The sequence below is a fragment of the Arthrobacter globiformis genome (assembly GCF_030818015.1).
Classification (GTDB): domain Bacteria; phylum Actinomycetota; class Actinomycetes; order Actinomycetales; family Micrococcaceae; genus Arthrobacter; species Arthrobacter globiformis_C.
In genome coordinates this window covers 1933549-2164234 of sequence record NZ_JAUSZX010000001.1, presented here as the reverse complement: position 1 = coordinate 2164234, position 230686 = coordinate 1933549, and the positions used below count along the sequence as shown (strand labels likewise).

Below are 230686 nucleotides of genomic sequence, written 5' to 3'. Positions count from 1 at the left end.
ACGGTCTCATTGAGCTCTTTGGCAGCCTCGCTGAGTAGTGGACCTGCAGCATCTCTGAGGCTGACGGCTCGAGTGGCGCCTAGCGCGAGTTCGTGAAGTGCTGGTCCCGCCTCATACGCTGCTCCCGGCTGGTCCTGTCGGACAAAACCAACGTGCCGGCAGGTTGAGAGCAACCGGTGCGCGGTCGAATCGCCGACGCCAAGTTCTTCCGCCACTTCTTTCAGTGTGACCCTCCCCCGCTGACCGACGAGCGACACAAGACGCAGTACCCTATCGGCTGACTGCAAAACCGTTGGTCCGTATTCCCGCATAGCAGAAACCTATCGGCTGGGTTTCCGTACGGAGACGCAATCGCAAAAATGACTAGAGTTTTTGGTTCTATTACTCAACGTTTCCGCATGAAGGAAACGTTGAGGCTTTCCATTGTTTGCTCCACAGCACCCTGCTTGACTCTGAGTCGCATCACCCACACCCCATTACTTGAACAGCGGCACGGACGCTGCTGTTACGCCTGCCTACAGAGGAGAAAACCATGACAGAGTTGTCACTGGAAACGGATCTTGCATCGATGCTGTTCGAACTCCAACGCCGCGTTGATGTACTCGAGGCCCAACAAGCCGTGCGGACACTGCAGCACCAGTACGGCTACTACCTGGACAAGACCCTGTACCGCGAAGTGGTCGACCTGTTCGCGGAGGACAGCGAAGCGGTGTTTTGCGGTGGTGTGTTCAAGGGCAAGGCAGGCGTTCGTCGCCTCTACATCGACCGGTTCAGCAACCGCTTCGCCGGAGGCGTCAATGGCCCGGTGTTTGGCTTCCTGCTGGATCACCCGCAGCACCAGGACGTCGTTACGGTTTCCGAGGACGGCCTCAGCGCCAAGGGCCGTTTCCGCTGCACCATGCAGGCCGGCATCCATAAGGACGCCACGGAGGGCTTCCTCGGCCGGGTAACTCACGACCAGTGGTGGGAAGGCGGCATGTATGAGAACGAGTACGTCAAGGAAGACGGCGTCTGGAAGATCAAGCGGCTGAACTACCGTCCGTTCTGGCACAGCGAGTACGGCACCGGTTGGGCCCAAAGCGACCCGATGGATGTGCTGCCGAAGGTCACCTTTCCGGAAGATCCGGTGGGCCCGGACGAGATCATCAGCGCCGGCTACGAGCTCTACCCGAACACCGATGTTTTTCCGTTCCACTACGACCACCCGGTCACGGGGGCACCGTGGAGGCCTTGAATCTGGTCGGACCGCGGGTGGCAGCGGCTTCATCCGCCACGGCACGGCCGTTCATCCGCGGAATGGAGGAAAGAGCCGAGGATCTTGAGTTTATTGACGTCGAGAACCCCGCACGACCGGCCGAAGCGGTCGGAACCGTGGCCCGGTGCACCGCGGAGGACGTTGACCGTGCTGTCCTTGCAGCCGAAGAAGCCTTCCCCTCCTGGTCCGGCACCACGGCTGCCCAGCGTGCCGAGTTGATGCGCCTGGCCGCGGATCGGCTTGCTGAAAGGCTGCAGGAGCTGACTGAAACCCTGGTCCTGGAAGTAGGCAAGGTAGTCAACGACGCCCGTGGGGACGTGGCCGGTGCCATTGCCCTCCTGCGTAGCTTCGCTGACCTGGCCCCGGCCGTGGAAAAGGTGGAGGACCTGACCGGTGGTCCCGGCACGGGCAACGCCAGAACTGTGCTGTTGCACAAGGTTCCAGTGGGCCCAGTAGCCGTGATCTCGCCGTGGAACACGCCTGTCTATCTGACCTTCAACTCCGTAGCCCCCGCGTTGATCGCAGGGTGCACGGTCGTCGTCAAACCACCGGAAATCGCTCCGCTGGCGCTGACTGCGGCGCTGGCGGAAGTGGCTTCCCTGCTGCCGTCGGGGGTGCTGAACGTGACGCCTGGCCGCGGCTCGGTAGTAGGTGATGCTCTCGCCGTTCATCCGGGGATCCGCTCGGTCCTGTTCACCGGCGGCACCGAGGCAGGCAGCAAAGTTCTGGCCGCGGCGGCAGGCACCATCAAGAAGGTCTCGGTGGAGCTGGGCGGCAATGACCCGGCACTGGTGCTGGAGAGCGCTGTTATCGATGAGGCCATGCTGCGCGAAATGATCGCCGGTTCTTTCAGCGTCTCCGGCCAGGTGTGCTTCAACATCAAACGGATCTACGTCCACCGGTCCCGGTATGACGAGTTCGTGGCGAAGTTCACTGCAATGGTGGACCAACTGGTGGTGGGAGACGGTTTTGATCGGGCCGCACACATCGGGCCGCTTACCACGAAGGACGGGTATGAGAATGCTCTTCAGCTCATCTCTGATGCCAAAGCAAACGGTGCCCTCGTGCATGAAGGCGGACAGCTAGGGGATGGCATCGACTGGGAGGCTGGCTATTTCATCCGGCCAACAGTTGTCACCAACCTCAGTGCCGGAGCAGAGCTGGTACTCACCGAGCAGTTTGCCCCGGTCATCCCGATCCTTCCGTTCGACGACGACGAACAGGCCATCCGGGAAGCCAACCGGACCGAATTTGGCCTGGCCTCCTCAGTCTGGAGCGCCGACTCCGAACACGCGCAGCGTGTGGCACTGCGCATCGAAGCAGGTAACACATTCATCAACGCCCACCGGGTGGGCGCCTCCGTCCCTGCGGTGCCATTCGGCGGAATGAAACATTCAGGGCTCGGACGCAACCACCTCATGTATTCGGTTGAGGCGTGCATGGAAGAGCACGCCATAGTGCGCTACGGGAACTTTGGTGAGGAAATCCCGGGCATCCAGCACTGGTCCACGCTCCGGCTGGCCGGCCCGCCCTGGACGAAACTCCAGAAAGGTGATCATGACACAACGCACTCCTGACGGCCCCCGTACTGGCGGCGGCAATGGCTACCTCCGCGTTGCTACAGAGGAGGCCTATGCACTACCCGAAATGTTCGAGCTCTACCGCAAACAATTGGCAGAGAAGAGCAACGACGACTTAGGCTTCAACAGCCTGCTCGGATACTTTCTAGGCAGTAAGCACCCGCAGCCGCGCTCCGTCGTCGAGCGTCTCCAGAACGCCGGAGAACGCCGTATCGCCGACATGGACGCGGCTGGAATTGACCATCAGGTCATGGCCCTGACTGCTCCCGGAACCCAGGTGCTGGAAGCCGGGGACGCCAAGAGTATCGCCGCGATGTCCAACGACCGGCTGGCCGAAGCCTGCGCGGCTCACCCGGACCGGCTATCCGCTCTCGCTGCGGTGGCATACCAGGAACCGGGCTCCGCTGCGAAGGAACTGCGCCGGGCCATCGGGGATCTCGGCCTGAAGGGACTCATCCTCAATTCGCATATTCAGGGCGAGTACATCGACAATCCCAAATTTCTCCCGGTGCTCGAAGAGCTGAATGACCTGGGCGCACCGCTCTACCTGCACCCGTCTACACCTTCCAATCGGATGATCGAACCGCTGCTCGAGGCAGGGCTGGACGGCGCCGTGTACGGGTTCGGGGTGGAAACCGGCATGCATCTTCTGCGCATCGTCACCTCGGGGCTGCTGGACCGGTTCCCCAACCTAAAAGTCGTGGTGGGCCACCTTGGCGAGGCCCTACCGTTCTGGCTGCACCGGATTGACCATATGCACGCCAAGCAGGTGGCCGCTGGCCGCTATGAGGCCATCAGTGCACTGAAACTGAAACCGTCCGAGTACTTCCGACGGAACATCTTCATCACCACCAGCGGCATACCGTGGCAGCCGGCCATCATGTTCACCCGGGACGTGGTTGGCGCGGATCGCGTCATGTACGCCATGGATTACCCGTACCAGTACGACATCCAGGAAGTCATCGACCAGGACAACCTGCCTATTTCCCTGGACGAAAAAAAGCGGTTCTTCGAAGGAACCGCCAGAGAGGTCTTCAACCTCACTTTTTGAAATATGACGGTGGATCCCCACTTGGTCTGGCATCGCCAGTTGAGCATCACCGTCGTCCGTTTCATCTTTCTGCATTAATCCTTCTCAATAAGGAGCTGCAACATGGACGTTGTAAGCCAAATCAAAAACGGTCCAATGACCCGATTCCAGAAGCTCACCATCGGTGTCTGCATGCTGATTGTCATCATCGACGGTTACGACATCATCGTCATGGCCCTCGCCGCACCCTTCATTGCCCAGGAATGGGGTGTGGATTCCATTAACCTCGGCTACTTGATTAGCGCCGCCACGGCCGGCATGGCCGCCGGATCGCTCCTGCTCGCCCCACTGGGCGACCGTTTCGGACGCAGGAACGTCACCCTGCTCAGCCTGGGCATCGTTTCTGTCGGCATGATTTACTCCAGCCTTTCGCAAGATGTGGCCAACCTGCTGGTCTCCCGGGCAGTGACCGGCGTCGGGATCGGTGCGGTGATCGCCATCGTCGGTGTCATCACCGCCGAGTATTCCTCGAAGAAGTCCCTCGGCTTGACCATGGCACTGTTCTCCGCAGGCAACGGAGTCGGCGGTTTCATCGGCGGCCTAGTGGCCGGCGTCGTCATCCCTGCTTCCGGCTGGAAGATGACATTCATTATTGGGGCGGTAGCCAGCGCCTTGCTGTTCCTAGTGGCCGTAGCGTTCCTGCCGGAGTCCATTGACCACCTGGCAGCGAAGCGCAACAACAAGTCCCTGCAGAAACTCAATGTGATCCTGCACCGGATGGGTCGGGAACCGATTGCGGACCTGCCCGCCGTTACGGAACGGACCGGCACACCGACAGCCAACCTTCGCAGCCTCTTTAACCCGGCCCTCTTGATGACTTCGGTCATTCTCATGCTCGGCTTTGGCGCCCTAATGGCCGCCTTTTACTTCAATATGGGTTGGACAACCAAGCTCGTGGTGGACGCAACCCAGGACAAACAGCTGGGCCTGAGTGTTGGAACAATGCTGCCCTTCGGCGGCATGATCGGCGGCATCCTGTTCGGACTCGTCTCACTGAAGATCGGCAACCGCATTCTGACTGCGGTGTCTCTGGTGCTGGCTGGAGTAGGAGCCGCCTGGCTGGCAGTTTCGCTGGACGGCGGGAGCGTGGCACTGCTGGTTCCGGTCATCATGGCCACGTGCATCGGCGCCAGTATCGGCGGCTATTACGCGGTGGTGCCGCTGATGTATCCGGCGCAGATCCGATCGTCCGCCTTCGGCTGGATCATTGGCTTCGGCAGGATTGTAGCCATCTTCACCCCGATCGCAGCCGGCTACCTGCTGGCCGCCGGCTGGACCGGCGGCGGCCTGTTCTGGGCCGCTGCCGGACTGCTGGTCCTCTCTGCAGCCTTCTGCCTGGTACTGGTCCTGATGCGCAAGACGGGACACACCGACGCACCGCTGACAGAGGATCAGCCAGCGCAAGACCTCCGGCTGGAGCCAAGCCAGCCAACTGCAGGCTGAGCAGTCCGCTGACCGACAACTTTCAGGGAAGGAACACCCATGACTACCTATCCAGATCTGCAGTCCGCCGACACCAATACGTTGGCGTGGCAGCGGAAAGAACCCAAGGAGCCTATTCCGGCGCCTGATCCGTATCCCATTGTCCGCTTCCCCGAGGCTGCGCATCCGTTCGATGCACCCAGCCGGATCGAAGCCGACATCGTCGGCTTGGAATGTATTCAGGGCGAAATACCCGCGCACCTTGATGGTACGTTCTACAAGGTTGTCTGCGACCGACAGTTCCCATCCTTCATAAAGGGGGACATCGACCTCTTCAACGGGGATGGCATGGCGCTGTCGTTCCGCTTCCACAACGGACGGGTGGACTACAAGAGCCGCTACATCAAAACGCCGCGGTTCAATGCGGAGCGTGACGCCGGCAGGGCTTTGTTCGGCGGCTATCGCAACCCCTATACCGATGATGCGGCGGTCGAAGGCATGGTCCGCGGAATTGCCAACACCAATGTCTTCTTCCATGGCGGTAAGCTCTACGCTGCCAAGGAGGACAGCCCGCCTTTGATCCTGGACCCGGACACCTTGGAAACCGTGGGGGACTACGACTTTGAGGGTTCCCTGACCTCCAAAACCGCAACCGCCCACCCCAAGGTTGATCCGAAAACCGGAGAGATGGTGTTTTTCGGTTATGCCGCCAAGGGGGAGACTTCAAGGGACATCGCGTACTACGAGGCCGATGCAAGCGGCCGGATCATTCACGAAACCTGGTTCAAGGCACCCTATTCCAGCATGGTCCACGACTTCGCAGTCACTCAGAACTACGTGATTTTCCCGATCATCCCGTTGCGCAGCGAGGCCGACTGGCTGCGGAAGGGTGAGTCACACTTCCAATGGGACCCCAATGAAAAAGTCTACTTGGGTGTGATTCCGCGCAAGGGCAAAGGCGAGAATATCCAGTGGTTTGAAGGGCCAAACCGTTTCGCCAGTCATATCATGGGCGCGTACGACGACGGCCGGTACATCCACCTGGACGCGCCCGTCAGCGAATCGGCTTACTTCCCGTGGTTCCCTATCATCGACGGGCGGCCTTTTGACCCGGAAAAGGCCAAGGGTTACCTGTCCCGGTGGACCATCGATACCCAGAGCCAGACGCGGACGTTCTCGGAGAAAAGGATCAACCGTTACGCCTCGGAATTCCCGCGCATGGATGACCGGTACGAGACGCTTAAGTACAGCTGGGGTGTCATGGGATTGTCCGACGTGCCGGAACAGCAGACGTCGGGCGCCGGCTTCCGGTGGGTGGCCACCGTGGATGTCCGAAGCGGGAAGCAAAAGATCTACTACCCGGGCCAAGAGTCAACCATTGGCGAGCCGGTCTTCGTCCAGGGCACCGAGGAAGCACCGGAAGGCCATGGCTACGTGTTTGTCATCGTGTCCCGGCGTGATCTGATGCACAGCGAACTGGTTGTCTTGGACGCCCAGAACGTCGACAAGGAACCCGTCTGCACCCTGAAAGTCCCACTGCGTATCCCCAAGGGCCTTCACGGCAACTGGGTAACGGCCGGGGAGCTGGCCCAGCGGACGGACTGAGCCAATCCGTTCTTGAGAAGATTGTGGTCAGAGATGGTGAACACCAAGCTGCTGGCCAAAGGATTGCCAGGCACACGACCAGGCCCTGGCCCCACTAGCAACGGCAGCAGTTTTGTCCTGCAATTCCGTTTGTTGACTCAGGGCGTCAACAGCTTGAGATCGAGAGACAAGGCAACACAACGCGCTCGGCCGCGAACTTGCGCGACATAAGCCCCATCTAGTATGTCTGTCCTGAAACCCGCGAATTAGGAGACGATGTCTCACGCATATGGCTATGACCTCGATTACCGGTATCGGTTCCGTCGCCCGGAGAGGTCATCGGTCGTGCTCCCCGGCCTTGCCGACTGCCCGGTTTCCTAAGCCGAGTGCTGGCCTTGAATTTTCATGTCGAGGAACCAGCCTTCCGGGGCCTTTTTTGGTTCAAGGTGATCGGGGTCGCGGTGCTTTTGCATATCGCACTTGTGGAACGGGCCTCGGGGGTCCAACAGCACGCTCATGTGGCGGTCGGCGTGGTCCCGTCACCAGACACTCATTCCTGTGACTCCGTCCAGTCTGAGGTGTTCCCAGGCCCGCCACAGCGCTTCTATTCGCGAGACTGCTTCGGGGTGGAAGTACCACTCGATGCACCACCGGGCGGAGCGGCCGTCGACGTCGCGGACGTAGGTGGGCAGCAGCTGTTCGTGCAGGAATTCTTCTGCTGAGCCGTAGACCAGTCCAGGCGGCTGCTCCTCCCCGGCCTTGTCGGCAGGCTCCTCTGCATCGCTGACGCCGGGAGCTGGGCTGATTCGCCCGATGTCATTCGTCATCTCAGAACCTCCTCCCCCGTGACCCAGGGATTAGCCGTCGGCGCGGCAGACACCGGAACTGCCGGTTCCTCCGGGCGGGGCTGTACTTGTTGATGGACGCCTCCATAAAAGTGCGACATTGCGGCCGCGAGGGATCCTTTCGAAGTGTTCACTCAAAGGTGGCTCATCGGACCTCCAAGGACGCCGGGAGGGGATCCCTTACCGAAGGGTAGCCGCTGTCGCGGCATGGGGCCGGTTGCCGGGGTCTTGGCGGCTCTCCACTTCGAGCACATCGAAGCCTGCTTCATTCAGCAGATGCCGCGCCTGTTCGACAGGCCGCCGTTGTAACCGCGTGTGAAAAAGGTTCCGCCGGGGGACCCTCGAAGAAACCAACGAGTAGCCGCCCGCCTCCTGCGAGACCACGAGCGATCTCTCTGAGCGCCATGGACAACTCATTCGGTGGCATATGAATTAGGGAGTGCCAGGCCAGCAATCCGTGCAGTGAACCATTTGGCACGCCTAGGTTGTGGAAGGAGGCAACGCGAAAAGGCACATCGGGAAAGCGTACTCGGGCGTTCTCTATGAATTCGGGAACAAGGTCAACCCCTTCCACAGTCGCGCCATGTTGGTACAGAAAGTTGGTCCAATGACCGGGACCACACCCGGCGTCGATGAGTGTGCCGTCACAACCCGTTGCCCAACGTCGGATGCGTTGCCGATCCAGCTCGTGCGTGTCCTCAATGGAACCAAGAATGCGCGTGTACTCGGCGGCACGTGCCCCGTATGCGGCCCGGATAGATTCATTCCCCATTTTGACGAGCCTAATTGCCGGGGAACAGCAGGGAATCACACATGGACGGGCGTCCGTAAGCCGGTCGACGGAACGGCGGCATCCTCCTCGATGCTCTCGCCCAGATGAGGGCTGAAGTCGGGGCGAAGGTCCCCCAACTCAACCGTACTGGCGTCTCCATCCAGCAGCGGACCAAAGACTGGACGTCGCGCAAAGAGAGTACAGCGTCATGCAGTAGACGCCCAACGTAGCTATGAACAGGTAACGTCCCCAAAACACAGGGTGCAGGATGAAAGGCGGTGTGACTTTCATGGGCCACATATACGGCGATGCCGGCTCCAAGTCAGGCGCGGTAACCGGTGTCAGAGCAGCGTCGGGAGTCCGGCAGAAGCGATTCTCGAACAGCTGGGCACAAGTCATGTCGCCCTCCCCCAGACCCACCATGAACAGGCAGAACAGCAAGCACGAACCGATAGGGAGAAGCCTGGTGAACACCGAACGATCCAGAAAAGAAGCGCGGCCGGAAATTTTCTCAGGTCATGTTGCCCCAGCCAGTCACGCCCATGAACAGTTAACAAGCACCAAAACCGCCGACCAGGGAACAAGGGAGGCACCGGGCCACAGCACCGGCCACCAATGAAAAGGCCCCCGAAGGGGCCCTTCACAACACAAATTGTCCACACTCAGAGGCTAAAAAGCCCTTGAACAGGGAAAACACGTGCCCGAGATGGGACTCGAACCGGGCGCCAACCCTTGAAAACCCGCCACTCCCCCGAAAACCTCCCCGATTCGGCCCAGTCCGAGGCCAAAACAACCGAATCCAAAGCCCAGGGTGTGCACATTGTGCACACCACTTTTGTGAGCATTTTGAGCCACAACGCATCCGTTGGGACGGTCCCTCCGGACGTGGAGAATCGCACTCCACCGCCAGCCGTTACTCCGCCGACTGTGACAACATTCCCGGGCTGAGCCGGAATCCGATGCACGGCCTTGGCCGGGCACTTCTGTCCCGAGCAAGCCGAGGGATGGGATTCAATCGACGTCATAGCGTCGCGGCCTCCTTCGAACATCTCATGGGCGAGACAATCGAAGAAAACATGACCCGAACCTCACCCCCCCAAGAGGGCATGGGACAGCCAAGGTGCTCAGCACGTTCCCAGCATGACTCCGGTTACGCCGGCTTCGAAGAGCACTGCGATCTGCATCGAGGCGTTCTGATCGATGGTGCTGATCCGGACATGGCCGCGCTTTATGGGCCAACCTTCCGTCTGTCTCGTGCCTCCTTAAGGCGTTCTGCGACACTGCGGTGAGACATAGATTATGAGACAGCATTGACAGTGGGAGGGTGCGCGGTCTCGACCGAGGCGGACATTCCTGAGAACTAGAGTTCATGAGACGCCGTGGCGGTGTCGGTGCTGTCCATGCCTACGGACCGGCGCTTCTGGCGAAATCTCGTCCATTGCCGGAATGTCGGCCCTGCGCGGTGGCCCTGCCCGGGCGTACAACTCATTTCCCGGTAAAGTGCAGCCGTGGCTACATGCATTGAGTGCAACGCGGAGTTTGATGTCGATGATGCGCGGGAGGCTGTCAACACCGAATACGACGGAGACATCGACTATGACGAAACGACGGAGGGAGAACTCTGCGGGGACTGCTCCATTTCGCGGTTCGATTCCGAGATCAACGTCGGCCGTGCGATCGACATGATGAACGGCGACGAGGACTACGACGATGAGAAATACCTGTGAATGACCGCCAGAGGAGGCTCCTCACCTCAGTGGCGTAACATCTTCCCCCCGCGGCGGGGCTGCTTGCACCTCACCGAGCCCTTACCGTTTGATCACTGCATGGCAAGCGAATGGGTTTATGACCTGCGGGGCAAGGAAGTTGTCTTCACCGGTAAGATCGAAGGCTACAGCGAGGCCGAGTTGACGGAGATCGACCTGAAGATGGGGGCCGCCCGTGTGAAGGACTGGGTCAACAAGTCCAGCACCGACGTCCTGGTCCGCGGCTGGAGCTCCCACTGGAAGTACGGAAACTTCGGCAAGAAGGAAAAGCAGACCGCCGAGTTGCAAAAGGCCGGTCACCATATCCAGATTATCGACACGGACGGCTTTTTTGGCCTCCGCTCGAGCCTCCCTGCCCCGGCGCTAAAGCCCAACGTCCCCGATGCACCCGCGCGGGCGCACGCAGCGGCAGGAGGACTGGCCGGCGCCCCGTACCGGGCGGGTACTTTCGCCGGCCCGCTGCAGGGAGACGGCGAGCACTACCGCGATCCGGACATTATGGAGCGAGGGCTAAAGGCCCATTCGGCGACGCAGGATAAGCTGGCAGACCTTCTGGGCAGGCATGGACTGACGCCACTGTCCCCATTCGATAAGAAATGCAACTTCGACCTGGCCTGGCACTCGGCCGACGGCACGGTCGGTCTTGCTGAGGTCAAGAGCAATACCGAGGGAAACGAAGTGTTTCAGGTCAGGCACGGGCTGGGCCAGGTGCTGGACTACGGCCAACGGATGAAGGACCGGGGCTTCCGCCCGAAGCTCTTCCTCGTCCTCGAAACGAAACCCCGGGACGCTACCCATTGGAAGTCGCTCTGTGCAGAACACTGAGTCACCCTGACGTGGGCTCCCTTCTTCCCCGGACCCCTCTCGGGTAATGCATCGGACCCCACAGCCCCCGCCACCGGCGACGACTAGCCTTGGAGGACAGAAGTAAGACGACGAGGAGACGCTAGTGACCAGCCCGAGCCATGACTCCCAGGATCCGCGTGCGTACTTCATCATCCGGGACCTGGCATCAGGCTTGGCAGATGTCTTCGAAGACCTCCGCTTCGAGCCGCTCTTCCAGCGCGACCCCGGCACTGTTTCTGTTGTGGCGTTGCTCCCGGGGAATTGCCTCGCCGGCGAGCAGGATGCGTGGCTGACCGTGTGGCGGGGTCACCGTGAGGGCGGCGGCCGGGACGAGGGCGGACAGCGGCTGTGGCTGCGGATCGACAGGCTGGGCGACCGCCGGGCCGATGACTGGATCCAGCCCGTTGATCCGGAGGCCCCCGGTTTCGGACTGGAACTGGGAGAGATGGCTGGCGGCAGCGACAGCCTTCTGAAGGGCGTTGCCGGAATGGTGAAGCTGCTCGAAACCGCGGCGCCGGTCCACGGGAGCAACAGTGACACGGACCTGGTTTTTCGGGCCCTGGATGACATGCTGCGTGAAGGCGTCGCACGTGGCGGGGACAGTGACGTGAATCCGCCCGATGAGGACGAAGACCCGGTGGCCGAGCTGGTGCAGCTGTGCTCTGAGAGCGGCTTGGAGTCCGTTGACTTCGGTCCTTACAAGGCGCCCGGTGACAAGCCGTTCGCAGCCAGCACCACCCTGGACGTCACGGACCAGCTCCAGCGAACCGTGTGGTCCGATCATGAGGGCATGAACTGGATTGAGGTTGGAGGGCGGGTGCAGCGGATGGATGCGCCGCACTTGGAGGTACCTGCCGAGGATCAGGACGAAGCAGACACCATTGCAGAACTCGCCGCGCAGCTGACTGTGATCCATGGAGCCGCTGAAACTATCTTCCGGGACCTGGACCCGGCCGACCCTGACCCTGCCTTCGAGCTGCTCAACACGGTGGCCTACATGGCCATGAACGGTGCGATGGAGAAGCCGAGCCCCAGCGCCGAGCCCTGGTTTGATTGGGCTGACCTGTTCAGCGCCCACTGCCGTCTGGGGTTCCTAGCCGGGGTCATGCTGGAGGAGAGCCCGTTCGGTAACCTGAACATCAGGGCCACAACCCTGGACCCGGTCACACGCGCCATTACGGACCTGCAGGTTTACTGGAAGCAGGATGACGAGGACGACACTGCGGAGCACTGGCTCGCGGTCGGCACCGCGACGGGCCCGGCCCACGATGTTGACCCTGAGTACCCTGAGCTGCTGGCCGGCGTCCCTGAAGCTGGGCGCGAGCACATTCGGCACGCCATCACTCACCTTCACGAGATGGTGCACCTGGCAGGGGCCATCCTGGAGGCCCGGGCCCAGGAAGCCATCGACTTCGTGGACGCCAGGAAAGAGGTGGAGGCCGTCCCGGATGACGTGCAGTACGAGATGATCCGCAGCACGATCGACGATGCCATCGCCGGGCTCAACGGCACAGCGAGGCTGTACACCGGCGCCATGCGCTCGTAGCTTCTACCCAGCGGCGGAGAACAAGGTTGCCTGAGAGCTCCCCACTTCAGGACCCGTCCAGCTTCCCGAGGTACTCGCCGAGGGCATCGAGGATCGGTACCTGCCCCTTCGCCAGTTTGCTGCGCGCCTCGGACTCTCTGAACCATCTGGCATCGTCGATTTCGGGATATTCCCGGACAACACCGGAACCCTTCGGCCATTCCAGCGGGAACGTGTTGCTGGTGATCTGCTCTGGCTGGAAATCCGCTTCGGCGGCAAAGGCGGTGATGACCTTCCCCGAAGGCTGCCGGAAAGCGCCCAGCTCAAGGTAGTACGCCTGAGGCGCCGGCGTCCCGATTTCTTCGGCGAACTCCCGCAGCGCGGCCACCAGCGGGTCCTCCCCGTCGAGGTATAGTCCCTTTGGAATTGACCAGGCGCGGGTGTCCATGCCGGTCCAGTGAGGGCCACCATTATGGGCGATCCAAACCTCCAAGTGCCCATCCGGGCTCCGCCGGTACAGGAGAATGCCTGCGCTGCGAACTGTCATAGGCCCTCCACATCCCAAGGCTATAGAGATTGCGGGTTCTTGTCCTGCAGTGGCGGCATCCTGCAGTGGCAAAAAGGCGGTGGCTCGGGCGTCCTCTCCTGTACCCCTCAGTCCTCCAGGTCGAAGTCCAGGTCGAGGTCTTCGACGTTGCCCAGCGTCCGCCAGGTGGACCCGACCGGGGCGGCGCCGAGGGTCGCGGCGATCGGCATCCGATCTACCTCGATCAGCTGGTCCACGTCCAGCTCGGTCAGCACCGCGATGTCCCGGATGGGCACCTGGAAGGTTCGGAACGGGCCCAGTGGCGGGACGTCCTCGGTGACCCCGGGCCGCGGTACGTCCGGCAGTTCGGCCAGCTGCGGTGTCTGGTCCACCACGTACCCGGTGGCCGCCAGCTCCCCCTCGTGGATGAAGGCGGCGACCTTGAAAAAGCGCAGCGGAATGTCCACGCCCCGGTAGACCGGGTCGGTGTCGCTGAAGATGGGGCCGGTGAAGACCACGACCCGGCTGCGGTACTGGGCGGCGTGTTCCTGAAGGTAGTCCTCGATGCCCAGCCACAGTTCGATGCCCTGGTTGAACTGGGCTGCCTGCGGGGCGGCGTTCGTGTAGTGGAAGGTGTCCTCGTTGGCGAGCTGCGCCTCGGCCACGCTGTCGCCCCAGACGGCGGAGGACCTGCGCACCAGGTGGCCGCGGTCGATGTCGTTGCGGGCGTAGACCCGCTCCCCCGTCTGCTGGCCTGCGGGAAGCCGGGGATCCAACTTCCAAGGTATTCCAGCCCGGTCCAGGTCCATCAACTTCTCGCCGTCGATACCCACGCCCGTGACAGCGGCCAGCCGCTTGTTCAGGCGCATCAGCACCGAGAAGTGTGTGTAGGGCAGCAGGGCCGTATTCACGCCGGCCAGGACTGGCAACGGAACGGGCAAGCCCAGGAAGTTCTCGTCGAAGCCTTTCCGGCCGGCGTAATCCGTCACCCTTGCGGCAGGGGTCGCCGTCAGGTTAGTCAGCAGTTCATCCATGACCGGACCCAACCAGTGCAGGATGACGGGCACCTGACAGCACGGTGAACTCGACCTACCGCAGTGCTGCTTGCAGTCTCTCGGAAAGTTCGGTGAGGGATTCCCGCCACTCCGGTTCGTCGGCGTCGTCCCAGAGCTCGGCCAACTCCGACTCATCCCCGGTTACCCGTGCAATCGCCTGCAGCGCGAGCTCCACATCCTCGGGACCAAGCTCCGCGCCGTGAGCAGTGACCCATGACGCCACGTTTTCCGGCAGATCGTCTACCGGGCTTCCTTGGCAGGCCGAGGTGATTTCAGCAGCGGCAACTGCGACGCTGCCCTCTGGTGCTTCCAGATAACCAGTGCACGCGTTCGTCAGCGCACCCCGCACCACCTCAGCACCCCCGGTCTCGAGCTCATCTAGCCAGTCCAGTGCATCGTCATTCTCGAAAGGCAAAAAGCCCCACGCGCCCATCTGTTAGCCCTTTCGGTAGCCGTTCAACTGTGGAGCTTAATCGGGATGCCGCGACTCCGGAAGGGTGAAGAAGCTCTTCGGATCGTCGGCGCCAAGCAGGTCGTGGTGGAACGGGATGGCGTCCACCGGGCGTGTGTTATCGAAAAGCACCGCCACGGTCCGGGAGTGGACGACGGTATAGCGGGTGAGGCCCTCCACCCAGGAATGGATCCCCGTGTACTCCTCGACGTCCAGCCCGTCACCGAGCAGGCCCCGCTCCGAAAGCAGTCCGTAGACAAGATTCCAGGCGAGATCCATCAGTTCGTGGATAGCCACTTCCACCGTTGGAGCTGTCATGCATCCATGCTCCTCCGGGGGTGTGACGATGTTGCGGACGGCATCCCGCGTGTCGCCAGCTGGCCCAAGGCGGCCATCGTTCCTGCTCTGGACACCGACGCTCAGCATACTTAGCGTTAAGGCGTGCCCGAGCCAAAAGAGGACAGCGGCACGGGCGCGGTCCGGAACCAGCCATCCAGTTTGAGGAGAGCGCCATGACGACAGCACGTGAAATCATGACCGGCGGCGTCGAATGCGTCGGTGAAAATGAAACCCTGGAAGCCGCGGCCCGGAAGATGAAAGAGCTGGACGTCGGCGCCCTGCCGATCTGCGGGGAGGACAACAGGCTCAAGGGCATGATCACGGACCGCGACATCGTCATCAAATGCTTCGCCGAAGGCGGCGATCCACGCACGGCCAAGGCGGGGGACTTTGGGCAGGGCAAGCCGGTCACCATTGGCGCCGACGACTCAATCGAGGAAGCAATCAGGACCATGGGAGAGCACCAGGTCCGCCGGCTGCCCGTCATCGACGGCCACGACCTGATTGGCATCATCAGTCAGGCCGACATCGCCCGGAACTACCCGGAAGACCGGGTCGGAGAACTTGTAGAGCTCATTTCCTTCTATTAGAGGCCTGTTGCCCTGCCAACCATCTCGGGAGGGTAGCTGCACCAACGGCGGGTGCCCTCACCGTTGCCCCCAAGTAACCATGGATCCCCCCGTTGCAAGCCTCATGGAATCTCGCTGCCTTGACCGCGGCGCCAGGCAAGGAACCAGGCCCTGCACCTGCCCCGGGACAGTATGACCTAGGTATTGAACGGGCACGGGACACCCTGCTCTACGTGCCCGCAGCGTTGCGCCAAGGACGGCCGGCACCGCTTACTCTCTTGCTTCACGGAGCGGGAGGCGATGCGGCAGGAGGGCTGGGGCTGCTGTCCGGCTATGCCGAAGAACACAGACTCGTCCTTGCCGCACCCTCGTCCAGAACCTCAACCTGGGACGGTGTCCGCGGCGTATTCGGCACCGACGTCAAGGCGATAAACCGGGCGCTTGAACAGATCTTCCAACTGGTCTTCGTTGACCCGAACCGTATCGCGATCGGCGGGTTCTCCGATGGAGCTTCCTACGCGTTGGGGCTGGGCCTGGCGAACGGCGGCCTCTTTGCCAAGATCATTGCCTTCTCCCCCGGGTTTATCCCTCCCGCGCCTCGGACCGGCAGACCCCACATTTTCGTTTCCCACGGAGACCGGGACAACGTCCTGCCCATTGACCGCACCAGCCGCCGGTTGGTGCCGCTCCTAAACAGAGAGGGCTACAACGTCACCTACCGGGAGTTCCGGGGCGGCCATGCGGTTCCCCCCGAAATAACACAGGAGGCAATTGAATGGCTGGGCTGGGAGTAATGGGGGGAACGCTAAGCGCTGTCAGGGCAGCCCGAGGGCGGGATTCTGGAGTTCCCCCTCTGCGAATTGCATCGGCGGTATCCCAAGCATCAGTGGCAGGTACCCGTCTTTCCACCCGGGCGACTACGCATTCACGCAGCCGAGCGGGATCAGCGCTCCCCGCGTGCCAAGTGTTGTACGGCGCGCCCTGACAGATCAGGAGAGGAAAGCCCTATGGACGTGGCAGCTCACTGCCAGCTGCAGACGGGCAGCCCCGCTCGGCGGAGACCGGTGCGGAACAGACTGTCCTCGGTCTAGGACGTGCGCTTGGCGCCACTTCGACGGCAGCGCGACTGGGTATGACGTGATCGAGGAAGAGGGGCCCGTCGCCTACAGCGCGCTGAAGAAGGGGACCACGTCACCTTCTGCGCAGCCCCAAATTTTCCGGGAAAACCGATTCCGACGAGGGAAAACCTCTTGTCACACCAAGTGACCGGTGCTATATAGATCTATGTCAGCGGATATAGATCCGGTCATCGTTGACTGAGGAGGTATGTCATGTTGATGTTAGATCCGTTCCGCCAGCTGGACCGTCTCGCCGAGCAGGTCCTGGGCACCGTGGCCCGTCCGGCAACGATGCCGATGGACGCCTGGCGGGAAGGTGATGAATATGTCGTCGCGTTTGATCTGCCCGGCGTGGAGGTCGATTCGATCGATCTGGGCGTGGAACAGAATGCCCTGACCGTTCGCGCTGAACGGAAGGCACCCGTGGGCGAGGGCACCGAACTCCTTGCGTCCGAGCGGCCCCGCGGCGTTTTTAGCCGGCAGCTGGTCCTCGGTGACGCACTGGAAACGGAGAACGTCAAAGCCAATTACGACGCGGGCGTCCTGACGCTCCGGATCCCGGTGGCAGCCCAGGCAGCTCCGCGCAAGATCGAAATCGAGACCAAGGGCGGCCAGCAGCAGATCCGCGCCTAACAGACCCGGACGGGATGGCCGTTACACGCTAACGCTGCCTATTGGGCGGTTGGTATAACTACACGCGCCACCGCGCCTTGATAGCGCACATGCAGCAGCAGCGCACGGCACATCCCGCCCGGCGGCCCCCGGCCACGCAGGTGGCCGGGGGGACCGTTTCCGCCGGTACCGGAACCGATGGCAGCCACTTGCACCGCACCCGGCATCACGACCAGGACTGCACGCCATGCTGCCGAGAACCAGCAAGACGCCCCACCCCAACTGCAGCATGTACAGGTGGACGATACTGTCCGGGCCGGCGGGGCGGAGTTCAGAGTCACGGCCACAGCACACCGGAGCCGCACCATCGAGCTGGAACTTGAAACCCAGGACGGGGAGCATGCGACTCTCATCGGAGTCGCCACCGCACCCCTCCCCTTTTAGTCTCGACGGCACCCCTACGACGCCGCGCCGGAGCGAGCGGCTGCGGCGCTGGCTGCAGGGAGTACTCCTTGACGAATTCGTGTTCACCAGGGTTGCCTAACGTAAACGTCTTGATGCCGACGCGCTCGAAGCCGCTCTTCTCATGAAACCGGATGGCCTCGGCATTCTCGCTGTTCATACCAAGCCACACCCCGACCGCGCCCATATCAACTCCTTGTGCCAGAGAGGCCCGGCATCACTCGGGCCGCAGTTCCTGGCCCATGGTGCTCGAGGCGGGCGTTTGACCATGGGTGCAAGAGCCTTGGAATTTTCCTGTGGCAAGCAGGCCGGGTTTTTTGTCCTGCTTCCCACCGGAATGCTCCAGCCCAGAGAATGCAGGGAGGGCCAGCCGAGCAGGTAGCCCTGTCCGGGCGGCCATGCCCGCTCGTGTGACGGCGGCCAGTTCTTCGTGGTTTTCGATGCCTTTGGCGAACAGTACTGCCCCTATTCCGTGCGCCAGCTCGATCATGTGCGGCAGGGGGCTGCGCCCGGCTACGGCCCGGAAGCGCCCCCGAATACAGCCGCGCGATCATGAACACGAATGGATTCGGCTCTATCCTTTTCCCCCTGGTTCCTTCATCGTCACGAACAGCGCGCGCTGACCACAGCGCTTGGGCCCCCATCTGGCAGGCGTTCTGCGATGGGCGTAGATTCGGCTCAGGTTGGTGTGGCGTCTTCGCAAGGAGCCTGAGATGGCTGGATGGAATGCAGACAACGCGGCCGGGCCGATCGGGCAGGGAGCCCTGACGTTGGTGGCAGGATCATCCTTCTGTATATCGCTGCAGAACGGTGACATCTTCCCCCATCATCCTCACGGCGTTTTCCATCGGGACACCAGGATCGTGTCACGATGGTCGCTCACCGTAAATGGACAGCCTGTGGAGCCACTGGGAGCGTGGACCCCTTCGCCCTACCAGGGCACGTACATGGGGAGGGCAGCGCGGAGCGATGGACTCACCGACACCCCGCTGACGGTCGAGCGGAACCGCGAGCTGGGTAACGGCATCGTGGAAGACATCACAATTCACAACTATTCCCTACAGCCCGCCTCCTGCGAGATCGCCTTGGCCGTGGACGCCGACTTCGCGGACCTTTTCGAAGTCAAAGAGGGCCGGTTCCACCGACTGTGGGAACAGACCCGGCGGACGAGAGCCGGGTCCGTGACGATAGAAGCGGCATGGCAGGAAACACGGAAAGGAATCGTCGTGCGGATGCGCGACGCCGAAGCCAGCGAGGAAGGTCTCCTCCTGCACATGATCGTCCCGGCGCACGGAAAGTGGAGTGCCCGGGCGACCGTGCTGCCGCTGACAGCTGAAACCGAAATCGACGCGGGCCTGCCGACCCTCGTCCTCTCAGCCGAGATGATCTCAGCACAGGAGCGGCGCCAGAAAGCATGGGATGCACATATTCCACTTCCCCGTGTGGGCAATCCAACCGTAGAACGAAGCCTCCTGCGCAGCCACGACGACATCGGGGCCCTGCGCATCGTTGACCCCGACCATCCCGACCGCATGGTCGTCGCCGCCGGCGCACCATGGTTCATGGCACTGTTCGGGCGGGACTCCCTCCTGTCCTCCTTTATGGTCCTGCCCGTCGACGCAACACTGGCGTTGGGCACTCTGCAGACGCTGGCCGACCGGCAAGGCACGAAAGTGGATCCGCTGACCGAAGAGCAACCCGGCCGAATTCTGCACGAGGTGCGGCTCGACGTCGGAACGAGCCTGGCCCTCGGCGGCAGATCAGCCTACTACGGCACTGCCGACGCCACTCCCCTGTTCGTCACCCTGCTCGGCGAAGCAAGCCGCTGGGGACTTGCTGCCCACGACATCGCAGCGCTGGTACCCCATGCAGACCGTGCCCTTAAGTGGATCCGGGACTACGGAGACCGCGACGGCGACGGCTTCGTTGAGTACAAGCGCCTCACCGACCAGGGCCTCGCCAACCAGGGCTGGAAGGACTCCTGGGACGGGATCAGCTTCGCCGATGGCAGGCTTGCCGAGCCGCCCATTGCGCTCTGCGAGGTTCAAGGCTATGTCTACAGCGCCTACATGGCACGGGCCTGGATTGCCTACGACGCCGGTGACGAGGCTCTCGCCAAGGACCTCCGGGAACGTGCGGAACAGCTGAAAAAACAGTTCAACGAACAGTTCTGGATGCCGGACCGCGGGTACTACGCAATCGCACTCGACCGGGATAAGCGGCCCGTCGACGCGTGCGCCTCCAACATGGGCCATTGCCTGTGGTCAGGCATCGTGGACGAGGATAAGGCACAACAAGTTGCCCGCCGGCTGATGTCCCCGGAAATGTTCAGCGGCTGGGGCGTGCGCACCCTGGCAACGGACATGGGGGCGTATAACCCGGTCAGCTACCACAACGGCTCTGTCTGGCCTCACGACAATGCGCTCATAGTCGCAGGTCTCATGCGGTACGGCTTCGTGAAGGAAGCACGGCAGCTGTCCACCTCACTGATGGAAGCCGCCGAATACACCGACAACCGGCTGCCCGAACTGTTCTGCGGATTCAGCCGTTCGGATTGCCCCCAGCCCCTCCCCTATCCAACTGCTTGCTCACCCCAGGCATGGGCCTCGGCGACACCCGTGATGCTGGTACGCAGCCTCCTGCGCTACGAGCCCGACGTCCCCTTGGGCGTACTCTGGATCGATCCCGCATTGCCCGAAAGGTGGGGAAGCATGCACACCACCAACCTGCCGGTGGGCGGGGCACGCGTCACGCTCGATGTGTCGGCATCCCATGTGACCGTGGAGGGACTGCCCCCAGGCATGGTGTTCCGCCGGGGAACACGACCACCCCTAGCCGACCTGATGGAGGCTTAACAGGCTGCGTCCCAAGTGATGGACGGCTGGCGAAGACTCCCTAGGCCACCGCTGCCCACCGAAGGCGCAGTCGAGGCCTTCCTAGGTGTCTGCCTCTCCATGGGGTTCTCAACGTCCGAGTCCTCCACCTTTGGTTTACAACCTGGCCTTTGCAGGGCTCTCGCTGTGGCCCTCTTGATGTACCTCTGCCGGCTTGCCACCTTCAGCGTGCTGCTGGCCCTCGCCGTCCCCGCAAAACGTGGTGAGGACGCTAGGGGCAGATGTCCGCGGCCTATCGCATTCCTCAGACTCCCCCGTTACGCGCGGGAGCCGGTCGGGATCGCCGCCCACGGCCGATCCGTCACTTCTACGGTCAACTGGAGGCTGCGAATAGCTCCTCGCCGTATCCATCCGCGATGGTCACAAGCCAAACCAAAGAGCCAGGAGCGGCGCCTTCCTGATCTCATCTGCACCAAGGCCACATCACATGTCAATCGCGGACGGTAGGTAGCTTGCTGTCATAGGTCACGGACTTTGCCCCGCCGTCTCCACAAATACGAAACGATGAGCAGAACAACAAGAAGCAGAATGCCCGCGATTAACAGCGGCGCAATACCACCATCGGGTTGCTGCTGCGTGCCAGTGTTGCCGGGTACAGGAGGCGAGGATTCGGTAGGTGTTGCTGTTCCTGTCGGCGCCGGGGTCACGCCCGTGGGGGCCTCCGTAGGAGAAGGCTGCTGCAGCCGTACACCGTAGGCTGAGGAAACTTCCGCTACAGGAGCTGCGCGGTCACCCAGAGCACTGGCCGACGCGCCAACCATGTACGCGCTGCCAATGATGGTAAGAGCCACGAACACTCCCAACCATGTCCATCGCATAAGATCTCCCCAGCACTGGGTCTTCCCGTTCCGGCCGTGCCCGCCCTGAACGAGGATCGGGACGTCAACCTCATTGTCGGCTTTGCCCTGCCACCTGTCCAGCAATGCCGGATGACGGTCAGCAGCGCGTTAGGAGGAACGGACCGGTGACGCTCACGGGCGCGCTGCTGAGCCCATCGGCGATCAGATTCCGGCCAGTCGATCCGCTAGCCGGCTGTGCTCAATGCGGGCGGTAATCGGCAGCTTCAAATCCCGGTTCGCCGCCGGTCCGACCCAACCCCGGAACCCTCCGAGCCGGCCGCCACTGTCCTGCAGGGCCGTTTAGCGTTCCTTGCTAGGCGTCGGTGCCGGCGGGGCGGGATTCGATGAATTCCTTAAACCGGAGCAGGTCTGCCCGAACCTGCATGTTGTCAAAGCCCAGGGCTGCCCCGACCTTCTCTGCCAGGTTTTCCGGCGACCATTCCAACCGGACCCAGACGCGCGTCGTGCGGGGGCCCAGCTGCGTGAACGCCACGGCACCAGCGTGCGTGATGCCGTCGGTGCTGCGCCACGCCATCCGCTCGTCCGGGCGGTCTTCCACTATTTCTGCATCGAATTCCCGTTCCGCCCCGCCGATGTTCGTCACCCAGTGCGTGATCCTGTCACTGACCCGCCTTACCGACTGAACGCCCGACATGAACTGCGGAAAGGATTCAAACAGCCACCACTGCTCATACGCCTCGCGCACTGGAACAGCCACCTCGATGGTTTCCTCGACAGTCTGCATGTCTTCCTCCTCCGGGCCTTAACCCCTGCGCTGCCGGCGCCGCGTACTTCACTCTTTTTCACAGTGCTCGTACCCAGTCCCCGGCGAGCTGAACCGAAAAAGGGCAGGGAGGATCGATTCTGATCCCTGGCGGGAATCGTCTCCGGTGGTGAGCAAAAGCTCAGGACCGTGCGGCATCCGGTCCCGCCGTCCGAGAGTCGACCCGCCCGGCGCCGTCGAGAAAGCCCGAAAGGAAGCGAGCAGTGCCGCCAAGCCCACTGGAATAAACAAGAAATGTGCACCCGGCGGGGCTCGGGCTGCGCTCAGCACCCACGAATCCCTACGGGGGCCGCAGCGCTGGCTCATCATCCTGCGTGCCCGCCAAAAGTGAGGCCTATGCAGACAGGGCAGCGCAGGGTAGCTTCAATAGGAGGAGCCTGCCTGTCGAAGTTCTTCCGCGGGCACCACCCGTCCAGGGATTGTGCACTCCCTCGGGAACAGCCGCTGTAGCCGCATGGTGGCCCATCACGCACTCGGAGCAGAGAGCCTGCCATGGCTACCCCATATTTCCGGCTGTTCCTTTCCTACGCCGCGCATCTGCTCCGGACACGGCAATCCCTTGCGGCCGGCCCGACCCCAGCCCGGAACGGCCTTCTGGAACGATACGCGAATGTGCCGCACCGCCCTGCATCACGACCGGCTGCGAAGGGTCCCGCCGCAGCAAATGACACACTCACCAGCTACCCGCAGGCAGGTTGATCATGGTTTCCGGTTTTCACTTCCGCGGTGACGGCGCCGGGCGGCACCGTGTACCGCCGGTGATGTGCGGCAACTGCGGTACAGACCGCTATCTCATCATCAGATCCGTCACCGATATGCCGGCCCAGCCGCCCGAGGTCGTCCTCGTGTCCTACACATGCAGCCGATGCGGGACCTTCGATGAGCACCCGGCCCAGGCCGTCGACCTGAACCAGGTCCTGGCCCGTCCGGAACAGGCAGCGGACGTGCTCATATTAGGCAGCAACTACATGCACTGCAGACAGCCCATGGAACAGGCAGGTTCAGAGCTGCGCAAGCTCTCCGTGCCGGTCTCCACCGAGGAAGGAGCCAAGGACGCCTTGGGCGTCTACCTCTCCACTCGTGTTCTCAGATGCGACTGCGGCTTCCAGATGGAACTGCCGGAATGACCCACCCGCTGCAGGCGACACACCCGCATTACAGGCAGCAGCCAGGATTATCCCGCCCGCCGTTTCTGCATCTGCGCTTTCACCCCATCAAGAGAGATTCCGCCATGAATGAAGACAACAGCCCCCACGGTGGAGCAGCCGCTGCCCGCACCGGAGCCAACGACCACTCCTGGGAACGCGAGCACCGCCACCCCACGATCACCCAGGCCCGTGGCATCCTCCAGCGACGAAGGGAAGCGGAGGCAAAGCTGGAGCAGCATCAGCAGGAAGCCCGTCGCAGGGCTGCGGGATAACCCGGAAGCTCACCCGCGCTTGGCGCTGCCTCAGGACTATCACCGCCAGTCAGGCGTAAGTCTGCTTCAGGTCTGGCCTGCGAGGACAGCTCCCGACGGGACGCCAGGAGGAAGGAGCGGCCCAGTCCCGGATTTATGCCAGAGATTTTGCCGAGTGGCTGGTCCCCCGGCGGGTCCTCCACTCGTGTAACTTCTTCGGCTCGGGAACCGGGCGCGCTGGCCGCCAGAGAAAAATTCCGGGCCGTGGCTTCTCGCCGAGTCAGCGCTGCTCGTGCTGGGCCCACAGTTCGCGCAGCTCGCGCTCCGCGGCAAGGATTCTGCGGACGAAGATGATGCACTGATCATCGCTGAGACTGAAGGCACTGGCGACTGCCTGGCCCCGTTCGGCGTCATGCACCGTCTCCATCGCTGCCTGCAGGTCAAGTTGGAGGGCCAAAATCGTGGGCGGCAGTTCCGAATCGGGGGCGACTTGTTCCGCCAGTCCGCTGTACTGGTAGGCATCCGCGAGCCGCTGTTGGATGCGCTCCGGCCCGGTCGCCAAAGCATCAATGGCGTGTTCGATTACGAAGAGCATGTGCTGCGCCCACGCATGTTCCATCGAGCTACCTTATCCATCCGCCGCCCGTCTTGGGAGCGGACTCTTTCTTCGAGCTCTAGACACGAACACTGAGCACCCTGCTCGGTCACAACAAGGTTAGCCGCGAGCATTTCCTCCCCTGGGTCCGGCTGGTCAAGGGCATCAGCTCTGCGCCCTTCTCGGCGATGGCAGTCCCGACGCAGGCAGATGATGTGCCCGGGATACTCCGTCCGTCAGGCACGCGGCGACGGCTGATCAAACTTGGTTCATGCCCCTTCTCCGCATACTGGCCCCGCAAGTAGACTGCGGGCGGGATACGGCAGCTAATCCGCGGCCGGACAAAGGCAGGGGGAGCCAATGAGTGATGCGCAGATTCAGCCAGACGGGACAGCCTCGGAGGAGGCGTCGTCCCAGGAACAGGGGTTCTTCTCCGGGGGGTGGAAGCGTCCTGCACGGCCCGAGGCTTCGTCCGGGTACAACCGGGACCATTGGCCTGACTACCGACCCTCAGTCAGGTGACGCCCATTCAGCAGCTGATCGGACTTCTGGCCCGCGCCGATCCGGGGTTTGTCGCCGGGGACTTTGCCACCCGCTTCAGGAGTGCGTCCGGGCCGGAGGGCGAGGCGGGCTTTTTCCGGTACATTCGGGGCGGTTTCTGGGAGGTCAGCATCGACGGCGCCAGGCCGGTCACTGAGGGCTCCGTGGGGCCTGCGGGTTGAGCTGGCATCAGGCCGTGTCGAGGAAGCCCCGGGCAGGGGCACACTGCCGCCGCGTTATCCACCGTGGTCCCTCGTGCTGCCGCGGTACTCGACATTCCTGGGCCGAGAACATGATGATTGGCAGCTGGACGCCAGCCGGCCAATCCTGGAGGACAACGGCTCGCTGACCGCTGCGCTAACGAATCTGGAGGATCCCGAATACAGCGGCATGCTTACAGTCAGCACGGACACCTACACGATCACGTCGGTCGACCTGGACACATGGTGCAGACGCTCGCCATTGTCCGTACAGAGCCGGACGCCGAGGACCTGGCAGTTCTGGAGGACATCAAGGCCAGCATCAAGGCATCAGGTGAGGCCTAGGAGCCCGCTATCCTTGCCCGTTGAGATCCTCAGCCATCCGTTCGGGAAGCTGCCGCTGCCGCTTCGGAGGCGCGACTAGTGTAGCCGCTGCCAAGAATGAGCCAGCTGCCAGCAGCCCAGGTCAGCGCCGAACAGGACCATCATCGAGACGGGCACCGGACCGGCCGTCAGAGCGGTGACACGAAGCTCGGCCCCGCCGCTGAATCCATCAACCATCGGCACTCTAGGAGGCCGAAGTGCGCCCGGATGGTTTTCGGGTGGCCAGCTAGGGACCGGAGTCGCCTGCCCTTGCTTCCGGCGCCGTATCGGCCGTTACCGGCGATAACAGGAGAGTTGAGAAACGGCCACGAACGTCTTTCGGGGGTGCCGAAACGGGCCCCCGGATTTACGCTCCCGTGATCGTTTTCCCTCCCGTTTAACGGTTGTACGAAGAACCGAAAACATCCCTCGTTTCGGGCTTTTGCCGCTCCTACTCTGGTGTCGTCCAAATCACTCACACCCGAAAGGGGTGCCCGCATGAAAAAAGTAAGCGCCTGGCTGGCAGTCATCATGATGGCTCTCGGGCTGGGCCTAATGGCTCCGGGGGCTGCTTCCGCAACCCCTTCCCACTGCCGACTGGCATGGGGCTCGCTGGCCAAGACCAACCAGACCATGAGCGCTGCATCAGTAACTAATGTGCGCTCGGGGAAGTACTACTGCTTCGACCGCCTGGTGATCGACCTCAAGGGGAAGGCAACCGGCTACAACGTCCGCTACGTCCCAAAGGTTGTCCAGGACGGGTCCGGACTGCCCATCAAGCTGAGAGGCCGTGCATTCCTGCAAGTCACCGTCCACGCACCCAGCTATGTCAGCGCCACCGGCAAGGCTACCTTCGTGCCGGGCAACCGCTCCGAGGTGGTCAACGTCTCGACGTACAAGACGTTCAGGCAGGTTGCCTGGGCGGGCAGCTTCGAGGGCCGCACCACCCTGGGCCTCGGCGTCCGCGCCCGGCTGCCCTTCAGGGTCTTCACCCTCGCAGGTCCCGGCAACGGATCCCGGCTCGTGATCGACGTCGCCCACCAGTGGTGACAGCGGCAGCGCGGCCGCAAGCCCCTGACGGGCACGGAATCCTGTCCGTAAAGCTTGGGAAAAAGTCTTCAAGAAATTCTCCCAGACCCCTCACCTGGGGGGAGAAAACGAGCCCCGGCTATCAGGTAGACCACGGGTTTTACAGTCTGGTGGATGCATATTGGTCCTGTCACTGGAGCAGAGGTAGCCGCGAACCGTAGCTTCAGATCGCCGGGTCCGGAATGCACCCCCCTGTACCCCCGGGCCCGGCGGACACCACCTGCGGCGACCCCTGCAGGAGTAGGATGCGCCCATGGCAGCCGAGACGCTCAGGCCGGCGCAGCGCAGCCGGCGCGAGACGGTCTACGGCAAGCTGTCCGCCGCGCTCTGCTATTTCGGCTTCCTGATACGAAGCATCATCGGCAGCAACCTGGGTTTCTGGCCGTCAGCCCTGGCTGCCGTTGCCCTCGTGCTGTCCGGAGCACTGGTCTTCGTGTGGCTGACCGTTCCACTGCGGAAAGTACGACTGGACAGCGACAGGAAACGCGGCCTCATCGAATGCGCTATCCGAAGCCCCGACGCTCCTCCCGGGACGCTCCAGGACCGGTGGAAGCCCGGCTACGCGGAAATACGTCACGGCACCATCAGGTTCCAGGCCCTGTACGGCGACATCGAAGAACCCTCCGGTCCGATCAGCACCTTCTCCGGCATTACGGCGCTGCACGAGCTGCCGCGGCCCCAAAAGCGCCCCGCGGACGCGAAGCGGAAATGGAAGATCCTCGCCATGATCACGGACCAGGGGCCGCTGGAGATCGCTGCCGGAGAGGCCGGGATGCAGCTGCTCGAATTGCAGAGCAGGTAGGGGCGGGTCATGGTCACCGGGCAAGGCGCGAACGGCAACAAGTACGAGTGGCAGTCCTGGCCTCCGGACTCGCTCGAGGGCATGCCGCCGAAGCGCCGGCGACTCGTTGCCTGGGGGCTCCTGTGGTTCCTCCTCGTGGGCTGGCTGGTCGGGGTCATCCTGGAGGTCGCCGGCGTTTCCCAGCCCTGGCGCTCACTGCTGACCCTGACAGGAGCGGCTGCCCTCTTCGCACCGCTGATTCGCGGAGCCGTATTGGAGACCCGACAGCTGCGCGCTGAAGGAATTACCCTCCCCTCCTACCCGGTCACCCGCAAAACCCTGATCTCCAATGCGGTCATCACCGGCATCCTCTGGGTCCTCTTCGCCGTCCTCGTGATCAGTGGCCAGCCCGTATTTCCGCTGCTGGCAGTCGCGTCCACGATCTGGCTGCTGTACCTGCTCCGACGGTGGAAGACCGAGCAGCAGGAGCCCCGAACCGGGTCTTGACCGTCACAATCCTGACTGACATCCCCGCCGTTTCGAACCTGCCCTTTGTGGTTAGCAAGCTTCCCACGCTCCACTGGGCCAGCCTCGCGGCGGGCCCGTCGCAGCGGCGGTCACTGCGTTCGCCGGGATGCTCCTGAGAGCCAGGGGGCTCACCCTATTGTGACCCCGGCCGGGTAGACGCTGGTGTCTAGGCGCACATCTGGCATCGCAAGCTACGTTTCCTTGGACTCGATCATCAGCGCCGCCGGCGAGCTGAAGTACATCGGCGCCATCAAGCGTGCCCTTGCCGCCGAGTTCAAGCAGCCCGAGGACGACTGGGTGAAGTTCCTGACGTCCAAGGTCTACGAGGGGGCCTACACACAGAAGGTGCGCGAGCAGTTCACGAGCCTTGTCACGAAGGCGACCAAGCAGTTCCTCAACGACCAGGTCAATGAGCGGCTCAAGGCCGCCCTCGGCCAGCCCAATTTCCCGATGGCTGCCGACGCAGAGATCGCCGCCACCGTAACCAGCGAAAAGCCGGCCGAAGACGACCTCATCGAGAACGGCATCGAGACGACCCTCGAAGAGCTGGAGGGGTACCACATCGTCCGTGCCATTGTGTGCGGCGAGGTGAAGCCGGCACGGGTTGTCCAGCGTGACGCCAAGTCCTACTTCGCCATCCTCCTGGACGACAACAACCGTAAGCCGATCGGGCGGCTGCACTTCAACCGCGCCCAGAAGTACCTCGGTGTGTTCGACGAGAACAAGATCGAGACCAGAATCCGATCACCGCGCTCGATGAGATCTACGAGCACGCGGATACCTTGCGCTCCAGCGTAAAGATGTACCTGGGCGAAGCCTCGTAACAAGCGAATAGAAGCTAGACGACAAGAAGGAGCCGGGGGCAACCCAGGCTCCTTCTTCATCCAGCGACTTCCGCGGCAGGACCTCCCGGTGTGACGGGCGCGGTGAACGACCATGGCGGTTTATGTTGATAACTTCCGGACCCCGGCGACGCTCGGCCGGATCAGGGCCCGCTGGTCGCACCTCACCGCACACACGACTGAGGAACTGCCCGAGTTCGCCCAAAAGCTCGGGTTCAAGCCATCCTGGATCCAGAACCCGGACATAGCTGGAAAGAACACCTCGACGTTGTCGGCTCCAAACCGCCGCCGGTGGGCCCCTCACTACTGCGGGCTTTGGAACACACCCTCGCCCTGCTCCATCCGCCAACAGCGTGCGGTCGCGGAAGCCAAGACCTTGAAGGCAGCCTCATGGCCCCGCCTGCCACCGGTAGGACGGGTTGAGCGTGACCACCGCAGGGGTCATGCTTACAAACAGCTACGGACACGACACGGTTGCATCCACTGGAGGGACGAACATGTTCTGGAAGAGCCTGCGCTGATGGAGAGAATACTTGCTGTCACCGCAGATGATCTGCCCTACAGCTGGAACCCTGCATGCCCGGTGTCCTGGAGGGAGCTGGCACTGGTCCAGTTCACCCACGTGGACTTCCAGGGCAGACTTGGCGAGGGCTCCTTGGTGGTCCTCGCCGAGCTGGCCCCGGCCGTTTTGGAGATCATGAACCTCGCGCTCACGCTCCGCTTCCCCATCCACAGCGCAGTTCCCATAGACGCCTTCTTTGGCGATGATGACGCCTCGATGTCCGCCAACAACTCGTCCGGCTTCAACTTTAGACCGATAGCAGGCACCAGCGAACTATCCCTGCATTCGCTGGGAAGGGCTGTGGACATCAACCCCGTGCTCAACCCGTACCAGGAGCACGACTTGCGGTGGTCCCCGCCCGAGGGTGTACGACACCTCGATAGGTCCAAGCCGGTCCCCGGCATGTTCACCCCCGGCCATCCGATCGTGGCTGCGTTTGAAGAGCATGGCTTTGAATGGGGCGGAAGCTGGGAACGCCCGGATTACCATCACTTTCAAGTGGCCCCATAGCTTCAATACAGGAGTCCTGTCCGGTGAGACTTCCCCTGCCTGCCCCACACATGAGCGGCAGCGGCAATCCGTCCGCCGCCACTACGCGGGGCTGACCATGACACCGAACGCCACGAGCAGGCCATCGCCGCCATCGAGAAACGCCTGGCGAATCAAAGCTGGAACCGGTCGCCCCAGAGATCGCCGAAATCCGTATCGAATCCCACCGTAAAGCAATCCGCCGACACCGGGCCGGACTCGAAGAAGTACCGGCCGTGAACGTCCTGGCCCCTGTCGCACGCCGGGTCGCCCGGGAAGACCGCCGTCGGGCCAAGAAGGCCTCGGGAGAAAACACTTGAAGACCACCAGGGACCCGATTTTCACACTGCCGGCGGCCGGTGAACCGGCCTGAACCTATACTGAATCCGGGCTGCGCTGGGTAGCTGCAAGAGCATTGAAAATGGGGGCCAGCATGGGGTTCAGGGTACGCAAGTCGTTCAAGATCGCGCCCGGGGTCAGAATGACCGTCACCCCGAAAAGCATCAGCCTCAGCGCCGGCGTCAAAGGCGCCCGCATCTCCGCCAACTCTTCCGGCCGGGTCACCCGCACGCTGAGCATCCCCGGCTCCGGCATCTCCCACACCAAGACCCTCTCCTCACCATCGGGCCGGTCGGCGGCTCCCGCCCGCGCCGCAGCTGCGTCGCGGCCGGCACCGGCGCCCAAGGCGGCGACGCCCGGCTTGTTTGCCCCCAAGTGGGAGAAGGAACTGCACAAGGCAGTCATCGCCCAGCGCGACCCCGCAGCCCTGGCCCGGATCGGCAACGACTACGAACCTGCCCGGCCGCTTGCAGCCCTGTTTGAGGCGACGCTGGCCGCTGTTCCCTCCGGCGACGTCCAGCGCGCCATTGACCTGCTGTCCTGGCTGTTCAGCACAGGCTACGACCCGGCCAAGGACGAGTTCATCACCAAGTACCTGCCCGCCGCCGGGTTCAACCTGTCCATCGCGGACGGCGTCGACGTGGTCCTCCCGCCGGACCGGGACTTCATCGGACTCATGCTCGCCGAACTTCACCAGGAAGCCGGCAACCTCCCCGCCGCCGTGGACGTCGTCGACCAGCTGGAACCGAGCACCATCACTGCGGTGTCCCTGGCCGAGCTCTACATCGAACAGAAGCGGTGGGCGGACGTTGTGGACCTCACCGAGGGGCTGACCAACGATGACGAGGCGGCCACGTACCTGCTGATCCAGCGCGGCATCGCCTTCCGCGAGCAGGGCTACCCGGACGCGGCCCGGGAATCATTCAAGGAAGCCTTGCGCGTCCGCTCCCGCCCGGCCGAACTGCGCCAGCGGGCACTCATCGAGCGGGGTCTGACCTACCTGAAGGAAGGCAAGCGGTCCCTGGCCGGGAAAGACTTCGAGAAGGTCCTCGCCGAGAACAGCGCCTACCCCGGCCTGCGCGAACACCTCGCCAACTTCCAGGATTAAAGGCTGATGCCTGCCCTGCCGCAGGGTCTCCGGCCGCCGCTGTCCCTGGCGACGGCCAAGGCGGTGAACCGGGTGCCAGGCCGGGGCGACATGCCCGCTGGAAGTCTGTATGAGCCCAAGTGGGATGGCTTCCTTCACCGCACATTGCCAATCCATAGCCATTGAACTGCTGGCGGTCAGCCACCTGCTGGCGCGCCGGTCTTCCTCACATGCCCTTAGGTGCGGCCAAAAAGCGGCGCATAACACTGGACGCCGAACGAGGTATCTTCGAATGCGCTCATCGCGAGAAGGGATCAGTTCTCAAAGGGGGATGGGCTCAGGGAGTTCCTAGTTCAAGAAGGGACTGGTTCGGGGAACAGGTTATTGTCAGGATTCTGCCAGTGGTCCAAGGAGACTTTCGATATGAATCAACGGGACAAGGATCGGCGCTGGGCCGTACGACGCGTCTTTGTTGATGCAGATTTGGCTGGCTTGGGATTCGGCAGTGTTGTCTTACCCCGAATACGAATATGACACGGAGGCGCTTGGCCATGTCGTGGCTGGTTAACGGGCTGCCTTCAACCGATGTCGCAGCACGGGTGGCCGGCTACATTCAGCGTGACTGGGGTGTCTCGAACCTCAAGACCTGAATGGCAGGGCTAGAGCTATACCCGGCCCTTTCGCCCGCTGTGGGTTACAGGACAGCAAATCGTCGGAATCGGTCAGGCCGCAGTATTCAATTGCAACGGCCATCGCAGACTCCCTGAACGGGCAGGGAGCCTCAGCGGCTTGGCTCCTCCGTGGCGTCAGGGTCCTCTTCGGGTTCGAATGTGTTGGGCTCCGCATCGGCAGTGATACCAATGCCGTCCCCGCCCTGAGGGATCGCGCCGTCGTCCTTGCCCTGTGCATCCTTTTGGGGTTCGTCCTCGGGCGGCGAGGCAGGTGAGTTGGTCGTCATCGCTCCTCCTTCATTGGCTCGGCCTCCACGCTAACAGCCGGCGGGGGGAAAGGCGCCGGACAAGTTCGAGAATTTTTTAGGGCCTCCCCGCCGTCGGACAACTTATGGAGCGCGCTGAAAGCTGGCCGAACCAAAAAGCCCTGACGCTGTACAGGGCGATCCCCCTGAAGACGACATGCCAGGGGGCGTGCGGTTGGGCCGCCGGCCGCTGAGCGAATCAAGCCGCGGCCTCCTGCGACAGCACCATCGGCCGTGCTGGTCGCACTCGACGTCCCGGCCAGACTGTTCAAGGATGGTTGCAATAATGGGGTGCGGCAGGATCGGGCGTCCAGGAGCCAAGCCACTTCTTCCTGTCCTGATCGGCCTGTCCCAGTGGTCTTTGAAAGTGATCCCAACGGATACATCCCTCCCAGCCGTCCGCCAAGACGTCGTGTCGCCCGGAACCCTTCAAGGTTTCGGCTGCTTCCGCAGGTGCCGGTGGAAAGACTCGCTGGCATGCCGGTCACCGGCAATGTCGCCGGGCACGAGCGTCTGGAATCTTTCACGGGCAGGTGGCAGGACACGCTACGTGACCACGGAGGTAGCCATCGCCACGCAATGACCGGTCTCGAACGCGGCAAAACTGGCACGGAGAGATGTTCCGTTTCGTTGGGACCCGGATGCCAAGGCCGCGGAAAGGTTGCTGCGGTCTGTCCTCGTCGCGAGGTTGCCCTGAGGTTAGGAGCCAAGCGGAGTTGGTGTGCCGGCTGCCGGTTCCAATTCTCCAAGCCATGCCAGCGGATCCGATCTGGAAGTGAAAAACCGGGTGGGCAAGGGAGGCGTCCGGTGGGAGCTGGTAGCAAGGCCGGCGCCGGACCCTTCGCCCGCCGGCTTGGCAGGATGACACCCCGGTCTGGGGAGAAATCTGGCACGAAGGACTTCCTTCCGGCTCCTCCGATGCGATAGAAACAAAGCGTTAGACGCGGCTTGTCTGGCAGATCGCATCTGCCGGCCGTCAGATGTTCCATAGGGGGAAACATGATGAAAAAAAGCGCAGCAGGTCTCTCGTTCGCGGCAGTGGTTGGCCTTTCAGCCTTGTCCGCAACGCCCGCAGCGGCAGTAACGCTCCCATTCCCGAACTGTGATGCAGCAGCAGCTGTAGGGGTGTACAACATTCCCGCAGGTACTCCTGGCTACGGCACTCATTTGGACCGGGACCGCGACGGTGTAGGTTGCGATGCACCCGGAACGCCTGCGTATGATGCCTCGTTAGTGGCCCGACTAACAGCGGCGCCTCCCCAGGTACCCAATATGCCGGTAGGCGGGGCTCCCACCGGTGTCAGGCAGGATACTAGCGACAACACGGGCGTTGTCGCTCTTGGAGGTGGCCTGGTGCTGGCAGCAATTGGTGGTGTCTTCCTGGTCCGCCGCCGCACCGCCAGCAACGCATAGCCACTGCACCACAAAGGACTACGTGATCCACTTTCACTGATGAACCATTCAATCCGCGACTACCGCAGAAACAGAATTGCTTCTGCGGTAGTCGCGCTTTCCATGCTCACCGGCTGTTCCGTCACGGCTACCGAGGCGAGTCCCTTACGCACGGTAACAACAGTTCCGTCCAGCCCAACAGCCAGTTGGATGGCCAGCCCTACAGCCAGTGGCCCGGCCAACCCGAGACCCAGTGCCAGGGCGGGACAGGTGCTGCCGAATGCCACTAAGGCCCCCCAACTGCCGGTCATGCCGGCCTCGACCCCCGTAGCGTTGCGTATTCCGGCCCTTGGGACAGAATCAAGGCTGCTCAGTCTTGGCCTGCGGGGCGATGGTTCCCTGGAAGTGCCGCCGGAGGGACCAGGGTCTCCCGCTGCCTGGTATAACGGATCTGCGACTCCGGGTGCCCGTGGGCCCGCTGTGCTTTTTGGTCATGTCAACGCCACTGGCGGAGGGCCAGGAGTCTTCGCTGAGCTACGAAGGCTGAAAGCGGGGGACACCATTGAGGTGAGTCGCCAAGACGGCAGGACCGCTACTTTTCTGTTCGATCGGGGGGAACGGTACCCCAAGAACACTTTTCCTACGTACGCTGTTTACGGAAACACCCAAGGGGCGGAACTTCGTCTGATCACGTGCGATGGATATGACCCCGCAACCGGCGAGTTCGATGACAACTACGTGGTCTACGCCAAACTCGTCCCATGAGCGGGCGATACACGCAGCACCTTCAACGAATCAGAGCACAGCACCTCCCATCTCGCTGCCAGCCCCTCGCCCCGTCATAGTCTTGGCCCTCCATCCTTCCTCAGAGCCATCCTGACACTGGTCCCCCACGCTGTCCCTCGCGGGTGTTCGCCGCCGTCCGCGTTGCAATGGCTCTCGGCGTTTTAGGCCATTGGCTGGACCGCCCGTCATTGCACATTCTCTGAGCTTGACGTGTATGCCACCCAGGACACGGCACTTGCTTACATAACTTTGGTCTGGCCAGTTGCCTATAGTGGTCATGGTTTGCCCTGTCCCCCGAAATCCTCGCCACGTCCGTCCCAAACCCTCTAAGGGACAGAGCCCCACCAGGGCCTGGTGAATAGGTTCTTATCCGCTAAGGGTGCTACGGCGTCTCACCGTTCGGTCATGCAGCTACCCAAGAGGTTGGCAATGAACAGGCGTAAAAGACGAACCATGCAGCAGTGCCTCAGTTCAGGACAGTACGGTGAAAAACAACAGCGTCATGCAGTCGAGTCCGACGATGGCCATGAACAGCAATAGACAGAAAGATTCCCGGGTCCGGATCCGAAAGGCGGTGAGCACCATGGGCACCAACGCGGGGCAATGCTGGCACAACACCAGGGAGTAACCGACGGCCGGTACTTGTGTCTCACGGCCTAAATCCTCTACCAGTTGGTCCCAAGTCATGCCGCACTCCCCCAGTCGCACCATGAATAAGCAGAACAGCCACCAGAGGCCGAGCAGGAGGACCCAAGTGAACACCCAACGAGGCAGCAAAGAAAAATGCACAGAATTTTCCTGAAGTCATGTTGACCAGGCCATGAACGTCGATGAACAGGTAGCGAACGATACACGGTCGATCCATGTAAGCCAGGAGGCAGCCGGTCACCAATGAAAAAGGCCCCCGAAGGGGCCCTTCACAACTCAATATGTCCACACTCAGAGGCTAGAAAGCCCCTGAACAGGGAAAACACGTGCCCGAGGTGGGACTCGAACCCACACACCTTTCGATACCGCATTTTGAGTGCGGCGCGTCTGCCAATTCCGCCACTCGGGCGCGGAGTACACGGAGTAACAATCGTAGGCTCACAGCGAAGTGTGATCAACGCAGCTACTACCAGTGCGCGGATTTACTCTACATGCAGATAGGCTAAAACCAGAATCGCGCCACCGCCGTCGCAACAAGCCATGCCGATCCAAGTACAAGCGCGGGGCCCAACTAAGATAGTCATAGTCCCGCCGTACCTTTTCAAGGAGATCCCGTGTCAGAACCGACGGAGTCAAACAAAACGTCCCAGCCGGCGCGCCGCGTAGTTGTGGCCGAAGACGAAACCCTCATCCGCCTGGACATCATCGAAATCCTGCGCGGCGAAGGCTACGACGTCATCGGCGAGGCCGACAACGGTGAGAAGGCCGTGCAGCTGGCCGAGGAGCTCAAGCCGGACCTTGTCCTCATGGACGTCAAGATGCCCGTCATGGACGGCATCTCCGCGGCCGAGAAGATCGTCAAGGCACGCATCGCCCCCGTGGTGCTGCTGACCGCCTTCAGCCAGAAGGAACTCGTGGAGCGCGCCCGCGACGCCGGCGCCATGGCCTACGTGGTGAAGCCGTTCACGCCCGCCGACCTGATCCCCGCCCTGGAGATCGCCCTGTCCCGCCACGAGGAGATCAAGGCCCTCGAAGCCGAGGTCACCGACCTGCAGGAGCAGTTCGCCACCCGCAAGCTCGTGGAACGCGCGAAGAGCCTGCTGACCACCAAGATGGGCCTGACGGAGCCGGAAGCTTTCCGCTGGATCCAGAAGACCTCGATGGACCGCCGCCTCAGCATGCGCGAAGTGGCCGAGACCATCATCAACCAGGTCAACTAGCCAAGAAGCTACACCAAAGCGGAAGGACCCCGGCACACAGCGCCGGGGTCCTTCCGTTTCCCCAAAACCGGACCGGAAACCTAGAAACAAAAAGGGAGGATCCCCGCCACCGGTGAACGCGTTCACCAGGCGGGGATCCTCCCTTCAGTGCGAGCTACTCAGCGGGAGCTGCTACAGCCCTGTCCTTGTTCTTCTTCTTCTTTTCCGGCCAGGGGCCGAGCTTTTCCTTCTTCTCGGTGGCCTCGCCCATGCGAGGCGTGTCGGCGAGGTCGCCCACCTTGTGGACCTTCAGCGAGTTGGTCGAACCGGCCTTTCCCGGAGGGGAACCGGCAGCGATGACCACGAGGTCGCCGTCTTCCACCAGTCCCATGTCCAGCAGGCTGCGGTCAACCTGTGCGGTCATTTCATCCGTGTGCCCCACCATGGCAACCAGCTGCGGCTGGATTCCCCAGGTCAGTGCCAGCTGGTTCCACACGTGCTCCACCGGAGTGAACGCGAAAACCGGCTTGATCGGGCGGAGGCGGGACAGGCGGCGTGCCGAGTCACCGGACTGCGTGAACGTACAGATGTACTTGGCGTCCAGCTGGTCTGCGATTTCGACGGCGGCACGGGTGATGGCGCCACCGCGGGTCTTGGGCTTGGTGCCCAGCGGGGGGACGCGCTCCAGGCCGTGCTCCTCGGTGGACTCGATGATCCGGGCCATGGTCTTGACCGTCTCGATCGGGTACTTGCCCACGCTGGTTTCGCCGGAGAGCATGACTGCGTCGGCGCCGTCGAGCACGGCGTTGGCGCAGTCGGAGGCCTCAGCACGGGTGGGGCGCGGGTTGTCGATCATCGACTCGAGCACCTGGGTGGCCACGATGACCGGCTTGGCCCAGCGGCGTGCCAGTTCGATGGCACGCTTCTGCACGATCGGCACTTCCTCCAGCGGAAGCTCCACGCCGAGGTCGCCACGGGCCACCATGATCGCGTCAAACGCATCGATGATTTCGTGGAGCTGCTCCACGGCCTGCGGCTTCTCAATCTTGGCGATCACCGGAACGCGGCGGCCTTCTTCGTCCATGATCTCGTGGACGCGCTTGATGTCGGAAGCGTCACGGACGAACGACAGGGCGACGAGGTCGACGCCGCGGCGGATGGCCCAGCGCAGGTCGTCCTCGTCCTTTTCGCTCAGTGCGGGGACGTTGACGGCAACGCCCGGGAGGTTGATGCCCTTGTTGTTGGACACGAAACCGCCCACGGTCACCTTGGCGACAACCTTGACGTCGTCCACCTCGATGGCGCGCAGCGCCACCTTGCCGTCGTCGATCAGCAGGGCGTCGCCCGGGTTGACGTCCTCGGTGAGGCTCTTGAGCGTGGTGGAGCAGATGTCCTTGGTGCCGGGTACGTCTTCAGTGGTGATCGTGAAGATATCCCCCACGGCCAGCTGGTGCGGACCGTCAACGAAGCGGCCCAGGCGGATCTTGGGTCCCTGCAGGTCGGCCATGATGGCGACGGCCTTGCCCAGGTCGGACGCAGCCTTGCGGACATTCTCATAGGTGTTGTCATGCACGGAGTAGTCGCCGTGACTCATGTTCATGCGGGCTACATCAACGCCGGCTTCCAGCACCGCGAGGGTGTTTTCATAGCTGGCAATGGCCGGTCCGAAGGTGGCCACAATCTTTGCGCGTCTCATATACCTACCCTATTTGTCACTTGCATTGGTTAAGTTGTCGCGGAGATGAATTCCATCCCCGCCTTTGGCGCTATACGACGACTCGCTACAGGACGGCTATGGCGCGGTCCGTCGGAGCCACGGGTGCAGGAAGAATGGTGCTTCCCATCAGGTACTTGTCCACCGCCGCAGCGGCGGCACGCCCTTCGGCGATGGCCCACACGATCAGGGACTGTCCGCGGCCCGCGTCGCCGGCCACGAAGACACCCTCGGTGTTGGTCATGTAGTAACCGTCGCGGGCCACGTTGCCGCGGCCGTCGAACTCGGCGCTGACCTGCTCGGTGATGCCGGCCGGCTCCGCTCCGGTGAAGCCCAAGGACAGGAAAACCAGATCGGCAGGAATGATCCGTTCGGTGCCCGCCTTGGGCAGGCGCTTGCCGTCCACGAATTCGGTCTCTGCAACCTTGACGCCGGTCAACTTGCCGTCCTCGCCAACGAACTCAACGGTGGAGGCGAGGTACGTGCGCTCACCGCCCTCCTCGTGGGCGCTGGCCACCTCGAAGAGGGTGGGGAACGTAGGCCACGGCTGGTGGCCGGCGCGCTCCAGCGGCGGCTGCTTGCCGATGGCCAGGGTGGTCACCGAGGCTGCCTGCTGGCGGTGTGCCGTGCCGATGCAGTCCGCGCCGGTGTCGCCGCCGCCGAGGATGACGACGTGCTTGCCGCGGGCGTCGATGTGGTTCTCCGGGGACTCCCCCGCCACCACGCGGTTGGAGGGGACGAGGTAATCCATGGCGAAGTGCACGCCGGCAAGTTCTCGGCCCGGGATGGGCAGGTCCCGCGGCACCGTGGCGCCAGTGGCGATGACCACGGCGTCGTAGCGGCGGCGCAGCTGCTCCCAGGTGACGTCCGTACCGACGGCGACGCCGGTGCGGAAGCGGGTGCCTTCGGCCTTCATCTGCTCGAGCCGGCGGTCCACCTGCTCTTTTTCCATCTTGAAGTCGGGGATGCCGTAACGCAGCAGGCCGCCGATCTTGTCGTCCCGTTCGTAGACGGCCACGGTGTGGCCCACGCGGGTCAGCTGCTGTGCAGCCGCCAGGCCGGCAGGGCCGGAACCGACGACGGCGACCGTCTTGCCGGTGAGGCGGTGCGGCGGCAGAGGGTTGACCCAGCCATGGTCGAAGGCCTCATCAATGATGGACACCTCGACCTGCTTGATGGTCACCGCGGGCTGGTTGATGCCCAGTACGCAGGACGCCTCGCAGGGGGCGGGGCAGAGCCGGCCGGTCCATTCGGGGAAGTTGTTGGTGGCGTGCAGCCGCTCAATCGCTTCCTCGCCTTTGTCCCGCCACATGAGGTCGTTCCACTCGGGAATCAGGTTCCCCAGCGGGCAGCCCTGGTGGCAGAACGGCACGCCGCAGTCCATGCAGCGGCCGGCCTGGCTCCTCAGGACACCCTTTTCCTGGGCCTCGTAGACTTCCTTCCAGTCCATGATGCGGACGGGAACGGGACGGCGCGGCTGGGTTTCACGCTGACGTACTTTCAGAAATCCGCGTGGATCAGCCACCGGTCACCTCCAGGATTCGAGACCAAACTTCTTCGCCGTCGGGGTCAAGGCCCTCTTCGATGGCGTCAAGACGGGTTTGCAGCACTGCGGCGTAGTCGCGCGGCAGCACCTTGGTAATGCGGGCAGCGGTGTCATCGAAGTTGTCGAGCAGACGCGCAGCCAGCTGGGATTCGGTTTCCTCCACGTGCTTGACCAGCAGCCCGTGGACGATGTCGCGGTCCTCGGCGTCCAGCTCAAGGAGCTGGAGTTCGCCGGACTGCAGGGCTTCCTTGTTGACCCGGGCGGTGTCCAGGTCCAGCACGTAGGCCGTACCGCCGGACATGCCCGCGCCGAAGTTGCGGCCCGTGCGGCCGATGATCAGCGTCTGGCCACCGGTCATGTACTCACAGCCGTGGTCGCCGATGCCTTCAACAACCGCGGTGGCGCCCGAGTTGCGGACCAGGAAGCGTTCGCCCACCTGGCCGCGCAGGAACAGCTCGCCGCTCGTCGCGCCGTAGCCGATCACGTTGCCGGCCACGACGTTCCGCTCTGCCTGGAACACGTTGGAGCGGTCCGGGCGGACGATGATCCGGCCACCGGAAAGGCCCTTGCCGACGTAGTCGTTGGAGTCGCCGTACATGCGCAGCGTGATGCCGGCGGGCAGGAAGGCACCCAGCGACTGACCGGCGGTGCCGTTCAGCGTGATGTCGATGGTGTCCGTGGCCAGCACGTCCGTGCCGAACGTCTTGGTCACGACGTGGCCCAGCATGGTGCCCACCGAGCGGTCGGTGTTGATGACGTCAACCGTGATCTTCACCGGCGCACGGTCGGTCAGCGCCTCGGCGGCCATGGTGATGAGCCGCTGGTCGAAGTGCTTGTCCAGCTCGTGGTTCTGGCCGGTCAGGTTCCGCAGCGGGGCGTCGTCGTCGAACTCGAGGCCGTGCAGGATCGGATCCAGGTCCAGGCCTTCGGCCTTCCAGTGGCTGATGGCCTCCTGGGTGTCCAGCATTTCGGCGTGGCCGATCGCTTCCTCGATGCTCCGGAAACCGAGCTCCGCAAGGATCTCGCGGACTTCCTCGGCCAGGAACTCGAAGAAGTTAACCACGAACTCCGGCTTGCCGCTGAAGCGGGCGCGCAGCTCGGGGTTCTGCGTGGCAACGCCCACCGGGCAGGTGTCCAGGTGGCAGACGCGCATCATGATGCAGCCCTCAACCACCAGCGGTGCCGTGGCAAAGCCAAATTCCTCGCCGCCGAGCAGCGCGGCAATGACGACGTCGCGGCCGGTCTTGAGCTGGCCGTCCACCTGCACCACCACGCGGTCGCGCAGGCCGTTGAGCATGAGGGTCTGTTGGGTCTCTGCGAGACCCAGTTCCCACGGCACACCGGCGTGCTTGAGCGAGTTCAGCGGCGAGGCGCCGGTACCGCCGTCGTGCCCGGAAACAAGCACGACGTCGGCCTTGGCCTTGGTAACACCGGCGGCAACTGTGCCGATGCCCACCTCGGAGACGAGCTTGACGTGCACCCGGGCTGAGGGGTTCGCGCGCTTGGCATCGTAGATGAGCTGCGCGAGGTCCTCGATCGAGTAGATGTCGTGGTGCGGGGGCGGGGAGATCAGTCCGACGCCGGGGGTCGAGTGGCGCGTCCGGGCAACCCAGGGGTACACCTTCTGGGCCATCAGCTGGCCGCCTTCGCCGGGCTTGGCGCCCTGGGCCATCTTGATCTGGATGTCGTCCGCGTTGGTCAGGTACAGGCTCGTGACGCCGAAGCGCCCCGAGGCAATCTGCTTGACGGCGGACCGGCGCTCCGGATCCAGCAGGCGGTCCACGTCCTCGCCGCCTTCACCGGTGTTGGACTTGCCGCCCAGCCGGTTCATGGCGATTGCGAGCGTCTCGTGGGCTTCCTTGGAAATTGAGCCGTAGCTCATGGCACCCGTGGAGAAGCGCTTGACGATGCTGGAGACCGGTTCGACTTCCTCGAGCGGCACGGCAGGGCGCACGCCGTCCTTGAACTTGAGCAGACCGCGGAGGGTCATCAGGTTCTCGGACTGGTCGTCCACGCCCTTGGTGTAGGCCTTGAAAATGTCGTAGCGGCGCTCACGCGTGGCGTGCTGCAGCCGGAAGACCGTCTCCGGGTTGAAGAGGTGCGGTTCACCGTCGCGGCGCCACTGGTACTCGCCGCCGCCCAGCAGGGGCCGGTGCGGCTGTTCGATGCCGCCCTCCGGGTAGGCCATCTGGTGCCGTGCGGAAACCTCGGCCGCGATGACGTCCAGGCCCACGCCACCGAGCTGGGAATGCGTTCCGGCGAAGAATTCATCCACGAGCTCCTGGCCCAGGCCCAGCGCTTCGAACGTCTGGGCGCCGGTGTAGGACGCCACGGTGGAGATGCCCATCTTGGACATGATCTTCAGGACACCCTTGCCGAGGCCCTTGATCAGGTTGTAGACGCCGTCCTGGGGGGTCACGCCCACGACGTCGCCGGCAGCGATGAGCTGCTCGACGGATTCCATGGCCAGATACGGGTTCACGGCGGACGCGCCGTAGCCCACGAGGACAGCCACATGGTGCGTCTCGCGGACGTCGCCGGCCTCGACCACCAGGGCGGTCTTGGTGCGGTTGGCGCTGCGCAGCAGGTGGTGGTGCACGGCGCTGACCAGCAGCAGGGACGGGATCGGGGCCCACTGGGCGTTGGAGTCGCGGTCGGAGAGAACCACGTACTGCACACCGCGGTTGATGGCACCGGACACCTGCTCGCAGATTTCGGTGAGCCGGGCACGCAGCGCGTTCTCGCCGCCTTCGGGGCGGTAGAGGCCGCGGACCTTCATCGCGACACGGTTGCCTTCGGCGTCCTCGATGTTGGCGATCTTGGCGAGCTGGTCGTTGTTGATCACCGGGAACGGCAGGGAGACCTGGGGCTGGCGCACCTGCTTGGTGTCCAGGAGGTTGCCGTTGGGGCCGATGGCGCAGGTCAGGGAGGTGACCAGCTCTTCACGGATGGCGTCCAGCGGCGGGTTGGTGACCTGCGCAAAGGACTGCACGAAGTAGTCGAAGAGCAGGCGGGGGCGCTTGGACAGCACGGCCACCGGCGTGTCCGAGCCCATGGCGCCCAGCGGTTCCGCGCCCGTGCGGGCCATCGGGCCCAGCAGGATCTTCAGCTCTTCGGTGGTGTAACCGAAGGTGCGCTGGCGGATGTTCACGGACGCGGCGGTGTGCACCACGTGCTCGCGTTCCGGCAGCTCGTTGAGGTCGATCAGGTTGTCCTTGACCCACTCGGCCCAGGGGTTCGCCGCGGCAACCTCCGCCTTGACCTCTTCATCACCGATGATGCGGCCGGCCTCGGTGTCCACCAGGAACATCTTGCCCGGCGAGACGCGGCCCTTCTTGACCACCTTGGAGGGTTCGACGTCGATGACGCCAACCTCGGAGGCGAAGACGACCAGGCCGTCTTCGGTGATCCAGTACCGGCCGGGGCGCAAGCCGTTGCGGTCCAGGGTGGCGCCCACGAGGGCGCCGTCGGTGAACGAGACGGCGGCGGGGCCGTCCCAGGGTTCCATCAGGAGGGAGTGGTACTCATAGAACGCACGGCGCGCCGGATCCATCGTGGCGTGGTTTTCCCAGGCCTCGGGGATCATCATCATGATCGCGTGCGTGATGGGGCGGCCGGACAGCCACAGCAGTTCGGCAACTTCGTCGAAGGACGCGGAGTCGGACGCGCCGGGCGTGCAGATCGGGAACAGCTCTTCCGGCGAGTCGCCCAGCAGCGGGTTGGCGAGCTGGGACTGGCGTGCCCGCATCCAGTTCCGGTTGCCCTTGACGGTGTTGATTTCACCGTTGTGGGCGATGGTGCGGAACGGCTGGGCCAGCGGCCAGGACGGGAAGGTGTTGGTGGAGAAGCGCGAGTGGACGATCGCCAGCTTGGTCTTGAAGCGCTTGTCCGAAAGGTCCGGGTAGAACGGTTCCAGCTGGGCCGTGGTCAGCATGCCCTTGTAGACGATGGTCCGGGAGGACAGCGACGGGAAGTAGACACCGAACTTGTTCTGGGCGCGCTTGCGGATGCGCCAGGCGCGGCCGTCCAGGTCGCTGGGGTCCAGCTGCTCGCCGGTTGCCGAGGCGAAGAACGGCTGGGAGAAGTACGGCATGCACGCGCGCGCCATGGCACCCACCAGATCGGCGACCACGGGAACCTCGCGCCAGCCCAGGACGGTGAGTCCTTCGTCGGCGGCCAGGCCCTCGATGCCGGCCTTGGCGGCGTCGGCCTCGCGCTGCTCAGCGGGCAGGAAGGCGGTGCCCACCACGTACTGGCCGGGGGCCGGAAGTTCGAATTCGGTGACGGCACGGAAGAACTCGTCCGGCACCTGCATCAGGAGGCCGGCGCCATCACCGGTACCCTCATCAGCACCGACGGCACCGCGGTGCTCGAGATTGCGCAGGGCAGTAAGGGCGGCGTCGACAATGTCGTAGCCGGGCTCACCGCGCAGGGTGGCAATGATCGCAAGACCGCAGGCGTCCTTCTCCTGCTCAGGGTTGTAGAGCCCGGATGCCTCGGGGAGCGCCGCGAACCGCTTGAACGGCGACATGGCGGCGTCCGGCTGGTTCGGTTCGGACCAGCTGGGGCTTGAAAGAGTTTGGGTCATGGGAGACGTCCTTCCTCCTGATCGTGCGTATGGAAGGGACAACGTTGGCCCCACTCAGAGCGCCACTGTGACGGGCACAACAAAGTGTTACTGCTTACTGGAAATTGTAGGGCAGGCATGCGTGCTGAACTAACAGTTACGCAGACTCCCGCCCCGGGCTTGACCGGCCAGCAGCTCTATGCTGACCGGAGTTGGCCCCTGCCACGACGCTGTGGTGGTGGGCGCTCCGAGCGGTAACTCTCTGCTGCCCTGGGTACCGGTGCCTTCTAGCGTGAGCTGTCGGCCTCCGGTGCGGCTCCGGTGTCTGTGCCACCGGGCTTTCCGGTGTTCCGCGACTCCGCGGCGGTTGGGGTGCCGCCGGTGGATGCCGGGACTGCTTCTGTTTGGGCAGAAGCTAGACCGGAACCGTTTTGGTTATCAGGGAGATTATCACGCGATTCACTATCTGAGACAACATGGTCCGTATCACGGACCGGTTGGGCGGTCACATTTGGAGCGGCCGCTACAGCGGCGGGCTCCCGGCCCGGCAGGTAGACAGTGTCCGCGCTGCCGTCCTTGCGCCGGCCCAGCACGATGAACACCGCCAGTGCGGCGACGAACACGAAGATGCTGGTCCAGACGTTCAGGCGGGTGGTGATGCCGAACAGGCTGATCTGTTCGGCGTCGTCGATCCGCATGGCCTCAATCCAGACCCGGCCCAGCGTGTAGTACATGGCGTACAGCCAGAAGAGCCGGCCGCGGCGGAAGTGGAACCGGCGGTCGAGGGCCAGGAGGATCAGCACACCCGCGATGTTCCACAGTGACTCATAGAGGAACGTGGGGTGGAAGAGGGTGTCGGCCGGGTAGCCGACCGGGAAGTTGGCGTTGTCCGCGTCCACCTGGAGTCCCCACGGCAGCGTGGTGGGGCCGCCGAAGAGCTCCTGGTTGAAGTAGTTTCCCCACCGGCCGAGGGCCTGTGCCAGCAGAAGTCCCGGGGCCGCCGCGTCAATGAAGGCCGTGAGCTTGACCCCTGCACGGCGGCAGCCGATCCAGGCGCCGAAGGCACCCAGAACCACGGCTCCCCAGATTCCGAGGCCGCCGCGCTGGATCTGCGGAATCAGGGACAGGTCCCCGGTGCCGTCGAAGCCGGGACCAAAGTACGCGTCCGGCGACGAGAACACGTGGTAGAGCCGGCCGCCGATGATGCCGAAGGGGATGGCCCAGATGGCGATGTCCCAGACGCTGCCTTCAGGCGCTCCGCGCTTGGCCCAGCGGACGGAGGTCAGCCACAGGCCAACCACAATGCCGGCCAGGATGCACAGGGCGTAGGCATGGATGCGGAGCGATCCCCACGGCAGCGGAATATCGAACCCGGACCAGTCCGGGCTCGGGATGCTTGCGGGCACCATGCCGGCTGGAACCAGTGCGGCTGCGGTGAGGAGCGTCTGCATGGTTGCGTTACTTCCTGGTCAGTCCGGTACTGAGGTCTTTGGTGAGCTGTGCGACAGCGTCCACGCCGCCGTCGCGCACGGCCGCGACAAGTGCCGAACCGACGATCACGCCGTCCGCGTAGGCCGCGATCTCTGCGACCTGCTCGGCGGTGGAGACGCCGAGGCCCACGCACACCCGCTCCGCGCCGGCTGCCCTGGCCGCCGCCACGACGCCGGTGGCTGCGTCGCTCACCGCCGTGCGGGCACCGGTAACACCCATGATGGAGACCGCGTACACAAAACCGCGGCTTGCGTCCACGGTCCGGCGCATGCGCTCAGGCGTGGAGGAGGGTGCCACCAGGAAGACCCGGTCCAGGCCGTACTTCTCCGACGCGTCCATCCATTCGGCTGCCTCGTCCGGGATCAGGTCCGGGGTGATGAGCCCAGCTCCCCCGGCCTCGGCCAGGCGCCGCGCGAATTCGTCCACGCCCATGCGGACCACAGGGTTCCAGTACGTCATGACCAGCACGGCGGCGTCGGTCTGGCTGGTGATGCCGGCGACGACGTCGAAGACCTGGCGGACGGAGAACCCCTTGGCCAGCGCCTCGGTGGTGGCTGCCTGGATGACCGGACCGTCCATGACCGGGTCCGAGTACGGGATGCCGATCTCGATCAGGTCGGCGCCGTTGCGCGCCAGGGCGATGCCGGCGGCGACGGTCTCCTCGACGCTGGGGTACCCGGCGGGCAGGTAGCCGATCAGGGCCGCACGGCCTTCCGCTCGGGCCTTGTCGATGGCAATGGCCGACTTGCTGGTGGCCGGCTTGCTGGTGGAATGCGCCGTGGTCACAGCTGCTCCCCTTCCTTGCCGATGGTGGCCTCGGCCGAGTCCTTATCCAGAAGGTCGAACCACTCCGCTGCGGTGGCAACGTCCTTGTCTCCCCTGCCGGACAGGTTCACGATCACGATCTTGTCCGATGCGTCACCTGCGGCCGAGCCTTCCGCTGCCAGCCGCCGGCCCACCTTGATGGCGCCGGCGAGGGCGTGGGAGGACTCGATCGCGGGAATGATCCCCTCGGTGCGGCACAGGAGCCGGAACGCTTCCATGGCCTCGCTGTCCGTGATGGGCTCGTAGCTGACCCGCCCGATGTCGGCGAGGTAGGAGTGCTCCGGCCCGACCCCGGGGTAGTCCAGTCCGGCCGAAATGGAATGCGACTCGATGGTCTGGCCGTCGTCGTCCTGCATCAGGTAGGACCGGGCGCCGTGCAGCACCCCGGGCCGGCCGAGCGTGATGGTCGCCGCATGGCGGCCGGTCTCGACGCCGTCGCCGCCGGCTTCGAAGCCGTAGATCTTCACGGACGGGTCATCGAGGAAGCCGTGGAAGATGCCGATGGCGTTCGAACCCCCGCCGATGCAGGCGCATACGGCGTCCGGCAGGCGCCCGGCCTGCTCGAGGATCTGGGCCCGTGCCTCCTCGCCGATGACTTCATGGAAATACCGGACCATCGCGGGGAACGGGTGGGCGCCCGCTGCCGTGCCCAGCAGGTAGTGGGTGTTGCCGACGTTGGCCACCCAGTCCCGGAGGGCTTCGTTGATGGCGTCCTTGAGGGTCTGCGAACCGTTGGTGACGGGGATGACCGTGGCGCCCAGGAGTTCCATCCGGGCCACGTTCAGCGCCTGCCGGCGGCAGTCTTCGGCGCCCATGTAGACGACGCATTCCAGGCCCAGCAGCGCAGCGGCAGTGGCGCTGGCCACGCCGTGCTGGCCGGCGCCCGTCTCGGCGATGACGCGGGTCTTGCCCATCCGCTTGGCAAGGAGTGCCTGGCCCAGCACGTTGTTGATTTTGTGCGAGCCGGTGTGGTTCAGGTCCTCGCGCTTGAGGAAGATCCGGACGCCGCCTGCGTGCTCGGCAAAGCGCTTGGCCTCTGTCAGCAGCGAGGGCCGGCCGGAGTAGTTCTTGTTCAGGTCGGCGATCTGGGCGGTGAACTCGGGATCGGCCTTGGCCTTCTCGAACGTGTCCTCGAGCTCGTCCAGGGCGGCGATCAGTGACTCAGGCATCCAGCGGCCGCCGTAGGCGCCGAAGTAGGGTCCCGGGGCGTGGCGCAGCGAGGTGCCTCCCTGCAGGAATGCATCCACCGAGCCCTGGTCAGAGCCGGCTGTTGGCGCATCGGCCATCAGTCTCACCATCCTGTTCACTTTTTCTTATTGATGTCAGGCACCATCTGTCCGCACGGCGTGCGGACAGATGGGTCCACGGTTGGGTGGGAGCTCAGGCCCGGGCGGCGATGGCCGCGGCCCCGGCCGCTGTGAACTCCGCGATGCGTTCACGGGGGGTGGCGTCACTGACGAGCGCCTCTCCCACGAGGATGGCGTTGGCGCCGTGCACCGCGTAGTGCGCGACGTCGTCGGCATTCCGAACGCCCGACTCCGCCACCACCACAGCACCGGAGGGAATGCTGCCGGCGAGCGAGGCGAAAACGGAACGGTCGACGTCGAGCGTCTTGAGGTTGCGGACGTTGACGCCGATGATCCGGGCGTCGGCGGCCACGGCGCGCTCGACTTCCTCCGGCGTGTGCGTTTCCACCAGCACGTTCATGCCGAGCTCGCGGCTCAGGGCGCTGAATTCGCGCAGCTGCTGGTCAGACAGGGCGGCCACGATCAGGAGGATGAGGTCCGCACCGTGGGCGCGGGCTTCCCAGATCTGGTACTCGTCCAGCGTGAAGTCCTTGCGCAGCAGCGGGACGTCCACCCGGGCGCGGACGGCGTCCAGGTCAGCCAGCGAACCGTTGAAACGGCGCTGCTCGGTGAGCACGCTGATCACCGCGGCTCCTCCATCGGCGTACTGCACGGCCAGCGACGCGGGGTCCGCGATGCTGGCGAGGTCGCCCTTGGAGGGGCTGCGGCGCTTGATCTCGGCGATGACCTTAAGCTCGCCGCGGTCCGCGGACGTGCCGCCAAGGGCAGCCCACGCGTCCCGGGCAGGAGCCGCCGCCAGGGCACGGTCCTTCAGTTCCGCGAGGGACACGAGGCGCTTCCGGTCCTCCATGTCCTCCCTGACACCGGCGTTGATGTCATCGAGAACAGTCACGATTAGTGGCCGGTGTTCTTGATCTTGCTGCCGCCCACGCCGTAGCCGGCCTTGCGCATGATGAAGCCGGCCAGCAGGCCGACGAACATGACGGCGATGCCGGCCCAGAAGATCGGGGTGTTCGCAATGACGAACGCGATGGAGGCGATGAGGGCGCCGATGAGCATGACGATCACGCAGGTCCAGGCGGCCGGGCTGTTGCCGTGGCCCAGGTCGATGCTGTGGTCGATGCCGTGGTGCTCCTTGGGGGCCGCGGGCTTTGTACCGGAAACAGTGGCTTTGCTCATGTGAATCTCCTCAGGATCAATACTGCTTACATTCTGCCATTTTTTGCCGCGGCCTTCGGCATCGCGGCTGGGGTGCGTGGCTGCGTGACCCGCCGGCTCAGGTGGGGTCCTCGCCCCGGGAGAGCCTGTCCCAGCTGTCGATCTCGTCCACCGGGCCCGTCTGCTCGCCCGCGGGACCCGCCGCCGCGGCGTCGTATTTGGTCCGGGATTTCCAGTACCGCCCCGCCGGAACCACCAGCAGGCCGCATACGGCCAGCAGGGAACCTGCGACGACGGCCAGCACCGGGAACGCACTGACGGTCACGTCCGCGGCGCCTCCCGAAACCCCGGTGGCGGCGGCGATGGAGCCCTGGGCCGCGGCCAGCGGATCAGCGAGGACGGTGGCGGCCGCGGCGATGATGCCCGCCGCCGCCAACACGATGATGGCCGTGATGACCCAGCGTGCGATCTTTCCGGCGATGGAGGCCGCGAGCCCGCCTGCCAGCGCCACGAGGGCCAGGGCGGTGACAGTGGTGGCGGCTTTGCTGCCCTGGACCTGGAGGCCGCCTTCGCCCCCGGAGGCCTGGCCCAGCTGCTGGGGGTCCAGGTGGACCGTCAGCCAGGTCTGGGTGGTGGTACCGAAGACCGCCAGCGCCAGGGCTGCGATCAGCAGCACCACCGTGGACTTGCGCGCCCAGCCCGGTGCGGTGCTGCGCGTTTTGCCCGGCACGGAGGATCCTGCGGGAACCGGCATCAGGACTTTGCCTCTGTGGCCGAATCGGGAGCGCTTACGGAATCCGGCGTGATGTTGTGCAGCGAGCCGGCCGTGTGCACGGCCCGCAGCGGGGCCGCCGCCTTGTTGACGGTTTCCTGCGCCTCGGCCGGGTTGCTCGAGTCCGCCACGATGCCGCCGCCCGCCTGGACGTAGGCACGCCCTTCGCGCAGCAATGCGGAGCGGATGGCGATGGCCATGTCCATGTCGCCGGCGAAGTCCAGGTAGCCCACCACACCGCCGTAGATGCCGCGCCGGTGCGGCTCGAGTTCATCCAGGAGGCGCAGTGCCCGGGGCTTCGGGGCGCCGGAAAGGGTTCCGGCCGGGAAGGTGGCCTTCAGGACATCGTAGGCCTTCGCCGTCGGAGCCAGGCGTCCGACGACGGTTGAGACCAGGTGCATGATGTGGCTGAAGCGCTCCACCTCCATGAACTGGGTGACGTCCACGGAACCCGCCACGCAGACCTTCGACAGGTCGTTCCGGGACAGGTCCACCAGCATGAGGTGCTCCGCCCGTTCCTTCTGGTCCGCGAGGAGCTCCTCGGCGAGTGCCTTGTCCGCGTCGACGGTCTTGCCGCGCGGCCGGGAACCGGCAATGGGGTGGGTGATGACATCCTCGCCGGTCACGGTCACCAGCGCCTCCGGCGATGAGCCGACGATCGAGTACTGCCGGCCGGCGGCGTCCTCGAGGCTGAAGATGTACATGTAGGGGCTCGGGTTGGTGTTGCGCAGCACCCGGTAAACGTCCAGCGGCGACGCCCCGCACTCCATCTCGAAGCGGCGGGAGATGACCACCTGGAAGACTTCGCCGTCCACGATCGCCTCCTTGCCCCGGTCGAGGGCGGCGAGGTACTCGGGCTCGTGCCAGCGCTCCTGGACGCTGGCGGCAAAATCGAGGGCCGCCGGCTCCAGCACGGACACCGGCTGGAGCACCGGGGTGCTGATGCGTGCCAGCAGTTCCTTAACGCGGGCGACGGCGTCATGCCAGGCCTCGTCGACGCGTTCGGAGCTGTTGTCGAAGTTGATGGCGTTGGCGATGAGCAGCACCGTGCCGTCCATGTTGTCGTGGACGGCCATGTCCGTGACGAGGTTCAGGGCCAGTTCGGGCAACTGCAGGTCGTCCTCGGGCGGGCTGGTCAGCTTCTCCCAATGCCGGACCGTTTCCCAGCCAAGGAAGCCCACCAGGCCGGAGGTGAACGGCGGGAGCCCGTCAAACCGGTCGGTGCGCAGCGCCTCGATGGTGTCGCGGATGGCATCAACAGGGTTTCCGTCCACGGGCACACCCGCCGGCGGCTCGCCCAGCCAGTGCGCCTGTCCGTCCTTGGTGGTCAGCGTGGCGCGGGACCGGGAACCAATGAAGGAGTATCGGGACCAGGCACCTCCGACAGCCGCCGACTCCATGAGAAACGTGCCCGGCTGGCCCTGCGCCAGCTTCCGGTACAGCCCGATCGGCGTTTCGGCATCCGCCAACACCTTGAGCCGGACAGGGATGACGCGGCTGTGGGCGGCGAGTTCCCGGAACTCTTCCAGGCCAGGGCTGATGATTCCGAGGTCCTGCATCGCTATTGGTTCTCCGTCTGTTCTTGGTTAATGCCTGGGTGTAAGGCCTGTTCGGCGTAGGGGCCCTGCTGGGTGCAGGGGCCTGCTGGGTGGCAGAGGCGGGCCGCTAGTTGGCCGGACCCGCCACAACGTCGAGGGCCCGGCCGTCAAAGCAGGTCCGTGTACCGGTGTGGCATGCGGCCCCCACCTGGTCCACCCGCACGAGGAGGGCGTCGCCGTCGCAGTCCAGGGCCACCGACTTGACCCACTGCACGTGACCGGAAGTGTCACCCTTGCGCCAGTACTCCTGCCGGGAGCGCGAGTAGAACGTCACGCGGCCGGTGGTCATGGTCCGGTACAACGCCTCGTCGTCCATCCAGCCGAGCATGAGGACCTCGTTGGTGTCGAACTGCTGCACGATGGCAGCAACGAGTCCGGCGCCATCCCGCTTCAGGGCCGACGCAATTTCGGCTGGAAGGGGGTTTCCCGGCAGACGGCTTTCGCCGGCGCCGAAGGAAGGGGCACCGGCGAGTGAGGCGGGGGCGGGGCTGGGGGCGGGCTGCTCAGACATCACGTCAAGTCTAGTGCCCATCACAGGACCCTGGCACAAACGCCCTCACGTCCCCCGCTCCCCCGGAACACCTCCCCCGGAACACCGCCCGGGCCGCAGGGGCATTGGGCCACCTGCGGGCCGTGCAGTCGGCTGGAGAAAGTCGGCTGCGCAACTCCACCGGGGACGTGCTAGTTTTCCAAGTGATGCATTTCGTCGATCCGTCCCGAGAAGTCCTGGCCGAGACCCTGCTGGCGGCCGGTCCTGACTCTCCCACGCTCTGCAAGGGCTGGAAGACCAGGGACCTCGCAGCTCACCTTTACCTGCGCGAGCGGAAGGCTGCCGTCGGGCTGGGCCTGATCATCAAGGGCCTGTCCAAGGCCTCGGACAAGGCGACCGCCCGGCTGGCCGGAAAGCTCACGACGGCCGACGACTACGCCAAGCTCGTGAACTCCTTCCGCGCGGGACCGCCCGCGCTCTCGCCCATGAAGATCAAGGCACTGGATGAGAGCTCCAACCTGATCGAATACTTCGTCCATACGGAGGATGTCAGGCGGGCCGTTGACCGCTGGGCACCACGTGCCCTCGACGAGGAGTACTCGGACGCCCTGTGGGATGAGCTCGTCAAACGGGCAGCCATCCTCTACCGCGGCGTGGACCTGGGCATCGTCCTGGTCAGCCCCTCCGGCCCCCGGCACGTTGCCAAGCGCGCCCCGGTATCGGTGGCCATCGTCGGGGAGCCAGGTGAACTGCTGATGCACGCCCACGGCCGCACGCGCCATGCACTGGTAACCTTCGAAGGCCAGCCAGACGCCGTCGCCCTCCTCCAGTCAGCCGAAGTCGGGCTGTAACAGAAGCAATGTGGGCCCACGCCTGCAGTGTTCCCTGGCCGCTCGCTTGTTTTAACGGACCTCGAAGCCGGCATCGCGGATTGCGGTCTTGACCTGCGACATCATGTCGTCCGGGCCCCAGTGGAAGATGGAGGCGGCGAGGACGGCGTCCGCTCCGGCCTGAACGGCGGGTGGGAAGTGCGCAGGCTCCCCGGCACCGCCGGAGGCGATGATCGGAACCTTGACCGCGGACCGGACCAGCCGGATGAGCTCGAGGTCGAAGCCGTCCTTGGTGCCGTCGGCGTCGATGGAGTTCAGCAGGATTTCGCCGACCCCGCGGTCCGCCGCTTCCCTGGCCCAGGCGATGGCGTCTATTCCGGTGCCCTGGCGGCCACCGTGGGTGGTCACTTCAAACCCCGACGGCGTGGGCTGGGATCCGGGGCGGACACGCCGTGCGTCCACGGACAGCACCAGGACCTGGGAACCAAAGTGCCGGGTGATTTCGTCGATGACGTCGGGGCGGGCCACGGCAGCGGTGTTGATGGATGCCTTGTCGGCACCGAAGCGCAGCAGCTTGTCCACCTCGGCCACGCCGCGGACCCCGCCGCCGACCGTGAGCGGAATGAACACTTCCTCGGCGGTGCGGCGGACGACGTCGAACGTCGTTTCCCGGTTGCCGGAGGAGGCGGTCACGTCCAGGAAGGTGAGTTCATCGGCGCCGGCGTTATCGTAGCGGTGGGCCAGTTCCACGGGGTCCCCGGCGTCGCGGAGGCCTTCGAAATTGATGCCCTTGACCACGCGGCCGGCGTCAACGTCCAGGCAGGGAATAACGCGGACGGCTACAGCCATGACTTCTCCTGTTGTGCTGCTGGGGGTGCTGTTGAAGGAAACCGGGTCAGATCCGGCAGGCGTGGATGCTGCTGACCAGGATGGCGCGCGCGCCGAGGTCGTACAGCTCGTCCATGATCCGGTTGGTTTCCTTCTTGGGCACCATGGAGCGGACGGCCACCCAGTCGGAATCTCGCAACGGTGAGACGGTGGGTGATTCCAGGCCGGGCGTGAGGCCGGCAGCCTGCTCCACCAGCTCCTTGCGGATGTCGTAATCCATCAGCACGTACTGGCGCGCCACCAGGACACCCTGCAGGCGCCGGATCAGGACATCGATTTCCCTGGCCGTGCCGTTGGCCGCGCCGCCCTCGCCGGTACGGCGGATGAGCACTGCCTCGGACTTGAGGATCGGCTCACCGAAGATCTCCATGCCGGCGGCCTTGAGCGTGTTGCCTGTTTCGACGACGTCGGCGATGGCGTCCGCGACGCCGAGTCGCACGGAGGATTCCACCGCGCCGTCCAGCCGGACCACCTTCGCCTTGATGCCGCGCTCCGCCAGGTAGTCGCGCAGGAGACCGTCGTAGCTGGTGGCAAGGCGCTTGCCCTCGAGTTCCTCCACGGCGCTGAAGTCGCCGATCGGTCCGGCGAAGCGGAACGTAGAGGCGGCAAAGCCCAGCGGAAGCAGTTCCTCCGCCTCCACCTGCGCGTCCAGCAGGAGGTCACGGCCGGTGATTCCGACGTCGAGCGTTCCCTGCCCGACGTAAACGGCGATGTCCCGGGGGCGGAGGAAGAAGAACTCGATGTCGTTGTCGGGGTCCACCATGACCAGCTCACGGCTGTCACGGCGCTGGCGGTAGCCAGCCTCGGACAGCATGGCGGAGGCGGCTTCGGACAGGGATCCCTTGTTGGGTACGGCTACACGCAGCATTAGGAGGTCTTTCTGGTTTGGAAGGTTGTGTCAGGCAAGCGGGGCCACGCAGAGGCGGCTAGAGATGCTTGTAGACGTCTTCCAGACTGAGTCCTTTGGCGAGCATCAGGACCTGCAGGTGGTACAGGAGCTGCGAGATCTCCTCGGCGGCGGCTTCGTCGGATTCGTATTCGGCTGCCATCCAGACTTCAGCCGCTTCCTCCACGACTTTCTTGCCGATGCCGTGGATTCCCGACTCCAGTTCGGCGACGGTGCGGGAGCCCTCGGGGCGGGTCGCTGCCTTCTCGCTCAGTTCTGCGAACAGCGTCTCGAAATTCTTCACGCCCTCCAGCCTACTTGCTCGGGGCCGGGGCCCGCCTGTCGGGCAGTTCCATGACGGCGGGGATGTGAGCGATTGCACACGTTGCATGCTTGCGCCCGCATCCCCGCGGCGCCCGGAACCGAGGGAAATGTTTTAGTACTGCCTGAGCAGCAGTGCCGTGGCCAGCGCAGCTGTGACGGCCTCGTGTCCCTTGTCCTCCGACGATCCGGGCAGTCCGGCCCGGTCCAGGCCCTGCTCTTCGGTGTCGCAGGTCAGCACGCCGAACCCGACCGGCACGCCGGTGCTGACGCTGACATTGGTGAGTCCCGACGTCGCGGCCTGGCAGACGTAGTCAAAGTGCGGCGTTCCGCCACGGATGACGACGCCGAGGGCGACGACGGCGTCAAAGTGCGATGCCAGCCGCGCGGCGGCGACCGGAAGCTCGAAGCTGCCCGGGACACGCAGCACCGTCGGCTCGTTGATGCCGGCATCCTTGGCCGCGCGCAGGGCGCCGTCCAGGAGGCCGTCCATGATCTGCGTGTGCCAGCTTGCCGCCACGATCGCCAGCTTCAGCTGCGAGGTTTCCGCGGGGTCGAGGGTGGTGAGGTCAATCTGGGGTGCGCCATGTCCGCTCATGAAGTCTTCGTGATCCGTTCAGTCTTGTTCGTGGTCAAAGGTGTCAGTGCCGGTGCGGGGCAGGCCCGCAGTCTCGGTGTCAAGGGTCAGGAGGTGGTCCATGCGGTCCTTCTTGGTCTGCAGGTACCGGAGGTTCTGCTCCCGCGACGGCACCTCGGTGGGCACCATCTCGACGACCCTGACACCCGCGGTAGCCAGGCGGTTCTGCTTGTCCGGGTTGTTGCTCAGCAGCCGGATCTCGTGCAGGCCCATCTCGGCCAGGATCTGCGCCGCAGCCTTGTAGCAGCGGGCGTCCACGGGCAGTCCGAGCTGCTCATTGGCCTCGACGGTGTCGAACCCGGCCTCCTGCAGGGCGTAGGCCTTGATTTTGTTGGCCAGCCCGATGCCCCGGCCTTCCTGGCCGCGAAGGTACAGCAGCGTCCCGCCGTTCTCAGCGATCAGCTCCAGGGCGTAGGCGAGCTGCTCGCCGCAGTCGCACCGGTAGGAGCCAAAAACATCGCCGGTGAGGCATTCCGAGTGCAGGCGCACCAGCGGCGCCTTGCCGTCCTTGGCCGGGTTCGGGGAGCTGACCGCCAGGTGTTCGGCGCCGGTCACCAGATCGGTCCAGGCCTGCGACACGAAGTTTCCGAACGCCGTGGGCAGCTGGACCACAGGGCCGCTGCTCACCGGATGCGGCTGCCGGCCGTTGCTGCTCGGTTCCGCTGTTTGAGATGCCGTCATCGTGTTTCCCCTTCTCCGGCCGGACTGGCTTCCAAAGTGCTCTCCTGTGAAGATACACGGTTGCCAGCTCCCAGATAGGCAACCAGGTCCTCGATCGAGATCAAGGGGCAGCCGTGCTCGGCAGCGAAAACCCGAAGGCCGTCCAGCCGCATCATCTCCCCGTCGTCATACACAACTTCGGCGATCACGCCCACCGGCTCCAGGCCGGCGAGCCGGCAGAGGTCCACGGCCGCTTCGGTGTGGCCGGGGCGTTCACGCACTCCCCCATTAACGGCACGCAGCGGGAAAATATGCCCGGGGCGGGTCAGCGTGTCCGGGCCGCTGGCCGGATCGGCAATGACGCGGGCGGTGAGGGCCCGGTCGGTGGCCGAGATGCCCGTGCTTACGCCGGCGGCGGCGTCGCAGGAGACGGTGTAGGCGGTGCCCTTCGAGTCCTGGTTGACCTCCACCATGGGCGGCAGTTCCAGCGCGTCGGCCCGGGCGCCGTCGAGCGGCACGCAGATGACGCCGGAGCTGTACCGGATGGTCCAGCCCATGAGCGCCGGCGTGGCGTGCTGGGCGGCGAAGATGATGTCGCCTTCGTTTTCCCGGTCCTCGTTGTCCACCACCAGCACCGGCCGGCCGGCCGCCATGGCGCGGACAGCGTCCTCAATCGGGTCCAGCCTCAGGGGAACAGAGGTCAGCTCGCCGGACACCTCGGCGTCAAGCTTTGCCGTGCCGTTCACAGCTGAACCCCGCCTTCAGTGACAACTGAGCCTTCCGTGCCGAACTTCGAGGCGTCCGTGAATTCCAAGCCTGCGCTCCGGAAGGCGAGCAACCGCTCGGTGTACTTGGCCAGCACGTCCACCTCAAGGTTGACCCTGGCGCCGGCCGGCTTGGCCCCGAGGCCGGTGTCGGCCAGGGTTGTGGGGATAAGCCCCACCTCGAACCACGGCGCCGCCTCGGCTGCCGGGCTGACCGCGGTGACGGTGAGGGAGACGCCGTCGATGGCGATAGACCCCTTTTCCGCGATGTAGCGTGCAAGCCGCTGTGGCACTCCGAACCGGAGCCGTTCCCAGTTTCCCTGCGGCTCGCGTTCGAGCAGTTCGCCGACGCCGTCCACGTGGCCCTGGACCACGTGGCCGTCAAGGCGCCCGCCGGCGGGGACGCAGCGTTCCAGGTTGACGGGGTCGCCCGCCGCAAGCTCGCCAATGGTGCTGCGGATGAGTGTCTCGCCCATGACGTCGACGCTGAAGTCCTTGCCGTCGATGGCCGTGGCGGTGAGGCAGACGCCGTTGACGGCGATGGAGCCGCCCAGCGACAGCGCTTCAGCGGTGCCGGGGGCGTGCAGGCGCAGCGTTGCGCTTGTGTCCCCGTTCCGGTCCACGGAGAGGACCTTTCCCTGTTCGGCGATAATTCCGGTGAACATCAGTAGCCTCCCATGGCTGTGCCCGCTCCTGTGCGGACAGGTAGTGAATCGGTTGACGTTGATTGTGTTGCTGTTGACTGTGCCGCTGCGGGCGGGTCCTGGGTCCGGTGGGGCACGGTGGCTTCCTCCGGGAGCAGGTGCAGGCGAAGGTCCCTGCCGAGGAACTGGACCGCGCCGCCGGACGCGGCATCCCATTCCCAGCGCTGCGCCTCGGCGAGCGTTCCGATGCCGAGGCCGTTCAGGGCCGGCGTTCCCGAGCCCAGCAGTGTGGGCGCCAGGTAGACGATGAGTTCGTCCACGAGTCCTTCGGCCAGGAAGGCGCTGAGGATCCTCGATCCGCCCTCCACCATGACGTGCCTGGTGCCCGCGGCGAACAGCATGGCCAGGGCCTCGCGCGGGTCCCGCGTCGGAAGGTGCAGGACCTTGCCGTCGTCGCCTCGCACCGCGGCGTCTTCCGGCACGTCACGAAGTCCCATGACCGCGCGCAGCGGCTGCTTTCCGGTGGTGTCGCCGTTGGCGTCGCGGGCTGTCAGGCGGGGATTGTCCACCAGCACGGTCTGCGTTCCCACGAGGATGGCGTCGATGCGGTTCCGGATGCCGTGGTTATCGGCCAGCGACTCCGGGCTGGAAATCCACTGGCTGGTGCCGTCCTCGGCCGCGATCCGGCTGTCCAGGGTCTGGGCGATGTGCAGGGTGACAAAGGGGCGCTTGGCGTCGACGGCCTGGAACCAGCGCCGGTTCAGCTCCAGCGCACGCTCGGCGGCCAGTCCGCTGCGCACGCTGACCCCCGCCCTCCGCAGGGTGGCGGCCCCGCCGGCGGCGGGATCATGGGGGTCGTCGACGGCGTACACGACGTTCGCTATCCCGGCGTCGATGATGGCCTGGGCGCACGGTCCCGTGCGGCCCACATGGTTGCACGGCTCCAGGGTGACCACCATGGTGGACCCGTGAAGGTCGACGTCGGCGCTGACCGCCGCCGCTATCGCGTCGGCTTCTGCGTGCGCGGTGCCGGCACCGCGGTGGTATCCCGTCGCCAGCTGACGCCCGTCAGGGCCGACGACGACGGCGCCCACCAGCGGATTGGCCCCTCGGGGGCCCTGCAGGGCGGCTTCCAGGGCTGTGTCCATGGCGGCTGTTTCAGCGGCGGTGAAGGCAGATACCGGCTTCTGGGTAGCAGTCACTTGGACACCGCCGGGTCCGGGAAGGCGGTCTCAACCTTGACGTTGGAGGGGTCCGTCTGGGCCTGCGTCCGGGACGCCCGCCACCAGACGATGAAGCCGGCCAGGGTAAAGAAGCCGTAGAACAGGTACATGAAGGCGCTGGCGAAGTATCCGGCGCTGAAGAGCAGCGGAACGCCCACCACGTCCACGGCAACCCAGATCAGCCAAAACTCTGTCCAGCCGCGGGCCATGCCGTAGGTGGCCAGGAGCGAGCCCATGAAGGTCCAGGCGTCGGCCCACACCGGCGGGTAGGAGCCCAGGGAGTCAAAGAGGGGAGTGAGGGCGGCGGTTCCGGCCACCAGCGCGAGTACCAGCGCCACGCGGGTCCTGGCACTGGCCCAGGCCGGCGCGATCGCCGTCGAGGTTCCTGCCGCCCGGCGGCTTTGCCGCCAGCGCTGCCAGCCGTAGACGGCCACGATGATGAACATGACCTGCCGCCCGGCCTGGCCCCAGAGCGTGGCAGGCGTGGCGGAGCCGAAGACGTTGCCCAGGAAGACCGTCAGGAGCAGAAGGTTGCCCGCGATGCCGGCCGGCCATGCCCAGACCTTGCGCCGCATGCCGCCGAGGGCACTGGCAAGGCCAAAAATGTTTCCCAGCACTTCGCGGAGAATGAGCACTGATCCGCCCACGGGAATCTGTGCTTCGAAGAGCCAACGCAGGATGTCCATGCGTGCGTGTCGTTCCTTCCCTCAAGAGCCGAGACAGCTCCGGGGTATACGACAGCGAAACGCAGCGGCGTTCTGGAACGCCACAAGTACAGCTGTACGTGCTTCTCTCATCCAGACTTTAACTGTCGGTACCGGAATTTCACCAGTTCAACCGTCCGCCGGGCTTCCGTATAGGGAAACACCGGCTCGCGGGTCGCGGACTATCACCGCCGGTTCGGACTTACACCGACCCCGGAGCACGTATTGTGTGTTGCTATTCTGACACAACTTGGCGGGTGCCCAGGCTATTCCCGCTACAAACCGTCATGAGGCCGTCATGGAGGCCGGGTTGCTGCCTCCATGGCCGGGCTCTTGACTGGGCTCGTGGGGGCCGGGGGCTAGAGGCTGCCGGCCTTGCGCAGCCGGTCGATGGCGCCGGACGGATCCGGGGCGCCATACACCGCGGACCCGGCGACGAAGACGTTCGCTCCGGCTTCCGCGGCACGGACGATGGTTTCCTCGGTAATTCCGCCATCAACCTGGATGGCGACGTTCACGCCGGATCCCTCGATGGCGGCGCGGGCGCGGCGGATCTTGGGCAGCGTGAGGTCAAGGAACGCCTGGCCGCCAAAGCCGGGCTCCACGGTCATGATCAGCAGCATGTCCAGTTCCGGGAGCATGTCCAGGTACGGCTCCACCGCGGTAGCGGGACGAAGCGCCATCCCGGCCTTCGAACCCCTGGCCCGCAGCTCCCGGGCCAGCTTCACCGGCGCGATGGACGCCTCGGCGTGGAACGTCACGGAAGCGACGCCGGCGTCTGCGTAGCCGGGTGCCCAGCGGTCGGCGTCGGAAATCATGAGGTGGGCGTCCAGCGGAACCGGGCTGACCGCCTGGATCCGCTGGACCACGGGAAGCCCCAGGGTGAGGTTGGGGACAAAGTGGTTGTCCATCACATCCACGTGCACGGAATCAGCGTTGCTGATTTTCTGCAGCTCGGCTTCGAGGTTCACGAAGTCGGCGGAGAGGATGCTGGGGTTGATGCAGCACTGCGTCATGCGGGGTCCTTTCGCGGGACGGAAGTCCGGGGGTGTGGGATCAGTCTGAAGTCAGCGCTTCCTGAGTAGTCAGGACTTGCGGCGAATAAGGGCGAGGAACATTGCGTCCGTGCTGTGGACGTGTGGCCACAGCTGTGCGGTCTTCTCATGACCCGCGCCCAGGCCGCCGCCCAGGCTGACGGCGTCCAGCACGCTGCCGGCGTCCAGGAGCTCCAGGTCGTCGCGTTTGCGCAGGGCGTCGCTGACCACCGCTGTGGTTTCGGCCGGGTGCGGCGAGCAGGTCACGTAGGCCACCACGCCGCCGGGCCGCACGGCGGCCAAGGCAGAGTTCAGCAGTTCGCGCTGCAGCGGCCCCAGGTCGGCAAGGTCCTTGGGCGTGCGGCGCCAGCGGGATTCGGGCCGGCGGCGCAGGGCTCCAAGTCCGCTGCAGGGCACGTCCACGAGCACGCGGTCAAAAGCGGCAGGCCGTTCCGACCCAACCTCCCGGCCGTCGCCGGTCCTGACGGTCCAGACGTCCGAAGGAACAGCGGACAGCGCCTGGCTGACCAGTTTGGCCCGGTGCGGGGCGGGCTCGTTGGCGAGGAGCGTGGCTCCGCGTTCGTTCGCCAGCGCGCCCAGCAGGGCTGCCTTGCCGCCGGGTCCGGCGCAGAGATCGAGCCAGGCTTCACCGGCGGTGCTTTCTCCTGTTGCGCTTTCCGCGTCCGCCGCGTTTTCATCAAGCCCTGCGTCGAGGCTGGCAGCCGCCAGAGCCCTGGCCACCAGCTGGGAGCCGACGTCCTGTACGCGCGTAGTGCCGGACCGGACGGACTCCAGCCGGCCAAGGTCACCGCCGCTGGAAAGGGCGGATCCTTCCACCAGTTCGCCGGGGACGGCACCGTTCTCCAGTGCCTCGTCCAGGCTCCCCAGCCCGGGAAGGGCCACCAGGTTGACCACGGGCGCGGCGTTGTCGGCTTCCAGGAGGTCATTGATTTCACCGACCGGGCGCCCGTGTGCCACCAGGGACTGCCGCAGGGCACGGACAATCCACTCGGGATGGGCGTACCGGACGGAAGCAACTTTGTTCTCGTCCTGCTCGCCGGCAACCAGCTCGTCCAGCCACTCGTCCAGGCTGCGGGCCGCTACCTTGCGGAGCACGGCATTGATCAATGCCGACGGACCGGCGCCGATGACCGCACGGGCCAGGCCGACCGTCTGGTCAAGGGCCGCGTGTGCAGGTACACGCATTGCCACCAGCTGGTGGACCCCGATGCGCAGGGCATCCAGGACAGCCGGATCCAGCTTGTCCAGGGGCCGGTCCACGCAGCGGGCGAGGATGGCGTCGTACGTGCCCTGGTTCCGCAGCGCCCCGTAGCTCAGTTCGGTAGCGAATCCGGCGTCGCGCCGGTCGAGGCCGTGCTGCCGGATGCGCGCCGGAAGCACGAGATTGGCATAGGCGTCCTCGGCCGCGACCGCGCGCAGAACTTCAAACGCCACCAGCCTGGCGGGGTCTGCCCTGCGGGTGCGCTGCGACGGTGCGCTCTCGGTGAAGTTGCGCTGGGGGCCGCGGTTGCGCTCCCTGCCCTGCGCATTGCGACGGCTGGTTCCGCCCCCGCCCCGGCGCTCGCCCGAACTTCCGCTACCCGAACCGCCGGTGCCCGAACCGCCGGCGCCTGAACCGCGCTGGCCGCCGCGGCTGGGTCGGCCCTGCCCGGACCCGCTTCTGCCGGAGTCACTCATTGGAATACCACGCTTTCGAGGGATGCCTGGCCGCGCGCCCAGTCGGCCGCGGCCATCATTTTCTTGCCTGCAGGCTGCACCTTGGTGAGTTCGACGGCATGCGAACCCGTGCCCACCAGTACGCTCTTGCCGGCCACAGCCAGCTGTCCCGGCTGAACATCGGTGACGTCGGGACGGAGCCGCACCGGCTCAAGCTTCAGCCGCTGGCCGTCAAGGGTGGTCCAGGCTCCCGGTTCGGGTGTCACGCCGCGAGCCCGCCGGCCCACGGACAGTGCCGGCTCCGACCAGTCGATGCGGCCGTCGTCGATGGTCAGCTTGGGCGCCAGGCTCACTTCCCCCTGCTGGGGAAGCGGCGACGCCGCGCCGGACCCGACGGCGGACAGCGTCTGGGCGAGCAGGACGGCGCCGCTGTGGGACAGCCGTTCCAGCAGTGCCCCGGAAGTGTCCTCCGGCCCGACGGCTTCGGTGAGCGTGCCGATGACAGGGCCCGTGTCGAGTCCCTCCTCGAGCTGGAATGTCACGGCACCGGTGACGTCGTCTCCGGCAATGACGGCCCGCTGCACAGGGGCCGCGCCGCGCCAGGCCGGCAGCAGGGAGAAGTGCAGGTTGATCCAGCCATGCGGCGGAATGTCGAGGGCCGCGCGGGGCACAAGACCGCCGTAGGCGACAATCGCGGCTACGTCGGGGCGGGCTTCGGCGATCCGGTCGGTGACGGCTGCGTCCACCCGGGACGCGTGGATGACATCGATGCCGAGCTCGGCGGCCCGGGCAGCAACGGGCGACGGCGTGAGCACACGCTTGCGTCCCACCGGCGCGTCCGGCCGGGTCAGCACCGCGACGATCTCGAAGCCGGCTGCCACCAGCGCATCCAGCGAGGGGACAGCTACGGACGGTGTTCCGGCGAAGAGGACCCTCATCCGGCAGCGCCGAAACTGCCGGTTCCCGACGTTGCCGCCCCGAAGCTGCCGCCGCCGAAACTGGAGCCGACGGTCTTGGCGCGCTTGGCGGTGGTCTGTTCGGTGATGGAGTCGTAGTTGGCGTTGCGGATGGAGCGCAGGGCGGCCTTGCGGTCCTCACCCTCGAGCCGGTCGGTGAAGAGGATGCCGTCCAGATGGTCGGTCTCATGCTGGAAGCAGCGGGCAAGCATGCCCTCCGCCTCCACCGAGACGGGGTTGCCGTTCACATCGACGCCGGTCACACGGGTGCTGCGGTAGCGGCGGACCGGGAAGCCCAGGCCGGGGATGGAGAGGCACCCCTCCACCTCATCCGGCTGGAAATCCTCACTGTTTTCCAGCACCGGGTTGATGACATGGCCTTCGACGCCGCCGATCCGGTAGGTGAAGACCCGGAGGCTGACTCCGATCTGGGGCGCGGCCAGGCCTGCGCCCTCCACGTCCTCCATCGTTTCGGTCATGTCGGCAATGAGCCTGGCCAGCTCCGGCCCGAAATCCGTGACAGGGTCGGCAACCGTGCGAAGCACGGGATCGCCGATGATACGGATATTCAGAATTGCCATGTGCAGTCATTTCCTCACGGTGAACGGGTAACGGGATCCAGTCCAGTTTAGTAGCTGCCGCCTGGCCGGCGCAGATGACGGCGGGAGCGGGCCCGGCCGGCCGGGTGCAGGAAGGGTCAGGAGAACACCGGCGGCGCCAACGGCAGCAGCGCGGGTCCGGCGCTGACGGTGTCCGCTGACATTTCCCACACCCGGCGCAGGGCACAGAACTTCCACCAGTGGTGCTTCAGGACTTCCGGGTTAGCGCGGACGGGCCGCACCTCGGTTTCACCGATCGCGACGGCGAGCAGGACGGGGGTATCGCCGTGCTGCCACGGTTCCCACTCCCCAGCCACGGGATCCACCAGGCTTTCCTCCGCCTTCATGCCGGCAACAAGCTGCATGACGACCTTGTCGTCCAGGGGCTTGACTTGGCCGTCGCGAGTCGTTCCCTTGGTCTTGTAGTCGATGAGGCAGGTGCGTCCGTTGATCTTCGCGACGAGGTCCAGTGTTCCTGCATATCCCACCGCCTTGTTCCACACGGTGATCTCCGGGGCGATCGGCTCCACCCGGAACAGCTCCCACCACTCATCGAAGCGGGCGGCGAAGGCTTCCTCGCCGTTGGAGGCCAGCGCTTCACGGGCTTCCTTCATCTGGTGCGGCCGGCCGAGGGCACGCAGTGCCACCTGCTCGCAGTAGTAGTGCACCCGGTCCCCGCGCTGCGCAGCCTCGTCCCGGTAGGTTTCGGCCGCCTTGGCCGCGCGGTTCACCGCCTGCCGCACCCGCGCAGGGCTGCCAAGGATCTCCGGCAGCGAGGGATCCTTGGCCAGGCTGCTGGCACCCATGTAGCCGAACCAGCCGTCCAGTCCGTGGGCCTGCTGCCCAATGACGGTGGTGATGGAGGGAACCGTGAACTGCTCCGTGGTGGAGCGGGCGTACATTCGGCCATATTCCGTGGCGTGGGCGAGGAGTGGAGCGGTCATGGTGAGACTCTTTCACGGGGGTCAGACATTGTTGCGGAAACAGAAAAGCCCGCTCCTCCCAGTTGTTTTCCTGGGCTGAACGGACTTTCCATCGGTGGGCGATACTGGGTTCGAACCAGTGACCTCTTCGGTGTGAACGAAGCGCGCTACCACTGCGCCAATCGCCCCGATGCATTTGAATGCTAGCGGACAATCGCGGGTTAACGGAAATCGGCGCGTTGACCCCTGGAAAAGGTCAGCCGAGCAAGGTGTCCAAGGAACGCCCAAGGCTGGGACCTGTGACGGAGCCGGCCCGTCCAGGCATCCGAAACTACACCTCTGTAATTCGAAAATTTCCCTAGAATTCAAGGAAGTGCGGCTTCCCTGGCCACGCCGGCTGTGCTCGATTTGGAGTTTCCCGGAACCTCCTATAGAGTTCTTACTCGTTGGAACGCGACGAACTGCCGAATACGGCAAGGAATCGCGGCTCCGAAATGCGGACGTAGCTCAGCTGGTAGAGCACCACCTTGCCAAGGTGGATGTCGCGAGTTCGAATCTCGTCGTCCGCTCGCAGGACACTGTCACGGCACTGGTTCCCCGGAATCGACGCCTACACGGTGGGTTGGCCGAGAGGCGAGGCAGCGGCCTGCAAAGCCGTATACACGGGTTCGAATCCCGTACCCACCTCGGTGAAAACCATGGTTTCCGGTAATACCGGATGCAATGGGCGATTGGCGCAGCGGTAGCGCGCTTCCCTGACACGGAAGAGGTCACTGGTTCGATCCCAGTATCGCCCACCAGAGCAAGGAAACTTGCTTGTAGTTGAACGTTCGGCCACACGGCTGAACTTCAAAAATGCGGACGTAGCTCAGCTGGTAGAGCACCACCTTGCCAAGGTGGATGTCGCGAGTTCGAATCTCGTCGTCCGCTCTCTTGATCCCTAGGATCCGAACCCAGGAAACCGCCGGCGTCACCGGCTCCGGGCGATTGGCGCAGCGGTAGCGCGCTTCCCTGACACGGAAGAGGTCACTGGTTCGATCCCAGTATCGCCCACGAAACAAGGCAGCTCCCCGGAGCTGCTTTTTTCTTGCCCTCATGCAGTTTGACAAAGTTTGTCAAGAACTCCTTGGCAGGCACTGCCTTCCGGGCTAGGATCGAATGCGGAGGAGCGAACTGGCTCCGGCGATTGAAGGGAGGTGCTCGTGGGTTTACTTGACGATCTAAAGGGCAAGGCTCAGGGTCTGATCCGCGGCAACGAGCAGGCCATCAAGGACGGCATCACCAAAGCAGGTGATTTTGTCGACTCCAAGACGGGCGGCAAGCACACCAGCCAAGTAGATAAGGTCCAGACTGGCGCTTCCACTCTCGTTGACAAAGCCAATGAGAGGCCTACCCAGGGACCGGCGGACAACGTGCCGCCGGCTGAGAAGGCTCCGTAGCCAGGACTTACCGGGCTTCGCCCCTGAACGTCAAAAGGTGCCGGTCCCGCCGAGAGGCGGCGCCGGCACCTTTCGTTTTCCCGAAAGAAGACTCGCCTGTCTACAAAAGCCCGTGCCTACGAGGGCTCGTGGTTCTGGCCTTCGCGGGCCAGCGCTGTAAGCCTGGAGACCGCCCTGAAGTACTTCTTCATGTAGCCACCGTTCATCATTTCCTCGGTGAACAGCTTGTCGAACGGAACGCCGCTGGCAAGGATCGGAACGTCCTTGTCGTAGAGGCGGTCGGCAAGCACCACAAACCTCAGCGCCACCGCCTGCTCGGTGATGGTTTCCACGTCCCGCCAGACAACGCCGTCCACGCCGTCAATCAGCTTGCGATAACGGCTCGGGTGGACGCCCGCGAGGTGTGAGATGAGGGTGCCGAAGTCATCCTCGGCAACGGTCTTGCCGTCGAACTCCGCCTTCATGTGGGCGTGGAGCTCGCTGTTCCGCAGCGGCGCCGGCGCGGCCGGGAGGCCGCGATGGCGGAAGTCCTCGCCGTCAACCCTGATGACATCGAACTGGTCAGCCAGGACCTGGATTTCACGCTGGAAATCCACGGCGGCAAACCGGCCGTCGCCCAGCGATCCGGGCAGGGTGTTGGAGGTGGCCGCGAGCTTCACGCCGGCGTCGGCCAGTTCCCGCATAAGGCGGGACATCAGGACCGTATCGCCTGGATCGTCAAGTTCAAACTCGTCAATGCACACAAGCTTGTAGGAGCTCAACGCGTCGACGGTCTTCCGAAAGGACAGGGCACCCACCAGGTTGGTGTATTCCACGAAGGTGCCGAAGGCCTTTGGGCCGGGGGCAGCGTGCCAGAGCGATGCCAGCAGGTGGGTTTTTCCCACGCCGAATCCGCCGTCGAGGTAAATGCCGGCGCGGGTCGCGTCCTTCTTGCCAAAGAGTTTCTTGAACAGTCCCCCGCCGTCCCCGGCGCCGATTCCTCCGGCGAAAGCCTGCAGCGCGTTCACTGCCGCCGACTGGCTTGGCTGCTTCGGGTCGGGCCGGTAGCTTGCAAAGGACACCTGCCCGAACCTGGGCGATGGGTAGAAACCTTTGAGGAGCTCATCCACCGACACCGCCGGCGTCCGGGTGGCGAGCTTTTCGATCTGTACCAAGGTGGTCCATTCTGCTGGTGATTTGTCCCCAGCAAGAATACCGGCATCAGCCGCCCGCCCTGCGGGCAACCCCTCGCTACCCGCGATGCCGTGAGCAAGCACACATTTCGTCCTGTTAACACACAGGAGCATTCGAACCGGCCCATGGCTAGTGTTGGACCAGTGACCCGCCGTCCCCCGGCGGTCTGACCTGACCGTTTCAGTGAAAGGCCATACGCATGTCCTACCCCGTTGAACAGAATGAGAAGTTCGCCGCCTACGCGCACCCGGAACGGCTGGTTTCCACCGAGTGGCTGGCTGCGGCGATCGACGCCGGCGCCCTTAACGACGGCAAGCTCGTTGTGGTGGAGTCCGATGAAGACGTCCTGCTCTACGAAACCGGCCACATTCCCGGCGCGGTCAAGATCGACTGGCACACCGACCTGAACGACGAAGTGACCCGTGACTACGTGGAGGGCGAGGCGTTCGCCGCCTTGGCCGCCGCGAAGGGCATTTCCCGCGACGCCACCGTTGTCATCTACGGCGACAAGTCCAACTGGTGGGCCGCCTACGCCCTCTGGGTCTTCAGCCTGTTCGGCCACGAGGACGTCCGTCTGCTCGACGGCGGCCGCGACAAGTGGATCGCCGAAGGCCGTGCGCTGACCACCGACATCCCCTCGCCGGCCGTAGCGGATTACCCCGTGGTGGAGCGCAACGACACCCCGATCCGCGCCTTCAAGGAAGACGTCCTGGCCCACCTCGGCAAGCCACTGATCGACGTACGCTCCCCTGAGGAATACACGGGCCAGCGCACCCACATGCCTGCCTACCCGGAAGAAGGCGCGCTCCGCGGCGGCCACATTCCCACCGCGGCGTCGATCCCGTGGGCACGGGCAGCAGCAGAGGACGGCACCTACCGCAGCCGCGCCGAGCTTGAGGCCCTGTACCTGGGCGAGGCCGGACTCACCGAAGGCGACGACGTCGTGGCTTACTGCCGCATTGGCGAACGCTCCAGCCACACCTGGTTCGCGCTGAAGTTCCTCCTCGGCTTTGAAACCGTCCGCAACTACGACGGCTCCTGGACGGAATGGGGCAACGCTGTGCGCGTGCCGATTGCCAAGGGCGCGGAACGCGGCTCAGTACCGGCAGTTGCCGCGAGGTAAGCAAGCGTAAAAAAGCGGCGGACGGGGACAACCTGCGTAAGCTGGAAGTGATGAGTACTCAAGCACTTCCCACCGCCCTGGCGGAGATTGTCGACGACTTCCAGGCACTGAGCGAGCCCGAGCGGCTGCAGCTCCTGCTGGAGTTCTCCCGCGGCCTGCCGGAGCTGCCGGCGCGCCTGAACGACCACCCTGAGCTGCTGGAGCAGGTGGTGGAATGCCAGTCGCCTCTTTTCCTCACCATTGAGACGGAAAAGAACGACGGCGGATCCCCCGCCTTCCGGTTGTTCTTCAAGGCGCCGCCGGAGGCCCCCACCACCCGTGGTTTCGCCGGAGTGCTCCATGAAGGACTGGACGGCCTCACCGCCGAGGAGATCCTGGCTGTACCCGATGACATGCCGGAATTGCTCGGCCTGACCCGCGCTATCACGCCGTTGCGCATGCGCGGCATGACTGCGATGCTCGGGCGCATCAAGCGCAAGGTGGCCGCCGCGGCCCGGCTCTACGCCTAGAAGCCGGACCCCGCATGGCGCGAAAAAACACGTCGCTGGGAACGCCTGCCACAGCCGTACTGGCTGCGGCGGGCGTTTCATTTAACTTGCACCCGTACAGCCATGATCCAGCCGCGGCCAGTTACGGCATGGAGGCAGCCGAAGTCCTGGGGATCGATCCTGCAAAGGTCTTCAAGACGCTCATGGTGGAGGTCGACGGCAGACTGGCGGTCGGCGTCGTTCCCGTCAGCGGAAGCCTGGACCTGAAGGCGATAGCTGCGGCACTGGGCAGCAAGAAGGCCGCCATGGCTGACCCCGCGGCGGCTGAACGGCGCACCGGCTACGTGCTTGGCGGAATTTCGCCCCTGGGACAGCGGCAGCCCTCCCCCACGGTCATCGACGAAAGCGCCCTCATCCTGGACACCATCCTGGTCTCCGGCGGCCGGCGGGGCCTGGACATCGAATTGGATCCCCGCGACCTCGTGCGCCTCACCAAAGCCGTCACGGCCGCGATCGGAACTGGCGCTCAGGCGGGCTGAACAGGACCCGAACCCGGATTTACACGCGGCGCCAGTTGCTGCTGCAGCCACGCCCGGACGAGCCCTTCCCAGCGGACCGGATCGGCGTTCCACTCCTTGGCATGCCGCGCCCCCTCGAACGGCTCGAACGTGACCATTTCCGGGTTCTTTTCGGCGAGCAGGGCCGACGGCTGGTAGGGAACGTATTCGTCGTCCACGCTGTGGATGATGAGCGTCGGCGTCCGGAGTTCGACGGCCCGCGACACCCAGTCCATTGATTTCAGGTCCACAGGCGCAGCCAGTCCCGTGAGCCGGCGGCCCACCTTGTGGCCCATCATCAGCTGGCCGTACCGGCCAACGGCCGACGGGATCCGGTTCAGCTCGGCGTGGTGGGCCAGCACGTTCACCCAGTCGATAACGGGCGCGTCCAGGACCATGGCCCGGATGACATGCCTGTGCTCCGACAGGTCCGCGGTCTGCAGGCAGATGGCGCCGCCCATCGACCAGCCGAAGAGAACAACCTCCCGGGCGCCGCGGGCCAGGGCAAAGGAGATGGCAGCGTCGATGTCCCGCCACTCCGTCGACCCCAGCCCGTACCGGCCGTCGAATGCTGCCGGCGCCAGGCCGTCGTTCCGGTAGGAAACCAGCAAATTCGGCAGCCCAAGTTCGTGGGCCACCCGCGCTCCACGCAGGCACTCCTGCCGGGTGGCCCCGCGCCCGTGGACCATGATGGCCCAGGTCTCGGCCCCGGCTTCACCCGGGATCAGCCAGCCCGGGGCAGTTCCGCCCTCAACCTCAATGGCGACATCTTCGGAGGCCAGCCCGACGTCGGAGGGATGCTGGTACGTGGCCCCTCCCCACCAGCCCCGGCCTGCAGTTTCCAGGTTGCCGCTGTAGACGGCCTCAACTTCCCGCAGCACGGTGCGCTCGGCCGGGGAATAGGAAAGGATTCTGCCGATCCGGGCGTGCCCGGCACCGGCGTCGAAGAAGAGGCTGTACACGCCATTGTGTGTTGTCTCCGGCGTGGCCGCGAGGATGACCTGCAGGTCCCTGCCGTCCCTGATGACTGCCAGGACTTCCTGGTCCGCCGCCCGCACGCGGGCGGGGGTGAGGACTCGGCGGGCAAAGTAGAGCGCGAGGGCAGACGATCCGGCACCGAGCAGGGCAGCCGCGCTGCCGCCGGCAATGATTCCCCCGAGTGTCCACTTCGCCCTCAGGGTCATCGCATTGCCCTGGGTAGTAGACGGGGTTGTCAAAGCAGCCTGCGCGGAATCCATGCCACCCATCTTGACGGATCCGGCGCCTTCCGGCACATTCACGGCCAAATCACTGAGGACCAAACGCAGGCGGGCCAAATACATGCGGGCATTGGCGGGCGGGACTAGGCTGATGCCATGAGCGATCCAATCGTCATTCTCACTGAAGAGCCGCTGGGTGCGGACGACCGCGTGAACATCGAACGCCTGGTGGACGGGGGTGACGCGCCCCTGGTTGTGCTGGTACCTGCCAATACGGAACGGCATCTGCTGGTGGACTTCCTCGAGAACCTGTCGATGCTGGACATTGCCAAGGCCTTCCGGGAGCTGACCTCCCACGCGCCGGACCCTGCCGAGGAACGGGCAGCGGCGGACGCGACGCTGGCCACCTCGGTCAGCGCGCTGGAAGGACTCGGCGGCGGCGTTGCCGGCGAGGTGGTGGCCGGCGGGGCCGTCAACGGCCTCGTGGCCAAGGTCAAGGAGCTTGGGGCTGCCCAGGCCGTCGTCATCACCAGGCCGCATGCCGTGTCGGACACCTTCCATACCGATTGGGCCAACAGGGCGCAGGACAAGCTGGGGCTCCCCGTACTGCATCTTTACGCGGGCTCGGGATTTATCGGGGACTCCTGAGCGTTGGTCCGACTATGAGCACTCCTGAGAAGTCCGACCTCACGAATACCTCCACAACCCCTGCCGCCGGCCGATCCGACGAAGCCTGGCAGCAGGAACTGACACCGGAGGAGTACCACGTGCTGCGCCAAGCCGGCACGGAACGCCCGTACACCGGCGAATACTGGGACACCCACACCGCCGGCGTCTACAACTGCCGCGCGTGCGGGACCGAGCTGTTCACCAGCAAGGAGAAGTTCGATTCGCACTGCGGCTGGCCGTCATTCTGGGCCCCGCTGGCCGAAGGGCGTGTGCGCTACATCCACGACCGCACCCTGGGCATGGACCGCATCGAGGTGCGGTGCGCCAACTGCGACTCGCACCTCGGGCACGTATTCGAGGGCGAGGGCTACGGAACGCCGACCGACCAGCGTTATTGCATCAACTCCATCTCACTGAAGCTGGTTCCGGCCGTCGACGACCCGCAGAGCTGAGGTTGCCGGGCGCTGCGCCTAGCGGTTATTTGGGCAGCCTCGAGCACTACAGTTTCTTATGCTCAAGCCTATGAACGATTAGGAAGGCTGTCTGCTTGCTACGCTCGCCGTAAGAAGCTCAGATAACCCGAAAGGCGAGGCCAGCGATGACCGTAACCGTACACACAGCACCAGCCCGAATATCCGCGGAACACCCGGAATGGCAGTGTCTCAAGGCGGCGGCCATTGCCCTGCGGGAACTGCAGGTGCAGGACGGCTCCATCCCGGACCAGGCCGATCATGCGGCAGCCCACGGCCACGTCGAAGCCCTTGTCAGCGCCGTCGAGGCGCTGGCACCGGCATTCCCCCACGATTCCCTGTACCTGGACCTGGTGTGCCGCGACTTTGGTCGCTGGGCCGGGGACGGGTTCGGCGTACCGGACTTCCTGGACTCCCTGCTGGCGTTCCAGCCGCAGGCGGACCGCGAGAACGGCCTGCAGCACCTGGTAGTCTTCCCCATGTACACGCAGAACGGCAGCAGCAGCCGGCTCGTGGAGGCTGTCCTCATCGACGTCGTGTGGCCCGACTTCATTGCTGGCCTGGAACAGGGCGACTACTCAAACCCCCTGTTCGTGCCCATCCGGTTCATCGACTTCACTCCCGGGTACGACACCAACTCCGCCGTGCTGTTCCCCGAAACCGTCGGCGTGCGCGCGACACCCAGGTTCACCTGGGGCGCCATTTTCGCCGACCGGGAAGCGGCACGCTTCCGCCGAGTCCTGCGGGCCGCCGCTGATATCACTTCACTTGAGCTGCCGGCGGGGACCGCGGAACTCCTCGAGGACCAGGAGCTCACCGAAAAGACCTTCGTCATGTGGGACCTGATCCATGACCGCACGCACATGCGCGGGGACCTGCCCTTCGATCCCTTCATGATCAAGCAGCGGATGCCATTCTTCCTGTACTCCCTCGAGGAACTGCGCTGCGACCTGACAGCCTTCCGGGAATCCGTGAAGATCGAGAAGGACGAAGCTGCGGACCCGGAAGCCCGCCGGCATGCCAAGCTCGTGCAGTACGCCGTCATTTTCGACCGCATCTTCCGGTTCGCCATCGCCGGCAGCCGGGTGCGCAACTACGACGGGCTCGGCGGCCAGCTGCTGTTCGCGTGGCTGCACCAGCACCGTGTCCTCCACTGGACCGACAGCCGGCTGACCATCGACTGGGAACACGTCGCCGGAGTGGTGGTGGAGCTGGGCGCCCGGATCGAGGAACTCTACTGGCGCTCCATCGACCGGCCCAAGACCGCCCACTGGCTGGCGGCCTACGAGCTGATCTCGGGCACCGTCACGCCGAACCCGGCTTCTGTCTGGGCCAAAGGGCCGGGCGCCCTCCCGCTCGACGGGCCGCCGCGGGGCCTCACCGACCAGGTCCTGGACGACGAGTTCCCGCTGTCCATGTTCTACGAGGCCCTGGAAAAGAAAATGCGCCCCGTCATCGAATCCACCGCAGGCATTACCGGTTCCACGGACGCTGCCCTGCCGGCAGGCGACCCGGCGGCTGCCGCAGCATGACTGAGGGCAGCATGACCGGCTCCAGCCTGACCGACGGCAGGCCACTGCGCGTGCTGGTCACGGGCGGCAGCGGACCGTCAGGGGTCGCGGCCGCCCACGCCCTGCTGCAGGCCGGCTTTGACGTCTTCACCGTGGGTTCGGACACGGCGCGCATCGAGGCCGCCGCGGAAACCGCGGGCGGCGCCACGCCACTCGTCTGCGACCTCGGCGACCTCGCCGCCGTCCGCGAACTGCAGCAAGAGCTCGCGCGCACCGCCGGAAAGATCGACGGCATCATCCACCTGGTGGGCGGCTGGCGCGGCGCGCAAGGCATCGCGGACCAGTCTGATGAGGACTGGGACTTCCTGGAACGCAGCGCTGTCACAACGCTCCGGAACGTGACCCGCGTCTTCTACGACGACCTCGCCGCCTCGCCCTGCGGACGGTTTGCCATGGTGTCCTCGACGGCGGTGGGCAGCCCGGCCGCCGGCGTCGCCAGCTACGTGGCGGCCAAGGCGGCCGCGGAAGCGTGGACCATGGCCATGGCGGAGGGGTTCCGCCAGGACGGCCCAGCCGACGGACCCCAGCACAGCGCCGCCGTCGTCTTCGTGGTGAAGGCGCTGGTGGACGCAGGCATGCGCAGCAGGCAGCCCGAACGGAAGTTCCCCGGCTACACGGACGTCGAGCAGCTGGCGGCGGCCGCCGTCGGGCTCTTCAGCCAGCCCGCCGCGGAGCTGAACGGGCAGCGGCTGGTGCTGGCCCCGGTGCCCGCCGGCGCCGCAACTACCTAGACTGAAAGCGTGACCAAAGAGATGACAACAACTGTTGAAACTGCCGGCAGCGGCACCATGTCCAGGCTGCACGACGCCTCGGTGCGCGGCTTTGCCTCGGACAACTACTCAGGGGTGCACCCCGAGGTGCTGGCCGCGCTGGCCGCCGCCAATGAGGGGCACCTGGTTTCCTACGGCGAAGACGCCTACACGGCCCGCCTGCAGGAGCTGTTGGAGGAGCACTTCGGGCCGGGCATTGAGTGCTTCCCGGTCTTCAACGGCACAGGCGCCAACGTGCTCTCCCTGCAGTCCCTCCTCCCGCGCTGGGGTGCTGTGGTCTGCGCATCGACGGCACACATCAACATGGATGAGAACGGCGCCCCGGAGCGCGTGGGCGGCATGAAGCTGCTGCAGGTGCACACCCCGGACGGCAAACTCACTCCGGAACTCATCGACCGCGAAGCGTGGGGCTGGGGTGACGAGCATCGCGCCCAGCCGTTGGCGGTATCCATCACCCAGACCACCGAACTGGGCACCTGCTACACGCCGGATGAAGTCAGGGCGATCGCCGAGCACGTCCACGCCAAGGGCATGAAGCTGCACATGGACGGGGCCCGGCTGGCCAACGCGGCGGCGCACCTGGGCGTTCCCCTCCGGGCTTTCACGCGCGACGCCGGCGTGGACATCCTGTCCTTCGGGGGAACCAAGAACGGGCTGCTGTTCGGCGAGGTGGTGGTGGCGCTGAACCCCGACGCCGCCCAGGGGCTGCTTTTCCTGCGCAAGATGAACATGCAGCTGGCCTCCAAGATGCGGTTCATGTCTGCGCAGTTCATCGCCCTGCTCGAAGGTGACCTGTGGCTTCGTTCGGCCGCCCACGCCAACGCCATGGCCGCGAGGCTGCGGGCAGCGGTGGACGACCTCGACGGCGTCGAACCCACGCAGAAGACGGAATCCAACGGCGTCTTTGCGGTCCTTCCTGACGGGGTGGCGGACAGGCTCCGGGAGTCCTTCCGCTTCTACGACTGGAACGAGGCCACCCGAGAGGTCCGCTGGATGTGCTCCTTCGACACCAGCGAGGAGGACGTCGACGCCTTCGTGGTAGCCATCAAAGCCGAACTGGCCCGGCACGGGTCCTCACCGGCGGCGGCGCAGTAACATGCGCGGGATTGCGTGAGCAGGCGGCGAGCCTGCCGGAACCGGCGGTTTCCAATGCGTACCCTGCCATTGTGAACGCACTTGCCCAGGTTCCCGCGAACTTCCTGTATGCGCTGGGAACGCTCCGCAAAGCACGCTGCCGCAGCGAACTGCGCCTCGACGAGATCCCGGCGCCCGCCCGGCTGGCGCCGTTCGCCGTCGCCCTCGGCGCCGAGGTCATAGTTCCCAGCGGCGGCAAGGACCGTTCGCCGGTCCACGGGCCGGCGGCGATGGCGCTGGCCCGGTCGGCCGCCGCCGGAGCCTCCCCCGGAGATGATGACGACGACGGCGAGGAACTCGCCACCGGGCGCTTCATCCTGCTGCATGACCCCGACGGCTCCGCCGTCTGGGACGGCGAGTTCCGGATCGTCACCTACATCCGGGCGCAGCTCGACGCCGAGATGGGCAACGACGAGATGCTCGGCTCGGTGGCCTGGACATGGCTCGTGGAAGCCCTCGAAACCCACCGTGCCCCGTACCGCGCGGCCGGGGGGACGGCCACCCGCGTGCTGTCCGAAAGCTTCGGAACGCTGGCGGACCGGCCAGCCTCGATCGACATTGAACTGCGCGCCTCATGGACTCCGGCCGGCGCCGACGTCCAGGCCCACCTCGAGGCGTGGTCGGACATGGTGTGCACCTTCGCCGGGCTGCCGCCGTTGCCCGACGGTGTCTCCGCGCTCCCCCGCAGACGCCGCAACTAGGGACTGCTCCGCCCAAACCGGCCCTGCCTAAAACTGCCCTGCCCAATCAGAGCTGCCCAAACCGGTGGAGTAATTTCTCCGGCAATTACGGCACGATTCTTTTGCCTAATCGCCTTGGCCGTGTAAAGTCCCGTGCTTAGGTGAGCCTAAGACGGGCTCCCCCGGCAGAAGGTGCTTTACATGACAGCCAACTTCCTCATCGGCCTACGGGAGGGCCTCGAGGCGACGCTCATCGTCGTCCTGCTGATGGCGTACCTGACCAAGAGCGGCCGCCGGGCGCTGCTCCCCCGGTTGTGGGCGGGCGTGGGAATTGCTGTTGCCGTGTCCGTCGGATTCGGCGCCCTGTTGACCTTCGGCCCGCGGGGACTGACCTTCGAAGCGCAGGAAGCCATCGGCGGCGGCCTGTCCATCGTCGCCGTCGGACTGGTCACCTGGATGGTCTTCTGGATGGCGCGCACCGCCCGCTCGCTCGGCAGCGAACTGCGCTCCCGGGTTGATGGCGTGGCCGACGGCGCCGCCTGGGGCCTGGTGCTTGTCGCGGCTCTGGCCGTCGGACGGGAAGGCCTGGAGACGGCACTCTTCCTGTGGGCCGCAGCCCAGGCCAGCGGCGAATCCGGAACCCCTCTGTTCGGCGCCCTGCTGGGCCTCGCCGTGGCAGCCGGTCTCGGCTATCTGCTGCACCGCGGCGTCCTGAAGGTCAACCTGTCCCTCTTCTTCACCTGGACGGGCGTGGCCCTGGTGGTCATCGCCGGCGGCGTCCTCGCCTACGGCGTCCACGACCTGCAGGAGGCCGGCATCCTGCCGGGGCTGCACAGCCTTGCCTTCGACGTCTCAACCGCCGTCCCGCCGTCATCCTGGTACGGCACCCTGCTGAAGGGGACCCTGAACTTCTCCCCTGCTACGACGTGGCTCGAAGCAGCCGCCTGGGTCCTGTACGCCGTCCCCGTCATGTTCTTCTACCTGCGGGCCAACTTCCGCCCGCCGCTCCGGCGGGCAGAAGCTCCTGCCACAGCGGCAGCCGTCGCCTCCTGACCGGCAGCGCCTGCCTCCAACCACCACCACACCCCAACAAACCCCGCTGTATCCCCAACACCCCTGCACCCCAACACCCTTGCACCCCAACACCCTTGCACCCCACACCCCCAAGGAATCCACATGCCAGGCTTGACCTCGCCCAAAATCCGCCGGACTGCCGGTGCCCGCCTCGCCGTAGTGGCAGCCACCGCAGTCCTCCCGCTGGCACTCGCCTCCTGCACCGACAACGCCAGCGCCAACCCGTCCGGTACCACCGACGGGCCCATCCAGGTGACCAGCACAGATGCCGACTGCAAGGTCTCCGCCGCTGAAGCCCCGAGCGGAAACCTGACCTTTGCCGTGAAGAACGACGGCGCCGAAGTCACCGAGTTCTACGTGCTCGCCGAAGACGGCCTGCGGATCGTGGCCGAAGTGGAGAACATCGGCCCCGGGATCACCCGAAACCTGGTGCTCACCGCGCCGGCAGGAAAGTACATCACCGCCTGCAAGCCGGGAATGAAGGGTGACGGCATCCGCGCGGACTTCACCGTCAAGGACTCGGGCAAGCAGGCCACCGCTGACGCCGACCTCCAGAAACTCGTGGACACCGGGGTCACCCAGTACACGGCCTACGTCAAGGACCAAACCGAGCAGCTGGTAGCCGGAACCAAGGAATTCGCCGCAGCCTACGCTGCAGGCGACGCAGCCAAGGCCAAGAGCCTGTACGCCGCCACCCGCATGCACTGGGAACGGATCGAACCCGTGGCCGAATCCTTCGGGGATCTCGATCCCAAGCTCGATGCCCGTGAGGCGGACCTTGAACCGGGACAGAAGTGGACAGGCTGGCACCGGGCCGAGAAGGACCTGTTCCCGCCGGCAGGATACAAGGAGCTGACCGCAGCTGAGCGCGCCGCAATCTCCAAGCAGCTGGTGGCCGACACGGAGGAACTCAGCACCCGCACCCGCACCGTAAAGCTCAGCGCGGACAAGCTGGGCAACGGCGCCAAGGAACTCCTGGATGAAGTGGCCCGCGGCAAGGTCACGGGCGAGGAGGAAATCTGGTCGCACACTGATCTCTGGGATTTCCAGGCCAACGTGGACGGCGCCCGGATTGCGTTCGAGAATCTCAAGCCCGCCCTGCAGCAGAAGGACGCCGCGCTGGCTAAGGACCTCGACGCCAAGTTCAGCGCCCTGCAGGCTGAGCTGAAGAACCACGCCAAGGGCGACGGCTTTGCCTACTACAACGAGCTGAGCAAGGACGAGGTCCAGCAGCTCAGCGCCCTGGTCGACGCCCTCGGCGAGCCGCTGTCCAAGCTCACCGCGGCAGTGGTGCTGTGAGCGGCTGCCCCTTCGGCGGCGGCCAGCAGCCGCCTGCCGGCACGCACTCCGACGCTTCCGAAGCGTCGCCGGAGACGTCCGACGGCGGTACCCGCCGCCTGTCACGGCGCGGACTTCTGGGACTGGCCGGCGTGGGCGGCGCGGGAGCGGTGGCTGGAATCGCCGCCGGCCTGCTCGGCCACGACGCCCTGGCCGCCGCCGCAGCGCCCCCGGCTGCCAACGATTCCGTCATCCCCTTCTTCGGCGACCGGCAGGCGGGGATCACCACCGCTGCGCAGGACCGCCTCCACATGGCAGCCTTCGACGTCACCACCGAAGACCGCGCGGCGCTCATCGACCTCCTCAAGGACTGGACCGCCGCCGCGGCGGCCATGACCGCCGGCCGGACCACCGGGACCACCGGCGCCGTTGACGGCCCGTACGATGCCCCGCCGGAGGACACCGGCGAGGCGCTGGACCTCGACGCTGGCCGGCTCACCATCACGTTTGGCTTCGGCGGCTCGCTGTTCGAAAAGGACGGCAAGGCCCGCTTTGGCCTCGACGGAAAGCGGCCCGATGCCCTGATCGATCTGCCGCACTTCCCCGGCGACGCGCTGGAGTCGGCCCGCACAGGCGGCGACATCGTGGTGCAGGCGTGCGCCGACGATCCCCAGGTGGCGGTGCACGCCATCCGCAACCTGGCCCGCATCGGCTTCGGCAAGACCCGCGTCCGCTGGTCCCAACTGGGCTTCGGCCGCACGTCGTCGACGTCGCGGGCGCAGCAGACCGCGCGCAACCTCTTCGGCTTCAAGGACGGGACCAACAACCTCAAGGCCGAGGACACCGCCCTGCTGGACGAGCACGTGTGGGCCGGCGCCGGATCCCGCGCAGGCGAAGCCTGGATGGAGGGCGGGAGCTATCTGGTGTCGCGCCGCATCCGGATGCACATCGAGATCTGGGACCGCACCTCGCTCCGCGAACAGGAAGGCCTGATCGGCCGGACCAAGGGAGAAGGTGCTCCCCTGTCCGGCGGCAAGGAATTCACCGCCCCCGACTTCGGCATCAAGGGCAACGACGGCGAGCCGCTCATTGCCATGGACTCCCATGTCCGCCTGGCCCACGCGGACCAGAACGACGGCGTGCGGATGCTCCGCCGCGGCTACAACTACACCGATGGCTCGGACGGGCTGGGACACCTCGACGCCGGGCTGTTCTTCATTGCCTTCGTCAAGGACCCGCGGACGCACTACGTTCCGATGCAGATGACCATGGCCAAGGAGGACGTGCTCGCCCTGGAATACCTCAAGCACACAGGGTCCGGCCTCTTCGCCGTGCCGCCGGGCGTCAAGCAGGGCGGCTTTGTCGGGGAAGGCCTCTTCGCCTGAGCTGTGGTCGCCCGAGCACAGTTTCGTCTATGCACTGTTTCGTCTATGCACTGTTTCGTCTATGCACAGGTTCGCCTGTGCGCAGTGACATGAACACCGCGCCGCCGTCGCTTCCGACGGCGGCGCGTGCCGTCCCGGAACCGCCCTTGCGCCTGCTGCCGGTAAACTAGGGTCATCATGACCCCTCAAAATCCGGATAACACCACAGCCGGCGCTCCGGCTGCTGAAACCACACCCCACATAACGGTGGAAGGCTTTGACAGCCGGGTCCCCGTTGTCATCGACCTTGATTCCCCCCGCGACGGCGTGCCTCTGGTCATCGAAACCCAGGCCGGGCTGGAACGTTGCGCTGCCGCGATCGCCGCTGGCACAGGACCGGCCGGCGTTGATGCGGAGCGCGCCTCGGGCTTCCGCTACGGGCAGCGCGCCTTCCTTGTCCAGATCCGTCGGGAAGGCTCGGGAACCTGGCTGATCGACCCCGAGCCGTTCGGGGACCTGCGGATCATCAATGATGCCCTGCGGGGCGTCGAATGGATCCTGCACGCCGCCAGCCAGGACCTGCCCTGCCTGTCGGAACTGGGCATGTGGCCGGACAGGCTCTTCGACACTGAACTGGCAGCCCGTCTGGCAGGCCTTCCCCGTGTCGGCCTCGCGGCCGTGATCGAGCAATTGCTTGGTTTTGGGCTCGCCAAGGAGCACTCGGCGGCCGACTGGTCCACCCGTCCCCTGCCGGAACCCTGGCTTCGGTACGCAGCGCTCGACGTCGAAGTTCTGACGGAACTTCGCGAGGAACTCATCGAACTGCTCGAAGCGGACGGAAAACTCGAATACGCCGAGGAGGAGTTCGCCGCGATCCTGTCCGCCGGGCTCGCCGCGCCCAGAGTGGACCCTTGGCGCAAGACATCCGGGCTCCACCAGATAAGGGACCGCCGCCAGCTGGCCGCGGTGCGGGAGCTGTGGCTCGAACGCGATGCCCTGGCCCAGAAGCGCGATGTCGCCCCCGGCCGGCTCATCCCCGACTCTGCCCTCGTCGCCGCCGCCAAGGCGATGCCCACGACCGTGCCGCAATTGCTCGGCACCAAGGGGTTCCACGGCAGGGCGGCCCAGCGGGAGGCCCCGCGCTGGCTGCGGTGCATCGCAGCGGCCCGGGCACTCGAAGACCTTCCGCCGCTCCACCTGCCCACGAACGCCCCGCCGCCCCCGCGGGTCTGGGCCGACCGCGACCTTCCCGCGGCCGAGCGGCTGCAAACCGCCAGGCCGCTGCTGCAGGAAAAGGCGGACGAACTCAAGCTGCCGCTCGAAAACCTGCTGACCCCGGACTACCTCCGCCGCGTCGCGTGGCGGCCACCGGCGGACATCAGTGAAACCGCCATCGCCGAGGAACTGCGCGAGCTAGGCGCCCGGCCGTGGCAGGTAGGGCTGGCAGCACCGCTGATCACCGCGGCATTCCTCAACCCCCAGCCCCTTCCGCCCAAGGAAGCCAGGGAGACAAAGGAAGCCTCGGCGTAGGCTTGTCGAATCGGCGTTGCAAGCTTACTGCAGCGCAGAGGACAGTCCCCTAGGTCCGCGCCACGGTGTGGGTAACGGGGGCCTGGTGCCAAGTAGGGCATGATGCATCCGGACCGATTCTGTGTGGCGGGCGTTTTTGTCGGACCCTGCTGTCATGCTGTGGGTATGGATGGCATGGCTGCTGTGGAGACGTTGGAGGCTATCAGTGCCTCTGCCGCAGCGCTGGCTGCCGCGCTCCGCGGGACGGCTGATCCGGACACGGCGGCCGCGGATTCTTTGCAAGAACAGGCGGATGCGTTCCTGGACGGCCTGGCTGAGTTGGCCGGCATGGAAGCCCGGTTTGCGGCCGTGAAGGTGCACCTCACCGCCGGATACGCTACTGCGGAGGCGGCGATGGCATCGCCTGACACGTCCCCACGGGAACAAGCCGTCCTGCAGATGTCTGTAACCGCGCAGGTTGCCTGTGCCCTGACCGTGAGCGAAGGGTCGGCGGCACGGTTTCTGGCTGAATCCGCCATGCTGAGCACGGACCTGCCGTTGACGCTGGCCGCGCTGCAGGCGGGAACCCTCTCCTGGCAGCATGCTCGGGTGATGTGCGATGAAACGGACGGGCTGGATCGGGCGGCCGCTGCGGCGTTGGAGGCGCATTTCCTGGACCCTGACGCGCCGCATGCTGCCAGGGGGTGTCCCGCCGGGGAGCTGACACCGTCCAGGTTCCGGGCCAGGGCACGCTATTGGCGGGAACGGCATCACCCGGTGAGCATCGAAACCCGGCACCGCAACTGTGCGAAGGACCGCCGGCTGGAGTATGTGCCGGACCGGGACGGCATGGCCTGGCTGTCGGCGTATCTGCCCGCGGACCAGGCTGCCGGGATCTGGGACCGCGCCACCGCCGCCGCCCGCGCCCTGCAGGGTCCGTCCGAGTCCCGGACCCTCACGCAGTTGCGCTTGGACGCTGCCGCCGGGTGGCTGCTGGGCCCGGTTCAGCGGGTTGACGGTGCGCCTGGCGACCGGGCGACGGGATCCTTTCCCGCAGGTTCCCTACCGGCGGGGTCCGCGCCAGGCGGTCCTGTGCCGGCTGGTGATGTGCCGTCTCCGGCGGCGCAGGTGCTGGTCACGGTTCCGGTGTTCTCGCTGCTCGGCCTGACCCACGAACCGGCCACGCTGGACGGGTATGGGCCGATCCCGCCGTCCATGGCCCGCCGGCTCGTCGCCGACGGGGGCTCGTCGTTCCTTCGGGTGTTGACCGATCCGCGGGATGGGGCGCCGCTGGAGATCGGCCGCACCAGCTACAGGATCCCAAAGCACATGCGCCAATGGCTGCGGCTGAGGGACGGACGATGCACGTTTCCCGGCTGCAACAACCACTCCCTGGACAACGACGCCGACCACCTGCTGGCCTGGGCCGACGGGGGGACCACCGGGATCAGCAACCTTGGCCAGCCCTGTCCCAAACACCACCGACTTAAACACAGCACAACATGGAGACCGGTCGGCGCCACCCGGGACACGCCACCGGGCTGGGTCTCGCCCACGGGCCGCCACTACCCCAGCGAACAGCAGGACTGGGAACCACCATCCTGGCCGGAGCCGCCACCCGGCCAGGAATATCCGGAGCCGCCGCCCGAATCTTCGGAAGCTCCCGACGACCTGGACGATGTTGAGAGCCCGGTGGGTCTCGACGGCCCTGAACCGCCGCTGCCAGTGGATCCATGGCCCGACTGGACATCATTCAGGGCAGCGTAGGAAGACACCTGCCCGAACACCGTGGTCGCCTTCACGCAGCCACACCGCCGACCGGGCAGGCGGGGATTGGGTGCACTCCTAAACCCCTACACCGGGAAACGCTCTAGGCTTGGCCCCACAGGCAGCCACCGCACCGGTTGCAGCCAATGTTACTCACGAGTAACGTTGGGACCACTGATGCCCGCCCCGGCTGTCCAGGCCCGGACGGCCCGCCCGTCTCAATGAGGAGCCACAGAATGAGCGCCGCAGATTTCCGCAAGCTTGCCGATCTCTTCCCGGATGAGTCGGTCACTCATTCGTCAGTGCAGGACATCGAACTCCCGGCCGCGGACGGCCAGGCCAGTCCGGGCGTCCTGGCCCTTATCACCCTGGACAACGGCTTGGGCCCTTCCAAGCCCACGACGCTTGGCCCCAATACGCTCGTTGAACTGGGCACCGTCCTCGAAGGGCTGCGCGGACGGGCGGCTGCGGGCGAGATCGCGGCCGTCGGTGTAACGGGGAAGCCGAACTTCTTCGTGGCCGGCGCCGACCTCTCCGCGGTCACGTCCCTGCATGAGCGGGAGCATGGCCTCTGGATGGCCCAGCTCGGCCACGAGGTCTACGCCACGCTGGCCAACCTCGGCGTTCCCAGCTTCGCCTTCATCAACGGCGTGGCACTTGGCGGCGGCCTGGAAATCGCCCTGCACTCCACCTACCGGACCGTGTCCACCCGCGCCGGGGCGCTGGCACTTCCCGAGGCCTTCCTGGGGCTGGTACCCGGGTGGGGCGGCGTGTACCTACTGCCGCGGCTGATCGGGCCGGAGAATGCGGTGAAGGTGATGATCGAGAACGCGCTGAACAACAACCGCACGCTGTCCGGCGCCGAAGCCTTCAAGCTCGGCATCGCGGATGCGCTGTTCGAGCCGGAGGATTTCCTGGCGCAGTCGGTCGCCTGGGCTGCTGGCGTTGTTTCAGGCACAGCACCGGAACGGCCCGTCGCCGTCGATCCCGCCGACCCAGCGGTTGCCGCGCGCTGGACGGACGCCGTGGCTGCGGGCCGCGCCGTCGTCGAAACCAAAACGTCCAATGCCTCCCCCGCGCCGGCCGAGGTGCTGAACATCATGGCGGCGAACCGCACCCTGACCCAGGCCGAGTCTGCCGCGCTCGAATGCGAGACGCTGGCAAGCCTCATGCAGACCGACGAGTTCCGTGCCACGGTTTATGCCTTCCTTGACCTCGTGCAGAAACGGGCCAAGCGGCCCGCCGGCGCCCCCGGCCGCGAGCTCGCCCGGTCCGTCACGAAGATCGGCGTGGTGGGCGCCGGCTTGATGGCCAGCCAGCTCGCCCTGCTGTTCGCCCGCCAGCTCGGGGTTCCCGTGGTCCTGACCGACATCGACCAGGAGCGGGTGGACAAGGGAGTCGGCTATGTCCACAACGAAGTGGACAAGCTGGTGGCGAAGGGCCGGCTGGCCACCGATGTTGCCACGAAGACCAAGGCGCTGGTGACAGGGTCAGTTTCCAAGGAGCCGTTCGCGGACGCAGACTTCGTCATTGAGGCGGTGTTCGAGGAACTGAGCGTCAAGAAGCAGGTGTTCGCCGAGCTTGAGGCCGTTGTCTCACCGGAGTGCATCCTCGCCACCAACACCTCCTCGCTGTCCGTGACGGCCATGGCCGCGGACATGCAGCACCCCGGGCGCCTGGTGGGCTTCCACTTCTTCAATCCCGTGGCCGTCATGCCGCTGCTGGAAATCGTCCGGGCACCGAAGACCGACGACGCCGTGCTCGCCACGGCATTCGAACTCGCCCGGGGCCTGAAAAAGACGGCCGTTCTGGTCAAGGACGCTCCCGCGTTCGTGGTCAACCGCATCCTGCTGCGGCTCATGGGCGAAGTCACGGCAGCCTTCGACGAAGGCACGCCGGCCCGGGTTGCGGATGCCGCGCTGCGCCCCATGGGTCTTCCCATGACGCCGTTCACCCTCCTCGCCATGGTGGGACTGCCGGTGGCCCAGCACGTTCAGGAATCCCTCCACGCGGCCTTCGGCGACCGTTTTCCGGTCTCGCAGAACCTCCAGAAGCTGGTGGACAACAATGTCAGGTCACTGTGGTCCGCGGCGCCGGACGGCAGGCACGAGATACCCGAGGCAACCACGGCCCTGATGTCCTTTGGCAGCACACCATCAACCGCGGACGAAGTGCTGCGCCGGACTCAGGACGCCTTGGCCGAGGAGATCGGGCTGATGCTCGAAGAGGGTGTGGTGGCAGCGCCCCAGGACATCGACCTCTGCATGATTCTGGGTGCCGGCTGGCCGATGTTCCTGGGCGGGATCACCCCCTACCTCGACAGGGTGGGGGCCTCGGAGCGCGTCAACGGCAAGCGGTTCCTGCCGCCGGGCGTGGCTTCCCGTTCCTGACGGGCATTTCCGGACGGGCATTTCCTGACTGGCATTTCCTGACAGAGCTGCCCGGACTGCAGGGGGCGCATTAGTGCGGCCGGAGCCGGCCGCCGTCGAGTCTGAGCAGCCGGTGGGCGTGGGCCTTGGCGAACCCGAGGTCGTGGGTGACCATCACGACGGCGGCGCCGCGGCCGGCCGCCGCTGAGACGGCGGCGGTGAGCCGCTTCAAGCCGTGGGCGTCAAGGGCCACCGTTGGTTCGTCGAGCGCGAGCACCGACGGATCACGCGCCAGGACTGTGGCGAGGGCCAGCAGCCGCTGACCGGACGCCGGCAGCTCATGCGGGTGGGCGTTTTCGCTGGCTCCAAGGCCAACGGCGGCCAGGGCTGCCCTTGCCCGTTCCGGCGTCTCGGCACCGAAAAGGCGGTCCAGCCCGAACAGCACCTCCCGCAGCACGGTCCGCTCGAACAGCTGGTCATGGGGGTGCTGGAACAGGAGCCCCAGCCGGCGGGCCACCAGACCCGTGGGAACCCCCGCAATGGACTCGCCGGCCACGCGGACGTCACCGCGAAGCGGCCGGTACAGGCCGTTGAGGAGCCGGAGCAGTGTGGACTTGCCGGCGCCGTTGGGCCCGGTCACTGCCACGACTTCCCCGGGCATCACCTGCAGGTCCACACCCGCCAAGACAATGCTGTCCTCCGAATCCGTTTGGCCTGCCCCGAAACCGAAGACCACGTTCGCCAGCTCCAAAACCGCAGTGGTTCCGGCCCCAGCCTCCGCCACAGGAAGCGTCGACGCCGCGGGCAGCGCCGGTTCGGGCTGCGCGCCGAGCTCCGGCTCCGGTTCCGGCTCCGGGGACGAGATGACGACGCCGGACTCGGCCGGCGTCTCACCCTGCAGGATCCGGCCTGGCAGTCCCGCCGCCGTCACCTCCCCATCTTTCAGCACCAGCCAGCGCTCTGAGGCGCGGGTCAGCGCATCGGCGTGCTGGCTCAGCACCACAATGGCGGTACCCTGGGCCAGCTCGGCATGGACCAGCTCCATCACCGTCCGGATCCCGGCCTGGTCCAGGGACTCGAGCGGCTCGTCGAGGATCAGGATGCCAGGACCGTCCACCACCGCGCAGCCCACGGCCAAGCGGCGGAGCTCGCCGCCGGACAGTGTGGCGGGATCCCGCTGCAGGAGTCTTTCGAGTCCGGTCCGGCGGGCAATATCGGCGACGGTGCGCACCATGTCCACGCGCGCAACTCCGCGGTTTTCCAGGCTGAAGGCGAGTTCTTCCTCAACGGTTCCGCGAACCGCCGACAGCATGGACGCTGCGTCCTGCGGCACGTAGCCGACGTGCCGTGCCCACGCCCCGGGATCGATCCGCGGATCATCCGGCGCTCCGGTAAAGGACAGCGGACGGCTGCTGGCCGGATGCCCGGCCACCTCCAGCTGCAGGCTCCCGGCCAGCGCTCCGTCCCGCCCACCGAGCAGCCAGGCACCAAGGAGTCGTCCCAGCGTGGATTTTCCGCTGCCGGATCCGCCAAGCACCGCCGTCAGCGTGCCGGGCGCGGCGGCCACCTCCACCCCGCGCAGCGCGGGGCTGGCATCGCCGTGGTACGAAAACGAGGTAATGGAGGCCAGCAACGTGGTTGCGGCAGTCCTGTCCGCGATCATCCCGGGCCAGCCCCGGAAAGGGATAATGCGGACAGCGACCCGGCCGAAAGCGCTTCAACGATGCGCCAGCCCACGGCCGCCAGGGCAAGCAGGATAGCCACAATGCGGAAGGCCGCTTGCGCGGCTGAATCGCGGACCTCCGTGTAGCTGGTCCGGGGACCGGCGCTCCTGAACCCCCTGGCGTCCAGGGACTGTGCCCTGATGCCGGCGTCGTGAACCAGGCCCAGCACCAGCGGGACCATCTGCATCCGGATGGCCGCAGCCCGGCTGCCAATCCCCCGGCCCACCACAAGCCCGCGCGACTCCTGCGCCTGGCGGACCTTGTCCAGCCGTGCGGCGACCAACGGGGCAAGCAGCAGCGTGGACGCCAGCACGTATCCGACCTGCGGCGGGACTCGGCGGGCAGCCAGGGCGGCAACCAGTTCGGGGACCCTGACGCTGAAGGAAAACACCATCAGCACCAGGACGAAGGCCGCGGTGCGGAGCCCCATCTCCAACGCGAAGGACAGCCCCTCCGCCGTGACCCTGGCAGGGCCCCAGCTGGCCAGCACCGTACGCCCCTCCGGGAAGAAGAGGCCATGGACCACCAGCAGCGAAAGCCAGAACGGCACAATGATGGCGGCCGCGGCCAGAAGGACCCGCGGCAAAGTGCCCGCGGCGGCGGAAAGCAGAACTGCACTAACCGCCACGGTGAGGGATACCGCCCAACTGGCGGCCGCCGTCGTAATGACAAGGACGGCGACGGCGGCCGTCAGCGTGGTCAGCGGGTTGAGGCGCGGGGACACCTGACCGGCGGTTCCGGAGTCAGGAATTCCGCGCGGCCGGTTCCTTGCCGGCCAGGACGCGGAAGCGGCGGACGAACGGGAACTGGAACGTGGTGCGCCGGGGCAGGGCGTAGACCAGCATGGCGGCGATGGCGAAGACTATGGCCTTGTCCATGGGATCGGAGATCAGGGCCTGCTTGGTGATGGCGGCCAGCAGGGTGTCGCCCATGGCCCGGAAGGCGCTGACGATCGCACCGGTGCCAGCCCCGGAGGTGCCGCCGAACACGAACGCGGCGATCGGCGCGGACACCACGCCGGCGACAATGCCCGTGACGAAGCCGGCTACCGGAGCGAGGTAGAACCGGCGGAACAGCCCGTACCGTGCGGCCACGCCGGCCAGGAAGCCGATCAGCGCTGCGCCGGCTGCGAAGGGCAGGACCGTCGGGTTGAAGAACGACCACACGATGCTGCTCAGGGCACCGGTGGCGGCACCGGCCGCAGGTCCGGCCAGGACGGCGATGAGCACGGTGCCGATGGAGTCGAGGTAGAACGGCAGTCCGCTGGTGCCCATGAGCTGTCCCAGCACGATGTTGAGGACCAGGGCCACCGGGATGAGCACCACGGTGGACGTGGGCAGGGTGGGGAGCACGCCCACGATCAGCAGCAGGGCACCGAGGAGAAAGCCGCCCAGCGCGACGAGCGAGGAAACGCTGCCGAGCCCGCCCGCAATGTCGGCAGGCTGGGTGAGGACCAGGAAGATGAACGTGGCGGCGATGGCAACAGCGCCGAGCAGTTCGAGGAGCCTCCGGCGGCGGACAGCCTTCCGGTCTGTGGGAGGAAGGGTCAGGGACGGCTGTGACATGGTGGATCCTTAGGCTGAAAACGGCGGGTCCCGCACCCGTGGCGTGATCTTCCGCGTGGGCGGAAGCAGGCGCCTATGTCACCTTGGCGCGGCTACCATCCTACCGACCCGCGGGCACGGCGTGCTACGGCCGCTTCCCCACCGCGGAGGCCAGCGCGCCCACCGAGGAGATCAGTTCGTCGAAGCACTGCGCAGGGTCGTTCGAGGTGACGATCCTGGCATTGGACGGCTCCTTCCAGATGCCCCGGAAGTCGGCGACAGTGGTCCCGACGAGGCGGGGCGCCTCCGTTTCCACGTGCACCGTGGCCGGCCGCGTGCCGTACGGCGTCCGCCCGATGGCCGCAGCGGCGGCGAAGGCGTCATGCATATGTGCGATGAAGCCCTGGTCGTACAGCCGGTGGAACTCCATGTAGAACCGGATGGCATTCGAGAGGCACGCGACCAGCGGGTTGCTGGAGCGGCTGCGCTGGCCCTCCGGCTGTTCGGGCAGCACCAGTTCGGGTTCAGTTCCGGCAGCCTCCGCGAGCCGCTGCAAGTGCTCGGGCCGCAGCTCGATGCGTTCCGTGGTCTCGAGCGCACACACCACCGGAAGGCTCTCCTCCGGAAGGCCGCTGTAAGCGGCGAAGACTTCCGCGGCCGCGTGCGGATCCACGGAAACGTTCCACTCCGCCGTCGGCGTTGTGTTGCCCTGGTAGTTGAAGCAGCCGCCCATGATGACCAGCCGCTTGAGCAGTTTGGGAAGGTCGGGTTCCGCCCGCAGGGCAAGGGCGAAGTTCGTCAGGGGCCCGGTGATGAGCCCGGTGATCTCACCAGGGCGTGAACGGACCGTTTCCACCCAGACGTCCACGGCATGCCGCGGTGAAATCTCCTGCTTCGGCAGCGGCAGCTCGGCATAGCCGATCCCCTGCGGGCCGTGGGTTTCCTCGGTGGTGACCAGCGGGATCTCCAGCGGCACTTCCGCGCCCACGGCAACTTCAATCCCTGCCCGGCCGCAGAGTTCCAGCAGGGCGAGGTTGTTCAGTGCCACCTGGCGGGCACCCACATTGCCGGCAGTGCATGTGATGGCCTCGATCCGGACCTCCGGCCGGGACAGCAGGTAGACCAGCGCGAGGGCGTCGTCGATCCCGGTGTCAACATCCATGAGGATGGACGGCATCAGAACAGGGCCACCTTGGGGGTCTGTGGAAAGATGGCATCCAGTTCGTCAAGCTCGGACCGGTCCGGCACCCAGGCCACCGCCCCGGCGTTCTGCCGGACCTGCTCCGGACGGGTGGCGCCGGCAATCACGCTGCTGACCGACGGCTGCGCCGCAAGCCAGGAGAAGGCCACCTGCACTTCTGTCAGGTCGCGGGCGGCAGCGAAGGCGCTGAACGCCTTCAACTGCTGCCAGTCGGCGTCGTGCACCAGGTTGGTCCGCGTGTGGCTGAGCCGTGAACCTTCCGGGGCCTGGTCCTGCGCGTACTTGCCGGTCAGGAGGCCGTTGGCCAATGGGAAGTAGGGCAGCACACCCAGCCCGTAGGCCTCCGCCGCCGGGGTGACCTCCTGCTCAGCGCGGCGGTCCAGGAGGTTGTAGTGGTTCTGCGCGGAGACAAACCGGGCACCGCCGCGGGCGCGGGCCACGAATTCGGCCTCGGCGATCTGCCAGCCGGCGCGGTTCGAGTGGCCGATGTAGCGCACCTTGCCGCTGGTGACGAGGTCATTTAGCGCGTCGAGGGTCTCCTCGATCGGCGTCAGGGGGTCGGGCGTGTGGAACTGGTACAGGTCAATATAGTCGGTGCCGAGCCGGCGCAGCGAGGCCTCCGCGGCACGGATGACGTAGCGGCGCGAACCGCGGGCGCCGAAGTCTTCGCCGTTGGCTCCGCGCATGTCCATGCCGAACTTGGTGGCCACCACGACGTCGTCCCGCCTGGCCCCCAGTGCCTTGCCGAGCATCGTTTCGCTGAGTCCCGGTTCGCGGCCGTAGGTGTCGGCGACGTCGAAGAGCGTCACCCCGGCGTCGAGGGCGGCATGCACGACGGCATCCGTGCCCTCCTGCGTTTCGGTCACCGTGTTTGCCCGGCCCAGGTTGTTGCAGCCGAGGCCCACGACGGAGACGGTCAGTCCGGATTTTCCAAGACGGCGGTATTCAGTCATGGAATCACCCTATAACGGCGCAGAGGCCACCCTTCGCGGCCGGTCATTCCGGCCGTCTCCTCGGAATCTGCTCAGGCTGAGGCGAACTCCAGTCCGTGCTCCTCCAGCGCATCCTGGAGCTGGGCCAGGGTTCGCGGGCAGATGCCCGGCAGCGCTGCCAGCTGGCGCCGGCCGAACTGCGCCAGCTGCTCAAGGGACTCCACCCCGGAATGGGCGAGGATTCTGCGGTCGGGCGAGGCGAGGCCCCGCGGAAGCGGCGTGCGTCCCGGCTGGGCTGACTTCTTCGTCATGACGTTCTGCCTTCCTGTGCTGTGACTGCTTGAGGTGCTGAACTGCTTTAGAGGGTGAAGCTGGTCGCCTGCTTGGGTGAATGCTTGAGCTTGAGGGCCGAGGGGTCGCTGAAAGGGGCGGCTCCAATGCTCAGCTTGGTGAAGTCCAGGTCCTCGCCGCGGATGCAGACCTTGATCGCGTTCACGGCCTTGTTCACGTCCGGGCAAAGGCAGAAGATGTTGAGCTTGGCGTCGCTGAATTCCGAGCGGTCCACAATGCCCAGGCCGCGCCAGGCCAGGTGGCCGGAAAGTGCATCCTTCGCCTTTTCCTCCAGGTATCGGTCGCGGCTGGTGCCTTCCCTGGTCTTGAGTGCGTACTGGGCAACCACCCAGTACTGCTCCTCATCCGGAATCTCGGCGTAGCCGTCCTCGGTGCATGCCATCTCGAAGGCGTCCATCAGGCGTTCGGCGGCCTCGGCATCCGGCACGTCCGTTTCCTGGGTCTTGCTCTGGTGGCCCACGGCGCCGTGGTTCATTACGAACTGGCTGTAGTCCTCGTCGTACCAGGCTTCCCGGAACAGCAGGGCCCCTTCGTCGTCGCGCTTGTAGACCCGGATAATTCCGCTCATGCCCGTCCTCTCGTAAACCAGCTGGTGTCGATGCCGTCGAAGGGAGCATCCTGGCCCTTGACGGCAAGGAACAGGGCGTCGCGCTCAGCCTGCATGGCGCGCACCAGCGTCTCAGGATACTCCATGCGGAGCCGGTGCGCGGCGAACTCGTCCTCGTCGTCGACGAACACGCCGCGCTTCACCGAGCGGATCACGTCGAGGTCCATGTCGATGACATGGAATTCCGTCACGCCTGGCTTGATCCTGCGCCACTCGTGGCCGGTGGCCAGATCGACGTAGACGCGGAAGTCGCCCGGGTAGGTGTCGTCGTAGAAGGTGACCACGAACTCCCCGGTCCGCGGAACCAGGAGCACGACGTCGGATGCCGTGTAGAAGGCGGCCCCGGGGCGGGAGCAGAACTCATTGGCCGGCTGGAAAATCCACCAGCCATGCTGGTCCTCGCCGAGGTACCTGCCGGGAACCACCCAGTGTGCCGAGCCGTCCCATTTGCGGTTCCGGGACACCACCAGTTCGCCTGGCTGAAGGGAATCGGGCTCCCTCACAGTTTCGGCAGGCTTCCCGTGGTGGGGTGTTCCTGACCGGGCAGCGGACGGGCGAACGGAACCTTGGTCCCGAGAACCTGGGCGACGACGTCATGGGTGATCTGCTGGGCGGTGAGGCCCACCCGCTCCAGCACCTGGCTCCGGCTGCCGTGGTCCAGGAACTCGACCGGCAGGCCAACCTCGTTCAGGGCGGTATCCACGCCGGCGGCGCGCATCTCCTGCCGGATCCTGGACCCGACTCCCCCGGCCCGGACGCCGTCCTCGATGCAGATGACCAGGCGGTGCCTGGCGGCCAGGGCGATGATCGACTTCCTGACCGGGAGCACCCAGCGCGGGTCCACGACAGTGGAGCTGATGCCCTGGGCGCCCAGCCGGTTGGCGACGTTCAGGGCCAGCTCGGACATGGCGCCCACGCTGACGATCAGGACATCGTTCTCGGTGGATCCGGCCGGGCGGCGGGACAGCACGTCCACGCCGTCGGCCAGCCGCTCGATGGCCTCGACCTCGGCGCCGACGGTTCCCTTGGAATAGCGGATGACAGTGGGGGCGTCCTCGATGGCAACGGCTTCGCGGAGCTCCTCGCGCAGCCTTGTGGCGTCGCGTGGCGCGGCCAGGTGGAGCCCGGGAACGATCTGCACCATGGCCATGTCCCACATCCCGTGGTGGCTTGCACCGTCCGGACCGGTGACGCCGGCGCGGTCCAGGACAACCGTCACGCCGGCCTTGTGCAGGGCAACGTCCATCAGGAGCTGGTCGAAGGCGCGGTTGAGGAAGGTGGCGTAGACGGCGACCACCGGGTGCAGCCCGCCGAAAGCCATGCCCGCCGCGGAGGTGAGGGCGTGCTGTTCGGCGATGCCGACGTCGAACACGCGTTCCGGGTGCCGTGCCGCGAACTTGTGCAGCCCAACGGGAATGAGCATGGCGCCGGTGATGCCGACAATGTCCTTGCGCTCATCGGCGATGTCGGCGATTTCATCGGCGAAGACCGACGTCCAGGATTTGGCGCCGCCGGCTTCGGCCGGCTCGCCGGTTTCGGGATCGATGATTCCGACGGCGTGGAACTGGTCCGCTTCGTGCGCGCGGGCCGGCGCGTAGCCGTGGCCCTTCTCCGTCATGGCGTGCACGATGACCGGGCCGGCGTAGTTCCTGGCGGTGGACAGTGCGTGTTCCATGGCCTGGAGGTTGTGGCCGTCCACCGGGCCGATATACTTCATGCCCAGGTCCTCGAACATGCCCTGCGGTGCCCACCAGTCCTTGATGCCCTTTTTCATGGCGTGCAGGCTCTTATAGGTGAACTGGCCGGCGGGGCCGCCGTTCTGGAGCTTCTTCTTCCACCAGTCCAGGGCGCCTTCGTAGGCGGGGGCGGCACGGAGTGAATCGATGGTGGGGCGAAGGGACGCCAGGTAGTCGGCAAAGCCGCCGACGGTGGGTGCGTAGGAGCGGCCGTTGTCGTTCACGACAATCACGACGCGGCGCTTCTTGTCCGCAGCGATGTTGTTGATGGCTTCCCAGGCCATGCCGCCGGTGAGGGCACCGTCCCCGACGACGGCGACGACGTACCGGTCGCCGTCACCCGTCAGTTGGCGGGCGCGGGAAATGCCGTCGGCCCAGGACAGCGAGGATGAGGCGTGGGAGCTCTCGACGATGTCGTGCTCCGATTCAGCGCGGTCCGGGTAGCCGGACAGGCCACCCTGCTGGCGGAGGGTGCTGAAGTCGTGCCGCCCGGTGAGGAGCTTGTGCACGTACGACTGGTGGCCGGTGTCGAAGACGATGCTGTCGCGGGGCGAATCGAAGATCCGGTGCACCGCCATGGTCAGTTCGACGACGCCGAGGTTGGGACCCAGGTGCCCTCCCGTCTGGGAGACGTTGCCGATCAGGAACTCCCTGATCTCGGCGGCCAGCTGATCCAGCTGCGCCGCGGACAACTTGCTCAGGTCCTGCGGATTCCGGATGGTCTCCAAGATTCCCAACGGCCCCTCCTTCGGCTGTAGACATGCCTATTAACTGTAGCGCCTCCGCGCTGGCAGCAATGCAGAGGCCCCGGCCGGTCTGCTGACCGGCCGGGGCCTCATCGCACTGCTTACCGGGGCTGGCCCGGCTAAACCCCGCTAGTTGGCGGAGATCTGGCGCAGAACGTACTGCAGGATGCCGCCGTTGCGGTAGTAGTCCGCTTCACCCGGGGTGTCAATGCGGAGCACTGCGTCGAAGGACTTGGTGGAGCCGTCCTCGGCGGTGGCGGTGACCTTGAGGGTCTTGGGCGTGGTGCCTTCGTTCAGGGCGGTGACGCCCTCCACAGCGAAGGTTTCCGTGCCCGTCAGGCCCAGCGTGGCAGCGGACTCGCCGGCCGGGAACTGCAGCGGAAGAACGCCCATGCCGATGAGGTTGGAGCGGTGGATGCGCTCGTAGCTCTCGGCGACGACGGCCTTGACGCCCAGCAGTGCCGTGCCCTTGGCTGCCCAGTCACGGGACGAACCGGAGCCGTACTCCTTGCCGGCCAGGACCACCAGCGGGGTGCCGGCTGCCTGGTAGTTCTGTGCGGCGTCGTAGACGTAGGCCTGCGGGCCGTCAGCCTGGGTGAAGTCGCGGGTGAAGCCGCCCTCCACGCCGTCCAGGAGCTGGTTCTTGATGCGGATGTTCGCGAACGTGCCGCGGATCATGACCTCGTGGTTGCCACGGCGCGAGCCGTAGGAGTTGAAGTCCTTGCGGTCCACGCCGTTGGCCAGCAGGTACTGGCCGGCGGGGGTGTCGGACTTGAACGAACCGGCCGGGGAGATGTGGTCCGTGGTGACGGAGTCGCCGAGCTTGAGCAGCACGCGGGCACCGGCGATGTCCTGGACGGGCTCCGGCTGGGCCTTCATGCCCTCGAAGTACGGGGGCTTCCGGACGTACGTGGACTTCTCATCCCAGGCGAAGGTGTCACCGGCGGGGGTGTCGAGCGCCTTCCAGCGGTCGTCGCCCTCGAAGACGCCCTCGTAGCCCTTGGCGAACATCTCCTTGTCGATGGAGGAGTCGATGACTTCCTGGACCTCGACCGGGTTGGGCCAGATGTCCTTCAGGAAGACGTCGTTGCCTGCTTCGTCCTTGCCCAGGGGGTCGGTCTCGAAGTCGAAGTCCATGGAACCGGCCAGGGCGTAGGCGATGACCAGCGGCGGGGAGGCCAGGTAGTTCATCTTGACGTCCGGGTTGATGCGGCCTTCGAAGTTTCGGTTGCCCGAGAGCACGGCGCTGACGGCGAGGTCGTTGGCCTGGATGGCCTCGGAGATCTCGGCTTCCAGCGGGCCGGAGTTGCCGATGCAGGTGGCGCAGCCGTAGCCCACGATGTAGAAGCCGAGCTTCTCCAGGTACGGGGTGAGGCCGGACTTCTCGTAGTAGTCGGTGACCACCTTGGAACCGGGGGCGACGGAGGTCTTGACCCACGGCTTGGCGGTCAGGCCCTTGTTCACGGCATTGCGTGCCAGCACGGCGGCGGCAAGCATGACGGACGGGTTGGACGTGTTGGTGCACGAGGTGATCGACGCGATGGTCACCGCTCCGTGGTCCAGGTCGAACTCGCGGCCGTCCTCCATCTTCACGGCAACGGGGGTGGAGATGCGGCCTTCGGCACCGTGCGCGGCCGAGTACTTCGGCGGAACGCGGTCGCTGTCGGTCACGTGCGTGGCGCCGGAGGTGAAGGAGGGCGGGTCGGAAGCCGGGAAGGATTCCTCCAGCGACTCATCCAGCGAGCCGGCGTCGGCGTCATGGGTGACGTAGTTCTTGAGGTCGTGGCGGAACTCGTCCTTGGCCTCGGTCAGCTCGATGCGGTCCTGCGGGCGCTTCGGGCCGGCGATCGAGGGAACCACCGTGGAGAGGTCCAGCTCGAGGTACTCGGAGAAGCGCAGCTCGCGGGACGGATCGTGCCAGAGGCCCTGCTCCTTGGCGTAGGCCTCCACCAGGGCGACGTTCTCGTCGGGCCGGCCGGTGAGGCGCAGGTAGTCGAGGGTGACGTCGTCGATCGGGAACATGGCAGCCGTGGAGCCGAACTCCGGGCTCATGTTGCCGATGGTAGCGCGGTTGGCCAGCGGCACCGCGGCAACACCTTCGCCGTAGAACTCCACGAACTTGCCCACAACACCGTGCTTGCGCAGCATCTCGGTGATGGTGAGCACCACGTCGGTGGCGGTGGCACCGGCAGGGATGCTGCCGCTGAGCTTGAAGCCAACCACGCGCGGGATAAGCATGGAAACCGGCTGGCCGAGCATGGCCGCCTCGGCTTCGATGCCGCCGACGCCCCAGCCGAGCACACCCATGCCGTTCACCATGGTGGTGTGCGAGTCGGTGCCGACGCAGGTGTCGGGGTAGGCGCGCAGGGCGCCGTCAACGGTGCGGGTCATGATGGTGCGGGCCAGGTATTCAATGTTGACCTGGTGCACGATGCCGGTTCCCGGCGGGACAACCTTGAAGTCGTCGAACGCGGTCTGGCCCCAGCGCAGGAACTGGTAGCGCTCACCATTGCGCTGGTATTCGATCTCCATGTTGCGCTCCAGTGCGCCGGAGTTACCGAAAACATCGATCTGGACGGAGTGGTCAATGACCATCTCGGCCGGAGCAAGCGGGTTCACCCTCTTCGGATCGCCGCCGAGCTCCTTGACTGCCTCGCGCATGGTGGCAAGGTCCACCACGCAGGGGACACCCGTGAAGTCCTGCATGATCACGCGGGCGGGCGTGAACTGGATTTCGGTGTCGGGCTGGGCATTCGGGTCCCATCCTGCCAGGGCGCGAACGTGATCGGCGGTGATGTTCGCGCCGTCCTCGGTCCTTAGCAGGTTTTCAAGCAGTACCTTAAGGCTGAACGGAAGGGTTTCTGAACCTTCAACGGAGTTCAACCGGAAAATTTCGTATTCGGTTCCGGCAACATCAAGTTTGCCTTTTGAACCGAAGCTGTCCACAGTGCTCATCGCAGGACTCCTCTCGCAACAGTTTCATCTTTGTCGCGCGGTTGACCGCTTGCTAGTTAGGGCACCCTAATTAGTGCCTGTCGCAACAAACTGCATGGTCAGCCGGGAACACGGGCGCGACGGGGGCTACAGGGCCCATAGTAGTGGCATCACCCGCGGGGAGTCAGCAGTGCGACGGTCTCCAGATGGTGCGTGTGCGGGTACAGGTCGAAGGCCCGCAGCCCGGCCAGCTGCCAGCCGCCCTGCTGGAAGTAACCAATGTCGCGTGCGAACGACGACGGGTCGCAGGAAACGTAGGCGATTGCCCGGGGTTTCGAGTCAATCAGCTGGCTGACCACGGCCTTGCCCGCGCCGGCGCGCGGCGGGTCGAGAATGAGGGCGTCGAACTGGCGCGGCCGCTGCCGCAGCACCCGTTCCACCTTGCCCTGCACAATCTCCACCTGCGGCGAACCGTGCAGGTTTTTCCGGGCGTCCCGGCTGGTGCCAGGGGCTCCCTCCACCGACAGGACGGACCCGGTCTCCCCCACCGCGTCGGCCAGCGGGGCAGTGAACAGGCCCGCGCCAGCATAGAGATCCGCCACCGCAGCGCCGGGTTCCAGGAACCCGCCGTCGTGCAGGAATCCGGTGACGGCACACACCAGGGTTTCCGGCGCATCGCGGTGGATCTGCCAGAACCCGGCACCCGTGACCCGGTAGTCGTGGCCGGCCGCAGACTCCTGCACCCAGGTCCGGCCACGGAGCTGCAGGGTCTCATTCTTGAGTGGATCGTAACTGGCCACGGACACGTCCGCGGGAAGCTGGGACAGGATGGAGTTCAGCCGTTTGGCGCGGGTCCCGGGGGCAGGGACCAGCAGCACGAGCGGCCGCGAGCCGTTGGCGGGCGCGGCCACCTCCACCCGCTCGATGCCCTGAAGGTCCACGTCCCACAGCCGCAGGGCGTTGATCCCGTCGACGGCCAGCGGCATTTCCTGGACGGGAATCACCTGGTCGGAGCGGTGGGCGTGCATGCCGAGCCGGCCGCTCCGGGTGACGCCAAAGCTGGCGCGCGTGCGCCACGCAAGGCCGGCCCCGCCGTCGTCCGTTTTTTCGGCGTTTGCTGGTCCGACCGCTTCCACCTCCGGGGAGAGTTCGACGGCGGCCAGCCGCCTGAGCTGTTCGGCCAGCACCTCCGATTTGAGGCTCCGTTGGCGCTGCAGCGACACGTGGCCAAGTTCGGCGCCGCCGACCGGCGGGCGCCCGTGCGACCAGGAGCTGGCCGAGTCGGCGGTCCGCCAGAAGTGCGGCACCCGGTCCGGCGAAGCATCCAGGACTTCCACGACGTCCGCGCGCCAGAACTTTGCCTGCTCCTCGGCGTCGGTGAGCCGGACCCGCACCCGCTCCCCCGGAATGCCATGGCGGACGAAGACCACACGGCCCTCGTGGCGGGCCACGCAGTGACCGCCATGGGCCACGGGGCCGACGTCGACAACCAGTTCGAGTCCGGTGGAAGTGGTCTGGGTGTCCGGGCTCATTGAATGTCCTGCAGTCTCTTGGCTTCTTCGGATGATTTGAGCTGCCAGGGAACGCTGGCAACCATGACGCCCGGCTCAAAGTGGAGCCGGGTCTTGATGCGGAGGGCTGTCTGGTTGTGCACCAGCTGCTCCCACCATTTACCCACTACGTACTCGGGGATGTAGACCACAATCAGGTCCCGGGGTGAGTCCCTGCGCATGTTCTTGATGTAGTCCATGATCGGTGTGACCGTCTCGCGGTAGGGGCTGGCCAGGATGGTCAGCGGTACCGGGATCTCCAGTTTCTCCCAGTCAGCGAGGGTGTGCGCTGTTTCCTCGGCGTTGATGTCCACCGTGATGGCATCCAGCCGCGACGGCCGGGAGGCACGAGCGTAGGCCAGTGCCCGGAGCACGGGCTTGCGCACATGGGACACCAGCAGCACGGCGTGCACGCGGGTGGGCAGGGCGCGCGGCGAGGAATCCTCGTCGACCGCCAGTTCCTTGGCCACATTGTCATAGTGGGCGCGGATGCTCCACATGATGAGGAACAGGATGAACATGGCGAGCAGGGCAATCCAGGCACCCTGCTCAAACTTGGTGATGAGCACGATCACCAGCACCAGGGCGGTCATGCCGAAGCCGATCATGTTGATGGTGCGCGACTTGATCATCCGGCGTCGGACGGCCTTGTCCTTTGCCAGTTTCAGTTCACGGCCCCAGTGCCGGATCATGCCGAGCTGGCTGGCCGTGAACGAAATGAAAACGCCCACAATGTACAGCTGGATGAGCTTGGTCACGTCCGCGTTGAACGAAAGGATGAGCACCAGCGCCCCGGCGGCCAGGGCAAGCACGCCGTTGCTGAAGGCGAGCCTGTCGCCGCGGGTGCGCAGCTGCCGGGGCAGGTAACCGTCCTGGGCGAGGATGGAGCCCAGCACCGGAAAGCCGTTGAAGGCAGTGTTGGAGGCAAACACGAGGATGACGCCGGTGGCCGCGACCACGATGTAGAACGGAATGGACCCGGGGCCGAAGATGGTCTGGGCGATCTGGCTGATGGCCGGATTCTGGATGTAACCCTCGGGCAGCGGCCGCCCGTTGAGCAGGAACTCGGTGGCCGGGTCCAGCACGATGTGCACCTTGGTGGCGTTGGCCAGGTAGATGATCCCCGCCAGCATGGCCGAGGCGATGATCCCGAGCAGCAGCAGCGTGGTTGCCGCGTTCTTGCTCTTGGGCTTCTGGAAGTTCGGCACGCCGTTGCTGATGGCTTCCACACCGGTCAGGGCGGCGGCACCGGAGGAAAAGGCGCGCAGGAGCAGGAACGCACCGGCCAGGCCCACGAGTCCCTGGTCGAAATCGGGTGAGGGGACAATTGTGAACGCGGCCGACGGCGCCTGGCCCAGCTGGCCCGTCACGGCCTGGAAAATTCCGACGACGGTCATGCCCAGGATAGAGGCCATGAAGATGTACGTCGGGACCGCGAAAACGCTGCCGGCTTCCTTGATGCCGCGCAGGTTGACGAGCGCCAGGATCACGACGCCGATGGTGGCGATCATGGCCTGCTGCCCATGGAGCGAAGGGATGGCAGTGGTGAGGTAGGTGGCTGCGGAGGACATGGACACGGCGACGGTCAGGACATAGTCCACCAGCAGCGCGGAGGCCACGGTCAGCCCCGCGTACTTGCCCAGGTTTTCGTTGGCGATCTCGTAGTCCCCGCCACCGGAAGGGTAGGCGTGGACGTTTTGCCGGTAGGACGCCACCACCGTGAGCAGCACCACCATGACGGCGAGGCCCACGAGCGGGGAAATGGCCACCGCGCTCACGCCGGCCAGTGCCAGCGTGAGGAGAATCTCATCAGGGGCATAGGCCACGGAGGACAACGCATCCGAGGCGAAGATGGGCAACGCGATCCTCTTCGGCAGGAGGGTGTGGGCCATCCTGTCGTTCCGGAAGGGCCTTCCCACCAGCACGCGCTTCACGGCATTCAGAATTGTCAGCACCACACAAAGTTAGTCTGATTCGCACGCGATGTCATGGCAGGTTTCCGGCGGTAGAGTCTTACGGAGCAGTCGGCGAGAGTTGAGGAGAGAACGCGTGGCGCACTTCGTGATCATGGGTTGTGGACGCGTCGGGGCCACCTTGGCGCACACGCTTGAGGACGCCGGCCATTCCGTGGCCATCATCGACCAGGACGACCGCGCCTTCCGCCGCCTCCGCTCGGGCTTCACCGGCCGGAAAGTCACCGGCGTCGGCTTTGACCGCGACACCCTGAAGCAGGCGGGCGTCGCAGATGCCTACGCCTTTGCGGCCGTGTCCAGCGGCGACAACTCCAACATCCTGGCAACCAGGGTGGCTCGCGAGACGTTCCACGTGCCGCACGTGGTGGCCCGCATCTACGATCCCGGCCGCGCCGAGATCTACCAGCGCCTGGGCATCCCCACAGTGGCCGCGGTGCGCTGGAGCGCCGACCAGGTCCTGCGCCGCATCCTTCCCGAACAGCACCTTGCCGGGGACTTCCGCGACCCGTCCGGCCGCCTCGTGCTGGCCGAACTCGACCTCCACCCGGAATGGGTGGGCCATCCGGTCTCCTCCATCGAAAAGGTGGCCGACGTCCGGGTTGCCTACCTGACCAGGTTCGGCGAGGGGATGCTGCCCGCCGCGGGCACCTCCTACCAGGACGGCGATACGGTGCATGCCATGCTGCGGGTGGACCGGTCGTCCGAAGTCGCCCACATCCTCGCCAAAGCACCCGCCAAGGAGTCCTAAGTGAAAGTCGTCATCGTCGGGGCCGGAAGCGTCGGCTCCTCGATTGCCCGTGAGCTGCTGTCCCACAAGCACGAGATCCTGCTCATTGACCTCAAGCCCGAAGTGATCGGGCGCAGCGGCCTGCGCGGGGCGCACTGGCTGGTGGGCGATGCCTGCGAGCTGAGCACCCTGCAGGACGCGAAGCTCGAGGACGCGGACGTAGTGGTTTCGGCGACGGGCGATGACAAGGTGAACCTCGTCGTTTCGCTGCTGGCTAAGACCGAGTTCGGCATCGGGCGCACGGTGGGGCGCGTGAACAACCCGAAGAACGACTGGATGTTCAACGACTCCTGGGGCGTGGACGTTGCCGTGAACACCCCTCAGCTAATGACGGCGCTGGTGGAGGAAGCCGTGGAGATCGGTGACCTCGTGCGGCTCCTGACCCTGCAGACGGGCGTGTCATCCCTCGTCGAATTCACGGTGCCGCATGACTCCCACGCCATCGGACTGACGGTGGGTGACATCGACTGGCCGGAGGACTCCACGCTGGTGGCCATCCTGCGGGACCAGGCACCGATCACGCCCAGCCGGGACGACGTCATCGACGGTGGCGACGAACTGTTTTTCGTCACCACCATCGCAGCAGAGGACCAGCTGCGCGAACTGCTGTCGCCGGGCTCAGGCGACGGGCACGGGTCCGGCGAGGGGCAGGCCCCAGGCGACGGGCAGGCCTCAGGCGACGCGCGCGCACGGGGCGAGGTCCCGGCGTCGGACCTTTCGCCAGAGGAAGGCGCCCCGGCCACCCCGGCCCGGGCGACTGGAGGCCCGGCAACCGCAGATCAGCTGGATGACGACGGCTTCGACGGCTGACCGTCAGGCGTTGCCGCCGGCCGCGTGATGAGCCAGGCGATCCATAGGCCGAGGATGTACAGCGGCGCACCCATGATGAGCCTGGTGGTGGCCAGCGCCGCCAACCCGTCCGGACCCATCAGGTACAGGGGAACCTGAACCAACAGGCGCAGCACCAGCACACCGACGATGATCCACGTGCCCAGCCGGTACGCGCGGACCCGAACCGGGTCCTTGCGCCAGTCCAGGCCTTCATTCCGGATGAACCCGAACAGCAGTCCGGCGATCGGCCAGCGGACGGCGATGGAGATGACCATCGCCACAATGTAGGCAGTGTTCGTCAGGAAACCCGGAAGGTAGAAATCCTCCGCCTTGCCCGTGGTGTTGGCGAGCCAGGCTGAGATGCCCACGCCGACGACGCCGGCCAGCGCCTGGGTCAGCGGGCGGCGCTGCACGAGCCGGACCACGGTGAAGACGGCGGCGGTGCCCAGCGCGGCAATGAGCGACGGCGTCAGTGCGGTGGTGGCGGTGAAGGCGACCAGGAAGACCAGGCCGGGAAGGATGCTCTCGGCGATTCCCTGGTAACCGCCAGCGCTCTTCAGGACGTCGATGCGGCCGTCGTGTGTGCGGTGCAGCCCTGCCTTGGACGCGTAGTCCTCGGTCAGCCCGGCAAAACCCGGGTTCTCGGGCGTGGGCTTGGGTTCCTCGCGGCCCGGTCCCGAATCGGAGTTCTCAGGCAAAGTCATTGGTTCTCCTGGCGAGACAGTGTCTCGTAGCGGGGGTTGAACATGGTGGGCATGCCTTCCTTAACGGTCAGCATGCCTTCGAGCCTGAGTTCCGTCCCGGCGTCGATCCCCGGAATGCGGCGGCGGCCCAGCCAGATGACGCGCAGCCGCCCGCGCCGTTCCGTGACCGGGGCGTCGTGGTCCGAGACGATGGCCGTGAAGGCTGCCACCTCTGACGGGGGCGCGTAGGTCACCGACTCGATAAATCCGTGGCACAGGACGCGCCCGCGCTCCGGCAGCCCGCGGATGGGTACCGCGTGGTCCTGCGGGCCGCCTGCATCAACCAATCTGGGTGATCTCCGGCCCGCGCTCGGGCTGCTGGAGGTCCGGCGCTGCGGGGGGCACGGATCCGGCGGCGTCCTTGGGCAGGCGCAGCTGCAGCAGGTCCCTCGGCGGCATGGGGTTCTCGCCCCGGATGACCACGATCTTCCGGAACAGGTCTTCGAGGCCGGCAGCCGCTTCACGGTCCACCGCGGCCTCGCCGCCGAATACGCCGCGAAGGAACCAGCGGGGGCCGTCGACGCCGACGAAGCGGGCGACGCGGTAACCCTGGCTGCCGTCCGGGGCGCCCGCCGGCAGCTTGGCCACGAGTTCGACGCCGTAGTCCCCCGGGATCTCCTCAACCTGGCCGCCCTGGCCGCCGACAGACTGGCCGATCTGTTCCCGGATCTCGTCCCAGAGCCCTTCGGAGCGGGGCGCGGCAAACGCCTGCAGCTGCAGGCTCGACCCCTCAAGGTCCATGGTCACGGCGACGACGCGCTGGGTTGCTTCCTCGACTTCAAGCCGGAGCTGCAGTCCGTCGCGAGGGGCAATGAGCAGGGCGCCGAGGTCCACATAGCCGTCGCGGCTGCTGATCTCGGAGACGTCGAAGGGGCCGTTGGCCCTGCGGTCATCCGCAGCATTCCCGGCCGGATCCGGGGTGGCGTCCTCCTGGACGTCCTCCGGTTCTGCCGATTCCTGCTTCTTGGCTTTCTTGCCCCGCCCAAAAACCATGCGTTGTCTCCTTAGTTGTGATGATGTCGCGCGCCCCGAAAGGCGGGTGTGCAGCCCAGCCGGTGTTGAGCCGCTACGTGCCCGGAACGGCAAACCCGCCCGTGGAGCCGAACCCGCCAGCACCGCGGACAGAGTCGTTCAGCTCCCCCACGGCGATGAACTGCGCGTGCTCCACGCGCTGGATCACCATCTGTGCAATTCTATCGCCGCGCCGCAGTTCTATGGCCTGGTCCCGGTCGGTGTTGAGCAGGGTCACCGCGATCTCCCCCCGGTATCCGGCGTCGACGGTTCCCGGGGCGTTCACAACCGTGAGCCCGTGCTTGGTGGCCAGGCCCGAGCGGGGGTGGATAAGGGCTACAAAGCCATCCGGCAGGGCGATGGATACACCGGTGGGAACGAGCCGCCGCTCGCCCGGCTCGAGCACCACGTCCTCGCGGGCCCGCAGGTCCGCACCGGCGTCACCGGGGTGGGCGTACGACGGAGCTTCCAGGCCGTCGTCAAGCATTTTCAGCTGCACCTGCACCGTGGGTGCTCCGAACTCCGCCCTGGGCGGCTGCGCGGCGGCAGTGGCGGGGGCCTGCTGCGCCGTGGGGACTTGCTGCGCAAGGGATGTCATGGCCGTAGATTCGTCAGTCACAGTCCCACACTCTATCGCCCGCGCGGCTTCTCCTCATACTGGCCACTAAGCTTGGGGGCATGCCCGAATCAAGCGCTGCCGTCCCTGCCCGCAACCCGTCTTCACCGGATGAGACAGTAATTTTCTCCGAAAAGCTGTGGCCCGGCGCGTGGATCTGGGTGGTTGCAGGGGGCATCGCATCAGCCGGCATCCTGGTCTTCGCCCCCATCAGCCTGGCGGCCGGTTTCACGGCAGCCGCTGTGCTGTTCGCCATCGAAGCCGTATTGCTGGTCCTGTCCACGCCGTCACTGGCGGTGACCACGCGCACCCTTCAGGTGGGCCGGGCCAGCATCGAACGCAGCCTGATTGGCGCGGCAGCGGCGTACCGCGGCAAAGAAGCGACGGCGGAGCGCGGCACGCGCCTGAACGGCCTGGCCTATCTCTGCATCCGGGGGTGGATTGACCCGGTGGTCAGGATCGAGATCGCCGACCCGTCGGACCCCACGCCGTACTGGCTGACCTCCACGCGGCGTCCGGAAGAACTCGTCGCCGCGCTGGCCGGCAAGTAGCCTCAGTCACCCTTCACAATCGCGCTAGCCTTCACAATCGCGGCAGTACAGCAGCCCGTTCTTTTCGCGGGCGATCTGGGAGCGGTGCCGGACCAGGAAGCACGAGGCACACGTGAACTCGTCGGCCTGGGCGGGCAGGACACGGACCAGCAGCTCCTCACCGGACAGGTCGGCTCCCGGCAGCTCGTAGCCTTCGGCGAGGTCGGACTCGTCCTCCTCCACCACCGCCGTGGGTTTCTCGGCACGGCGGGTCTTCAGCTCCTCAATCGAGTCCTCGTTGAGGTCCTCTTCGGACTTCCGCGGCGCATCATAATCAGTCGCCATGGCCTGCTGCTCACACTCCGTCGAATCGCTCGAATGATTCATCCGGGACAACGCCGGACGAACCTGGTTTGTGCCCGGTGGGCACATTTTTCTCCAAGCTGCGCGGAAAAGCCATAGCCGGAACAAACGCCTCCCCCGGGCCCCCACCAGCCGCCCAAAACTCCCGGAATTTCGCGGCGCGCCCTCTGCCCTAACGGGAAAAGACAGCGCGGGGTGGCAGAGTTTCGAATGATAGTAATGCCAGGGTGGAGGATTGTATGCAGGATCTACGGCTTGTAGGCGTCCACGACGACGGGGAGCATCTCCTGTTAAGCGGCACCGCCGGCGCAATGTTCCGGCTGCCGATCAATGAGGCGCTCAGACTGGCTGCCAGCCGGCCCTCTGTGCGCCCGTCCGCGGGTGCCCCCGTGGCCATGTCTCCACGCGACATCCAGGCGAAAATCCGCAGCGGTTCCACCGCTGCCGAGGTTGCCGCCGCCTCAGGCATGCCGCAGGAAAAGGTCGAGCGTTACGAAGGGCCGGTCCTGGCCGAACGCGCGTACATTGCGCAGCAGGCCCAGAAGGTGGAAGTCGCCTCCCCGGCCCCGGGGCACGACGTCTACCGGTCGGCTTTCGGCGACAACGCCGCCACCCTCGGCGACATGGTGGCCCACCGACTCACCGCCCACGGCATCCAGTCCTCCACACTGGAGTGGGATTCATGGCGCCGGCCGGACGGCACCTGGACCGTGGTGGCCAAGTTTGAAGCTGCCCCCGGTGGCCACGCGAGCATTGGCGAGGAACCTCCCGCGATGTGGACGTTCAACCCCACCCGGAAATCCCTGCAGAACGCGAACCGCTGGGCCCAGCAGCTCAGCGAACTGGAGCCGCTGGACGGACCTGTGCCGGCCCGCCGGCTTTCCGCGGTGTCCGACAGGCCGTTCGACTTCGAAACCGACGCGGACGCGGCGGCCCGCACCGGCATCGGCGCCGGCCTGGAGCAGCAGAAAGACCCGGACGGCCTGCTGGACATGCTGCGTTCGCGGCGCGGCCAGCGGCTTGGCGTGGATGAGGACAGCGACGACGCCCTGGCGCTGCTGCTGGCAAACGGTGTCCCGGCCGCCCACCCCCGGGCAGAGGAAGCGCCTGCAGGCACAGAGGCCGAATCGCCTTCGGACGGCTCTGCGTATCCAGACGGCTCTGCGTATCCAGATGGTTCTGTTGAGCAGGACGGTGTGGAACAGGATCCGGAGTCCGGACTGCAGGAGAATAACGACGACGGCGCCGCCGGGGCTCCGGCGGCGGAGTTCACGCTGGCCCGGCGCCGCGACGGCCGGCCTTCGATGGTTTCCCGCCTCAACCTGGTGCCCCGGCATGAGGACACCGACGACGAGTCGCTGAAGCTTCACGACGGCGTCAGCACCCATACGCGCGAAATCACCATAGTCCCGGGTCACCCCGTCCCCGGAAAACACGGTCCCGCCAAGCCTGAGGAGCCCGCCTCACCGGCAGCGCAGTCCCCCGCCCCGGTTACCGGCCGCACGGCGCCTGCCAACCCGGGGCTGGACGAACTCCTGGGCCGCGGCAATGCCCGCCGCCGCCTTGAAGGGAACCGCTTGGAGGGGAACCGCCCCGAAGGCACACGGCCACAGCCCGGCCAGGGGACGTCCCGCGCCGATCAGGACCGGGACGAACCGGAACGGCAGCCATCCCGGCCGAAACGCTCAAGTGTTCCCAGCTGGGACGAAATCGTCTTCGGCACCCGCGGCGACTGAGGACTAGCTGCAGGCACTTCCACTGGCGCTGGCTCTTCCGCTGGCGCTGGCTCTTCCGGTGGCACCGTGCCACAGGCAGGCGTCCACCTCGAACGGGAGCAGTTGGTCCTGCTGGGCGATAATGCTGGCGCCGTGAGCGGTGACCCGGCGCATGAAGTGCCGCCGGCACAGCGTTTCGTAGCCCACCACCGGCACATGGCCTGCGTCGCCATCGGGATCGCCGGCCGCAGGATCAATGGCCATGTCCACATCGCCGACCACCACCTGGGCGCCTTCGGTGACCATCACGCCGTCGACCGTCCTGGCGTTATGGGTGGCGCGCCGGCCGCACCAGCACAACGATTCAACCTGCAGGACCTGCACCCGATCCGCGAGTTCAATCAGGCGCTGCGAACCCGGGAAGAGGCGGGTCCGGAAGTCCGCGGTAATGCCAAAGGCAAAGACGTCCACCTCGATCTCGTCCACTACGCGTGCCAGCTGCTCCACCTGGGCGGCTGAATAGAACTGTGCCTCGTCGCAGATGAGGTAGTCCACGCGAATCCCCTGGGTGCGGCGGAGCACCACTTCGTCCCAGAAGTCCGTGGTGTCGAGGACTTCCACGGCCTCGGTCTGCAGCCCCAAGCGGCTGGAGATCCGGGAGTCGCCGGCCCGGTCGTTGCGGCTGAACCGCACCCCGCCGCGACCGCTGGCGCGGTGGTTGTGGTCCATCTGCAGGGCGAGGGTGGACTTGCCGGAGTCCATGGTTCCGGAGAAAAAGACGAGCTCAGCCACGGGATCCCCAGCGGCCTGCTGTCTTGCCGGAGCCCGTCCTGCCGGAAGCCTGGAAACTGAGCAGCGGGACTTCCCGTTCGGCCTTGGTCAGGGAACCATGCTGGCCCACAACCTCCATGGCCGTCGGACGCACCCGGCGCGTGTCGTAGAACGCCAGCGCGTCCCGGGCGGCCACCATCACATCGCCCAGCCGTCCCGTGACCTCGGGCCGCACCGTACCGAAGAGCCCTGCAGCCACGGCTTCCTCCCGGGTGAACGCCCAGATCCGCTCGCCGAAGCGGGCACGCCAGGCCGCCAGGAGCCGCTCCGTCGCGGCATCGCCGGCGTCGTCCTCAAGATACAGGTGCACCATGCGCGGTTCCCCGGCGGTGTGCCGGACACCGTCCACGAGGGCGGCATCCGCAGCGTAGTCGAGACGCTGTGACTCAGCAACGTCCAGCATCCCGTGGTCGGCCGTGACCAGCACAGTGGTTCCGGCCGGGAGGGACGCATCCAGCCGCTTGACCGTGGCGTCCAGCTCCTCGAGCTGGTGCTCCCACTGCGGCGACTGCGCGCCGTACCGGTGGCCGGCCTTGTCCAGGTCGTTCACGTAGAAGTACATAAGGGCGGACTCCGCCTCAGCCATGGCCTCGGCAGCCGCCGCCGTGCGGGCGTGCGAGGTGGTGCCGGAGACGAACGTGCCGCCGCGCAGCGCCGCCTGGGTCATGGGCGACCCGCCAAACTGCGGCAGGCTGACGGTGGTGACCGCGACGTGTTCGGAGGCACGCTCGAACACAGTGGGGAACGGCTGCCACTGCTGCGGGTCCACGGCGGCATCCCAGTTGCCCAGCATGTTGACCACCTTGTCCTGGGCCGGATCCAGGACGTCATAGCCCACCAGTCCGTGCTGGCCGGGCGCGAGTCCGGTGCCGAGGCTGGCGAGGGAGGCTGCGGTGGTTGAAGGGAAGGCGGCATCCAGCCATACGGGCACAGCCCCCTGGCCCTGCTGCAGGACGCCCCGGAGGAAGGGAGTGTGCGCGGTCTTCTGCTTAAGCAGGCTGCGTCCCAGCCCGTCGGCCAGGACCACGCATACGCGCTTGGCCTGCGGAAGGTCCAGCACGTTCTCGAAGCCCGGTACACCTAGGCTGGCTGCCGCGCTGCCCAGCACCTCGGCCACGGAGCGGCGGCCGTAGGCCGGTGCAGCCGGCAAGCCGCTTACGGCAGGCCGGGTTTGCGTCGTACGTGTTGCGGAGTCTGAAGTATGGTTTTCCTGCTCCCGCATCTCAGCGCTTGTGCCCGCGGCTGAGCCGGTTGGCAAAAACCCCCATGCGGGGACGCGGGTGGGTCGCGGACGGCGCATGCCGCACCGGGGCGGGGGATCCGGTGTTCACCGCTCGCAGGGCACGGGCAAAAAGCTTGGCATCCTGGACCGCCTGCAGGCCGTCCGCTTCGGCGCTGATGCGCAGGACGATGTCTTCCTGGGCGATGGTGCCGCTGTAGCCGTGGTCGGCCTCGCACTGCGGGTCGCCGCAGCTGGCCGGACCCACGTCCAGGCGCTGGCCGCCGGACCAGGCGATGGACAGGGTGACCTCGCGGACGGGGTCCGAAGGCTTGTAGTTCTGGGGCTGGGCGTACATGTAGCTCAGGACCACCGAGCGGATCTGCGCCACCGGGACGGATTCCGTGGAAATCTGCGCCACGATCTGTTCGCCCGCCTCGTCGAGCTGCTGGTCGTCCACGTGCGTGATCACCAGCATGTCCTCGGTGAGGACCAGGACGGTGATGTGCCGGCGGACCTCGGCACGGTCGAAGTGCGTTTCGAGGTGGACCAGGTGTGCGAGGCAGTCCCGGCCGCCCAGGGCGTCATCCACCACGTCGGCCACCAGCAGCGGGTAAAAGCCGGCCTGCTGCAGGGCGCCATCGAGGCTCTGGCCCTGCACACTGTGATTATGTGAGCCGTGCTGGAAAGCCTGCGGGCTGTGGTCGGGCGCTTGAGGCTTCGAGGTGGGAGGCTGGGAGCTCATTTCCCCATTTTCACAGATCGGTGTGGCACATGCTAACCAGGAGGCCAGCTCCGCCTGCCCTGCAGCTGCCCCTGCCGTCTAGCTCCGCATCGCCCGCCGTGCGCTGTCGGTGCGCTGGGCCGCGTTGCCGATCCGCACGTCGGCAGCCAGGATGAACGCCCCCTGCGGCGTGGCCAAGACCGGGTTGAATTCCACCAGGGCTATCTCCGGGTGCGCATCCTTGAGCCGTGCCAGCCGCGCGGCCACCTCCTCCAGGGCGGAAACATCGACGGCGGGAAGGCCCTGGTAGCCGAACAGCTTCCGGGACGCGCGGGGGCTCCGGATCAGGTCGCGGAGGTCGGCGGTGGACAGCGGCGGCGCCCGGTGCGCCCAGTCGTCCAGCAGGTTGACGGCGTCGCCGGCCAGCCCGAAGGACACCACGGGCCCCAGCAGGGGGTCCTCGATGGCGCGCAGGGTGCAGGCCTGGCCCACCGGGGCCATGGTCTGGACCTCCAGCGACGCCGAGCCGTAAGGCTCCAGCGCCCGGCGCATCTGGATGATGTTCAGCCGGAGGGAGTCCGCGTCCTGGATATCCAGCCGCACCCCGCCCAGGTCAAGGCGGTGGCGCAGCGTGGGATCGGTGGTCTTCAGTGCCACGGGCCAGCCGAGCCTGCCGGCCGCCGCCACGGCTTCATCCTCCGTGTCGAAGCCTTCCGAGCGCATCACCCTGATCCCGTAATGCCCCAGCAGACGGGCGGCGTCTGCTGGCTCAAGTTGCTTGAGCTGCTCGCCGCGGACATCGGCCAGCAGCTGCTCGAGGTCGGCGTGGGCCGCGTCGGGATCGCACCCGTCAGGATCCACAAAGAGGCCCTGGTCCCGCTCCGCCCACTCGGCATACCGCACCACGGCGGAGAGGGCGGCAACGGCGGCCCCGGGATTCGAGTAGCACGGCACCGGCGCCGCGCCGGAGTCCTCCCCCACCATGCCTTCGACGTACACCGACGGATCGAGGATGCCGGTGAAGGCTGCCACCACCGGCTTTCCGGCCTCCGCGGAGGCTTCTGCGAGCGCCGCGGCAATCTTCTCCACGGTCAACCCGCGGGCAGGAAGGAAGGCAACCACGGCCGCGTGGATTGCCTCTTTGGCGAGCACTTCGCGGAGCCGCTCACGCAGGGCCGGCAGGGCACGGGACATGCCGGCGTCCAGGTCCAACTCCGTCACGAGCTCCTCGACGCCCAGGCCGTGGGACGCGGCGCTGTCCGCCACCACTTTCCCCAGTGCCCCGGAGTTGCTGAAGACCGCCACCCCGGCCCCCTTGGGGATCGGCTGGGCGGACACGATCTGCGCCACGTCCATGAGCTGTTCGATGGTCTCCACGCGGATCACGCCGGACTGGCGCATCATCGAGTCCAGCGCATCAGCGGGAGCCTGGGTGGTGCGGACGGCATGTCCGGGCGGCAGCTGCAGCCCCATGGAAGTGGACTTGGCCACGATCACCGGCTTGGTCCGCGCGAGCCGCCGGGCGATGCGGGAGAATTTGCGCGGGTTGCCGATCGACTCCAGATACAGGCCTACGGCGGTGGTGTCGGCGTCGTCCTCCCAAAACTGCATCATGTCGTTGCCGGACACATCGGCCCGGTTTCCGGCCGACAGGAAAGTGGAGATGCCGGCGCGGCGCCGGCTGGACGCCGCGTACAGCGCCACCCCGATCGCCGCGGACTGGCTGAACAGCCCCAGGCCGCCGCCGCGGGCCAGGCTTGGTGCCATGGAGGCGTTCAGCGACACCGCGGAGTTGGTATTCACGATGCCGAGCGAGGCCGGTCCGATGACCCGCATCCCGTTGGCCCGCGCCTGCCGCACCAGCTCCCGCTGCCGGGCGAGGCCCCGCTCCCCGTCCTCGGTGAATCCCGCGGAGGCCACCAGGACCCCCTTCACGCCGGCGGCCGCGCACTCATCCACCACCTTGGGGACTTCCTCATAGGGTACCGCCACGATGGCCAGCTGCACCGGCCCGGGCACCTCGGAGAGCTTGCCGAAGGACAGCATGCCGGCCAGTTCAAAGGCTTCGGGGTTGATGGCGTAGACGGGACCGGTAAAGCCGCCTTCGATGATGTGTTCCAGGAGCTGGTACCCCACTGTTCCCCACCTGCGGCTCGCACCGATCACCGCCACCGACGACGGTGCCAGCAGGTCCTGCACGCTTCTCGCCTCCGCGCGGTGCTCCCGGGCTTCCATCACGGCGCGCGATTTGTCCGTGGGGTCGATGTTGAACTCAAGGCTCACCACTCCGTCGTCGAAGTGGCGTTTGACGTCGTAGCCGGCGTCGGAGAAGACCATGAGCATCTTGCGGTTCTCGGGCAGGACCTCGGCACTGAACCGGCGGATCCCGTTTTCGCGGGCCGCCGCCGCGAGGTGCTCCAGCAGGATCGAGCCGATGCCCCGGCCCTGGTGCGCGTCGGCGATGTTGAAGGCCACCTCGGCCTCCGCGGGGTCGTCAAGCCGGTCGTACCGGCCGATGCCGATGATGTCCCCGCCGATGGTGATCACGAAGGCCACCCGGTCCCGGTAGTCCACCTCGGTGAAACGCTTGAGCTCGCGGCTGGAGAGCCGCTCCTTGAAGGCGAAGAACCGCATGTAGATGGAATCCTGCGACTGCCGCGTGTGGAAGGTCTGAACGGCGTCCGCGTCGGTGGGGTGGATGGGGCGCAAATGCGCTGTGCCGCCGTCCCTCAGAACGACATCGGCCTCCCAATATTCCGGATATTCGCCGTCCCCGGGCTGATCCACCATAGGCTTAGCCTAGCTAAACCTCCCGAAGTGCACCCCAAAAAGGATCCACCAGCCCCATGGCACGCCGCCAAACACGCACCCCCGCAGGGGAAACAGTCCAGGACTACACTGAAAACATCGTTGATATCGACGTGACTTCCGAGATGGAAGGCTCCTTTCTGGAGTACGCGTACTCGGTCATCTATTCCCGGGCCCTGCCCGACGCCCGGGACGGCCTCAAGCCCGTCCAGCGACGCATCCTCTACATGATGAGCGACATGGGCCTCCGTCCGGACCGGGGCCACGTCAAGAGCGCCCGGGTGGTGGGTGAGGTCATGGGCAAGCTCCACCCGCACGGCGACACCGCCATCTACGACGCCATGGTGCGCATGGCCCAGGACTTCTCGCTCCGGCTCCCCCTGATCGACGGCCATGGAAACTTCGGCTCGCTCGACGACGGTCCCGCGGCACCGCGGTACACCGAGGCCCGCCTGGCGGCGGCAGCACTCACCATGACGGACCACCTCGACGAAGACGTGGTGGACTTCGTCCCCAACTACGACAACCAGCTCACCCAGCCGGAGGTCCTGCCCGCAGCGTTCCCCAACCTGCTGGTCAATGGCACCACCGGCATCGCCGTCGGCATGGCCACGAACATGGCGCCGCACAACCTCGTCGAGGTCATCTCCGCAGCCCGGCACCTCATCGCGAACCCGGACGCCACACTGGAAGACATCATGCGGTTCGTCCCCGGCCCCGACCTGCCCACCGGCGGGCGCATCGTGGGCCTGGATGGCATCCGGGACGCCTACGCCACGGGCCGCGGCTCCTTCAAGACCCGCGCCAAGGTGGAGGTGGAGCAGCTCTCGGCCCGCCGGACGGGCCTCGTGGTCACCGAACTGCCGTACATGGTAGGTCCGGAAAAGGTGATCGAGAAGATCAAGGACGCGGTCAACGGCAAGAAGCTGGCGGGCATCAGCGACGTCGTGGACCTGACCGACCGCAAGCACGGCCTGCGGCTGGTCATCGAGCTGAAGAACGGTTTCAACCCCAACGCCGTTCTCCAGCAGCTCTACCGCTACTCGCCGATGGAGGATTCCTTCGGCATCAACAACGTGACCCTCGTGGAGGGGCAGCCGCAGACCCTGGGTCTGCTGCAGCTGCTAACCGTCTACGTGGATCACCGCATCTCGGTGGTGCGGCGCCGGACGGTGTTCCGGCTTGGCAAGAAGAAGGACCGCCTCCACCTGGTGGAGGGCCTGCTCATCGCCATCGTGGACATCGACGAGGTCATCCAGATCATCCGGTCCTCGGACGAGGCCTCCGCGGCCCGCGAACGGCTGATGTCCATCTACGACCTCTCCGAGATCCAGGCCAATTACATCCTTGAGCTCCGGCTCCGCCAGCTGACCAAGTACAGCAGGATCGAACTGGAGAAGGAACAGGACGAGCTTCGCAAGGAGATCGCCGAACTGGAGGCCATCCTCGAATCCGATCAGCTGCTGCGGGACCTGGTGTCTTCCGAACTCGGCGAGATCGCCGAGAAGTATGGCACGCCGCGGCGTACGGTGCTCCTGGAGTCCGAGGCCGTGTCCCCCACGGTGGCCAGCGCCGCCGGCGTCGAGGTCAAGGCAGGCGTCAAGGGCAAGCCAGCTCCCCTGGCACTCGAGATTGCGGACGACCCGTGCTGGGCGATCCTCACGGCCTCCGGCCAGATCGCCCGAACCGCTAACCAGGACAGCCTGGCCGAGACCGGACCCCGCTCCAAGCACGACGTGTTCCGCTCGGTGATCAAGACGTCGGCCCGGGGCGAGATCGCCGCAATCACCTCCCAGGGGCGCATGCTGCGGGTTCAGGTCATGGACATGCCCGTCCTCCCGCCGGTCTCCGGCCTGCCGAACCTGGCCGGCGGCGTTCCGGCCAAGGACTTCATCACCCTTCTGAAGGGTGAGTCACTCGTGGCCTTCGCTCCGCTCGATGAGGTGCTGGCGCTCGGCACGGCGCAGGGCATCGTGAAGCGGGTGCAGCCGGACTACCCACTGAACCGCGAGGACTGGGAAGTGATCACCCTGAAGGACAAGGACACCGTGGTAGGCGTGGGACCGGCAGGGTCCGACGACGCCGACCTGGTGTTCCTGACGCGGCAGGCACAGCTGCTGCGGTTTAGCGCCGCCGTCGTCCGCCCGCAGGGCAGGACGGCCGGGGGCATGGCCGGCATCAAGCTCGCCGACGGCGACCAGGTGGTGTTCTTCGGTGCGGTCGCCCCCGGCGACGAGGCCGCCGTCGTCGTCACCATTTCCGGCACGGAAGGTGCCCTGCCGGGCACCGCCCCTGGGGCCGCCAAGGTGACGGCCTTTGCCGAATACCCGGCCAAGGGCCGCGCCACCGCCGGGGTCCGGGCGCACCGGTTCCTGAAGGGCGAGGACACGCTGCTGCTGGCGTGGGCCGGGCACGGCCCTGCGAAGGCGTCGTCGTCGGCAGGGGTGGCCCGCTCGCTGCCCCAGGAGCACGGCCGGCGCGACGGTTCAGGCATTCCGCTCTCCCAGGCCGTGGATGTGATCGGCCCAAGCATGGCATGGCCGGAATCCGCCTAGACTACTGCCATGCCTATCATCCCGGATGAAAAGGACTGGACCTGGGTCCTGTCCCGCCCCTGCACCCAGTGCGGCTTCGACGCGTCCACCGTGACGCCGTCCACGGTTCCTGGCAGTGTCGAAAACATGCTGCCGCGCTGGCGGGCCGTGCTCCGGCGCCCGGACGCCAGCGAGCGGCCGGACGACAGCACCTGGTCCGCGCTGGAGTACGCCTGCCATGTCAGGGATGTGTTCAACCTCTTCGACCGCCGCCTCAACCTGATGCTCACCGAGGACAATGCCCGGTTTGAGAACTGGGACCAGGACCGGACTGCGGTGGAGAGCGATTATGCGAACGCCGACCCTGCCGTGGTGAGCGCCGAGCTCACCGCGGAGGGCGAGCAGGTGGCGGCCTCCTTTGCCAGCGTGCAGGAGCCGCAGTGGGACCGGACCGGGCTGCGCAGCAACGGCTCCGAGTTCACCGTCCTGACGCTCGCGCAGTATTTCCTGCACGACGTCGTCCATCACCTGGCGGATGTGGACGGCTAGCCGGCGGTGGACAGTTAACCCAGGTCCGTCAGAGCTGGAGGACCTTGTCCCAGGCCAGGCTTGTGTTAACCGGGGCGTAGCCCATCTTGCGGTAGAGCGCCATGGCGCCGGTGGGGTTCTCGGAATCCACATCCAGCGACGCCTTGTCCATGCCCGCGGCGGCGAAACGCCGCATGGCATCGGCCAGGAGTGCCTGCGCGACGCCGCGACCTCGGAATTCCCGGCGGACACCGAGCAGGTCCGTATAGCCCTCGGTGAACCCGCGGGTCGCGGCGGCGTCCGGGTCGTGGCTGGCCAGCTGGTAGCCAACAACCTCACCCGTGCTCCTCGCCAGCACGACGGCGCTGAGATCGGGCCGGGCCAGGGGGTCGTTGACCACGAAGCCCCATGACTCCTCGTCCCGTGGTTCGCTTCCCCAGTGGTCGGCGAAGACCTGATTGTGCGCCAGGCGCACGGCTTCGCTCAGCCCTGGTTCCATCGGCACCAGCTCCAGGCCGTGGTCCAGTGGTGCTTCGGGCGGCGGAGCCGAGAGCGGACGGTGCATCTCGTTGTAGTACCGGACCACCCCGTACCCGGACTCCTCCAGGAGTGCGCACTGGTGCCGCTGCTTCTGTTCGACGAATATCCGCAGCCGCGGTACTGGCTCTGCACCGCCTGAACCTGCACTGCCTGAACCTGCGCCGGCGTCCTCGGCACTGGCATCCTCCGCGAACCGCTGTCTGGTCCGCGCCTCCAGCCAGGACAGGAGGGCGGAGCCGATGCCGCGGCGCTGCCACTGCGGGTCCACGGCACAGAATCCATGGGCTTTTGCCCCGTCCTTGTTTTTGGTCAGGCGGGCGTAGGCCCTGGGAACACCGCCGGAGTCCAGGCCGAGGACTGTGTTTGGCCCCACAGGGTTGTTTCTGGACTCCATGATTTGCTCCAGGTCCGCAGTTCCGGGAAGTCGACGGCGGGCAGCTCCCGGGAGCCGACCGCGGGCAGGCCGGAGGCGTCGTTGTGCGTCATGGGAAACAGGCTAGCCGCCGGGAACTGGCCGCGCCATCATGTTTGAGCGGCGCTGCTGTTCCTGAACGCTGCTCGGCTGTTCCTGACGCGGCGGGGCGGCAAGCCGTAGGCTGGGGAGATCACCGGGCTGGGGCAATAGCTGCCGGCGTTTCCTGAAAGGCGCAGAATGCTTCTACTCTTCGGATTCAAGACTATTCAGAAGCTGCTGCCCGGCCGGTCGGCCACCTGTCAGTACTGCCGCGTGTTTGCCCACCAGCACCTTGAGGAGCGCGCCACCAAGTTCACGCTGTTCTTCATTCCGGTCTTCACGACCTCACGCTCCTACCGGATCACCTGCTCCAACTGCGGCGCCTCGTCAGTGGTCAACGGCCGCCAGAAGCAGGCACTGGTGGGTTAATTCCGCCCGGACGCCATCACTGCGGAGGCGGCCAGCCGGTTTTCGGGGCGAAGGTCCAGGAGTGCATCGTCGGGGCTGATGTCGGCCGGGTTATGGGTCACCAGCACCACGGTGCGCGACGCAAGTCCGGCACGCAGATCCGCGATCAGGGCCCGGCCGGATTCGGCGTCGAGGTGCGCTGTGGGCTCGTCCAGGAGGATCACGTTGGCCTGCGTCATGAGGGTGCGCGCCACTGCCAGCCGCTGCCGCTCGCCACCGCTGAGAAACGCTCCACCCGGGCCAATGCGGGTATCCAGGCCGTCTTCCAGGCGCGCCAGCAGGGGCGCCAGTCCAACCGCGGCCACCGCTTCCCGCATCGCCAGCTCGGTCTCCTCCGCAGACCCCGCGCCGGACTCCTGCCGCTGGCTGCCGAGCAGCAGGTTCCCGCGGACGGTGGAGTCGAAGAGGTGCGCCTCCTGAGGGCACCACGCCGCGGTGCCCGTCACCGCGATGCGGCCTGCCCGTGCAGGGAGAAATCCCAGCATCACCGCCAGCAGCGTGGACTTGCCGGCGCCGGACGGGCCGGTCACCGCCAGCCAGCGGCCTGGCTCAGCCACGGCAGACAGGCCACTGAAGACAACACCGCCCCCCGGCCACGCGGCCGACAACCCGTCCAGTTCAACGCCCGGCTGCCCAAGCTCACGGGAAACCGGCCGGGAAGCCTGCCCGGTGTCCTTGCAATCAACGCTGAATTCTCCCGGCTGCAGGACGCCCGTCTCGCCGATGCGGCGCAGGACCGCACGCAGGGCCGGAAACTGCCGGACCGCCGTCGTCATGGCCCCGAACGGTTCCGCGAGCGCCAACTGCAGAAGGACCACGACGCCGACCGTGGTCGCCGGAAGGGAACCGGACAGCACCTGCGGCGCCGCCAGCACGGCGCTGTAGAGGGCGCCCGCGCCGCACGCTGCCACGGTAAGGGCTTGGCCGAGTCCTTCAGCCCAGGCCGAACGCCGTGCCGCGCCGGTGGCGTCCCGGTCCAGCGCACGGATGCCGCCCAGAACCGGCTGCTTCGCGCCATTCGCGTGCAGTTCCGCCCTGGCGTCAAGCGCGGCGGCGACCCGCCGGAGGACCCCGGAGCGCAGACGCTGCTCGGCCTTTGCCGACATCCGGTCGGCAAGCAGCGCCGCGGCGGGCGCGGCCACCAGGCTCACCAGGGCGGCGGCGAGCACGGCCGGCAGGGCCGCCGGAAGCAGCCAGCCCACCGTGCCGGCAGCAGCTGCCGCCACCGCCACTGCGGTAACCGGAGGCAGCACCACCCGCGGGAGCAGGTCCCGGACGGTATCGACGTCCTCGATGACGGCGCCCAGGACATTGCCGCCCTGCAGCAGCCGGCGCAGGGACAGTGCCCGCTGGCTGAGGGATGCCCAGAGCCCCCCGCGCAGCTTCGTCAGGGAGGCAAATACGGCTTCATGCAGGAGCAGCCGCTCGCAGTACCGCAGAACGGCCCGGCCAATGCCGAAGAAGCGGACACCCACAATGGCGGTCAGGAGGTACATGATCGGCGGCTGCTCACTGGCGCGCAGGATGAGCCACCCGGACAGCCCGGAAAGCGCGACGGCGAAAAGGGCGGCCAGGGCCCCGACGATCCCGGATGCTGCGAACCGTCCACGGACGGGCGCGAGCAGCCGGGCGAGCATCGCGGCGGTCTGGGCGGAACTGTCTTGTGCCTCGGTGACTGGGACGCCGGCCGTCACGCTACCGGCCACCGCAGAGAGGGCGCCCCCGCCGTCGGCCGACGCGCTGCGATCAACGGCGCTGGCCGAAACCTGAGCAGTGGCCAAATTTCCACCAGTCGTGGACGCAGCAGTGGACGCAGCAGTGGCCTCAGCTCGTTGGCCGGACAGCGGCACGATCCGGTCGGCCAGCTCCCTCGTCTGGCGGTCATGGGCCACCAGGATGATGGTCGCTCGGCCGCGCAGCGCACGGATCGCATCATGGACACGGTTGGCCGAGTCCCGGTCGAGGTGCGCGGTGGGCTCGTCCAGGAGCATTACCGTGGCTCCTGCCTCGATGCGGGCCAGGCCACGGGCAAGGGCGACGCGGCGCAGCTCGCCGGGGCTCAGTTCGGCCGGATGCTTGTCCGCAAGGTGGTCCGCACCCACAGCTGCCAGGCAACGCAGCACTCCCCCGGCATATGGTCCGCCGCCGACGGCGGCGCTGGCTGCTGCCGTGCCAGCTGTCAGGTACAGCAGCACTTCCCCGCGTACGGTGTCCGCCACCATCACCGGATGCTGTGGCACCCAGGCCACCTCGCCCGCCGCGAATCCTTCGATCGTTCCGGACACTGCTGTGCCGCCGCCGCTTCCGACAGTTCCCGCGAGAACGCCCAGCACGGTGCTCTTGCCCGCCCCGCTGGGACCGTCGAGCGCGGTGACCAGTCCGGCAGGCGCCGAAAAACTGAGTGGCCCGACGGCGGGGCCCTGCCTTCCCGGATAACTGACCGTGAGATCCCGGACTGTCAGGCTGGCCGGCCCATCCGCACCGGCAGTCTCCACACCGGCAGGCTCGTCCGCCGGGGCCGGACCCGGCACGAGGCGCCGGAGCTCCGGGGCATCCAGCAGCGCCGTAGTTTCGGCAAGTGCTGCCCGGCCGTCGTCGCTCGCGTGGTGGGCGGCCCCCAGCTCACGGAGCGGAAGGTAGCAGTCCGGAGCGAGGATGAGCGCCAGCAGCCCGGCCTCCAATGCCATGTCGCCGTGGACGAGCCGGACGCCAATGAACACCGCCACCACCGCCACGGAGATGGTGGCGATCAGTTCCAGGGCGAGCGCGGAGAGGAACGCCGTCCGCAGGGTGCCCATGGTCCGCTGCCGGTAGTCCTCGGAGATGTTCTCCAAAGCGCGGCGCTGGGCGGCGGCCCGGCCGAGCCCCACCAGCACCGGCAGCCCCTTGGCGAGTTCGAGCATGTGCCCGGACAGCCGGGAGAGCGCGGCCTGGGCGTCGCGCACCTTGTCCTCGGTGTAGCGGCCGATCAGCACCATGAACACCGGAACCAGGGGCACCGTCAGCACGATGACCACCGCGCTGACCCAGTCGGCGAAAAGGATTCGGGCGCCAAGCAGCAGCGGTATGGCCGCGCAGTTCACCAGCGCGGGGAGGTACTGCGTGTAGTAGCTGTCCAGGGCATCCAGGCCGCGCGTCGCAAGCACGGCCAGGCCGCCGTCGGAAGGGCCGGCGGCCCGGACTCCGTTGCGCAGTGCGGTCTCCAGGAGTTGCGCCCGCAGCTCCTCCTTGACCCCCAGGGCGGCGCGCCTCGCGGCGACGCCCTGCGCCCAGACCGTGACGGACCGCAGCACTACGCCGGCCGCACCCCAGCCCAGCTGGTCACCCCACGTGGCGTCCTGGGTCATGAGGCCTGCGAGCACGGACGCGACGGCCTGTCCCATGAGCACCAGGGACAGGGCCTTCAGCGCGGCCAGCAGGCCAAGTCCGTAAAGCGCGCGGCGGGTGGAGGGTCCGGACGGGAACTGGGGTTTCAATGCGGGTCAGTCTTTCCTGATGAGGGCTTTCGCCGCGACCGCGGGCAGGAAGCTGTGTGCCTCCGGGATGTGGGCGGCGCTGACACGGCGGCGGAACACCCAGTACGTCCAGGCCTGGTAAGCGATCACCAGCGGCAGGCCGACGCACGCCGCGATACTCATCAGGCCGAGGGTGTAGTCGGAAGATGAGGCGTTGGTGATGGTGAGGTTGTAGGCGGGGTCGATGGTGGACGGCAGGACCACCGGGAACACCGCGCCGAAGATGGAGGCGGAGCCGCCCAGCAGGAACACGCCGGTTGCCAGGAACGCCCGGCCTTCGTTTCCCTTCCGGGCCTGGCCCCAGGCCACGGCCGCGGCGACCACGGCCACCGCGAGGACAACCAGCGTCCAGGCTTCACCGCTGAGGACCTGCACGCCGATGGCCCAGCCGGCCATCGGGAGGAGCAGCACGGGGAGCAGCCTAACGAACCACTGCAGCGCACGGTGCCGGACGTCGCCGTCGGTCTTCAGTGCCAGGAATGCCAGGGCGTGCAGCAGGGCGAAGCAAACCACTGCCAGGCCTCCCAGCACGGCGTACCAGCTGAACCAGGCGAACGGCCCTCCGTCGCGGTCGCCGTTGGCGTCGAGCGGCAGTCCTGTGGTGGTCAGACCCAGCGCGGCACCCACGCCGAAGGCGGCAAGGAAGGAGCCGACGGCGATCGCCCAGTCCCAGGTGTTCCGCCAGCGGTCGGTGTCCACTTTCCCGCGGTATTCGAACGCGACCGCCCGGAAAATCAGCGCGACCAGGACCAGCAGCAGCGGCAGGTACAGGGCGGAGAACAGGGAGGCGTACCAGAACGGGAAGGCGGCGAAGGTGGCGCCGCCGGCGGTCAGGAGCCAGACCTCATTGCCGTCCCAGACCGGCCCGATGGTGTTGAGGAGCACGCGGCGTTCGGTGTTGTTGCGGGCAAAGAGCTTCATCAGCATCCCGACGCCCAGGTCGAATCCCTCCAGGAAGAGGTAGCCGGTCCACAGGACGGCGATGGCAATGAACCAGATGGTCGGCAGCAGTTCCATGCTTTGTATCCTCGGGTCTTAGTAGGCGAAGGCCAGGACGTCGTCGGAGGTGCCGGGCTTGTCCGGTCCGCCGTCGCGGGGTGTGGCGTCCTCGTTCTCGTCGACCGGCGCGTGCACCAGTTCTGGCATGGCCGAGACGACGCCGCCGCGCACGTATTTCACGAGGAGCTTCACTTCCACCACCAGGAGCACTGCGTAGATCAGGGTGAGCACAACGAGGGAGGTCAGGATCTCACCGGCGGACACCCCTGGCGAAACGGCCGCGGCGGTGAACATGAAGACCTGGTCGATGCCGTTGAGGTCGGGGTTGGGGGCCACGACGAACGGCTGCCGGCCCATTTCCGTGAAGATCCAGCCCGCGGCGTTGGCACCGAAGGGTGCCAGGATACCGAACACGGCCAGCCGCATCAGCCAGCGCGACTCGGGCACGGTCCCCTTGCGGGTCAGCCAGAGTGCCACCAAAGCGGCGAGGGCCGCGAGTCCGCCAAATCCGATCATGGAGCGGAAGCCCCAGTAGGTGACCTCCATGACCGGAACGTACTGGATCTCCTGGCCGGCGCGGTCCCCGTAGATGGGGTTGTCCGGGACGTGCGTGCCATAGTTCGCCTTGTACTCGTCGATCAGGCTGTTAACACCCTTGACCTCGGTGGTGAAGTCGCCCTTGGCAAGGTAGGAGAGAATGCCCGGGACCTCGATCAGCGCCACGATGTCGTCGCAGTTGCGTGAGCCGACGTTGCCCACGCTCAGGACGGAGAAACCCGTCCCGTCGTGGCATGCGGCCTCGGCTGCGGCCATCTTCATGGGCTGCTGTTCGAACATCAGCTTGCCCTGCAGGTCACCAGTAAGGGCGGTTCCGGCAAAGGAGATCATTGCGACGACGGCGCCGATCCGCAGCGACTTGATCCAGACTGAGTAGTCGGTGCGGTCGCGACCCGGGATCTCGGCCTCCCCGGCAACCACCTTGCCGTCCGCGCCGATGGTGTCGATGCCGTCGCGGCGCCTGCGCCAGAGGTGGTACCAGGCGATGCCCAGCAGGAACCCGCCAGCCACGGCAAGGGCACCGAAGAGGGTGTGCGGCACGGCCACCAGGGCGGTGTTGTTGGTGAAGACGGCCCAGGCGTCGGTCATGACCGGGCGCCCGTCAACCATCGTGACGCCGACGGGGTGCTGCATCCAGCTGTTGGCCACGATGATGAAGTACGCGGAGAAGAACGAGCCGATCACGGCGATCCAGAGGCACGCGAGATGCACGCCCTTCTTCAGCTGCTTCCAGCCGAAGATCCACAGGCCCAGGAAGGTTGACTCCACAAAAAACGCCAGCAGTGCCTCAAGGGCCAGCGGAGCGCCGAAGACGTCACCCACGAAGCGGCTGTATTCGCTCCAAGCCATGCCGAACTGGAACTCCTGGACGATACCTGTGGCCACGCCCATGATGAAGTTGATGAGGAAGAGCTTTCCCCAGAACTTGGTCATCCGCAGATAGGCCGGATTCGCGGTGCGGTACCAGACAGTCTGCATCACCGCGACGACCAGACCCAGGCCGATTGTCAGCGGCACCATCATGAAGTGGTAGACGGTGGTGATTCCGAATTGCCAGCGTGCGATTTCCAAGGCGTCCAAGGCGGGTCCCTACTTACGGTTGGGTCTAGCTCTCCAGCGTTGTTTTCTACGCAACGTAGAACTTCAACTTCTACAGAGTGTAGAACACAGGTCGAACACTGTAAACACGGTTGCATGCACATCGGAGGAACGCAATCACCCGCGACGCGCCGAACGTTCTACCTCATGTAGAAACAAGCGGCTAAACGCGATAGATTTGGAGTTGCAGTATTGGAATCACGGCACGGGCCGGGCGATCGGCTCCTGGCAGTGCGTTGTCAAAAGGATGTACAGATGGCAAGTCTTGGGGAACTGGAACGCGCAGTCATGGACCTGCTCTGGGCGGGCCACGAAGCAGCCACGGCCAACACGCTGCGGGACCTGCTTGCGCAGAGCACGGCAGCGCATGGCGGAGCAGCAGGGCATGAGGGCAAGGATCTGGCGGTGACCACCGTCCTGACGGTCCTTTCGCGTCTCGAGAAGAAGGGCCTCGTGGAACGCGAACGCGGCACCCGGCCGCACCGCTACCAGGCTGTATCCAGCCGCGAAGACCACACCGCCGAACTCATGCACGAAGTGCTGGGATCCGCTCCGGACCGCGAGGCCGTGCTGGCCCGGTTCATCGGTTCGGTGACGGAAAGTGAAGCCGAGACGCTGCGTAAACTGCTTGGCCACAGCTAGCACCTGATGTTCTGGACCTCATATTTCCTGGCGGTCCTGGCGATAGTACTGGCCTGGCCGGTACCTATCCTTCTTTCGCGCGCCCACTGGCCGGCGCGCGACCCCTTTACGGCGATGGTGCTGTGGCAGGCCATCGCCCTCGCCGGTGGCCTGTCCATGATCGGTGCCATGCTGGTCTACGGCCTCGAACCCGTCGGCGACAACCTGATTGCCGGCCTGCGCGCGCTGGCAGGCATGGTGCTGTTTGCAGCGCCCACCACGGCGCTGGGTTTCTGGCATCTCTTCGCGCTCTCGGCGGCCGCGCTGCTGACAGCGCACCTCGTCTTCACGCTGCTGCTGACCTATTACAAGATCGAGCGCCAGCGCAGGCGCCACCGCGAACTGCTAACCCTCCTGGCCTCGCCATCCGACGACGGGCCCGGCACGGTGGTCATCAGCCACGATTCCCCGGTGGCGTACTGCCTGCCCGGCGGCGCCCGCTCCGTCACGGTCCTCTCCGACGGACTCATGGCCGCCCTCGAACCGGCGGAGCTGCGCGCCGTCCTGATTCACGAAAACGCGCACCTCACCCAGCGCCACCACCTGCTGCTGTGGGCCTTTGCCGCCTGGCGCCAGGCACTGCCATGGCTGCCCACCACGCGGCTGGCCCAGGAAGCCGTGAACTCCCTCATTGAAATGCTTGCGGACGATGTTGCCCTCAAGACGGAGAGCAAGGTCACGCTGATCAAGGCGATAGCCATTGTCGCCAGCGGCTCGGCGGCCCCGCAGGGCGCGGTCGTGGAACCGGCCGGCCTGGCCGGGGCAGGACTGCAGCTGCCGGACGGTGCCGGCGGCGCCGGTCCGGCGAGCACGACAGCGTCACGCGTCAGCCGCCTTCTCTCGCCCCAGCCTCCGCTCGCCGGCGGCCTCCGCACCGCCGTCCTGGCCGTGTGCACGCTGCTGCTGGCGATGCCTACTGCCCTGCTGATCGTTCCCGGTCTGCTGGGCTGAGCCGGCCCGCGCGGCCTCGGCTCAGGGCGACTCGTTCGGCCGCGGCTTTTAGGGGCCGGCTCTTAGGCGTCGATGCGTTCGCGGTCCAGGCTGGAGGCACCGGCGATGATGAAATCCTTGCGCGGCGCGACGTCCGATCCCATCAGCAGGTCGAACGTGGCTTCCGCCTGCTGGGCGTTCTCGATGTTCACCTTGCGGAGCATGCGGTGCCGGGGGTCCATGGTGGTCTCGGCCAGCTGCTCAGCGTCCATCTCGCCCAGGCCCTTGTAGCGCTGGATGGGTTCCTTGTACTTCCTGCCTTCGGCTGCGAGCTTCGCCAGCAGGGCGTGGAGCTCGGCCTCGGAATAGGTGTAGATCATCTCGTTGGCCTTCTGGCCGGGGTTGATGACTTCCACCCGGTGCAGCGGCGGCACGGCAGCGAAGACCCGGCCTTCCTCCACCATGGGCCGCATGTAGCGGAAGAACAGGGTGAGCAGCAGCGTGCGGATGTGGGCGCCGTCGACGTCGGCGTCGGTCATCAGGATGACCTTGCCGTAGCGGGCGGCCTCGATCGCGAAGCTGCGTCCGGAGCCGGCCCCGACCACCTGGATGAGGGCCGCGCACTCTGCGTTCGAGAGCATGTCCCCGACGGAGGCCTTCTGGACGTTGAGGATCTTGCCGCGGATCGGCAGTAAAGCCTGGAAGTCGGAGGAGCGCGCCAGTTTGGCCGTACCGAGTGCCGAGTCGCCTTCCACGATGAACAGTTCGGAGCGGGCGACGTCGTCGGTGCGGCAGTCTGCGAGCTTGGTGGGCATCGACGACGACTCGAGCGCGGTCTTGCGGCGCTGCGTCTCCTTGTGGACGCGCGCCGAGATCCGCGACTTCATCTCGCTGACGATTTTTTCCAGCAGCAACGCAGACTGTGCCTTGTCGTTGCGGTTGGAGGAGTTGAGCTTGGCCGCGATCTCCTTCTCCACCACCTTGGCCACGATGGCCCTGACCGCCGAGGTGCCGAGGATTTCCTTCGTCTGGCCCTCAAACTGCGGCTCGGCCAGCCGCACGGTCAGGACTGCGGTGAGCCCGGCGAAGATGTCGTCCTTCTCGATCTTGTCGTTGCCGGCCTTGAGTTTCCGCGCGTTGGCTTCCACGGCTTTCCGGAACGTCTTCACGAGGGCCTGCTCGAAGCCGGCCTGGTGGGTACCGCCCTTCGGCGTGGAGATGATGTTCACGAAGCTGCGGACAGAGGTGTCGTAGCCGATCCCCCAGCGCAGTGCGACGTCCACTTCGCAGTCGCGTTCCACTTCCGCGATCTTGCTGTGGCCCTTCTCATCCAGCACAGGCACGGTTTCCTTGAACTTGCCGGCGCCGTGCAGGCGCCAGACGTCCGTGACCGCGGAGTCTGCGGCGAGGAATTCCACGAACTCGGAGATGCCGCCGTCGTGGTGGAACACTTCCTCGTGCGGCCCCAGTTCGCCGGGAGTGCCGGGAAGCTTGCGCTCATCGCGGACGGTGATCTTCAGGCCAGGGACCAGGAAGGAGGTCTGACGGGCCCGTGCGGTCAGTTCCTCGTAGGAGAACCGGGCATCCTGCGTAAAGATCTGGGTGTCTGCCCAGTAGCGGATGCGCGTGCCGGTCACGCCGCGCTTGGCCTTGCCGACCACGTCGAGGACAGAGTCTTCGACGAACGGAGCGAATGTGGCGGTCGGGTTGGGACGGCCATTGTCGTTGAAGCGGCCGGGTTCACCCCGGCGGAAGGACATCCTGTACGTCTTGCCGCCCCGGTCCACCTCGGCGTCGAGACGTGCCGAGAGCGCGTTGACGACGGACGCGCCGACGCCGTGCAGGCCGCCGGAGGCCGTGTAGGAGCCGCCGCCAAACTTACCGCCCGCGTGCAGCTTGGTGAAGACCACCTCGACGCCGGTGAGGCCAGTCTTTGGTTCGACGTCGACGGGAATGCCGCGGCCGTCGTCGTGGATCTCTACAGAGTTGTCCGCGTGCAGGATGATCTTGATGTCGTGGCCAAAGCCGGCCAGCGCCTCGTCGACGGAGTTGTCGATGATTTCCCAGAGGCAGTGCATGAGGCCGCGGGAGTCCGTGGATCCGATGTACATGCCGGGGCGTTTGCGCACGGCCTCCAGCCCCTCCAGCACCGAAAGGTGGCGGGCGGTGTAATCAGAACTCGGTGCCACAGGTTGTGAACTCCTTCAGGAATTGGGCCGGCTAGGCGTTAAATGGCTCCCTCTAGCCTAGTCCTGCTGCCGCCGAACGCCTGACTGCCACTCCCGACACAGCACCAGGCTCCGGGTGTTCGTTACGCAGACGTGATACGCGGACAGCGAAAGTGACCCATCCTTGCCATGGTTTAGCGGCGAATGCTGGTTATATAGATGTACAGATCTACTAAGGAGGCCGACATGACAACAGCAGTTGCCGACCGCACACTCACCGCAGCTGACCGGTGTGACCGTTGCGGAGCGCAGGCATACGTCCGGGTTGTACTCGAGTCCTCCGGTGGTGAGCTGCTCTTCTGCGCCCACCATTCACGCGCCGTCGAAGCGACCCTCAGGCCGCTTAGCTCCGATTGGCACGATGAGACGAACCGGCTGCACGAAAAGGCACCGGTTCCGGTCGACTAGACAACCAGACTCGAAGCCAGGGCCCCCGTGCGGGGGTCCTGGCTTTTTCTTTCTCCAGCTCCGCTGCCCGCGGATGTTCCCGCGGCGCTAAATTGTCAGTGACCCTTGCCAGACTGTGTTTATGGATAGCACTGGGGCGTCGGAGCAGGATCTGGCGGTAGTGGGCGACGACACTCTGCACGCTGCCGCCTTCCCCGGCGCCGATCCTGCCAGCCGATCCTTTCCTTTGGATGCGTTTCCCGCGCACGGCTTGCTGGGCGAAGCTTGTCCCTTCGCGGAGTTTCCGGTCTACGGGTTTCCCTATGACGAGGACCCCAACTTCGTGTACCCGGACGACGTCGTTCTGGAGGACCTTTCCCAGGTGCCCTCTTTGCTTAGGATGGTTTTCCGGAGGACCCGTTTCCCGAGGCGCTGTTTGCCGATGTCCTGTTCGCCGGCGGCGGTGTCTCCAATGCCTGTACGCCGTGGCTGGGCGTGGCGGACCGGGTCGCTGCGGCAAGGGTCCTTTTGCGGGCGGACCTCACCGCGGACGGTGCGGGTTTGATCGACCAGATGCAGGCATGGGAGAAGATCAAGTGCCTGATTGCGGGGCAACAGGCGAGGCTTGCCGTCGTCTTCGAGATCCGGCACCGCCAGGAACACGCCGAACCCGGGACGCAGGCTGATCCCGGGCAGGCCAGGGGCAGCACTTTAACTGTCGAGGATCTGGGCAAGAAACGCCCCAAAGAACACAGCATGGGCGCAGCCGAGCACATCGCCCTGGCCCGGGGCGAGTCCCCGCACCGCGGCGGCCGTCTGCTCGGCACAGCGAAGGCACTGGTCACCGAGATGCCCCACAGCCTAGCCGCCCTGGACACCGGCCAACTGAACGAAGAGCGCGTCATGCACGTCGTGAAAGAGACCGCCTGCCTGACCGTCGCGGACCGGGCCGCCGTCGATGAGGAGCTGTCCGCGGACACCGGAACCTTCACGGGCGCCGGGACCAGGGCTGTCATCGCCGCGGCCCGGGCCGCGGCCACCCGCAGGGACCCCCGTTCCGTGGCCCAACACGCCAGCCATGCAGCGTCGGAGCGGACCGTGAGCCTGCGCCCGGCCCCGGACTGCATGACCTACCTGACGGCGCTGCTCCCCGCCCAACAGGGCATCGCGGTCTGGGCAGCACTGACCCGGCACGCCGACACCCTCCACGCCGCCGGAGACCCGCGCAGCCTGGGGCAGATCAAGGCCGACACCCTCGTCGAACGGACCACCGGAACCCGAGGCGGCATCACCGGCATAGACATCAACCTCGTCATGACCGACCGCACCCTCCTCCAAGGCGACACCGAACCCGCCCGGATACCCAGCTACGGCATCGTCCCCGCCGCCTGGGCCCGGGACCTGGCAACGCAGGAGCAGGGAGCGGGGCGGAGACAAGATCCGACCCAGTTCCAGGATCCTGGCTGGCCGGATCGCCTCCAGCCCGCGGCGAGTGGCTCCACCGCCGATATGAAGGAGTTCAAAACCTGGGTCCGGCGGCTCTACACCGCCCCCGGGACCGGCGACCTGGTGGCCATGGATTCGCGGCGGCGCCTGTTCCCGCCAAAGCTGCGCCGCGTCATCCAAATCCGCGACGACACCTGCCGCACACCCTACTGCGACGCCCCGATCCGCCACCTTGACCACATCGTCCCCTGGCACGAGAACGGCCCAACATCCCTGGCCAACGGCACTGGGCTCTGCGAAGCCTGCAACCACACCAAGGAACTGCCCGGCTGGAAAGCCCAACCCAGACCCGGCCCACGGCACACCATCGAACTCACCACACCCACTGGCCACACCTACCACTCCACCGCACCACCGCTACCCGGCGCTGGACCGACCTGAACCTGGGCGCGCGAAACCGGCAGGAGTGAAACCAAGGGTCGCGGGCCAGCGCGCAGCGTCGCCCCGTCCGCGTCCACCCGGACGGGCCCCGCGGTGTGGTCCGCGGCGAAAATATTCGAAGGGCCGCCAGGCAGTGGGCGGCCAAACCTGCTCGTGCACATGGTTATGTCGTAGCGGTACGACAAGGGCCAGGCCTGCCGCCGATTTCCGACGAAAGGCCTGGCCCGTGTTCGCGTTTCCCAGTCCAGTTTTACTGGTCCAGTGTTTCTAGTCCAGGTAGTCCCGCAGCACCTGCGACCGGGACGGGTGGCGGAGCTTGGACATTGTCTTGGATTCAATCTGACGGATACGCTCGCGGGTAACGCCGTAGACCTTGCCGATTTCGTCTAAAGTCTTGGGCTGGCCATCCGTGAGGCCGAACCGCATGGCAACGACGCCGGCTTCGCGCTCGGACAGGGTGTCCAGCACGGAGTGCAGCTGTTCCTGCAGAAGGGTGAAGCTCACAGCATCGGCCGGAACCACTGCTTCAGAGTCCTCAATGAGGTCACCGAATTCGGAGTCGCCGTCCTCGCCGAGCGGCGTGTGGAGCGAAATGGGCTCGCGACCGTACTTCTGGACTTCGACGACCTTCTCGGGGGTCATGTCCAGCTCGAGCGCCAGCTCTTCGGGCGTGGGTTCGCGGCCCAGGTCCTGCAGCATCTGGCGCTGGACACGAGCCAGCTTGTTGATGACTTCCACCATGTGCACCGGGATACGGATGGTGCGGGCCTGGTCCGCCATGGCACGGGTGATGGCCTGACGGATCCACCAGGTGGCGTACGTGGAGAACTTGAAGCCCTTGGTGTAGTCGAACTTCTCGACGGCACGGATGAGGCCGAGGTTGCCTTCCTGGATGAGGTCCAGGAACAGCATGCCGCGACCGGTGTAGCGCTTGGCCAGCGACACAACGAGGCGGAGGTTGGCCTCGAGAAGGTGGTTCTTGGCGCGCTTGCCGTCATGGATGATGAACTCAAGCTCACGCTTGTACTTCGGATCCATGGAGCCGTCATCGGCGGCAATCTTCTCTTCGGCGAACAGGCCGGCCTCGATGCGGAGCGCGAGGTCAACTTCCTGTTCGGCGTTGAGGAGGGCTACCTTGCCGATCTGCTTCAGGTAGTCCTTGACGGGGTCGGCGGTGGCGCCGGCAGACATGACCTGCTGGACAGGTGCGTCGTCGTCGTCGGCGTCAGAGTAAACGAATCCCGAACCGGTAGGCGCTGCGGCTTCCTTGCCGGCCTCGTCGGGTTCATCGACCAGATCAGCGGTGTCCGGCTGCGCGTCGTCGAGGTCCTCCTCGACTTCCACGTCGGCATCGTCATCGGTTGAGCGGCTTCCGGCAGCTTCGGCTGCAGCCTTGGCTCCGGGCTTGGGTCCGCGCTTCTTGGGCTCGGGCTTCCCAGCGGCACGGGTGGCGGCACGCTTGGCGCTGGATGCCGCCGGCTTCTCCTCGGCAGTTTCAACGGCCAGGGCGGCGGGTTCCTTCTTCGCGGAAGACGGGGTCACAGAAAACCTTTCTAGCGGCGGTCTGTGGAGTCACCTTCGGGCAACACCACTATGACCCTGTCAAGTCCGTGATTGACATCAGATGCAACCGACCGACAGGGCCACTAAGTAGAACTGCCGGGACGGCCGCAATGTTCCCGAATGGGATCCACTGCAAGCATTGATTCACGGACCCAACCGGGTCTCGGCCTCCATTGTCTCATGATTTTCCACTCCGGGGGCCGTCAGGACCGTAATACCCGCCGGCTACGTGACGATGTCGGCTTCGGCAGGGCCCCTCGGTCCCGCCGGACGTCGTGGTTGCAGGCCCCTTAGTCCGGCGGGTTAGTCCGGCCGGTCTAAGGGGCCCGGAGCCAGGGCCACGTCTGGTATCCGCATTCAGCCCGGGCCCCTGCTCTGGACGGGGTCAATCTCTAGGCGGCGTCCGATCCGAATTTCTGCCAAGCAGCCTCGCGTCGCCCGGCCCAGCCGCAGATTGTTCCGCGCCGGACCACTTCAGACAGGAGTTCGGCCAGCCGGTATCCCGGGCTGGCCTCCAGGGCCCGGGTCAATGATGCGTGCGCGAAGGAACCCCTCCCCCGGCACCATTCGATCCAGCCGGTGGCCGTCAGCGCTGCAGCCTGAGCCTCACCCCCGCCACTCGACGACAGGGCCGCCATCAGCTCCTCCAGGCGTTTCAGAGTGTCCCAGTCCGGCACCGGCGGACATAGGCCCAACAGGACTTCGCCATAACCGGGCAGGACATCCGGGCCGCAGCTGGAAACAGGCGCCAGGTCAGGACGGCCCTTGTCCATCCCCTGGTCCGGACGATCGCCGCTCTGTTCTGTTCCGGGCGCCGGTTCTGTTTCGGGCGCCGGTTCTGTTTCGGAGACCGAGTCTGTTCCGGGTACCGAAGGTGCCACCCCGCCGTCGGTGGCCGGGCCAGGAAATCCGCTCGAGGACAGCCGCGCCTCCGGCAACGGCGGGCAGGACACAGGGAGTCCAGTCCCGGCAGAGAAGATCCCGAAGGCTTCGGCTCCGGATGCGGCCGCGGCGCGTCCGGCGGCGGCCATGACCAGGACCGCGTCGCGCCAGGCCGGAACATGCAGGGACGCGCGCAGGAACCCGGCGAGTTGCGGTTCAATCCCGAGTCCCGGGCCAGCTGCAAGTGAAGCGCGCGCAAGTTGACCGCCTCGCCCCTGAACGGCTCCAGGCGGAACGGCGTCACCCGAAACGACCCCAGACGAAACGACCCCAGACGAAACGGCTTCCAGCGCAGCTGCCCAGGCATCGAGGACCGCATCAAATTGCGCCCGGTGAGTCCGCTTGCCGGCCAGGGCCAGACTCCACTCGCGTTCGGCTGCCATGACAGCGGCGTCGTCCGCTGGAGTCGTACTGGCATTGCCGGGTGAAGGAGCCCCGGGAGGCGCACCGATGCTGCTGCCCAGATACACCATCTCCGCATTGAGCCGGCTGTCCCGGATCTCGGCCACGGGGCGGCCCGCCATCGGGCAGCAGCTGCCGTCAGTGCAGTACAGGTTGCGCCAGTACTCTTCGCCGACGCGCCAGGCATCCCGCACCGGCATGCCAGCCAGTCCGAGCGCGCATTCCAGATCGGCGAGCAAGGGCCGAAAGGACAACGCCGCCGCCCCTTCCGGGCCGCCGTCGTTAAAACCGCTGTCATTACCGCCGTCGGTAAAGCCGTCGGTAAAGAAGACCAGCAGCGTCCCGTCGGCTTCCTTGTCCGCCAGAAGGTACTCCGCCACCGTCCTCGCGAACGCCTCCCGGCTGCGGCCGCGACCGCTCTCCGGGAGGTCGACCCGAAGAGTCGCTCCGAGGCGCTTGCCCTGCATGGTCATGGCCACGAGGCTCTGCGACGGCCAATAGCCCAGGCTGTGCGGAATGTAGCCAAGAATGTCTTCGGGACCGCTGATAGTGAGATGCTCCGGTGTCATGGAAACAGCTTCCGACGGCGGTCACCGCCGGCGCGACAGGCAGCCTGAGCTATGTGGACAACGGGCGCCTGTTGAGGACCAGTGCGCGCAAGCAGGCAACGGCGCCGTCAGCGGGTATGAATCCTAGTCGCGGGAAGGGGTCTTGCGGCGGGCAATCCGTTCCCGCCGCTGCTGGGCCATTGCCTGCAGCAGCGGCGGCACCACCACTCCCTGGGCAGCCATCTGCCGGCGGACCTTGCGTCGGACCACCAGCATGGCGACGGACCCGACTCCGAGGAGCAGGAAGTGCACGCAAAGCGCGATGCGGAAGGGCTCCAGGCCATAGAGCTCCCCGCGGGAAAAGCCCGTGGAGTTAAGGATGTCCAGTACTGCGCCGATCAGGTAGATGGCCATGAGCGCCGCGAAGAAGCCGCCCACGTTGACGATGCCGGTGGCGGTTCCGATCCGGTGCGCCGGGTTGAAGGTGCGGGCGAAGTCGAAGCCGATCATGGAGCCCGGGCCGCCGATGGCCAGCACCACGATGAGAACCGCCAGCAGCCACAGCGGTGAGCGGCCGGGATACAGCAGCACGGCCCCCCAGGCTGCCGCGGTGGCAGCGACGAGGAGGAGGACCATGGTGGAGCGCCGGAGGGGGTGCCGTGCAACAAAGCGCCCGATCAGCGGCCCGGCTCCGATGGCACCGGCCACGTACAGGGACATGAGCGACGCGACTGTGCCGGCATTGAGACCCTGCGCCGAAATCAGGAACGGGTAGCCCCAGGTCATTGCGAACACTGTTCCACTGAACTGGATGGTGAAGTGGCTCCACATCCCCAGCCGTGTCCCCGGCTGCTTCCATGCGCGCGACAGGGACACGCCGGTGGCGCGCAGCCCCTTGGCAGCCTCCTGCTTGGGCGTGCCGGACGGGACGTCCTGCAGCATTAGGACCACCAGCACGACGGCGACTCCCGAGAATCCCGCCAGCGCCAGGAACGCCGGGGTCCAGCCCGCACTGTGCAGGATGAAGGCGAACGGCACCACGCTCAGCAACTGGCCCAGCTGTCCGGACATGCCGGTCAGCTGGGTCAGCAGCGGAACCCGGGCGGGCGCGAACCACAGCGGAATCAGCCGGATGACGGAGATGAAGGTCATGGCATCGCCGGCACCCACGAGCACGCGACCCAGCACTCCGGCCGGGACGCTGTCCGCAAAGGCCAGCTGCAGCTGGCCCAGGCCCATCAGCAGGGCGCCCCCGGCAATCATGGCCCGGGAACCGAACCTGTCCACCAGCACGCCCACCGGAATCTGAAGTCCGGCGTACACCAGCAGCTGCAGCACCGTGAAAAAGGAAATGGCCGAGGCGCTGGCATGGAACCTCTCGGTGGCCTCGAGTCCGACCACACCGAACGACGTACGCTGCGTCACAGCCACGAGGTACGAAAAGATGCCAATGGACCAAATAAGCCAGGCGCGGGGTGCAGTCACCCTCTCATTATCCTCAGCGGGGGCAAAAATCCTATTTTATTTGCCGGGTTTTGGCCTTTCAGTGACGAGCCTAATGCCACCCAGTGATGGAGCTTACGGCGCGGGGTTCTCCCGCGCCAGGTAGGCCTCCACAGCGGCGCCCAGCGCGTCGCCGTCGGGCAGTTCATCATTTTCGTTGGCAAGCAGGGACCGGCGCACCGTGCCCTCTGCCTTTTCGTCATAGCGGGCCTCGAGCCGGGCCACCACCTGCTGGACTTCCTCCGACGCCTCGATCTGCTCGGCAATCTGCCGGCCCACTTCACGGCCGGACTCGCGCAGCCGGTCGGTCGGCAGCATCAGCGAGGTGGCGGCCCCCAGGTACTCCAGGCCGGCCACAGCAGCCGTGGGGTACTCCGCCTCGGCGAGGTAGTGCGGCACGTGGATCACGTACCCGGCAACGTTGCGGCCGGCGTCGCTTAGGCGGAGTTCCAGGACATGCCCGACGGCGGCCGGCACTTCCACGGTGGGCTTCCAGGAGGAGATGCCTTCAATAAGCTCGGGCCGGTTGCCGTGCACGGTCACCCCGACCGGACGGGTGTGGGGCACGGGCATGGGAATCGAGTGGATCCAGGTCACCAGGTTGACGTCCAGGGCTTCGACGATCTGCACCACGGCACGGGCGAAGCGTTCCCACTGCAGGTCCGGCTCGAAGCCGGCGAGGAACAGGAAGGGCTTGCCCAGCCCGTCAACCAGCCTGTACAGGGCCAGGGTGGGCGGCTGGTAGTCCTGCAGATGGTCCTCGACAAAGGTCACATGCGGGCGCCGGGACCGGTAGTCCATCAGCTGGTCGGCGTCGAACACGGCCACTCGTTCGGAGTCGAGTGTGTCCAGCAGCTCGTCCGTGATCTGCCGGACCACGTGGCCGGCATCGGCGAAACCGGTAAAGCCCATCACCAGGTTCAGCCCGCGGAGCTCAGGGTTATGGAACAGCCCAATGTTCTTGGCATAGAGCGCGTCGGGGTCCAGCAGCGAGCCGGAAATCCTTTCAAACACGGCGAGTTCCTTTCGTGGTCGGGGTTAATCTTCATAACACCCGGAAGAGCGGCGTCATTCCTCGGGGCGTTGTGGCACGGCTCTCAACCGGCCCGTTTCCCCGGCGCTCCCCCGCAGTTTCGGAACGAGAGACTACGATCGGAATTGGCTTCCTTGGAAGCTGGCGCCGCTGCCCCGCGTGGACGGCGGCCGGCACCCGCGAGAGGGCGCCTTGCTGCGCTCCCTGCCCGAACAATCACAGAGAATTGAGGACCGATCCTCGTGGTCAAGAATACTGAAACCAACCTTAGTGCCATTGCAAGGGACCTGAAGAAGGCGGCAAGTGACGCAGTGGTCATCGGCGTCGGACAGGGCACGGACGGCCCGTTCCTGCTGGAAAACCCGTTGACCGCGAAATCCGTCGAGGCCCTGACCGACTCCCTGAAGGTCCTCGGCATCACCGGCGCGCCGGACCAGGCGGTTCGCCTTCCCGGGCTTCCGGAAACGGGCTCCGGAATCCTGGTGCTGGCCGGCGTGGGCAAGGTCGACGCCGGAGGAAAGGTCTCGGGCGAGGTGCTGCGCCGCGCTGCCGGCTCCGCCGTCCGCCAGCTTGCCGGGCTGTCCTCGGTCACGTTGGCCTTCCCGACGGCGAATGTCGCCGACGTTGCCGCCATCGCCGAGGGCGCCGCGCTGGGAGCCTACTCGTTCACGGAGTTCCGCTCGTCCAAGGACGGCCTCAAGGATCCCGTGGCCGACGTCGCGATCTTCACTGAACTGGCCGGCGACAAGGAACTGCAGTCGGCACTGGACCGTGCGCGTCTGCTGGGCAAGGCTGTCAACGCCACCCGCTCGCTCGTGAACCAGCCGCCGAGCCACCTCTACCCCGAGTCGTTCGCCGACGCCGCCAAGGAACTGTCCAAGGGACTGCCCGTTAAGGTCACCGTGTGGGACGAAAAGCGCCTGGAAAAGGAAGGCTTCGGCGGCATCATGGGCGTCGGCAAAGGCTCCGCCCGGCAGCCGCGCCTCGTCAAGGTGGAGTACTCCCCCGCCAAGGCCACCCGGAAAATCGCGCTGGTCGGCAAGGGCATCACCTTTGACACCGGCGGCATCTCCATTAAGCCGGCCCTCGGCATGGGTGACATGAAGAGCGACATGGCGGGCGCCGCCGTCGTGCTTAATACCGTGCTGGCCATTGCAGGCCTGGGGCTGCCCGTCAAGGCGACCGCCTGGCTGTGCATCGCCGAGAACATGCCCTCCGGGGCCGCCTCGCGTCCCGCCGACGTGCTGACCATGTTCGGCGGCAAGACGGTCGAGGTCCTGAACACCGACGCCGAAGGCCGGCTGGTCATGGCCGACGGCATCGTCGCGGCCAGCCAGGAGTACCCGGACGCCATCATCGACGTCGCCACCCTGACCGGTGCGCAGCTGATCGCGCTCGGAAACCGGACTGCCGGCATCATGGGTGCGGACAGCGTGACCGGCCCGCTGAAGGCTGCCGCCGACCGGGCCGGCGAGCTCGTCTGGCCCATGCCCCTGCCGGAAGAACTGCGGCCCAGCCTCGACTCCCAGGTGGCGGACATCGCCAACATCGGTGAGCGCCACGGCGGCATGATGACGGCGGCCGTGTTCCTGCGCGAGTTCGTTGGCAAGGACAAAGACGGCCAGACCATCCCGTGGGCACACATCGACATCGCCGGCCCGTCCTTCAACAACGGGGCGCCCTACGGCTACACGCCGAAGCAGGGCACCGGCTGCACGGTCCGCACGCTGGTGGCCTACATCGAGGATCTACTGGCCTGAGCCGGCGCGCCACGCGGCTGTGTGGCCGGAGTGATCCGCTCGCCACACAGCCGCGTGACACTCGACACAAGCGCTCCACAAAAGGACCGGCAAGGTGGAGCATGGATAAGTGGTTCGCTAAGGTGAACCACGGTAGTCACAAATGAAAGGGAAAAGGCCTGCTGGCATAATCACGGCAGAGCAATTTCCAAGACCAGATGATGCGTACTCTCGTGTCATCGTTCACGCGAGGGAGCGTCTAAGTGGCCGATCAGGCAACTGCGCAAGAATTCGACATCCTGGTACTCGGTGGTGGCAGCGGCGGGTACGCCACGGCCCTCCGGGCCGTTCAGCTTGGCTTCACCGTTGGCCTCGTGGAGAAGGGCAAGCTCGGCGGAACCTGCCTCCACAACGGCTGCATTCCCACGAAGGCTCTGCTCCACTCGGCCGAACTGGCTGACCACGCCCGCGACTCCGCCAAGTACGGCGTGAACGTGACGCTCGACAGCATCGACATCAGCGCTGTCAACGCCTACAAAGACGGCATCGTCGCTGGCAAGTTCAAGGGCCTGCAGGGCCTGATCAAGTCCAAGGGCATCACCGTCATCGAGGGTGAAGGCAAGCTGCAGGGCACCGACACCGTCGTCGTGAACGGCACGGCCTACAAGGGCAAGAACATCGTCCTCGCCACGGGTTCCTACTCCCGTACGCTGCCGGGCCTGGAAATCGGCGGCAAGGTCATCACGTCCGATGAAGCGCTCACCATGGACTACATCCCCAAGAGCGCCATCATCCTGGGCGGCGGCGTGATCGGCGTCGAATTCGCTTCGGTCTGGAAGTCCTTCGGCGTCGACGTCACCATCGTTGAGGGCCTGCCTTCGCTGGTCCCCAACGAGGACGCAGCGATCGTCAAGAACTTCGAGCGTGCCTTCAAGAAGCGCGGCATCAAGTTCTCCACCGGTGTCTTCTTCCAGGGCGTTGAACAGAACAACGACGGCGTCAAGGTCACCCTTGTTGACGGCAAGACTTTCGAAGCCGACCTGCTCCTCGTCGCCGTGGGCCGCGGTCCCGTCACCGCAAACCTTGGCTACGAAGAGGCCGGCCTCACCATCGACCGCGGCTTCGTCATCACCAACGAGCGCCTGCACACCGGCGTGGGCAACATCTACGCCGTCGGCGACATCGTCCCCGGCGTCCAGCTCGCGCACCGCGGTTACCAGCAGGGCATCTTCGTGGCCGAGGAAATTGCCGGCCTGAAGCCCGTCATCGTCGAGGATGTCAACATCCCCAAGGTCACCTACTCCGAGCCCGAGATCGCCACCGTCGGCTACACCGAAAAGGGTGCGAAGGAGAAGTTCGGCGACGACCAGGTCGAGACCCAGGAGTACAACCTGGCCGGCAACGGCAAGAGCTCCATCCTCGGCACCGGCGGCATTGTGAAGCTGGTCCGCCAGAAGGACGGCCCGGTGGTGGGCGTCCACATGCTCGGCTCCCGCATGGGTGAGCAGATCGGCGAAGCCCAGCTGATCGTGAACTGGGAAGCCTACCCGGAGGATGTGGCCCAGCTGCTGCACGCCCACCCGACCCAGAACGAGGCACTCGGCGAGGCCAACCTTGCCCTGGCCGGCAAAGCCCTTCACGGCTAATTCGTTCCGCAAGACAACAGGGCCTGGTGCACCCGGCTCGAACAGCAGCGTGCACCAGGCCCGAATAATGCAGCAATCATCCGCACTTTAGATAAATAAGGAGAACGGGGACGACATGTCTGAATCCGTTAACTTGCCCGCCCTCGGTGAGAGCGTCACCGAAGGAACCGTCACCCGCTGGCTCAAGCAGGTAGGTGACCGGGTAGAGGTGGACGAACCGCTGCTCGAGGTTTCCACCGACAAAGTAGACACTGAAATCCCCTCTCCGATCGCTGGCGTCATCGAGGAAATCCTCGTCGCCGAAGACGAGACCGCTGAAGTTGGCGCCCCCCTGGTGCGCATCGGTGACGGTTCCGCCGGCGGCGCTGCCGAAGCCCCCGCAGCAGCCCCCGCCGAGGAAGCACCGGCTGCAGCACCTGCCGAAGAGGCACCCGCGGCACCCGCCGAAGAGGCACCGGCCCAGGAAGCACCTGCCGCAGAGGCAGCACCCGCCTCCTCCGGTGAAGGCCACGAAGTCACCCTGCCGGCCCTTGGCGAGAGCGTCACCGAAGGCACCGTCACCCGCTGGCTCAAGGCTGTTGGCGACTCCGTGGAAGTTGACGAGCCGCTGCTCGAGGTTTCCACCGACAAGGTGGACACCGAAATCCCGTCCCCCGTGGCCGGCACGCTGCAGGAAATCCGCGTCAACGAGGACGAGACCGCCGAGGTTGGCTCTGTCCTCGCCGTCATTGGCTCCGGCGCCGCTGCTCCTGCTGCTGCTCCCGAGCAGCCCGCCGCCCCCGCTGCCGAACAGCCCGCACCGGCAGCTGAGAAGCCCGCCCCCGCGCCTGCTCCCCAGGCAGCACCCGCACCCCAGGCAGCACCCGCACCCGCACCCCAGGCAGCACCCGCACCCCAGGCTGCACCCGCACCGCAGGCAGCCCCTGCCGCAGGCGCCGAGTCCGGCTACGTCACTCCCCTGGTCCGCAAGCTCGCCAACCAGCACGGCGTGGACATCGCCTCTGTGTCCGGCACGGGCGTTGGTGGCCGCATCCGCAAGCAGGACGTCCTGGCCGCTGCTGAATCCAAGGGCGCTCCGGCAGCCGCAGCACAGGCAGCCCCTGCCGCAGCTTCCGCTGCTCCGTCGGCCGCAGCGTCCTCGCTGCGCGGCACCGTGCAGAAGGCTCCGCGGATCCGCCAGGTCATCGCCCGCCGCATGCGTGAGTCGCTGGATGTCTCCACCCAGCTGACCCAGGTGCACGAAGTGGACATGACCAAGGTGGCCAAGCTTCGCCTCAAGGCCAAGAACTCGTTCCAGGCCCAGAACGGCGTCAAGCTCACCTTCCTGCCCTTCATCGCCAAGGCCGTGGCCGAGGCCCTCAAGCAGCACCCCAAGCTCAACGCTGCGTACGACGAGGACAAGCAGGAAATCACCTACCACAACGCCGAGCACCTGGCGATCGCCGTCGACACTGACAAGGGCCTGCTGGTTCCGGTCATCTCCGACGCCGGCAACCTGAACCTCGCCGGCCTCGCCGGCAAGATCGCCGATGTCGCAGACCGCACCCGCAGCGGCAAGATCGGCCCGGACGAACTGTCCGGCGGTACATTCAGCATCACCAACATCGGTTCTGTCGGTGCGCTGTTCGACACCCCGATCATCAACCAGCCGCAGGTCGGCATCCTCGGCACCGGGGCGATCGTCAAGCGCCCCGTGGTGGTCCAGGACGAGAACGGTGACGACTCGATCGCCATCCGCTCCATGATGTACCTGTCCCTCACCTACGACCACCGCCTGGTGGATGGTGCGGACGCGGGACGCTTCCTGCAGACGCTGAAGGCCCGCCTCGAAGAAGGCGCGTTCGAAGCGGACCTGGGACTGTAACCAAACAGCCAATAACGACGGCGGTGCGGGCGCCGGTGGATTGCCACCGGAAGGCTGCACCGCCGTCGTTGTTTAAGCCGTCCGCATTGTCTGAGCCGTAAATGTAGGGGCGCGGTGTTAACCGGGGGCACGCGTGGATTTGCTACAGGACGTAGAACAAACTGGCTAAGCTGGGGCCATGACTATTCTCTTTAGCATTCTGGTGTTCCTGCACATTGTCGGAGCCGCCATGATCGTGGGCTACTGGATCGCCACGATGAAGCAGCCCACCGTGCACCCCCGCCAGCGCGACGGAGCCTTCCTGCAGCTGCTCACGGGCATCGCCATGATGGGTCTCCTTCCGCTTCTGCCCGACGCCCATCCGAACTATGTCAAGCTGGGCATCAAGCTCGTCATCGGCATTGTCGTTGCCGTCCTGGCAGTTATTGGAGCGCGCAAGGTCAAAAACGGGCAGCCCGTCTCAACCGGTCTCGCACACGGCGTTGGCGGGCTGGCACTGATCAATATCGGCATCGCCACTCTGTGGAACTAATCCCGGAAACCGGCAGTTCGGTCATAATCCTCTGACAGCGGACAACCCGTGCGCCCGCGCCCGCTAATCCATAGGATTGTGCAGGACGGTCCGGGCGCCAGCCCGGCCATGATTGATCCCAAGCTAAGGAGTGGAAATGGCAGCAACACGCACCGCACACACTGTATGGAACGGCGACCTGATGACGGGCGCCGGCAACACCACACTCGACAGCTCCGGACTGGGCACCTACGAGGTCACCTGGAAGGCCCGCACGGAGGCCTCAGAAGGCAAGACCAGCCCCGAAGAGCTGATCGCCGCAGCCCACTCCGCCTGCTTCTCCATGGCCTTCAGCCACGCGCTGGCGCAGGCTGGCCACACGCCGGAGGAGGTGCACACCAAGGCGGACGTCACGTTCCAGCCGGGCACCGGCATCACCGGCAGCCACCTGACCCTCAACGCCAAGGTCCCGGGCATTACCGAAGATGAATTCCAGAAGATCGCGGCGGAAGCCAAGGTCGGCTGCCCTGTATCTGGTGCCCTCGCCAGCATCGACATCACCCTGGACGCCACGCTCGCCGCTTCCTGATGTTCCGCCCCGCCTGCTGAATTGCAGGTGCGGCAACGGCTAAGGCCCTGTTCCGGTCTGGAGAAATCCAGTCGGGAACAGGGCCTTTCTGTGGGGCCCTCTCCGTGCGGCGTCAGCCCTTCGCGGGCTGCCGGCCCGGCAGCGGCTCCGGACGCAGCCGGCGGTAGCCCTCGCGGGCCGGCGGCCGGTCCGTGGGCAGCTCCTGCACCATCTCCTTCAGCGCCGTGATGCCGGACTCCAGCTGCGGGTCCCGGCGGGCAGCGTAGGCGTGCGGCGGGAACGTCACCTCGATGTCCGGAGCCACTCCGTGGTTTTCGACGCTCCAGCCCACGCCGCCGCCGAACCAGGTGGCGTAGCGGGGCTGGGTAACCCCTGTTCCGTCGGCCAGCGTGAAGCGGTTGTCGATGCCGACGACGCCACCCCAGGTGCGCGTGCCGATCACCGGGCCGATGCCACGCAGCTTCGAGACCTGCGTGATGATGTCGCCGTCGGAACCGGCGAATTCGTCGGCCAGGATGATGACCGGACCGCGCGGCGCGTGGTGCGGATACGTCCGCGGCTTTTCGCCGCGGGGCATGCTCCAGCCCGTCACCTTCCGCCCGATCAGTTCTGCCACGAGCTGGGACGTGTGCCCGCCGCGGTTGCGGCGCACGTCCACGATCAGGCCGTCAAGCGCCGTCTCGGTGTCCAGGTCGCGGTGGAGCTGCGCCCAGCCGTTGGCCAGCATGTCCGGAATATGCAGGTAGCCGAATTTGCCGTCCGATGCCTCGCGTACTGTGCGGCGGTTGGCATTCACCCAGTCCTGGTACCGGAGCCGTTCCTCATCCTTGATGGGGACGACGGCGATCCGGCGCTGGACTCCGGCTGCCTGTCCGTGGCCGGCGCCGTTGCGGATGGTCAGTTCCACCGCCCGGCCGGCCGCGCCCACCAGTTGCATGGCCGGCGTCAGCGACTCCGTCAGGCGCACACCGTCAATGGCCAGCAGGACGTCCCCGGCCTTGGCGTCTGCGCCCGGCCGCGTCAGCGGCGAGGTGGCCAGCGGATCCGACGATTCGCCGGCCAGGATGCGCTCGATTTCCCAGCCCTCGCCGGTGAAGGCGAGGTCGGCACCCAGCCGGCCCTGGCCGTTGCTGCCGTTTTCCGTGGCCGCCGCCGGGCGCACGTAGGCGTGCGATGTGCCGAGCTCGCCGTGCAGCTCCCACAGCAGGTCCACCAGGTCGTCGTGCGATCCGAGCCGCTCCACGAGAGGACGGTAGCGGGCGTGGATGGAGTCCCAGTCCTGGCCGGCCATGTCCTCGGTCCAAAAGAAGTCGCGCTGCAGCCGCCACGCCTCGTCGAACGCCTGGCCCCACACGCTCAACGGATCCATCAGGACGCGGATGCGGGTGAGGTCCACCTTGACCAGCTGGCCGGAATCCTCGTCGGCCTTGGCGTCGGAGGGCACCACGCGGACCTGCTTGTCGTGGACCAGGACCACCTTCCTGCCGTCACCGGACAGGCGGTAGCTGTCCAGGGCGTCCACGAGGGTGGTGCTCTTGCGCTTGGCCAGGTCGAAGCGGACCAGGCTCGGCGCCTCGTTCTTGTCCTCCAGGCTTGCCCTGCCCTCCCCGGTGACGCCGGCAAGGGCGCTGTCGAGCCACAGCAGAGCGCCGTCGGCGGCGGTCAGGTCCGAGTAGTTGCCCTGCGGAACCGGGACGCTGATGACCCGGTGGGCGAGTCCTTGGGCGTCCACCCGGACGGCGGCCGGTGCGGGCTTGCCCTCGGCGGCTGCGGACTCGGCTGCGGTGCCGTCCTGTTCGTTGGATCCGTCTGCCAGGGCCACGCTGGGGCCGAACGGCGAGGCGGTGTCCGCCGCCAGTGCCACGAGGTAGGGCTTGATCGGGCTCGGGAAGGACAGGTCAAAGGAATGGCCGTCGTAGACCGGATCGAAACTGCGGTTGGAAAGGAAGGCAAGGAATTTGCCGTCCGGGGAGAACGACGGCGATTCGTCCCGGAAGCGGCCGTCCGTCACCTCCACGATGGCGGCCTCTCCGGCCGTGACCTCCGGGGCGTTGGTCTCCCCGGGAGTGGTCTCCCCGGGGTTGGTTTTCCGGGCGTTGGCGCGGACCAGCCGCAGGCGGCTGCGTGAGCCGAAGGATGTCACCGGTTCGGACCAGGCGAGCCATGCGGAGTCCGGCGACCAGGCGAGGTCCTCAATGCTGCCCTCGCCGATGCTGGTTACCGCCGTCAGCGTGCCGTCCTGCGTGTCGGCAATGTACAGGTCGCCAAAGGCGGTTCCGATGGCGATCCAGCGGCCGTCGGGGCTGGCTTCAATGGCGCTGGCACGTGAAGGCTTGGGGAACCGCACCGTGAGCGGGCTTGATTCGGCCGCAACAGTGCCGGTGGCCTGGCCAGCCGTCGTTTCGGTTGCTGCCTCCGCAGGGGCGAGGTCGGCCGCAGCGTCGTCGGCCACCGGGTGGGTGGCGCGGGGTCCCGCTACCCCGGCGGCGGAAACTGGCCTGGGCAGTGGCATGGCCGAAGACACGGCTTCCTGCTGATCCCCGGCAGGTTCGGTGTCCGGGAGAGCGCTGGGCTTGCCGTTGCCGTTGCCGTTGGCTGCTGGCGCGGCCTTTGCTGCTCGGGCTGCTCCATCGTGTGCCGGAACCTGCGGCACGATTTCCCTGATGAACAGGGCCTCCTCGCCGTCGTGATCTGCCACGTAGGCGATGCGGCCGGCGGGAAGAGGACGCGGCAGGCGGGCACGAACGCCGGCCGTCGCCTCCACAACGCGGGACGGCCCGTCCTTGTGCCGCAGCCAGTGGATTGTTCCGTGGGCCTCCACGGCGCTTGCTTCCCCCGTGGTGTCCGGCCGGACGTCACCCAGGTGCTTGGCGACCTTGAGGAGCGAGGCGCGGCGGCCCTGGGACGCCGATCCGAGCGTTACATCCAGCCGGACGGCCTCGGAGCCAAGGTCATGCAGGAGCCATAGCTCACCGGCCGATTCGAAGATCACGCGCTTGCCGTCGGTGGAGGCGTGGCGGACGTAGAAGTCCTCGTGGTCGGTGTGGCGCCGCAGGTCCCCGCCGCCGGGCAGGACCGAGTACAGGTTGCCGTAGCCTTCGTGGTCTGAGAGGAAGGCGATGCGCCCGTCCACCCACATGGGATCGGCGAGATTGCCGTCCAGCTCCGGCAGGAGCCGCTCAAACTCACCGTTTCCGTCGCTGTCGATCCAGAGCTTTCCGGCAGTTCCGCCACGGTAGCGCTTCCACCAGGCCGGTTCGCGGGACAACACACTGCCCACCACCACCGGCTTTTCGTCCCCGAGTTCCGGGCCGAAGGCCACGGACTCGACCGGTCCCAGCGGGAGCTCCTCGGCCCAGCCGCCCTCGGTGGACAGCCGGTAGGCGTGCGTGTGGCGGCTCTCGGCCTGGCGGAACGCACTGGTGACCACGATGTCCCCGGAAGGGGTGAAGCCCTTGACCCGAGTGGTGCTGTGTCCGAAGAAGGTCAGCTGGCGGTATCCCCCGCCGTCGACATCAGCGATGACCACCTCGGGAGCCGTCCCCTGCACGACCGTCCAGACCAGCTTTTTACCGTCCGGCGTAAAGCGCGGGTTGCGGGCCGGCAGCTGGAGCGAGGAAACACGCCAGGCGCGGCCGCCGCTGAGGGGGGCAATCCAGACGTCGTCCTCGGCCACAAACGTGACCAGATCGCCGTGAACATGAGGGAACCGGAGGTAACTCGAAGAGGTCATCGTTCGATCATAGTCAACGTGACATGAGCCATCGGGGAGGTGCCCTGCCGTGCCGGGCATGGTGAGATGGATCATGCGTATCGTCATGGCCGGCGCCTCCGGGCTCATCGGAACCGCACTCTCCTCCCGCCTCGCCTCCGACGGGCACGACGTCGTCAGGCTGGTTAGGCGGCCGCCGTCGTCGCCGTCGGAGACCCCCTGGGATCCCGCCACCGGAACCCTGAACCCGGGCTGCCTTGAGGGCGCCGACGCCGTCATCAATCTGTCGGGCGCCAACATCGGCGCCAGGCCATGGACACCGCACCGGATCGATGAGCTGTTCCAGTCGCGCCTCGATCCCACGCGGACTCTTACCTCGGCGATGCGCCACCTCGACTCCCCGCCCCCGACGTTCATCAGCCAGTCCGGGGCCGGCTACTACGGCGACGCCGGGCACGCCATGCTGACGGAGGAATCCCCCGCCGGGCAGGGCATCATGGCCCGCATCTGCGTCGAGTGGGAAGCGGCAGCCCACGAGGCCCCGTCCGGAGTCCGGGTTGTGACGCCGCGGACCGCGGTGGTGCTGAGCAGGTCAGGCGGTGCCATGGGACGCCTGCTGCCTCTGCTGCGGGCAGGCATCGGCGGTCCGCTGGGCAACGGCCGGCAGTACTGGCCGTGGATCACCCTCCCCGACCTCACCTCCGCGTTCGGATTCCTCCTCACGTCCGGGAATTCGGGTCCCGTGAATGTTGCGGCGCCGGAAACCGCCGACCTCAACACCCTCGTTGCCGGGCTGGCAAGGGCCCTTCACCGCCCCGCCCTGCTGCGTGCGCCGGCCCCGGCGCTGCGCCTCGTCATGGGCAAGCTGGCCGACGAACTTCTGCTCGCAAGCCAGCGGATCGAGCCGACACTGCTCCGGGACAGCGGGTTCACCTGGCAGCATCCCTCGGTGGCGCTTGCCGCCGCATGGGTCGCCGGCGACAAGTAGTCGCTCCTTTCTGTTGGTGTTCAGGGCCGTTCTGTTGGTGTTCAGGTCCGTGTTGTTCGTGTTCAGCCCGCTATTGGTGTTCAGCCGCAGGCAGGATGTCCGCGATGCGCCAGCGTCCCTCAGCCTGGACCAGGACAAGCCGCAGCCTCATATCCTGCTGCCGCGCTCCGGTGGCCACGACGGCGCCTGCAAGCGATCGCTCCTGATAAGCCGAGGTCGATGACGTCACCGCCACTACTGCCCTCGCCGGCGTGCTTCCGGGCAGGCGACGCACGCCGGAGAGACTCGTGGTGAACCCGGCCAGCACCGTCCCGGATTTCTCCAGCCCGGCGCGGATCTGCCGGTCCGCGGCATGAGCTGGGGTGTTCGGGGCATTCACATCGTCGAGCAAGTCCAGCCTGCCCTCCCGCAGCGCCAGTGAACGCAGCTGCGCCAGTCCGAGGACCGCCTCCACGGGATCCTTCGCCGCCAGCCGGCGCCTGACATCACTCGGCAGGCTGGCCTCCTGTGCTGCAGCAGCTGGCGAGGATCCTGGGCTGCCCGCCGGAAGGACTGCCTCCAGCGCCACTTGGCCTGACTCCCGCGCCGCTGGAGTCGAGTCCAGGGCCTCCTGGCCTGGCACCTCCGCAGCCCCGGGCAACCCCAGAAGCGCGGCGCCGGCAAGCACCGCTGCCGTGAGCACACCGCCTGCCACTGCCAGAGGGCGGCTGCCGCCCGCGCCGGCTCCGGCGACCCTGCGGACCCGCGTCGGCAGCGCCTTGGAAGCCGCGTGGTCCGTGGTTCGCCTGCCTGTGGCTGGCCTGTTTGCGGTTTGCCTGCCTGTGGCTGGCCTGTTTGCGGTTTGTCTGTCTGCGGTCCGCCTCTCCGCCCTGTGCCTGACCACGGGACGTGCGTCCGCAGGGTGCTGCCCGTCAGCCGCGTGACTGACCACGGCATGCCGGACCGCCGCGTGCCTGGCCCCGGTACCCCTGACAGCGGGTTGCTGCAGTGACAGGGCGTGGGCTGTCGGTGCCCCACACGACGACAGCCGGCCCAAGGCCCTCACCCATCCGGTCGTCTTCAGCCGCCTTCCCCAGGCGAGCAGGTGCCTCCTCAGGCGCCCGCCCGACGGCGGGACGGGCCTGCGCGTCAGCAACTCGGGCAGCACCGTGTCATGCACGGAGCGGGACAGATCCACAGGGAGTGCGGCCGCGCTGCGGTACACAGCCGTGGCAAACCCGGCGGCGGCGGGACGTTGCCGCCGGTCGTCACTGAGCCCCGCCTCCAGCAACGCCGCCAGCTCGGCCGGCACGTCCGGAACAAGCAGGGAGAGCGGTGGCCTGGCCGCTGACGGCGGAGGGGGCTGTCCGGTGAGGCAGTACCAGCCCAAGGCGGCGGCCGCATAGACGTCGCGTTCGGGCTGGAGTCCGGCCCGGACTGCGTCCACCGGGGCCGGATCCGCAAAGCCGTCGGTGTGACAATCGGAAACGCCGGAAGTGTCCCCCACCATCCGGGCCACGCCGAGGTCGGACAGCAGCGGCTTTCCATGGGCGGTGAAGAGTACGTTGCCGGGTGCGACGTCGGAGTGAGTGAAGCCCTTGCCGTGCAGGTAGCCCAGGACCTGCGCGATCGGGGTCAGGACCGTGACCGTCTCGCCGACGCTCAGTGCGCCTCGCGCCGTGACCAGTTGCTGGAGGGAACCCCCGGCCGCGTAGTCCATCAGGAGACCAAAGCTGCCCCCTCCAGCCTCATCCGTCCTGACCACGCCGTAAGCCTTCACCAGGTGCTCGTGGTCCAGCACTGACATGACCAGGAGTTCACGGCGGACATCCTGCTCCCGCGCCTCGGCAAGGTGGGTGTCCGCGGCGCCCGGCCCGGTACTGCTTGATTCGCCGCTGCCCCACGGCCGGCCGAAGCACTTCAGGGCAAGCTTCACACCGGTGGAGTCCTGCGAAACCAGCCACACTTCGGCACTGCCGCCTCGGCCCAACCGGCGGCATACCGAGTAGCCCGCGATGGCGGGCGCTCCCCCGGCGGAACCGTGCGTAGTGGCGCTGCGGCGGCCTTCCGGGCTGTGCGACTTCGAGCTGTGGTTTTCCGAGCTGTAGTTTTCCAAGCTGTGCTGGTCCATGGCTTAAGGAGTACCGGAAACCGGCAATTCCTGCAGAAGTTATCCACAGGCAGGCGTACGGTCCGCCGTCATCGGGAATGGCGCAGAATGTGACCGCGGAGGCATGAGAGCTTGGGCACACTATCGGGCAGGACGCCGGCTGAGGTCTAAGCTGGAACGCATGACTCTTGAGTTCACAACGCTCGGTCTTGCCCCGGATTTCGTCGATTACACCCACGCCTGGGACATCCAGCGCGAAATCCATGAAAATGTCCTGGCCGGCAAGGCCCCCAGCACGGTACTCCTCCTTGAACATGCCGCCGTCTACACGGCCGGAAAGCTGACAGAGGATCACGAGCGGCCCTTCGACGGCACCCCCGTCGTTCCCGTGGACCGCGGTGGCAAGCTCACCTGGCACGGTCCCGGCCAGCTCATCGGATACCCGATCATCAAGCTGAAGAACAAAGCCGGCATCCGGGACTACGTTGAGCGTCTGGAGGCCGTGATCATCGCGGTGCTCGCGGACTATGGCATCAAACCGGTCCGGATCAAGGGGCGTGCGGGTGTCTGGATCGAGGAGGATGCCAAGGGCCCGGCCCGCAAGATCGCCGCTATCGGCATCAGGGTCAGTCAGGGCGTGACCATGCACGGCTTCGCGATTAACTGCAACAACGACCTCGCACCGTATGGCCAGATCATCGCCTGCGGGATCAACGATGCGGGTGTGACCACGATCGCCCAGGAAACGGGCCGCGATGTGTCTCCTGCCGATCTCGTTTCGCGGATCACCGAGGAACTGCGCAACAATGAAGACGCCCTAGTTGCAACCCCCGAAGGAGCTCTCCTGTGACACTGGCACCAGAAGGCCGGAAAATGCTGCGGATCGAGCAGCGCAATGCGGCCACCCCGGTGGAACGGAAACCGGACTGGATCAAGGCCAAGGTCCAGATGGGCCCGGAATTCGTCGGCCTGAAGAACCTGGTCAAGAAGGAAGGCCTGCACACCGTCTGCGAAGAGGCCGGCTGCCCCAACATCTTCGAATGCTGGGAAGACAAGGAAGCCACCTTCCTGATCGGCGGCTCCGAATGCACACGCCGCTGCGACTTCTGCCAGATCGACACCGGCAAACCCTCACCCGTGGACAGGTTCGAACCCACCAAGGTGGCCCGCTCCGTGCAGGCAATGGCCCTGCGCTACGCCACCGTCACCGGCGTCGCCCGTGACGACCTCGAAGACGAAGGCGTCTGGCTCTACGCCGAAACGGTCCGCAAGATCCACGAACTCAACCCCGGCACCGGCGTCGAACTCCTGATCCCGGACTTCTCCGGCAAACCCGAACACATCGCCGCGATCTGCGACTCCAAACCCGAGGTGTTCGCGCACAACGTCGAAACCGTGCCAAGGATCTTCAAGCGGATCCGGCCCGCGTTCCGCTACGAACGCTCCCTGGACGTCATCACCCAGGGCCGGAACCTGGGCATGGTCACCAAGTCCAACCTCATCCTGGGCATGGGCGAAACCCGCGAAGAGATCTCCGAAGCCCTCCGCGACCTCCACCAGGCAGGCTGCGACCTGATCACCATCACCCAGTACCTGCGCCCCTCCGAACGCCACCTCCCCGTGGACCGCTGGGTCAAGCCGCAGGAATTTGTGGACCTGCAGCACGAAGCCGAGGAGATCGGCTTCCTCGGCGTCATGTCCGGACCCCTGGTCCGCTCCTCCTATCGCGCCGGCCGGCTCTGGGCCACCGCCATGCGCAAAAAGGGCTGGGAAATCCCCGCCGAACTCGCCCACATCGAATCCTCCGGATCCACCCGCCAGGAAGCCAGCTCCCTGCTGGCGGCGCACCAGTAGCACCAGGCATTTCCACGGCAAAGGGCCGGACACCGGAACTTTCCGGCGTCCGGCCCTTTGTCGTGGATCACGTAGAATTAAGGCACTATGGCGAAATCCCCTGACTCCAGCAACAACACTCCTGCGGCCGCTGATGCCTCCAAGCGCGGCCTCTTTGGGCGCAAACCCAAAGCCGTGAAGGAAAAGAAGCCCAGCCGGCTCAAGCAGATCCGCGAGGTCTTCAATATGACCCGCCGCCACGACCCCATGGTTCCGTGGCTCATGCTGCTGGCGTTCCTGGGCGTCGTGGCCGTCAGCCTCGTGGTTGGCCTGTTGCTGAACAACTGGATTACAGGCCTGATCATCGGCATCCCGCTGGGTTTCCTTGCGGCAACGTTCATCCTTTCGCGCCGCGCCGAGGGGGCTGCCTTCGCCCAGATCGAAAACCAGCCGGGAGCGTCCGGGGCTGCCCTCAGCACTCTGAAGCGCGGCTGGATCACCGAGGAGCAGCCCGTGGCTGTGAACCCGCGGACCCAGGACGCCGTTTTCCGCGCTGTCGGTCGTCCCGGCGTCGTGCTCGTTGCTGAAGGGCCCACGCACCGCGTGCGCCCGCTGGTCGAAGGCGAACGGAAGAAGCTGGCGCGCATCCTTCCCAACGTCACCGTCCACGTCATCGAAACCGGGCGCGGCGAGGGTCAGGTGCCCATCAGCCAGGTGGCGAAGAAGATGAACAAGCTCAACAACGAGCTCACCAAGACCGAGGTCAGCGCCGTGTCCAAGCGCATCTCATCGCTGGGCACCCGGCTCCCGATCCCCAAGGGCGTGGACCCCTACAAGGCCCGCCCGCAGCGCGGACGCTAATCAGCCTGATCCGCCCCGGTGGCCGCCGCATCTGCGTCGGCCCCGGGGCGTCTTCATTTTGAGCGGCATCTTCCGTTTAAATGGCGCTGCCCGCTTAAACCGCGTTGCCCGTTTGAGCGGCACATAGCACCAGCCAGACCCCAGCACCTACAGAAGCCGGAGCCTCCTGTGAAATTCCCGTCCGCGTCCGCCGTCGTCCGTGCCTTCCGCCTGCTGGCCGTGGCCGAAGCCTTCAGCTGGGCCGCGCTCCTGACTGGCATGTACTTCAAGTGGATCGCCGGGACCACCGAACTCGGCGTGGAGATTGCCGGACCGGTGCACGGCGCACTGTTCATCGGCTACGGAGTGGCTGCCCTTGTCCTGTGGCGGCTGCAGCGCTGGCCGTTCAAAGTGGCGCTGTTCGCAGGCCTCTCGGCGGTTTTCCCCTTTGCCACCGTTCTGTTTGAGCGGTGGGCGCTCCGCCGGGGGTACCTCTCGGGCGGGTGGCTACTTGCGGACGAGGACCGTGTTCATGGCCTTGTCATGGAGTCCGCGCTGGTCGGGGTCGAAGATGACCGCCGGGATCACCAGGCACAGCAGGACAGTGCGGACCAGGGCGGCCAGCGGACCGGCCGCTGAGCCGTCCGGCTTCACCACGTGGATGCCCATCACCCGGTGGCCGATGCTGTAGCCCAGAGTTCCGATCAGCAGGATCTGCTCGGCGGCAAAGACGGCAAGCGTGGCCATGGAATTGCCTGCGAGGAACACGTTGCTGATCAGCAGCGCGATGGTCCAGTCGATGGTGATCGCCAGGATCCGCCGGCCGGCGCGGGCCATGGATCCGCTGCCCGACTCGGGAAAGCCCAGGCGTTCGCCCGGGTACTTGGAAATGCCGGAAGTGTCCGGCCCGCTGAGCCACGAACCGATGTCTTTGCGATCTACCACCCACTAAGTTTACCGAGCCGTAAGCAGCACCGTGGACGTTCACACTCTGGATGGACGTGGACCACAGTGTGGACACCGTATAGCGTTTACATATCAGTAGGTTCCGTAACCTGCCGGAAACAAAGCGGACACGGACGGGAAATCCCGAATCCCTAGGGTGGTAACAGTTGCTAGCGAGCCTGGAGCGGGGCACTTTTGTGTTTCCGCCCATTGGATTGCGCTGGACCACTTGGCTTTACAGCCAGTTATTAAATATGCGTAAGGAGCATAGATGTTCAAGACTGCGGACGAAGTCCTCAAGTTCATCAAAGATGAAGACATTCGGTTTATCGATATCCGCTTCACCGACCTCCCCGGCGTTCAGCAGCACTTCAACGTGCCCGCCAAGAGCGTGGACGCCGACTTCTTCGTCAACGGCCAGCTTTTCGATGGTTCTTCCATCCGCGGTTTCCAGGGCATCGCCGAGTCTGACATGCAGCTCATTCCGGACGTCACCACCGCGTTCCTGGACACGTTCCGCATGGAGAAGACCCTTGCACTGAACTTCTCCATCGTGAACCCCCGCACGGGCGATCCTTACCACCGCGACCCCCGTGGCGTGGCAGAGAAGGCTGAGGCCTACCTCGCCTCCACCGGCATCGCCGACACCGCGTTCTTCGCTCCCGAAGCAGAGTTCTTCGTGTTCGACAACGTCCAGTACCAGTCCTCCCCCGAGGGCAGCTTCTACAAGATCGACTCCGAAGAAGCCCACTGGAACACCGGACGTGAAGAAGAGGGCGGAAACCTCGGCTACAAGACCCCGGTCAAGGGCGGTTACTTCCCTGTTTCCCCGACCGACAAGCAGGTCGACCTGCGCGACGCCATGTGTGTTGCCCTGGACGAGGCCGGGCTTGAGGTCGAGCGCAGCCACCACGAAGTTGGCTCCGCCGGCCAGGCCGAGATCAACTACAAGTTCACCACGCTGACCCACGCGGCTGATGACCTGCAGAAGTTCAAGTACGTCATCAAGAACACCGCTGACGCCTGGGGCAAGTCCGTCACCTTCATGCCGAAGCCGGTCTTCGGTGACAACGGCTCGGGCATGCACTGCCACCAGTCGCTGTGGAGCAACGGCGAGCCGCTGTTCTACGACGAGAAGGGCTACGCCGGCCTGTCCGACACCGCCCGCTGGTACATCGGCGGCCTGCTGAAGCACGCCGACGCCGTCCTCGCGTTCACCAACCCGACGGTCAACTCCTACCGCCGCCTGGTCAAGGGTTTCGAAGCCCCGGTCAACATGGTTTACTCGCAGGGCAACCGCTCCGCCGGTATCCGTATCCCGATCACGGGCTCCAACCCGAAGGCCAAGCGCATCGAGTTCCGCGCTCCGGACCCCTCCTCCAACCCGTACCTGGCCTTCGCTGCCCAGCTGATGGCCGGCATCGACGGCATCCGCAACCGCATCGAGCCGCCGGCTCCGATCGACAAGGACCTCTACGAGCTCCCCGCCGAGGAAGCCAAGGACATCCCCAAGGCTCCGGGCACCCTCGAGGAAGCACTGCAGGCACTGGCTGAGGACAACGAGTTCCTTCAGGCCGGCGGCGTGTTCACCCAGGACCTGATCGACACCTGGATCGAGTACAAGTACGAGAACGAGATCCGGCCGCTGTCCCTGCGCCCGAACCCCTACGAGTTCGAGCTCTACTACGGCGTCTAGCCAGTTCATGCGGCTAACGCGGACCTAGTCCGCAGGTAGTTCGCAAGAATCTCGCTACAGCAAGGGCCGGTTCCAGGTTTCACCCCTGGAGCCGGCCCTTTGTCGTGCCGGAATCCGACTATGCCCGCTCCCCGGTCGTCCCACCTTCAGGAGTAAGCGGAAGCTCCATAAACTCGTACAGCTCCCGCCATGCGTTATCTAGTTGCAGCTCTGCTAGAACAAGCGCCTCTTTACCCGATCCAACGCCACCCTTGGCGCCTTCCCGCAAGGCCACAAGTTCGCGGTACAGCTCCTCTACACGGACGAGGCGCCTCTTGAATTCGTCATCAGCCATGCGAAAAGGCTAACCGACACGGGCGCGCTCTGTCCGCTGGGGTAGGCGGTTCGCCGGACTCCTGCCCGAAGAGGTTCATCGGCTTCAGCGGTGGCCCGTCCCGTCCCCCACGCGCGGAGCGGGCCACCTACCGTCGCCGTAGATCCCGATGGGCCGTTACGGTGCCGGTAGACGGGATAATACGGCAGGCAAGTGAACTGCTTGTAACTGGCCAGCAGGCTTATCAAGTTGAGTGACTAACCCAGGTGCGCGTAGCGTCATAAATGGCAACCTCCGCAATTGTCCCCCAGCTGCGGAGGTTGCTTACTAGTCTGCCCCGGGAGACTCCTCAAACCGCCAAGGGCCGCCACCGGTTAAGTCCCCCGGCAGGGTTCCTCCGCGTACCTCCCCCAGAGGGACTCTGCACCCGTGCCGCCAAAGGCTTCCAGGTCTCCCCGCAAAGCCCGGCACAGAATGAGGGAGTCAGCGAAACTCCGCCGCATGTAGGCCTCCCAGTCGGCCCGTTCGGAGGTGAACGCCTGCGTGCCCATCTGGTACCTGAGGTGGGCGAAATGATCCAGGATCCGGTGGGCCGCCGCTTCGGCCCGGGCCGCCAGCCGCTTTGCCTCCCGCTTCGACGCAGGATCCGAGATCGCCGATGCGTCGGGCAGTTCCTCGCGGTGCCAGAAGTACGGCTGCAGGTCGACGTTATCCACGAAGATCCTGTCGATCTCCTGCTGCTGGGCATAGAGCGAGGAAGCGGTGCTGCTTTCCAAAGTGCTCCTGATCCCGGCGTACTGGTACGCCGCCGCGATGAGCGTGGCAGCAACGCCCGCCCCGATGAGCAGCAGCTCGGCCCTCCTGAGCCTCCTGGCACGGCTGCCCTTCGCCTGCGCGCGGGCATGGTCCGCATCCTGGCGTGCCAAATCCTGGCGCCTTTGATGCTGCGGAAGCTCAGACGCCGAAAGCTGGCTCCAGGCGTGCTGAGACCGGGAGCCAGCCTGTTCCGGCGAGTGCCTCCGAGACGAAGACCCTTTCAAGCCTTCCCCCCAACAAGGTTTGAAGTGCACTGCCAAGACACAGCGTAGGCACACCCGGGTGACGGCGCAACGGTCCGGCGGTGTTTCCGGGCTGCATGAGCGTTCAGAAGGCGGCGTACATGGTCCGCTGCGGTCCGGCCTCGCCGCCCAGATAGACGCCCTTGTCCGCAAAACCCGCCTTCAGGTAGGCTCCCCGCCCGGCGGGGTTGCGCTCGTTGACTGAAAGCACGACGCCGGCCTGGCCGCCTCCCAGCCTGACCGTTAGTTTGGCGGCCGCCGCCACTGCCGCAGATGCTGCCGCCTGGCCCAGGCCCTGGCCCTGCCGCCGCCTGTCGATCAGGAACCCGCGAAGCAGCCAGGCGGAGTCGTCGTCGGGCCAGCCGGCGAGCCGGGCTGCCCCCGACTGCAGCGTCAGCACCCCGGCAGCCCTGCCGCCTGCCTCGATGACATAGGGCCTGCGGGACCCGTCCTCGAGCCCTGCCAGCATCATGCGCAGGGGATCGCCCACAAACTCCTGCTGGCCCGGTGCGAGTTCCAGTTCCGCCACCGCACCCAGCTGGATGGCCCGGGCATCGGCATCCAGGTCCCGCAACGGAATGAGCCATACGTCCGGACGCATGATCCGTCAGGAAGCAGGTGCCGCCCCGTCGGCGGGCGGACCCGCGGGGTCCATCCACATGACCTCCCACAGGTGCCCGTCCGGATCCTGGAAGCTGTGGCTGTACATGAAGCCGTAATCCTGCACCGGCTGCGATTCAGTTCCGCCGGCGGCCAGGGCCTTGCTCACCATCTGGTCAACGGCATCCCGGCTGTCCACCGAGAAGGCCATGATGGCCTCGGTGGCCGAGGTCGCGTCCACGATCTCCTTGGCGGTGAACGTCTTGAAGAACTTCTCTACGAGGAGCATCACGAAGGCGTCGTCGTTGATCACCATGCAGGTGGCGTTCTCATCCGTATAGTCCTGGTTGAATGTAAAGCCCAGCGCATTGAAGAACTGCACGGATCTGTCGAGGTCCCTGACGGGTAGGTTCATGAAGATTTGGGTAGCCATGCGCCCAAACCTAGCACCGGTTCAGTGACCGTAGAAGACCTTCTCGAACACCGCACGGGCGCGTCGGCTCACCCTCAGGTAGTCCTCCTCGAACGCCGTGGCCATCCCTTCCTCGTAGCCGCACCACCTGGCCACGGCCTCCAGGTCGCGCCGGGACGAGGGCAGCAGGTCCGAAGCGCGGCCCGTCCAGATCACGTTCGCGGAACGGATCCGGCTGGCGAGCCGCCAGGCGTCGGCCAGCAGGCGGGCGTCGTCATCTTCCAGCAGCCCCAGCGAGGCCGCCGCATTAAGAGCCTTCAGGGTGGACGTGGTGCGCAGTTCCGGGTTGCTTCCGGCGTGCTGGAGCTGCAGCAGCTGCACGAGCCATTCCACGTCGCTAAGGCCGCCGCGCCCCAGCTTGAGATGCCTGGCAGGATCGGCGCCGCGGGGCAGCCGCTCGGACTCCACCCGCGCCTTGATGCGACGTATCTCGCGGACGTCAGCGTCGGCGACGGCGGCCGGGTAGCGGATGGGATCGATCAGCTTCACGAAGTCGGCGGCAAGCCCGTCGTCACCCGCGATCGGCCGGGCACGGAGCAGTGCCTGCGCCTCCCAGATGAGCGACCAGCGGCGGTAGTACTCGCCGTAGGACTCCAGCGACCGCACCATCGCCCCGTTCTTTCCCTCCGGGCGAAGGTCAGCGTCCACGGCAAGAACCCGCTCGGCCATGATCGCCGGCTTGAGCGGCTGCGTCAGAAGGGTTGATAGGTGGCCCACGATCTTCGCGGCCTGCTGCTGTGCTTCATCGTCCGAGGCACCGGGCAGCGCACGGTGGACGTACAGGACGTCGGCGTCGGACCCGTAGCCGATCTCCAGTCCGCCCTGCCGCCCCATGGCCACCACCAGCACCGATGTCTTCAGCGGGCCGGCGGCGGAGACAATGTTTTCCGCCACCCGCAGGGCGCCAAGGATGGCGGCGCGGTCCGTCTCGGCCAGCGCCTCCCCCACCTGGTCCTGGCGGAGCAGCCCGGCGCTGTCCGCGATGGCGATCCGAAGGATTTCACGGCGCCGGATGAGCCGGATGAGGCGCATGGCGCTTTCCGGGTCCGCGTGCCGGGACATCTTGGAGGCGATCTCCTGCCACTGCGTCTCAAAGCTGAGTGGCGCCAGTTCCTTGTCCGTCCCCAGCCAGGACACCGATTCCGGCGACACTTCGAGGAGGTCGGCGATGAGGCGGGAGTTGGACAGCATGTGGCACAGCCGCTCGGCCGCCGCAGCGGAATCGCGCAGCATGCCCAGGTACCAGTGCGTGGTGCCAAGGGCCTCGCTGATCCTGCGGAAGGCGAGCAGCCCCGCGTCGGGGTCCACCCCCTCAGCCAGCCAGCCCAGGAGGATGGGCAGCAGCTGCCGTTGCAGGGCCGCACGCCTGCTGACCCCCGCTGTCAGCGCCTCGATGTGGCGGAGTGCGCCCTGCGGATCCCGGTAACCGAGTGCCGCGAGCCGGCCCTGCGCGGCTTCCGGAGTCAGTCGCGCGTCTTCGCTGCTCAGCTTGGCGGCCGTGTTCAGGAGCGGACGGTAGAAGATCCGGTCGTGGAGTTCGCGGACGGAGCGTTTTGTCCGCTGCCAGGCGGCCAGGAGGGCGTCCGGGTGTGGCCGGTCCGTTGAGAAGGGGCCCAGCACAGCCTTGGCCAGGGTGCGGAGGGGCTCCTCCTTGACCGGCATGAGGTGGGTGCGGCGCAGCTGGAAAAGCTGGATGCGGTGCTCGAGCAGCCGGAGGTACCGGTAGGCGTGGTCGAACGCGGCTGCGTCTGCCCGGCCGATGTAGCCGCCGGCGGACAGTGCGGCAATGGCTGACGTCGTGTCGCGGCGGCGGAGGGATTCATCTGATTTGCCGTGCACGAGCTGGAGGAGCTGGACGGTGAATTCGACGTCGCGCAGCCCGCCCCGGCCCAGCTTGATCTGCCGCTGTTCCTCGGCTGGCGGGATGTGTTCGGTCACCCGGCGGCGCATGGCCTGCACGGATTCAACGAATCCGTCGCGGTTCGCCGAGGTCCACACGAGCGGCGAGACGGCCTCCTCGTAGCGGGCACCCAGCGCCGCGTCGCCCGCGATGGTCCGCGCCTTCAGGAGGGCCTGGAACTCCCAGCTCTCTGCCCAACGGGCGTAGTAGCTCTGGTGCGAAGCCAATGTCCGGACCAGCGGGCCGGACTTTCCCTCCGGACGGAGGTTGGCGTCCACCTCCCAGAGACCGGGCTCGCGGGCCGGGGACGAAATGGCGCGCGAGATGCCGGACGCCAGCGCCGTGCCGATGGTGTTGGCCCGGGCGTCGTCCAGCTCGCCTGCCTCCACCACGTAGATGACATCGACGTCGGAAATGTAGTTCAGTTCGCGGGCTCCGCACTTGCCCATCCCGATCACTGACAGTGCGACATCGGCGACCTCCCCGTCGTCGAACTTCACCGCTGCTTCTGCGCGGGAGACCGCAAGGGCGGCCTCGATGGCTGCCCCGGCCAGGTCCGCGAGTTCGGCGCCGACGGCGGGCATGAAGTCCAGCGGATCAGCGGCGCAGAGATCCTTGACGGCGAGGTCCACCACGCCCCTGCGGTAGGCGGTGCGGAGCGCCTCATAGGCCTCGGGGCCAGAGATGCCCGCCACCGGCCGGGCTGCAGTGGGGTCTGCGCGCACCGACCTGAGCAGCTGGGCACGCAGCTCGGCTGGATCGGCCTGGAGCGGTTCCGGGCTGGCGGTCACGCTGAACGCGTCGAGGTGCTCCGGGTGCCTGATCAAGAATTCACCCAGTGCCTCGCTGGCGCCCAGGACCCGGTAGAGCGGTTCGCTCACCTCGGTGTCCGCCGCTGCCAGCTTCCGCAGGTCCGGGTGCTTCTCGATCAGCCGGACCAGGGATTGCAGCGCGGCATCCGGGTTCGCCGCCAGCTGCAGTCCGGCAAACAGGATGTCCTGGTCAATGCCCTCCAGCTCGGGGGCAGCAAGGAACCGTTCGCCCTTCTCGAGGTCGCTGAAGCCGGCGGTAATGAGCCGGCGGGCCAAGCTCACCGCAGCCGCCTAAAGGATGGCGAGGTTGCGCTGCAGCTCATAGGGGGTCACCTGCAGGCGGTAGTCCTGCCACTCCGCCCGCTTGTTGCGCAGGAAGTGCTCGAAGACCTGCTCGCCCAGGATCTGCGGCATCAGTTCCGAGTCCTCCATGGCCCGGATGGCGTCGTGCAGGCTTGCCGGAAGGGGGTCGTGGCCCATCGCCCGGCGCTCCGCGGAGCTCAGCGACCAGATGTCGTCCTCCGCCGCCGCAGGCAGTTCGTAGCCCTCCTCGATGCCCTTGAGCCCGGCGCCCAGGAGCACGGCGTAGGCAAGGTAGGGGTTGGCGGCCGAGTCGATGCCGCGGTATTCGATCCGGGCTGATTGTCCCTTGCCTGGCTTGTACAGCGGGACGCGGACGAGGGCAGAGCGGTTGTTGTGCCCCCAGCTCAGGTAACTGGGCGCCTCTCCCCCGCCCCAGAGGCGCTTGTAGGAGTTGACGAACTGGTTGGTGACCGCGGTGAATTCGGGGGCGTGCTTGAGAACGCCGGCAATGAACTGGCGCGCCGTCTTGGAGAGCTGGAACTCCGCGCCTGCCTCGAAGAAGGCGTTGGTGTCACCTTCGAAGAGCGAGAAGTGCGTGTGCATGCCCGAACCCGGGTGGGCCGTGAAGGGCTTGGGCATGAAGGTGGCGTACGTGCCCTGCTGCAGCGCCACCTCCTTGATGACGGTCCGGAAGGTCATGATGTTGTCCGCCGTCTGCAGGGCGTCCGCGTAGCGCAGGTCGATTTCGTTCTGGCCCGGGCCGGCCTCGTGATGGCTGAACTCCACGGAGATACCCACGGATTCCAGCATGGTCACGGCGGTGCGGCGGAAGTCCTGGGCCACGCCGCCGGGGACGTGGTCAAAGTAGCCGCCCTCGTCCACCGGAATGGGTGAACCGTCGGGGCCGGGCTCCTGCGACTTGAGCAGGTAGAACTCGATCTCAGGGTGCGTGTAGCACGTGAACCCCATGTCGGCGGCCTTGGCCAGGGTGCGCTTGAGGACGTTGCGCGGATCCGCTGCCGAGGGCTCGCCGTCGGGAGTCAAGATGTCGCAGAACATGCGGGATGTCTGCTCCGTCTCGCCGCGCCATGGAAGGATCTGGAAGGTGGACGGGTCCGGCTGGGCCAGCATGTCCGACTCGAAGACACGGGCAAGGCCTTCAATGGCCGAGCCGTCGAAGCCGAGGCCCTCCTCGAAGGCGCCTTCGACCTCGGCGGGGGCCAGCGCCACCGACTTGAGCGAGCCCACGACGTCGGTGAACCACAGGCGCACAAAGCGTACGTCGCGCTCTTCGATCGTGCGCAGGACAAACTCTTGCTGGCGGTCCATGAAGGCCTCTTCTCCGGTCTACGTTCTTGCCCCGGTCCGTCCACGACGGAGCAGCGGCAGCTCACGAATCACTTTACTAAGCATTTACCCATGATGCTGGCGCGGCTGCAGCGCGTAACACAGCGTTAACACTCAGCCGGAGACCGGGCAGCCCCGCCCGGGCAAACCCGCTATGACGCGAATCACCCGGCATCCCATGGCGGCCGGTGGCTAGCACGTCGGGTCCCGGACTACGCTCTTGCCATGGCCTCAAGCAGCAGTCCCGATCCAAGCACGTCCGCTGAAGTACCTGCTCCCTACGGGAACGGCCCCATGGCAGCAGCAGCGCCGCCGTCGGAGACCGCACGGAAGCCGCTCCCCCGGATCCGCACGCACCACCTGCAGCAGGCGAAGACCAGCGGCGAACACTTCGCCATGCTCACGGCCTATGACCAGTACACGGCAGAGATCTTCGACCAGGCAGGCATCGAGGTCCTGCTGGTGGGCGACTCGGCATCCAACAATGTATTTGGCAACGAAACCAGCCTTCCCGTCACCGTCGATGAGTTGCTGCCCCTTTGCCGGGCGGTCACACGCTCCTCGAAGCGCGCCCTGGTGGTGGCGGATCTCCCCTTCGGCAGCTACGAGGTTTCGCCGCAGCAGGCTGTGGCCACGGGCGTTCGCTTCCTCAAGGAGGGCCTGGCGCACGCAGTGAAGCTCGAGGGCGGCAAGTTCTACGCCGACACGGTCAGGGCGATGGTCCAGGCCGGCATCCCGGTCATGGGCCACATCGGATTCACGCCCCAGAGTGAGCATTCCCTGGGCGGCTACCGCGTGCAGGGACGGGGCGACGACGCCGCGCGGCTTGTCGAGGACGCCGCGGCGCTGACCGACGCCGGCGCGTTCTGCATGCTGATGGAAATGGTTCCCGCGGAGACGGCAAAGGCCGTGGACGCTGCCATTTCAGTACCCACCATCGGCATCGGCGCAGGCAATGCGACCACGGGGCAGGTTCTGGTCTGGCAGGACATGGCCGGCCTCCGCGGGGGCAGAATGGCCAAGTTCGTCAAGCAGTACGCGGACCTCCGGTCCGTCCTGAGCGACGCGGCCAAGGCATATGGCGACGACGTTCGGTCGGGACAGTTCCCCGGCCCGGAGCATTCGTTCTAAACCGGAGCTTTCTTTCCAGAAGCGCTACGTGACTTTGGGAGCGGACGGGTCAGTCGTCCTCGCCCTTTTCCCAGGATTCGTTGCGCGCCTTGACCTTCTCGAGTGCGTGTTCCGCTTCTTCCCGGGTCTTGTAGGGACCGATCAGCTGGGTCCAGTCCGACATCGCGTCTTCCTCCACCATGTGGGTCTTGACGTTGTACCAGTACTCGGGCATCGGTGTTCCTCGCTTTCCGGTTAACAGCACACTGCCGCCGTGATCCACGTAACGTAACCCGCAACGGAAGCCGCCGGGCGCATTAATTTACATGGCGTTCTGTACTGCCTTATATGATCAATCTATGCCTTCCTTAGCCTCGACCGCACCCACCGGCACGCTTACCCCGGGAACCATCAGCCCGCAGCGGCCCGTACCCGCGTCGATCCCGCGGCCGGAGTATGTAGGCAAGCCAGGCCCGGCCAAATTCACCGGGTCAGAGGTCAAGTCACCGGAAACCATCGAGAAGATCCGGGTGGCCAGCAGGATCGCCGCGCAGGCCATCGTGGAGGTGGGCAAGCACATCCGGGCGGGCATCACCACCGACGAGCTGGACCGCATCGGCCACGAGTTCCTGCTGGACCACAACGCCTACCCGTCCACGCTGGGGTACCGCGGCTTCCCCAAGTCCCTCTGCTCGTCGCTTAATGAGGTCATCTGCCACGGCATCCCGGACAGTACGGTGGTGCAGGACGGCGACATCCTCAACATCGACATCACTGCCTTCACCGGCGGGGTGCACGGCGACACCAATTACACCTTCCTGGTGGGTGACGTTGACGAGGAGTCGCGGCTGCTGGTTGAGCGGACCAGGGAGTCCCTCAACCGAGCCATCAAGGCCGTCGCCCCCGGACGCCAGATCAACGTGATCGGCCGCGCCATCGAGTCTTACGCCAGGCGCTTCGGCTACGGCGTGGTCCGTGACTTCACCGGACACGGTGTGGGCGAGGCCTTCCACACCGGGCTGATCATCCCGCACTATGACGCCGCGCCGGCCTACAACACCGTTATTGAACCGGGCATGGTGTTCACCATCGAGCCCATGCTGACCCTCGGCACCATCGAGTGGGACATGTGGGCCGACGACTGGACCGTGGTCACCAGGGACCGCAAGCGCACTGCACAGTTCGAACACACGCTCCTCGTCACCGAATCGGGTGCCGAGATCCTCACCCTTCCCTGACGCCAGGCAACCGCCCGCGTCATTCCGGCAAGTCATCCTTGCCCAGCCCGAGCCCCTACCCTGCCACGAACGGAATCCCATTGGCCAAGAAGGACGAAAAGACCCGCAAGCACGCCCCGCTGATCGGCATCGACATTGGCGGAACCGGAATCAAGGGCGGCATCGTCGACCTGAAGAAGGGCAAACTGATCGGCGATCGCTTCCGCCTCGCAACCCCGCAGCCGGCCACGCCGGAAGCGGTGGTCGAGGTGGTTGCCAAGGTCGTTGAGGAGCTCTCGGCACGTCCCGACGCACCCGAGGCTGACAGCCCCATCGGCGTGACGTTCCCCGGCATCATCCAGCACGGCGTGGTCCACTCTGCCGCCAACGTGGACAAGAGCTGGCTCAACACGGACATTGATGCACTGCTCACGGCCCGCCTGGGCCGCCCCGTGGAGGTCATCAACGACGCCGACGCGGCCGGCCTGGCCGAAGCCCGGTACGGTGCGGGCGCCGGAATCGGCGGCACCGTCCTGGTCATCACCCTCGGCACCGGCATCGGGTCCGCGTTCATCTTCAACGGCCACCTGGTGCCCAACGCCGAACTCGGCCACCTGGAGATCGACGGCTTCGACGCCGAAAGCAAGGCCTCTGCGGTGGCCCGTGAACGGGACGGCCTCAGCTGGGAGGAGTACAGCGTCCTGCTGCAGCGTTACTTCTCCCACGTCGAATTCCTGTTCTCCCCCGAGCTCTTCATCGTCGGCGGCGGCATCTCCAAGCGCGCCGACGAGTACCTGCCGCACATGAAGTTGCGCACCCCGATCGTTCCCGCTGAGCTGAAGAACGAGGCCGGCATCGTGGGCGCTGCCCTGGAGATCGCCGTCAAGCACGAACTGGCCAAGTAGCCGGGCAGGGCACGGTCCGCGGCCCGCAGAAACGCCGAAGGCGGCAGACATGAGGTCTGCCGCCTTCGGCGTCTTGCACTGGAGCCGGTGGCGGCTGCGGCTTCCCCTCCGCTGCTGCCACCGGAGTCTTTAGAGCGTGCTCTTCGCGGTGTTCTTTTCTGCGGTGTTCTTTTCTACGGTGTTCTTTTCTGCTGTGTTCTTGTCTGCCGCGTTCTTAGCCTCGGAGCCCTTGTCTTCGGGGTTCTTGGCTTCGGAGCCCTTGCCGTCGGCCCTGGGGGTCGCCGCCCCTTTGGCCTCGACGTCGGACTCGTGCCGGAGCAGCGCAATGGCGGATTCGAAATCTTCGAGTGATTCAAAGGCCTGGTAGACGCTGGCGAACCGGAGGTACGCCACCTTGTCCAGCTTCTGCAGGGGCCCGAGGATGATCAGGCCAACCTCGTGGGCATCGATTTCCGCCGCACCGGACGCCCGGATATTCTCCTCGACTTCCTGCGCCAGCATCGCGAGGTCGTCCTCGCTGACGGGCCGGCCCTGGCAGGCCTTGCGGACGCCGTTGATGACCTTGCTGCGGCTGAAGGGCTCGCCCACGCCGGACCGCTTGATCACGGACAGGCTGGTCGTTTCCACGGTGGTGAAGCGGCGGCCACACTCGGGGCACTGCCGGCGGCGGCGGATGGCCGAGCCGTCGTCGGCCATCCGGCTGTCCACCACACGTGAATCAGGGTTGCGGCAAAACGGACAATACACGTTCTTCCTAGCCTTCCGTACCCTTGCCGAAGCTTCTTCCGGCTCCAGTTTACGGCTACATATAGCCGAATAACAAGCCTGTAATTACTACATGTAGTGGGTGATTACTACATGTAGTGGTCAGCGGCCGGTTTGGAACCGCACAGTGACCGCGTCGCCGTGCGCCGGGAGGTCCTCCGCGCCGGACAGGCTGACGATGTGTCCGCTGACCTGCCCCAGCGCCGCCGCCGAGTAGTTGATCACCTGGATGGCGCGCAGGAACGTGGTCACGTTCAGCCCGGACGAGAACGCCGCCGTGCCGCTCGTGGGAAGCACGTGGTTGGAACCGGCGCAGTAGTCGCCGAGGCTTACGGGGCTGTAGTCGCCGACGAAAATGGCGCCCGCGTTCCGGATCCGCGCCGCCACAGCGGGGGCATCAGCCGTCATGATCTCCAGGTGTTCGGCCGCGTAGGCGTCGCATGCCGCGATGCCCTGGCCGAGGTCGTCGACGAGCACGACGCCGGACTGCGGGCCGGACAATGCCTCGCGGACACGCTGGCTGTGCTTGGTGGTTGCAGCCTGCAGTTCCAGTTCCTCACGGACCTCCGCGGCGAGCTGGACGGAATCCGTGATCAGGACGGAGGCGGCCTTCGGATCGTGTTCGGCCTGGCTGATCAGGTCGGCGGCAACGAATGCCGGGCGGGCCGTGGAGTCCGCGAGGATGGCAATCTCCGTGGTGCCCGCCTCGGAGTCGATCCCCACCACGCCCTTGACGAGGCGCTTGGCCGTGGCCACGAAGATGTTGCCGGGCCCCGTCACGACATCGACAGGTTCCAGGGCGGGAGTCCCTGGTTCGCCGGGCACGCCGTAGGCGAAGGCGGCGATGGCCTGGGCTCCGCCGATGGCATACACCTCGTCAATTCCCAGCAGCGCCGCAGCGGCCAGGATGGTGGGGTGCGGGAGGCCGCCAAAGTCCTTCTGCGGCGGCGAGGCGAGTGCGATCGACTCCACCCCTGCCGCCAGCGCCGGAACCACGTTCATGATCACCGAGGACGGGTAGACCGCCAGTCCGCCCGGGACGTACAGGCCCACGCGCGCCACGGGTACCCACTTCTGGCTCACCACTGCGCCGTCGCCCAGGGAGATGTCGACGTCGGCCGGGCGCTGCCCGTCCGCAAACCGCCGCGCACGGCTGATGGACTCTTCCAGGGCCGAGCGAACGGCAGGGTCCAGGCCGTCCAGAGCTGACTGGAGTGCCTCTGCCGGAACGCGCGGATGCGCCTGCTCAACGCCGTCGAACGCCAGGGCGAACTCGGCAAGGGCGGCGAAGCCGCGCTGGCGGACGGCCGTGATGATGTCGCTGACCTTCTGTTCGGCGTCAGCGACTGTCTGCTGCCGTGCCCGGGGCACCGCCTCGCGGAGTTCGGCCAGGCTGAGGCTGCGGCCGCGCAGGTCAACGGTGCGGAAGTCGACGGCGGGGGTGTTCGGGCGTACCTGGGAATTCGAGCGCAGGGGGCTGTCCGGAGAAGTGGTCACCCGTACATTTTACGCGCCGCGGCCCCGCGCCCGGACGTCTGTTACCGCCACTCCCTACTGCCACGGGCGGCCGTCGCCGCTGTTGCCCGCCGGATCCTGGTCCACGGAGGCACGCAGGAGGCCGATGATGCGCAGCACGAAGAAGCCGGCGGCGACAGCCGCGGGCCACAGGACAAGGACAGTCAGGGACCGCAGTGAGAAGGCTACGCTGGCATTCCCGGTCGTGTCCTGCGGACCTCCCAGCCAGCGACCCGCCAGCACACCGGTCTGCCATGCCAGGACAGCCGCCGCAGCGCTTGCCGCGACGGACAGCAGCAGCATCCGACGCGTCCCGCCGTTCCGCCGGCCGGACAACAGCACAGCCACCAGGCAGCCCAAAAAGACAAACAGTCCCGCCAGCACCAGGTCCCGGGGGAGCCAGCCCTCGCTGTTTGTCCCGGAGGAGAGCGCGGAGTTTCCCGAAATGAGGTTTTGCCCGCCGGGGGCCAGGAGCCACCAGAGGAGCCCGGCCGGGATGCCCGCGCCGATGATTCCAGCGGCCCACGCCCAGCCCTTGCCGGGTCGCCGCCGGGCGCCTTGGGCCTCGTCGGAGGAGCGGACCGGAGGGACGGGTGCAGGCTGGGTCATGAGGAAACGCTAACAAATGTTGGCCGGCATTCCGCGCCACGTGCCTGCCCGCCAAGGGAATGTCCCATCCGCCCGGAAGGCCCATAGTCTTGTACTAGGGACTCAATCGGCACGGATGCAGTAGGGAGATCGATTCCAGTGACCTCAGATGATGACGCCTTCGAGGGCACATTCAAGGAGATGTTCCGCCGGCACGCAGCGGGCGTGGCAATCATCACCGTGAACTACGACGGGGTCCCCTACGGCTTCACGGCAACCTCTGTTGCCTCGCTTTCCGCCAAACCGCCGCGCTTCACCTTCAACATGGCACGCAGTTCCAGCTCGTGGCCGGCGGTGGCCAACACAGCGTATATCGGCGTGCACATGCTGGGGCTCGAGAACCAGGAGCTGGCCGACCGGTTCGCCCGCACCAAGGAACGCTTCGCCGGCGACCACTGGGCCCACGGACCCTATGACGTGCCTGTGCTCAAGGACGTTTCCGGCTGGCTGATCGGCAAGATCCAGATGCGCCTGTCCTTCGAGAACAACGCCGTCGTGGTGGTCGAAGTGGTGGAGGGTCAGGTTGGCGAGGACGGCTCACCGCTGCTGTACCACTCCGGAACCTACGGACAGCCCGTTCCCCTCGACTACGAAATCTGAACGGCTGCGGGATCCAGGTGTCCAGGCAGGGAAACCTAGGCGTCCAGGCAGGCCGGCCCCAGCAGCACCTTCAGGTCCCCGAACAGTGACGGGTTCGGATTCACCCGCAGGTGAACGGGAAGCGCCATGACCTCGATCCGGCTGTCGCCCTGCAGGTTCACCCGGACCTCGGAGTTGCCCCGGTGGTTGCGCAGCACGTCCCCCAGTTCCGTGACCACGGCCTCGGTGGCCTTGTGCGTGGGCATGGTGATCACCAGCGGTCCGCTGGTGCCCTGGCTGAGGTCCGGGACGGAGAGCTCCATGCAGTTCAGGGTCACGGCACCGTCGTCCCGCCGCTGCAGCCGGCCCTTGACCACCACGATCAGGTCCTCGGCGAGAACCGAGGCGATCGGCCCGTAGACCTGGCCAAAGAACATAACCTCCATGGAACCGCCGAGGTCCTCGATCTCCGCCCGGGCATAGGCGTTGCCGCTGGCCTTCGCGATCCGGCGGCTCAGTGAGGTGATCATGCCCGCGATCGTAACGATGGCGCCGTCGTGCGGTCCGTCCTCCGCGATGATCGAGGTGATGGACTGGTCGGCGTGCTGGCTCAGGACGCCTTCCAGGCCCTGCAGCGGGTGGTCTGAGACGTAGAGGCCCAGCATGTCCCGCTCGAACGCGAGCTTGTCCTTCTTCTCCCATTCCGGCAGGTCGGGGATCTCGATGCTGAGCGACGACTCGGACTCGGCCTCGTCGAAGCCGGCAAAGAGATCGAACTGGCCGATGGCCTCGTTGCGCTTGAGGGTGATGACGGAGTCGATGGCTTCTTCGTGAACCATGGCCAGCGCGCGGCGGTGGTGGCCCAGCGAGTCAAAGGCTCCGGCCTTGATCAGCGATTCGATGGTGCGCTTGTTGCACACCACTGCCGGCACCTTCATGAGGTAGTCCTTGAAGGAACTGTAGGCACCTTCTTTTTCGCGGGCGGCCACCATGGCCTCGACCACGTTGACGCCGACATTGCGGATGGCGCCCATGCCGAAGCGGATGTCCTCCCCCACCGGGGTGAAGTTCAGGGCCGACTCGTTGACGTCCGGCGGCAGCACCGTGATGCCCATGCGCCGGCATTCGTTGAGGTAGATCGCGGACTTGTCCTTGTCGTCGCCAACCGAGGTCAGCAGCGCGGCCATGTACTCCGGCGCGTAGTGCGCCTTCAGGTACGCCGTCCAGTACGAAATCACGCCGTACGCCGCCGAGTGCGCCTTGTTGAAGGCGTAGTCGGAGAAGGGCAGCAGGATATCCCACAGGGTCTTGACCGCCTCCATGGAGTAGCCGTTGTCCTGCATGCCCTGGGAGAAGCCGGCAAACTGCTTGTCCAGCTCGGACTTCTTCTTCTTACCCATGGCGCGGCGCAGAATGTCGGCCTGGCCCAGGGTATAGCCGGCAAGCTTCTGCGCCACGGCCATAACCTGCTCCTGGTACACGATCAGGCCGTAGGTGCCGCCAAGGATCTCGGCGAGGGGTTCCTCAAGCTCCGGGTGGATCGGGATGACCTCCTGGATCTTGTTCTTGCGCAGGGCGTAGTCGGTGTGCGCGTTGGCACCCATGGGACCCGGCCGGTACAGCGCCAGCACGGCGGAGATGTCCTCGAAGTTATCGGGCTTCATGAGCTTCAGGAGGGAGCGCATGGGGCCGCCGTCGAGCTGGAAAACGCCCAGCGTGTCACCGCGGGCCAGCAGCTCGTAGGACGCCGCGTCATCCAGGGCGAGGGTTTCGAGGTCCAGGTCGATGCCGCGGTTCATCTTGATGTTTTCCAGGGCGTCGGAAATGATCGTCAGGTTCCGCAGCCCGAGGAAGTCCATCTTGATCAGGCCGAGGCCTTCGGACGTCGGATAGTCGAACTGGGTGATGACCTGGCCGTCCTGGAAGCGGCGCATGATCGGAATGACGTCGATGATGGGGTCCGAGGACATGATCACGCCGGCCGCGTGCACGCCCCATTGCCGCTTCAGGCCCTCAATGCCCAGTGCGGTCTCGAAAACCTTGGCGGCCTCGGGATCCGTGCTGATCAGTTGCCGGAAATCCGCTGCCTCGCTGTAGCGCTTGGCATCCTTGTTCTGAATGTCGGCAAGTGGAATATCCTTCGCCATCACGGCAGGCGGCAGTGCCTTGGTCAGCTGTTCACCCATGCTGAAGGGATAGCCAAGGACACGGGAGGAGTCCTTCAGCGCCTGCTTGGTCTTGATGGTCCCGTACGTGACGATCATGGCCACGCGCTCGTCGCCGTACTTCCGGGTCACATAGTCGATGACTTCGGGACGGCGCCGGTCATCGAAGTCGACGTCGAAGTCAGGCATGGAGACGCGGTCAGGGTTCAGGAAGCGCTCGAAGATCAGGCCGTGGTGCAGCGGATCAAGGTCGGTGATGCGCATGGCGTAGGCCACCATGGAGCCTGCGCCCGAGCCACGTCCGGGCCCCACCCGGATGCCGTTGTTCTTGGCCCAGTTGATGAAGTCGGCCACCACGAGGAAGTAGCCCGGGAAGCCCATCGAGGTGATGACTTCCAGCTCGTAGTCGGCCTGCTTGCGAACCTTGTCCGGTATGCCCTGGGGGTAGCGGTAATGGAGTCCCTTGTCGACCTCCTTGACCAGCCAGGACGTTTCGTCCTCGCCCTCGGGGCAGGGGAACCGGGGCATGTAGTTGGCACCGGTGTTGAAGGACACCTCGCACCGCTCGGCGATCAGGAGAGTGTTGTCGCACGCCTCGGGGTGGTCGCGGAACAGCTCGCGCATTTCCTGCGGCGACTTCAGGTAGTAGCCGCTGCCGGAGAACGCGAACCGGGAGCCGCCGTTGTCGTAGGTGGGTTCGAGGAGCGTCGAGCCGGACTGGATGGCCAGCAGGGCCTCGTGCGCCTTGGCGTCATGCTCGTGGGTGTAGTGCAGGTCGTTGGTGGCAACGAGCGGGAGGTTCAGTTCCTTGGCCAGCCGCAGGAGGTCACCGGTGACACGGCGTTCAATGTCCAGGCCGTGGTCCATGAGTTCGCAGAAGTAGTTCTCCGCGCCGAAGATGTCCCGGAACTCCGCAGCGGCTTCCAGGGCTTCGCGGTACTGGCCGAGCCGCAGCCGGGTCTGGACCTCGCCGGAAGGGCAGCCCGTAGTGGCGATGAGACCTTCGGAATAGGTGTTCAGCAGCTCGCGGTCCAGCCGTGGCCACTTGCCGAAGACCGAATCCAGGGAGGCGATCGACGAGGCGCGGAACAGGTTACGCATGCCCACGTTGTTGTAGCTCAGCAGGGTCATGTGGGTGTAGGAGCCGCCGCCGGAGACGTCGTCCTTGCGCTGGCTCTCATCGCCCCAGCGGACCCGGCTCTTGTCCCCGCGCGCCGTTCCGGGAGTCACATACGCTTCGACGCCGATGATGGGCTTGATGCCTTTGTCTGTGGCCTTCTTCCAGAAGTCGAAGGCACCGAAGAGGTAGCCGTGGTCGGTCGTCGCCAGGGCGGGCATCCCCAGCCGCTCGGTTTCGTCGAACAGCTCACCGAGCCTGGCGGCGCCGTCCAGCATCGAGTACTCGGTGTGGGTGTGGAGATGTACGAACGAGTCATTGCTGGAAGTCACCGGACCATTCTAGTGCCGACCCCCTGACAATTAATGTCGGCGTGCCGCGGGCTCAGGCCTTGCCCGTACCCAGGACTTCCAATGCGTAGGCGAGGTCCTCGGGATACTCGCTGGTCACGGTGACGCGTTCCCCGGTACGCGGGTGGTCAAAGCCAAGTTCACGGGCGTGCAGCCACTGCCGGGTGAGCCCTAGGGTAGCGGCGAGCCGCGGGTCGGCCCCGTAGGTGAGGTCTCCGGCACACGGATGGCGGAGCGCCGCGAAATGGACCCTGATCTGGTGGGTCCTGCCGGTCTCCAGGTGCACCTCCACCAGGGTGGCCTTTCCGAAAGCCTCGAGGACCTCGTAGTGCGTCACCGATGGCCGGCCGTCCTCGATGACGGCGAAGCGCCAGTCGTGGCCGGGATGCCGGCCGATCGGGGCGTCGATGGTGCCCTGCAGGGGATCCGGAAGGCCCTGGACCACCGCATGGTAGACCTTGTCCACGGTGCGTTCCTTGAACGCCCGCTTCAGGGCGGTGTAGGCGGGTTCTGTCTTGGCCACCACCATGACCCCGGAGGTCCCGACGTCGAGGCGGTGGACGATGCCGGCGCGCTCGGCGGAGCCGGAGGTGGAAATGCGGTAACCGGCCCCGGCGAGTCCGCCGACGACGGTGGGTCCTACCCAGCCCGGGGACGGGTGCGCCGCGACCCCCACCGGCTTGTCGACCACCACAAAGTCGTCGTCATCCAGCAGGATCTTCAGGCCTTCCACAACTTCCTCCACGACTTCAAGGGGATCCCGGCGCTCGGGGACCGTCACGTGCAGCACGGTGCCGGACGCGAGCTTGGCAGACTTGCCCACCGGTTTGCCGCCGCTGACGACGTTGCCCTCGGCTATCAGGGTGGCGGCGGACGAACGGGACATGCCCATCAGCTTGGCCAGGCCGGCGTCCACGCGGGTCCCGTCCAGCTCCTCGGGCACCACCACCCGCTCAGACATTGTCGGTCCCGTTGCGCTTTTCGACACTGTGGTGCGACCCGTCAAGGGCGATCCCCCGCAGTGTCAGCAGGCAGATGATGACCACGGATGACACGACGGCGGAGTCGGCGATGTTGAAGATCGCAAAGTTGGGCAGCTGGATGAAGTCCACCACGTGGCCCATTCCGAACGACGGGTCCCGGAACAGGCGGTCCGTCAGGTTTCCCAGGGCGCCGCCGAACAGCAGCCCCAGTGCCAGCGCCCACCACGCGGATCCGAGCTTGCGGAGCTGGAACAGGATGGCGGCGGCGACCACCACCATGATGATCGTGAACACCCAGGTCACGTTCTCGCCGATGGAGAACGCGGCGCCGGAGTTCCGGATGTAGTACCAGTGCAGCAACGGGGGCAGTACCGGAATCCGTTCGCCCTCCACCATGGTGTTGGTCACCCACAGTTTGGTCAGCTGGTCGAAGACGTAGGCGAAAACTGCCAGTCCGGCGAACACGGACAGCAGGACGCCGCGCCGGCGCCGCGGTGATGATGAAGCTGGGTGCGCTGCGTCAGCGGCAAGGTCGTCAGTCATGGTGCTTTCATTCGGGAACCGTCGTTAATGGCAAAGGCCGGTGGCCGAGGAATCCTCAGCCACCGGCCTTCAGAATACGTGCTAAACGGCGGCGCTGCTGCTTTCGCCAACCTCAGGGGCGGCAACGGAACCACGGGCGTCCAGGTCGCGCAGCTGGCCTTCGATGTAGGCCTTCAGGCGTGAGCGGTAGTCGCGTTCGAAGCCGCGCAGCTGCTCCACCTTGCGCTCGAGGACGGAACGCTGCTGCTCCAGGGCGCCGAGGATCTTGCGGGACTTCTCCTGCGCGTCGTTGACCAGGCTGCTGGCTTCGATCTGTGCTTCTGCGATGATCTTGTCGCGCTGCTGCTGGCCCTCGGCCACGTGGCGGTCGTGCATCTGCTGTGCCATGGCCAGCAGGCCGGCAGCGGACTCGGAGATGTTGCTGCTGGTGACGGCGGGTGCCGGGGCTGCAACCGGTGCGGCCTGCTCGGCTTCCTTCTTCTTGGCAGCTTCGGCGGCCTTGGCCTCAGCTTCGGCCTTCGCGCGCGCTTCGTCCTTCTCGGACTTGGACGGCGCGGGGACCTTCTCAACAACAGGGGCGACGGCGGAGGTGGCAGCCGGCGATCCGGGGCCGCCTTCGGCGAGCTTCTTGCGAAGTTCTTCGTTCTCCTGGTTCAGGCGCCGCAGTTCAACGACGATCTCGTCCAGGAAGTCGTCAACTTCATCCTGGTCATAGCCTTCGCGGAACTTGGTCGGCTGAAAGCGCTTGTTGACAACGTCTTCTGGCGTCAAAGCCATCTGGTCACCTCGTTGGTCTAGTTCGTCAGGAGGCCTTCCGGCCGTCAAAACTACGGTACCTAAATATGGTCTGGTTCCTCTAATTCAACACCGTTGCGTCAAACAAAAGGTTTTATGCGCCCGGGGATCCATGCGGATCGGCCCCGGCGCGGCAAGCTGATATGAAGTTATGCAAATGACTTGGTGATCGCCATGGCAATGCTCAGGCCGATGAACAGCACCAGAAACCCGAGGTCCAGTGAGACGCCGCCCAGCCGCAGCGGCGGGATGAGGCGCCGCAGAACCTTCAGCGGCGGATCAGTCACCGAGTAGACCGCATGAGCCGCCACCAATGCTACCCCGCGGGGACGCCATTCCCGCGCGAACATCTGAACCCAGTCATAGACGAGGCGGACAATCAGAGCGACGAAAATGAACAGCAGAACGATATAGACGAGCCCGAATAGTATTCCCATGAGCTAACCCATTGTCTCCATGTTCATCGCGGGCACTTCCATGCCCTGGGGTTCCTGCCGGATTGTGCTGCTCCCCTATTTCAGCACGGATGCCAGGCAGGTGCGTCCCTGCCTGGCATCCGGAGAGCCGTTTTTTAGCTTTGGTTGAAGAAGCTGGCGGTGGCCTCGCTGGCTTTCTTGTCGTCTCCGATGACTTCAACATACGACGGCGACAGCAGGAAGACCTTGTTCGTCACGCGCTCGATGCTTCCGCGCAGCCCGAAGACGAGGCCGGCGGAAAAGTCGACAAGCCGCTTTGCGTCCGCCTCCCCCATGTCCGTCACGTTCATGATGACGGGGATACCGTCACGGAAGCTTTCGCCGATGAGCTTGGCGTCGTTGTAGGAGCGCGGGTGGATCGTGGTGATCTGCCGCAGTCCGGTGGTCTCTTCGCGGCTCGATGCCGCACGCTTGATGGGTGTCACGGGTGCGCGGTATTCCTCTTCGGCAGCTGGTGGCACTTCACGGGTGACCTCTCGGAGCGGCGCCGGCGCGCGGCGCTCTTCACGGTCATGCTCCATTGAGTTGTCCTCATCCTTTTGCTGGGTGGAAAGCTCAGACTCGTAGTGTTCATCGCCATCGGCGAGCCCAAGATAGATCATTGTCTTGCGCAGAGCGCCAGCCATGGTCGACTCCTAATCGTGTCCGGAAGCGGGCCGCCCAAAGGTGAAGACAGCATTGGAATCCCCGCCATTCACTTCCAATACGACAGACGCTACCGCACGGCCGGGCGCGAACCGAGAATATCTGAGCCAATTCGGAGGTGTGTCGCACCGAATCGGACAGCTGCTTCCAGGTCCTGGCTCATGCCGGCGGAAATTCCCGTGGCGCCGGGGAAATCCCGCTGCAGGCCGGTTGAAATACCCAGAAGTTTTTCAAAGGCCCGGTCAGGATCCGCCCCGAGCGGCGCCACCGCCATGACACCTGCCAGGCGCAGACCGCCAGCGGCTTCGAGCTGCTCCGCCAGTTGCGGCACCTCGGCGGGAGCCGCCCCGCCGCGGTGGGCAGCGGCGTCGTCTTCCAGGCTCACTTGGATGAAACAGTCCAGGTCGGCACGGCCGGTCAGCTCCTGCTGGCCGGCCATGGCCCGCTCCAGGGCCGTCACGAGCTGGGAGCGGTCCACCGAGTGCACGGCAGTTGCGTACCGGACCACCGTCTTGGACTTCTTGCTCTGGAGCTGGCCCACGAAATGCCAGGTGAGGTCCAGGGCCTCGAGTTCCTCGGCTTTTGCGGAGGCCTCCTGGTCCCGGTTCTCCCCGAAATCCTTGACGCCAAGCGCTGCCAGCCGGCGGACGTCGTCGGCCGGGTGGAACTTGCTGACCACTATCAGGCGCGGCGGGTTTTCTCCGCGGCCGGCCGCCGCGGCAGCACGGTCGATGCGCTGCCGGACGGCGTCGAGGCGCTCCTGCAGCTCCACGGTCCGGGCATCTCCGGACGCCGGGCTTTCAGTCATGGGTCCACACCAGTCCGGCGAATCTGCCGGACCGGGAGTCGCGGCGGTGGGAAAACAGGGATTCGTTTTCAAGCGTGCAGGGCCCCCGGTATTCGATGGGAACGCCGAGGGCGTCAAGCTGGCTGGCGGCGCCGCCGGGCAGGTCCAGCGCCGGCGTTCCCCATGTTGTTGTTGACCATGCGGACGGCAGGGCGGCGGCGACCTCGTTCCGGAGTTCGGCGGGCACCTCATAACACTTCCCACAGACGGACGGGCCAAGCCAGGCCCGGATGTCCGTGGCGCCGGAGGCGCGCATCTGTCCCACCGCAGCCGGAATGACCCCGGAGAACAAGCCGGGGCGCCCGGCATGAACGGCAGCCAGCACGGGACCGGAAGCCCCGGCGCCCACCAGGACCAGCGGAATGCAGTCCGCCACCATCACCGCAAGAGGCTTGCCGAGGGACACCAATGCATCCGCCGTCGGCGCCTGCGGAGCACCCGCAGCCGGGTCAGATTCAAAACTTGCACCAGATTCAGTGACTGCACCGGATTCAGCGACAAGGGACACCTCGTTGCCGTGGACCTGGTTCATGTACTGGAACCTGCGGGGCGCGACGCCGGCGGCGTGCTCCACCTGGGCCCGGCGGCGAAGTACCGCGCCGGCGTCGTCACCCACGTGCAGGGCGATGTTGCCGGCATTCGTGTCGGTGAAAGCCACGGACACGCCAGGCTGGACTTCAGCACGCCACAAAAACAATCGAAACTCCGGCTATCAGGGTCAGGAAACGGGACAGCGGCCGGGCGGATGTCCGCCCGGCTACCTCCTACTTCAGGAAATCGGGGACGTCCAGGTCGTCAGACCGGCTGCCGGTGAGGTCAGGCTCAACCACCGACGGAAGGTCGACGTCGAACCCGGAGTCAGCGGGGACAGCGGTCGGGCGCTGCTGCCCCCAGCTGCTGAGACCTGCACCGACGCCGGCATGCACGGGCTGGACGTGGACCTGCTGGCCGCCTGAGGACGGCTGGCTCTGCGGGGCGGCCGCCGGCACGGCAGGGCGCTGCGGTGCAACCTGCGGCTGCGACTGGTCCATGGACGGCGACGTGGCCTTGACGTCGTCGAAGCCTGCCGCGATGACGGTGACGCGGGCTTCGTCACCCAGGGCGTCGTCGATGACCGCACCGAAGATGATGTTGGCCTCGGGGTGGGCAACTTCCTGCACCAGGCGCGCAGCCTCGTTGATCTCGAACAGGCCGAGGTCGGAGCCGCCCTGGATGGACAGCAGGACACCGTGGGCGCCGTCAATGCTGGCTTCCAGGAGCGGGGAGGCGATGGCAAGCTCGGCTGCCTTGACCGCGCGGTCCTCGCCGCGGGCGGACCCGATGCCCATCAGGGCCGAGCCTGCGCCCTGCATGACGGATTTCACGTCGGCGAAGTCAAGGTTGATCAAGCCGGGCGTGGTGATGAGGTCCGTGATGCCCTGGACACCGGACAGCAGGACCTGGTCAGCGGAGCGGAAGGCGTCCAGGACGGAGACGTTGCGGTCGCTGATGGACAACAGGCGGTCGTTGGGGATCACGATCAGGGTGTCCACCTCGTCGCGGAGGGCGTCGATGCCCGCCTCGGCGGAGCCTGCACGGCGCCGGCCTTCGAAGGTGAACGGACGCGTGACAACGCCGATGGTCAGAGCGCCAAGGGAGCGCGCAATGCGGGCGACAACAGGTGCGCCGCCGGTTCCGGTGCCACCGCCTTCACCTGCGGTCACGAAGACCATGTCGGCACCGCGGAGCACTTCCTCGATCTCGTCGGCGTGGTCCTCGGCAGCCTGCTTGCCGACTTCGGGGTTGGCCCCGGCACCCAGGCCGCGCGTCAGTTCCCGTCCGACATCGAGCTTAACGTCGGCGTCACTCATCAGCAGGGCCTGGGCATCGGTGTTAATAGCTATGAATTCGACACCGCGGAGACCCACCTCGATCATGCGGTTGACTGCGTTCACGCCACCGCCGCCGATGCCGACGACCTTGATGACGGCCAAGTAATTCTGCGGAGCTGCCACGTTACGTGTCCCTTGTTAGTGTCCTATTGCGAAAACTGATGGAGTCGAGCTTGAAGCCCTGAACCTTAACCTTCCAGTTGAAGGTTATAGTTATGTCAAGTAACTCACGTCTGTGACGCTATTTCCTATGCTGGCTACATTCAATAACCGCCGCCGCGTGTCGTCCTAATCCCCGTGAAATACAGCGGCTCAGCGCGTCACCGGATGCCGCGGCGCGCTCACGTCGTAGGTGCTGACCGGATTCGCGGGATCGGCCGGCACCTTGAGCAGCGCCTCTAGCACCCGTGCTTTGAGCTCCTTCTCCCCCGCGTTGCCCCAGATGACGGTCTGGCCGTCCAGCAGCTTCAGTTCCACCGCGTCCACCGATTTAGCGGAAGCGTTGGAGAGCTTGGCGAGCACATTGGCCGGAAGCGCGCCGAGGACATCGGCCGTGGCCTGGAACAGGTCCTTGCCGATCGTGCCTGCGCCGCCGTCAATCACCGGCAGCTTCACGGAAGCGGCATCTGCGGTGGTGCCGAGCCGCACGCCGTCGACGTCCACAAGCATGTACTCGTTGCCGCGCTTCACGAGGGCAACGGGCACGCGTTCCTGGATCTGCACGACGAGGACTGACGGCGGGTGGGCCTGCGTTGTGACCGATTTGATCTGGACGAGCGGCTTCAGCAGCGAGTTGACGTCATCGTCGCTGACCTGCGGCAGCGGCGTGCCCAGCAGCGGCTTGAGCGCCGCCTGCACCTGGGCCGGTTTGAGGAGCTTGGTGCCTGTGACGCTCACGCTGTGGACAGCCAGCACGGGGGAATAGATGGCAGCGACGATGAGCCCCGCCACGAGGGCAGCAGTGACACACACCGCAACGATGAGGTTGCGCCTGATGCGCCGGCCCCGCGGTTCGGGAAAGGCCAGCACATTGTCCGGCCCGGCGCTCTCCGGCCCGGATTTGTCCGGCCCTGCAGCATCGGTCGCCGTGGTGCGTTGCTTCTTTGATTCTGGCTTCCTGGCAGTGGCTCCCGGTTTGGCAGATCCCGGTTTGGCAGGTCCCGGGCTTTTCAGCCGGGGCCAGGGCGCTTTCGTCGGCTTGTCCTGCACCTTGTCCTTCGGCCTGCTGCCCTGTGCCGTCTCCTGCGTGCTACCTTCCGGGACGCCCTTGGAGGCGGTGATCACGGCCGGCTGGCCGCCGTCGGGCCTGGCACCGGTGTCCCGGGCAGCACCAGTAGCGCGGCCGGCACCGGTGTCCGTGGCCCGGGCAGCACCAGTTTCGCGGCCGGCACCGTTGTCCCGGGCAGCGGGCTTGGCCGGACGGTAGGTGGGGCGCCGGGTGCTACCCACCGAGGGACTCCACGATGAGCGGCCCGTAAGCGGTGACGTCCCCGGCGCCTGCCGTGAGGATGATGTCCCCCGGCTGCGCGGCTGCGGCCAGGACGGCTACGGCCTCGTCGCCCGCCCCGACCAGGCTGCCGCCGGCGCCGAGGTGCTCGGTGATGAGCGCGCTGGTGACGCCGGGGATGGGATCCTCGCGGGCCGGGTAGATGTCGAGCACCAGGGCAGTGTCCGCAGCATTGAGCGCGTCGGCGAACTCAGCGGCAAACTCCCGGGTCCGGGAGAACAGGTGCGGCTGGAAAAGGACATGCACCTTGTGGTCGCCAGCCACGGACCGGGCCGCCGACAGGGCGGCGCGCACCTCCGTCGGGTGGTGGGCGTAGTCGTCGTAGACCCGCACGCCCCTGCCCTCACCCTTGTATTCGAACCGCCGCGACGCACCGGAGAAGCCCGCCAGGGCGGAGGCGGCGGCCTGGGCGTCCACGCCGAGTTCGAGCGCCACCGCCATGGCGGCGGCAGCGTTCAGCGCATTGTGCCGTCCGGGGACCTGCAGTGCCAGCGGGAACCGGCCCCCCGCTGTCGTGATTGCCACCCTGCCCGGGCCGCCGTCGTCGAGCCGGAGGTCGGCAGCCTCAGAGGTGCCGTACAGAACAACACGGGCATTGCCCCGCTCGCGGGTGCGCAGCGCCAGCGCGTGCGCGCCGGCGTCGTCCGCACAGGCCACCAGCACGCCGTCGGCGGGCAGCAGTTCCGTGAACCGGTCGAAGGATTCGTACACCGCCTCAGCGGTGCCGTAGTGGTCGAGGTGGTCCGGTTCCACGTTGGTGACGACGGCGATCTGCGGACGGTAGTTCAGGAACGAACCGTCAGATTCATCCGCCTCGGCCACAAACACCTTGGAGCTGCCGTTTGCCGCATTGACGCCGAGCGCCGGAACGTTGGCCCCGATCGCGAACGACGGGTCCAGGCCCGCGCCCTGCAGCAGGACGGTGATCATGGAGGTGGTGGTGGACTTCCCATGGGTGCCGGCCACCGTCACGACGAGGTCCTCGCCCATGGTGGCCGCAAGGGCTTCGGAGCGGTGCAGCACGGGCAGGCCGGCGGTACGTGCGGCCTCGAGTTCGGGGTTGTCGGCGCGGATGGCCGATCCTGCCACCACAGTCTGGGCGTCGCCGAGGTTGCCGGCGTCGTAACCCACGCAGATCCGGGCGCCCGCCGCGGCGAGCTCCGTCATGACCGGCAGGTCCTTCGCGTCCGAACCGCTGACTGGAATCCCGCGCGCCACCATGATCCTGGCGACAGCAGACATGCCCACGCCCCCGATCCCGATGAAGTGCACGCGGCCGAGTGCTTCCTGGGTGGGTGCTGCGTTGGTGGTCATTTGGATACCGCTTCCAGTACGAGGTCGGCCATGAGCTGGTCGGCATTTCGGATGCCAAGGTTCTCCGCGTTAGCCGCCATCGCATCGAGCCGGGAACGGTCGGTCAACAGCGGGATGAGGCTGGTGCGGACCCATTCGGGAGTGAAGTCCCGGTCCGCCACCAGGAGGGCCCCACCCGCATCCACAAGTCCGCGGGCGTTCAGCGCCTGCTCACCGTTGCCGATGGGCAGCGGCACGAAGACCGCGGGAACGCCGACGGCGGCGACCTCGCTCACGGTAGCCGCGCCGGAACGGGCGAGCAGCAGGTCAGCCGCGGCGTACACGGTCTCCATGCCGTCCACGTACTCAAGCTGCCGGTAGCCGTCGGCGCTCAGCGCGTTGCCGTCTGAGTCCACCACGGACTTGCCGCGGCCGGTGATGTGGACGGTCTGGACGCCGGCCCGGGAAAGCGCTTCGAGCGACGCCGCCACAGTGCGGTTAATGCTCTGCGCCCCGGACGAGCCTCCGGTGACGATGAGCACCGGCTTCTCAGGCTGCAGGTCCAGGCTGCGCAGGGCACCGTTCCGCGCCGTTGCCCTGACCATGGCTGACACTTCCCGGCGCATGGGCATGCCCACGTGGCGGGCGTTGCGCAGCGGGGTGCCGGCGAAGGCCACGGCCACGTGCCGGCTCAGCCGCGCCCCGACCCGATTGGCCAGGCCCGGCCGGGTGTTGGCTTCGTGGATGACGATGGGGATCTTCCGCCGCCAGGCAGCGAGGTACATGGGCGTGCAGACGTACCCGCCCACGCCCACGAGGACGTCCGCGCCGGCGTCGTCGAGGATGCGCCCGGCCTGCCGTACGGCGCCGGCGAGGCGTCCCGGAAGGCGGAGCAGGTCTGCGGAGGGCTTTCGCGGGAACGGAACACGGTCGATGGTGGCCAGTTCGAGCCCGGCGGCCGGGACCAGCCTGGTTTCCATGCCGGCGGCCGTTCCGACGGCGAGCAGTCGTGCGTCGGGGCGGGCATCGCGGATGGCGGCGGCGATGGCCAGCAGCGGGTTGATATGGCCTGCTGTTCCACCGCCGGCGAGGACCACGGACAATGACTCGGTTTTCATCAGGTGCTGGTTTACGCTTTCGTACGGGATTTCTTGCGCCCGGGCAACCGCCACGGGCCGAGCAGTTTGCGGGGCCGGATGTTGGGCGCCATCTGTTCGCGGGCCAGTGACAACACTACGCCGATCGCGCAGAGTGACATCAGCAGTGCCGAGCCGCCGTAGGAGATGAACGGCAGCGGAACGCCGATCACCGGCATCAGGCCGGTGACCACGGCCATGTTGACCGTTCCCTGGCCCAGGAGCCACACCATGATGGTTCCGGCCAGGACCCGGTGGAACAGGTCCTCCTGTGCCACCACCACGCGGTAGATGGCGGCGCCGAGGATGGCGAAAAGGACAAGCACGACGACGGTCCCCACTAACCCGAGTTCCTCGCCGATGATGGCGAAGATGAAGTCGTTGTGGGCCTCGGGGATCCAGCTGTATTTCTGCCGGCTCTGCCCGAGCCCGACGCCGAACCAGCCGCCCGACGCCAGCCCATAGAGGCCGTTGGTGGACTGGTAGTTGGCGTCGATGCCGTCGCCGCAGCTCTGGCCGGTCCACCACGAGGTGATCCGGCAGACCCGGTTGGAGCTGGTCATTGCCATGAACGCTATGACGGCGCCGAGGCCCACGGCCGCGAACCCGAACAGGTACAGGCGCACGCCGGCGAAGAACAGGGCGGCGGCCGTGATGAGCATGATGATCATGCCGGTGCCGAGGTCGTTTCCGATCAGGACCAGTCCGATGATCCCGCCGGCTATGGGTACCACGGGGACCACGGCGTGCCCCCACTGGTGCAGGAGGGACGCCTTCTTGGCCAGCACGGTGGCCATCCACAGTGCCAGGGCAAGCTTGGCCGCCTCGGACGGCTGCAGGGTGAAGAACCCGCCGATGTCGATCCAGTTCTTGTTGCCGTTGACGCTGGTGCCAATGACCAGCACGAGCCCCAGCAGGGCATAGGCAATGATGATGCCGAGCCACGCGAGCCGCTTCAGCCATACGACGTTGATGCGCGACAGCATGAACATGCAGAAGGTGCCGATTCCGGCGAACAGCCCCTGTTTGAGGGCTGCGGTGTAGGGCGACTCGCCCGCGGCAATGGCCTCCACGCTGGACGCCGAGAGCACCATCATGATGCCGATGGCGGTCAGTGCCAGCGTTGTGCCGAGGATGAGGTAGTAGGTGGAGCCGTTGCGCGACTTGCCGTTTCCCTCGAGGGCGGACCAGAAGCGCCGGTACCACCGGAGCAGCCGGCCCCTGGCGGGAGTCGATGCAGCACCCGGTCCCGTCTTCCGGGGGGCGGCCCCACGGGAGGTCTCCCCCGCCCGCTGCCGGGCGGCCGCGGGACGTGTGGGTGTGCTGACCATTCTTACTCCTTGCCGGTCCGGGCCTCCCCTTCCACGAGCTCGCGGACCGCTGCAATGAAGGCGTCGCCACGGTGAGCATAGGAAGAGAACTGATCCATGGATGCAGCAGCCGGGGCCATCAGCACAGTGTCACCGGACGCGGCGAGCTGTGCCGCCGATGCGACGGCCCGTGCCATCACTGCCTCCCCGGTTTCGGCTGAATCCGGTGCGGCGTCATGTCCGGTTCCGGCTGACTGCACAATTTCAGTGTGGCCTGCCGCCTGCCGGATGACCGGGACATCCGGTGCGTGTCGCTGCAGGGACTCTTCCAGCGATGCCGTGTCCTTGCCGATCAGCACCACGGCCTTCAGGCGGCGCGCATGCTCGCGGACCAGGTCGTCGTAGCTGACGCCCTTGGACAGACCGCCGGCAATCCACACCACCGGGTCGAAGGCGGCCAGGGAGGCGGAGGCGGCATGCGGGTTGGTGGCTTTGGAGTCGTTGATCCAGAGAACGCCGTTCTGTTTGGCGACGGGCTGGATGCGGTGGCTTCCGGGGATGTAGGCCTGCAGTCCTTCGCGCACGTGCTCAGGGCTGACGCCGTAGGCCCGCACCAGGCCTGCTGCGGCCAGGGCGTTGGCCACCATGTGGCGGGGTGCCACCGGGCCCAGGTCGGACATGGACGCCAGTTCGACGGCGCTGTCCTTCCGTTCGGCGATGAAGGCCCGGTCCACGAGCAGGCCCTCCACGACGCCGAGCATGCTGATGGCGGGCGTGAGGGTGGTGAAGGCCACCGCGCGGCAGCCTTCCACCACGTCCGCGTCCTCCACCATGCGTTCGGTTTCGATCTGCTCGTCGTTGTAGATGCAGGCCTTTTGCGTGTTTGCGTAGATCTTGGCCTTGTCGGCGAGGTAGGACTCGTAGGAGCCGTGCCAGTCGACGTGGTCTTCGGCGACGTTGAGGCATACGCTGGCGACTGCCGAGACGGAGTCGGACCAGTGCAGCTGGAAGCTGGAGAGCTCCACCGCGAAGACGTCGTACTCCACCGGGTCACGCAGGGCATCGAGGATGGGCGTGCCGACGTTGCCCACCGCGATCGCCTTCAGGCCTGCGGCGCGCAGCATGGACTCGGTCAGGCCGACCGTCGTCGTTTTGCCGTTCGTGCCGGTGATGGTTAGCCAGTCAGCTGTTTTCCGGCCTTCGCGGACGCGGAGGCGCCAGGCGAGTTCGACGTCGCCCCAGACAGGGATGTGGGCGCGGGCCGCGGCCGCGAGCAAAGCCTGGTCCGGGCGCCAGCCCGGCGAAGTGACCACGAGCTCCGGCTTCAGGCCGTCGATCTTTGGCAGCGTGCGGACGGCCTCCTCTCCCAGGAGAACGTCGGCCGCGCCCACGATCCGCAGCGTGTCCGCCTTGGCCTGGGCTGTTTCCGTGGTGGCACCGTCAACCACCACCACGCGGGCGCCGAGTTCGATCAAAGTGTCCGCGGCTGCGAAGCCCGAGACGCCGATCCCGGTGACCACGACGCGCAGCCCGGCCCAGTCGGAGTCCCAGCTGACCAGGCCGCTGAGCCTGGCCGGACCCGTTGCCTCGGCGTGGGATTCGGAGCCGTTCATAGCAGGACCACCCATTCTGCGTAGAAGATGCCAAGACCCGCCGCGACAAACAGGCCGGCGAGGATCCAGAACCGGACCACCACGGTGACTTCCGCCCAGCCCTTGAGTTCGAAGTGGTGCTGCAGCGGCGCCATCTTGAAGAAGCGCTTGCCCTTGGTCACCTTGAAGTAGCCCACTTGGATGATGACGGAGAGCGTGATGAGGACGAACAGGCCGCCGATGAAGGCAAGCAGCAGTTCGGTGCGGGAGAGGATGGCGAACCCCGCGATGGCGCCGCCGATCGCGAGGGAGCCCGTGTCGCCCATAAAGATTTTGGCCGGTGAGGTGTTCCACCACAGGAAGCCCACCAGCGCGGCGCTCATGATGGCCGCAAGGAGCGCGAGGTCAAGGGGATCCCGGACGGAATAGCAGCCGCTGCCTGCCTGACGGGGAGAGCCACAGGCCTGGTTACTCTGCCAGATGCCCATCAGCGTGTAGGCGCCAAACACCATGACCGCGGCGCCGGCGGCCAGTCCGTCCAGGCCGTCGGTGAGGTTGACCCCGTTCGTCGCCGCCGTGACGATCAGGTTCGACCACAGCACAAAGAGGATCGCACCAAGTACGGTGCCGCCGAACGCCAGGTCCAGCCACGGGATGTCACGGACCATCGAGATTTTGGTGGACGCCGGGGTGAGGCCGTCGGCGTCCGGGAAGTAGAGGGCCATGACGGCGAAGATGATGCCGACGGCCGCCTGGAGGATGAGCTTGGCCTTGGCGTTCAGGCCCAGGCTGCGCTGCCGGGAAATCTTTATGAAGTCATCGAGGAAGCCCACCAGGCCCATCCCCACCATCAGGAACAGCAGGAGCAGCGCCGAGGCGGACGGCCCGGCCGAACGCGGGTTCATGAGCCACATGATCAGGTGGGTCAGTCCGTAGCTCAGCAGGACCGCGCCCACCACCACAGTGCCACCCATCGTGGGCGTGCCGCGTTTGGTGTGGTGCGAGGTCGGTCCGTCATCGCGGATGAACTGGCCATAGCTCCTGCGGACCAACAGACGGATGAACAGCGGCGTGCCCACCAGTGCCAGCAGCAGGGCGAGGCCAGCGCCGATCAGAAGTGCAATCACAGCAGCTCGCTCCCTTCAGTGGCAGTTGTGGGGGTGGCACGTGGGGGTAATGCTATCCGATCGCCCAAATGGCGCAGTCCCACGCTGTTCGAGGACTTGAAGAGCACCAGGTCGCCGGGCTCGAGCTGCTCCTGGAGCAGTTCGTACGCTTCGTCAACGGTCTCAGCGAAGATGCATTCATCTCCCCACGACCCTTCCTGCACGGCGGAAACGTACAGCGAACGCGCCTCCCGGCCCACCACCAGGAGGCGGGAGATGTTCAGCCGCACCACCTGCGTGCCGACGGCGGTGTGCTCGCGGATGGAATCGTCGCCCAGTTCCAGCATGGCCCCGAGCACGGCCCAGGTCCGGCGGCCGCGGCCGAGGTCCGCCAGCGTGCGCAAGGCAGCCCGCATAGATTCCGGGTTGGCGTTGTACGCGTCGTTGATGACCGTGACGCCGTCGGGCCGTTCGGTCCGCTCCATGCGCCAGCGGCTGGCCGCGGACTGGGAGCTCAGTGATGCGCTGATCCGGTCAGCCGGTACGCCGGCCGCGTGCGCGGCCGCTGCGGCGGCGAGGAGGTTCGCCACGTGGTGTTCGCCGATGAGTTTGCTGGTGACCCTGACCGTGGGCTCCCCCGGCACTTCGAGGTCGAACTCCGGGTTGCCCGAGGCGTTGGTGTCCAGGTTGGCGGCCCGGACGGCAGGAGCGTCGGGGTCGGCATCCCGGGACGAGAAGCCCAGGACAGTCGCCTGGGTCCGCGCGGCCATGGGAGCAACGCGCAAATCGTCGAGGTTCAGCACGGCGGTGCCGCCAACGGGCAGGGCCTCGGCGAGTTCGCCCTTGGCGGCCGCGATGTTCTCCACGCCGCCGAATTCCCCGGCGTGGGCTGTTCCCACGCCGAGCACCACGCCGATCTCGGGCCGGACCATATCGGCCAGGTAGCGGATGTGCCCGATGCCGGTGGCGCCCATCTCGATGACCAGGAACCGGGTGTCAAAGCCCGCCTGGAAGACGGTGAGGGGCACGCCGACCTCGCCGTTGTAGGAACCCTGGGGTGCAACGGTCGGCCCTTCAGCCGACAGAATGCCGGCGAGGAGGTCCTTGGTGGTGGTCTTGCCGGCCGAACCCGTGATGCCGATGACCGTCAGCTGCTCGCCGGCAGCCTCGCGGTGGTGCCTGATCCGCCGGACAGCCTCTGCCGCAAGGGCGCCCATGGCCAGCACCGCATCCTCGACCACGATCGACGGATAGTTCCGGCCGGCGTCGTCCTTGATTTCGCGTTCGGTGAGGGCCAGCACCGCGCCGCGGTCAAAGGCCGCCCCCACGAAGCTGTGCCCGTCTGCGCTCTCGCCCGGTTTGGCGACATAGAGGGAGCCGGCAACGGCCTCCCGCGAGTCGGTCACCACGGATCCCGGGGTGACGTCGGGGTCGGCAAGCAGCCGGCCGTTGGTGATTTCGGCGATTTCCGCCGCAGTTAGTTCAATCATGTCGGTCTAGGACTCTATCCCGTCGTCTTGGAGAACGGTGAATCCTCGTGCCGTCAAGGCGTTCCGTAGTTCCACCCTGTCGTCGAGGGCAAGGTTCACTCCCTTGACCTCCTGCCACACTTCGTGCCCGCGACCCGCAATGAGGATGGTGTCCTCCGGTGCCGCCAGGTTGACGGCCTCCCGGATGGCAGCTTCCCGCGGAAAAACCTCCATGATTTTGCAGTCCAGCTGCTCGGCTTCCTTGGCGTCCGTGGCACCTACCAGCACCTCTGCGCGGATCGCCGCGGCGTCCTCATCGTGGGGGTCGTCATCGCTGACGATCACGACGTCGGCAAGCCGGGCCGCGGTCGCGCCCATGGAGGGGCGTTTGCCCTGGTCGCGCTGGCCCGTGGCGCCGAAGACCACGATCACCTTGGACGCGGGCTCCGGGGACCGGACGGCCTCCAGGGCGCGTGCCAGTGCATCGGTGTTGTGCGCGAAGTCGACGACGGCGGCCGGCCGGGTGGAGACGAGCTGCATGCGGCCTGGCACTGCCACCGTGAACGGATCCTTGGCATCGAGTGTTGCCTGCACTTGGGCGGGGTCTGCACCGCCGGCGAGCACCATGGTCAGGGCCAGTGCCGCGTTGGAGACATTGAAGGCCCCAGGCAGCCCGGTGTGCACGCGCAGTTCCGTTCCGTTCCGGCCGCGGAGGGTGAATTCCGTGCCGAGGCCGCGGGGCTTCGGATCGATGACCGTCCAGTCGGCCCCTGCTGATTCGGCCGCTGCCGATTCGGCCGCCGGGTCCGCTTCCGGCCCGCTGCCGGGCTGGAGAGTTCCCAGCGTGGTGACCGGAAGCTCAGTCTCGGCGGCAAGCCGCCGTCCCCACTCGTCGTCGACCGTCACGACGGCGGCACGGGCGCGTTCGGCGGTGAACAGCGCCGCTTTGGTCCGGTAGTACTCCTCCATGGTGCCGTGCAGGTCCAGGTGGTCCTGGGTGAGGTTGGTGAAACCGACGACGTCGAAGACCACGCCGTCCACCCGTCGGAAGGACACCGCGTGCGAGGAGACTTCCATGGATGCGGCGTCCAGCCCGCGTTCCCGCATGAGGGCCAGCAGGGCGTGGACATCGGTGGATTCCGGGGTGGTCAGGAGGCTGGGAATCGGGTCCCCGCCGGCCAGGATCTCGATGGTGCCGATGAGTCCGGTCTTCTTGCCCATCGCCTGCAGCAGGGCGTTGATGAAGTACGTGGTGGTGGTTTTTCCGTTCGTGCCCGTCACGCCGAACATCGAGGGGCCCGGGAGGTCGGCGTCCTGGCTCCGGTAGATCAGCCTGGACAGCCGGCCCACGACGCTGCGGGGCTCCGCCACCACCAGCACGGGCACGGCGATGTCCGACCCCAGGGCAAGAAGTTTTCCGCCGGTTTCATCCGTCAGCACCGCCACCGCACCGGACTCGATCGCCGTCGGTGCGAAGTCCGCGCCGTGCCAGGCCGCCCCCGGCAGGGCAACATACAGGTCCCCGCGTTCCACGGACCGGGAGTCGAGCGAAATGCCGGTGACCTGAACGGACTCAGAGGCTCCAGGTACGGTGACGCCCACTGATTGGCCGATGACACCCAGTTCGACGGCGGCGACGGCGGTGGGCCGGAAGCCGCTCTTGGATGCCTGCCCCTCCGGGGCATCGGCAGTGCCGGGGTCATGGTGCTGTGACAACTGAATCTCCGTTGGTGCTAGTGGACCAACGGACACGACAGAACTGTTTGTTCAGGTGTACCGCGGTCTTTCATGGCGGGCGTTACTTGGCGTGCTGCGTTATGTGGCGTACTGGTCACTTGGCGAACTGCGGCAGCCTGGCGGGCGTGCCCTTGGACGGCGGAACGTTGTACGTCCGCAGCGCCTGGCTCATGACCGAGCGGAACACGGGCCCGTTGGTAATCCCGTAAATGGACCCCTTGGGACGCTGCAGGACCACCTCCACAATAAACCGCGGATCGTCCATCGGCGCCATCCCCACCATCGAGGCGGTGTACCCGCAGAAGCCTGCGGTCCCGTCGTCGCAGGGCGATTGTGAGGTACCGGTCTTGGCGCCCACCCGGTAGCCGTCGATTGCGGCCTCCTTGATCTGGCCCTCCGTAACGGCACTTTCGAGGATGTCCCTCACCTGCTTCGCCGTCCCCTCCGAGACCACCCTGCGGGACGGCTTGGCCGCGACCTTTTCCTCGGTTCCGTCCGGGCTGATGTAGCTGTCGATAAGCCGCGGCTGCAGCATCACCCCGTCGTTGGCGATGGACTGGTAGGCGCGGACCGTCTGGAGTGTCGACTGCGAGACACCCTGCCCGAACAGCACCGTGTACTGCTGGCGGCCGTCCCACTGGTCGGCCGGTGTCAGGATGCCCTTTGCCTCCGCCGGCAACCCGATCTCCGGCGCCTCGCCGATGCCGAATTTCTGCAGCCAGTCATGGCGCTGATCCTTGGTGAGGCGCTGGCCCGCCATCACGGTGCCCGTGTTCATGGACCAGCCCAGGATGCCCGCCAGGGTCCGCTTCTCGGTCCCGTGGGAAAACGAGTCGTCAAACTGCTGGCCGTCCACCACCAGGGACGGCGGGATAACGAAGGTGTCCAGCGGTTTGGCCTTGCCTTCTTCGATGACCGCGGCGGCGGTGATCATCTTTTCCACCGATCCGGGCTCGTACGCCGCGGTGACGGAACGGACGCCCCGGTCCTTGGCCGCCACCTTGCCGGGGTCGTTGGGGTCAGGCGTGTTGGTGTCGGCCATGGCGATGATGTTGCCGGTCTTCACGTCCGAGACGATGATGACCCCCCACTCGGCGCTGAGCTTGTCCGCCTGGGTCTGGATGGCCTGCTGGGCGAAGTACTGGAGGTCGGAGTTCAGGGTGAGCTTGACGTCCTTGCCGTCCTGCGCGGGCGTCAGTTCGTCGATGCCCACGGGAATGCGGAGGCCGTCAGCGCCGATTTCGAACACCCGCTTGCCCGGAGTGCCACGCAGTATCGCGTCCTGGGTCTGTTCGAGGCCGGCCTGGCCGGTGGTTCCGTTCTCCAGGAAGCCCACAATGCCGCCGGCCACCGAGCCGTTCGGGTAGACGCGCTTGCTGGTGCCTTCGGAGAAGATACCCGGGATCTGCAGTTCCGACACCCGGTTTTCGACGTCAGGCCGGAGGTCCTTGGCCACGATGTAGTACGTCCTGGTGCCGGTGACGGATTTGCGCACGTCCTCGGTGTCCATGCCCAGGACGGCAGCGAGCTCGGCGATCCCCTGGTCACGTGACACGGTGACCAGCTCGTCCTTGCCGTTCACCTTTTCAAGCCGCTTGAAGGATTCGGTCTTGGTATTTACAGACTGGTCAACAGTGATGTTGTAGCGGATAACGCTGTTGGCCAGCACCGTTCCATTCGCGTCCAGGATGCTGCCGCGTTCGGCCGGCAGCACGGTGGGGCGCAGCCGGTTGTCAAGCGCAGCTTCAGCCATGCCGCCGACGTCCAGCCCCTGCACCAGGAACAGCTTCCCGCCGACAACCACCAGCAGCGCAAGCATAATGCTGAGTCCAAGGCGGAGCCTCTTCGTGGCGTTAGCAGCCTTCTTCTTGCTTGCCTTGCTCTTGCCTTGCGCCACGCTCATCCCCTACTGCTTGCCATGCGGGCTACCAGCCGCCTGTTCCTGCCCTACTGCCCCGGCGTCCTTTGCTCCGGCGCCGGAATGGTGCCCCCGTTAAGGGCGGCCGGCTTGGCGGCAGCGGCCGGCTTCGCAGCCGCCGAGGTCTCCGGCTGGGCAGCTGCCGTTTCGCCGGCAGCAGGCGCCCTGCTTGCCAGCGGCTCGCCCGCGCTGGCGGGCGGAACCACATTCAGCTGACCCGGGACCGCAGGGGCAGCGATCACCGCTCCCGCCGAGTCTCCCTTGACCGCCGGCTTGGCATCCCCGCTCACCGTCAGCGTGGAAAGATCAATCTGTCCCTTGCCGTTGGAAGCTACCATTCCCAATTCTGCGGCCTTGGCAGCCAGATTCTGGGGAGCTTCGAAGTTTTGCACCTGCTGTGTCAGATCCTGGTTCTGCTTGGTGAGCGACGTCTGTTCGGCACGGAGCTTGACCAGCTGGTACTGGGCCGTGGACACAGAGATGTTGAGCACCAGCACCGCGACCAGCGCAGCGGCCAGCATGCCGAAGCAGAGAACAACAAAGGGCGCACGGCGCTTCCTCGGTGCGGACCGGACTAGGGACAGCGGGGTGCGCGCCTTGCGGGCCGAACCCGGAAGGCCGGCCTCTACATCCTGGACGCTCGGGCCGGACGGAAGGGCGAGGTTCTTGGCAGCTGCTGCGCTCATGTTGCTCTCCTGGCTCTGATGCGTTCCACTGCGCGCAGCCGGGCTGATGCTGCACGCGAATTCTCTGCGATCTCGACGGCGGTGGGCACTTCGGTGCCTTTGGTCAGGGTTTTGAGTTCGGCCTTGTGTTCTTCAAGCTCCACCGGGAACCCGAGCGGAGCTGATGATTTAGAGCGGGCCTGGAAGACGCCCTTGACGATCTTGTCTTCCAGGGAGTGGTAGGACATCACGACGATCCGGCCGCCAAGCGCGATGGCATCCACCGCTGCCGGAACCGCCCGCTCAAGGACTTCGAGTTCCTCGTTGACTTCGATGCGCAGCGCCTGGAAGGTGCGTTTGGCCGGGTGTCCGCCGGACTTGGCGGCGGCAGCCGGAACCACCGCCCGGATCTGTTCGACGAGTTCCCCTGTGGTGGTGAACGGCTTCGCTGCCCGGGCGTTTACGATCCTGTTGGCGATGCGCCCCGCGAACTTTTCCTCACCCCACTTGCGGATGATCCTGACCAGTTCCTCTTCGCTGTAAGTGTTAACGACGTCCGCCGCCGTCTGGCCGCGGCTGGTGTCCATGCGCATGTCCAGGGGTGCGTCAAAGGAATAGGCGAAACCGCGTTCGCGCTCGTCGAGCTGCAGGGACGAGACCCCGAGGTCCATCAGGATGCCGTGCACCTCGGGAATGCCAAGGTCCTCCAGCACCTCGGCGATTTCGTCGTACACAGCGTGGACCAGGTCCGTGCGGGCCGCGAAGGACTTGAGCCGCTCACCTGCCAGCGCCAGGGCTTCCTCGTCACGGTCGATGCCCACGAGGTGCAGGTCCGGAAAGCGCTGGAGCATGGCTTCGGAGTGCCCGCCCATGCCGAGCGTGGCGTCGATGGCCACCGGCGTCTCACCGCGCAGTCGTGCCGCCTCGAATCCGGGCGCCAAAAGATTGATGCACCGGTCCTTGAGGACCGGCACATGGCGTTCGGACGTAGGCTTCGGCTGGTCAGGTTCTGTCACGCCGTCGTCCTTCCTTGAGCGCCTCGGGTGGTTTCTTGGGCCAGATCCCCATCCGCCCCTATCCCCTTGGCTGCCTGGCTCCGGGGAAGTGAGCCAGGTAGTCGAAAGGATGGGCGGCTGGAGATCTCGTCCAAGAAACGGATTCGGGCCGGCCTAAAGGATGCCGGCGATGGGGTTGTCGGTTTCAGAGAAGGAGGTTTCCTTCTCCGCCAGATACGTATTCCAAGCTTGGGCGTCCCAGATCTCAGCCCGGGTGCCGGCCCCAATAACTGCCAGCTCCCTTCCGAGCCCTGCGTACTCCCGGAGCGCGGGAGGTATGGTCACGCGCCCCTGCTTGTCAGGTACCTCGTCCGAGGCTCCAGAGAGAAAAACCCGGATGTAGTCACGAGCCTGCTTGTTGGAGATCGGAGCCTCCCGGATCTGCTCGTGTACCCTCGCGAATTCCTGCTCGCTGAAGACGTAGATGCAGCGCTCCTGGCCTCGCGTGAGAACAAGTCCGCCGGCAAGCTCCTCACGGAACTTGGCGGGAAGAATGATCCTGCCCTTTTCGTCAAGACGCGGTGAGTGTGTCCCAAGGAACACGTCCCACCGCCCGTCTGCCGTCAGAAGCCGAACAACCCCCGCGCTGCCACTACCCTCTTACCCGCTCCACTTTACTCCACTTCTCCCCACAGTCAACGCGACGCGTGTATTTCTCTGCAGCTTGGACAAACATTTTTCGGCGGAATGGCGGGGATTTTGGGCGGGGGTGGAAAGTGGAGGGAAATTGCCCGGTCCACTGACGGCGGCCACGGTGAGATCGGGCCCTGGAACACCGGTCCCGGCACCAGTTCCGGGGCTTAAAGCGGAATGACCCGCCGCGGCGGGTCATTCCTGGACTATTGGCGCCCATCCGGGATGGCCCCGGTGGTGCGATGTGGAGGATGGTACGAAGTGGAGGTGGTGGGAAGTGGAGCGGCGGGCTCAGGACTCCCCGCGGCGCCTTTCATCCCATCGCTCTTCGAGGCTGTTCATAAAGGAGCTCTTGCTCTTCGACTTTCGGCCATGCCCGCCGGCCTTTGCTTTGCCTGCCGCAACGCTGCGCATCGTGGCAAAGTAAACTCCGGCACCCATGACGACGAACCCGAGGACCCCGACAAATATGTTCTGGAGGGAGACCCCCACCAGGAGGAGCAGCACCCCGGCCAGCGTGGCCAGTACGCCAATCACGATGTGCCGGGTGGACCAGCTGCGGCCGGGATCCGAGCCCATGGAATTGGCGAACTTTGGATCGTCCTCATGCAGTTGCCTCTCGAGTTGCTCGAGCAGCTTCTGTTCGTGCTCCGAGAGCGGCATCACGACCTCCTTAAGTAGGCCAACGTCCGGACAGGTCAGAACCGGTTGTTCCTGCCTCGTCAACGACCGGCATGCCATCCAGGTTCCCGGCCTGCCAACCTCGGCAGATCCAGCGATTCAAGCATACTGACGCGGCGGGTCAGGTGATCCACACATGTCCAGACGTTCGAAATCTTTGTATCTATAAGGATAGTTTGTTAGGCGCTGTTCTGAAAGACGCTGTTCACGGGCGGCAACACTCCCTGGACCTTGAACTGACACGGATCTGCGGTCACGAACACGGTTTCCCGCGTCCGCGGATGTCGCGGGAATCACTCAGCCGGAATCGCATCAGGAGTTGCCGCTTCCCGGCTCAAGCAGCCGGGCCGGAAGCACGGACTTGCTGCCGAATTTCCCTGTCACCTTGTCCAGCGCCTGTTCGGCGGCCCGCCAGTTGTCATCGCGCCTGTCCAGGCTCAGCTGTAGGGATGTCTGGGCGGCCGCTTCCAGCTGCTCCGCACGGACGCCCACCAGCCGGACCGTCAGGGGCCGGCTGCCCAGTGACTCCAGCAACTGGATGGCCACGGCATAGATGAGCTGCGCGCTGTCCAGCGGCGTGTGGACGGTGCGGCTTCGGGTCACGGTGGAGAAATCGGCGTACCGCAGCTTGAGCGCCACCGTCCGGGCCACCAGCCCGGAAGCGCGGAGCCGCTCCGCAGTGCGGTGGGACAGCCGCAGCAGCTCCCTGTGCAGCAGGGCATCGTCCGCCGTGTCCGCGGCGAACGTTTCCTCCGCTCCGATGCTTTTCTCAACCCGCACCGGCGTGACCGTCCGGCTGTCGATGCCCCAGGAGAGCCGGTGGACGTGCTCACCGGTGGCGCCCAGCACCTTCTTGAGCGAGGAGACCGGCGTCGCGGCGACGTCCGCCACGGTACGGATGCCCATGCGGGCCAGCACCTCCGCCGTCTTTCCCCCGACACCCCACAGGGCATTGACGGGAAGGCTGTGAAGATACGGTACGGTCTGCTCCGGCCGTATGAGCAGCAGGCCGTCCGGCTTGCACCGGGTGGAGGCGATCTTTGCCACGAACTTGCTGGCGGCGATCCCCACGGACGCCGTGATGCCCAGCTCGCCGGCAACCCTCCGCCGGATCAACTGCCCGATTTCCAACGGCGGACCGAGCCTGCGGATCGCGCCTCCGACGTCCAGGAATGCCTCGTCAACACTGAGCGGTTCAACGAGCTCCGTGATGGACTCAAATATGGCCATCAACTGGCCGGATACCTCGTAGTACAGCTTGTGCCTGGGCTCGATGATGGTGGCCTGCGGACACAGCCGGTGCGCCACAGCCATGGGCATCGCCGATTTCACGCCGAACTTGCGTGCCTCGTACGACGCAGACAGCACAACGGAGCGCTCCGCCGGAAAGCCCACGATGACCGGCTGGCCGCGCAGGTCAGGGCGGGCGCGCAGTTCAACCGAGACAAAAAACGCATCCATATCGACGTGCATAATGCTTGCCCGCCGAAGGTCCCGCAGCCGCGCTTCCGCCTGCTCTCTGTCTTCGTCCGGCCCCACAACTGCAATCCTATGCCCTGCACCTGACTAAACTGGAGGCTGAATCCGGCATCAACACCCAGGAGGACCACACCTGTGAAGGTCATTGGAACGCTCATGCCTGCCCGCCTTGGGCTGCTCGCCGCTGGAGCGGCCGTAGTGGCGGCGGCGTCAGCGTGCACGCCACAGGCCCCTGGTTCCGCAACGCCCGCGGCAACGGCACCGGCCCCCTCGTCCGCAGTGGCGACTGCCACGGCCTCAGCGGCCGCAGCCGCCAGCCCGAGTGCATCACCTGGCACGTCGGCCACCGTGGGAGCGCTTGTCGCAGGCTTCCCGTCAAAGCTTCTTCCCGTGATGCCCGGGACCAAGGTGGTGGCCAGCAGCTTCGACAAGTCAGCATCCCCGGCCACCGCCGCACTGGTGGGCTCAACCGCCGCCAAGCCGGCCGCCGTCGTCGCCTACTACACCAAAGCCCTGGAGGCACAGGGCTTCAAGGCCGTTCCCGGCAGCACGGTGGGCAGTGTGGCGTCCAAGGACTTCGTGCGGGCGGGCAACGAGACGGTTAACATCGCCGTCCCCGCAACCGGAGGAGTTTCCACCTTCACTATCGGCGCCAACGTGACGCCCGAGTCCGTCAAGTGATGCTGGCCGAGCAGCTTCGCGTGGAGCAGGCGGACTTCGTGGCCGCCGTCGCGGGAAAGCTCACAGACTTTTTGACGACCCGGCAGTCGATCATGACGGCAATCTCGCCGGACATCGATCCCATCATGGGGTCCATCTCCAACCTGGTCACCGGCGGAAAGCGGCTGCGTGCCCTCATGTGCTACTGGGGGTGGCGCGGAGCGGGCGGCCCCGCCGCGGCAGAGGACATCGTCACAGCAGGCGCCGCGCTTGAGCTGTTCCAGGCGGCAGCCCTGATCCACGACGACATCATCGACCGGTCGGACACCCGCCGCGGCGGACCTAGCGTACACCGCCGGTTCAGCCAGCTCCACGAGTCCCAGGGCTGGGCCCTGGACAGCGAACGCTTCGGCCACGCCGCGGCCATTCTGGCCGGCGACCTCTGCCTGTCCTTCAGCGAGGAAGCCTTCACCGACATCGGCGAAACGGCAGCCTCTGGAAGCAGGGCAAGGCTAATCTTCAACCTTATGCGTTCGGAGGTCATGGCCGGCCAGTACCTGGACATCCTCGAAGAGGTGGCCGGGCCGGTCCGGGACCGCGCCGGGGCCGTCAGCCGCGCCCAGTCGATCATCCGCTTCAAGTCGGCCAAGTACTCGACGGAACATCCGCTCGCCCTGGGCGGTGCGCTCGGCGGAGCCTCGGACGAACTGCTCCGGGGCTACTCCGCCTTCGCCCTCCCCCTGGGCGAGGCCTTCCAGCTTCGCGACGACGTCCTGGGCGTTTTCGGGGACCCGGTCACCACCGGAAAGCCCGCGGGAGACGACCTCCGGGAAGGCAAGCGGACCGTCCTCGTGGCCTTCGCCCTGGACCTGGCCACCCCTGAGGAGTCCGCGTTCATCGACTCAAAGCTTGGCAGCCCCGAACTGAGCGAGGAAGACGTGGCCGAGATCCGCCGGATCATCGCGGACTGCGGGGCGCTGCAGGCCACGGAAGTGTTGATCGAGGAATTCGGCGCAGCGGCATACGCAGCACTGGAGCTCCTGCCGCTGGAAGACCTCCCCAAGACCGCGCTGCGGCGGCTGGCTGAGGCGACAGTGAGCCGGGCCGCCTAATCGGCTGGCCCGGCCCGTTTACCAGGCTGGGTAGTTACCAGGCCGGGGTAGTTACCAGGCCAGGGACTGCGCCCGACGTCGGATTTCCGTCTTGCGCCCCTCGCGGAGGGCATCGATGGGGCGCCCGCGCAGTGACTCGTCAGGGGTAAAAAGCCAGCCGATAAGCTCCTCGTCCGAGAAGCCGGCGTCCGACAGCACCACAATCGTGCCCTTGAGGCTGTCCACGACGTGACCGTCCTGGAGGAAAGCCGCGGGCACCGAACGGATCCGCCGTTCCCCGATCCGCAGGGCCGCCAGCGCGCGCTCGTCAAGGAGCCCGTGGACTTTGGTAATGGACACATCCAGCAACTGGGCAACATCGGGCAGGGGCAGCCAGTCGCCTACAAGGGTTTCTACAGTACTCACGGGTCAAGGTTGCCATGGCGGGCGCCCGCAAGCCTAGTCGAAGCAGCGCACGCGTGCGCCCGCTCCATTTTCGCGCGCGACACTCCCAGCCGGGCAGATTTTCCGGCTGAAAGCCGATTCTTGTGCTAACCGAAAAATCGTGAGAGATTCACATAGATAACATTCGCAACACAATTAACATCAGTAACATTGGTATCACGAGCAACTGGCATGACCGACAGCATTCGCCGCTGAGAAGAGGATCTTTCCCATGACGACGACCCGCTCCACCAAGCAGTCACCCCGGCCGGGCCTGCCCCTGATCGCGGCCACGACGGCCACGCTCCCCGCCGTCATGCTTTCCTCCCTTGCGGTCGCCCAGCCCGCAGCGGCCGACGCCCGGGACCAGCACGGTGCCCGCGACACTCGCCGCCGCCATCGAGGCCCAGGCAGCAGCAGTCAAAGCTGGCATCATCCCCGCAGCCTCCGTGCCGGCCGCGCTCCCGTCGGGCCTTCAGCCCACCCGCGTCACCCCGACGGCCCACACGGTGGTCCGCGGGGACACGGTCAGCGGCATCGCCGGCCGGTACGGGCTGAGCACCACTGCCGTGCTGAAGCTCAACAACCTGAAGTCGAACTCCGTGATCTACCCGGGGCAGCGGATCAGGCTGAAGGCTGCCGCGGCTCCGGCGGCCAGGACTGCTGCGGCGCCTGCCAGCACCGCTGCCAGGACGTACACGGTCAAGTCCGGCGACACGCTGGGCGGCATCGCCGGTCGGCACGGCGTCAGGCTCTCCCAGGTGCTCAGCTGGAACGGGCTCAAGGTGACGTCGATCATCTACCCCGGTCAGAAGATCCGCCTCGGTGCCGGCACGGCTGTTGCGGCGGCCCCGGCCAAGGCGGCAGCACCGGCCGCCGCCCGCTCCGCCTCCTACGTCATCAAGTCCGGGGACACGCTGTCCGGCATCGCAGCCAGGCACGGCGTCAAGCTCGCGGACGTCCTGTCGGCGAACCGGCTGAAGGTCACCAGCGTCATCTACCCCGGCCAGAAGCTCGCCATTCCCGGGAAGGCCAGCGCCGTCCAGCCGGCATCCAGCGTCACGCCGCTCGTGCCCAGCTCCTTCCTCGGCTACACCTACCCGGCAGCCGTGGTCAGCTCGGCCAACAAGAACAAGGCCCTGCTCAACTCCTCGCCGGTTCCCTCGCTTGCCCAGATGCAGTCCATCGTGGCCGACACGGCACGGCGGATGGGCGTGGATCCGGCGCTGGCACAGGCCTTCGCGTACCAGGAATCCGGGTTCAACCAGCGGGCAGTGTCGCCGGCCAACGCCATCGGCACCATGCAGGTCATCCCCTCCTCGGGCGAGTGGGCATCCGACCTGGTGGGCCGGAAGCTGAACCTTCTTGATCCGTATGACAACGCCACAGCCGGAATCGCAATCATCCGCCAGCTGATCCGGACCAGCAAGAACCTGGACTACGCCATCGCCGGCTACTACCAGGGCCAGTACTCGGTCAACAAGCACGGAATGTACACCGACACCAAGCACTACGTCGCAGCCATCAAGGCACACCGCAAGAGCTTCAGCTGACTCCCTCAACTGACCTCCGGGCCGGCGACCCCGGCCGCCGGGAGCATACCGATACGGGTCCGGATCGCATGTTGATTCGGACCCGTTTCCGTGCAGCACTTAGTATCGAAGAGTGCAGGAAAACGCTTTAGGCAGTCTCGTCGGGTCGCTCGTGGACAACCGCTACCAGGTGAAGTCCCGGTTGGCGCGGGGCGGGATGTCCACCGTTTATGTGGCCACGGACCAGAGGCTGGACCGTGATGTCGCCCTGAAAGTCCTGCATCCCCACCTGGCCAACGACGGCAATTTCCTCGATCGCCTGGCCCGCGAAGCACGGGCAGCCGCAAAGCTCTCACACCCGCATGTGGTGGGCGTCCTCGACCAGGGGCACGACGGAGACACCGCATACCTCGTGATGGAGTACATCAAGGGGCACACCCTCCGCGACGTCATCAACAGCAAGGGCGCCTTGTCCCCCCGGCTGGCCCTGGCACTCATCGATCCGGTGGTGGAAGGCCTGGGGGCTGCCCATGCCGCCGGCATGATCCACCGCGACGTCAAGCCGGAGAACGTCCTGATCGCCGACGACGGCCGGATCAAGATCGGCGACTTCGGCCTCGCGCGCGCCGTGACGACAACAACCAGCACGGGTGCCCTGATCGGCACCATCGCGTACCTCTCGCCGGAACTGGTCCTTGGCAAGCCGGCCGACGCACGAAGCGACATCTACTCCACGGGCATCATGCTGTTCGAGATGCTCACCGGACGCCAGCCGTTCGACGGCGAGGTCCCCATCCAGGTGGCCTACCAGCACGTGAATTCCACTGTGGGTGCTCCCTCAGGCTTGGTTCCGGGCCTCGCGGGGGAAGTGGACGAACTCGTCCAGTGGTGTACCGCCAGCGACCCCGAGCAACGGCCGGTGGACGGCAACGCCCTGCTCGCGGAGCTCCGTCATATCCGGACCAACCTCACCGACTCTGAACTGGATCTGCAACCCCCTGCGGCCATCCAGGCGGCCGCGGCGGCAGGCACGGGCCCCGACGCCGGCCCGCGAGGCATGAACGCTCCCCCCGCACCTGCCCGGATGCCGTCCCCGATGCCGAAGAGCCCGCCTGTCCAGGGGGGCCAGGGAAACCACACCGAGCTGCTGGCACCCATTCACGGCGATGAAGTCCCCCGGGGCCGCCCCACGGAAGTCATTTCACGCACCAGCAACCCGACCGCCGTGTTTTCCGCCCCCGGCGCTTCAACCCCCAGCGCTTCAACCCCTGTCTCTTCAACTCCTGTCTCTTCAACTCCCCGGCCGGTCCTCCCGCCCTATGGATTCGACGACGACGACAGGGAGGCCGCCCCGCTCCCCCTGAGCAAGCGGGAACAGCGGAAGCTGGACCGCCACGAACAAAGGGAACGGTCGCGCGCGGCGGCCACTCCCGTCCGAACGCTCCGGGAGGGGAATTCCCGGCGCCGGGGCGCGCTCTGGATTGTGGTCCTGGTCATTCTGGCCCTTCTGGCGACAGGGGCTGGTTGGTTCTTCGGCATGGGACCCGGCTCCCCCGGTACCGTGCCGGCCGTGGCGAACAGGACCGTGGCGGAGGCGCAGCAGCTGCTCCGGGACGCCGGATTCCAATCCAGTACCAAGGACGTCTTCGACGACGACGTCAAGGCCGGACTCGTGGTGGGGTCGGAGCCGGATGCCGGAACGGAAATCCGCAAATTCCAGCAGGTCTCGCTGTTCGTGTCCAAGGGTCCGCAGCTGTTTCCACTGCCGCAACTGACGGGCAAGACGCTCGATGCGTCCAAGGAAGCACTCAACGGGGCCGAGATGGCGCTGGGCAAGGTCACCGAAAAGTTCGACGAGGAGGTGCCCGCCGGCACGGTGCTGGGCCAGGCTCCGGCGTCGGGAACCCCCGTGCGACATGGGACACCGGTAAGCCTCACTGTCTCGAAGGGCCCGCAGCCCATTCCGGTGCCGGATGTACGAGGACAGGATCAGGACGCAGCCTTCCGTGCCATCGAATCTGCCGGCCTTAAAGCCGTCTTCGCCCACGAAACGGTGCATGACCGGAACGTTCCGAAGGGCGCCGTGGTCAGCCAGGAGCCTGCTTCGGGAACCCTGACAAGGGGCCAAACGGTCACCCTGACGATTTCCGAGGGGCCCAAGCTCGTGAAGGTGCCCACCTACATCGGCAAACAGGTGGAAGACGCAACTGAGGCGCTGAGGAAGCGCGGTTTCCAAGTCCGCGTCAACGAAATTCTCGGCGGCTTCTTCGGCACGGTGCGGGACCAGGATCCCGTAGACACCGAGGTCCCCGAAGGCTCCGTCATCACCCTCACCGTGGTGTAGCCAGGACGACAAACGAAAGACCGGCGCCGGGGAGTCTGAACTGCTCCCGGCGCCGGTCCTTCTTCTATGCTGTTGGATCTGCGTGCTGTGGATCTGTGTGCTGTTGTATCTGGCCTGCTGTGGATCTGGCCTGGGGCGTTTAGCGGCGGGTGAGCGCGCCAGCCACGAGGAAAGCCATCTCCAGCGACTGCATGTGGTTCAGCCGGGGGTCGCAGACCGACTCATAGCGGTCAAGGAACGCTTCCTGGTCGACGGGATCGGCGCCGCCGAGGCATTCGGCCACGTCATCCCCGGTCATCTCGACGTGCAGGCCACCCGGAACCGTCCCCAGGGCATGGTGCACTTCGAAGAACCCGCGCACCTCGTCAATGACGTCGTCGAAATTGCGGGTCTTGTAGCCGTTGGGCGAGGTTACGGTGTTGCCGTGCATCGGGTCCGTGACCCACAGGACCTGGGCGCCGGAGGCGGTGACCTTCTCCACGAGGGACGGGAGCTTCTCGCGGATGTTGCCGGCACCCATGCGGGTGATGAACGTGAGCCTGCCGGGTTCGCGCTCCGGATCCAGCTTGTCGATGAGGCGCAGGGCATCGTCACCGGACGTAGACGGGCCCAGCTTGACGCCAATCGGGTTGCGGACGCGGGACAGGAAGTCCACGTGGGCGTGGTCCAGCTCGCGGGTACGCTCACCGATCCACAGGAAGTGGCCGGAGGTGCCGTAGGGCAGGCCGGTGCGGGAGTCGATGCGGGTCAGCGCACGCTCGTAGTCGAGCAGGAGCGCCTCATGGCTGGCAAAGAATTCAACCCGCTTGAGGGCTTCGAAGTCTGCGCCGCAGGATGCCATGAACTTGATGGCGCGGTCGATGTCGCGCGCGAGCGACTCGTAGCGGGCATGGGCGGGGTTCTCGGTGAACCCCTTGTTCCAGGTGTGCACCAGGCGGAGGTCCGCGAAGCCGCCCTGGGTGAAGGCCCGGATGAGGTTCAGCGTGGAAGCGGACGTGTGGTACGCGCGCAGCATGCGGTTGGCGTCGTGGGCCCGGGATTCGGGGGTGAAGTCGTATCCGTTCACGATGTCGCCCCGGTATGCGGGCAGCGTCACGCCGTCCCGGGTCTCGTCGTTGGAGGAACGCGGCTTGGCGAACTGTCCGGCCATGCGCCCCATCTTGATGACGGGCATCGCCGCACCATAGGTCAGGACCACCGCCATCTGCAGGATCGTCTTCACACGTGCGCTGATCTTGTCCGCGGTAGCACCCTCAAAGGTCTCGGCGCAGTCACCGCCCTGGAGCAGGAAGGCCTTGCCCTGGGCTGCGGCGGCGAGACGCTCGCGCAGGATGTCCACCTCGCCGGCAAAAACGAGCGGCGGGAGCACCGACAGTTCCTTGACGGATGCGTTGAAGACCCCGGAGTCCTGCCAGCTCGGCTGCTGGGAGATGGGAAGGTCCCGCCAGTTGTCGAGTCCCGGATAGTTGGCCGCACCGCTCTGTGCAGTGCTGGTCAGGGAAGAGGCAGGTTTTGCAGATAGCTCAGTCACATTACTAAGAGTAGTTGGCCGGACCGGCTCGGGACACCCGGACTGTCATGCGCCCGGCCAGGGCGTCACAGATGCACAGCGCCAACCGTCACAGGTCACAGCGGCCTAAGCTGACCGGGACGAACCGGTCTCCCCGGGCTCTTCGCCGCCCTTCCCTGGCCCTTGGCCGCCCTTCCCCGGATCTTCGGCCGACTTCCCCGCCAGCCTGAGCTTGACCACCGAGGCGTACTCGTCCACGTATTCCTGCCCGGAGAGCCGCATGAGCTCGTACATGACCTCGTCCGTAACGGACCGCTGGATCAGCCGGTCATCAGCCAAGCCTTCATATCTGCTGAAGTCCAGCGGCTTTCCGAAGATCATGCCGATCCGGCGGATGTTCGGCAGCCGCTTGCCGATGGGCTGGACCTTGTCCGTTCCGATCATCGCCACCGGGATGACCGGGACGCCGGCCTGGAGCGCCAGCCGCGCCACCCCCACCTTCCCGCGGTAAAGCCGCGAGTCGGGGCTGCGCGTGCCCTCGGGATAGATGCCCAGCAGCCCGCCGTGCGTCAGCACGTCCATGCCCGCCTCGAGGGAGGCCGCCGAGGCCGCCCCGCCGGAACGGTCCATGGGCAGCTGGTTGGTCAGCCGGAAGAACACGGCGGTCAGCCGGCCCTTGAGTCCGGTGCCCGTGAAGTACTCGGATTTGGCCAGGAAAACGACAGGCCGCGGCACCATCAGCGGCATGAAGATCGAGTCCGAAAAAGAGAGGTGGTTGGAGGCAATAATGGCAGCGCCCTCGGACGGGATGTTGTCCAGCCCTTTGACCCATGGCCGGAAAAGAGTGCGGACCACCGGCCCCAGGAAGATCCGTTTCATGACCCAATAGAACACGTGTCTTACCTCTCCGGAAGGCTACCGCCGAGGCGTTCAAAGGGCCCGGCGGCACTGCAATGCAACCCTACTCTAGTGAGAATTGTCCGGAACAGTGACACGATGGATCCATGACAGAAAGCAGCGACCGCATAGGGCCCGCCGCTTTCAGCTACGCGGGACACGGACCCAATGCGCGGATCGGAATCGCGATTTCCCACGGCTTCACCGGCAGCCCTCTGAGCATCCTGCCGTGGGCCGAATACCTGGCCGGGCGCGGCTTCGCCGTCACTGTTCCGCTGCTCCCGGGGCACGGCACCACCTGGCAGGATCTGGCCGGCACCGGATGGAGGGAGTGGCACGGCGCTTTCGAACAGGCTTATCTGGACCTGGCCGCCAGGACGGACGAATGCTACGTGGCCGGCCTCTCAATGGGCGGTGCGATCGCCCTGCTCACCGCAGCCCGCCACAGCGTGGCGGGCGTCGCCGTCGTCAATCCCGGCCTGAGCTTCTACGATCGGCGCGTCCGGATCATTGGCCTGCTGAAGTACATCCAAAGAACCACCGTGCCCATAGCGGAGGAAAATCCGACGGCGGCCACCACCGACGACGGCGACTACTCCCTGACGCCGCTGGCGGCCGTTCACCAGTTGAAGAGGCTCTTCGCTGCCGCCGCCCGCGGACTGCCGCGGATCACCGCCCCGGTGCTGGTCTTCAGGTCGGTCAATGACGCAGTAGTACCCCCGAGCTCGCTCAGCCTGATCCGGAAGCGCCTCACCTCGGCAGCCCTGGACGTGGTGCCGCTCAGGAACAGCGGTCACGTGGCTACGCTGGACACGGATGCCCAGGAAATTTTCGAGTCCTCGGCGCGGTTTTTCCAGCTGCATTCCCGAAGCCACATACCGTCGGAGAAGTCATGACCACAGTTCCCGATCACAGCCCATTCAGCAGCGCCTTCTCCGGCGAGGGGCCGTCCATCGGCATCGCCCTGTCCCATGGGTTCACGGGCAGTCCGCACAGCCTGCGTTCGTGGGCCCAGTCCTTTGCCGATGCCGGCTTTGCCGTCAGGATGCCGCTGTTGCCGGGCCACGGCACCACCTGGCAGGAGCTTTCCCGCAGCCGCTGGCAGCAGTGGCATGACGCGATGGACGCCGCCTACCTTGAGCTTGAGTCCGAGTGCGACCTCGTGTTCGCCGCGGGCCTGTCCATGGGCGGCGCCCTGGCACTGCGAATCGCCGCGACCAGGCCTGTGGCCGGATCCGTCGTGGTCAACCCCGGACTTGTCATCGATGACCGCCGCGCGCCGCTGGCCGGCATCCTCAAGCTGGTACTCAAGAGCACGCCGGCCATCGCCAACGACATCCGGAAGCAGGGCGTCGACGAAGGCGCATATTCCCGCATCCCCGTGGCAGCCGCCCACGAACTGAATAAAATGTTCAAGGACACGGCCCGGCTGCTGCCACGCATCACAGCGCCCGTGCGCGTGTTCCGTTCCACTGTGGATCACGTTGTTTCCGATTCCAGCATCACGGCCCTGCGGCGCGGGCTTACCCACGCCCCGCTGCAGCTCACGCGACTCGACAACAGTTACCACGTGGCCACGCTGGACCACGACGCCGGCCAGATCTTCAGCGGCTCGGTGGACTTCATCCGCTCCGTGGTGGCGGACATCCGCCAGGGATCCGCCGGATCCGCGACAGCCAGCCAGAAGGGCGCGACCGATGAATAGGCCCGATTCGAATTCGTCCGATCCGAGTGCCAACCAGGACGACGCCGTCTGGCTCGACCTGGTGGCAAGGCTCCAGGGCGACACCCCGGCTCCCGATCCGGACGTCGTCCCCGGCGACGGGGACTCCCCAGCCCCCGGGTCTCCGCGCCATCACGGCGGTCCCCGGCACAGCATGGCTACCAGCGACGACACCGGCCCTGCACCGGCAGAACAGGCGGACGCTTCCGGTCCGGAAAGCGCTGCAAAGCGCTTCACGGACTTCGATCCGCTGGGCCTGGCGCCCCGGGCCCCACGGGAACTGTCAGCGGCCGAGCGGCAGCAGGCTGCAGACCGGGAGAAAGCAGCCGGGCAGCAGGAGGCCACCCGGTCCGGCCAGGCTGACGTTCCCTCCAGCGCCGGGGATCCGCGCGACTACAGCGTCGAGGACGACGACGGCGAGTTCGTCCCGGAGGAGCCTCCCAAGCTTTCGGCGACGGATCCGCTGACGATGCTGGCGTGGCTGGGCGCCGTGGGTGCCCCGGTTGCCCTCGTCCTGTCGTCAATGTTCTGGCGCTCCGCGCCGCTGCTGGCAATCCTCGGCATGGTGGCCGTCTTCATCGGGGCTGTGGTGTATCTGATCATGAAGCTGCCGCAGGAGAAGGACGAGAACGACGACGGCGCCCGGGTCTGACGCCTCCGTCAGCGGCGGACCGGGGTCAGCGGTGCGTACGGCTGCTGACCCGCGACAGGTCGGCAGCTCCGATCAGGCCGGCGTTGGGCCCCAGGGCGGCCAAGTCGATTTCTGCGGCCGGACGGAATCCGCGGCCGGTGAGGTTACGGGCAAAGGCCTTGCGCGCCGGAGCCACCAGCAGTTCGCCGGCCGCGCACAGACCGCCGCCAATCACGAACTTCCCGGGATCAAGGGCGGCGGCAAGGTTCGCCAGCCCCAGCCCGAGCCAGTTCCCGACGTCCTCCAGCAGCTCCCGGGAGGCGGCGTCGCCAGCGACCGCCAGTTCCGTCACAGTCGCCCCGGTGATGCGCTCGGCGCTTCCGTCCACGGCCTTGAGAAGTTCCTGCGCCACGGGCGAATTCGCCAGGGCCAGTTCCCGCGCTTCCCGGCCAAGGGCGTTGCCTGAGGCGTACTGTTCCCAGCAGCCGCGGTTGCCGCACTCGCACCGGTGGCCACCGGGCATAATGATCTGGTGGCCGAACTCCCCCGCCACGCCGAACCTGCCGCGTTCAACGTGCCCGTCCATCACCATGGCTCCGCCGATGCCGGTGCCAAGGGTGATGCAGACCAGCCGGTCCTGCCCCCGGCCAGCGCCAAAGCGCCACTCGGCCCAGGCCGCAGCGTCGGCGTCGTTAACCAGCATGACGGGGCGGCGCAGCAGGTGCTGCAGGTTTTCCCGGAGCGGTTCGTTCCGCCAGGCGAGGTGCGGGCTGAACAGCACCGTGCCGCCGTCGAGATCCATCCAGCCGGCGGCGCCAATGCCCACGGACCTGATCCGGGCGCCGGCGCTCAATTCCTCAACCAGTTCCACGATGACGCGCTCCACTGCACGCGGATCGCTTCCCGGCGTGGACCGCCGCGCCTCGCGCAGGATGCGGCCCTCGGCGTCCACCACGCCGGCCGCAACCTTGGTGCCGCCAATGTCGATGCCGATGGCAAGTCCCCGCCGGCCCAGCCGCAGCTGCTGGCGGAACAGTCGGTGGCCGTCCAGCCGGCCGCCGTACCCCGATACCGGGCGCCGCGACATTGAGTGCCGTGACACCGCGCGCCGGAACGCCCATCCCCCGGGCAGGCCGCTCCGACTGGAGTCAAGGGGCGGGACTGGCTGCTCGTTGGGCGGAGAGGGCTGCATAATCCCCCATTCTAGGTGTCGCCGTGGAGCGTCTTCGCAGCCACGACACGCAAACGGTACGTCCGGGAAACTGGCGGCGCGTTGCCCTCCGGCGTAAAGTTACCGGCGGGTAACCAAGATCTGCCGGCCACCGCCACATGACGTACTAAGGTTAGGGTTACCCGTTGCGGCCAACGGATATCAAAGGAGCTAACGTGCGCGAATTCAGCGTTCCGCCCTTGGCGAACGTCCCCCTGGACAGCAATATCACGGACCTTGTACTGCGCCAGGCGGCGAAGGCGTCCAACCCTGCCCTGTTTTCGCGTCTGGATTCCGCCGGCCAATGGCAGGACATCCGGGCCAAGGAGTTTTTGGCCGACGTGTCAGCCCTCGCCAAAGGGCTCATCGCCAGTGGCGTCGGCGCGGGCGACCGCGTGGGCATCATGTCCCGGACCCGCTACGAGTGGGCACTCATCGACTTCGCCATCTGGTTCGCAGGTGGCGTTTCTGTTCCCATCTACGAAACGTCGTCGCCTTCCCAGGTTGCCTGGAACCTGGGCGATTCCGGTGCCGTCGCTGCATTTGGCGAATCGGGCCACCACGAAAACATCATCCGGCAGGCCGCGGCCACCGAGGGGCTGACGGAACTCGCCCACGTGTGGCAACTGGAGGGGGACGGCCTCGACGCCGTGCGTTCGGCCGGCGCCGCTGTCAGCGACGTTGAACTCGAAGCCCGCCGGAGCTCGGCGGGACTTCGCGACCTCGCCACCATCATCTACACCTCTGGCACCACCGGCCGGCCCAAGGGCTGCGAATTGACCCACGGAAACTTCGCTGAGCTGTCCGAGGACGCCCTGGCCACCTCGCTGAGCCGCATCGTCAATGAGCAGGCCCGCACCATCATGTTCCTGCCGCTGGCGCATGTCTTCGCGCGCTTCATCTCGGTCCTGGCCGTGGCCGCCGGCGTGACCGTGGCCCACACCCCTGACATCAAACACCTGCTGCCCGACCTGCAGAGCTACAAGCCGACGTTCATCCTTGCCGTGCCGCGGGTGTTCGAAAAGGTGTACAACTCGGCCCTCACCAAGGCCGAGGACGGCGGCAAGGGCCCGATCTTCCACAAGGCTGCCGAAACGGCCATCGCGTACTCGCGGGCAAGGCAAGGCGGCCGCGTCGGCCTGGGCCTGAAGCTCAGGCACGCCATCTTCGACAAGCTCGTCTACGCCAAGCTCCGCGCCGCCATGGGCGGCGAGGTGGCCCATGCGGTATCCGGCGGAGGCCCGCTGGGCGAGCGTCTGGGCCACTTCTTCCAGGGCATCGGCCTGCAGATCCTGGAAGGCTACGGCCTCACCGAAACCACGGCGCCCGTCAGCGTCAACACGCCGGAACGGATCAAGATCGGCACGGTCGGCGTCCCGATTCCCGGCAACAGCGTGAGGATTGCCGACGACGGCGAGATCCTCGTCAAGGGCACCTGCGTCATGCGGGGATACTACCAGCGCCCCGACCTGACGGAGGAGTCGTTCGTTGATGGCTGGTTCCGCACCGGGGACCTCGGCCAGCTGGACGAGGACGGCTACCTGCTGATCACTGGCCGAAAGAAGGAAATCATCGTTACCGCCGGCGGCAAGAATGTGGTTCCCGCACTGCTCGAGGACCAGATCCGGGCAGATGCGCTGGTGTCACAAGTACTCGTCGTGGGTGACAACCGCCCCTTCATCGGCGCCCTCGTGACACTCGATGAGGAAGCCCTTCCGGGCTGGCTGCAGCGCCATGGCCTGCCGGCCGACACGCCCCTGGGCGACGCCGCCGGGCATGCCGAGGTGAAGGCGGCGGTGCAGGAGCTCATCAACCAGGCCAACCAGTCGGTGTCGCAGGCGGAGGCCATCAAGTCCTTCCGGATCGTGCCAAGCGACTTCACCGAAGCCTCCGGCCACCTGACCCCGTCCATGAAGGTCAAGCGCGCCCAGGTCATGAAGGACTTCGAAGGGGTTATCGACGAAATGTACAAGTCGCCGAAGCCCACCCGCGCCTAGACGGGAGTTTTATCCACCGGCTCAGGCCTGCTGCAGCTCGTCCACCACCAGCGCGGCCAGCTCCACAGCCGCGGCGCGGGTGGCCGGCTTCAACTGGCCGAGGCGGATCCGCGAACCTTCCGCCAGATGCCGGTCGTGCGGAATCCGCACCACATTCTTGACCCGGGACAGAAAGTGCTGCTCGATTTCGTCGATGTTGACCAGGGTGCGGTTGCCGGCGGCCATGTTGATGACCACCGTGGCTTTGGAGACGAGATCCTGGCGGCCGTGGGCTTCAAGCCAGGACAGCGTTTCGGACGCCAGCCGGGCCTCATCCACGCTGCCGCCCGAAACGAGAACCACGGCGTCGGCCTTTTCCAGCGTGCCCTTCATGACCGAGTGCACCATGCCGGTGCCTGAGTCGGTGAGCACGATCGAGTAGTACCGGCCCAGAATGTCGGTGACTGCGCGGTAGTCGGCGTCGTCGAAGGCGTGGGCCACCATGGGATCTGTGTCCGAGGCAAGAACATCGAGGCGCGAACCGTCGCGCGCGGTGTAGTTGGACAGCTGTGCGAACGAGTTCACGGTGAACCTGTCCTTAACCAGCTGGCGCGCCGTGAAATCAGCCCTACCCGGGGAACGGTCCGAGAGCGTGCCCCGGTCCGGATTCGCATCCATTGCGATGACCCGGTCCTCACGCAGCTCCGCCAGTACCATGCCGAGCAGCGTGGTGACGGTGGTCTTGCCCACTCCGCCCTTGCGCGAGAGCACCGGCACGTACCGGGTCCGCTCCCCCAGCCGCAGGGCGATGCGGTGCTCCATTGCCCGCTGGATGCGGACCTGGTCCGAGTCGCCCAGGTTCACGTGGCCCAGGGTTGCCTGGTACAGCCACCGGCGCCAGCCCGAGACCGGTGCGGCTGCGGACCTGGTGAGGAGACGGTCGGCGGTCAGGGCGGCAGCGGGCTCAGGTCCCTCGGGACGCTCGCGGCGCCCGGGGAGCTCCCTGGCTTCTTCAGCCGGCGCCTGTTCGGCGGCAGCCAAGTCGGCTGCCGAATCTGTGCCGGCTGGCTCCGTGCCCGCGGCGGCTGTGCCGGCTTGGTCCTTATCGCCTGCACTGACATCCGCAGCGTTGACCCCGCCGGCACCCGCCGTCACGACGGGCATGGCCGCCGACGCCGTTCCCTGCTGCACCACGCCACCGACTGCGGAGAGCGACCCGGCGGACGTGCGGTCCTGGGCGTCGGAAACGGTCACCACGCTGATGTCCCCTGTCGGCACCACGCCGGTGGCCTCTGACGGTGACACGTCTGCAGTGTCCGCCGGAGAGGGGCCGCGGGGACGGGTTCCAGCCTCCCCCGCAACATCGATGACGGGGGGCCTGTCGGGGCGCGGCCCGGGCTTGGGCGTATTGGTCTGCGTCATGGCTTCCGCTCTGTCTTGTACCGGCTGCCGGTGGAGTTCCAGGCTGCCGGTGTGGTTCGGAAATGGCTGTGGGGGCGGCTTGGCGCCGTCCCCACAACTTTTTTCTGTTTTCCACCCTACCTGCAGGGCGGCCGCTGGCCACCCTGCAGGCTAGTCAGCGGTCATTCTGCCCGCCGGGCACCTGCTCAACAGTCGCCTAGTCGACGACGATCAGCAGGTCACCGCCCTGCACCTGTTCCACAGCGGAAATGGCCAGCCGCGTCACCTTGCCGCCCACCGGCGTCGTGATGGATGCCTCCATCTTCATCGCTTCGATGGTGGCAACGGTGTCGCCTGCTTTGACGGTGTCGCCCGCCTTGACGGTGACCGTCACTGCGCCTGCGAAGGGAGCTGCGACGTGACCCGGCACGGACGCGTCCGCCTTCTCTGCCGTCTTCACATTGCTGACCACGGACTTATCGCGCACCGAGACCGGGCGGGACTGCCCGTTCAGCGTGCACATGACCGTGCGCATGCCCTTCTCGTCCGGCTCCGACACAGCTTCCAGGGACGCGATGAGGCGCACACCCTTTTCGAGCTGGATCACGTGCTCCTCGCCGCGCTGCAGACCGTAAAGGTAGTCGCGGGTGTCCAGGACCGAAACGTCGCCGTACGTCTCCCGGCTCTTGAGGTAGTCCTTGGTCGGCCCGGCGAACAGCAGCCGGTTCAGCGTCTGCTGGCGGGTCTTCGAGTCGCCGCGGAGAGCCGCACTGTCCTCGGCGCTCAGTTCGGCGTCGCGGACCTTGATGCTCCGGCCCTGGAGGGCCTTGGTGCGGAACGGTTCCGGCCAGCCTCCCGGAGGATCGCCCAGTTCGCCGGACAGGAAGCCGATGACGGAGTCCGGGATGTCGTAGTTCTGCGGGTTCTCGTTGAAGTCGGCCGGGTCTGCGTTCAGGCCCACAAGGTGCAGGGCGAGGTCGCCCACCACCTTCGATGACGGGGTGACCTTGACCAGGTGGCCCAGGATCCGGTCGGCGGCCGTGTACATGTCCTCGATCGCCTCGAAGCGCTCGCCCAGGCCCAGCGCGATGGCCTGCTGGCGAAGGTTGGACAGCTGCCCGCCCGGGATTTCGTGCTGGTACACGCGGCCGGTCGGACCCGGCAGGCCCGATTCGAAGGGGGCGTAAACCCTGCGCACGGCCTCCCAGTAGGGCTCGAGCGAGCTGACCGCTGCCAGGCTGAGCCCGGTGTCACGTTCCGTGTGGGCCAGGGCAGCAACCAGGGCCGACGCCGACGGCTGGCTCGTGGTGCCGGCGAGGGATGCCGAGGCGACATCCACAGCGTCGACGCCGGCATCGACTGCCGAGAGCAGGGTGGCGAGCTGGCCGCCTGCGGTGTCGTGGGTGTGCAGGTGGACCGGGAGGTCAAAGCGTTCCCGCAGTGCCGAGACGAGCTTCGCGGCGGCTGCCGGACGCAGCAGGCCTGCCATGTCCTTGATGGCCAGGATGTGGGCGCCGGCTTCGACGATCTTGTCCGCCAGGCCCAGGTAGTAGTCCAGCGTGTAGAGCTTCTCTTCCGGGTCCAGCAGGTCGCCCGTGTAGCACAGCGCCACCTCGGCGACGGCGGTGCCGGTGGCCCGGACGGCGCGGATGGCAGGTGCCATCTGGCTGACGTCGTTCAGTGCATCGAAGATGCGGAAGATGTCGATGCCCGTGGCCGCTGCCTCGTTGACGAAGGCCTCGGTCACTTCCTCGGGGTACGGGGTGTAGCCCACGGTGTTCCGGCCGCGGAGCAGCATCTGCAGGCAGATGTTCGGCAGGGCCTTGCGCAGCGCCGCCAGCCGGTCCCAGGGATCCTCTCCGAGGAACCGCAGGGCGACGTCGTAGGTGGCGCCTCCCCAGGCTTCGACGGACAGCAGGTCCGGCAGGAGGGAGGCGACCGCGGGTCCGGCTGCCACCAGGTCCCTGGTGCGGACGCGGGTGGCCAGCAGGGACTGGTGGGCGTCGCGGAAGGTGGTGTCGGTTACGGCGACGGCCGTCTGCTCGCGCAGGGCCTTGGCGAATCCCTCCGGTCCGAGTTCCAGGAGCCGCTGGCGGGAGCCGGGGCGGGCCTCAGCGCTGGAGACTGCGGGGAGCTTGTCCGCGGGGTTGCTGCGGACCGGAAGCTCGCCGTTCGGCTTGTTCACGGTGACCTCGGCGAGCCACGTCAGCAGCTTGGTTCCGCGGTCGGCGGAGACGCGCGCCTTGAGCAGTTCGGGCCGTTCGTCGATGAATGACGTGGCCACGTTGCCGGCGATGAAGTCCGGATCGTCAAGCACGGCCTGGAGGAAGGAGATGTTGGTGGAGACACCGCGGATACGGAACTCCGCCAGCGCCCGGCGGGCCCTGGCAACAGCGGCGGGGTAGTCCCGGCCGCGGCAGGTGAGCTTCACAAGCATGGAGTCGAAGTGCGGGCTGATCTCGGCACCCGAGTAGACGGTACCGCCGTCGAGCCTTACGCCGGCACCGCCGGCGGAGCGGTAACCGGTGATCTTTCCAACGTCGGGCCGGAAGCCGTTGGCCGGGTCCTCGGTGGTGATGCGGCTCTGCAGCGCGGCGCCCTTGAGGAAGACCGTCTCTTGGGACAGGCCCAGGTCGGCCAAGGTCTCGCCGGCGGCGATACGCATCTGCGCCTGGACGAGGTCGACGTCGGTGACCTCTTCCGTGACGGTGTGCTCCACCTGGATGCGGGGATTCATTTCGATGAAAACGTGCTGGCCGGCGCGTTCGCCCACAGTGTCCACCAGGAACTCGACCGTTCCGGCGTTGACGTAGTTCAGGGCCTTGGCGAACTTCACGGCGTCCCGGTACAGGGCCTGGCGGATGCCTTCGTCCAGGTTGGGGGCCGGGGCGATCTCGATGACTTTCTGGTGGCGGCGCTGGATGGAACAGTCACGCTCGAAGAGGTGCATGACGTTGCCCTCGGCGTCGGCCAGGATCTGGACCTCGATGTGGCGCGGGCGCAGCACGGCCTGCTCAAGGAACATGGTGGGGTCACCGAAGGCTGCGTCGGCCTCGCGCATGGCGGACTGCAGCGCCTCCGGCAGGGCTTCGCGGGTGTCGACGCGGCGCATGCCGCGCCCGCCGCCGCCTGCCACGGCCTTGGCAAAGATGGGGAAGCCGATCTCATCCGCAGCAGCGATCAGTTCGTCGAGGTCCTTCGACGGCGCGCTCGACTTCAGCACGGGGACACCAGCCTTGCGGGCGGCCTCCAGCGCGGCCACCTTGTTGCCGGCGAGTTCCAGGACCTCCGCGGGCGGGCCCACGAAGGTGATCCCTGCGGCCTTCGCGGCACGCGCAAGGTCCGGATTCTCGGAGAGGAAGCCGTAACCGGGGTAGATGGCGTCCGCACCGGACTCCTTGGCAACGCGAACCACCTCGTCAACGTCCAGGTAGGCGCGGACAGGGTGGCCCTCTTCGCCGATCAGATACGCCTCGTCGGCCTTCTGGCGGTGGATCGAGCTACGGTCCTCATTGGGGAACACGGCGACTGTCTTGGCGCCCAGTTCGTAGCCAGCGCGGAAAGCACGGATTGCGATTTCTCCGCGGTTGGCCACCAGAATCTTGGAAAACATACTTCTCCTGCATCATTGCGGGTGTATCGGTAAGTGGTCACAGTGTGTAAGACGGGCCCGATGAAACACAAATCATTGTGTCTACCATCACAGAATTATCCGTCATGTCCCGGCCATATTCACTGCCGGCCCGTATTTACTGCCGCTGTGCTGCCACCGTTTGCTTCCGCTGCACTGCCGCCTTTGCTTCTACTGAACCGCTTTGCTTCTCCTGAACGACGACGCCGGACGGTCCAGACGGGGAGGCATGCCCGGATCCCGATAAGAAGGGATTCCGGCCGAGGTCAACATATGATGAATGGGGCGGCGGAAGCCTGCCCCGGTTCCGGCAGCACCGGAACGGAACGTACCCCAACACGGCAACCGGCGTTAGGTATTGGTTTATCAAGTGCAAGTAGTCAGCATCAGCAGCCTCAAGGGCGGTGTCGGCAAGACATCCGTTACAACCGGACTGGCGTCTGCGGCACTGGCCGCAGGCATCCCAACCCTCGTAGTTGACCTCGATCCCCATGCCGATGCCAGCACAGCCCTCGGGGTGCAGCCCAGCGACAAGCTGGACATCGGCAGGATGCTGAAGAATCCGCGCAAGGCCAAGATCGCAGAGAACGTCGTGCCCAGCGGCTGGATCAGCCGGGTAACCGTTAACGGTTCCGGCCCCGCGGTGCTCGATGTCGCCGTCGGGTCCGCGTACACCGGCATCTACGACCGGCCCGACCTTGGCAAGCGCGATCTGCGCAGACTGTCCGCGGTGCTCGCCGGTGCGGATGCCTACGAACTCATTCTGGTGGACTGCCCGCCGTCCCTGAACGGCCTCACCCGCATGGCTTGGTCCGCCAGCAACAAGGTGGCCCTGGTGGCCGAGCCCGGGCTCTTCTCCGTGGCCGGCACCGAACGCACCATGCGGGCCATCCAGCTGTTCCGGCAGGAATTCGCACCGAACCTCTCCCCCGCCGGCATCGTGGCCAACCGGGTGCGCTCCGGATCCTCCGAGCACGCTTTCCGGCTAGCCGAGATGCAGGCCATGTTCGGCGACCTCCTGCTGGCTCCGCACATCCCGGAGCAGGCCAACTGGCAGCAAATCCAGGGCGCAGCGCATTCCGTCCACCACTGGCCCGGCGACTCCGCCAAGGCCGCGGCCGGGCTCTACGACACGCTGCTCGGAAACCTCATGGCCACCACCAAGACCAGCCGCAGCCGGAGCGCCCGCTAGCAGCGCGCTTTGCTGCCATCCAGGATCACGCTGAATGCATGAAGGCCGCCTCCCCACGGGAGGCGGCCTTCTGCGTAAATCTCGTGGCTGGCGCCGCTAGCCGATCTTGCGCGCCGCTAGCCAATCTTGCGCGCGGCGCGGCGCTTGCTGAGTTCGTCGTCCGGGAACGTCTGGTCGCCGGCGTGCTCGCTGGGCAGGGAGGCGAGGCTTCCCTCGACTTCGCGCCACACGCGGCCCACGGCAATGCCGAACACGCCCTGGCCGCCCTGCACGAGGTCGATGACCTCGTCCGCGGACGTGCATTCGTAGACGCTGGCGCCGTCGCTCATGAGCGTGATCTGGGCCAGGTCCTCGACACCGCGTTCACGGAGGTGCTCCACGGCACTGCGGATCTGCTGCAGCGATACCCCGGTGTCCAGCAGCCGCTTGACCACCTTCAGGACCAGGATGTCGCGGAAACCGTAGAGCCGCTGGGAACCGGAACCTGCTGCGCCGCGGACTGCAGGCTCCACCAGGCCGGTGCGGGCCCAGTAGTCGAGCTGCCGGTAGGTGATGCCGGCAGCTTTGCAGGCCGTGGGCCCGCGGTAGCCGGCGTCCTCGTCCAGAACGGGGAGATCCTCAGTGAAGAGAAGACCCTGAGCACCGCTTGCGGGCACGGCAACGCCGGCCGTCGAGGGTCGCTTCAGCTCGCCTGCTTCGCCTTTCGGACTCACGTGGATCCTCCTTGTCATGAGCTCCCCTGAGGAAGTTGCCTCAACAGCTGCCACGCGCATGAAATTCATGCGTGTAATTCGGCCGGAGTAGCACTTTCCAGTGTGACTTGCGCCGCTGTCGTATGCAATGGGAACTTGGTACCTTCGACGTTAGGCCTGCCACGGCCCAAGGTCAAAGACGTTCGCATGATTAGTGGGGCGTGTCGAAAGTTTCAGCCTTAACTTTAACCTTAACGTGACCTTAGCCGTCGAAATCCTCGGGCTCGACGTCGTCAAGGAACTCCCGGAACCTGCGCAGCTCGCGCTCTTCCTCCACAGTGGGGCCGGGCTCGGTGTCCTCGCCCTCGTCATGTTCGGTGATACGCACGCCGGCCTCGTCCATGACAGAGTCAGCGCACCAGATCCGGCACTTGGCGCGCAGTGCGATGGCCAGCGCGTCGGATGCCCTTGAGCTCACCGTGGCCCCGTTCTCGAACTGGAGCTGGCCGTAGAAGATGTTGTCTTCCACGGCCACGATGTTCACGCTGACCACGGAATGGCCGAGCGTCTCCACGACGTCAACCAGGAGGTCGTGGGTCATGGGCCGCGGCGGCACCACGCCCTGCTGGGCCAGCGCGATGGCACTTGCCTCGGGTGTCCCGATCCAGATGGGAACGTGCCGTTCGCCGTGCATCTCGCGGAGCAGAACCAGGGGCTGGTTTGAAGGCAGTTCGATGCGGACGCCCACAATCTCGACTTCGATCATCAGATTTCCATCCGCGAGATACGGTCCTGGACAAGGGCCCGGTGCAGGGTAAGGCAAAGGTCGCTGATTTCCCGGGCGGCTTCCGCCGCGCGGGCCTGCGACGCAGCGTCCCTGCGCGAGGTCAGGGTGGCCACGGCACGTTCCACGAGTCCGAATTCGCGCTCCGCGGCCGCCTGGAAGGGCCGGAGGTGCCGTGGCTCCAGTCCGTGGCTCTCCAGCTGGACGCAGGCGCGTGCCACCTGGAGGGCGTGCTCGTCAAATTTGCCGTCGGTGTGCCCGATGAGGCCGAAGCTGAGCAGGGACTGCAGGAGCGGCACGCTCGCCCCCGACTCCGCGCGCAGCTGCTCCTCGCTGAGCCTGCGTGCTTTGTTCTGCAGTTCCGCGGCGAGCTCGTCCGAGACGATCCGCGGGGAGACGGTAACCCCGGGCGGAAGGTTCTCGGGCCGTTCGCCCCTGTCGATGGCGTCAAGGTAGTCCTTGATGACCTTCAGCGGCAGGTACTGGTCCCGCTGAAGGGACAGGACAAAGCGGAGCCGTTCGACGTCACTGTCCGAGTACTGCCGGTAGCCCGCGGGTGTACGCCGGGGATTGATGAGCCCCTTTTCCTCAAGGAACCTGATTTTCGACGCCGTCATGCTCGGAAAGTCATCGCTCAGCTGAGCGAGCACTTCCCCGATGTTCAGGACCAGTGGTCCCCGGCGTTCCGGTTGTGCCATTGCCACAGGCAGCCGCTCCGAATCAGACGCGTCCTGCTGCGCGGGCAGGGCTCAGGTAGAAGGTGAGACGGAACTTGCCAATCTGGACTTCGTTTCCGGACCTCAGTTCCACGCTGTCCACGCGGTCATGGTTGACATAGGTGCCGTTCAGGCTTCCGGTGTCCACCACCTCGAAGCTCCGCGGTGTGCGCCGGAACTCGACGTGGCGGCGGGAGACCGTCACGTCGTCGAGGAAAATGTCAGCATCCGGGTGCCGCCCGGCGGTGGTGACATCGGAATCAAGAAGGAATCGGGCACCCGAGTTCGGCCCGCTGTGGGCCACGAGCAGGGCGGAGCCGGAGGGCAGTGCCTCGACGGCAGAGCGTTCCTCCGGGGAGAGCTTGGGTACGATCGTTGGCTCTTCACGAACCGGAGTGAGGTTGATCGAGGTGGTTTCCGAGGCCCTGCCCGCACCTGTGCCGTAATCGCCGTTGGTGTGGTTCTGTTCGCCGCCAACCATGGATTCCTCCTCCTTCGTTGCAGATGTCCCCCTGCAATCAACGCGTACCGTCCGGAACTGCCGGGCAGCTCCGGTATGCCGCCCGCCGTCCGGCCGTTGGACTCCATTGCTGGACTCTGGTGGCCGGGCAGCGGGACCGGTTAGCTTTAGCCTACCTGTTGTTCGTACTCCGATGCACTGAGCAGGGAATCCACTGCGTCAGGTTCGGCGAGCTTGACTTCGATAAGCCAGCCGTCGCCGTACGGATCGGAGTTGATGAGTGCGGAATCGCTGTCCAGTGCCTCGTTGCGGGCCACGATCTCGCCGGAGACAGGCGCGTAAATGTCGCTGACGCTCTTGGTGGACTCAACCTCGCCCACGACGTCGTTTGCCTTAACAGTGGTGCCGACTTCGGGCATCTGGGCGTAGACGACATCCCCGAGGGCGTCCTGGGCGAAGTCGGTGATCCCCACGCGGACCACACCATCGGCATTCGGTGCGGACACCCATTCGTGTTCGGCGGTGTAGGACAGATCAGAGGGAATGTTGCTCATCAGGGGCCTTTCATCGGGTCAATCACCAATGTCAACGGAGGCGTAGGGAACAGCCACCGGTTGAAAGTATATGCACAACTCCCTGGCCGCCGGATGTGCCATGGTGCCCCTGCGGGAACCGCCCAATCGCGCATTCCTTGTGGCAAAGTGGTGCCATGCCGGAACTACCCGAGGTGGCCGCACTGAGCACGTTCCTCGACACGCGGCTGCGCGGCGCAGTGCTGGAGAAGCTGCAGATCCTGTCCGTGGCGGTACTCAAGACAGCCGACCCGCCCTACACGGCGCTGGCGGGCCGAACCATCACCGGCGTGGAGCGGTTCGGGAAGTTCGTCAGCATCGACGCCGACGGCCTGCATTTCGTCTTCCACCTCGCAAGGGCGGGCTGGGTCCGCTACACCGAAAAACCCTCGCCAGATCCGCTCCGGCCCGGCAAGGGTCCCATCGCGGCCCGCCTGCACCTCGCCGGGGCGGACGGTAACAAGATGGGCATCGACCTGACCGAGGCCGGCACCAAGAAGGGCCTGGCGATCTACGTGGTGTCAAAGCCGGGCGATGTTCCCGGCATCGCCGAGCTCGGCCCGGATCCGCTGGTCCCCGCGTTCACCCGGGAGATGTTCGCCGAGATCCTCGCCGGGCACCCGCACCAGATCAAGGGCGTCCTGCGGAGCCAGAGTGTCATTGCCGGCATCGGCAATGCGTACAGCGACGAAATCCTGCACGCAGCGAAGATCTCCCCGTTCGCCATGGCCAATTCATTGGAGCCGGCGAAGGTCGGGATCCTGTTCGACGCCATCCACACCGTCCTGGGAGCCGCAGTGGCCCAGGCCCAGGGGAAGGCGCCCGCCGACCTCAAGGATGCGAAACGGAGCGGCATGAATGTGCATGGCCGTGCCGGCCAGCCCTGCCCGGTTTGCGGGGACACAGTCCGGGAGGTGTCCTTCGCGGACACTGCGCTGCAGTACTGCCCCACCTGCCAGACCAACGGCAAGATCCTGGCCGACCGCAGAACGTCCCGCTTCCTGAAGTAGCACGTGCCGCCGTCGAACGGGCAACAAAAAACCCCGCCAACCCAGTTGGGTTGGCGGGGTTTTGTTGTCGGGCTGACAGGATTTGAACCTGCGACCCCTTGACCCCCAGTCAAGTGCGCTACCAAGCTGCGCTACAGCCCGTCAGTTCCGCCGTTCTCCGCTTCGGTGATTATTCCGGAGAATTTCACCTAAGCAGTCCGGCCGAACCACCTAGAAGAGCTTACACGATTCCGGAGGGTGCCAGTGACACTTTCCGGCATTCGCCGCCCGGTGTGTCGTAATTAACGCTTCTTGCCACGCTTTTCGCGCACACGCATGCTGACTTCGATGGGCGTGCCCTCGAAGCCAAAGGTTTCCCGCAGGCGGCGGGTGATGAACCGGCGGTAGCCCGGGTCCAGGAATCCCGTGGTGAACAGGACGAACTTCGGGGGCCGGCTGGAGGCCTGCGTGCCGAAGAGGATGCGGGGCTGCTTGCCGCCGCGGACCGGGTGCGGGTGGGCCGCTACCAGCTCGCCCAGGAAGGCGTTGAGCCGTCCGGTCGGAATGCGCCTGTCCCAGTTTTCCAGCGCCAGTTCCAGCGCCGGCACCAGGCGGTCCTTGTGCCAGCCCGTCTTGGCGGAGATGTTGACGCGCGGCGCCCATTCCACATGCGCCAGGTCCTGCTCGATTTCGCGTTCCAGGTACCGGCGGCGTTCGTCGTCCAGCAGGTCCCACTTGTTAAACGCGAGCACCAGGGCACGCCCCGATTCGATGGCCAGCTGCAGGATGCGGACGTCCTGTTCGCTGAGCACCTCGTCAACAGCAAGAAGAACGACGGCGACCTCGGCTTTTTCCAGCGCACTCTGGGTCCGGAGGGAGGCATAGAAATCGGCGCCCTGCGCCATGTGCTGGCGCCGGCGGATGCCGGCGGTGTCCACGAACCGCCAGGTCTGGCCGCCGAGCTCGATGAATTCGTCAACCGGGTCGCGCGTGGTGCCGGCGGTGTTGTCCACCACCACACGCTCGGAGCCGGCCAGCTTGTTCAGCAGGGAGGACTTGCCGACGTTGGGGCGTCCGATCAGGGCGATCCGGCGCGGGCCGCCGGAGCGTTCAACGCCCTCGACGGTGGAGAACTCCGGCAGGGTGTCCATGACGTGGTCCAGCAGGTCGGCGACCCCGCGGCCGTGCAGCGCGGAGACAGGGTACGGCTCGCCGAAGCCCAGGCCCCACAGGACGGCCGAGTCGGCTTCCTGCGCGAAGTCGTCCACCTTGTTGGCCACGAGGATGACAGGCTTCTTGCTCCGGCGGAGCATCTTCACGACGGCCTCGTCGGTGGCGGTTGCCCCGACGGCCGAGTCGACGACGAACAGCACGGCGTCAGCCAGTTCCACTGCCATTTCCGCCTGCTCCGCCACCCGGGCATGGATGCCCCGGGCGTCGTGCTCCCAGCCGCCGGTGTCCACCAGGGTGAAGTTCCGTCCGTTCCAGTTGGCCGAATACATCACGCGGTCGCGCGTCACTCCGGGGGTGTCCTCCACGACCGCCTCGCGGCGGCCGAGGATGCGGTTGACGAGGGTTGACTTGCCGACGTTAGGGCGGCCGATGATGGCGAGCACGGGGTCCAGCTTGAGCGGGCCCTCAAGCTCGTCCTCGTCGTGCAGGCCGCTCAGGAGCGCGGCGTCTTCCTCGTCGAGTTCGTAGTCGTCCAGTCCGGCGCGGAGGGAAGCGGCGCGAAGCTCCGCCTCTTCATCGTCCAAGGCTGCCAGATGTTCAGCCACCTGGTCGGTGCCGGTGGGCGTGTATTCGTCTTCGCCGGCGCCGGAGTGGCCGGAAGTTTGAGTCGTATCGCTCATTGCACTTTCCTTAATGGTGGTCTGCCGGCGGCCCGGCTACTGCGGTGGAACGTTGGTGCGGATGGTCCGCGGAGGGCAATGACAGCCCGCTGAGCCGGACAGTGTCACGGACGTGCGCGGCAAGAAGGTCACGGATTTCCGTAGCCGCCCTGTCCATTGAAGCACGCCCGGTTTCATCCGGTTTCCGGCCCAGCGCGAGGGGTTGGCCGAAGCTGACGTGCAGCCGGCGGCCCGGTTTCGGGATGCTGTCCAGGTGTTCGCCGCCCTGCCGCGTGCCCAGGATGGCCACGGGCACCACGACGGCGTCGGAATTCAGGGCGAGCCACGCCACCCCGTTGCTGATGCCGGCTGCAGTGCCGCTCCCCCGGGTTCCCTCGGGCAGGATGCCGACGCAGCGGCCGGCGTCGAGCACGTCCTTGCTGAGTTGCAGAACCGAGCGGTCCCCGGTCCGGTCAACCGGAAGCTGGCCCGACGCCTTCAGCACGCGGCCAAGGAAGCCCTTGAACATCTCCTTCTTAACGAGGATGTGCATGGGCCGGGGCGAGGCACCGAACATGACGGGTCCGTCGAGGAAGCTGATGTGGTTTCCTGCGAAAATCACCGGCCCCGCGGCCGGAACGTTGGAACGTCCGGTCACGGATGTGCGGTAGACGATGTTGTTCAGGAACCGGCCGACGGGCCGGCTCCAGGCCATGGTCCAGCTGCCGGGGACTCCAGTCCCCGGCATCCTGGCGGAATCACTCATGGTTGATGACCTTGGTGACGATGCGCAGCGCGGCGGACACGGTTTCCTCGAAATCCAGTTCCGACGAATCCAGTGTCACCACGCCGTCCGCCGCCTGGGTGAAGTTCACCACCGTGGAGTCCTTCGCGTCCCGCTGGGTCACCTGGGCAGCCAGCTGCTCGGCGCTTTGCGTTCCGCCGAGCTGGATGCCGCGGCGGCGGAGCCGCGCCTCCTCGCTGGCGGTCAGAAGCATGCGGACCTGGGCAGCGGGGGCGACGACGGTGGTGATGTCCCGGCCCTCCACCACCATGCGGCGGTTGTGCTTTTCGATCAGGGCGCGCTGGCGGCGGATGAGTTCCGTCCGGGCACCGAGCGTGGTGGCGACGGCACTGACGGCCGAGGAGATGGCCGGTTCCCTGATGGCGTCGGTAACGTCGGTGCCGTCGACCCGCACATACTCGGTGTGCGGGCTGGTGCTGATGTCCAGCGGCAGTTCCTCGGCAGCCAGCTCGACGGCGGAGGCATCAGCGAGGTCTGTTCCGCGGTCGAGGCAGTACCAGGTGAGGGCCCGGTACATGGCGCCCGTGTCCAGATAGGCAAGGCTGAGGCGCCGGGCCACTTCCTTGCTGACGCTGGACTTTCCGGAGCCGGACGGCCCGTCGATGGCCACCACGAGCGGGCGGCCCAGCCGGAGGGCAGGCAAAGTTTCGGTCAGTTCCTGTGTCATTACTGCAGTACCCGCCATCCACGGTCGCTTAGTGCTTCTACAAGGAGGTCATGCGCGCTCGGCAGCACGGAGATCTCCACCATGCCCACATTCTGCCCTGAGGAGTGGTCCAGGCGGAGATCTTCGAGGTTGACGCCAATCTCACCGATTTCGGTCAGCAGCCTGGCGATCTGGCCGGGCCGGTCGTCTACGAGCACAGTGAGCCAGGAATATGCCTGCGGCGGTCCGCCGTGCTTACCCGGAATCCGTGCCTGCCCGGCGTTGCCTTCGCTCATCAGCTGGGCCAGGTCGAGACGGGCTCCGGCGGCCGCGGGGTCTTCCAGAGTTCCGATCAGCCGGTTGAGGTCTTCACGCACACCGTAAAGGATCTCGACCACCTTGCCGGCATTCGCACCTAGGATCTGGACCCACAGCGTAGGGTCGCTGGCTGCGATGCGGGTGGTGTCGCGGAGCCCGTTCCCCGCGAGGGAGAGGGCGTGCAGCGGCGTGTCCTGCAGACGGGTCGCCAGCAGCGAGGACATCACCTGCGGCAGATGGGACACCAGGGCCACGGCCCTGTCATGTTCTTCGGCCGTGAACTGCGAAACCAGGGCACCGAGGTCGGTGGCCAGCGCCCGCGCAGCCTGGAGCGCCCCGGCCGAGGATTCCTCGGTGGGGCAGACAACCCACGGCATGGAGGTGAAGAGCTCGCCCCGGGCGGCGACGGGCCCGGATTTCTCGCGTCCGGCCATGGGATGGGTACCGACGTAACGGCTGAGGTCCGCGCCGCGGCTGCGCAGGTCATGCAGGATCGCCGCCTTGACGCTGGCGATGTCGACGACGGTGGCGTCCGGATAGTCTGCCAGCGCACGGTCCACAACGTCCGCGGTTACGTCCGGCGGCGATGCGACAACCACGAGTTCAGGACTTTCGTCCCCCATGGCGGCCAACGGGAGGCCGGCGCCGATGTCAACGGCGACCGCCTGGTTGGTGGGCGAGGGATCGGACAGGTAGACGGCAACGCCACGGCCGCGCAGGCCGAGGCCGATGCTGGTGCCGAGCAGGCCTGTGCCAATAACGACGACCGGGCCGTTCAGGTGTCCCCGGCCGTGCGTACGGAAAGCCGACATCCCTTACAGCCCCACGGATGCCAGCAGGTGGCCGACTTCCTGCTTGCCGAGGTTGCGGATGCTTCCCTGGCGCTGGTCGCCCAGGCCGATGGGGCCGACCTTGACGCGCACCAGGCGCAGCACCGGGAACCCGACGGCGTCGAACAGGCGCCGGACAATGCGGTTCTTGCCGGAGTGCAGCACCACCTCGATCAGCACGTGGCCGGGGGTTGAGTCGACCAGCCGGAAGGAGTCGACCGACGCAAAGCCGTCCTCGAGTTCGATGCCGTCCTTGAGCTGCGCGCCGATGCCCTGCGGGAACGGTCCGCGGACCTGTACCAGGTAGGTCTTGGGGACCTCGTAGGACGGGTGGGTCAGCCGGTTGGCCAGCTCGCCGTCGTTGGTCAGCAGGAGCAGGCCTTCGGTGGCGACGTCCAGGCGTCCGACGTGGAAGAGCCGTTCGCCCTGGTTGTTGCGGACGTAGTCGCTGATGCACGGCCGGCCTTCGGGGTCCTCCATGGTGGACACCACGCCCTTGGGCTTGTTGAACACCATGTAGACCAGCGTGTCATCGAGCTGGATGCGCAGGCCGTCCACGTGGATGACGGCGGTCTTGGGGTCGACGCGGACGCCGAGCTCGGTGACAACCTTGCCGTCGACCTCCACGCGGCCCTCGGCGATCATCTCTTCGCAGACGCGGCGCGAGGCGACGCCGGCGGAGGCCATGACCTTCTGCAGGCGGACGCCGTCGGCGTCGTGGACTTCCGACTGCGGCACCTCGGCGCGGGGACCGCGTGTGCGGGATGGCCGGCGTACCGGACCTAGGCTCTGGCCGAAGCGTTCGCTGCCGAAGGCGCGCGAACCCGCTGCCTTTGGGGCGCCCGACTTGGGCTTCAGCGCTCCCGGCGTGCCGGGGGCCTTGTTCGCTCCGGGCTTCCGGGCAGCGGCGGCCTTGCGTGCGCCGGCCTTGGGTGCACCAGTCCTGGGCGCGGGGGCCTTGGCGCCCGGCTTCCAGTCGCCTGTGGGCCGGCGGCCGGCGGGCGTCTCGTCCGGATCGACGAACCGCTCCTCGCGTGGCTTGGCCTTGTAGGTGCGGTCGCCGAAGGGGCGGTCACCGCCCTTGGGGAAGTCGCGCTTCCCGGCGCCCGCGCCCCGGTTTTGTACTGCCCCGCGGCCTTGTGCCGCGCCGCGCGCGGCGTTGCTGTCCGGACCTTTACGTCCGGAGCTGTTACGTGGTGAACCCTGGCGTCCCGCCTGTGTCATGACCCGTCCTCTGTGATTTTGACCGGCAAAGGTTGTCCAAAGACAACACTAGCCAGCCGTGCAGATTAAATCTGCCCTGGTAAAAACTGCTTCGCAGGCGTGCCGCCTACATTCTTCCGGCGTCGTAGAACTCTTCAATTCCTTCAAGCCCCGGAAGGTGCGGTGAAAGCTGAGGCAACTCAGCCACCGAGCCGATTCCCATGCGCTCAAGGAAATACGACGTCGTGCGGTACAGGACAGCGCCCGATTCCGGATCTGTTCCGGCATCCTCGATCAGCCCGCGCTGGGTCAGCGTCCGCACAACAGAGTCAACGTTGACTCCACGAATTGCAGACACCCTTGCCCTGGACACCGGCTGCCGGTAAGCGATGACGGCGAGTGTCTCGAGCGCCGCCTGGGTCAGCCTGGCTGTCTGACCTTCCAGGACGAAAGTACCAACGACGTCGGCGAATTCAGCCCGGGAGTAGATGCGCCAGCCGCCGGCGACCTTCCGCAATTCAAAACCCCGGGGGCTGGAAGCGACTTCATGCTCAGGTCCATCACTGCCAGTTTCCATATCCGGGGCTTTAACAGTATAGCCGTCATAGTCGCGCTGCAGGTCCAGCAGCAGAGCCTCGACGGCGGCCACCGTCAGGTTGAGCCCCGCCGCGAGGTCGGTGGCAGAGGTGGGCTCGTCCAGCACCATCAGTACCGCCTCAAGCGCGGCGCGTTCCCGGCCCGCAATTGGATCCGTCATTACTGCTCCTCGTATTCCTCGCTCAGGTGCTCCCCTGTCCATCCGGTGCCGGCCGCTGTCCAGCGCACGGTCAGGTCGCCAAGCGGCGCCACCTGGTCGAAGGCCACCACCTGGTCCCTGAACAGCTCCAGGAGCGCCAGGAAGCGCGCCACCACCACCAGGGTGGATTCGGCGTCGGCTATCAATGCCCGGAATGTCAGGGGCCGGCCGTCCTGCAGCCGCAGGCCGATCAACTCCGCCTGCTCGCGAACGCTCACCGTGCCGCCGTGCAGGTGGGCCACACCGACCTCCGTCGGCGCCGGGGCCTTTGGCTTGAGCGCGGCCTCGGCCAGCGCCGCGAACTGCTCGGGGGTGTGCTTCCAGACGAGCTCCGGCAGCATCGCGGCGAAGTGTTCCTCGAGGGCGACCTGCCGTGGATAGCGCCGGGACTCCAGTTCCAGTGTGGCGTCCATCAACGCGGCGACCCGCTTGAAGGCCTTGTACTGCAGCAGCCGGGCAAAGAGCAGGTCACGTGCCTCGAGGAGGGCTATGTCGTCGTCGTCCTCCACCTCGCCTGCGGGCAGCAAGCGCGCTGCCTTCAGGTCCAGCAGCGTGGCCGCGATGACAAGGAACTCACTCGCCTCGTCAAGGGCCCACTCCTCCCCCAGCTCCTGGAGGTTCCGAATGTACCGAATGAACTCGTCGGTGACCGTGGCAAGCGCCACCTCGGTGATGTCCAGTTGGTGTTTGGAGATCAGCCCCAGCAGGAGGTCGAAGGGCCCGCTGAAGTTGGCCAGGCGTACTTCGAAGCCGGACCGCCTGGCCTCGACGGGGGGCGTTGCCGGCTCTGCGGTCATGCGGGCTAGGGCGCGCCGCCGCGCGAAATCAGTTCCTTGGCGAGGCGGCGATAGGCATCGGCACCCACATGGTTTCCGGCGTAGCTCGTGATGGGCTCGGCGGCCACGGTGGCGTCGGCGAACTTGATGGAGCGCTTGATGACGGTTTCGAAGACCTTGTCCCCGAAGGCTTCCACCAGGCGGCTGATAACCTCGCGGCTGTGCAGCGTGCGGGCGTCGTACATCGTGGCCAGCACGCCGTCCACCTGCAGCCGCGGGTTGAGGCGGTCCTGGACCTTGTCGATGGTTTCGACCAGGAGGGCCACCGCGCGCAGGGCAAAGAATTCGCAGATGAGCGGAATGATCACACCATGCGCCGCGGTCAGGGCGTTGACCGTGAGCAGGCCGAGGGAAGGCTGGCAGTCGATGAGCACGACGTCGTACTCGTCCTCGACCTTCTTCAGCGCACGGTCGAGGACCTGCTCTCGGGCGACCTCATTGACCAGCTGGACTTCGGCCGCGGATAGGTCGATGTTGGCCGGCAGCAGGTCCACGTTCTCCACGCCGGTCTGGTGGATGGCTTCGTGGATGTCGATCTTACGGTCCATCAGGACGTTGTAGACGGTCAGGTCGAGTTCGTGGGGGTTGATGCCGAGCCCGGCGGACAGTGCGCCCTGTGGGTCGAAGTCCACCAGGAGCACGCGTCGGCCGTATTCGGCCAGCGCTGCAGCAAGGTTGATGGTGGAGGTGGTCTTGCCCACCCCGCCCTTCTGGTTAACCATGGCTATGACGCGGGCCGGTCCATGGGAGGACAGCGGCGCGGGCTCCGGAAAATCGCGGTGGGGGCGGCCGGTGGGACCCATGACGGCGTCTTCCAGGTCGAGTTCCGTGCCTTCCAGAGTTGCTGAACCCTGTTCGCTGCTCACGTATCAATCCACACTTTCGATGACGGTGATTTTTCTGCCGCTGTCTGCCAGCGCCCCTGCTTCTTCCACCCCAAGGCTACAGCGCCCGACACGGCATTCCTTGGACCTTGACTTTTGATGGCGTTTGAGCCTTTACCTTGTACCTGAGGTCGAAGGTTGGTGTCCGGCAGCAAAGAAAAAACCGCCCGCACAGGCGCGGCCTGTGCGGGCGGTTTCACTGTAGTTGTATCGCGCAGGCCTTAGGCCTTGGCAGGCACTGCACTCTCCGGCGTTTCTGCCACACCGTGGTGGTGTGCCACCATTGTCTGCTCGTCAAACGGCTCCTCGCCGGACAGCACCCGGTTCACCTGCTCGCCGTCGACCTCCCTGACCCACGTACCGATCAGCAGCGTGGCGACGGCGTTGCCGGTGAAGTTGGTCAGCGCTCGGGCCTCGGACATGAAGCGGTCGATGCCCACGATCATGCCGACGCCGCCGAGGAGTTCGGGCCGGTGTGCCTGCAGGCCGGCAGCGAGGGTGGCCAGTCCGGCGCCGGTGACGCCGGCCGCACCCTTGGAGGCGATGATCATGAAGACCAGCAGGGAAATCTGGGCGCCGAGGTCCAGCGGCGTTCCCATGGCGTTGGCCACGAAGAGCGAGGCCATAGTCAGGTAGATGGCCGTGCCGTCCAGGTTGAAGGAGTAGCCGGTCGGCACCGTCACGCCGACCACCGGCTTGGAGACGCCCAGGTGCTCCATCTTGGCGATGAGGCGGGGCAGGGCGGCTTCGGAGGACGACGTCGAGAAAATCAGCAGGTATTCGCGGGCCAGGTACCTCATCAACTTGAAGATGTTCACGCCGGTGACAACCTGCAGGAGGCCGCCGAGGATGACGACGATGAAGAGTGCGCAGGTGATGTAGAAGGCGACCATCAGGGTGAACATGCTCACGATGGCACCGAAGCCGGTGGCGCCGACCACGGCGGCGATGGCCCCGAAGGCGCCCAGCGGGGCGAGCCACATGATCATGATCAGGATGCGGAAGACCAGGGCCTGGCCGTAGCCGATAGCCTTCAGGATCGGCGCCCCCTGCGGGCCCATCCTCTGCAGCGCGAAGCCGACGAGGATGGCGGCGAGCAGGGTGGGAAGCACCGGAATGTCCCCGGGAATGATGCCCAGGAGGAAGTCAACCGTGCTGTCCGTGGCCGCCTTCTTGTTGGGGTCGTACGGTGCGAGCTTCAGCCCTTCACCCGGGTGGATGATGTTGCCGACGACGAGGCCGATCGCAAGGGCGAAGGTGGACATGACGACGAAGTAGCCCAGGGCCAGTCCGCCGACCTTGCCGACCGTGGCTGCCTTGGCGATGGAGCCGATGCCCAGCACGATGGTGCAGAAGATCACCGGGGCGATCATCATCTTGATCAGCTTGATAAAGCCGTCGCCGAGGGGCTTGAGTGATTTTCCTACCTCGGGGAACAGCAGTCCCACCAGTGCACCGAGAATCACCGCGGCGATAACCGCAATGTAGAGGTAGTGGGACTTGTCCAGTCCCCTGCGCTCGGCTGTGGCCGGCGCTGCCGACTCTCCTCGTTGAGAAGCCATCTTTCTCTCCTTATGGATAATCTGGAAGACGCTTCGGCACAATCTCTGGGCTCCGCGCGTCGCTCCCTTGTGATTTCCATCATTCGCCACGGAGTGACTTGGCTCACCGTTGCGTTCATATTGGTCATGGGAGGTGTTGATGATCCACCGCTGGAGCATCGCGAGGCGGCTGTTCGTGGCGAACCTGCTGTTCATGCTGGCCCTCACGGCCATCGTCGGGACGGCCGTATTCGTGGACGCCCGGGACCGTGCCTACGAAGAGGCCGGCCGCCGGATGGGCGCCCTGGCGACGTCTATCGCCGATAACCCGCTGGTGCTGCAGGCCGCCGGCACGGGGAACCCTTCGGCACAGCTGCAGCCCTACGCACTGAAGGTCATGGCCGACTCCGGAGCCGATTTCATCACCATCATGGCGCCGGACCGGACGCGGTGGACGCACCCTTCGGACGAGGAGCTGGGCCGCCCCTACATCGGTTCGATCCAGGAGGCTCTCGAGGGCCGAGTGTTCACCGAGATCACCGCCGGAACGCTAGGGCCGTCGGTGCGGACGATTGCCCCCGTGAAAGATGCCCACGGGGTAGTGCGGGCGCTCGTGGCGGCCGGCGTGACCGTCAATACGGTGGACGTGGCCGTGTCCGGCAGACTTCCTGCGCTGTTGGCCGTATCCGGCTCCCTGCTTGCGGGCGGATCACTCGCGTCGTGGTTTCTTGGCCGCTACCTGCGGCGGGTGACCAGGGGGTGGGGCCCCGAGCAGCTTGCCCAGCTCTTCGCCTACTACGAATCGGTGCTCCACTCCGTCCGGGAAGGAGTTGTCCTGATTGATCCGGCCGGACGGGTGGTCATCTACAACGACCAGGCAGCGGAACTGCTGGGGCTGGAGCCGCGGGAAGCGGAGGACGACCATGCGGCCACGCCGCTGCTCGCGGACCTGCCCCTAGCCCCCAGCCTGAAGAAGCTCTTTGAATCGGGGCGGACGGCCCACGACGAGATCCATCTCACCCATGCCGGCGTCCTGGTGGTGAACCAGCGGCCGGCCGTGGGGCCGGGATCCGCCGCAGGCCGGCAGCGCGGCCCGGTATTCGGCACCGTTGCCACCATCCGCGACCGCACGGAGATCGAATCCCTGGGCACGGAACTTGAGAGCATGCGGACGCTTTCCGATGCCCTTCGTGCGCAGACCCACGAGCATGCAAACCGGCTTCACACGATGGTCTCCCTGCTGGAGCTGGGCAGGACGGATGAGGCCCTGGACTTTGCCACGAAGGACCTGGAGCTGAGCCAGCAGCTGACGGACGACGTGATCGGTTCGGTCCAGGAGCCAGTGCTGAGCGCCCTCGTCATGGGCAAGGCGGCCGAGGCCCACGAGCGCGGCGTGGAGCTCGTGGTCGAGGCGTCCGGGCCGGCCCTCAGCGGAGAACTGGCCGTACAGGACCTCGTCACGGTGCTCGGCAATCTGCTGGACAATGCCATCGACGCCGCCGCCGACGCCCCCGCACCCAGGCGGGTGGAGCTGCTGGTGGACACTTCGAGCGGCGGCCTGGAAATAACAGTGCAGGACTCCGGCAAGGGCATTGACCCAACAGCTGTGGACGACGTATTCCGCTACGGTTTCAGCACCAAGGCCGCCGGGCCGTTCGGGCGGGGCCTTGGCCTTGCACTGGTGAAACAGGCCGTCCAACGCCTGGCCGGTACCATGACCATCAGCACCTCCAGCACCGGCGGGGCTCGCTTCCACATCACGCTTCCGGTGACCACCGGTCCAGACACATCTTCCCCAGACACTTTCCCCCCAAGCACATTTCCGCCAAACACATTTCCGCCAGGCACGGCCACATCGAGT

The 230686-nt window shown here is 66.1% G+C and carries 202 protein-coding genes, 8 tRNA genes, 4 pseudogenes and 1 riboswitch (2 of these 215 running past the window's edge); of the genes and pseudogenes, 85 read left to right on the top strand and 129 right to left on the bottom strand.

All coding sequences use genetic code 11. From position 1 onward, the window contains the following. Positions 1-311, bottom strand: the start of a protein-coding gene (locus QFZ23_RS09930; RefSeq protein WP_306922555.1) for an IclR family transcriptional regulator. 463 nt of this gene lie to the left of the window's left edge; only the first 311 of its 774 coding nucleotides appear in the window; the start codon lies at positions 309-311; its stop codon lies beyond the left edge, outside the window. 221 nt (positions 312-532) lie between these two features. On the opposite strand from QFZ23_RS09930, the gene QFZ23_RS09925 reads away from it, so the two are divergent. The 5 genes from QFZ23_RS09925 (at position 533) to QFZ23_RS09905 (ending at position 6952) form a co-directional block, all read left to right on the top strand. Beyond that, positions 533-1234 (top strand): nuclear transport factor 2 family protein, encoded by a 702-nt coding sequence (locus tag QFZ23_RS09925; RefSeq protein WP_306922553.1) that lies wholly within the window; start codon positions 533-535, stop codon positions 1232-1234. Continuing rightward, positions 1222-2832 carry an aldehyde dehydrogenase family protein gene (locus QFZ23_RS09920; protein ID WP_306922551.1) on the top strand — a complete coding sequence of 537 codons (1611 nt, stop codon included), beginning with the start codon at positions 1222-1224 and terminating at the stop codon, positions 2830-2832. Before QFZ23_RS09925 ends, QFZ23_RS09920 begins: the two co-directional genes overlap by 13 nt. Then, entirely contained in the window at positions 2813-3886 is a 1074-nt protein-coding gene (locus QFZ23_RS09915) for an amidohydrolase family protein (protein ID WP_306922550.1), read from the top strand. Before QFZ23_RS09920 ends, QFZ23_RS09915 begins: the two co-directional genes overlap by 20 nt. Before the next feature lie 135 nt (positions 3887-4021). Next, entirely contained in the window at positions 4022-5368 is a 1347-nt protein-coding gene (locus QFZ23_RS09910) for an MFS transporter (RefSeq protein ID WP_306922548.1), read from the top strand. A gap of 39 nt (positions 5369-5407) precedes the next feature. After that, positions 5408-6952, top strand: coding sequence for a carotenoid oxygenase family protein (locus QFZ23_RS09905; RefSeq protein ID WP_306922546.1), 1545 nt, complete (start codon positions 5408-5410; stop codon positions 6950-6952). A 356-nt stretch (positions 6953-7308) separates the two neighbouring features. Here QFZ23_RS09905 and QFZ23_RS09900 read toward each other — a convergent pair. Beyond that, a pseudogene (locus QFZ23_RS09900) lies at positions 7309-7758 on the bottom strand (DUF4913 domain-containing protein). A gap of 283 nt (positions 7759-8041) precedes the next feature. Next, on the bottom strand, positions 8042-8548 hold the full coding sequence (locus tag QFZ23_RS09895; protein WP_306922543.1) for a class I SAM-dependent methyltransferase: 507 nt from the start codon (positions 8546-8548) through the stop codon (positions 8042-8044). Between the two features lie 1508 nt (positions 8549-10056). On the opposite strand from QFZ23_RS09895, the gene QFZ23_RS09890 reads away from it, so the two are divergent. From QFZ23_RS09890 to QFZ23_RS09880, 3 genes are all read left to right on the top strand, one after another. After that, positions 10057-10275 carry a hypothetical protein gene (locus tag QFZ23_RS09890; protein WP_306922541.1) on the top strand — a complete coding sequence of 73 codons (219 nt, stop codon included), beginning with the start codon at positions 10057-10059 and terminating at the stop codon, positions 10273-10275. Positions 10276-10374: 99 nt separating this feature from the next. Next, positions 10375-11139: a hypothetical protein gene (locus QFZ23_RS09885; RefSeq protein ID WP_306922540.1), complete on the top strand. Its 765-nt coding sequence runs from the start codon at positions 10375-10377 to the stop codon at positions 11137-11139. A gap of 124 nt (positions 11140-11263) precedes the next feature. Further along, on the top strand, positions 11264-12706 hold the full coding sequence (locus QFZ23_RS09880; RefSeq protein WP_306922538.1) for a hypothetical protein: 1443 nt from the start codon (positions 11264-11266) through the stop codon (positions 12704-12706). Positions 12707-12752: 46 nt separating this feature from the next. Here the strand turns inward: QFZ23_RS09880 and QFZ23_RS09875 are convergent, their stop codons facing one another. The 4 genes from QFZ23_RS09875 to QFZ23_RS09860 all read right to left on the bottom strand — a co-directional run bounded on the left by QFZ23_RS09875 (position 12753) and on the right by QFZ23_RS09860 (position 15035). Then, complete coding sequence (locus QFZ23_RS09875; RefSeq protein ID WP_306922536.1) at positions 12753-13232, bottom strand: NUDIX domain-containing protein; 480 nt, start codon at positions 13230-13232, stop codon at positions 12753-12755. Positions 13233-13339: 107 nt separating this feature from the next. After that, complete coding sequence (locus QFZ23_RS09870) at positions 13340-14245, bottom strand: DNA/RNA non-specific endonuclease (protein WP_306922534.1); 906 nt, start codon at positions 14243-14245, stop codon at positions 13340-13342. Between the two features lie 55 nt (positions 14246-14300). Continuing rightward, on the bottom strand, positions 14301-14699 hold the full coding sequence (locus QFZ23_RS09865) for a DUF4259 domain-containing protein (RefSeq protein WP_306922532.1): 399 nt from the start codon (positions 14697-14699) through the stop codon (positions 14301-14303). A 36-nt stretch (positions 14700-14735) separates the two neighbouring features. After that, the gene (locus QFZ23_RS09860; protein ID WP_306922530.1) at positions 14736-15035 is read right to left on the bottom strand and encodes a hypothetical protein; all 300 of its coding nucleotides are present in this window, start codon (positions 15033-15035) and stop codon (positions 14736-14738) included. A gap of 194 nt (positions 15036-15229) precedes the next feature. On the opposite strand from QFZ23_RS09860, the gene QFZ23_RS09855 reads away from it, so the two are divergent. The 4 genes from QFZ23_RS09855 to QFZ23_RS09840 all read left to right on the top strand — a co-directional run bounded on the left by QFZ23_RS09855 (position 15230) and on the right by QFZ23_RS09840 (position 17799). Then, a complete protein-coding gene (locus tag QFZ23_RS09855) occupies positions 15230-15646 on the top strand; it encodes a CBS domain-containing protein (protein ID WP_306922528.1) in 417 nt (138 codons plus the stop codon). A 257-nt stretch (positions 15647-15903) separates the two neighbouring features. Further along, the gene (locus QFZ23_RS09850) at positions 15904-16419 is read left to right on the top strand and encodes an alpha/beta hydrolase (protein ID WP_306922526.1); all 516 of its coding nucleotides are present in this window, start codon (positions 15904-15906) and stop codon (positions 16417-16419) included. A gap of 537 nt (positions 16420-16956) precedes the next feature. Continuing rightward, positions 16957-17376, top strand: coding sequence for an Hsp20/alpha crystallin family protein (locus QFZ23_RS09845; protein ID WP_306922524.1), 420 nt, complete (start codon positions 16957-16959; stop codon positions 17374-17376). Positions 17377-17652: 276 nt separating this feature from the next. Then, positions 17653-17799 carry a hypothetical protein gene (locus tag QFZ23_RS09840; RefSeq protein ID WP_306922523.1) on the top strand — a complete coding sequence of 49 codons (147 nt, stop codon included), beginning with the start codon at positions 17653-17655 and terminating at the stop codon, positions 17797-17799. A gap of 235 nt (positions 17800-18034) precedes the next feature. Here QFZ23_RS09840 and QFZ23_RS09835 read toward each other — a convergent pair whose 3' ends face one another. Continuing rightward, a complete protein-coding gene (locus QFZ23_RS09835) occupies positions 18035-18307 on the bottom strand; it encodes a hypothetical protein (protein WP_306922521.1) in 273 nt (90 codons plus the stop codon). Between the two features lie 223 nt (positions 18308-18530). On the opposite strand from QFZ23_RS09835, the gene QFZ23_RS09830 reads away from it, so the two are divergent. Then, entirely contained in the window at positions 18531-20672 is a 2142-nt protein-coding gene (locus QFZ23_RS09830) for an amylo-alpha-1,6-glucosidase (protein WP_306922520.1), read from the top strand. A gap of 1191 nt (positions 20673-21863) precedes the next feature. Here the strand turns inward: QFZ23_RS09830 and QFZ23_RS09825 are convergent. Continuing rightward, positions 21864-22295, bottom strand: a complete 432-nt coding sequence (locus QFZ23_RS09825) for an SRPBCC family protein (RefSeq protein WP_306922518.1) — start codon at positions 22293-22295, stop codon at positions 21864-21866. A gap of 740 nt (positions 22296-23035) precedes the next feature. Between QFZ23_RS09825 and QFZ23_RS09820 the strand changes: the two genes are divergently transcribed. Together QFZ23_RS09820 and QFZ23_RS09815 are read left to right on the top strand one after the other, a co-directional pair. Continuing rightward, on the top strand, positions 23036-23461 hold the full coding sequence (locus QFZ23_RS09820) for a hypothetical protein (RefSeq protein ID WP_306922515.1): 426 nt from the start codon (positions 23036-23038) through the stop codon (positions 23459-23461). A gap of 104 nt (positions 23462-23565) precedes the next feature. Continuing rightward, positions 23566-23754: a hypothetical protein gene (locus QFZ23_RS09815; RefSeq protein ID WP_306922513.1), complete on the top strand. Its 189-nt coding sequence runs from the start codon at positions 23566-23568 to the stop codon at positions 23752-23754. Between the two features lie 259 nt (positions 23755-24013). On the opposite strand, the gene QFZ23_RS09810 is transcribed toward QFZ23_RS09815, so the two are convergent. Then, a complete protein-coding gene (locus QFZ23_RS09810; protein ID WP_306922512.1) occupies positions 24014-24352 on the bottom strand; it encodes a hypothetical protein in 339 nt (112 codons plus the stop codon). A gap of 494 nt (positions 24353-24846) precedes the next feature. Between QFZ23_RS09810 and QFZ23_RS09805 the strand changes: the two genes are divergently transcribed. From QFZ23_RS09805 to QFZ23_RS09775, 8 genes and pseudogenes are all read left to right on the top strand, one after another. After that, positions 24847-25050: a hypothetical protein gene (locus QFZ23_RS09805; protein ID WP_306922510.1), complete on the top strand. Its 204-nt coding sequence runs from the start codon at positions 24847-24849 to the stop codon at positions 25048-25050. Between the two features lie 879 nt (positions 25051-25929). After that, a complete protein-coding gene (locus tag QFZ23_RS09800) occupies positions 25930-26481 on the top strand; it encodes an AMIN-like domain-containing (lipo)protein (protein WP_306922507.1) in 552 nt (183 codons plus the stop codon). 292 nt (positions 26482-26773) lie between these two features. Continuing rightward, positions 26774-27322, top strand: a complete 549-nt coding sequence (locus QFZ23_RS09795; RefSeq protein ID WP_306922505.1) for a hypothetical protein — start codon at positions 26774-26776, stop codon at positions 27320-27322. Positions 27323-27331: 9 nt separating this feature from the next. Continuing rightward, a complete protein-coding gene (locus QFZ23_RS09790; RefSeq protein ID WP_306922504.1) occupies positions 27332-27808 on the top strand; it encodes a hypothetical protein in 477 nt (158 codons plus the stop codon). 183 nt (positions 27809-27991) lie between these two features. Further along, entirely contained in the window at positions 27992-28627 is a 636-nt protein-coding gene (locus tag QFZ23_RS09785) for a hypothetical protein (RefSeq protein WP_444861245.1), read from the top strand. A gap of 138 nt (positions 28628-28765) precedes the next feature. After that, positions 28766-28849 (top strand): annotated as a pseudogene (locus tag QFZ23_RS23705) (DUF4031 domain-containing protein); the annotation flags it as partial. Positions 28850-29191: 342 nt separating this feature from the next. Then, on the top strand, positions 29192-29743 hold the full coding sequence (locus QFZ23_RS09780; protein ID WP_306922502.1) for a M15 family metallopeptidase: 552 nt from the start codon (positions 29192-29194) through the stop codon (positions 29741-29743). Between the two features lie 451 nt (positions 29744-30194). Then, positions 30195-31208, top strand: coding sequence for a DUF4236 domain-containing protein (locus QFZ23_RS09775; RefSeq protein WP_306922500.1), 1014 nt, complete (start codon positions 30195-30197; stop codon positions 31206-31208). Positions 31209-31968: 760 nt separating this feature from the next. Here QFZ23_RS09775 and QFZ23_RS09770 read toward each other — a convergent pair. Further along, positions 31969-32145, bottom strand: coding sequence for a hypothetical protein (locus QFZ23_RS09770; protein ID WP_306922498.1), 177 nt, complete (start codon positions 32143-32145; stop codon positions 31969-31971). Positions 32146-33162: 1017 nt separating this feature from the next. On the opposite strand from QFZ23_RS09770, the gene QFZ23_RS23700 reads away from it, so the two are divergent. Both QFZ23_RS23700 and QFZ23_RS09765 read left to right on the top strand, forming a co-directional pair. Then, complete coding sequence (locus QFZ23_RS23700; protein ID WP_373427866.1) at positions 33163-33576, top strand: excalibur calcium-binding domain-containing protein; 414 nt, start codon at positions 33163-33165, stop codon at positions 33574-33576. Between the two features lie 39 nt (positions 33577-33615). Further along, positions 33616-34320 (top strand): class F sortase, encoded by a 705-nt coding sequence (locus tag QFZ23_RS09765; protein ID WP_306922495.1) that lies wholly within the window; start codon positions 33616-33618, stop codon positions 34318-34320. A 492-nt stretch (positions 34321-34812) separates the two neighbouring features. On the opposite strand, the gene QFZ23_RS09760 is transcribed toward QFZ23_RS09765, so the two are convergent. Continuing rightward, positions 34813-35028 carry a hypothetical protein gene (locus tag QFZ23_RS09760; protein ID WP_306922494.1) on the bottom strand — a complete coding sequence of 72 codons (216 nt, stop codon included), beginning with the start codon at positions 35026-35028 and terminating at the stop codon, positions 34813-34815. 288 nt (positions 35029-35316) lie between these two features. Then, positions 35317-35398: transfer RNA gene (locus QFZ23_RS09755), tRNA-Leu, on the bottom strand. 205 nt (positions 35399-35603) lie between these two features. On the opposite strand from QFZ23_RS09755, the gene QFZ23_RS09750 reads away from it, so the two are divergent. Continuing rightward, the gene (locus QFZ23_RS09750; protein WP_306922492.1) at positions 35604-36209 is read left to right on the top strand and encodes an ANTAR domain-containing response regulator; all 606 of its coding nucleotides are present in this window, start codon (positions 35604-35606) and stop codon (positions 36207-36209) included. Between the two features lie 154 nt (positions 36210-36363). Here QFZ23_RS09750 and pyk read toward each other — a convergent pair whose 3' ends face one another. From pyk to hisI, 11 genes are all read right to left on the bottom strand, one after another. Beyond that, positions 36364-37884: a pyruvate kinase gene (gene pyk / locus QFZ23_RS09745; RefSeq protein ID WP_306922490.1), complete on the bottom strand. Its 1521-nt coding sequence runs from the start codon at positions 37882-37884 to the stop codon at positions 36364-36366. 85 nt (positions 37885-37969) lie between these two features. Further along, positions 37970-39427, bottom strand: a complete 1458-nt coding sequence (locus QFZ23_RS09740) for a glutamate synthase subunit beta (RefSeq protein WP_306922488.1) — start codon at positions 39425-39427, stop codon at positions 37970-37972. Further along, entirely contained in the window at positions 39420-44036 is a 4617-nt protein-coding gene (gene gltB, locus QFZ23_RS09735) for a glutamate synthase large subunit (protein ID WP_306922486.1), read from the bottom strand. The genes QFZ23_RS09740 and gltB overlap by 8 nt, the downstream gene beginning before the upstream one ends. A gap of 266 nt (positions 44037-44302) precedes the next feature. Beyond that, a complete protein-coding gene (lgt, locus tag QFZ23_RS09730) occupies positions 44303-45466 on the bottom strand; it encodes a prolipoprotein diacylglyceryl transferase (protein ID WP_306922483.1) in 1164 nt (387 codons plus the stop codon). Positions 45467-45473: 7 nt separating this feature from the next. After that, the gene (trpA, locus tag QFZ23_RS09725; protein WP_306922481.1) at positions 45474-46292 is read right to left on the bottom strand and encodes a tryptophan synthase subunit alpha; all 819 of its coding nucleotides are present in this window, start codon (positions 46290-46292) and stop codon (positions 45474-45476) included. Next, positions 46289-47617, bottom strand: a complete 1329-nt coding sequence (gene trpB / locus QFZ23_RS09720) for a tryptophan synthase subunit beta (protein ID WP_306922479.1) — start codon at positions 47615-47617, stop codon at positions 46289-46291. Before trpB ends, trpA begins: the two co-directional genes overlap by 4 nt. 94 nt (positions 47618-47711) lie before the next feature. Continuing rightward, positions 47712-48530, bottom strand: a complete 819-nt coding sequence (gene trpC / locus QFZ23_RS09715; protein ID WP_306922477.1) for an indole-3-glycerol phosphate synthase TrpC — start codon at positions 48528-48530, stop codon at positions 47712-47714. A 2-nt stretch (positions 48531-48532) separates the two neighbouring features. Continuing rightward, positions 48533-48817: an HGxxPAAW family protein gene (locus tag QFZ23_RS09710; RefSeq protein WP_306922475.1), complete on the bottom strand. Its 285-nt coding sequence runs from the start codon at positions 48815-48817 to the stop codon at positions 48533-48535. Between the two features lie 97 nt (positions 48818-48914). After that, complete coding sequence (locus QFZ23_RS09705; RefSeq protein WP_306922473.1) at positions 48915-49550, bottom strand: Trp biosynthesis-associated membrane protein; 636 nt, start codon at positions 49548-49550, stop codon at positions 48915-48917. Beyond that, complete coding sequence (locus QFZ23_RS09700) at positions 49550-51127, bottom strand: anthranilate synthase component I (protein ID WP_306922470.1); 1578 nt, start codon at positions 51125-51127, stop codon at positions 49550-49552. Before QFZ23_RS09700 ends, QFZ23_RS09705 begins: the two co-directional genes overlap by 1 nt. Positions 51128-51233: 106 nt before the next feature. After that, complete coding sequence (gene hisI, locus QFZ23_RS09695; RefSeq protein ID WP_306922468.1) at positions 51234-51677, bottom strand: phosphoribosyl-AMP cyclohydrolase; 444 nt, start codon at positions 51675-51677, stop codon at positions 51234-51236. A gap of 185 nt (positions 51678-51862) precedes the next feature. On the opposite strand from hisI, the gene QFZ23_RS09690 reads away from it, so the two are divergent. Then, the gene (locus QFZ23_RS09690; RefSeq protein WP_306926784.1) at positions 51863-52507 is read left to right on the top strand and encodes a TIGR03085 family metal-binding protein; all 645 of its coding nucleotides are present in this window, start codon (positions 51863-51865) and stop codon (positions 52505-52507) included. Positions 52508-52558: 51 nt separating this feature from the next. Here QFZ23_RS09690 and hisF read toward each other — a convergent pair whose 3' ends face one another. From hisF to QFZ23_RS09615, 15 genes are all read right to left on the bottom strand, one after another. Further along, positions 52559-53335, bottom strand: coding sequence for an imidazole glycerol phosphate synthase subunit HisF (hisF, locus tag QFZ23_RS09685; RefSeq protein WP_306922466.1), 777 nt, complete (start codon positions 53333-53335; stop codon positions 52559-52561). A gap of 46 nt (positions 53336-53381) precedes the next feature. Continuing rightward, the gene (hisG, locus tag QFZ23_RS09680; RefSeq protein ID WP_306922464.1) at positions 53382-54242 is read right to left on the bottom strand and encodes an ATP phosphoribosyltransferase; all 861 of its coding nucleotides are present in this window, start codon (positions 54240-54242) and stop codon (positions 53382-53384) included. A gap of 58 nt (positions 54243-54300) precedes the next feature. Next, entirely contained in the window at positions 54301-54564 is a 264-nt protein-coding gene (locus tag QFZ23_RS09675) for a phosphoribosyl-ATP diphosphatase (protein WP_003801526.1), read from the bottom strand. A gap of 132 nt (positions 54565-54696) precedes the next feature. Further along, entirely contained in the window at positions 54697-55179 is a 483-nt protein-coding gene (gene ribH / locus QFZ23_RS09670; protein WP_306922462.1) for a 6,7-dimethyl-8-ribityllumazine synthase, read from the bottom strand. Positions 55180-55197: 18 nt separating this feature from the next. Continuing rightward, positions 55198-55899: a GTP cyclohydrolase II gene (gene ribA, locus QFZ23_RS09665; protein WP_306922461.1), complete on the bottom strand. Its 702-nt coding sequence runs from the start codon at positions 55897-55899 to the stop codon at positions 55198-55200. After that, entirely contained in the window at positions 55896-56594 is a 699-nt protein-coding gene (gene ribB, locus QFZ23_RS09660; protein WP_306926782.1) for a 3,4-dihydroxy-2-butanone-4-phosphate synthase, read from the bottom strand. The genes ribA and ribB overlap by 4 nt, the downstream gene beginning before the upstream one ends. Positions 56595-56620: 26 nt before the next feature. Further along, on the bottom strand, positions 56621-57307 hold the full coding sequence (locus QFZ23_RS09655) for a riboflavin synthase (protein ID WP_306922459.1): 687 nt from the start codon (positions 57305-57307) through the stop codon (positions 56621-56623). Continuing rightward, positions 57307-58434, bottom strand: coding sequence for a bifunctional diaminohydroxyphosphoribosylaminopyrimidine deaminase/5-amino-6-(5-phosphoribosylamino)uracil reductase RibD (gene ribD, locus QFZ23_RS09650; protein WP_306926779.1), 1128 nt, complete (start codon positions 58432-58434; stop codon positions 57307-57309). The genes QFZ23_RS09655 and ribD overlap by 1 nt, the downstream gene beginning before the upstream one ends. A gap of 50 nt (positions 58435-58484) precedes the next feature. Further along, on the bottom strand, positions 58485-59195 hold the full coding sequence (gene pnuC, locus QFZ23_RS09645) for a nicotinamide riboside transporter PnuC (RefSeq protein ID WP_306922457.1): 711 nt from the start codon (positions 59193-59195) through the stop codon (positions 58485-58487). Between the two features lie 94 nt (positions 59196-59289). Beyond that, positions 59290-59439: riboswitch (FMN riboswitch) on the bottom strand. Positions 59440-59572: 133 nt separating this feature from the next. Beyond that, positions 59573-60229 (bottom strand): ribulose-phosphate 3-epimerase, encoded by a 657-nt coding sequence (rpe, locus tag QFZ23_RS09640; protein WP_306922456.1) that lies wholly within the window; start codon positions 60227-60229, stop codon positions 59573-59575. A 69-nt stretch (positions 60230-60298) separates the two neighbouring features. Further along, the gene (locus QFZ23_RS09635; RefSeq protein WP_306922454.1) at positions 60299-61945 is read right to left on the bottom strand and encodes an RsmB/NOP family class I SAM-dependent RNA methyltransferase; all 1647 of its coding nucleotides are present in this window, start codon (positions 61943-61945) and stop codon (positions 60299-60301) included. Continuing rightward, on the bottom strand, positions 61942-62862 hold the full coding sequence (gene fmt / locus QFZ23_RS09630; protein WP_306922452.1) for a methionyl-tRNA formyltransferase: 921 nt from the start codon (positions 62860-62862) through the stop codon (positions 61942-61944). The genes QFZ23_RS09635 and fmt overlap by 4 nt, the downstream gene beginning before the upstream one ends. Beyond that, positions 62859-63461 (bottom strand): peptide deformylase, encoded by a 603-nt coding sequence (def, locus tag QFZ23_RS09625; protein ID WP_306922450.1) that lies wholly within the window; start codon positions 63459-63461, stop codon positions 62859-62861. The genes fmt and def overlap by 4 nt, the downstream gene beginning before the upstream one ends. 116 nt (positions 63462-63577) lie before the next feature. Continuing rightward, positions 63578-64423, bottom strand: a complete 846-nt coding sequence (locus tag QFZ23_RS09620) for a cytochrome (protein ID WP_306922448.1) — start codon at positions 64421-64423, stop codon at positions 63578-63580. A 95-nt stretch (positions 64424-64518) separates the two neighbouring features. Beyond that, positions 64519-64590: transfer RNA gene (locus QFZ23_RS09615), tRNA-Val, on the bottom strand. A gap of 308 nt (positions 64591-64898) precedes the next feature. Here QFZ23_RS09615 and QFZ23_RS09610 point away from each other — a divergent pair. The 6 genes from QFZ23_RS09610 to QFZ23_RS09585 all read left to right on the top strand — a co-directional run bounded on the left by QFZ23_RS09610 (position 64899) and on the right by QFZ23_RS09585 (position 65841). Next, positions 64899-64971: transfer RNA gene (locus tag QFZ23_RS09610), tRNA-Gly, on the top strand. 47 nt (positions 64972-65018) lie between these two features. Then, a tRNA-Cys gene (locus QFZ23_RS09605) sits at positions 65019-65089 on the top strand. Positions 65090-65127: 38 nt separating this feature from the next. Next, positions 65128-65202, top strand: a tRNA-Val gene (locus QFZ23_RS09600). 57 nt (positions 65203-65259) lie between these two features. Further along, a tRNA-Gly gene (locus QFZ23_RS09595) sits at positions 65260-65332 on the top strand. A 51-nt stretch (positions 65333-65383) separates the two neighbouring features. Further along, positions 65384-65455: transfer RNA gene (locus QFZ23_RS09590), tRNA-Val, on the top strand. Positions 65456-65604: 149 nt separating this feature from the next. Next, the gene (locus tag QFZ23_RS09585; protein WP_306922446.1) at positions 65605-65841 is read left to right on the top strand and encodes an antitoxin; all 237 of its coding nucleotides are present in this window, start codon (positions 65605-65607) and stop codon (positions 65839-65841) included. Positions 65842-65957: 116 nt separating this feature from the next. Here QFZ23_RS09585 and zapE read toward each other — a convergent pair whose 3' ends face one another. Continuing rightward, on the bottom strand, positions 65958-66995 hold the full coding sequence (gene zapE, locus QFZ23_RS09580; RefSeq protein WP_306922445.1) for a cell division protein ZapE: 1038 nt from the start codon (positions 66993-66995) through the stop codon (positions 65958-65960). 218 nt (positions 66996-67213) lie between these two features. Between zapE and QFZ23_RS09575 the strand changes: the two genes are divergently transcribed. The 3 genes from QFZ23_RS09575 to ybaK are packed head-to-tail and all read left to right on the top strand — an operon-like array spanning position 67214 to position 69164. Then, complete coding sequence (locus tag QFZ23_RS09575) at positions 67214-68137, top strand: sulfurtransferase (protein WP_306922443.1); 924 nt, start codon at positions 67214-67216, stop codon at positions 68135-68137. 50 nt (positions 68138-68187) lie between these two features. Then, positions 68188-68646 (top strand): SufE family protein, encoded by a 459-nt coding sequence (locus QFZ23_RS09570; RefSeq protein ID WP_306922441.1) that lies wholly within the window; start codon positions 68188-68190, stop codon positions 68644-68646. Positions 68647-68660: 14 nt separating this feature from the next. Next, complete coding sequence (gene ybaK, locus QFZ23_RS09565; RefSeq protein WP_306922440.1) at positions 68661-69164, top strand: Cys-tRNA(Pro) deacylase; 504 nt, start codon at positions 68661-68663, stop codon at positions 69162-69164. Here ybaK and QFZ23_RS09560 read toward each other — a convergent pair. Beyond that, on the bottom strand, positions 69152-70420 hold the full coding sequence (locus QFZ23_RS09560; protein ID WP_306926778.1) for an alpha/beta hydrolase family protein: 1269 nt from the start codon (positions 70418-70420) through the stop codon (positions 69152-69154). The genes ybaK and QFZ23_RS09560 overlap by 13 nt on opposite strands. Positions 70421-70537: 117 nt before the next feature. Here QFZ23_RS09560 and QFZ23_RS09555 point away from each other — a divergent pair, with 117 nt between their 5' ends. From QFZ23_RS09555 to QFZ23_RS09500, 12 genes are all read left to right on the top strand, one after another. Beyond that, the gene (locus QFZ23_RS09555; RefSeq protein ID WP_306922438.1) at positions 70538-71029 is read left to right on the top strand and encodes a hypothetical protein; all 492 of its coding nucleotides are present in this window, start codon (positions 70538-70540) and stop codon (positions 71027-71029) included. A 14-nt stretch (positions 71030-71043) separates the two neighbouring features. Beyond that, complete coding sequence (gene msrB / locus QFZ23_RS09550; protein WP_306922436.1) at positions 71044-71502, top strand: peptide-methionine (R)-S-oxide reductase MsrB; 459 nt, start codon at positions 71044-71046, stop codon at positions 71500-71502. A gap of 146 nt (positions 71503-71648) precedes the next feature. Further along, positions 71649-73052 (top strand): DUF6421 family protein, encoded by a 1404-nt coding sequence (locus tag QFZ23_RS09545; RefSeq protein ID WP_306922433.1) that lies wholly within the window; start codon positions 71649-71651, stop codon positions 73050-73052. Then, entirely contained in the window at positions 73049-73822 is a 774-nt protein-coding gene (locus QFZ23_RS09540; RefSeq protein WP_306922431.1) for an SDR family oxidoreductase, read from the top strand. Before QFZ23_RS09545 ends, QFZ23_RS09540 begins: the two co-directional genes overlap by 4 nt. Positions 73823-73843: 21 nt before the next feature. Further along, positions 73844-74956 (top strand): threonine aldolase family protein, encoded by a 1113-nt coding sequence (locus QFZ23_RS09535; RefSeq protein ID WP_306926776.1) that lies wholly within the window; start codon positions 73844-73846, stop codon positions 74954-74956. A gap of 68 nt (positions 74957-75024) precedes the next feature. After that, entirely contained in the window at positions 75025-75696 is a 672-nt protein-coding gene (locus tag QFZ23_RS09530; RefSeq protein WP_306926774.1) for a DUF3000 domain-containing protein, read from the top strand. Positions 75697-75876: 180 nt separating this feature from the next. Then, positions 75877-76728 (top strand): iron uptake transporter permease EfeU, encoded by an 852-nt coding sequence (efeU, locus tag QFZ23_RS09525; RefSeq protein ID WP_306922429.1) that lies wholly within the window; start codon positions 75877-75879, stop codon positions 76726-76728. A 123-nt stretch (positions 76729-76851) separates the two neighbouring features. After that, positions 76852-78048, top strand: a complete 1197-nt coding sequence (gene efeO / locus QFZ23_RS09520) for an iron uptake system protein EfeO (protein WP_306922427.1) — start codon at positions 76852-76854, stop codon at positions 78046-78048. Continuing rightward, complete coding sequence (efeB, locus tag QFZ23_RS09515; RefSeq protein ID WP_306922424.1) at positions 78045-79412, top strand: iron uptake transporter deferrochelatase/peroxidase subunit; 1368 nt, start codon at positions 78045-78047, stop codon at positions 79410-79412. Before efeO ends, efeB begins: the two co-directional genes overlap by 4 nt. Positions 79413-79589: 177 nt before the next feature. Then, positions 79590-80921, top strand: coding sequence for an HRDC domain-containing protein (locus QFZ23_RS09510; RefSeq protein WP_306922422.1), 1332 nt, complete (start codon positions 79590-79592; stop codon positions 80919-80921). A gap of 165 nt (positions 80922-81086) precedes the next feature. Continuing rightward, entirely contained in the window at positions 81087-82667 is a 1581-nt protein-coding gene (locus tag QFZ23_RS09505; protein ID WP_306922420.1) for an HNH endonuclease signature motif containing protein, read from the top strand. 236 nt (positions 82668-82903) lie between these two features. Then, the gene (locus QFZ23_RS09500) at positions 82904-85057 is read left to right on the top strand and encodes a 3-hydroxyacyl-CoA dehydrogenase NAD-binding domain-containing protein (RefSeq protein WP_306922418.1); all 2154 of its coding nucleotides are present in this window, start codon (positions 82904-82906) and stop codon (positions 85055-85057) included. A 70-nt stretch (positions 85058-85127) separates the two neighbouring features. On the opposite strand, the gene QFZ23_RS09495 is transcribed toward QFZ23_RS09500, so the two are convergent. The 12 genes from QFZ23_RS09495 to QFZ23_RS09440 form a co-directional block, all read right to left on the bottom strand. Beyond that, entirely contained in the window at positions 85128-86699 is a 1572-nt protein-coding gene (locus QFZ23_RS09495) for an ABC transporter ATP-binding protein (RefSeq protein WP_306922416.1), read from the bottom strand. Next, positions 86696-87484 (bottom strand): energy-coupling factor transporter transmembrane component T family protein, encoded by a 789-nt coding sequence (locus QFZ23_RS09490; protein WP_306922414.1) that lies wholly within the window; start codon positions 87482-87484, stop codon positions 86696-86698. Before QFZ23_RS09490 ends, QFZ23_RS09495 begins: the two co-directional genes overlap by 4 nt. 19 nt (positions 87485-87503) lie before the next feature. Further along, a complete protein-coding gene (locus tag QFZ23_RS09485) occupies positions 87504-88325 on the bottom strand; it encodes an ECF transporter S component (RefSeq protein ID WP_306922412.1) in 822 nt (273 codons plus the stop codon). Positions 88326-88449: 124 nt separating this feature from the next. Next, complete coding sequence (locus QFZ23_RS09480) at positions 88450-89481, bottom strand: nucleoside hydrolase (protein ID WP_306922410.1); 1032 nt, start codon at positions 89479-89481, stop codon at positions 88450-88452. Then, positions 89481-90458, bottom strand: a complete 978-nt coding sequence (locus tag QFZ23_RS09475; protein ID WP_306922408.1) for an aldo/keto reductase — start codon at positions 90456-90458, stop codon at positions 89481-89483. The genes QFZ23_RS09480 and QFZ23_RS09475 overlap by 1 nt, the downstream gene beginning before the upstream one ends. Positions 90459-90529: 71 nt before the next feature. Further along, complete coding sequence (locus QFZ23_RS09470) at positions 90530-90748, bottom strand: hypothetical protein (protein WP_111903495.1); 219 nt, start codon at positions 90746-90748, stop codon at positions 90530-90532. A gap of 47 nt (positions 90749-90795) precedes the next feature. Then, positions 90796-91356, bottom strand: a complete 561-nt coding sequence (locus QFZ23_RS09465; protein WP_306922405.1) for a hypothetical protein — start codon at positions 91354-91356, stop codon at positions 90796-90798. Then, positions 91353-91898 carry a DUF402 domain-containing protein gene (locus QFZ23_RS09460; protein WP_306922401.1) on the bottom strand — a complete coding sequence of 182 codons (546 nt, stop codon included), beginning with the start codon at positions 91896-91898 and terminating at the stop codon, positions 91353-91355. The genes QFZ23_RS09465 and QFZ23_RS09460 overlap by 4 nt, the downstream gene beginning before the upstream one ends. Continuing rightward, entirely contained in the window at positions 91895-93868 is a 1974-nt protein-coding gene (dxs, locus tag QFZ23_RS09455; RefSeq protein ID WP_306922400.1) for a 1-deoxy-D-xylulose-5-phosphate synthase, read from the bottom strand. Before dxs ends, QFZ23_RS09460 begins: the two co-directional genes overlap by 4 nt. Positions 93869-94006: 138 nt before the next feature. Further along, positions 94007-96832 (bottom strand): aconitate hydratase, encoded by a 2826-nt coding sequence (locus QFZ23_RS09450; RefSeq protein ID WP_306922398.1) that lies wholly within the window; start codon positions 96830-96832, stop codon positions 94007-94009. 149 nt (positions 96833-96981) lie between these two features. Continuing rightward, entirely contained in the window at positions 96982-98343 is a 1362-nt protein-coding gene (locus QFZ23_RS09445; RefSeq protein WP_306922396.1) for a class I SAM-dependent RNA methyltransferase, read from the bottom strand. Then, positions 98340-100316 (bottom strand): APC family permease, encoded by a 1977-nt coding sequence (locus QFZ23_RS09440; RefSeq protein WP_306926772.1) that lies wholly within the window; start codon positions 100314-100316, stop codon positions 98340-98342. Before QFZ23_RS09440 ends, QFZ23_RS09445 begins: the two co-directional genes overlap by 4 nt. A 94-nt stretch (positions 100317-100410) precedes the next feature. Here QFZ23_RS09440 and QFZ23_RS09435 point away from each other — a divergent pair, with 94 nt between their 5' ends. Further along, on the top strand, positions 100411-101082 hold the full coding sequence (locus QFZ23_RS09435; protein WP_003801606.1) for a potassium channel family protein: 672 nt from the start codon (positions 100411-100413) through the stop codon (positions 101080-101082). Next, the gene (locus tag QFZ23_RS09430) at positions 101083-101931 is read left to right on the top strand and encodes a potassium channel family protein (protein WP_306922394.1); all 849 of its coding nucleotides are present in this window, start codon (positions 101083-101085) and stop codon (positions 101929-101931) included. It abuts the gene before it with no gap. Here the strand turns inward: QFZ23_RS09430 and QFZ23_RS09425 are convergent. The 4 genes from QFZ23_RS09425 to dut all read right to left on the bottom strand — a co-directional run bounded on the left by QFZ23_RS09425 (position 101901) and on the right by dut (position 104325). Continuing rightward, positions 101901-102656 carry a DUF3159 domain-containing protein gene (locus QFZ23_RS09425; protein WP_306922392.1) on the bottom strand — a complete coding sequence of 252 codons (756 nt, stop codon included), beginning with the start codon at positions 102654-102656 and terminating at the stop codon, positions 101901-101903. The two genes, QFZ23_RS09430 and QFZ23_RS09425, sit on opposite strands and share 31 nt — an antisense overlap. Beyond that, positions 102653-102982, bottom strand: coding sequence for a hypothetical protein (locus QFZ23_RS09420; protein ID WP_306922390.1), 330 nt, complete (start codon positions 102980-102982; stop codon positions 102653-102655). The genes QFZ23_RS09425 and QFZ23_RS09420 overlap by 4 nt, the downstream gene beginning before the upstream one ends. Further along, positions 102975-103688: a DUF3710 domain-containing protein gene (locus QFZ23_RS09415; RefSeq protein ID WP_306922388.1), complete on the bottom strand. Its 714-nt coding sequence runs from the start codon at positions 103686-103688 to the stop codon at positions 102975-102977. The genes QFZ23_RS09420 and QFZ23_RS09415 overlap by 8 nt, the downstream gene beginning before the upstream one ends. A 73-nt stretch (positions 103689-103761) precedes the next feature. Further along, positions 103762-104325 carry a dUTP diphosphatase gene (gene dut, locus QFZ23_RS09410; RefSeq protein WP_306922387.1) on the bottom strand — a complete coding sequence of 188 codons (564 nt, stop codon included), beginning with the start codon at positions 104323-104325 and terminating at the stop codon, positions 103762-103764. 59 nt (positions 104326-104384) lie between these two features. Between dut and QFZ23_RS09405 the strand changes: the two genes are divergently transcribed. After that, positions 104385-104873 carry a DUF3093 domain-containing protein gene (locus QFZ23_RS09405; protein WP_306922385.1) on the top strand — a complete coding sequence of 163 codons (489 nt, stop codon included), beginning with the start codon at positions 104385-104387 and terminating at the stop codon, positions 104871-104873. A gap of 24 nt (positions 104874-104897) precedes the next feature. On the opposite strand, the gene QFZ23_RS09400 is transcribed toward QFZ23_RS09405, so the two are convergent. Continuing rightward, on the bottom strand, positions 104898-105197 hold the full coding sequence (locus QFZ23_RS09400; protein WP_306922384.1) for a DUF4193 domain-containing protein: 300 nt from the start codon (positions 105195-105197) through the stop codon (positions 104898-104900). Between the two features lie 257 nt (positions 105198-105454). Here QFZ23_RS09400 and sepH point away from each other — a divergent pair, with 257 nt between their 5' ends. Next, on the top strand, positions 105455-106951 hold the full coding sequence (gene sepH / locus QFZ23_RS09395; protein WP_306922382.1) for a septation protein SepH: 1497 nt from the start codon (positions 105455-105457) through the stop codon (positions 106949-106951). Between the two features lie 3 nt (positions 106952-106954). On the opposite strand, the gene QFZ23_RS09390 is transcribed toward sepH, so the two are convergent. The 4 genes from QFZ23_RS09390 to QFZ23_RS09375 all read right to left on the bottom strand — a co-directional run bounded on the left by QFZ23_RS09390 (position 106955) and on the right by QFZ23_RS09375 (position 112494). Continuing rightward, positions 106955-107722, bottom strand: coding sequence for a thymidine kinase (locus tag QFZ23_RS09390; protein WP_306922381.1), 768 nt, complete (start codon positions 107720-107722; stop codon positions 106955-106957). Next, entirely contained in the window at positions 107715-108983 is a 1269-nt protein-coding gene (locus tag QFZ23_RS09385; protein WP_306922380.1) for an alkaline phosphatase family protein, read from the bottom strand. The genes QFZ23_RS09390 and QFZ23_RS09385 overlap by 8 nt, the downstream gene beginning before the upstream one ends. A 1-nt stretch (position 108984) precedes the next feature. Then, positions 108985-109725 (bottom strand): DUF5998 family protein, encoded by a 741-nt coding sequence (locus QFZ23_RS09380; RefSeq protein WP_306922379.1) that lies wholly within the window; start codon positions 109723-109725, stop codon positions 108985-108987. Positions 109726-109803: 78 nt separating this feature from the next. Then, on the bottom strand, positions 109804-112494 hold the full coding sequence (locus tag QFZ23_RS09375; protein WP_306922378.1) for a bifunctional acetate--CoA ligase family protein/GNAT family N-acetyltransferase: 2691 nt from the start codon (positions 112492-112494) through the stop codon (positions 109804-109806). A 56-nt stretch (positions 112495-112550) separates the two neighbouring features. Here QFZ23_RS09375 and QFZ23_RS09370 point away from each other — a divergent pair, with 56 nt between their 5' ends. After that, positions 112551-115067 carry a DNA gyrase/topoisomerase IV subunit A gene (locus tag QFZ23_RS09370; RefSeq protein ID WP_306922377.1) on the top strand — a complete coding sequence of 839 codons (2517 nt, stop codon included), beginning with the start codon at positions 112551-112553 and terminating at the stop codon, positions 115065-115067. Between the two features lie 9 nt (positions 115068-115076). After that, positions 115077-115595: a DinB family protein gene (locus tag QFZ23_RS09365; protein ID WP_306922376.1), complete on the top strand. Its 519-nt coding sequence runs from the start codon at positions 115077-115079 to the stop codon at positions 115593-115595. Between the two features lie 28 nt (positions 115596-115623). On the opposite strand, the gene QFZ23_RS09360 is transcribed toward QFZ23_RS09365, so the two are convergent. After that, on the bottom strand, positions 115624-116508 hold the full coding sequence (locus tag QFZ23_RS09360) for a GNAT family N-acetyltransferase (protein WP_306922375.1): 885 nt from the start codon (positions 116506-116508) through the stop codon (positions 115624-115626). 258 nt (positions 116509-116766) lie between these two features. On the opposite strand from QFZ23_RS09360, the gene QFZ23_RS09355 reads away from it, so the two are divergent. Next, entirely contained in the window at positions 116767-116997 is a 231-nt protein-coding gene (locus QFZ23_RS09355) for a zinc-ribbon domain-containing protein (RefSeq protein WP_306922374.1), read from the top strand. On the opposite strand, the gene cydD is transcribed toward QFZ23_RS09355, so the two are convergent. From cydD to QFZ23_RS09340, 3 genes are read right to left on the bottom strand one after another with little or no spacing between them, the layout of a single operon-like run. Further along, complete coding sequence (cydD, locus tag QFZ23_RS09350) at positions 116994-120512, bottom strand: thiol reductant ABC exporter subunit CydD (protein ID WP_306922373.1); 3519 nt, start codon at positions 120510-120512, stop codon at positions 116994-116996. The genes QFZ23_RS09355 and cydD overlap by 4 nt on opposite strands. Before the next feature lie 6 nt (positions 120513-120518). After that, the gene (gene cydB / locus QFZ23_RS09345; RefSeq protein ID WP_306922372.1) at positions 120519-121568 is read right to left on the bottom strand and encodes a cytochrome d ubiquinol oxidase subunit II; all 1050 of its coding nucleotides are present in this window, start codon (positions 121566-121568) and stop codon (positions 120519-120521) included. Between the two features lie 18 nt (positions 121569-121586). Then, entirely contained in the window at positions 121587-123188 is a 1602-nt protein-coding gene (locus QFZ23_RS09340) for a cytochrome ubiquinol oxidase subunit I (RefSeq protein ID WP_306922371.1), read from the bottom strand. 273 nt (positions 123189-123461) lie between these two features. Here QFZ23_RS09340 and QFZ23_RS09335 point away from each other — a divergent pair, with 273 nt between their 5' ends. Both QFZ23_RS09335 and QFZ23_RS09330 read left to right on the top strand, forming a co-directional pair. Further along, the gene (locus QFZ23_RS09335; RefSeq protein ID WP_190603345.1) at positions 123462-123848 is read left to right on the top strand and encodes a BlaI/MecI/CopY family transcriptional regulator; all 387 of its coding nucleotides are present in this window, start codon (positions 123462-123464) and stop codon (positions 123846-123848) included. A gap of 6 nt (positions 123849-123854) precedes the next feature. Beyond that, positions 123855-124838, top strand: coding sequence for a M56 family metallopeptidase (locus QFZ23_RS09330; RefSeq protein ID WP_306922370.1), 984 nt, complete (start codon positions 123855-123857; stop codon positions 124836-124838). Between the two features lie 62 nt (positions 124839-124900). Here the strand turns inward: QFZ23_RS09330 and QFZ23_RS09325 are convergent, their stop codons facing one another. After that, on the bottom strand, positions 124901-127006 hold the full coding sequence (locus QFZ23_RS09325; RefSeq protein ID WP_306922369.1) for a DNA gyrase/topoisomerase IV subunit B: 2106 nt from the start codon (positions 127004-127006) through the stop codon (positions 124901-124903). A gap of 225 nt (positions 127007-127231) precedes the next feature. On the opposite strand from QFZ23_RS09325, the gene QFZ23_RS09320 reads away from it, so the two are divergent. Both QFZ23_RS09320 and QFZ23_RS09315 read left to right on the top strand, forming a co-directional pair. Then, positions 127232-127453, top strand: coding sequence for a DUF7455 domain-containing protein (locus tag QFZ23_RS09320; RefSeq protein WP_306922368.1), 222 nt, complete (start codon positions 127232-127234; stop codon positions 127451-127453). Positions 127454-128005: 552 nt separating this feature from the next. Beyond that, on the top strand, positions 128006-129319 hold the full coding sequence (locus QFZ23_RS09315) for an HNH endonuclease (protein WP_373427929.1): 1314 nt from the start codon (positions 128006-128008) through the stop codon (positions 129317-129319). 267 nt (positions 129320-129586) lie between these two features. Here the strand turns inward: QFZ23_RS09315 and QFZ23_RS09310 are convergent, their stop codons facing one another. The 4 genes from QFZ23_RS09310 to QFZ23_RS09295 form a co-directional block, all read right to left on the bottom strand. Further along, positions 129587-130861 (bottom strand): RNA polymerase sigma factor, encoded by a 1275-nt coding sequence (locus tag QFZ23_RS09310; protein ID WP_306922366.1) that lies wholly within the window; start codon positions 130859-130861, stop codon positions 129587-129589. Positions 130862-131274: 413 nt separating this feature from the next. Next, complete coding sequence (locus QFZ23_RS09305; protein WP_306922365.1) at positions 131275-132795, bottom strand: DUF4192 family protein; 1521 nt, start codon at positions 132793-132795, stop codon at positions 131275-131277. 123 nt (positions 132796-132918) lie between these two features. Beyond that, a complete protein-coding gene (locus QFZ23_RS09300) occupies positions 132919-134259 on the bottom strand; it encodes an MFS transporter (RefSeq protein WP_306922364.1) in 1341 nt (446 codons plus the stop codon). Between the two features lie 93 nt (positions 134260-134352). Next, positions 134353-135291, bottom strand: a complete 939-nt coding sequence (locus QFZ23_RS09295) for a proteasome assembly chaperone family protein (RefSeq protein WP_306922363.1) — start codon at positions 135289-135291, stop codon at positions 134353-134355. A 261-nt stretch (positions 135292-135552) separates the two neighbouring features. On the opposite strand from QFZ23_RS09295, the gene QFZ23_RS09290 reads away from it, so the two are divergent. The 5 genes from QFZ23_RS09290 (at position 135553) to QFZ23_RS09270 (ending at position 141659) form a co-directional block, all read left to right on the top strand. Next, positions 135553-137070, top strand: coding sequence for a leucyl aminopeptidase (locus QFZ23_RS09290; RefSeq protein ID WP_306922362.1), 1518 nt, complete (start codon positions 135553-135555; stop codon positions 137068-137070). A 242-nt stretch (positions 137071-137312) separates the two neighbouring features. Then, complete coding sequence (lpdA, locus tag QFZ23_RS09285) at positions 137313-138695, top strand: dihydrolipoyl dehydrogenase (protein ID WP_306922361.1); 1383 nt, start codon at positions 137313-137315, stop codon at positions 138693-138695. A gap of 115 nt (positions 138696-138810) precedes the next feature. After that, positions 138811-140559: a 2-oxoglutarate dehydrogenase, E2 component, dihydrolipoamide succinyltransferase gene (gene sucB / locus QFZ23_RS09280; protein WP_306922360.1), complete on the top strand. Its 1749-nt coding sequence runs from the start codon at positions 138811-138813 to the stop codon at positions 140557-140559. A gap of 178 nt (positions 140560-140737) precedes the next feature. Continuing rightward, entirely contained in the window at positions 140738-141091 is a 354-nt protein-coding gene (locus tag QFZ23_RS09275) for a hypothetical protein (RefSeq protein WP_306922359.1), read from the top strand. A gap of 136 nt (positions 141092-141227) precedes the next feature. Beyond that, a complete protein-coding gene (locus QFZ23_RS09270; RefSeq protein ID WP_306922358.1) occupies positions 141228-141659 on the top strand; it encodes an OsmC family protein in 432 nt (143 codons plus the stop codon). Between the two features lie 112 nt (positions 141660-141771). Here the strand turns inward: QFZ23_RS09270 and QFZ23_RS09265 are convergent, their stop codons facing one another. After that, a complete protein-coding gene (locus QFZ23_RS09265; RefSeq protein WP_306922357.1) occupies positions 141772-145392 on the bottom strand; it encodes a S41 family peptidase in 3621 nt (1206 codons plus the stop codon). 73 nt (positions 145393-145465) lie between these two features. Between QFZ23_RS09265 and QFZ23_RS09260 the strand changes: the two genes are divergently transcribed. Further along, positions 145466-146359: a TIGR01777 family oxidoreductase gene (locus QFZ23_RS09260; protein ID WP_306922356.1), complete on the top strand. Its 894-nt coding sequence runs from the start codon at positions 145466-145468 to the stop codon at positions 146357-146359. A 70-nt stretch (positions 146360-146429) separates the two neighbouring features. On the opposite strand, the gene QFZ23_RS09255 is transcribed toward QFZ23_RS09260, so the two are convergent. Further along, positions 146430-148469 carry a protein kinase domain-containing protein gene (locus QFZ23_RS09255; RefSeq protein WP_306922354.1) on the bottom strand — a complete coding sequence of 680 codons (2040 nt, stop codon included), beginning with the start codon at positions 148467-148469 and terminating at the stop codon, positions 146430-146432. A gap of 160 nt (positions 148470-148629) precedes the next feature. On the opposite strand from QFZ23_RS09255, the gene lipB reads away from it, so the two are divergent. The 4 genes and pseudogenes from lipB to QFZ23_RS09235 all read left to right on the top strand — a co-directional run. Continuing rightward, entirely contained in the window at positions 148630-149298 is a 669-nt protein-coding gene (gene lipB, locus QFZ23_RS09250; RefSeq protein ID WP_306922353.1) for a lipoyl(octanoyl) transferase LipB, read from the top strand. Next, on the top strand, positions 149295-150302 hold the full coding sequence (gene lipA, locus QFZ23_RS09245) for a lipoyl synthase (protein ID WP_306922351.1): 1008 nt from the start codon (positions 149295-149297) through the stop codon (positions 150300-150302). The genes lipB and lipA overlap by 4 nt, the downstream gene beginning before the upstream one ends. An 87-nt stretch (positions 150303-150389) precedes the next feature. Further along, positions 150390-151142 carry a DUF4191 domain-containing protein gene (locus QFZ23_RS09240; RefSeq protein ID WP_306922350.1) on the top strand — a complete coding sequence of 251 codons (753 nt, stop codon included), beginning with the start codon at positions 150390-150392 and terminating at the stop codon, positions 151140-151142. A 168-nt stretch (positions 151143-151310) separates the two neighbouring features. Continuing rightward, positions 151311-151619 (top strand): annotated as a pseudogene (locus QFZ23_RS09235) (DUF3817 domain-containing protein); the annotation flags it as partial. A 9-nt stretch (positions 151620-151628) separates the two neighbouring features. On the opposite strand, the gene QFZ23_RS09230 reads toward QFZ23_RS09235, so the two are convergent. Further along, complete coding sequence (locus QFZ23_RS09230) at positions 151629-152066, bottom strand: RDD family protein (protein WP_306922348.1); 438 nt, start codon at positions 152064-152066, stop codon at positions 151629-151631. Between the two features lie 271 nt (positions 152067-152337). Between QFZ23_RS09230 and glnA (QFZ23_RS09225) the strand changes: the two genes are divergently transcribed. After that, complete coding sequence (glnA, locus tag QFZ23_RS09225; protein ID WP_306922345.1) at positions 152338-153762, top strand: type I glutamate--ammonia ligase; 1425 nt, start codon at positions 152338-152340, stop codon at positions 153760-153762. 118 nt (positions 153763-153880) lie between these two features. Here the strand turns inward: glnA (QFZ23_RS09225) and QFZ23_RS09220 are convergent, their stop codons facing one another. From QFZ23_RS09220 to glnA (QFZ23_RS09195), 6 genes are all read right to left on the bottom strand, one after another. Then, positions 153881-154096: a hypothetical protein gene (locus tag QFZ23_RS09220; protein ID WP_306922343.1), complete on the bottom strand. Its 216-nt coding sequence runs from the start codon at positions 154094-154096 to the stop codon at positions 153881-153883. 353 nt (positions 154097-154449) lie between these two features. After that, positions 154450-155001, bottom strand: a complete 552-nt coding sequence (locus tag QFZ23_RS09215) for a hypothetical protein (RefSeq protein ID WP_306922341.1) — start codon at positions 154999-155001, stop codon at positions 154450-154452. Between the two features lie 217 nt (positions 155002-155218). Further along, complete coding sequence (locus QFZ23_RS09210) at positions 155219-155734, bottom strand: GNAT family N-acetyltransferase (RefSeq protein WP_306922340.1); 516 nt, start codon at positions 155732-155734, stop codon at positions 155219-155221. 6 nt (positions 155735-155740) lie between these two features. Continuing rightward, positions 155741-156166 carry a VOC family protein gene (locus tag QFZ23_RS09205; protein ID WP_306922338.1) on the bottom strand — a complete coding sequence of 142 codons (426 nt, stop codon included), beginning with the start codon at positions 156164-156166 and terminating at the stop codon, positions 155741-155743. A gap of 21 nt (positions 156167-156187) precedes the next feature. Continuing rightward, on the bottom strand, positions 156188-159199 hold the full coding sequence (locus tag QFZ23_RS09200) for a bifunctional [glutamine synthetase] adenylyltransferase/[glutamine synthetase]-adenylyl-L-tyrosine phosphorylase (protein ID WP_306922336.1): 3012 nt from the start codon (positions 159197-159199) through the stop codon (positions 156188-156190). Between the two features lie 9 nt (positions 159200-159208). Further along, a complete protein-coding gene (gene glnA, locus QFZ23_RS09195; protein WP_306922335.1) occupies positions 159209-160549 on the bottom strand; it encodes a type I glutamate--ammonia ligase in 1341 nt (446 codons plus the stop codon). 243 nt (positions 160550-160792) lie between these two features. On the opposite strand from glnA (QFZ23_RS09195), the gene panB reads away from it, so the two are divergent. Next, entirely contained in the window at positions 160793-161698 is a 906-nt protein-coding gene (gene panB, locus QFZ23_RS09190) for a 3-methyl-2-oxobutanoate hydroxymethyltransferase (RefSeq protein ID WP_306922333.1), read from the top strand. Positions 161699-161747: 49 nt separating this feature from the next. Here the strand turns inward: panB and QFZ23_RS09185 are convergent, their stop codons facing one another. Further along, positions 161748-161912 (bottom strand): SPOR domain-containing protein, encoded by a 165-nt coding sequence (locus tag QFZ23_RS09185; protein ID WP_306922331.1) that lies wholly within the window; start codon positions 161910-161912, stop codon positions 161748-161750. 124 nt (positions 161913-162036) lie between these two features. On the opposite strand from QFZ23_RS09185, the gene map reads away from it, so the two are divergent. Next, positions 162037-162915, top strand: a complete 879-nt coding sequence (gene map / locus QFZ23_RS09180; RefSeq protein ID WP_306922330.1) for a type I methionyl aminopeptidase — start codon at positions 162037-162039, stop codon at positions 162913-162915. A gap of 80 nt (positions 162916-162995) precedes the next feature. After that, positions 162996-163799, top strand: coding sequence for a polyphosphate--glucose phosphotransferase (gene ppgK / locus QFZ23_RS09175; protein ID WP_306922329.1), 804 nt, complete (start codon positions 162996-162998; stop codon positions 163797-163799). A gap of 129 nt (positions 163800-163928) precedes the next feature. Here the strand turns inward: ppgK and nrdR are convergent, their stop codons facing one another. The 3 genes from nrdR to QFZ23_RS09160 all read right to left on the bottom strand — a co-directional run bounded on the left by nrdR (position 163929) and on the right by QFZ23_RS09160 (position 166688). Beyond that, on the bottom strand, positions 163929-164546 hold the full coding sequence (gene nrdR, locus QFZ23_RS09170; RefSeq protein ID WP_306922327.1) for a transcriptional regulator NrdR: 618 nt from the start codon (positions 164544-164546) through the stop codon (positions 163929-163931). Between the two features lie 120 nt (positions 164547-164666). Beyond that, positions 164667-166061 (bottom strand): histidinol dehydrogenase, encoded by a 1395-nt coding sequence (hisD, locus tag QFZ23_RS09165; protein WP_306922325.1) that lies wholly within the window; start codon positions 166059-166061, stop codon positions 164667-164669. A gap of 54 nt (positions 166062-166115) precedes the next feature. Further along, complete coding sequence (locus tag QFZ23_RS09160; protein WP_306922324.1) at positions 166116-166688, bottom strand: hypothetical protein; 573 nt, start codon at positions 166686-166688, stop codon at positions 166116-166118. A gap of 180 nt (positions 166689-166868) precedes the next feature. Here QFZ23_RS09160 and QFZ23_RS09155 point away from each other — a divergent pair, with 180 nt between their 5' ends. Then, the gene (locus QFZ23_RS09155) at positions 166869-167327 is read left to right on the top strand and encodes a flavin reductase family protein (RefSeq protein WP_306926770.1); all 459 of its coding nucleotides are present in this window, start codon (positions 166869-166871) and stop codon (positions 167325-167327) included. 35 nt (positions 167328-167362) lie between these two features. Here the strand turns inward: QFZ23_RS09155 and dnaE are convergent, their stop codons facing one another. The 23 genes from dnaE to dinB form a co-directional block, all read right to left on the bottom strand. Next, the gene (dnaE, locus tag QFZ23_RS09150) at positions 167363-170920 is read right to left on the bottom strand and encodes a DNA polymerase III subunit alpha (protein WP_306922322.1); all 3558 of its coding nucleotides are present in this window, start codon (positions 170918-170920) and stop codon (positions 167363-167365) included. A 52-nt stretch (positions 170921-170972) separates the two neighbouring features. Then, complete coding sequence (locus QFZ23_RS09145) at positions 170973-171899, bottom strand: RluA family pseudouridine synthase (protein ID WP_102973983.1); 927 nt, start codon at positions 171897-171899, stop codon at positions 170973-170975. Continuing rightward, positions 171892-172464 (bottom strand): signal peptidase II, encoded by a 573-nt coding sequence (lspA, locus tag QFZ23_RS09140; protein ID WP_306922319.1) that lies wholly within the window; start codon positions 172462-172464, stop codon positions 171892-171894. The genes QFZ23_RS09145 and lspA overlap by 8 nt, the downstream gene beginning before the upstream one ends. 81 nt (positions 172465-172545) lie before the next feature. Further along, positions 172546-173241: a DivIVA domain-containing protein gene (locus tag QFZ23_RS09135; RefSeq protein WP_306922317.1), complete on the bottom strand. Its 696-nt coding sequence runs from the start codon at positions 173239-173241 to the stop codon at positions 172546-172548. 167 nt (positions 173242-173408) lie between these two features. Continuing rightward, positions 173409-173696: a YggT family protein gene (locus QFZ23_RS09130; protein WP_003801741.1), complete on the bottom strand. Its 288-nt coding sequence runs from the start codon at positions 173694-173696 to the stop codon at positions 173409-173411. Between the two features lie 134 nt (positions 173697-173830). Next, positions 173831-174361, bottom strand: coding sequence for a cell division protein SepF (locus QFZ23_RS09125; protein ID WP_306922314.1), 531 nt, complete (start codon positions 174359-174361; stop codon positions 173831-173833). Positions 174362-174450: 89 nt separating this feature from the next. Continuing rightward, positions 174451-175188, bottom strand: coding sequence for a YggS family pyridoxal phosphate-dependent enzyme (locus tag QFZ23_RS09120; protein WP_306922312.1), 738 nt, complete (start codon positions 175186-175188; stop codon positions 174451-174453). Further along, on the bottom strand, positions 175181-175924 hold the full coding sequence (locus tag QFZ23_RS09115) for a polyphenol oxidase family protein (protein ID WP_306922310.1): 744 nt from the start codon (positions 175922-175924) through the stop codon (positions 175181-175183). The genes QFZ23_RS09120 and QFZ23_RS09115 overlap by 8 nt, the downstream gene beginning before the upstream one ends. Positions 175925-175991: 67 nt before the next feature. Then, the gene (gene ftsZ, locus QFZ23_RS09110) at positions 175992-177221 is read right to left on the bottom strand and encodes a cell division protein FtsZ (protein WP_306922308.1); all 1230 of its coding nucleotides are present in this window, start codon (positions 177219-177221) and stop codon (positions 175992-175994) included. 189 nt (positions 177222-177410) lie between these two features. Continuing rightward, positions 177411-178547 carry a cell division protein FtsQ/DivIB gene (locus QFZ23_RS09105; protein ID WP_306922307.1) on the bottom strand — a complete coding sequence of 379 codons (1137 nt, stop codon included), beginning with the start codon at positions 178545-178547 and terminating at the stop codon, positions 177411-177413. Then, entirely contained in the window at positions 178540-179919 is a 1380-nt protein-coding gene (gene murC, locus QFZ23_RS09100) for a UDP-N-acetylmuramate--L-alanine ligase (RefSeq protein ID WP_306922305.1), read from the bottom strand. The genes QFZ23_RS09105 and murC overlap by 8 nt, the downstream gene beginning before the upstream one ends. Beyond that, positions 179916-181016, bottom strand: coding sequence for an undecaprenyldiphospho-muramoylpentapeptide beta-N-acetylglucosaminyltransferase (gene murG, locus QFZ23_RS09095; protein WP_306922303.1), 1101 nt, complete (start codon positions 181014-181016; stop codon positions 179916-179918). Before murG ends, murC begins: the two co-directional genes overlap by 4 nt. Positions 181017-181027: 11 nt before the next feature. Next, a complete protein-coding gene (ftsW, locus tag QFZ23_RS09090) occupies positions 181028-182365 on the bottom strand; it encodes a putative lipid II flippase FtsW (protein ID WP_306922302.1) in 1338 nt (445 codons plus the stop codon). A gap of 2 nt (positions 182366-182367) precedes the next feature. Continuing rightward, positions 182368-183972: a UDP-N-acetylmuramoyl-L-alanine--D-glutamate ligase gene (gene murD, locus QFZ23_RS09085; protein ID WP_373427865.1), complete on the bottom strand. Its 1605-nt coding sequence runs from the start codon at positions 183970-183972 to the stop codon at positions 182368-182370. Beyond that, positions 183954-185063: a phospho-N-acetylmuramoyl-pentapeptide-transferase gene (gene mraY / locus QFZ23_RS09080; protein ID WP_306922298.1), complete on the bottom strand. Its 1110-nt coding sequence runs from the start codon at positions 185061-185063 to the stop codon at positions 183954-183956. Before mraY ends, murD begins: the two co-directional genes overlap by 19 nt. Next, positions 185060-186532, bottom strand: a complete 1473-nt coding sequence (locus tag QFZ23_RS09075) for a UDP-N-acetylmuramoyl-tripeptide--D-alanyl-D-alanine ligase (RefSeq protein ID WP_306922296.1) — start codon at positions 186530-186532, stop codon at positions 185060-185062. The genes mraY and QFZ23_RS09075 overlap by 4 nt, the downstream gene beginning before the upstream one ends. Before the next feature lie 6 nt (positions 186533-186538). Next, the gene (locus QFZ23_RS09070) at positions 186539-188227 is read right to left on the bottom strand and encodes a UDP-N-acetylmuramoyl-L-alanyl-D-glutamate--2,6-diaminopimelate ligase (protein WP_306922295.1); all 1689 of its coding nucleotides are present in this window, start codon (positions 188225-188227) and stop codon (positions 186539-186541) included. Between the two features lie 115 nt (positions 188228-188342). Beyond that, a complete protein-coding gene (locus QFZ23_RS09065; protein WP_306922294.1) occupies positions 188343-190151 on the bottom strand; it encodes a peptidoglycan D,D-transpeptidase FtsI family protein in 1809 nt (602 codons plus the stop codon). A 44-nt stretch (positions 190152-190195) separates the two neighbouring features. Further along, positions 190196-190852 carry a hypothetical protein gene (locus QFZ23_RS09060; RefSeq protein ID WP_306922292.1) on the bottom strand — a complete coding sequence of 219 codons (657 nt, stop codon included), beginning with the start codon at positions 190850-190852 and terminating at the stop codon, positions 190196-190198. Then, the gene (rsmH, locus tag QFZ23_RS09055) at positions 190849-191847 is read right to left on the bottom strand and encodes a 16S rRNA (cytosine(1402)-N(4))-methyltransferase RsmH (protein ID WP_306922291.1); all 999 of its coding nucleotides are present in this window, start codon (positions 191845-191847) and stop codon (positions 190849-190851) included. Before rsmH ends, QFZ23_RS09060 begins: the two co-directional genes overlap by 4 nt. Before the next feature lie 153 nt (positions 191848-192000). Next, complete coding sequence (gene mraZ / locus QFZ23_RS09050; protein WP_306922290.1) at positions 192001-192429, bottom strand: division/cell wall cluster transcriptional repressor MraZ; 429 nt, start codon at positions 192427-192429, stop codon at positions 192001-192003. 381 nt (positions 192430-192810) lie between these two features. Next, on the bottom strand, positions 192811-193182 hold the full coding sequence (locus tag QFZ23_RS09045; protein ID WP_102973963.1) for a DUF3040 domain-containing protein: 372 nt from the start codon (positions 193180-193182) through the stop codon (positions 192811-192813). Between the two features lie 330 nt (positions 193183-193512). Further along, positions 193513-194673, bottom strand: coding sequence for a DNA polymerase IV (gene dinB / locus QFZ23_RS09040; protein ID WP_373427928.1), 1161 nt, complete (start codon positions 194671-194673; stop codon positions 193513-193515). A gap of 141 nt (positions 194674-194814) precedes the next feature. On the opposite strand from dinB, the gene QFZ23_RS09035 reads away from it, so the two are divergent. After that, entirely contained in the window at positions 194815-195360 is a 546-nt protein-coding gene (locus QFZ23_RS09035; protein ID WP_306922285.1) for a hypothetical protein, read from the top strand. After that, positions 195360-196451 carry a polyprenyl synthetase family protein gene (locus QFZ23_RS09030; protein ID WP_306926768.1) on the top strand — a complete coding sequence of 364 codons (1092 nt, stop codon included), beginning with the start codon at positions 195360-195362 and terminating at the stop codon, positions 196449-196451. Before QFZ23_RS09035 ends, QFZ23_RS09030 begins: the two co-directional genes overlap by 1 nt. A 51-nt stretch (positions 196452-196502) precedes the next feature. Here QFZ23_RS09030 and QFZ23_RS09025 read toward each other — a convergent pair whose 3' ends face one another. Both QFZ23_RS09025 and QFZ23_RS09020 read right to left on the bottom strand, forming a co-directional pair. After that, positions 196503-196856, bottom strand: a complete 354-nt coding sequence (locus QFZ23_RS09025) for an Rv2175c family DNA-binding protein (protein WP_306922283.1) — start codon at positions 196854-196856, stop codon at positions 196503-196505. 195 nt (positions 196857-197051) lie between these two features. Then, positions 197052-197192, bottom strand: a complete 141-nt coding sequence (locus QFZ23_RS09020) for a hypothetical protein (RefSeq protein WP_306926982.1) — start codon at positions 197190-197192, stop codon at positions 197052-197054. Here QFZ23_RS09020 and QFZ23_RS09015 point away from each other — a divergent pair. Both QFZ23_RS09015 and QFZ23_RS09010 read left to right on the top strand, forming a co-directional pair. Further along, positions 197155-198427: pseudogene (locus QFZ23_RS09015) on the top strand (LysM peptidoglycan-binding domain-containing protein). The gene QFZ23_RS09020 and the pseudogene QFZ23_RS09015 sit on opposite strands and share 38 nt — an antisense overlap. Positions 198428-198539: 112 nt before the next feature. After that, positions 198540-200750 carry a Stk1 family PASTA domain-containing Ser/Thr kinase gene (locus QFZ23_RS09010; RefSeq protein ID WP_306922281.1) on the top strand — a complete coding sequence of 737 codons (2211 nt, stop codon included), beginning with the start codon at positions 198540-198542 and terminating at the stop codon, positions 200748-200750. A 139-nt stretch (positions 200751-200889) separates the two neighbouring features. Here QFZ23_RS09010 and QFZ23_RS09005 read toward each other — a convergent pair whose 3' ends face one another. Together QFZ23_RS09005 and QFZ23_RS09000 are read right to left on the bottom strand one after the other, a co-directional pair. Next, on the bottom strand, positions 200890-202281 hold the full coding sequence (locus QFZ23_RS09005) for a class II 3-deoxy-7-phosphoheptulonate synthase (protein WP_306922279.1): 1392 nt from the start codon (positions 202279-202281) through the stop codon (positions 200890-200892). A 105-nt stretch (positions 202282-202386) separates the two neighbouring features. Next, positions 202387-203154: a lysophospholipid acyltransferase family protein gene (locus QFZ23_RS09000; RefSeq protein ID WP_306922277.1), complete on the bottom strand. Its 768-nt coding sequence runs from the start codon at positions 203152-203154 to the stop codon at positions 202387-202389. 110 nt (positions 203155-203264) lie between these two features. Here QFZ23_RS09000 and QFZ23_RS08995 point away from each other — a divergent pair, with 110 nt between their 5' ends. From QFZ23_RS08995 to QFZ23_RS08985, 3 genes are read left to right on the top strand one after another with little or no spacing between them, the layout of a single operon-like run. Further along, positions 203265-204053, top strand: coding sequence for an alpha/beta hydrolase (locus QFZ23_RS08995; protein ID WP_306922276.1), 789 nt, complete (start codon positions 203265-203267; stop codon positions 204051-204053). Further along, positions 204050-204862: an alpha/beta hydrolase gene (locus tag QFZ23_RS08990; RefSeq protein WP_306922275.1), complete on the top strand. Its 813-nt coding sequence runs from the start codon at positions 204050-204052 to the stop codon at positions 204860-204862. The genes QFZ23_RS08995 and QFZ23_RS08990 overlap by 4 nt, the downstream gene beginning before the upstream one ends. Then, a complete protein-coding gene (locus QFZ23_RS08985; RefSeq protein WP_306922273.1) occupies positions 204855-205532 on the top strand; it encodes a hypothetical protein in 678 nt (225 codons plus the stop codon). Before QFZ23_RS08990 ends, QFZ23_RS08985 begins: the two co-directional genes overlap by 8 nt. Positions 205533-205557: 25 nt before the next feature. On the opposite strand, the gene QFZ23_RS08980 is transcribed toward QFZ23_RS08985, so the two are convergent. After that, positions 205558-206598 carry an ROK family glucokinase gene (locus QFZ23_RS08980; protein ID WP_306922271.1) on the bottom strand — a complete coding sequence of 347 codons (1041 nt, stop codon included), beginning with the start codon at positions 206596-206598 and terminating at the stop codon, positions 205558-205560. A 299-nt stretch (positions 206599-206897) separates the two neighbouring features. On the opposite strand from QFZ23_RS08980, the gene QFZ23_RS08975 reads away from it, so the two are divergent. Continuing rightward, positions 206898-208718 (top strand): AMP-dependent synthetase/ligase, encoded by a 1821-nt coding sequence (locus QFZ23_RS08975; protein WP_306922269.1) that lies wholly within the window; start codon positions 206898-206900, stop codon positions 208716-208718. A 21-nt stretch (positions 208719-208739) separates the two neighbouring features. Here QFZ23_RS08975 and QFZ23_RS08970 read toward each other — a convergent pair whose 3' ends face one another. After that, positions 208740-210002: a nucleotide-binding protein gene (locus tag QFZ23_RS08970; protein WP_306922267.1), complete on the bottom strand. Its 1263-nt coding sequence runs from the start codon at positions 210000-210002 to the stop codon at positions 208740-208742. 313 nt (positions 210003-210315) lie between these two features. Then, complete coding sequence (locus tag QFZ23_RS08965; RefSeq protein ID WP_306922265.1) at positions 210316-213711, bottom strand: pyruvate carboxylase; 3396 nt, start codon at positions 213709-213711, stop codon at positions 210316-210318. Positions 213712-214099: 388 nt separating this feature from the next. Between QFZ23_RS08965 and QFZ23_RS08960 the strand changes: the two genes are divergently transcribed. After that, positions 214100-214921 (top strand): ParA family protein, encoded by an 822-nt coding sequence (locus tag QFZ23_RS08960; RefSeq protein ID WP_306922263.1) that lies wholly within the window; start codon positions 214100-214102, stop codon positions 214919-214921. Positions 214922-215037: 116 nt separating this feature from the next. Here QFZ23_RS08960 and QFZ23_RS08955 read toward each other — a convergent pair whose 3' ends face one another. The 5 genes from QFZ23_RS08955 to gcvH all read right to left on the bottom strand — a co-directional run bounded on the left by QFZ23_RS08955 (position 215038) and on the right by gcvH (position 218127). After that, positions 215038-215634 (bottom strand): MerR family transcriptional regulator, encoded by a 597-nt coding sequence (locus QFZ23_RS08955; RefSeq protein WP_306922261.1) that lies wholly within the window; start codon positions 215632-215634, stop codon positions 215038-215040. Positions 215635-215875: 241 nt separating this feature from the next. Further along, the gene (locus QFZ23_RS08950; protein ID WP_003801809.1) at positions 215876-216379 is read right to left on the bottom strand and encodes a bifunctional nuclease family protein; all 504 of its coding nucleotides are present in this window, start codon (positions 216377-216379) and stop codon (positions 215876-215878) included. After that, on the bottom strand, positions 216379-217095 hold the full coding sequence (ftsR, locus tag QFZ23_RS08945; protein WP_043418625.1) for a transcriptional regulator FtsR: 717 nt from the start codon (positions 217093-217095) through the stop codon (positions 216379-216381). Before ftsR ends, QFZ23_RS08950 begins: the two co-directional genes overlap by 1 nt. Positions 217096-217117: 22 nt before the next feature. Continuing rightward, positions 217118-217594 (bottom strand): FHA domain-containing protein, encoded by a 477-nt coding sequence (locus QFZ23_RS08940; protein WP_306922254.1) that lies wholly within the window; start codon positions 217592-217594, stop codon positions 217118-217120. 146 nt (positions 217595-217740) lie between these two features. Continuing rightward, positions 217741-218127 (bottom strand): glycine cleavage system protein GcvH, encoded by a 387-nt coding sequence (gcvH, locus tag QFZ23_RS08935; RefSeq protein ID WP_306922252.1) that lies wholly within the window; start codon positions 218125-218127, stop codon positions 217741-217743. Between the two features lie 155 nt (positions 218128-218282). On the opposite strand from gcvH, the gene QFZ23_RS08930 reads away from it, so the two are divergent. After that, positions 218283-219155, top strand: coding sequence for an Fpg/Nei family DNA glycosylase (locus QFZ23_RS08930; RefSeq protein WP_306922250.1), 873 nt, complete (start codon positions 218283-218285; stop codon positions 219153-219155). Between the two features lie 67 nt (positions 219156-219222). Here the strand turns inward: QFZ23_RS08930 and QFZ23_RS08925 are convergent. The 10 genes from QFZ23_RS08925 to QFZ23_RS08880 form a co-directional block, all read right to left on the bottom strand. Next, positions 219223-219296, bottom strand: a tRNA-Pro gene (locus QFZ23_RS08925). Between the two features lie 140 nt (positions 219297-219436). Further along, positions 219437-220987: a ribosome biogenesis GTPase Der gene (gene der / locus QFZ23_RS08920; RefSeq protein WP_306922248.1), complete on the bottom strand. Its 1551-nt coding sequence runs from the start codon at positions 220985-220987 to the stop codon at positions 219437-219439. 10 nt (positions 220988-220997) lie between these two features. Further along, positions 220998-221681 carry a lysophospholipid acyltransferase family protein gene (locus tag QFZ23_RS08915; protein WP_373427926.1) on the bottom strand — a complete coding sequence of 228 codons (684 nt, stop codon included), beginning with the start codon at positions 221679-221681 and terminating at the stop codon, positions 220998-221000. Between the two features lie 43 nt (positions 221682-221724). Continuing rightward, complete coding sequence (gene cmk / locus QFZ23_RS08910) at positions 221725-222438, bottom strand: (d)CMP kinase (protein WP_306922245.1); 714 nt, start codon at positions 222436-222438, stop codon at positions 221725-221727. Continuing rightward, the gene (locus QFZ23_RS08905) at positions 222438-223547 is read right to left on the bottom strand and encodes a prephenate dehydrogenase (protein WP_306922242.1); all 1110 of its coding nucleotides are present in this window, start codon (positions 223545-223547) and stop codon (positions 222438-222440) included. The genes cmk and QFZ23_RS08905 overlap by 1 nt, the downstream gene beginning before the upstream one ends. Positions 223548-223550: 3 nt before the next feature. Further along, entirely contained in the window at positions 223551-224789 is a 1239-nt protein-coding gene (locus QFZ23_RS08900; RefSeq protein WP_306922241.1) for a pseudouridine synthase, read from the bottom strand. Positions 224790-224895: 106 nt separating this feature from the next. Continuing rightward, positions 224896-225525: an SMC-Scp complex subunit ScpB gene (gene scpB, locus QFZ23_RS08895; RefSeq protein WP_306922240.1), complete on the bottom strand. Its 630-nt coding sequence runs from the start codon at positions 225523-225525 to the stop codon at positions 224896-224898. Then, positions 225525-226361, bottom strand: coding sequence for a segregation and condensation protein A (locus QFZ23_RS08890; protein ID WP_306922238.1), 837 nt, complete (start codon positions 226359-226361; stop codon positions 225525-225527). Before QFZ23_RS08890 ends, scpB begins: the two co-directional genes overlap by 1 nt. Before the next feature lie 5 nt (positions 226362-226366). Then, entirely contained in the window at positions 226367-227266 is a 900-nt protein-coding gene (locus QFZ23_RS08885) for a ParA family protein (protein ID WP_306922236.1), read from the bottom strand. A 239-nt stretch (positions 227267-227505) separates the two neighbouring features. Further along, positions 227506-228846, bottom strand: coding sequence for a cation:dicarboxylate symporter family transporter (locus QFZ23_RS08880; RefSeq protein ID WP_306922234.1), 1341 nt, complete (start codon positions 228844-228846; stop codon positions 227506-227508). Between the two features lie 139 nt (positions 228847-228985). On the opposite strand from QFZ23_RS08880, the gene QFZ23_RS08875 reads away from it, so the two are divergent. Further along, a protein-coding gene (locus tag QFZ23_RS08875) for a sensor histidine kinase (protein ID WP_306922232.1) crosses the window boundary here: on the top strand, positions 228986-230686 show its 5' portion. Its footprint extends 21 nt past the window's final position; only the first 1701 of its 1722 coding nucleotides appear in the window; it begins with the start codon at positions 228986-228988; its stop codon lies off the right edge, out of view.

Bases quoted from the DNA above. Each gene is read 5' to 3' on its own strand.
- QFZ23_RS09925 (WP_306922553.1), top strand. From the start codon at position 533: ATGACAGAGTTGTCACTGGAAACGGATCTTGCATCGATGCTGTTCGAA.
- QFZ23_RS09915 (WP_306922550.1), top strand. From the start codon at position 2,813: ATGACACAACGCACTCCTGACGGCCCCCGTACTGGCGGCGGCAATGGC.
- QFZ23_RS09910 (WP_306922548.1), top strand. From the start codon at position 4,022: ATGACCCGATTCCAGAAGCTCACCATCGGTGTCTGCATGCTGATTGTC.
- QFZ23_RS09905 (WP_306922546.1), top strand. From the start codon at position 5,408: ATGACTACCTATCCAGATCTGCAGTCCGCCGACACCAATACGTTGGCG.
- QFZ23_RS09895 (WP_306922543.1), bottom strand. From the start codon at position 8,548: ATGGGGAATGAATCTATCCGGGCCGCATACGGGGCACGTGCCGCCGAG.
- QFZ23_RS09885 (WP_306922540.1), top strand. From the start codon at position 10,375: ATGGCAAGCGAATGGGTTTATGACCTGCGGGGCAAGGAAGTTGTCTTC.
- QFZ23_RS09875 (WP_306922536.1), bottom strand. From the start codon at position 13,232: ATGACAGTTCGCAGCGCAGGCATTCTCCTGTACCGGCGGAGCCCGGAT.
- QFZ23_RS09870 (WP_306922534.1), bottom strand. From the start codon at position 14,245: ATGGATGAACTGCTGACTAACCTGACGGCGACCCCTGCCGCAAGGGTG.
- QFZ23_RS09865 (WP_306922532.1), bottom strand. From the start codon at position 14,699: ATGGGCGCGTGGGGCTTTTTGCCTTTCGAGAATGACGATGCACTGGAC.
- QFZ23_RS09860 (WP_306922530.1), bottom strand. From the start codon at position 15,035: ATGACAGCTCCAACGGTGGAAGTGGCTATCCACGAACTGATGGATCTC.
- QFZ23_RS09855 (WP_306922528.1), top strand. From the start codon at position 15,230: ATGACGACAGCACGTGAAATCATGACCGGCGGCGTCGAATGCGTCGGT.
- QFZ23_RS09845 (WP_306922524.1), top strand. From the start codon at position 16,957: ATGTTGATGTTAGATCCGTTCCGCCAGCTGGACCGTCTCGCCGAGCAG.
- QFZ23_RS09835 (WP_306922521.1), bottom strand. From the start codon at position 18,307: ATGATCGAGCTGGCGCACGGAATAGGGGCAGTACTGTTCGCCAAAGGC.
- QFZ23_RS09830 (WP_306922520.1), top strand. From the start codon at position 18,531: ATGGCTGGATGGAATGCAGACAACGCGGCCGGGCCGATCGGGCAGGGA.
- QFZ23_RS09825 (WP_306922518.1), bottom strand. From the start codon at position 22,295: ATGCAGACTGTCGAGGAAACCATCGAGGTGGCTGTTCCAGTGCGCGAG.
- QFZ23_RS09820 (WP_306922515.1), top strand. From the start codon at position 23,036: ATGGTTTCCGGTTTTCACTTCCGCGGTGACGGCGCCGGGCGGCACCGT.
- QFZ23_RS09815 (WP_306922513.1), top strand. From the start codon at position 23,566: ATGAATGAAGACAACAGCCCCCACGGTGGAGCAGCCGCTGCCCGCACC.
- QFZ23_RS09810 (WP_306922512.1), bottom strand. From the start codon at position 24,352: ATGGAACATGCGTGGGCGCAGCACATGCTCTTCGTAATCGAACACGCC.
- QFZ23_RS09800 (WP_306922507.1), top strand. From the start codon at position 25,930: ATGAAAAAAGTAAGCGCCTGGCTGGCAGTCATCATGATGGCTCTCGGG.
- QFZ23_RS09795 (WP_306922505.1), top strand. From the start codon at position 26,774: ATGGCAGCCGAGACGCTCAGGCCGGCGCAGCGCAGCCGGCGCGAGACG.
- QFZ23_RS09790 (WP_306922504.1), top strand. From the start codon at position 27,332: ATGGTCACCGGGCAAGGCGCGAACGGCAACAAGTACGAGTGGCAGTCC.
- QFZ23_RS09780 (WP_306922502.1), top strand. From the start codon at position 29,192: ATGGAGAGAATACTTGCTGTCACCGCAGATGATCTGCCCTACAGCTGG.
- QFZ23_RS09775 (WP_306922500.1), top strand. From the start codon at position 30,195: ATGGGGTTCAGGGTACGCAAGTCGTTCAAGATCGCGCCCGGGGTCAGA.
- QFZ23_RS09770 (WP_306922498.1), bottom strand. From the start codon at position 32,145: ATGACGACCAACTCACCTGCCTCGCCGCCCGAGGACGAACCCCAAAAG.
- QFZ23_RS23700 (WP_373427866.1), top strand. From the start codon at position 33,163: ATGATGAAAAAAAGCGCAGCAGGTCTCTCGTTCGCGGCAGTGGTTGGC.
- QFZ23_RS09765 (WP_306922495.1), top strand. From the start codon at position 33,616: ATGAACCATTCAATCCGCGACTACCGCAGAAACAGAATTGCTTCTGCG.
- QFZ23_RS09760 (WP_306922494.1), bottom strand. From the start codon at position 35,028: ATGACTTGGGACCAACTGGTAGAGGATTTAGGCCGTGAGACACAAGTA.
- pyk (WP_306922490.1), bottom strand. From the start codon at position 37,884: ATGAGACGCGCAAAGATTGTGGCCACCTTCGGACCGGCCATTGCCAGC.
- gltB (WP_306922486.1), bottom strand. From the start codon at position 44,036: ATGACCCAAACTCTTTCAAGCCCCAGCTGGTCCGAACCGAACCAGCCG.
- lgt (WP_306922483.1), bottom strand. From the start codon at position 45,466: ATGCAGACGCTCCTCACCGCAGCCGCACTGGTTCCAGCCGGCATGGTG.
- trpB (WP_306922479.1), bottom strand. From the start codon at position 47,617: ATGGCCGATGCGCCAACAGCCGGCTCTGACCAGGGCTCGGTGGATGCA.
- QFZ23_RS09710 (WP_306922475.1), bottom strand. From the start codon at position 48,817: ATGAGCAAAGCCACTGTTTCCGGTACAAAGCCCGCGGCCCCCAAGGAG.
- QFZ23_RS09705 (WP_306922473.1), bottom strand. From the start codon at position 49,550: ATGCCGGTTCCCGCAGGATCCTCCGTGCCGGGCAAAACGCGCAGCACC.
- QFZ23_RS09700 (WP_306922470.1), bottom strand. From the start codon at position 51,127: ATGCAGGACCTCGGAATCATCAGCCCTGGCCTGGAAGAGTTCCGGGAA.
- hisI (WP_306922468.1), bottom strand. From the start codon at position 51,677: ATGTCTGAGCAGCCCGCCCCCAGCCCCGCCCCCGCCTCACTCGCCGGT.
- QFZ23_RS09690 (WP_306926784.1), top strand. From the start codon at position 51,863: ATGCATTTCGTCGATCCGTCCCGAGAAGTCCTGGCCGAGACCCTGCTG.
- hisF (WP_306922466.1), bottom strand. From the start codon at position 53,335: ATGGCTGTAGCCGTCCGCGTTATTCCCTGCCTGGACGTTGACGCCGGC.
- hisG (WP_306922464.1), bottom strand. From the start codon at position 54,242: ATGCTGCGTGTAGCCGTACCCAACAAGGGATCCCTGTCCGAAGCCGCC.
- ribH (WP_306922462.1), bottom strand. From the start codon at position 55,179: ATGAGCGGACATGGCGCACCCCAGATTGACCTCACCACCCTCGACCCC.
- ribA (WP_306922461.1), bottom strand. From the start codon at position 55,899: ATGACGGCATCTCAAACAGCGGAACCGAGCAGCAACGGCCGGCAGCCG.
- QFZ23_RS09655 (WP_306922459.1), bottom strand. From the start codon at position 57,307: ATGTTCACCGGAATTATCGCCGAACAGGGAAAGGTCCTCTCCGTGGAC.
- ribD (WP_306926779.1), bottom strand. From the start codon at position 58,434: ATGGACACAGCCCTGGAAGCCGCCCTGCAGGGCCCCCGAGGGGCCAAT.
- pnuC (WP_306922457.1), bottom strand. From the start codon at position 59,195: ATGGACATCCTGCGTTGGCTCTTCGAAGCACAGATTCCCGTGGGCGGA.
- rpe (WP_306922456.1), bottom strand. From the start codon at position 60,229: ATGACGCAGTGCTGCATCAACCCCAGCATCCTCTCCGCCGACTTCGTG.
- QFZ23_RS09635 (WP_306922454.1), bottom strand. From the start codon at position 61,945: ATGAGTGACTCCGGCAGAAGCGGGTCCGGGCAGGGCCGACCCAGCCGC.
- fmt (WP_306922452.1), bottom strand. From the start codon at position 62,862: ATGAGGGTCCTCTTCGCCGGAACACCGTCCGTAGCTGTCCCCTCGCTG.
- def (WP_306922450.1), bottom strand. From the start codon at position 63,461: ATGGCAATTCTGAATATCCGTATCATCGGCGATCCCGTGCTTCGCACG.
- QFZ23_RS09620 (WP_306922448.1), bottom strand. From the start codon at position 64,423: ATGACCGCTCCACTCCTCGCCCACGCCACGGAATATGGCCGAATGTAC.
- QFZ23_RS09575 (WP_306922443.1), top strand. From the start codon at position 67,214: ATGTCCTACCCCGTTGAACAGAATGAGAAGTTCGCCGCCTACGCGCAC.
- QFZ23_RS09570 (WP_306922441.1), top strand. From the start codon at position 68,188: ATGAGTACTCAAGCACTTCCCACCGCCCTGGCGGAGATTGTCGACGAC.
- ybaK (WP_306922440.1), top strand. From the start codon at position 68,661: ATGGCGCGAAAAAACACGTCGCTGGGAACGCCTGCCACAGCCGTACTG.
- QFZ23_RS09560 (WP_306926778.1), bottom strand. From the start codon at position 70,420: ATGGATTCCGCGCAGGCTGCTTTGACAACCCCGTCTACTACCCAGGGC.
- QFZ23_RS09555 (WP_306922438.1), top strand. From the start codon at position 70,538: ATGAGCGATCCAATCGTCATTCTCACTGAAGAGCCGCTGGGTGCGGAC.
- msrB (WP_306922436.1), top strand. From the start codon at position 71,044: ATGAGCACTCCTGAGAAGTCCGACCTCACGAATACCTCCACAACCCCT.
- QFZ23_RS09545 (WP_306922433.1), top strand. From the start codon at position 71,649: ATGACCGTAACCGTACACACAGCACCAGCCCGAATATCCGCGGAACAC.
- QFZ23_RS09540 (WP_306922431.1), top strand. From the start codon at position 73,049: ATGACTGAGGGCAGCATGACCGGCTCCAGCCTGACCGACGGCAGGCCA.
- QFZ23_RS09535 (WP_306926776.1), top strand. From the start codon at position 73,844: ATGACAACAACTGTTGAAACTGCCGGCAGCGGCACCATGTCCAGGCTG.
- efeU (WP_306922429.1), top strand. From the start codon at position 75,877: ATGACAGCCAACTTCCTCATCGGCCTACGGGAGGGCCTCGAGGCGACG.
- efeO (WP_306922427.1), top strand. From the start codon at position 76,852: ATGCCAGGCTTGACCTCGCCCAAAATCCGCCGGACTGCCGGTGCCCGC.
- QFZ23_RS09510 (WP_306922422.1), top strand. From the start codon at position 79,590: ATGACCCCTCAAAATCCGGATAACACCACAGCCGGCGCTCCGGCTGCT.
- QFZ23_RS09505 (WP_306922420.1), top strand. From the start codon at position 81,087: ATGGATGGCATGGCTGCTGTGGAGACGTTGGAGGCTATCAGTGCCTCT.
- QFZ23_RS09500 (WP_306922418.1), top strand. From the start codon at position 82,904: ATGAGCGCCGCAGATTTCCGCAAGCTTGCCGATCTCTTCCCGGATGAG.
- QFZ23_RS09495 (WP_306922416.1), bottom strand. From the start codon at position 86,699: ATGATCGCGGACAGGACTGCCGCAACCACGTTGCTGGCCTCCATTACC.
- QFZ23_RS09485 (WP_306922412.1), bottom strand. From the start codon at position 88,325: ATGTCACAGCCGTCCCTGACCCTTCCTCCCACAGACCGGAAGGCTGTC.
- QFZ23_RS09480 (WP_306922410.1), bottom strand. From the start codon at position 89,481: ATGCCGTCCATCCTCATGGATGTTGACACCGGGATCGACGACGCCCTC.
- QFZ23_RS09475 (WP_306922408.1), bottom strand. From the start codon at position 90,458: ATGACTGAATACCGCCGTCTTGGAAAATCCGGACTGACCGTCTCCGTC.
- QFZ23_RS09470 (WP_111903495.1), bottom strand. From the start codon at position 90,748: ATGACGAAGAAGTCAGCCCAGCCGGGACGCACGCCGCTTCCGCGGGGC.
- QFZ23_RS09465 (WP_306922405.1), bottom strand. From the start codon at position 91,356: ATGAGCGGAATTATCCGGGTCTACAAGCGCGACGACGAAGGGGCCCTG.
- QFZ23_RS09450 (WP_306922398.1), bottom strand. From the start codon at position 96,832: ATGAGCACTGTGGACAGCTTCGGTTCAAAAGGCAAACTTGATGTTGCC.
- QFZ23_RS09445 (WP_306922396.1), bottom strand. From the start codon at position 98,343: ATGAGCCCGGACACCCAGACCACTTCCACCGGACTCGAACTGGTTGTC.
- QFZ23_RS09425 (WP_306922392.1), bottom strand. From the start codon at position 102,656: ATGACTTTGCCTGAGAACTCCGATTCGGGACCGGGCCGCGAGGAACCC.
- QFZ23_RS09415 (WP_306922388.1), bottom strand. From the start codon at position 103,688: ATGGTTTTTGGGCGGGGCAAGAAAGCCAAGAAGCAGGAATCGGCAGAA.
- QFZ23_RS09405 (WP_306922385.1), top strand. From the start codon at position 104,385: ATGCCCGAATCAAGCGCTGCCGTCCCTGCCCGCAACCCGTCTTCACCG.
- QFZ23_RS09400 (WP_306922384.1), bottom strand. From the start codon at position 105,197: ATGGCGACTGATTATGATGCGCCGCGGAAGTCCGAAGAGGACCTCAAC.
- sepH (WP_306922382.1), top strand. From the start codon at position 105,455: ATGCAGGATCTACGGCTTGTAGGCGTCCACGACGACGGGGAGCATCTC.
- QFZ23_RS09385 (WP_306922380.1), bottom strand. From the start codon at position 108,983: ATGCGGGAGCAGGAAAACCATACTTCAGACTCCGCAACACGTACGACG.
- QFZ23_RS09380 (WP_306922379.1), bottom strand. From the start codon at position 109,725: ATGAGCTCCCAGCCTCCCACCTCGAAGCCTCAAGCGCCCGACCACAGC.
- QFZ23_RS09375 (WP_306922378.1), bottom strand. From the start codon at position 112,494: ATGGTGGATCAGCCCGGGGACGGCGAATATCCGGAATATTGGGAGGCC.
- QFZ23_RS09370 (WP_306922377.1), top strand. From the start codon at position 112,551: ATGGCACGCCGCCAAACACGCACCCCCGCAGGGGAAACAGTCCAGGAC.
- QFZ23_RS09365 (WP_306922376.1), top strand. From the start codon at position 115,077: ATGCCTATCATCCCGGATGAAAAGGACTGGACCTGGGTCCTGTCCCGC.
- QFZ23_RS09360 (WP_306922375.1), bottom strand. From the start codon at position 116,508: ATGGAGTCCAGAAACAACCCTGTGGGGCCAAACACAGTCCTCGGCCTG.
- QFZ23_RS09355 (WP_306922374.1), top strand. From the start codon at position 116,767: ATGCTTCTACTCTTCGGATTCAAGACTATTCAGAAGCTGCTGCCCGGC.
- cydB (WP_306922372.1), bottom strand. From the start codon at position 121,568: ATGGAACTGCTGCCGACCATCTGGTTCATTGCCATCGCCGTCCTGTGG.
- QFZ23_RS09335 (WP_190603345.1), top strand. From the start codon at position 123,462: ATGGCAAGTCTTGGGGAACTGGAACGCGCAGTCATGGACCTGCTCTGG.
- QFZ23_RS09330 (WP_306922370.1), top strand. From the start codon at position 123,855: ATGTTCTGGACCTCATATTTCCTGGCGGTCCTGGCGATAGTACTGGCC.
- QFZ23_RS09320 (WP_306922368.1), top strand. From the start codon at position 127,232: ATGACAACAGCAGTTGCCGACCGCACACTCACCGCAGCTGACCGGTGT.
- QFZ23_RS09315 (WP_373427929.1), top strand. From the start codon at position 128,006: ATGCAGGCATGGGAGAAGATCAAGTGCCTGATTGCGGGGCAACAGGCG.
- QFZ23_RS09305 (WP_306922365.1), bottom strand. From the start codon at position 132,795: ATGACACCGGAGCATCTCACTATCAGCGGTCCCGAAGACATTCTTGGC.
- sucB (WP_306922360.1), top strand. From the start codon at position 138,811: ATGTCTGAATCCGTTAACTTGCCCGCCCTCGGTGAGAGCGTCACCGAA.
- QFZ23_RS09275 (WP_306922359.1), top strand. From the start codon at position 140,738: ATGACTATTCTCTTTAGCATTCTGGTGTTCCTGCACATTGTCGGAGCC.
- QFZ23_RS09270 (WP_306922358.1), top strand. From the start codon at position 141,228: ATGGCAGCAACACGCACCGCACACACTGTATGGAACGGCGACCTGATG.
- QFZ23_RS09265 (WP_306922357.1), bottom strand. From the start codon at position 145,392: ATGACCTCTTCGAGTTACCTCCGGTTCCCTCATGTTCACGGCGATCTG.
- QFZ23_RS09260 (WP_306922356.1), top strand. From the start codon at position 145,466: ATGCGTATCGTCATGGCCGGCGCCTCCGGGCTCATCGGAACCGCACTC.
- QFZ23_RS09255 (WP_306922354.1), bottom strand. From the start codon at position 148,469: ATGGACCAGCACAGCTTGGAAAACTACAGCTCGGAAAACCACAGCTCG.
- lipB (WP_306922353.1), top strand. From the start codon at position 148,630: ATGACTCTTGAGTTCACAACGCTCGGTCTTGCCCCGGATTTCGTCGAT.
- QFZ23_RS09240 (WP_306922350.1), top strand. From the start codon at position 150,390: ATGGCGAAATCCCCTGACTCCAGCAACAACACTCCTGCGGCCGCTGAT.
- glnA (WP_306922345.1), top strand. From the start codon at position 152,338: ATGTTCAAGACTGCGGACGAAGTCCTCAAGTTCATCAAAGATGAAGAC.
- QFZ23_RS09220 (WP_306922343.1), bottom strand. From the start codon at position 154,096: ATGGCTGATGACGAATTCAAGAGGCGCCTCGTCCGTGTAGAGGAGCTG.
- QFZ23_RS09210 (WP_306922340.1), bottom strand. From the start codon at position 155,734: ATGCGTCCGGACGTATGGCTCATTCCGTTGCGGGACCTGGATGCCGAT.
- QFZ23_RS09205 (WP_306922338.1), bottom strand. From the start codon at position 156,166: ATGGCTACCCAAATCTTCATGAACCTACCCGTCAGGGACCTCGACAGA.
- glnA (WP_306922335.1), bottom strand. From the start codon at position 160,549: ATGGACCGCCAGCAAGAGTTTGTCCTGCGCACGATCGAAGAGCGCGAC.
- panB (WP_306922333.1), top strand. From the start codon at position 160,793: ATGGCCTCAAGCAGCAGTCCCGATCCAAGCACGTCCGCTGAAGTACCT.
- QFZ23_RS09185 (WP_306922331.1), bottom strand. From the start codon at position 161,912: ATGCCCGAGTACTGGTACAACGTCAAGACCCACATGGTGGAGGAAGAC.
- map (WP_306922330.1), top strand. From the start codon at position 162,037: ATGCCTTCCTTAGCCTCGACCGCACCCACCGGCACGCTTACCCCGGGA.
- QFZ23_RS09160 (WP_306922324.1), bottom strand. From the start codon at position 166,688: ATGACCCAGCCTGCACCCGTCCCTCCGGTCCGCTCCTCCGACGAGGCC.
- QFZ23_RS09155 (WP_306926770.1), top strand. From the start codon at position 166,869: ATGTTCCGCCGGCACGCAGCGGGCGTGGCAATCATCACCGTGAACTAC.
- QFZ23_RS09145 (WP_102973983.1), bottom strand. From the start codon at position 171,899: ATGTCTGAGCGGGTGGTGGTGCCCGAGGAGCTGGACGGGACCCGCGTG.
- lspA (WP_306922319.1), bottom strand. From the start codon at position 172,464: ATGACTGACGACCTTGCCGCTGACGCAGCGCACCCAGCTTCATCATCA.
- QFZ23_RS09135 (WP_306922317.1), bottom strand. From the start codon at position 173,241: ATGGCTTTGACGCCAGAAGACGTTGTCAACAAGCGCTTTCAGCCGACC.
- QFZ23_RS09130 (WP_003801741.1), bottom strand. From the start codon at position 173,696: ATGGGAATACTATTCGGGCTCGTCTATATCGTTCTGCTGTTCATTTTC.
- QFZ23_RS09125 (WP_306922314.1), bottom strand. From the start codon at position 174,361: ATGGCTGGCGCTCTGCGCAAGACAATGATCTATCTTGGGCTCGCCGAT.
- QFZ23_RS09120 (WP_306922312.1), bottom strand. From the start codon at position 175,188: ATGACTGAAAGCCCGGCGTCCGGAGATGCCCGGACCGTGGAGCTGCAG.
- murC (WP_306922305.1), bottom strand. From the start codon at position 179,919: ATGACCACCAACGCAGCACCCACCCAGGAAGCACTCGGCCGCGTGCAC.
- murG (WP_306922303.1), bottom strand. From the start codon at position 181,016: ATGAAAACCGAGTCATTGTCCGTGGTCCTCGCCGGCGGTGGAACAGCA.
- ftsW (WP_306922302.1), bottom strand. From the start codon at position 182,365: ATGGTCAGCACACCCACACGTCCCGCGGCCGCCCGGCAGCGGGCGGGG.
- murD (WP_373427865.1), bottom strand. From the start codon at position 183,972: ATGGGTGGTCCTGCTATGAACGGCTCCGAATCCCACGCCGAGGCAACG.
- QFZ23_RS09075 (WP_306922296.1), bottom strand. From the start codon at position 186,532: ATGATTGAACTAACTGCGGCGGAAATCGCCGAAATCACCAACGGCCGG.
- QFZ23_RS09065 (WP_306922294.1), bottom strand. From the start codon at position 190,151: ATGAGCGTGGCGCAAGGCAAGAGCAAGGCAAGCAAGAAGAAGGCTGCT.
- QFZ23_RS09060 (WP_306922292.1), bottom strand. From the start codon at position 190,852: ATGAGCGCAGCAGCTGCCAAGAACCTCGCCCTTCCGTCCGGCCCGAGC.
- QFZ23_RS09045 (WP_102973963.1), bottom strand. From the start codon at position 193,182: ATGCCGCTCTCGGAGCACGAACAGAAGCTGCTCGAGCAACTCGAGAGG.
- dinB (WP_373427928.1), bottom strand. From the start codon at position 194,673: ATGCACGTCGATATGGATGCGTTTTTTGTCTCGGTTGAACTGCGCGCC.
- QFZ23_RS09030 (WP_306926768.1), top strand. From the start codon at position 195,360: ATGCTGGCCGAGCAGCTTCGCGTGGAGCAGGCGGACTTCGTGGCCGCC.
- QFZ23_RS09020 (WP_306926982.1), bottom strand. From the start codon at position 197,192: ATGACGGCGGGGAGCGTGGCCGTCGTGGCCGCGATCAGGGGCAGGCCC.
- QFZ23_RS08995 (WP_306922276.1), top strand. From the start codon at position 203,265: ATGACAGAAAGCAGCGACCGCATAGGGCCCGCCGCTTTCAGCTACGCG.
- QFZ23_RS08990 (WP_306922275.1), top strand. From the start codon at position 204,050: ATGACCACAGTTCCCGATCACAGCCCATTCAGCAGCGCCTTCTCCGGC.
- QFZ23_RS08985 (WP_306922273.1), top strand. From the start codon at position 204,855: ATGAATAGGCCCGATTCGAATTCGTCCGATCCGAGTGCCAACCAGGAC.
- QFZ23_RS08980 (WP_306922271.1), bottom strand. From the start codon at position 206,598: ATGTCGCGGCGCCCGGTATCGGGGTACGGCGGCCGGCTGGACGGCCAC.
- QFZ23_RS08965 (WP_306922265.1), bottom strand. From the start codon at position 213,711: ATGTTTTCCAAGATTCTGGTGGCCAACCGCGGAGAAATCGCAATCCGT.
- QFZ23_RS08950 (WP_003801809.1), bottom strand. From the start codon at position 216,379: ATGATCGAAGTCGAGATTGTGGGCGTCCGCATCGAACTGCCTTCAAAC.
- ftsR (WP_043418625.1), bottom strand. From the start codon at position 217,095: ATGGCACAACCGGAACGCCGGGGACCACTGGTCCTGAACATCGGGGAA.
- QFZ23_RS08940 (WP_306922254.1), bottom strand. From the start codon at position 217,594: ATGGTTGGCGGCGAACAGAACCACACCAACGGCGATTACGGCACAGGT.
- gcvH (WP_306922252.1), bottom strand. From the start codon at position 218,127: ATGAGCAACATTCCCTCTGATCTGTCCTACACCGCCGAACACGAATGG.
- QFZ23_RS08930 (WP_306922250.1), top strand. From the start codon at position 218,283: ATGCCGGAACTACCCGAGGTGGCCGCACTGAGCACGTTCCTCGACACG.
- der (WP_306922248.1), bottom strand. From the start codon at position 220,987: ATGAGCGATACGACTCAAACTTCCGGCCACTCCGGCGCCGGCGAAGAC.
- QFZ23_RS08915 (WP_373427926.1), bottom strand. From the start codon at position 221,681: ATGGCCTGGAGCCGGCCCGTCGGCCGGTTCCTGAACAACATCGTCTAC.
- cmk (WP_306922245.1), bottom strand. From the start codon at position 222,438: ATGACACAGGAACTGACCGAAACTTTGCCTGCCCTCCGGCTGGGCCGC.
- QFZ23_RS08905 (WP_306922242.1), bottom strand. From the start codon at position 223,547: ATGTCGGCTTTCCGTACGCACGGCCGGGGACACCTGAACGGCCCGGTC.
- QFZ23_RS08900 (WP_306922241.1), bottom strand. From the start codon at position 224,789: ATGACACAGGCGGGACGCCAGGGTTCACCACGTAACAGCTCCGGACGT.
- scpB (WP_306922240.1), bottom strand. From the start codon at position 225,525: ATGACGGATCCAATTGCGGGCCGGGAACGCGCCGCGCTTGAGGCGGTA.
- QFZ23_RS08890 (WP_306922238.1), bottom strand. From the start codon at position 226,361: ATGACCGCAGAGCCGGCAACGCCCCCCGTCGAGGCCAGGCGGTCCGGC.
- QFZ23_RS08880 (WP_306922234.1), bottom strand. From the start codon at position 228,846: ATGGCTTCTCAACGAGGAGAGTCGGCAGCGCCGGCCACAGCCGAGCGC.